The following is a 209,099-nucleotide window of genomic DNA, read 5'->3' as shown; positions in this document are numbered from 1 at the left end:
TAGTTGGTGGGAAACTACCTGCGAGGATAGGACGCTGCCGCGCTGTTTCATTCCGGTTTAGCTCAGTTGGTAGAGCGCATGACTGTTAATCATGATGTCGTCAGTTCGAGCCTGACAACCGGAGTCAATTATTTGGAGAGTTGTCCGAGCGGCCGAAGGAGCATGATTGGAAATCATGTAAATGGGTCTAACCTGTTTCGAGGGTTCGAATCCCTCACTCTCCGTTAATAATAAATGACATGGCCCGTTGGTCAAGTGGTTAAGACACCGCCCTTTCACGGCGGTATCATGGGTTCAAATCCCGTACGGGTCATTTTGTTGGAGGTTTAGCTCAGTTGGGAGAGCGTCTGCCTTACAAGCAGAGGGTCACAGGTTCGAGCCCTGTAACCTCCATTCGGTCGCATGGTCTAGCTGGTTAGGACGCCTGCCTGTCACGCAGGAGATCACGGGTTCGAGTCCCGTTGTGACCGTCCTAAAAAAGCGTCAGCAATTTGTTGCTGACGCTTTTTTGTTGTCTAATTGGTTTAATTAAAGATACCAGTAATTAATAGCAAATAACCAAGTTCTTGTAAATAGCAGTTCGGTTTAATGAGACCTAGTTGTAACGCAATTAATAATAACTGGCTCCCTGCAAAAAGAATTAAATGCCAACCGTGAATTAAATGGGTTAAAATTACTGCAATAATAATGCAGGCCCACAATACATAACTGATACTTGTAATTATTCGATTGTGCGTTGTTAGTTCGAGGAGATAGATGATGGCTAAGAATAGGCCTAATTTAATGAGTAAATTCTCAGGAATAAAATGAATACCGCTAAAAATCTGAGTAATTAAAAAGAAAAAAGGCGCCAATAAGAATTGGAATGAAAGCCGTAAAATACGATTGTTAAACTGGTACGGATAGATGAAAGGAACTAAGACGAGAATACTTGTAAGCACTGATAGAAGGCCAATAAGCGGTAAGTCACGCCAGCTGATAATAGTGGCTAGAATAATTGCCAATAAAAGGGCACTAGCTGCCATTATTCGCTTGGGCTTGTACTGCGGTGATAAGACCAGTAGAATGGCCAATAGTGCCCCTAAAATTGCGGTTAAGTAAAACGAAAATCCGAATTGTTTCGGAAATGGCCACATTGTTAGTCCGACAATTAATCCAAGATTTAAATAATTAAACATAGTCAGTAACTGGGGCCGAATTGAAGCCTTTAGATGTTGTTGGTTGAGATAGAACAATAGCACCACTTCTTTCTTAGGATATGTGTTTCATCTTAACTTTTTTAGAAAAGAAGGTCAACGGCTTTTGAAATCGATTGAGTTTTGTGCTAGGATAGTAAAGTTATGAGAAGTTCCCGATAGGATTCACACATTGTGAAGAGGCCTTGTAACCGACACATATATAGGGGGAAATATAGAAATGCAAGAAAGACATTTATTTACTTCGGAATCTGTTTCTGAAGGTCATCCAGATAAGATTGCTGATCAAATTAGTGATGCCATCTTAGATGCGATGTTAGCACAAGATCCACAAGCACGGGTTGCTTGTGAAACAACTGTCACAACTGGGTTAGTCCTAGTTGTTGGCGAAATTTCAACAACGGCATATGTTGATATCCAAAAGGTGGTTAGAGAGACTATTAAAGGGATTGGTTATCGTGATGGTCATTATGGCTTTGATGGCGATAACTGTGCCGTGATTGTTGCACTTGATGAGCAATCGCCTGATATTGCACAAGGGGTCGATGATTCAGTTGAATCACGGACAAAAGATGAAGATCCACTTGATAAAATTGGTGCGGGCGATCAAGGGCTAATGTTTGGCTTTGCTGTTGATCAGACACCAGAATTGATGCCGTTACCAGTTGCCCTTTCACACCGTTTAATGCGTAAAGTCGCTGAATTAAGAAAAAACGGGCAACTCGCCTATTTAAGACCAGATGCGAAAGCGCAAGTCACGGTTGAATATGACGAAAACGAACAACCTGTTCGTGTCGATACCGTTGTTATCAGTACTCAACATGATGAAGATGTGACTTTAGAAACGATTCAAAAGGATATGCTTGAACAAGCGATTAAAACCGTTATTCCAGCCAAATACTTGGATGATCAAACAAAGTATTTCATCAATCCGACTGGTCGATTTGTGATCGGTGGACCACAAGGTGATTCAGGATTGACTGGTCGTAAGATCATTGTTGATACTTACGGCGGTTACGCACGTCATGGTGGCGGCGCTTTCTCAGGGAAAGATGCTACTAAAGTGGACCGTTCAGCCAGTTATGCGGCACGTTATATTGCCAAAAATGTCGTAGCGGCTGGGTTAGCGCGCAAGTGCGAAGTTCAATTGGCTTATGCCATTGGTGTGGCGCAACCTGTTTCGGTTTCAGTTAATACTTTTGAAACAGGGACCGTTAGTGAAGAAAAGATTCAAACTGCAATTCGTGAAAACTTTGATTTACGACCAGCAGGGATTATTCAAATGCTAGATTTACAAAGACCAATATACAAGCAAACAGCTGCATATGGGCACTTTGGGCGTACAGATGTCGAATTTCCATGGGAACGTTTAGATAAAGTGGATGCCTTAAAGGCAAGTATTGCTAAACTAAATGCCTAATGGGTTATTAGACGAGTAAAAAGAGGCGGCCTTTCCTTAGCTTATTTGAGCTAAGAAAAGGCTCTTTTTATGCCCAGGAATAAGAGAGGGAGCCTAAGAATGGAACAAAGTAAGGGAAGAAAAACAAACGTATTACTCGTGACGATTGCGATTTTCGTCGCAACCTTCATGACGGCCATTGAAGGGACGATTGTTTCAACAGCGATGCCAACCATCATTAGTAATTTACATGGTATGAAATTGATGAACTGGGTCTTTTCAATCTATCTGTTGACGAATGCAATGATGACGCCAATTTATGGTAAAATGGCGGATCGGATTGGTCGTAAACCAATCTTCATCTTTGGCCTGGCCTTGTTTGTCATTGGGTCATCTTTATGTGGATTATCAAACCACATGGGGACGTTAATTGTTTCCCGGGCAATTCAAGGTTTGGGAGCCGGAGCGATTATGCCAGTATCATTTACGATTATTGCCGATATTTATCCAATTGAAAAACGGGCAAAAGTTCTAGGATTTAACGGTTCAGCATGGGGGATTGCCTCTATTATCGCCCCACTTTTAGGGGGATTCATTGTTGATAAGTTAACCTGGCATTGGATTTTCTTCATTAATGTGCCAATTGGCATCATTACAATCGGCTTAATTTGGTACTTTCTCCAAGAAGAGTGGAAGACAAGTGATGAACCAGTCGACTATTGGGGCAGTTTATGGTTAATGGCGGCTTTATTGAGTTTACTTTATGGCTTCCAAGTCATGGGCGAAGCAAAACCATCAATGCTTGTTTTAGGGTCAATGCTCGTGATTGCAGCGGTGACTTTTTATCTCTTTATTCGTGTTGAGAAACATGCGCAAGATCCGATTATCTCATTATCATTATTTAAAAATCGAACATTCGTTGTCCAAAATACGGTGGCTGCTTTAGTTAGTGGTTTCTTAATTGGCTTTGAAGTGTACATGCCAATGTGGATGCAAGGTATTCTTGGATTGAAAGCCTCCATGGGGGGCTTTGTTGTGACGCCTAGTTCTGTAATGTGGATTTTTGCTTCATTATGGGCAGGACAGTTACTTGTTAAGCACGCACCACGGACGATTTTAACCAGTAGTTTGGGTATTTTACTTGTTGGGAGTTTCATCTTAGCATTAGTACCACAAACCACACCGTTTTGGTTCTTCTTATTAGTGGCTGCTGGTTTGGGTGTCGGGTTTGGCTTAATCATTACGACTACCACGGTTACTGCACAAAGCGTCGCCGGTGCTGACAAAGTTGGTGTTGCAACGTCTTTTAATACGTTGAGTCGGACATTAGGGCAAACCTTGATGGTCTCGGTCTATGGAATTATCTTAAATCGTCAATTGGCAAAGGGCATCGCCGGTAATGGACGCTTAGATCAAAATATGTTAAATGAGTTGATTAATCCAGAAACGGCCTTGAACTTACCTAAACAACTATTACCAACTCTACGTCATATTCTATATACTGGGTTACACTTCATTTATTTTGCATCAATTGTGGTAATTGCTATTGCAATTATCATCAATTTAATGGATCGTAAAAAGCAGTAAATAAAAAAAGATTGACCAATACGGTCAATCTTTTTTTTAATGGAATAAGACACAGACGCCTTCAGGTGTTTCTAAGTCTTTTTGACAAGCAGTCAATAAACCGGTTTGAGCGTCGCGCCGATAAAGCGTACCGTTGTCACTATTTTGGTTAACGGCTAATAGAAAATTGTTATCAGTAGAAAGATTGAAGTCACGAGGAAATTCACCATCCGTTGACATTTGCTGGATTGTTCGTAATTGGCGACTATCATCACTGATGGCATACACAACGATTGAATTGTATCCACGGTTGGAAGCATAGAGAAAACGGCCATCACGGGAAACACGGATGGCTGCGCCACCGTTTGCTTCGTGCCAATCGGTTGGTAACATTGAGTAGGTAGCAACCGTGCTAAAAGACCCATCGGCTGCATGATAATCTAAGACCGTCACTTCACTGGCCAATTCCCCCAATAGGTAAGCTGTCTTGTGATTGGGGTGAAAAACTAAATGGCGTGTGCCAAAACCAGGCGCACTCTTATAAGTAGCCACTTTGGTTAATTGTCCAGCATTGTCGACGGTATAGGTCACTAATTCATCCGTCCCTAAATCACAAACCACTAAGCGGTGATCAGGTGTTAGATCGGTGTAATGTACATGGGCGCTAGCTTGTTCAGGTCGTGGACCATGACCTTCATGAACCGTCGTGCTAGCTAAGCTTAGGCTGCCATCAGCTTGGATTTGATAAACGAGAATTTCGCCTTTATGATAATTAGCTGCATAAACGAATTGACGATCTTCATCGACTGCCACGTATGCAGGGGGCGCGCCAGCTGCTAAGACCGCGTTTAAAAAGACTGGTGTGCCATCGGCCAAGTCATAAGCAGCAATCCCACCTTGATCCCCATCTTTAATAACGGTGTAGAGGATGTTGCGGTTTGAAATGGTTAAATATGAGGCGTTATCGAGGTTAATGAATGGCTGAATGTCATTCACGGTTGCAGTTGTTGCGTCGAAAATCCCACGATAGATACCTTTACCAATTCGGCGGGTATAACCACCGATTAAAACTTCTTCTGTCATAATCAGACTCCCTTCGTCAAATACTTCTTTGAGTATAGCATATTCATGCGAAAACGGTTTAATTTGTTACTAAAAGCATTCATCAGTTACTAAAACTAAGCCGCGAATATGCTACAATGATACTATCTTAACTAAGAGGAGATTTCATTATGAACACGCAAGCAGAAATTATTGCAATTGGCAACGACGCCGTTGATGCTCAAGAACCAATGGTTATTTTATTCGATGAACATGCGACAGCTGCCATTCAAGACGTGGCATTGATTCAACGGTTTATGGACGAAACAGCCAAAAAGCAACTAACACTGACGACAGATTCGGCCGTTATGATTAATCAGCAACCCTATACAATTACGTATGTCGGCGCGTTGGTAAATTCTAACCTCAACACTATTGGCCATGTCGCCTTAATCTTTGGACCAGCGCCCCAAGAAGATCAACTGCAAAGTGGGCTTTATTTAACGCCAGCTGTAGCGGGTGTTCCGGCTTTTCCTGAATTTAAAGTGGGAACGCAGATAACGTATCAAGAAACTATGTAGGGAATTAGGTGAATTGGTGTGACAGAGAATAAACCGCCACAAACAGAACGTTCATGGTTTTTTAAATGGTTTTTAAATAAAAAACTACCGATTGTTTTGTTAAACGTGTTATTAATGTTGCTGATTATACTATTACTGACAAAACTTGCCTGGCTGTTAGAACCAATTCAGTCGTTGATGTTAATAATCGGGTTACCAATTATTATTGCTGCCGTTTTATACTATCTAACGAATCCACTCATTGATTGGTTGGAGCGGCGGTGGCATTTAAATCGGGTATTATCGATTACGCTTATCTTTATCTTAATCGTGGGGTTACTTGTTTGGGGGATTGCGACGATTATTCCAATCATTCAATCGCAAACAACGAGTTTAATTAATCATTGGCCGTCTTATTGGGCGAATATTCAGACCCAGACTATGAAATGGTTTAATGATCCAGCCTTCAAATCAATTCAAAAACAATTAAACGATATCAATACGGATGCGTTTAGTAACTTATCAAGTAAAGTCAATAAAATGTTGACTTCAACTGTTAGTCATATTGGAACAGCAGTCGGCGTGGTGACCAATGTGGTTATTGCAATTGTAACGATGCCATTCATTTTATTCTTCATGTTAAAAGATGGTTACCGATTGAAAGATTACTTGTTAAAATTCTTCCCAGTTAAAGTGCGGGCAACCACTGGTAAAGTGTTGGAAGAAATTAATGCCCAAGTTAGTCAATATATCCGTGGCCAGTTGACCGTGGCGTTTTGGGTCGCAGTTATGTTTACTGGTGGCTACTGGATTATTGGAATGAAATATGGTTTGACGCTCGGCATTTTAGCGGGGATTTTAAACTTAATTCCGTATTTGGGCTCGTTCTTAGCGATGGTACCGTCAGTGATTATCGCAGCGTTTATCTCGCCGTTGTTATTGATTAAAGTACTCATCGTATTTGCCATTGAACAGACTTTGGAAGGCCGTTTGGTTTCACCATTGGTCTTGGGCAGCAAGATGGCAATGTACCCAGTTACGACGATTATTGTGTTACTGGCTTCTGGGAAGTTATTCGGCCTTGCCGGAGTGATTCTCGGGATTCCAGCCTATGCGATTATCAAGATATTAATCAGTCATCTTTTTGAATGGTTCAAGTCAGTTTCAGGATTATATGAGTCATAAATAATGAAAAAGGGCCCAGTCAGTAACTGACTGGGCCCTTTTTTTACGGCTAAATATTTTGTTGACGTATTTGGTGCAAGGCTTTAATCGATATATTTCACGGTTTATTGATGGTCTAATAACACGAAAAAGTGCGGCCCTGACGCCAATTGAAATTAGGCGTCAAGCCCGCACACGCTAATATTAAAATGGTTAATTTTTTTAGAGTCCTTCATAAGACTATATGTTTTTTGGTTTAGAGCGTTAATTTCATATAGTGGTGGGGAATGCCCGCTTCCATTTCACCTTCGCTAGTGACAACAAAACCTAATTTTTCGTAGAAACCAATGGCGTGATCCTGTGCGAATAAAATAATATAAGGCGTTGTGGTGCGTTTAGCGTCCTCAATGATGGTTTCGATTAATTGATAGCCGAGTCCTTGGCCACGGAAAGCTTTAATAGTAGCAACGCGCTGAATTCTAAATCCACCGTCGTTTAAGACGTGCACGCGGGCGGTTACTGCTGGGTCTTGGTTGACGTAACCTACATAGTGAATCGTGTGATCTTCGTGCGCATCAATTTCCTGTGTTTCCGGCATGTTTTGTTCTCGGACAAACACCGTTCTTCTAATGTATGTTGCATCACGAAAGATAACACTGTTATCTCCAAGTGTATGTTTAATATCCATTTGTTTCACACCCTTTTCTGATCAATGTAGACGCTAAGGTTAAAGCGACAGGGGTAATTATACAGTTGTTTAAAGTCGGATTCAACCATTTCAGAGAATTTTTTAGGTACCTAACTAAAAAGAGCCAAACCACCAATTTACAAGGTGACTTGGCTCTTTTGATTGTTTTTTTAAAGGATATCGCCATTGAAAATTGAATGACGAACTAGGACGTAATCGACCTTCTTTAATGATGATAAGCGCCTACCACCGGCATACGAAATTGATGACTGTAAGTCTTGACGCATTTCAGTAAGCGTCTCGTTAAGCGCACCTTTGTAAGGGACTAGAATTCGTTTGCCTTCAACATTTTGGTGCGTCCCTTTTTGGAATTCTGAGGCAGAACCAAAGTATTCTTTGAATTGTTGGCCATCTTCTTCAATTAACTTACCAGGGGACTCAAGATGTCCAGCAAAAAGGGCACCGATCATCACCATGCTAGCGCCAAAACGAATTGATTTGGCAATGTCGCCGTTTGTTCGAATCCCCCCATCGGCAATAATTGGTTTGGTTGCGGCTTTGGCACACCACCTGAGGGCTGCGAGTTGCCAACCACCAGTTCCAAAACCGGTCTTGATTTTGGTGATGCAAACCTTACCGGGGCCGATGCCGACTTTTGTTGCGTCCGCACCTGCACGTTCTAAATCGCGAACAGCTTCAGGGGTCCCGACGTTACCGGCAATCACGAAACTCTTAGGTAGCACTTTTTTGATGTGTTGAATCATGGCGATTACGACTTGTGAGTGGCCATGGGCGATGTCAATTGTAATGTATTCTGGGAGTAAGTTATCGGTTGCTAATTGATTAATAAAGGCGAATTCATCGTCTTTAACGCCGACACTGATGGAGGCAAATAAGCCGCGTTTATGCATCATCTGGATGAATGCAGGCCGTTTTTCAGGTTGGAAACGATGCATGACGTAGAAGTAATGATTTTCGGCAAGCCAGATAGCAAGCGGTTCATCAATAATGGTCTGCATGTTAGCGGGGACAACTGGGATTTTAAATGTTTCTGAGCCAAAGCGAACGCTAGTATCAATTTCGCTCCGACTTTTCACGATACATTTGTTAGGAATCAGTTGAACATCTTCGTAATCAAATACGTCCATTGAGCATTCTCCTTAAACACGAACATTTATTTTGAATAACACGAAATTCATCCGTGCATAACGTATAATAACGACCTTTTTTAAGAAAGTCAACAAAAAACACATTCGAGCCCTAATAATGGGTGAATGTGTTTAATGATAGTCGACCTTTAGTATTTTAAACATGGCTGTAAGCAGATGCTTGCGATTAATGCCGAAAATTAACCAATTGCTGGCGCGCTTATTTGCTATTGGTGGTTAATTCGCGATAAGTTGCCGCTTGATGGCCGACGCAAGTTATTTAATATAGCGTTTGCGCCAAAATCGATAGACTAACACGCCGGAGATGATTAAGGAAATAAACAAGGTAATTAACCAACTGGTTTTGGAGCGAGAAAATGGAAGATCCACGTTCATCCCGTAAAAACTAAAAACCAGTCCCGGGATGGTTAAAATAATTGAATAAGATGCCAAGAATTTCATAACGCTATTCATGTTATTATTAATAATTGACGAGTAAGTATCCGCCGTTTCGTTAATAATTTTGTTGGAAATTTCGGCCATTTCAATGGCCTGTTGGTTTTCAATCTGAATATCATCGAGTAACTCAATTTCATCCTCGTTAAGGTCTAACATATTAGTCCGCATCAAACTAGCGAGCACCATTTTATCGGTCTTTAAGGACATCATGAAATAAACTAAGCCGCGTTGAATGCTCATCAAATCGAAGAGTTCTTCATTGCGGAGGGAGCTTTGTAAGCGCGATTCAATCTGTTCACGAGCTCGATTGATGTCTCGTAAATATTGGAGATAGATGCTTGAAATCCGGAAAAGAATCTGGAGGACGCTTTTCCGGTGATTTTGCGGATTGAAGCCTTTAATCTGGCCATCAACAAAGCTCTGTAAAAAGGTGACTGGTGTTTTGTTGATGGTTAAGACGGTCGAATCTGTTACAATAATCCCTAAGGGACTTGTTTTATAGAGGTATTTATCCGGTTTTTGCGTGTCTTTTTCAAGAATTGGCATGTTGAAAATAATCAAAGTCGCATTATAATCAGGATCGTGCTCAGCACGGGCACTTTCATCTGCATCCAGACTATAGTAAACAAAATCAGACGGAATATGGAGTTTCTTTGTGAGCAGCTCAATTTCTTCAGTCGAGGGATCAGTGACGTTAATCCAACTGCTGGGCTGAACTTTGGCATGTTTAGTGAGCTTTTTCTTAGCGCTGTCGAAGCGATAGGTTTCGAGCATGGTGACACTTCCTTCATCAATAACTTACTGTTAAGTCTACTGGATATTTCAAGAATGTAAAGTGTGGTATAAGGAGAATCGTTATTTGAAAAAAATTGAGTTAGCCAAGCAGTTTTTAAAGTCAAACTTGGCCGTATTACAATGTCCAATTTGTCAGGACACATTTATAAGCGTAGCCGCGCATCAATTACGTTGTGTTAATGGTCATAGTTTTGATCTCGCAAAAAATGGGACGTTGTATTTTCTAGCAAAGCAAATAAAATCTGAATATACTAAGGAAATGTTGCAACATCGCCGGGCTTTTTTACAGGCCGGGTTCTTTCAACCGTTTTTAAGGGAAATTGCATCGCGGCTTGTGCCGGATAGTTTAGTCCTCGATGTCGGTTGTGGTGAAGGGACACCGGTGCAACAGCTTAACGCGCAAGTTCCCGCACGCTATATTGGGTTTGATATTTCAAAACCTGCGATTCAATTAGCGAGTGATTACAATGCCGATGGGTGGTTTTGTGCGGCTGACTTAGCCCGGATGCCATTTGCTAATCAGCAAGTCGATACCGTTTTAAATATCTTTTCACCATCACAATATCAAGAATTTAAGCGTGTCTTAAAACAAGGCGGCCAATTAATCAAAGTGATTCCCAATGCGGGGTACTTACATGAGTTACGGGAATTACTGTATCATGGTCAAGCTAAGGAAAGCTATGACCATGGGCCAGTCTTAGCGTTGTTTGCGCAACATTTTCCAGACTATCAAGAAATGCAAGTTCAAAAAACAATGACGTTAACACCGGCAACGTTGCGCGATTTAATCGCGATGACACCGCTGACGTGGACGGCTTCTAAGGAACAATTAGCGGCTATCACGTTAGAAGCGTTACCTGAAATTTCATTAGATGTCACGGTTTTAGTGGGAAAATGATGAGAATTTAAAGAAAGTTTAAAAATCTGATTGCAACTCTAAAATAAGGGCGCTATAATATTTTTAAGGATTTTTTTCCCTAACTTTTATCAGAATTGATTTTGACAAAAGCTAGTGATGAAATGATACTAACGTAGTTTCTCGCCGTGAATAACCGAGGGACTGCGTTTTTTTATTTGTAAAGCAAGGTAGAGCTTTTGTAAATTCTATTGTATAATTAATCTACTGAATCTTTTTTAAGGAAGTTTAGACCGTGACTAATCATATTGTATTATACGAACCACTAATTCCTGCCAATACCGGCAATATTGCGCGGACGTGTGCAGGAACAGATACCATTTTAGATTTAATCGAACCATTAGGCTTTGAAACTGACGATAAACATTTAAAACGGGCTGGTCTGGATTACTGGGACCAAGTTAAGATTAATTATCATAAGAACTTGGCGGCCTTTTTAGCAACCGTGCCTGACCGTCAATATTTATATTTGATTACGAAGTTTGCTAAGCAAGCTTATTCTGATCAAGATGTGTCGGATACAAGTGTTGATCATTACTTTATGTTTGGCAAGGAAACAACGGGGTTACCTGAAACCTTCATGCGGGAAAATGAAGAGCGGTGTTTACGAATTCCCATGTCCGACCATATTCGCGCATTAAATCTTTCGAACTGTGCGGCATTAGTGATTTTTGAGGCATTACGTCAACAAGATTTTCCAGGACTCGAAAAGAGTCATTTGTATGACAATGATAAATTAAAATAGGGAGTGTTTTGCGATGCAAACGAAGAAAGATCCAATTACGGTTGATGCTTTTCATTATGATCGTGTTTCACCTGATGTAGAACCACAACAAAATATTCAAGTCAGTTTAGTAACAATCAGCAAAGAAGATCCATATTTACAAGAAGCTGATTTAAGCGCGGGGAATATTTACCAAATTGTGACGCCTTTCCAAGTTGCACCGGAAAAGAGTGGCTTTGCAGTGTCTGGTCAAATTTCACAAGTGGTCCAACTTTTAGATTTCTTTGGTGAACCAAATGAAATTGATCAAAAAGACATGATGAAGCTCTCGCGGCCATTGATTGAATACATCGAAACATTGACGTATCAAGTGACGGCAGTTGCTTTAAATCGTGGCGTTCAACTTCAGTTTACAGCACAAGCTAACGAAGACTAATTAGCGAAAGGTTACGGTAAGTTTGCCGTGGCCTTTTTTAGTAGCGTAATGAAAAACGAAATGGGACTGATATTTATGGGTTTAGTAGTACAGATGTTCGTGTATAATGGATAGTAGGATCTAAGGTTAAAGGAGATTTTCATGGCCACTAAAAGCAAAAAAAGAAAACCAGCAACACGCAAAAAGAAAAAACAACAAACTGATTTTACAGTTAACATAATCGGGTTTATTTTTATTTTAATCAGTTTATTTGCGGGGCTCAAGTTGGGCTTTATCGGAGCACTTTGCGCAAATGTATTTCGACTTTTTGTGGGGGATACGTTTATTATTAGTGCTGTTTTATTTGCCCTTTTAGGAGTTTATTTGTTGATTTATGGTAAACAGCCACCCTTATGGCGCCAAAAAACACTTGGCTTTACCATCGCGTATCTGGGAATTTTAATTTGGCTGTCGGCATTTGTGTTGCATCATCAAGCGGTGAATAATCATTTCTTGGCTGCAACATGGCAGCTTTTATTAGAAGACTTTCAGAAGATGGCCGTTACAACCGAAGTCGGTGGGGGCTTAGTGGGTGCCGCGTTGTATGGTGTGTTTCACTTTTTGTTCGCGCAGATGGGGACATACCTCATTGCTGTCTTGATTGTGGTTATTGGTGTTTTTGTTTTCTTAGATATTCCATTTAGCATCGTTGTTCAGAGCACACAACGCTTTGTTCATGGGCTTTTTAAAGTTGGTGGTTACACGAAATCAGGGCTGCAAAAGGTCTCTGAAAAAGGTAAGGCCCAAGTCAGCGCCTTAAAAGCGCAGACGCAAAAAGCCGTTCAAAATGCAACGGAACAAACTGAACAACCAAAGCAAGCACCAGAGACGCAAGAATCCGCGGCCGCAACGGGTGGCCCAGAAAATGCACCAAAACAAAAATTGGAACCCTTTAAAATTAATGGCCCCAAGGACCTCCCGAAACCAATTGCGACCCAAGCAGAATCCGCGTCGGCGAAACCAGTTGTTGATGACGATGATCAAGATCATGTCCCAGATGTCGCAGAACTTCCACCCGCCAATGAGACCGATGATGATTATGAACTGCCCACGCCAGAATTATTAACGCAGATTCCGCCATCTGATCAGAGTGCTGAATATGAAGCCATTGAGAAGAATCAACAAGTCTTGAAACAAACGTTTGATTCATTTGGTGTCGATGTAACGGTCAAAAGTGCCAGTCTAGGTCCAGCTGTAACAAAGTATGAAATTCAACCGGCAGTCGGTGTGAAGGTCTCTAAGATTGTTAATTTAGCAGATGATTTGGCCCTTGCCCTAGCGGCTAAGGATATTCGGATTGAAGCCCCTATCCCTGGTAAACCGTATGTCGGGATTGAAGTACCGAACACGACGGTTTCGACGGTCTCCTTTAGAGAAATGATTGAGCAAGAACCACCCCACCCAGGTAAACCGCTCGCTGTGCCGCTTGGAAAAGATATTTCGGGCAAGGTCATTATGTCAGATTTAGCCAAGATGCCGCATTTATTAATTGCCGGTTCAACAGGGAGTGGGAAGTCCGTTGCGATTAACGGGATTATCACAAGTATTTTAATGAGTGCTAAACCGCATGAAGTTAAATTGATGTTAATTGATCCGAAAATGGTAGAATTAAATGTCTATAACGGTGTGCCGCATCTATTAATTCCCGTTGTGACCAACGCTAAAAAAGCAGCGAATGCCTTGAATAAGGTTGTTAAAGAAATGGAACGGCGCTATCAATTATTTGCTGATACGGGGCAGCGGAATATGATTGAATATAATCAGTATATTCAAGGCCACAATGAAGACGGTGAGATTAAGGGCGCGCCACTGCCTTATATCGTGGTCATCGTGGATGAATTATCTGATTTGATGATGGTTGCCAGCAATGAAGTTGAAAGTGCGATTATTCGTCTGGCACAAATGGCGCGGGCCGCTGGCATTCATATGATTGTCGCTACCCAACGGCCATCTGTCGATGTTATTACGGGTTTGATTAAGGCCAATATTCCATCGCGGATTGCTTTTGCAGTATCCAGTGGGATTGATTCACGGACGATCTTAGACAGCAGTGGCGCTGAAAAACTTCTTGGCCGTGGGGATATGCTTTACATGCCAATCGGGATGAGCAAGCCATTGCGGGTTCAAGGGGCTTTCATTTCGAGCCAAGATGTCGAAAGTATCGTATCGTTTATTAAGGCACAACAAACGGCGGAATACGATGAAGAAATGATTCCAACCGCTGAGCAAGAAAAGCAATCAACTGAAGAACCAGAAGATGAATATTATCAAGAGGCAGTTGAATTGGTAATTAAACAACAAACAGCCAGTGTTTCAATGCTGCAACGCCGCTTTCGAGTTGGCTACAACCGGGCGGCACGTTTGGTCGACGAGATGGAAAGCCGTGGGGTGATTGGCCCATCAGAAGGGAGCAAGCCACGCAAAGTCTTGCTCCAAAACCCACCCCAAGAACCAACAGAGCCAACTGAACAATAGAATCCGCTGTCAGCCGAGCTGTTTACGATGGTTTTCAAAGATTGATACAAGCGGGTGAATATTGAGGCAGCAATCGGTTGATATTTAAGGCTAACCATCGGGAGCTGACTTACAAAACCCGTTTAAAACATACCAGGTTAGTTCGTTAAAAGGCCGCGACAAAAGTAATTTTGTCGCGGCCTTTTTTGAGTTCCCCTTCTTTTTTTGGTATGATAGAATCCGTGCTATGAAAAAGGATAAGTTGAACAGAGCCATTTTAACTGTTGAAACAGTGAGGAGTAATCTAACGTGAATCAAAAAATAACGGATGGCGTCTACCTAAATATTTTACAAACTAACCAATTTAAAACCATTCGATTAACCGTCCAATTAATTGCCCCCGTCACAGCTGATGGGATGACCCGGCGCTCATTATTAGCAAGTGTGTTAGGTGCTAGTAGCCAAGCCTATCGTGATCAAGTCGCAATGGCCAATGAATTACAGGCGATGTACGGTGCCGGTTTTAATATTAATGCCCATCGACAAGGCAACTTGGCGATTTTTAGCATCGCGATGCGAATTGTGAGCCCTCAATATTTACGGGATACGGCTGACTTGCAAGAACAAGCGATAGCGTTTATCGGGCAATTATTATTGCATCCAGACGTGATTGGTGGCCAGTTCAATCCAGTCGTTTTTAACCGTGAAAAAGATAATTTAGTGCGCTATATCGAAAGTGTTGCCGATGACAAACAATCGTATGCGGCGGTTGAATTACGCAAACTCTATTTTAAAGATGAGCCACAACAAATTCCTAATTATGGGGATGTAACTGATTTAGCAACCATTACACCGGCTGAATTGTATACCTATTACCAAGCGATGATTGCAAACGATCGGGTTCAAATGACGTTTGTCGGTAATATCGATGAAGCCAAAACAAGCGCGGCCTTGGCACAATTGCCATTTGCACCGCGCAATGTTGAACTGCCAACGGTTTTTTATCAACAAGCGTTGTATCCCAAAGTGCAAACGAAAACGGAAGTACAACCGGTTCAGCAAAGTAAGTTAAACATGGCCTATCAAATGCCAGCATACTTTTATCAAGCTGATTACTACGCGACAATGGTGATGAACGCCTTATTTGGCGGAACACCGCTTTCATTGCTCTTTACCAATGTGCGTGAAAAAGCGAGTTTGGCCTACTATGCCTCAAGTGCAATTGATGCTTTTCGTGGGGTCATTACGGTGCAAACCGGCATTGAGAGCCAGCAAAAAGACCGTGTTTTGGCAATTATTGAAGCGCAACGCCAACGCATTATCACGGGTGACTTTGAACAGGCAGTTTTTGAACAAACAAAGCTAGCTTTAATTAATCAATTTAAATCAAGCCTTGATAGCGCAGCCTATTTGGGGCAACAACAATTTAATCGTTTGTTTGTTCCTGAAACCGAAATCGATGCGGCGAACTTTACCCAAGCCGTTTTGGCCGTTTCGAAACAAGCGGTCCAAAAACAAGCTGCAAAGATGCAATTGCAAGCCGTTTACTTCCTGAAAGGGGTTGATACAGATGAAGCTTAGACAAAATCTCCGCTTAGGTGAAACCCTTTATGAAACTAAATTAGCGAATGGCTTGACGGTTAAGGTATATCCTAAGAGTGGTTACCATAAGACATATGCGATTTTAACGACAAATTATGGTGCGATTGATAAGACATTTATCCCAGTTGGAGCAACTGATTACGTAACGGTGCCAGATGGCATTGCGCATTTTCTAGAACATAAGTTATTCGAAAAAAAAGATTACGATGCATTTGAAAAATTTGGCCGCTACGGTGCCAGTTCAAATGCGTTTACCAGTTTTACCCGAACGAGTTATCTCTTTTCAACAACCAGTCATTTAAGAGAAAATTTAGATATCCTACTTGATTTTGTGCAAGAACCTTATTTTTCAACTGAGACGGTAGAAAAAGAAAAAGGGATTATTGGTCAAGAAATTCAAATGTATAACGATGAACCGGACTGGCGGTTATTCTATACAGTCATTGGTAATCTTTATCCAAGCCATCCAGTGCGGACAGACATTGCCGGTACAGTGGATAGTATTGCACAAATTACCCCAGAAGCGCTCTACCAAGCGCATGCGACCTTCTATCAACCAAGTAATATGAATCTCTTTATTGTTGGTCAAATTGATGATCCTGATGAAGTGGTGGACTGGTTGAACGCCAATCAAGCGGCCAAAACATTTGCGCAACCAACAGAAATTGTGCGTTCATTACCTGAAGAAGCCGAAGATGGACATGATATTATTCCATATCGATCACTCGAAATGCCAATTACGCGCAGCAAGAGTATGGTCGGCATTAAAGGGTTGACGGATTATGGAACAGGTCAGCTAGCGCTTGAAACTAAGTTGAAGATGAACTTGTTACTTGAATTGTTATTTGGCGATTCATCAACGCAAGTGCAGAATTTGTATAATGAAGGCACACTTGACGATAGTTTTGGTTATGAATTTGCTATTCAACGGTCATTTAACTTTGTAACCCTTGGTGGCGACGCGGATAATGCGCAAGCATTATCGGATGCGATTATTAATATCTTAGAACACGCCACTGAGAGCCCTGATTTTTCAGAAGATAACTTGGCGTTGGTCAAAAAAGCTGCAATTGGTGAATACTTGCAAGCGTTCAATTCGCTAGAAGCCATCGCGAACCAATATAGTGATGAATTCTTCACCGAAATCAGTCCCTTTGATGTTTTAGGATTAATCGAACAAGTGACTTTAGACGACTTGCAGCAGATGGCAACCGAATATTTCAAGATTGAAACGATGACGGTCTGCCATATCTTACCGGAGGAAGCAAACCATGCCTAAATCAGCCTTAATTGTTGGTGCATCGGGTGATATTGGCAGGACAATCGCGACTGAAATGGCGGCCAATGGTTGGTCACTTTATTTACACTATCATCAAAACCAGATGCGGGTAACGACGCTATTAAAGCAGCTGATGCGCGCTTATCCGCAACAGGATTTTTTTGAGCTTCAGGCGGACTTAACGCAAGCTGGTGCGGTTGAAACGCTAACGGCCCAGCTTTTTCAAGTCGATGCGGTCATCTATGCGGCTGGGGCAACAACGTATGGCTTGTTGCCCGAAATCAGTGCCTCCGCGCTTGATCACTTATGGCAGGTACACGTTAAAGCACCGATATTATTGATGCAACAGTTGCAACCGAAACTGGCGCAGAGCCGATTGGGACGAGTCGTCTTAATTGGTTCAATCTATGGGGGGCGCGGGAGTGCGCTGGAAGTGCCGTATAGTACCGTTAAAGGCGCTCAATCCGCTTTTGTTAACGCCTATGCACAAGAAGTGGCATCGCTTGGCATCACAATCAATGTGGTTGCACCAGGCGCAGTCGATACAAAAATGAATGATCAGTTTACACCAGAAGAACGGGCTGCTGTTGCAGCGGAAATTCCGGCTGGTGCCTTTGCAACGCCGACCCAGATAGCCTATTGGGTATTGAGTTTGATGGCACCAGCAGCCGATTACATGACGGGACAGACCTTGTACGTTAATGGTGGTTGGTTAAAATAAAGAAATCTTAATAATGCACATGCGTACCAATATGCTATAATTATGAATAATGATACTGGGATAATAGTGGGTGGAATGGATTATGAATGAAATTGGTCAAAAATTACGTGAAGCACGCATTGAAAAGGGCTACACACTCGATGATTTACAACAAATTACAAAAATCCAAAAACGATATTTAATCGCCATTGAAGAGGGCAATTTTGATGCCCTTCCTGGCAGCTTTTACGTGCGGGCATTTATTAAACAATATGCCCAAACAGTCGGTTTAGACAATGACGCATTGTTGGCAGAATATCAAGATGCTGTACCAGACACGAAACCAGAAGAATATGTTGAAAAATCCGTTGAAAATCAAACACGGTTAACGCGCGAAACAACTGATTCTAAATGGTCAAAATGGCGTAACCTCGTCCCACAAATTACGATTGTGGCGATTGTGGTCCTCATTATTGGTGTGGTCTACGGCATCGCTCTCAGTAACCGTGGTAAAGACCGCGAAACGCTAAACGAAACAAGTTCATCGGTTACGGTTTCCGGTGATAAGCCAGAGCCTAAGAAGGATAGTAGCAGTGAAGACCAGTCTGCTGAAAGCAGTAAGAAAGCCGTTTCTGAACGTAAAGCACAAGAAGCAAGCAAAAAAGCCGCTGAAGACCAAGCTAAAAAACAAACATTAACGGCTAAGATGACTAGTATCAATGGCTCACAACAAGCTTTTGAAATTAAAAATTTACCGGCTAAAGCCAATCAAATCACGTTCTCAGCTGACAAATCAGCTGCCTGGGTCAGTTTAACCGCCAATGGGACACAAATTTGGCAAGGTTCAGTCGCAGTAGGGGCTGAGCAAACGGTGGAACTACCTGAAGGAATCACCCAATTTAGCATTCAAACTGGGAATGCACCTGCAACGAAGATGAAGATTAATGGCACCGATATTAACCTTAGTCCAAATAACGAAGCAACGTTTGTGCGGACGATTAATTTCACGGCAACATTGGCTAAATAAAGGACATTAAGGAGTCTTCGACATGAATTTACCAAATAAATTAACAATGTTTCGGATTATTTTGATTCCGATTTTTACTTTAGTTTTAGTGCTAGATGTGCCTGCGACAGCCGTTATGGTCGCTGGCACTAGTATTCCGGTTAGTGCGATCATGGCAACGGTGATTTTCATTGTCGCCTCTTTGACGGACTTGCTAGACGGTAAGATTGCCCGGTCACAACATTTAGTGACCAACTTCGGGAAGTTTGCCGATCCGTTGGCTGATAAATTATTAGTGATGACAGCATTTATCTTCTTGGTTGCCCTCGATCAAGCACCAGCATGGGTGGTTGCGATTATTATTTGGCGTGAGTTAGCCGTTACTGGGTTGCGCTTATTATTAAGCGAAGGTGGCGAAGTGATGGCCGCTGCAATGCCTGGGAAGATTAAGACGACAACCCAGATGTTAGCCATCATTTTATTGTTACTCAACAATGTTTTCTTTAACAATATTGGCGTACCATTGGCACAAATTATGTTATACGTTTGCTTGTTCTTTACGGTTTATTCTGGTACCGATTATTTCATCAAGAATAGAGGCGTCTTTAAAGACTCGTTTTCTAAATAAACTTAAACTGGCGGGGAATCCCACGCCAGTTTTTTTAACCACAAAAGTACGAAAAAAGCGCGGTTATTCGGGTATATTAAAGTAGGTGAAAAAATATAGAACGTTTGTTCGATTTTTTGCTTGCTTTTATTTCGTGAAATCGGTAAACTAAGAGAGTACTGAAAAGGACTCTTTTGAGGAGGGCACTTAATTGGCTAAAGATGAAAGACAAGCAGCCTTGGATGCTGCATTAAAGAAAATTGAAAAGAATTTTGGTAAAGGCTCAATCATGCGGATGGGTGAAAAAGTTGATACCCAAGTGTCAACGGTTTCCTCTGGTTCGCTTGCATTAGATGAAGCGCTTGGTGTCGGTGGATACCCACGTGGCCGGATCGTTGAAATTTATGGCCCTGAAAGTTCAGGTAAAACAACGGTTGCCTTACACGCTGTCGCGGAAGTGCAAAAGCAAGGCGGGACCGCTGCTTATATCGATGCTGAAAATGCAATGGATCCTAAGTATGCAACTGCCCTCGGCGTTAATATTGACGATTTACTCTTGTCACAGCCAGATACCGGCGAACAAGGGTTAGAAATCGCGGATGCCTTAGTTTCAAGTGGGGCGGTTGATATTTTAGTTGTCGATTCAGTTGCAGCCCTAGTGCCACGTGCGGAAATCGAAGGCGAAATGGGCGATGCCCATGTTGGCTTACAAGCTCGTTTAATGTCACAAGCCTTACGGAAATTATCTGGAACAATTAATAAAACGAAGACAATTGCGTTGTTCATTAACCAAATTCGTGAAAAAGTCGGCGTAATGTTCGGGAACCCTGAAGTCACACCAGGTGGCCGTGCATTGAAGTTCTATTCAACTGTTCGTCTGGAAGTCCGGCGTGCCGAAACCATCAAGAATGGGACCGATATGATTGGGAATCGGGCGCGGATTAAAGTGGTTAAGAATAAAGTCGCACCACCATTTAAAGTGGCCGAAGTCGATATCATGTACGGTCAAGGGATTTCGCAAACGGGTGAACTGGTCGATATGGCGGTCGAAAAGGACATTATTAATAAGAGTGGGTCATGGTATTCCTATGGGGATGAACGAATCGGTCAAGGACGTGAGAACGCGAAGAATTACTTAGCTGATCATCCAGAAGTCCAAGATGAAGTTCGGCTTAAAGTTCGGGAAGCATATGGCATTTCGGATGTCCCGGTAGACGAAAACGATGAAACCCAACTCGACGTCTTTCCGGATGACGATTCAAACGAATAAGAATTATTAAGCTGAGATAAAAGTTAATTTGTCTCAGCTTTTTTGATTATATAAGCGAATTATCCGAGTGGTTGATTTGATGGGTTGAACTCGAAAACGGTTGCAATGCCGATAGTTTAAGTTGACAGGCGGTTTATGAAACTATAAAATAACTATGTGTTGAAAAATTAAACATAATAACATCTTTAAAAATTTGCAGTGAAAGTTGCAATTTAAAATTTTTGATGATGCGGAGGTGAAACAATGAACTTAGCTTTTCCATTAATCCTCGCAGTCATCATGTTAATCGTTGGTTTACTAGTTGGTTCCGTTCTACAAAAGAAGGCGCACGAACGTGAAATTGATGGTGCAAATAAGACTGCCACAGGAATAATCGCAGCAGCTGAAAAAGAAGCCGCAACGCGGAAGAAAGAAATTCTTTTGGAAGCAAGGGATGAAAATCACCGCTATCGTTCTGAGATTGAAAACGAGTTGAAGGAACGACGCAGTGAGGTACAAAAGCAAGAAAACCGTTTGATTCAACGGGAAGAAACAATCGATCGCAAAGATGCAACGTTGGATAAAAAAGAACGTTCATTGGAGCAACGGGAAAATCGTTTAACGAATCAAGCACAAGAGCTAACTGAAAAGCAGGCAGAAGCGGCCACTTTAGTTGAGCAACAAAAAGCGAAGTTGCAAGAAATTGCCGAATTATCGCATGAGGAAGCGCAAAAGATCATTTTGGATGAAACCAAACAAGACCTTGAACATGAGCGGGCTGTTTTAATCAAAGAAAGTGAAGAAACAGCTAAAGAACAGGCTGATCGAACTGCTCGCACATTAGTCGCTGAAGCTATTCAACGAAGTGCAGCGGATATGGTGACTGAAACAACAGTGACCGTCGTCACGTTACCAAATGATGATATGAAGGGCCGAATTATTGGTCGTGAAGGTCGGAATATCCGGACGTTGGAAACATTGACTGGGATTGATTTGATTATCGATGATACGCCAGAAGCAGTCGTGCTTAGTGGGTTTGATCCAATTCGGCGCGAAATTGCGCGCATGACATTAGAGAAGTTAATTCAAGATGGGCGCATTCATCCAGCTCGGATTGAAGAAATGGTTGATAAGTCACGCAAGGAAATGGACGAACAGATCAGACAAGTCGGTGAACAAGCCATCTTTGATGTTGGTGTGCACACAATGCATCCTGATTTAATTAAGATTCTTGGGCGACTACACTTCAGAACAAGTTATGGTCAAAACGTCTTGAATCATTCAATTGAAGTGGCCAAGTTAACCGGAATTTTAGCGGCTGAATTAGGCGAAGATGTAACGCTCGCTAAACGTGCTGGTTTATTGCATGACATCGGTAAGGCCCTTGATCATGAAGTCGACGGCTCACACGTTGAAATTGGGGTTGAACTTGCAACTCGTTATAAGGAGCCGGCAACGGTGATTAACGCAATTGGTTCGCACCATGGTGATACGGAAGCAACCTCTATTATTTCAGTCTTAGTCGCAGCTGCTGACGCGATTTCAGCAGCTCGTCCAGGGGCCCGTTCTGAATCGCTTGAAAACTACATTCACCGTCTTGAAAAACTGGAAAGTATTACGAATAGTTTTAAAGGTGTTGATCATAGTTTTGCGATTCAAGCAGGTCGTGAAGTTCGGGTAATTGTAAAACCAGAACAAGTCACAGATGATCAAGCAACCGTCTTAGCACGTGATGTGAAGAATCAAATTGAGAACCAACTCGAGTATCCTGGCCACATTAAGGTGACTGTGATTCGCGAAACAAGAACGGTCGAATACGCGAAGTAACGCGGATTGGCCTAACATTGGAGCGGGGGACAAAAACCATTTTTGTTCGCCGCTCTTTCTTTGTTTTTAATTAAAATTGTGGAGGATGCAACCATGAAAAAAGGTGTACTATTAGTTAATTTGGGCACCCCAGATAAACCTGAAGTCAAAGAAATTCGGCATTTTTTAAAATACTTCTTAGCTGATCAGCGGGTCGTTGCGATGCCTAAAGCGGTTTGGCTACCCATTTTATATGGACCGATTCTGATGACGCGGCCCAAAAAAGTGCGCGCGGCATATCGCAAAATCTGGACAAGTGCTGGTTCTCCGTTAAAAGTGTATATGCAACAGCAAGTGGCTCAATTACAAGCTGAATTACCTGATTATCAGGTTTTCGAGGCGATGTCGTACAGCCAACCATTCTTAACGGATGTGCTCGGGACGATTCAAGCAGCAGGAATCGACGATTTAACGATTGTTCCAATGTATCCGCAATATTCGACCACAACGACAATGTCGATTTATGATGTGGTTGCGAAATTTTACCTTAAACAAGCCAACATGCCCACCTTACATTTTGTGAAGGATTTTTATCAACACACAGGTTATATCGACTTGTTGGTAACGGCGATTGAACAGAAACTACAAACGCAAAGTTATGACGAAATTATTTTGTCGTATCATGGCATTCCACAGTCGTATGTGACAAAAGGCGATCCCTATCAAGCACAGTGTGTTGCAACTACTGCCCAATTGCAGGCTCGCTTGCCGGAGCAAACTTTTCGGACTACGTATCAATCTAAGTTTGGTCCCAATGAATGGCTCACACCGGCCACTAGCGATACGATGAAGACGTTAGCGCAAGAAGGTGTTAAAAAAATTCTGGTCTTAACGCCAGGTTTTGTTGCGGATTGTTTAGAAACGATTGAAGAAATTGATGTTGAAAATCGGGCCTATTTTATGGACAATCAGGGCGAACAATTTGATTACATCCATCCCTTTAACGCGGATTCACGCTTTACGGACTTATTGGTTCAGATTGTGCGGGACAGATAATCAGGGTGCTTGGTTTTTGTTTAAGAAACCAAGTCATTGTTGTGTTTAAGGGGTTTGATTTGTATAATAAAGAGAATGCAAGAGAAAGTAGGCAAGTTGAATGCAACCCATGTTTAAAATTATAGTTGGTCTATTTGCGACGATGCTCGTATCAGCCGCAATTACCCCATTAGTGCGCCGTCTCGCTTTTGTTTTAGGCGCCGTTGATAAACCCAATGCTCGCCGAGTGAACAAAAAGGCGATGCCGGCAATGGGTGGTCTGGCCATTTTTATTGCGTTTACGTTTGGGACCTTTGTGTTATTGCGTGGCCAATTCCAAACACACGAACTTTTCAGTATCTTCTTAGCTGAATGTATTATCATCATCACTGGGATGATCGATGACATTAAGGAATTGAATCCTAAGGAAAAAATGCTCGGGATTTTATTGGCAGCATTGGTCATTTATTTCTTAGCTGGCATACGCATGAATATTTTGACAATTCCGTTTTTAGGCACCTTTGAACTAGGGTGGTTAAGCTTCCCAATCACCGTCTTTTGGATTTTAGCAATTACCAATGCCGTTAATCTAATTGATGGGTTGGATGGCTTAGCAACTGGTGTTTCGATTATCGCACTCTTCACAATGGGCGTGATTGCCTATTTCTTCTTATCCATCACCAACGTCAGTGTCTCAATCATGATTTTTTGTTTGGTGGCTGCATTACTCGGTTTCTTACCGCATAACTTCCATCCAGCAAAGATTTTCTTAGGTGATACTGGGGCTTTGTTCATTGGTTTTATGATTGCGGTCTTATCGCTCAAAGGTTTAAAAAACGTAACCTTCATTACGTTATTGATTCCAGTCATTATTCTTGGGGTACCAATTACGGATACGATTTACGCGATGTTGCGGCGAATCTTGAATAAAAAGCCAATTTCACAAGCAGATAAACATCATTTACATCATCGGTTGATGCAACTTGGTTTATCGCATCGTCAAACGGTTCTCGCAATTTATGGCCTAGCGTTGGTCTTTTCGTTAATCTCATTACTCTACCCATTATCGACACTCTGGGGGAGCTTGGCATTGACGGTCGCGGTCTTAATTGGTTTAGAATTATTCGTTGAATCAATTGGGTTGCTTGGTGATAATCGCCGGCCATTGTTAATGCTTTTAAAACGATTATTAAAATCAAAAAATGAAGAAAAGGATTAGCCATTATGGCTAATCCTTTTTTGATGTTATTGATAGCGTATCTGATGTAGGTCTTGGGCACTTATGGGAACTTCGTTGAATTTTTGAGGTCCTAGTTCGAATTTTAATTGGCCGTTAAGGCGTTCGCTTAATTGTTGTTGTAAATCACTAACGGCAGTGGTCGCAAGCCACACGGTCATTTGGACGTTAGTCGTATATTGAATGTCTTCGGCAGTGAGGTTGAATTGACTAAGTAAATTTTGCACGGTGTCAAACTGAGCGTAGTCAATTGTAATCTGACAAGCGGATTGTTCGATACCTTGAACAATCCCGAGGTGTTCAAGACCGGCCGAAGTGGCATGGCTATATGCTCGAATAAGGCTGCCAGTCCCGAGTTTAATGCCACCAAAATAGCGTGTGACAACGACACAAAGATTAGTCAGTTGCATCTGGCGTAGGACTTCTAACATCGGCACACCGGCTGTCCCACTTGGCTCGCCGTCGTCACTTTGTTTTTGAATATTGGTAGGCAAACCAATCTGGTAGGCGAAGCAGTTATGATTGGCCTTAAGATTAGTTTTGCGAACTTGCGCAATAAAGGCTTGAGCTGCGCTTTCGTCTGTAACACGTGCAACGTGACAGATGAATCGGGATTTTTTTACTTCGAGTTCAAATTCGCCGTCTTTTTGAACGGTAAAATAGCTTTGCATATCGGACTCCTTGAAAAAATAAGCTGGATTTAACGAAACTAAGGGTGGAAGGTGAAATGATGGAAAAACAACTTGCTTGTGGTCGTCAGTGGAGTGCCACCCAGTTTAGCGCTGTTATGAATAATTATAGTGTACCACAGATTAAACAGCGGCCAGCGTTTCAAACGATTAATCAGCGCCTGGTGTGTCAACGGTGCGGACAAGTGGCAAAAGAGCAAGCTCGCTTGCCCGATGGTCGCCATTATTGTGCTGCCTGTTTGACCTTTGGGCGGTTGGTTGAAGGCGATCAGTTAATTTACGTGCCAGAAGGTAACCGATTTGAGCCGCCAATCGAACCGTTAACTTGGAAGGGAACATTGACCCCTTTTCAAGCACAAGCGGCAGAAAAGATTATTGCGGCCATTACAAATCAACAACGCCATGTTTTAACTGCAGTGACCGGTGCCGGTAAAACTGAGATGTTGTTTCAAGGAATCGCTATCGCTTTGGCTCAGGGGCAGCGTGTGTGTATTGCTGCGCCGCGCGTTGCCGTTTGTTTAGAACTTTATCCCCGGTTACAAGCCGCGTTTGCTAACACCCCAATTATGCTGATGCATGGGCAACAGACGGCACCTTATCGGTATACGCCGTTAGTTGTTTGTACAACGCATCAGTTATTTAAGTTTTATCAGGCATTTGACACCGTCATTGTAGACGAGGTTGATGCGTTTCCATTTGTCGATAATCACCAACTTGAGATGGCTGTTAAACAGGCGTGTAAGCCACGCTGTGCATTGATCTACCTGACTGCGACTCCAACGGTAAAGCTGCGCCATGCGATTAATACGGGGACTTTAACGGGGAGTGAACTACCAATTCGCTTTCATGGTCACTTATTACCTGAACCGCATTGCTATCCTTTGTTTACGTGGCGTCGTTCAGTCAAACGACAACAGTTGCCGCGCGTAATGCGTAACTTACTTAGTGAGTGCCTCAAAAGCCAACGCTTATTATTATTTGTGCCACAGGTGAGCGATTTAGGGCCGGTTCGGCAAAGTGTTATTAAGGCATTGCCGCACATCACAGTAAACACGGTACATGCCAATGATCCTGAACAATTAAACAAGATAGCGGCCTTTAGAGCGGGAAACGGTGATGTAATGATTACGACCACGGTTCTAGAACGCGGTGTAACGTTTAAAAATGTGGCCGTGTTTGTTCTCGGTGCAGAACATGTGGTTTTCAATGAAGCGGTCCTTGTGCAGATTGCTGGCCGAGCGGGTCGTCAACGGGAACATGCTGCAAACCCGGTCTATTTTTTCTATGCGGATTACACGGTCGCTATTGAGCGTGCGCGTCAACAAATTAAACGGCAAAATCAAAAAGGGCGGCGATTACAATCCACTGTTTAATGTGTACAGCAGTTGTGCTTGAACAGCCATCCCTAGCGTTTATCTGTTCATTGCGGCCAGCTTACCCGGCAATGATTTGTTCCCGTTGCATGGCGCGCTTTGAACGAATTGGACCGCAATATTGTTCGGGATGTGGTCGGCAAATGGAAGAGCGCGGCTTGTGTATGGATTGTCAGAGATGGCAGCAACTTTACCCGCGACAGCACTTTGTCAATCGAGCATTGTTGACTTATAACGAGCCGATGCAGCAATATTTTCAACAATATAAAGGACTAGGCGATTATCGGTTACGACATGTATTTCAACGGTTAATTCGCGAAAATTTCCCAGCCCAACGGCATACGGCTTATGTACCAGTTCCCACTGATCCAGCACATTTACAAAGGCGGGGGTTCGATCCGGTGGTTGGCTTATACAAGGATTGTTTGCCCCTAGTGCCATTGTTGCAGAAGTTACCTACTGAAAAAGGACAAGCCCAAAAAAATCGAGCGGAGCGCTTAGCAACGCCCCAATTTTTTAAATGTCATCAGGAAGTGACTTTAAGTGCCGATGTGCAACGGTTAATTTTGTTGGATGATATTTATACTACCGGTCGCACGTTATGGCATGCTCAGCAGTGTCTACGTAAGCGATACCAAACGTTGCCGATTCAGGCAATGACTTTGGTGCGCTAAAACCATATTAGTTGTGTGTGGCACGCAAATTATATATAATAAAGTTAGTAACAAAGCCTCGGAAGCGAATTGAGTTCCGAGTGACAAGTACCCACAGGGGGTATTTGTGAAAGGGGAGAATTCATATGCTAAGTTTTAATGTTCGTGGTGAAAATATTGAGGTCACTGACGCCATTCGGAGTTATGTTGAAAAGAAAATCAGCAAGCTCGAAAAATATTTTGATGATTCAGCAACCGCCATTGCCCACGTTAATTTAAAAGTGTACTCCGATAAGACCGCTAAGGTAGAAGTCACCATTCCGTTACCATACCTTGTATTACGGGCAGAAGAAACCTCGCCTGATATGTATGGTAGCATCGACCTAGTTACTGATAAATTAGAAAGACAAATTCGTAAATTTAAAACAAAGATTAACCGTAAGTCACGTGAACGCGGGATTAAAGGTATGGAATTAACAGTTCCAGAAGCAGAAATATTACCAGAAGAACCCATGCAAGTCGTTCGGACAAAACGCGTTTCATTGAAACCAATGGATAGTGAAGAAGCAATCTTACAAATGAATATGTTAGGCCATGAATTCTTTATCTTCGAAGATTCAGAAACAAATGGGACAAGTATTGTGTATAAGCGTCAAGACGGGCGTTATGGTTTGATTGAAACTGACGAATAAGTGAGGGCTGGGACAACGGTGAGTTGCGCCCAGCCTTTTTTTTGATGGCATATAGATAACGGGGTTAATTTTTTACTGAATCGGCTAGCTTGTTTATTGTGACAGGGTTTTATTTGATTGTAATAAATGGTAAAATGAATTGTTAGTAATCATATTGATTATATAAGAAATCGCTATTTAAGCACTCAAACGTATTTCTAGAGGAGAATTGACGTACATGGCAAACTTTCTAAAAACATGGGTAGAAAGCGATAAACGTGAAGTAGCACGGATGGGCAAAATTGCCGATCAAGTTCAAAGCTATGAAGATGAATATAGTAATTTATCTGATGAAGCGTTGCAAGCTAAGACCCCAGAATTTAAAACAAGATTAGCAAATGGTGAAACATTAGACGACATTTTACCGGAAGCTTTTGCGGTTGCACGTGAAGGGGCTAAACGGGTTCTAGGGTTATTCCCATTCCGAGTACAAATTATTGGTGGGATTACGCTACACGAAGGTAACATCGCTGAAATGAAAACGGGTGAAGGAAAAACCTTGACGGCTACAATGCCGGTTTATTTAAACGCATTGGCTGGTAAAGGGGTACACGTTGTTACTGTCAACGAATACCTTTCAAGCCGTGATGCAACGGAAATGGGCGAGTTATATAACTGGCTCGGCCTTTCTGTTGGGTTAAACTTGAACGCTAAGACCCCAGAAGAAAAACGGGACGCATACAACTCAGATATCACTTATTCAACTAATAGTGAATTGGGGTTTGATTACTTGCGCGATAACATGGTGGTTTACAAAGAAGAAATGGTTCAACGACCATTGAACTTTGCGATTGTCGATGAAGTGGATTCAATTTTAATTGATGAAGCGCGGACACCACTGATTATTTCTGGTCAAGCCGAAAAGTCAACAGCACTTTATATCCGTGCCGATCGCTTTGTAAAAACTTTAAAAGAAGAAACTGACTATAAGATTGATTGGCCAACTAAGACCATCAGTTTGACAGAGTCAGGGATTGAAAAAGCTGAAGCTAACTTTGGCTTGGATAATTTATATGACACTGAAAATACAGCCTTGACGCATCATTTGGACGAATCATTACGTGCTAACTATATTATGTTAAAAGATATTGACTATGTGGTTCAAGACGGTGAAGTCCTTATTGTTGATCAATTTACAGGACGGGTCATGGAAGGCCGTCGTTATTCAGATGGGTTACATCAAGCAATTGAAGCCAAAGAAGGCGTTGAGATTCAAGATGAAACCAAGACAATGGCTAATATTACCTATCAAAATTACTTCCGAATGTACAACAAGTTATCTGGGATGACTGGGACGGCGAAGACGGAAGAAGAAGAATTCCGCGAAATTTATAACATGGAAGTTATTTCAATTCCAACTAACCGCCCTATTGCCCGAATTGATAAACCTGATGTGCTTTATCCAACTTTGGAAAGTAAATTTAAGGCTGTAATTGAAGATATCAAAGAACGCTATACGAAGGGACAACCCGTATTGGTTGGGACCGTTGCGGTCGAATCTTCAGAATTACTATCGCGATTATTAGATGAAAATAACGTGCCCCATGCTGTTTTGAATGCTAAGAATCACTTTAAAGAGGCTGAAATTATTATGAACGCTGGTCAACGTGGCGCTGTTACGATTGCTACTAATATGGCTGGTCGTGGGACGGATATTAAATTAGGACCTGGTGTGACGGATTTAGGCGGTTTGGCCGTGATTGGGACTGAACGTCATGAATCACGCCGGATTGATAACCAACTTCGAGGTCGTGCTGGTCGTCAAGGGGATCCTGGTGTAACTCAATTCTACATGTCATTGGAAGATGACTTGATGAAACGTTTCGGTTCGGAACGGATTAAAGCTTTCTTAGACCGGATGAAGATTTCAGACGATGATGCCGTCATCCAAAGTAAAATGATTACGCGTCAAGTTGAAGCGGCACAAAAACGAGTTGAAGGGAATAACTACGATACACGGAAACAAACCCTTCAATACGATGATGTGATGCGTGAACAACGGGAAGTCATCTACAAGCAACGGATGCAAGTCATCATGGCAGAAGATAACTTGAAAGAAGTCATCATGCCAATGATTTCAAGAACCGTTAAACGAATTGTGCAATTGCATACGCAAGGTGAAATGGAGAGCTGGGAATTAGAAGCTATCCAGGCATTTGCCACAACTTCAATGGTCAGTGAAGAAGATTTACCAATCGAAAAACTACAAGGTAAAACTGCTGAAGAAATCGAAGCCTTATTGATGACTTTTGCAGAAAAGAATTACGCAACAAAACAAAAACAATTAGCAGATGCAAATCAGATGCTCGAGTTTGAAAAAGTGGTTATCCTCCGGGTAGTGGATGAGCGCTGGACAGACCATATCGATGCAATGGATCAATTACGCAACTCAATTGGATTACGGGGCTACGGTCAAATGAATCCATTGGTTGAATATCAAGAAGAAGGTTACCGGATGTTTGAAGAAATGATCAGCGATATCGATTACGATACAACCCGGCTCTTCATGAAGGCGGAAATCCGTCAAAATATTCGACGCTAACGTGTAGAAAATGGCTGAGGTAGTTAACTTAGCCATTTTTTAATGGCTAAAAATAGTGGAGGGACTAAAATATGGAATTAAGTGAAGCAAAACATCTTTTAGAAGCAATAGAAACTAAAATAACGCAATTTAGGGGGTCACTTTGACTTAGAGGGCCTGCAAGAAAGTATTGCGCAAAATGAAGCGCAAATGGCAGATCCCAATTTCTGGTCGGATCAAAAAGCAGCCCAACAGTTAATTAATCAAAACAATGTCTTAAAGGAGAAATACGACTCTTTTATGCAACTGCAAGCACAATCAGAAGAGTTGCAAGTGACATTAGAATTATTACAAGAAGAACCTGATGCTGAACTCCAGGCGAGCTTTGAAGCTGATTTGGCAGCTGTCCAAGCTCAGATGCAACAATATGAACTTGGGCAATTACTATCGGGTGACTATGATAGCAATAATGCGATTGTCGAATTGCATCCCGGCGCTGGTGGCACGGAATCTCAGGATTGGGGTTCCATGCTTTTGCGAATGTACTTACGTTGGGCAGATGCACATGGATTTACTGTTGAAACGGAAGATTACCAAGCTGGGGAAGAAGCTGGGATTAAGAGTGTTACCTTGATGATTAAAGGCCACAACGCTTATGGGATGTTGCGCTCTGAAAAAGGGGTTCATCGGCTGGTGCGAATTTCACCATTTGATTCAGCTGGCCGGCGGCACACTTCATTTTGTTCAGTCGATGTGATGCCAGAATTAGACGATTCGATTGATATTGAAGTACGCACAGAAGACTTACGAATTGACGTTTTCCGTTCAAGTGGCGCTGGTGGACAGCATATCAATAAAACATCATCAGCCGTCCGGTTAACGCATTTGCCAACCGGGATTGTTGTGTCATCACAGGCGCAACGGTCGCAACTACAAAATCGTGAAACTGCGATGAACATGTTGAAGGCTAAATTGTATCAAAAAGAGCAAGAAGAACAGGCGAAAAAAGCAGCTGCCATTAAGGGTGAACAGCTTGAAATTGGTTGGGGGTCGCAGATTCGGTCATACGTTTTCCATCCATATACGATGGTTAAAGACCACCGGACCGATTATGAAACTGGGAACGGTCAAGCGGTAATGGATGGCGATTTGGACCCGTTTATGTATGCTTATCTACAATGGCAGTTAAGCCAGAAGAACCCTGATTAACCTGCAAAGAAATTGAAATATAAATGTAATCAAATTGTGATTATTTGAATAAATCGCATGCTATAATATAAAAGATTGCGGTTTTCATTGACAATAAATAATGATAACGACAAAAAGGAGTGTCCCCAATTGATTCGAATGACAAATGTGTCAAAAAAGTATCCAAATGGCGTGACAGCAATTAAGGATCTTTCGCTAACGATTGAACCTGGCGAATTTGTTTATATTGTTGGACCCAGTGGTGCTGGTAAATCAACATTCATTAAGATGTTGTACCATCAATTAAAAGCAACTAGTGGCGAAATTGAAGTCGCTGGTTTTGATTTAATCGGTATGAAGGACCGCGATGTTCCATACTTACGCCGTAAGATGGGCGTTGTTTTCCAAGATTTCAAGTTATTGCCACGGTTAACGGTGTTTGAAAACGTAGCCTACGCCATGGAGGTAATCGAAGCTGAACCCCAAGCAATCAAGGATCGTGTATTAGAAGTGCTCGAACTCGTTGGCTTGAAGGGCGAAATTCGTCGTTTTCCCAATGAACTGTCTGGTGGCGAACAACAACGGGTTGCTGTTGCACGCGCGATTGTGAATCGGCCAGATGTGTTGATTGCCGATGAACCAACGGGGAATTTAGATCCGGAAACATCAGATGGCATCATGGATATTTTAGAAGCAATTAATGAACGTGGGACGATTGTCTTAATGGCAACCCATAACAAACAAATGGTGAACGACCGAACGCATCGTGTCTTAGCGATTGAAGATGGTCGCTTAGTTCGTGATGAAAAAGAGGGTGACTACGGCTATGAAGATTAGAACATTGAAGCGCCATCTCAAGGATAGTTTTAAGAGTTTAAAACGAAATGGTTGGATGTCAGTCGCAGCCGTTAGTGCCGTTACCGTAACGTTGTTATTAGTTGGGATTTTCTTTGCGATGATCTTCAACTTTAACAAGATTTCACAAGATATCGAAAATGATGTGCATGTGCGGGTCATGATCGAACGGGGCACAACAAACAAGCAAAAAGATCAACTCCAAAAGAAACTTGAAAAAATGGCTTCTGTTAAAGAAGTCACGTATTCAAGTCGTAAAAAAGAATTAAACAAGGTTGTCGGTAGTTACGGACAATCATTTAAAATGTTTACCGGCGACGATAATCCATTGTACGATGTTTACACAGTAAGTACGACAAAACCAAGTCAAACGATTAAAGTCGCTAAACAAGCTAAAAAATTAAAATACGTTTATGATGCCACTTATGGCGGGAACAATGCTAAGAAGTTGTTCAAGGTAATGAGTAGTGTTCGTAGATGGGGCGTTGGCTTTACCTTATTACTACTTTTTGTTGCGGTATTCTTAATTTCAAATACAATTCGGATTACAATTTTGTCGCGGCGTGACGAAATCGGAATCATGCGTTTAGTTGGGGCAACTAACGCGTATATTCGTTGGCCGTTCCTTTTTGAAGGAGCTTGGGTTGGGTTACTTGGGGTGATTATTCCAATTATTGTAATCGACTTAGGCTATGGTTGGGTTTACCGGCATATGGCCCTCAGCATGACTTCCGCTGGTTATTCAATGTTGAAACCAGGGATTTTCTTATTCCAACTTGATTTAACAATGGCAGTGATTGGGATTGTTATTGGGGCATTAGGATCCGTGATTTCAATGCGGCGTTTCCTTAAAATTTAAACTAATTTAGCCAAAGAGTGGCGAACATTTAATGTTCGCCACTCTTTTTTTTTGAACGCTAGGCAGTTAATGGGGCAAAATGCTATACTTATGGGGATAACTGCGAAATTCGGTAGCTGAAAATCGCGTGTATGTCATGCGAAACACGCGCGGTATTTAAATATAGACGCTGGAGGTTTGTTGAATTGACGATGATTATTGATATTTTGCGACCATTACTCACGGCACCACTTTTATGGTTAGCGATTGTGTATGTCGGTTGGTTAGCGCATAGACGAATTAGCTTGGAACGGAAGACATTTAGAATTGCGATTAATCCACGGTGGCTAGAAGTGCGCCGTTTTGTGGGCCATGGGCTACTCGCTGGGCTAGTGCTAAGTTGCTGTACCTTGGTGTTAGGGGCGATGGTTGATATAAAATGGTGGCTTGTTTATCAACTAATCGCTATTTTGAGTTTGCTAGTGGCTGTTAAATGGCAAAATGTATCGGCCACTTTTTTAATCAGTGCCTTGGCTTACGCCGGTGTAACGTTCATTTGGCCCCAATACCAAGTTGAAAATCAAACAAGTCTTTTGGCCGAATTATTGGTGATTATTGGTTTAGTGACAATCGTCAATAGTGCGCTCCAACGTTGGGATGCACAAGCAACTGTGACGCCACGTGTTATGACTAGCAAGCGCGGGCGCTTGACAGCCTTCTTTGTCAGTCGGCAAATTTATATTGCACCAGTCTTTTTCTTAGTGCCCGGGGCAATTGATATGCCAAGTCTGGGCTTTTGGCCGATCTTAAATATTGGGCATCAATCATATCGTTTGGTGATCTTACCATTGTTATTGGGATTTAGTTTAAAAGCGGTCAAAGGCTTAATGCAATCAGTTGTTACTAAAAATGCAAATCATTATTTAATCTTTGGTTTGTTGTTAGTCGGGGTTGGGTTAATTGCGGTTGCCTTTCCAAACTGGGTTGTTGGTATTTTAACAGTTGCGCTAGTGCTAAGCTTTGCATTACAATGGCGATTGAATAGACGCAGGGGCCATGAACGCCAACTGCATTTTACAAAACCCTACGATGGGGTCTTCATCTTAGGGATTTTACGCGATACGCCAGCTGCTAAAATGGGGTTGGTAGTTGGCGATACAATTGTTGAATGTAATGGCGAGGCGGTCTCAACCAATGATAATTTTTATCGGGCGATTCAAAGCCAACCAACGTATTGTCATTTAAAGGTTCAAGATTTAAACGGTGAGTTCCGGATGACTGAAGGGGCAATTTTTGCTGATGCACCACATGAGTTAGGTGTTGTATTATTCCCAGAGAATTAAGTAAATAAAGGGTGGCATGAATGAAGACAATTTTAGTGGTAGACGATGAACCAGCAATTTTGACATTATTACGCTACAACCTGGAACAAGAACATTTTAAAGTAATGACGGCAACTGATGGGGCCCAAGCGCTGACGATGGCTTTACAGCAGCCGTTTGATTTTATTATTTTAGATTTAATGTTACCTAAGCTAGATGGAATTGCCGTTACCAAGAAGATTCGGGAAGCAAAGTTAAAAACGCCAATCATGATTCTAACGGCTAAAGATAGCGAAACCGATAAAATTGTTGGGCTCGAAGTTGGGGCAGATGACTATGTCACTAAACCCTTTAGTCCCCGCGAAATTATCGCACGGATTCGGGCGATTGAACGACGGACTGCACAGCCGGTAGCGGCCGTTGAAACGCACCCTAGTGAGATTTTACAAGTGGGGGACTTAATGGTCGATGAGGGTGCAGTTGTGGCTAAAAAGGGCACTCAGAAACTCCATTTAACGCCTAAGGAGTTCGAACTTCTTGTTTACTTTATGCATCGGATTAACAAGGTTCAAAGTCGTGAGAAACTTTTAAATGCGGTGTGGGGCTTTGATTATCCAGCTGAAACGCGAATGGTTGATATTCAAGTCAGTCATTTACGGGAAAAAATCGAAACAGATCCACGTCATCCAGTTTACTTAAAAACGGTGCGTGGTTTCGGTTATCAATTGGAGGATCCTGCTCATGACCAAACATGATCAATTTAGATTTTATCAGCTAGCCACTATTTTAGTGGCTATTTACATAGGATTTATGGTGCTTATCAATTTAGTGATTGCCCAACAACAAGCCGCGATGTTAAAAGAACGGGGCGCCGATTACGCGCTAATCATTAAACAACCACAGTTTGATCGGCAAAAGTGGTTACGGCAAAATGATTTACAAGTTTTAACGCCTAAATCGCCGAATAAAACAAAGTTACAACAAGCAGTAACTGACATTGTCAATCGGAATCATTCGACTGCTAATTTTAGCACGCGGCAAACGGTTGATAAGCAACCGTATTTGTTTTACGTACATCAAGCAGATCAGCCAAACTTTGTCTTGGTAGTGCCACAACAACAATTTTGGCATACGTGGCCGAAGATTGCTTTATCGGTCACGATTATCTATTTAGTCGGGAGCTGGATTTTTCTGTACCGTTTCTGGCGTCAACGCCGGCATTTCTTTGACCACTTGAAAATTTTGGTGGCTAATATCCATCATATTCGGCATGAAGAAGTCCCCGAACCAATTATTTTTCAAAAAGATGCCTCATTATATGTGCTAGCGCAAGAAATTAATAAATTAAACGGTGATATGCGGCATATGCGACAGAAAATTGCTATGCAACAGGGCAGTTTTGACCGCTTAATTGACCATTTACCAGTCGGCGTCATGGTGGTTAATGAAAATCGTGAAGTCGTCTTACACAATGAGGCGATGGCTCGGTTATTGGAGACGACGATTGCCGCTGAGAAACATCCCTATATCGATGATATCAAGACGTATGAATTAACCCGGATGATTGAACACACGTTTCGATACCGAAAGAGTCACCATCAAGAAATACAATTGATTCAAAACCAAGAACGGTACGTGGATGCGAATGTTGTCCAACTCAATACGGTGAAATCGAAGTTCCAAGCCCTAGTCATTTTGTATGATTTAACCGATGCCCGGCGCGTTGAACAGATGCAGTTGGACTTTGTTAGCAACGTTAGTCATGAATTGAAGACACCAGTGACCGCTATTACCGGCTTTGCTGAGACGTTATTAGCCGGTGCGGCAAACGATCCTGCTACGCAGAAGCAATTCTTACAAATCATCTATGACGAAAGTACGCGGTTGACTGCGTTAATTCAAGATATTCTTGCGCTTTCGCATTTGGATCACAAGAGCCAATCGCAAGAACAACTTGTGAACGTCCGTGAATTGGTGCAAGCTAATCTTAAATTGTTGCAACAAAAGGTACAAAAAAAGCAGTTACATGTTTCCGTTGATATTCCGGTAGATTTAGAGATTAAAATCCAAAAAATGAAGTTTAATCAAGTCCTGAAAAACCTAATTGCGAATGCCATCACGTATAATAAACAAAACGGCTCGTTGGTGGTTGCCGCACAACTTGAAAAAGATCAAATTGTCATCCGCGTTGTTGATACTGGTTTAGGTATTCCAAGTGACTTACAGGAAAGAATATTTGAACGCTTCTATCGTGTTGATCAAGCGCGTGCGACGCATAAGAGCGGAACCGGTCTAGGATTAGCAATTGCTAACGAGATTACGGCCAACTTAGGGGGCCAGTTGACAGTAGAAAGTCAATTAGGTGTTGGGAGTGAATTCATTTTGAAACTACCAATTACCTGATTTACACAAAATTTACATTCGATAGGCCTAGTTTTTACAAACCTTTTTTATAATGGAACGCATAAGGTTTAAATGGAATTCGTGGAGGATTAACATGCGCAAACGTAATGTTATTGGCTTATTAGTTACATTCAGTTTATTACTATTGGCCGGTTGTCAATCTAAACAAAATGGTCAGTCCGTAACGGCAGTAGGCTCATCAGCCTTGCAGCCACTAATTGAAGCATTAGCTGAACAATACAGTGCTGATCACAGTGGTCAGTTTATTAACGTCCAAGGGGGCGGTTCTGGGACTGGCTTAAGTCAGATTCAATCCGGTGCTGTCCAGATGGGGAATTCTGATTTATTTGCCGAAGAAAAGGCCGGCATTAAAGCAGACGAGCTGGTCGACCATCGCGTGGCCGTTGTCGGCATCACCCCAATCATTAATAAAAAACTAGGGGTTAAAAACTTAACGTTGACACAACTCGCGCAGCTTTTTAGTGGCGAAATTGATAACTGGCAAGCCGTTGGCGGACCAGATCAACCAGTCGTTTTAGTGAACCGGGCCCAAGGAAGTGGCACGCGGACGACGTTTGAAAAATCAGTGATGAAGTCGCGTAAGACTAAACCCGCTCAAGAACAAGATTCAACAGGAATGGTGCGCTCAATTGTTGCCAATACACCAGGTGCAATTAGCTATCTCGCTTTTTCATATGTCGATCGTTCGATTGCGACTGTGAAGTTAGATGGGGTGGCACCAACAGATCAAAATGTGATGACCAATGCATGGCCAATTTGGTCTTATGAACATGTTTACACCAAGGGGCAACCAACTGGCTTGACGAAACGTTTCTTGGCGTATGTCCTATCAGATGACGTTCAACATAAACAAGTCGGTAAGATGGGGTACATTCCAGTGACGAAGATGGCGGTTGAACGGTCAGTGGATGGTACAATTACAAAGGTTAAGTAGGGGGCCAATGATGGATCCAATCAAAGCAAGTTTACTTAAGAAATCACGCGCAGCCAAAAGTGAAACACGAGGCAAATTAATCAGTTTATTCTGTATTAGTTTAATCGTATTCATTGTGCTCGCCATTTTCTACTTCGTCGCTTCAAAAGGATTAGCGACTTTCTTTAAAGATAAAATCAATCTGGGCCGCTTTTTAACAGAAGCGAATTGGAATCCAAGTTTAAAAGATAGTCATGGTCGACCAGAAGTGGGCGCCTTACCAATGATTATGGGGTCATTTGGCGTGACCTTCCTAGCGGCTTTATTAGCAACCCCGTTTGCAATTGGCGCTGGTATTTTTATGACTGAGATTTCACCTAAACGGGGCGAGAAATTATTGCAACCGGTGATGGAGTTACTCGTTGGTATTCCATCAGTCGTCTACGGGTTTATCGGATTATCCGTGATTGTGCCAGCTGTCCGGCATCTATTTGGCGGTAGTGGCTTTGGCATCCTTGCTGGGACTTGTGTCTTATTCGTGATGATTTTACCAACCGTGACATCGATGACCGTTGACGCACTCAAGAGTGTGCCACGGCATTATCGAGAAGCATCGCTTGCTCTAGGTGCAACGCGTTGGCAAACAACATGGAAAGTGGTTTTAAAAGCAGCCACCCCCGGGATTTTAACCGGCGTTGTCTTCGGAATGGCGCGGGCTTTTGGGGAAGCACTAGCCGTACAAATGGTCATTGGCAACGCGGCTTTATTGCCACATAACTTGATTACACCAGCTTCAACGTTAACCAGTGTGTTAACGATGGGCATTGGGAACACCGTCATGGGCTCATTAGCCAATAATGCACTTTGGTCATTGGCATTACTCCTGTTATTAATGTCACTACTATTTAATTTATTAGTTCGTTTAATTGGTCGGAAGGGAGCAATGGGTCGCTAATGGATGCAAAAAAATGGGATAAAGTTGCCACCGGTGTCTTAACGGTCATCGCGGGGTTAATCGTATTATTATTAGCAAGTTTACTTGGTTATATCTTGGTGCGCGGATTGCCCCATGTCACATGGCAGTTTTTAACGAAACCTGCGCAAACCTTTACTAAAGGTGGCGGGATTGGTGTTCAGCTATTCAATTCATTTTATCTATTAATTTTGGCGATGGTAATTTCAGTGCCGCTATCAATTGGGGCTGGGATTTATCTCGCAGAATATGCACCTAAGAACTGGGTGACCAATGTTGTCCGGACGGCAATTGAAGTGTTAAGTTCTTTACCATCCGTTGTAGTTGGTTTGTTCGGCTTTTTGGTCTTTGTTATCCAATTTAAATTAGGTTTTTCAATTTTAGCTGGGGCGTTGGCCTTGACGGTCTTTAACTTACCATTGCTAACGCGCAATGTGGAAGATGCGTTAAAGTCAATTCACTTTACGCAACGTGAAGCTGGGCTTGCACTTGGGTTATCACGTTATGAAACGGTGAAACACGTCATTATCCCAGAAGCCTTACCAAATATTATCACTGGGATGATTCTAGGCGCTGGGCGGATTTTCGGGGAAGCTGCTGCGTTGATTTATACCGCAGGACAAAGTGCGCCATCACTCGATTTTACCAATTGGAATCCAATGTACATTGCGAGTCCGTTGAACCCTTTGCGACCTGCTGAAACACTAGCGGTGCACATTTGGAAGATTAATTCGGAAGGGATCATGCCAGATGCCACCGCCGTTTCTGCTGGTGCCTCTGCCGTCTTAATTATCGCCGTTTTACTATTTAACTGGTTAGCACGGGTCATCGGCAAGCGCGTCTATCGTAAAATGACAGCAGCATAGGAGAAAATAATGGCAGATTATGACTTAACAAAAACGCACATTAAACACTTAGACGAACCAAAACATGAAATTGCCTTATCAACTGAAAAGTTAAACGTCTACTATGGCGAAAAACACGCGATGCACGATGCGTCATTGCAGTTTGAACGCTATCGAATTACCGCATTAATCGGGGCTTCTGGCTCAGGAAAGTCAACGTATCTTCGCAGTCTGAACCGGATGAATGACAATATTGCCAATACGCGTGTAACGGGAAAGATTATGTATCGCGGCTTGAACATTAATAGTGATGAGGTTGATGTTTATAAGATGCGTGAACATATTGGCATGGTGTTCCAACGGCCGAACCCATTTGCAAAATCAATCTATGACAATATCACCTTTGCCTTGAAACAACATGGACAAAAAGATAAAAAGTACCTTGATGAAGTGGTTGAAACAACGCTCAAACAAGCTGCTTTGTGGGATCAAGTCAAAGATTCATTAGGGAAAAGTGCGTTGGCGCTATCTGGTGGGCAACAACAACGGTTATGTATTGCCCGGGCAATTGCGATGAAACCTGATATTTTATTACTGGACGAACCTGCTTCAGCGCTCGATCCCATTTCAACGAATACGGTTGAAGAAACCTTAATCCGTTTAAAAGAAGAATTTACAATCGTGATTGTGACGCATAACATGCAACAAGCAGCGCGCATCAGTGACTATACCGCCTTTTTCCATTCGGGACACGCACTTGAATTCGACGAAACACGCAAAATGTTTACCCGGCCCAAGATTAAAGCGGCCGAAGATTATGTTTCTGGTCACTTTGGCTAGGACGCAAGGAGGTTTGCCCCGTGGCAAATAAGATTATTGAATCCGCAGATGTGCATTTATTCTATGGTAAGAATGAGGCCTTAAAAGGGATTAATATGGATTTTGTTGAAAATGAAATTACGGCGTTGATTGGGCCATCTGGTTGTGGGAAATCAACCTACTTGCGCTGTTTGAATCGAATGAATGATTTAATCGACTCGGCAAAGGTGACTGGTAAATTTTTATTGAACGGCCAAGATATTTATGCGCCTGAAATGGACACCGTTAAGTTACGGAAAGAAGTTGGCATGGTGTTTCAACAACCAAATCCTTTTCCTTTTTCAATCTATGACAATGTGATTTATGGCTTACGCCTATCCGGTGTTAAAGATCACCGGGTCTTAGATGAAGCCGTTGAAAGTAGTTTGAAACAAGCGGCCGTTTGGGACGACGTGAAAGATAAGTTACACGAAAGTGCACTATCACTTTCTGGTGGGCAACAACAACGGGTTTGCATTGCCCGCGTGTTGGCTGTTAAACCTAAAGTAATCTTAATGGATGAACCTACTTCTGCTTTAGACCCTATTTCAAGTGCTAAAATAGAAAATATGTTGCTAGAATTGCGCCAACAGTATACCATTATAATGGTGACGCATAATATGCATCAGGCTTCTCGTATTTCGGATAAGACAGCATTCTTTTTACAAGGTGAATTGATTGAATATGCATCAACGAAGAAGATTTTCTTGAACCCTACCGAAAAAGAAACGGAAGATTACATCAGTGGCCGGTTTGGCTAAGAAAGAAGGGAAAAACAAATGAGACGACTTTTTGAAGATGAATTAAACGATTTACACGTTCGTTTCTCCGAAATGGGGATGATGGTCAACGAAGCCATCTATAAATCCGTTAAAGCCTTCATTAATCACGATAAGCAACTCGCACGCGAGGTGATTGCTGACGATCATAAGATTAATGAACGGGAAACCGATTTGGAACGTAAGAGTTTTGAATTAATTGCACTTCAACAACCGGTCTCAACTGACCTACGCATGATTGTCACAATCATGAAGGCCAGTTCAGATTTAGAACGGATGGGCGATCATGCCGTTTCAATTGCGAAATCAACGATTCGGGTGAAGGGAAATACCCGCGTACCCGATATCGAAAAAGATATTGCGGACATGGCGGATAAGGTGAAACAAATGGTCGAAGAAGTATTGGACGCATATGTCAAAGAAGACCGTAAGAAGGCGATTAAGATTGCCGATGAAGACGTTGCAATCAATGCTTATTCTGACAATATTTATGACGACTGTATTAAAGAAATGCAACGTGATTCAGAAACGGTCGTCGGTAGTATGGACTACATGTTAGTCGCTAGTTATCTTGAACGGATTGGTGATTACGTTACCAACATCTGTGAATGGATTGTTTACCTCAGAACGGGGAAAGTAATCGAATTAAATTCTAGTGCACAAGAAGACGAGTTCTAAACAACGCAATTAAAAATTAAAAAAGCGATGGCAAGGCCGACTTGATCGTCGCTTTTTTCGTGGGGGAATCACAATGCAAAAACAAATTTACCTAGCTGGTGGCTGGTTTACACCGAAACAAGCTTCATTAGTAGAACGGGCATACACGGCTTTAAAACAAAATCCAACCGTTGGTTACATCCATAGTCCACAAGAACATCAATATAAGGGTGTGACGGAAGATCACGATCCAGAAGGCATGTTTGGTGGTTATGAGTGGGCTAACCAAACGTATCAAAATGATATTACAGCGATGGACTTGGCAGATATGGCTGTGGTGTTATGGGATATGGCAGATGAAGATACCGGGACGGCGTTTGAAATAGGTTATTTGAATGCTTGTCATAAACCAATCGTATTTGTCTGTGAAGATGATTTACAAGCAAACCCCATTAATCTGATGTTAGCTAAAGGCATTACCCAATGTCTAACAAGTGTTGATGAATTGGCGACCTTCGATTTCCAATTTGTTACCGGTGAACCTTACCCAGGAAAGATTGTCTAAAAAATTTAAGCTGGTATGGTCAGTAGGCACCCAATTCGGTTGGGGGCCTTTTTTTGTTCTCACGCTTGGTACCTAAATAAAAATCAACCTTTGGACCTATGACAATTGACGATAAAATCGGCATAATAGAGTCATAGTCAAGTGAAACAGTATAACGCATGATCAATGGAGGTCAAAATAATGAATGAACGTCAACGAATTTTAGACTTAGTGAACCAAGGTATTTTAACATCAGAAGAAGCATTGGTCTTATTAGAAAATTTAGCCAAAAATGACCAAGATGTAAAACCTAAGCAAGCAGAAACCGTAACAGACCAAACGGCACAACCAACCGTTGACAAAAGCGCAATTGAAGAAAAAGCACATCAATTAACCGTTAATCTTTCCGGCGTCAACCGGCAGTTGCAGGCTTTAAAACAACAAATACACGCTGACCAAGAACAGGTGACTGTTTTAGATACGATGGAAGACTTAGACAGTTTAAGCAGTGAAAAAGCAGCTCAACGGCAGACCTTGAAGGCAGGCTTATTACAAAAGCAAGCTGAGGTTGATGCGTTAGAAGCAAAACGTGAAGCGTTGACTGATGAACTTAATCAAATTGAAAAAAAACGGCGTCAACTAACCAAAAATCAATGGTCGGAAAAATTAGGCCTATCTGATGACTGGAAAGAAAATGCTAGCGAAACATTTGATGAATTAAGTGATAAGTTAGGTGAAGCTGGATCCCACTTTAGTAAGTTTGTAAAAAATACTGCTAAAACAGTGATGGATAACGTAGATTGGAAAGAAGTGAACTTCAAGGTACCTGGTTTGGCAACTGAAAAGTTCAGCCATGAATTTGTTTATCCTGATGTGACACCAGAAATGATTAACGTCAAAGTGGCTAACGGTAGTGTCCATTTCCAAATCTGGGACCGCCCAGAAGTTAAAGTCGCAGCCCAAGTGAAGTTATATGGTAAAATGGCAGAAGCAACACCACTTGCTGCTTTTCAAGCACGCAGCACAATTGATGTGACTGATGCCGATTTGGTTTTTCAAGTGCCTAACAAACGAATTCAGGCGGATTTAACGTTCTACTTACCAGCCAATAACTACTTACAAACCAATGTGAAGTTATTGAATGGAGATGTTGAATTAGACGGCTTTACTGGTCGTGATATTTACTTGAAGACGACCAATGGGGAATTAACCTTAATCAGTACTAATGCGGCAATGGTGGAAGCTGAAAACGTCAACGGTGGTATTACCTTTGATCAAGGTCGCTACGATGATTTACTGGCAACAACCGTCAACGGTAACTTACTCATTCAAGCGCAAGTTTTAAACGCCAGTGTTTCAACGGTTAATGGCGATATCAAGAACACTTTGACGATCGCTGATTTACAACATCTAAAAGCTAAATCAGTGAACGGGACAATCAAAGCTGCTGTGCCACGAACCTTGGCCATGACCGTTGATGCGCGCACACGTTTTGGGCTGATTAAAAACCGGCTGGCAGATACTGAGACGATCGAACAACGTCAAAGTACGGGGAATCAAATGTTACAGCTTAGTCGCAATGACAATGAGCAGGCAGCTCGTTTAACATTAAGCACAACAACTGGTAATATTCTGTTAAAAGATAACGACAACTAAAAATTAAAGAATGGTAGGTTTTAATAATGGGGAAAAGACTTTATAAATCAAGTAATAATAAGATGATTTCTGGTGTGATGGGTGGGATTGCTGAGTATTTTAACGTTGATGCCACATTAGTTCGAATAATCTATGTTGTATTTTCCGCGTTTTCAGCAGCGTTCCCAGGAATTGTGGTCTATATCATTTTAGCGATGGTTATTCCAGAACGGCCACGTCAGAATAAACATGATTCTGAAGATGAATGGAGTGAATTTTAATGCCCTTTTTAATGATTCTATTGGTCATTATTGCCATCATGGCGGCAGTTGGCGTATTTAGTCTAGTGATTGGCTCACTACTATTATTATTAAAATTTGCGCTACCACTGATTGTGATCGGGGTGATTGTCAGCTTTATTTACCGAGCAATTGTTGGTCCAAGTAGCCGTCCACATGCAGCTTGGCGTCATGACTACCAAGAGCAAAATGATTCTTATCAAGCCGCACAAGGTAGCCGCCAACGCAAAGAAGCCCGTGATGTCAAAGTAGACGACGATGACTGGAGTGATTTCTAATGCGTTATTGGACGCGAGTAATTGTTGATACACTATTGTTCATTGCAATTTCTGGCTTATTGCCCAATTTATTCTATGTCGAAAACATTTGGATTGCCTTAGTTGCTAGCATTGTGTTATCGATTTTAAATATCTTTATTAAACCCCTGTTGAGCTTACTTTCATTTCCGATTACGCTGTTAACATTCGGTTTGTTTAGTGTCGTGATTAATGGGATTATGTTAGAGTTAACTGCCGTTTTCGTCGGTGCCCACTTTAGTTTCACAAGTTTTGGTGCGGCCGTGATTGTGGCAATCATCTTATCGATCGCAAACACCATTATTACCAACCAATTTGTCAGAGAACGCTATTAAGGCTTTTAGCGGGAGTCGCAGTCAATTTCGATTGATAGCGGCCCGCTTTTTTTAAGTTCTAGAAGAAAACGCCTACATTAAAGTTGAAAAATCACCTTAAAAGCAATATGATAGAGGATATAAGTGAAAACGAAGGACGGGTAACGCATGGCTGATAGTGTTTCAATTCAAAAACTAGTCACCGATTTAAAATTACAAGTATATGCTGGCGAGGCGCATCTAAAAGATAAAGCAGTGACGGTGAGTGATATTTCCCGTCCAGGGCTCGAATTAACGGGCTATTTTAATTACTACCCTTATGAACGCGTTCAATTATTTGGGCGGACGGAAGTTTCATTTACGCAAAACATGACACCGGAAGAACGGCTAATGATTATGCGCCGCATGGCTTCTGAAGATACCCCGTGTTTTTTGGTCTCACGCCAATTAGAACCACCGATGGAGATGCTCAAGGCAGCTGAAGAGGCGGGAATCCCCGTGTTAGGTTCGAATTTATCGACAACGCGGTTATCGAGTTTAGTAACTGACTATTTGGAAGGCAAGCTAGCTGAACGGCGCTCAATGCATGGTGTGTTAGTTGATATTTACGGTTTAGGGGTTCTAATTACTGGCGATTCAGGGGTTGGTAAGAGTGAAACGGCATTGGAATTGGTTAAACGGGGCCATCGGTTAATTGCTGATGATCGTGTGGATGTTTATCAACAAGATGAACAAACGGTTGTTGGTGAAGCCCCCGCCATTTTACGCCATTTACTTGAAATTCGCGGTATTGGCATTATCGATGTGATGAACCTCTTTGGCGCTGGTGCCGTGCGGGCTGAAACATCGATTTCCTTAATTGTCCACTTACAAAATTGGGCGCAAGATAAGAAATATGATCGCTTAGGTTCAGACACTGAAGAACAGATGATTTTCGATGTGCCAGTTCCGAAGATTACGGTTCCCGTTAAAGTTGGGCGAAACTTGGCAATTATTATTGAAGTAGCGGCGATGAACTTCCGGGCCAAATCAATGGGGTATGATGCAACGAAAACCTTCGAAGCCAATTTAGGTAAGCTAATCGAAGCGAATTCCGATGAAGAAGAATAGTTAAAAGTCAGAAAAGTTCGTTAAATATGGTAGGTCTAATGACTAGTTTGAGCTATACTGTTAGAAAGACAGTGTTCAAGCTAGTCTTTTTTATTAGATTGCGGTTAAAGCGTCAGTTTTAAAAAGCACGTTTATAAAAGGAGCGAATAATTTGAATCTACTATTAGGCGCATTAAATCCAATCGCGCTACGATTGGGTGTATTGGAAATTCATTGGTATGGTGTGATTATCGCAACCGGCGTCGTTTTAGCTGTGATTTTAGCCTTACGAGAAGCTAAACGCCGGTTTGTCAGTGAAGATGATATTTTAAATTTAATTTTATGGGCGTTGCCGTTTGCCTTAATTGGGGCGCGGCTGTATTACGTCGTTTTCGAATGGTCGTATTACCAAGCCAATCCTGGTGAAATTATTCAGATTTGGCACGGTGGAATTGCGATTTATGGTGGCTTGATAGCAGCTGCAATTGTGTTTATTATTTATTGTCGGCGGCATGCACTATCGCCATGGTTGGTGTTAGATATTGCGGCACCAACTGTGATGATTGCGCAAGCAATCGGGCGTTGGGGAAACTTTATGAATCAAGAAGCCTATGGGGCACCAACAACGTTGCACTTTCTCCAATCGTTACACTTGCCTAATTGGGTGATTCAACAGATGTTAATTGATGGCATGTATCGCCAGCCAACGTTTTTATATGAATCAATGTGGAATGTGTTGGGATTTATCATCATTATGAGTATTCGCCATCGGACAGGTTGGTTTAAACAAGGTGAAATCTTATTTAGCTATTTAATTTGGTATTCGTTTGGCCGATTTTTTATTGAAGGCATGCGGACTGACAGTTTATTCATCGGTCCGTTGCGAATCTCCCAGATTGTATCGATCGTCTTATTCTTTGGTGCAATCGGGCTTTGGATTTGGCGGCGGCAACACAGTCAGTTACCGGATTATTTAGCTGGTAATCAAGTAAAAGGACAGGAATAAGGATTCGTTTAAAAGGAGAATTATCAGATGACAGTAAAAATTGCAGTTTTAGGAGCCGGTTCATGGGGCACCATCTTAGCAAATTTATTAGTGGAAAATGGCCATCAAGTTGAACTATGGGGCAATGATCCGCAAAAAGTGGCTGAAATTAATGAACACCACACCAATACCCATTATTTACCGGATTTTAAAATTGATCCTAAGTTACACGCAACGGTCGACCTTAATGTTGCCCTTGATCAAGTTGACGTTGTCTTGTTTGTGATTCCAACGCAGGCAATTCGTGCGGTGGCCGAACAAATCGTTCCAGTTATGGTGGCCAAAAAAATAAAACCGGTGATTGTCACCGCGTCTAAAGGGCTTGAACAAGGCACCCATAAACGGATCTCGGTAGTTTTGGCAGAAGCCATTCCAGAGACCAATCGCAATGGGATTGTTGTGTTATCAGGGCCTAGTCATGCTGAAGATGTGGCTCAAAAAGACATTACGACATTAACAGCGGCCTCCAGTGACTTGATTCAAGCTCAATGGATCCAGGAAATTTTCATGAATGATTATTTCCGATTATATACAAATCCTGATGTTGTTGGTGTTGAGATGGGGGCTGCTTTGAAAAACGTGATTGCCCTTGGTGCCGGGGCCTTAAATGGGCTTGGTTATGGCGACAATACGAAAGCCGCTTTGATGACGCGGGGGTTAGCTGAAATTTCTCGATTAGGGGTTGCAATGGGCGCTAACCCATTAACCTTTATCGGCTTATCCGGTGTTGGTGATTTGATCGTGACTGGGACCAGTGTACATTCAAGAAATTGGCGGGCGGGAAATGCCCTTGGTAAGGGCCAAAAATTAGCTGATGTACTCGCAAACATGGGCATGGTTGTCGAAGGGGTTGCAACGTGTAAAGCTGCCTATGAATTGGCCCAACAACGCTCCGTTGAGATGCCAATCACGCGGGCCATTTACAATGTATTGTATGAAGACTGTGATATTAAATCTGAAATTGCGCATTTAATGCGTCGTTCAGGTAAGCCTGAAATTGATTTTGACGAGATTTAAAACTTTTTAACAAATAAAGCGGCATCATTTTGGAATGCGTATCGCACCCATCAGCAGAGTGTGTTATGATGATTAGCGTTGAGAAAAAGGCTAAAGGAGAACCGATTACTTTATGGGCGATTTGGTATCTGTAAGACCAACTTGTGAGTTTTATTTTGACCGAGGGATGCAGGCGTTTGAACGGTTCCAGTACACACGCGCATTAACGTGTTTGCAACGGGCGAAGTCGCTGGCTAAGACCAAAGATGATTACATCTTTGTAGTGTGCCAATTGGCGATTTGTCTGGAATCGGTTGGCGACTATCATGGGGCGGCAACCGCCTTGGAAGAAATTCCGTCCGCCAACTATCAGCGTCATCCGGAGTTACAGTATTTTTTAGCAACGGCGTATGCCTTTTTAAACCAGACGCAGGCTAGCTATGAATTAGCGACTGCTTATTTACAAAGTGACGATTCGGATTTTGATGCCGAAGCCACTGAATTATTACAAGCGTTAAAACTAACAAGTCCATCAAACTGGTAAAACAGTTTGGTAGACTTTTTTTTACATAACAGGTAAGATACATTCTATGAAGAACGAGTACTTTTTAAAAGTAAGGGGATAATAGCGATGGCTAAAAGTTACGATGTAATTGTGATTGGCGCAGGACCTGGTGGGATGACCGCTGCTTTATACGCTTCACGGGCGAATTTATCTGTGTTGATGTTGGACCGCGGGATTTATGGGGGCCAAATGAATAATACAGCAGAGGTCGAAAATTATCCCGGTTTTAAATCAATCCTTGGGCCTGAATTAGGAGAAAAGATGTATGCTAGTGCGACTCAATTCGGGGCTGAATACGGTTATGGGACGGTCAACGCAATCGAAATCCAAGGTGACATGAAATTAGTGCACACTGATGAAGGCGATTTTGAAGCCCGTTCAATCATCATCGCAACGGGGTCAGAACACAAGAAGATTGGTATTCCAGGTGAAGACGAATTCAGCGGCCGTGGTGTGTCGTACTGTGCGGTCTGTGATGGGGCTTTCTTTAAGAATAAAGAAGTCGTTGTCATCGGTGGGGGCGATTCAGCGATTGAAGAAGGCCTTTACTTAACCCAATTAGCCAGCAAGGTGACCGTCATTCATCGGCGTGATGAATTACGTGCTCAAAAGATTTTACAAGATCGTGCATTTGCTAATGACAAGATGACCTTCATCTGGAATGCACAAGTGACTACTATTGAAGGTGACGACAAGAAGGTAACCGGTGTTACTTACGTTGATAAGACAACTGGTGAAACGAAAGAAGTTGCTGCCAGTGGGGTCTTCATCTATGTTGGGATTGATCCGATGACCAGTGCCTTTGATGATTTAGGGATTTTAACGAATGCCGGTTGGATTAAAACGGATGACCACATGGCAACGAGGATTCCTGGCATCTACGCAATTGGTGATGTCCGTGAAAAAGATCTCCGCCAAATTACAACCGCGGTCGGCGATGGGGGCATCGCAGGCCAAGAAGTATTTAAATACTTACAAAGCATCTAGTTTAAGCGGAAGTTGTTGCAACCTAAAAAACACATCCTAGCGGTCGACTAATTTTAGTCGACCGCTTTTTTATATTGGGGAGATCATGATTGGAAAGGATTAGTGGCGTTATTAGATTGAAGCACATCGCCGCACAACCGATACTTTAGGAAAGCGGTTGATTATGATATACTTAAAATTAGCTTTTAGACTAAAACGTGGGGGTTACACAATGAGTTGGCAAGATAATTATGCAGTTTGGAATAAACAAACAGAAATGGATTTACCTTTAAAAAAAGCACTCAACGAAATGGCAAACGACCAAGATGCATTAGAAAAGGCATTTAGTGTGCCAATGGAATTCGGGACAGCCGGGATGCGTGGCATTTTAGGGCCTGGGATCAACTGTATGAACATATACACAGTGCGCCAAGCCACGGAAGGCCTTGCCCAATTTATGGAAACATTACCAGAAGCGACTAAAAAGCGGGGCGTGGCCATCAGTTTTGATTCACGGTATCAATCTGAAACATTTGCGCATGAAGCAGCACGGGTTCTAGGGCAGCATCAAATTCCAACGTTCGTTTTTGATGCCCTCCGCCCAACACCAGAATTATCATTTACCGTCCGGCACTTACATACCTATGCGGGCATTATGATTACGGCAAGTCATAATCCTAAGCAATACAATGGTTACAAGATTTATGGCGAAGATGGCGCCCAAATGCCACCTAAGGAATCTGATTTAATCACCAGTTATATTCGTAAAGTAACTGATTTATTTGCCATTGAAGTTGCCGATGAAAGTGCATTGCGCGAAGCCGGGTTAATGACTTTGATTGGTGAAAATGTTGATCAAGCATACTTAGCTGAAGTCAAGAAAGTCACCATCAACCAAGAATTAGTCGATACTGTTGGTAAGACAATGTCCTTGATTTATACGCCACTTCACGGCACGGGGAAAGTCCTTGGCGAACGGGCTTTACGACAAGCTGGTTTTGAACAATTCACGATGGTGGCCGAACAAGCGGTTGCTGATCCTGAATTTGCAACGACCCCATTTCCTAATCCGGAATTCCCACAAACATTTGATATGGCTATTGAACTAGGTAAGGCACAACAAGCCGATTTGTTGATTGCGACTGATCCAGATGCCGACCGTTTAGGTGCTGCTGTGCGTCAACCAGACGGTAGCTACCAGTTGATGACGGGGAATCAAATCGCATCTGTTTTATTACGTTATATTTTACAAGCTAGCAAAGATGCTGGTGCATTACCAGCTAATGCCACCGTTGTTAAGTCAATTGTGTCAACTGAATTGGCAACAAAGATTGCAGCTAGCTACCATGTCAAGATGATTGATGTCTTAACTGGCTTTAAATTTATCGCTGAACAAATTCAACACTTTGAAGACACAGATGATAATACATTCATGTTTGGCTTCGAAGAAAGCTATGGCTACTTAGTAAAACCATTCGTTCGCGATAAAGATGCAATCCAAACATTGGTCTTATTAGCGGAAGTCGCAGCTTACTACAAGTCAAACGGCAAGACATTGTATGATGGCATTCAAGAATTGTACGCTGAATACGGCTACTTTGCTGAACAAACGACCGCGGTTGATTTTGAAGGCGTCAATGGGCCCCAACAGATGGCCGACTTAATGGTTAAATGTCGTGAAGAAAGCCCAGTTGAATTTGCTGGCATCAAAGTGGCCTCAGCAGAAGACTTCCAGACACAAACGCACACTTTTGCGGACGGTCATACCGAACCAATCAATTTACCAACCGCTAACGTTTTGAAATATCATCTAGAAGATGGCACTTGGATTGCCATTCGCCCAAGTGGGACTGAACCAAAAGTGAAATTCTATGTGGGGACATCCGCTGATGATGCCGCAACAGCTGACTTGAAGTTAGCAAACTTCGAAAAAGCAATTCATGAACTGGTAAAATAGACAGAGCTTCTGTTTTACATTTTCGGATAACTTACCTATAATGAAGAACAGCAAATAGACGGACTACGGCGTTAGTCGGTCTATTTTTGTAAGAAAAAGGAGGTACTTTGGCATGGGTATGCATCAATATTTGCAAGGTTTGAATAATTTGGAGACACTAAATCGCGCACCAGGATTGTTTAAATATCAAGAACATTCCGTTGCGGCGCACTCCTTTAAAGTGACAGAAATTGCCCAATTACTAGGTGATATTGAAGAAGAAAACGGGCAGACGATTAACTGGCAAGTGTTGTACGAACGCGCACTTAACCATGATTATACGGAGCGCTTTATCGGAGACATTAAGACGCCGGTCAAATACGCAACGCATGAATTACGGACGATGTTGGCCAATGTCGAAAGTTCACTAACCGCGAACTTCATTAAAAATGAAATTCCCGATTTCTTACAGGAAAGGTATCAACGCCGCTTAAGTGAAGGGAAAGATGAAACTTTAGAAGGTCAATTATTAGCAGTTGCCGATAAAATTGATTTGCTTTACGAATCATTTGGTGAAATCGAAAAAGGGAATCCCGAGAACGCTTTTTTGGGAATTTTTGCGGAAAGTTTAAAAACCATCATGCAATACCAAAACCTCGCATGTGCGCGTTATTTTATTCAAGAAATCTTGCCTGACTTACTGAGTGAAGATTTTGCCGATCGTGGGAAACTCACGCAACTGGTCCGGCAAACATTATCGGAATAAGCGTGCGTCAAAAGCGATTATATTGCGAGCATTCGCCTGGTGGAGCTAAGCCCAGCAGTATGCTTTTGAAAGCACGTTTCGACTTAAAGTGTGTGAAAACGTGCCATTCAAAGCATCCGCTTACGTTTAGCTACGTCCAGCGAACAATCATACGCGCTTATTCACTAGACTAGGCTAATTTCCAGAGGATAACCGCTTTAAACAGCACTCTGGCGAAAGTATGTTCGGTGTGGTAAAATGTAAATGACTTAAAAGACAAGAAAGATAATTCTTTATAAAATCGGTAAGTAGACGTTATGGTGGAAGGCAACTTCTCCCGGGCGTCTTCTTTTATCGCTAGCAAATGGCAATGGAGGCTTTTGATGATTGAACGACAGAATGATAACCAATTTGATTTAGTGGCGCCCTATGAACCTGCTGGGGACCAACCAGCGGCAATTGAAACGTTAACTAAGAATTTTGAGGCCGGCGCGAAAGCGCAAGTCTTGATGGGGGCAACTGGGACGGGGAAGACTTTTACGATGTCGAATGTCATCAAGAACTTAAACAAACCAACGTTAATTATTTCGCATAATAAGACGTTGGCAGGCCAGCTCTATGCTGAGTTTAAGCAATTTTTCCCGAATAACGCGGTGGAATATTTTGTCAGTTACTATGATTATTACCAACCAGAAGCTTATGTGCCTTCTAGTGATACCTATATCGAAAAAGACTCGAGTATCAATGACGAAATCGATAAACTACGGCATTCAGCGACAAGTGCACTGTTGGAGCGCAACGATGTGATTGTTGTCGCTTCTGTTTCATGTATTTTCGGGTTAGGTGACCCGAACGAATATCAAGATCATGTCCTTTCATTACGACCGGGGATGACAATTGAGCGTAATGATTTATTAAGACAACTGGTTGATATTCAATTTGAACGCAACGATATTGATTTTCAACGGGGGCGTTTCCGCGTTCGGGGCGATGTCGTCGAGATTTTTCCGGCTTCACGTGACGATCATGCGTTACGAGTTGAATTTTTCGGCGATGAGATCGACCGGATTGTCGAAGTGGACGCGTTAACTGGTGAAGTAATGGGGGAACGTGAACATGTGGCAATTTTCCCTGCCACCCATTTTATGACCAGTGAAGAAAAGATGGCCAAAGCTATCAAGAGTATCAAGGCTGAATTAGAAGATCGGCTAACAGAATTGAAAGCGGATGGTAAGTTATTAGAAGCACAACGTTTAGAACAACGAACCAATTATGATCTTGAGATGATGCAAGAAATGGGTTATTGTTCGGGTATTGAAAACTATTCACGGCATATGGAAGATCGGGCTGCGGGAGAACCACCGTATACCTTACTGGATTTCTTTCCGAAAGATTCCATCATGATGATTGACGAATCACATGTGACGATGCCTCAGATTCGCGGGATGTATAACGGCGATCGTGCCCGTAAGCAAATGCTAATTGACTATGGTTTCCGGTTACCAAGTGCACTTGATAACCGGCCGTTAACATTGCCCGAATTTGAAAAACATGTCAATCAAATTATGTATGTTTCGGCAACCCCTGGTCCTTATGAAGCTGAACAAACCGACATTCAAGTTGATCAGATTATCCGACCGACTGGCTTGTTAGATCCCAATATTGAAGTTCGGCCAATTATGGGACAGATTGATGATTTAGTTGGTGAAATTAACAAGCGGATTGAAAAGAACGAACGGGTCTTTATTACGACGTTAACCAAGAAGATGGCGGAAGATTTAACCGATTATCTTAAGGAACTAGGTATCAAAGTGCGTTACTTGCATAGTGATGTCAAGACCTTGGAACGGACAGAAATCATTCGTGATCTGCGACTAGGTAAGTTTGATGTCTTGATTGGGATTAACTTATTGCGGGAAGGCATTGACGTTCCAGAAGTTTCGTTAGTGGCAATTTTGGACGCCGATAAAGAAGGCTTCTTACGAAGTGAACGTTCATTAATTCAAACGATTGGCCGAGCATCACGGAATCAAAATGGCCAAGTATTACTGTATGCGGATAAAATTACTGATTCGATGCGCAATGCGATGGATGAGACGAAACGACGTCGCTCGATTCAAGAAGCCTATAATGATAAACACCACCTAACGCCAAAGACCATCATTAAACCCGTTCGGGATGCAATTTCGGTTGTTCAATCAGTTGAACATCCTGAAGAAATTAAGATGACCAACGAGATTGATTTTGATAGTATGTCGAAGGCTGAGAAACTTGAAATGGTTGAACGGCTATCCGAACAAATGCGGATAGCAGCTAAGAAGCTTGACTTCGAACAGGCTGCAACACTGCGGGATACCATCTTAGAGATTAAGAGTGAAATTGACTAAAAGAGGTAAAGCATGGCAAATGATAAAATCGTAATTCATGGTGCGCGCGCGCATAATTTAAAAAATATTGATGTCACAATTCCACGTGATAAATTAGTGGTTGTGACGGGACTGTCGGGCTCTGGGAAGAGTTCGTTAGCCTTTGATACCTTATATGCCGAAGGACAACGGCGCTATGTCGAGAGTTTGTCGGCTTATGCGCGCCAATTTTTAGGACAGATGGATAAACCGGATGTGGATTCAATTGACGGGCTCAGTCCAGCGATTTCAATTGATCAAAAAACAACTTCTAAAAATCCGCGTTCAACAGTCGGAACAGTTACGGAAATTAACGACTACCTACGACTTTTATGGGCGCGGGTTGGGCACCCAATCTGTCCCAATGACGGCACTGAAATTAGTAGTCAATCCGTTGAACAGATGGTCGACCGCGTCTTGGCACTACCTGAGAAGACGAAACTACAAGTGATGTCACCGATTATTCGCGGTAAAAAAGGGCAACACAAAAAAGTATTTGAAAAAATTCAACGAGAGGGCTACGTCCGCGTGCAAGTTGATGGCGAAGTCATGGACGTTAGTGCCGATATCGAATTGGATAAGAATAAAAAACACGACATTAATATTGTTGTGGATCGAATCGTTGTGAAAGACGGCGTTCGGTCCCGTTTATTTGATTCGTTCGAAGCAGCGTTGCGTTTATCAGAAGGTTATGCAACTGCCGATATCATAGGCGGTGAACAACTACTTTTCTCAGAACACTATGCTTGTCCAATTTGTGGATTCACGGTTGGGGCATTAGAACCGCGTTTGTTTTCATTTAACGCGCCATTTGGGGCCTGTCCCGACTGTGACGGTTTAGGTGTTAAGTTAGAGGTCGATATGGATTTAGTGATTCCTGATACGAGCAAGACATTGCGTGAAGGCGCCATTGCGCCATGGAATCCAATTAGTTCGCAATATTATCCACAGATGCTTGAACAGGCTTGCAAGTCGTTTAAAATCGACATGGATCGGCCATTTAGCAAATTAACCCCCCGGCAAAAAGACATTATTTTAAATGGTTCGCAAGGCAAGGATTTCCACTTCCATTATGAAAATGATTTTGGTGGGGTTCGTGATGTGGATGTGCCATTTGAAGGGGTGTTAGCCAATGTTGACCGGCGCTACCGCGAAACTAACAGTGATTTTACGCGGGCTCAAATGCGGACTTATATGACTGAGTTAACATGTCAAACTTGTCATGGGGCCCGTTTAAATCGACAAGCTTTGGCTGTTAAAGTGGGTGGTCAAGATATCGCTACCGTTTCAGATAATGCCATCAAAGAAGCTTTACCATTCTTCGACCAACTCAAACTTTCTGAAAAAGACAGTGTTGTTGCGCAACCAATCTTGAAAGAAGTTCACGATCGATTGACGTTCTTGATCAACGTTGGCTTGGATTATTTAACGCTGAGTCGTTCAGCTGGAACCCTTTCTGGTGGAGAGGCTCAACGGATTCGGTTGGCCACTCAAATTGGTTCGAACTTGTCGGGCGTCCTTTATATCCTCGATGAACCATCAATTGGCCTACATCAACGGGATAATGATCGTTTGATTGGGTCATTGAAGAAGATGCGCGACTTAGGCAATACGTTAATTGTCGTTGAACATGATGAAGATACAATGCGTGCGGCCGATTATCTCGTTGATATCGGTCCCGGAGCAGGTGAGCTCGGTGGAGAAGTCATGGCCGCTGGGACGCCAAGTGAAGTTGAACATAACCCCAAATCCTTGACGGGCCGTTATCTAGCAGGTTCCGAGTACATTCCAGTACCGTTAAAACGGCGTAAAGGCAATGGCAAGAAAATTCGTGTGACCGGTGCGGCTGAAAATAACCTGAAGAATTTGACGGTTGATTTCCCATTAGGTGAATTTGTCGTGGTTACCGGTGTTTCAGGTTCTGGTAAGTCAACCTTGGTCAATACGATTTTGAAAAAAGCCTTGGCCCAAAAGATGAATCGGAACTCGGCGAAACCAGGTCAGTATAAAACGATTACGGGTTATCAAAATCTCGAAAAACTGATTAATATTGATCAAAGCCCAATTGGTCGAACACCGCGGAGTAATCCAGCAACGTATACTGGTGTCTTTGACAACATTCGTGATTTGTTCGCTCAAACCAATGAAGCTAAATTACGGGGCTACAAGAAAGGCCGCTTCAGTTTTAATGTTAAAGGTGGTCGCTGTGAAGCCTGCAAAGGTGACGGCATCATCAAGATTGAAATGAACTTCTTACCAGATGTTTATGTGCCATGTGAAGTTTGTCATGGCAGTCGCTATAATTCAGAAACCTTGGAAGTTGTCTATAAGGGGAAGAACATTGCTGAAATTTTAGATATGACGGTCGCTGAAGCAACGGTCTTCTTTGCAAACATTCCGAAGATTGCCCGGAAGTTACAAACAATTGTTGATGTCGGTTTGGGCTATGTCACATTAGGCCAATCTGCGACAACCTTATCTGGTGGGGAAGCACAACGGATGAAGTTGGCCTCCGAATTACAAAAACAATCAACAGGTAAGAATTTATACATTCTCGATGAACCAACGACCGGCTTGCATACCGACGATATTAAGCGTTTGTTAGGCGTTTTGGAGCGCTTAGTTGAAGAAGGTAACACGATTTTAGTGATTGAACATAATTTAGATGTTATCAAGACGGCTGATTACATTATTGACTTAGGGCCTGAAGGCGGCGATAAAGGCGGGACAATTGTCGCGACCGGTACGCCAGAAGAAATTGCTAATGTTAGTGAAAGTTATACTGGCCAATATTTAAAACCTGTTTTAAAACGAGATACAGCGCGCACAATTGCCGCACAGAAGTGACTAATAGAATCCGTTTAAAAAGCGGACGGTCAGGCAGCATCATTTCTGCCTTAACCGCCCACTTTTTTTGTTTTACTAAATATAGTTGTCGATTGCACTTAAAAAAAGTATGATAAAGGTATCAACAATGAGAGGTGATTGGGAATGTTTAGAAAAAATGAATGGCACTTTGATTGGTCAGAGTTTATGACGGGAATTATTTTCTTAATCGTTGCATACTGCTTGTTTAATCAACCGGGTAAGACATTATCTGGGTTGGTCATTGTGATTGCGATTGCGGCGATTATTCGGGGGATTGCGAAGATTAGTGCGTATAGCCGGTTACGACAAGAAACTGGCATACGTGCCACTTTAATGTTGGTCGATGCCATTGTCGATGTCATTTTGGGTATTTTGTTTATCTTGAATATTCCAGCTGGTGTGGCCGCTTTAGGTTATATCTTTGCATTCTGGTTCTTGTTCGATTCAATTGTGGCATTATTGAATGTAAGCCACCTCAAGCAATTTAATACAGGCCTATACATCGTTTCGATGATTCTGAATATCTTAGGCGTCATTGTGGGGATCTTATTGTTAATGGATCCAGTCGTAACCGCTGTGACGATGGTGACTTTGGTTGGTTTTTACTTTGCTTTCTTTGGCATTAACGCAATTATCATTGCGTTTGCAAGACGACTATAACGGTTAATTGACTAATCGCGGAACAATTCATTTGTTTCGCTTTTTTTTTATGAAAAAATAAGCTCTTTCAAATGCCTAGTTATTGGGAATGAATTCGATTTAACGACATTAAATAGTACATGATGCACGTTTTGATAGCTTTCAATGACACGCCAGGAATGTTACAATAGTAAAAGTGAAAACTTAAGGGGTGGTCTGATGACAGATACATTGAACTTAGTAGTGATTACAGGGATGAGTGGTGCTGGGAAAACCGTCGCTATGCAAAGTTTTGAAGATCTAGGTTATTTTTGTGTTGATAATATGCCACCGACATTACTGCCTAAGTTTTGGGAATTGGTCAAGGAGTCCGGCAAAGTCACTAAGATTGCATTAGTCATTGATTTGCGCTCACGTGCTTTTTACGATGAGATCATTGAAATGCTTGCCAACCTTGATAACACGCAATTTGTGACGACTAAGATTCTTTTCTTGGATGCATCAGATGAAGAATTGGTTTCGCGATACAAAGAGACACGCCGCTCACATCCACTAGCGATGGAGGGGCGTTTAATGGACGGCATTCAAAAAGAACGGCGCCTATTAACTGAAATTCGCAATCGGGCCCAGATGGTGGTTGATACTTCAACCATGTCACCACGCCAATTAAGAGAAAAGATTTTTCATGTGTTCAAGACGGCCGTTAACCCGTCATTTCATATTGAAGTGATGTCATTTGGGTTTAAATACGGTTTACCAATTGATGCGGATATCGTTATGGATGTTCGTTTCTTGCCGAACCCCTACTATGTACCAGCGTTTAAAGAATTAAATGGTTTAGACCAACCAGTTAGCGACTATGTCATGGCGCAACCGGCTACTGAAAAATTCTATGAACAATTTAGTGGGCTGTTAAAAGATATCATGCCAGGTTATCTCAAAGAAGGTAAAACAAGTGTAACCATTGCGATTGGCTGTACCGGTGGCCAACACCGTTCAGTAGCACTTGCGCAACGCTTAGCTGACGATTTATCGTTCGATTATCCGGTTGACGTGACCCACCGAGATATGAAGAAACGCAAGGAAACGGTTAATCGGTCATGACAGCCACTAATCGGATTATTCGGGTCATTAAAGGGCGCCGACCAAAAGTTGTTGTGATTGGTGGCGGAACGGGGTTACCGGTTATTTTAAAGAGTCTCCGCGAACAAAATGCGGATGCCACGGCAATTGTCACGGTTGCAGACGATGGCGGTTCTTCTGGCGTAATTCGCGATTACATTAATGTTGTGCCACCTGGTGATATTCGGAATGTATTAGTGGCCTTGTCGGATTTACCACAGTTAACGCTCGATATTTTTCAATACCGTTTTAAATCACACGATGCCTTTTTCTCAGGACATGCGATTGGTAATTTGATTATTGCAGCATTATCTGAAATGGAATCAGGTATTTTTGACGCTGTTCAACGATTATCAGAAATGATGGCGGTTGACGGTCATATTTATCCCGCGGCCAATGTTGCGCTGTCGTTAAATGCTGAATTTAAAGATGGTACCCAATTAACAGGGGAATCTGAAATTACGGCTGCGCGCAAGCAAATTAAGCGCGTCTGGGTCTCGAAAACGGATCAAAATGATCTTGTAGCACCAAAAGCTGTTCAACAAGTGATTGATGCGATTTTAGATGCCGATGTAGTTGTTTTAGGTCCCGGGAGTTTGTTTACCAGTATCTTACCGAACTTAATGATTGAGAACTTAGGGGCAGCGGTTAAGCAAACTAAAGCGGAAGTGATTTATATTTGTAATATCATGACGCAAAAAGGGGAAACGGAACATTTTACCGATGCCGATCACGTTCGCGTGTTGCACGACCATCTTGGACAGAATTTTGTGGATACGGTTTTGGTCAATACGGCACAAGTTCCTGAAAACTATTTGGATCATCAAAAGTACGATGAAATTCTTTGGCCGGTTGAACATGACTTTGAAGCGTTACGAGAATTAGGGTGTCGAGTGATTTCCGATAATTTTTTGAAATTGAAAGATCATGGTGTGTTCCATAATGGACAAAAAGTAGCGAGTGAAATTATGAATCTTGCTTTCCAGGTCAACACAGCTAAGCGAGGTGAATAATTATGGCTTCATATGCAAGTGAAGTAAAGAAAGAGCTGACGCAACTTGAAGTGCATCCTGAACATGCACGGGCGGAACTCGCCGCTTTAATTCGGATGAATGGGTCATTGAGCTTGATGAATCACCAATTTGTTTTAAACGTTCAGACAGAGAATCCGGCGATTGCTCGCCGGATTTATAGTTTACTGAAACAAAATTATCAAGTTGAATCCGAATTACTAGTACGTCGTAAAATGAAGTTAAAAAAGAATAATCAATATATTGTGCGCTTGAAGTATGATACAAATACTGTTTTGAAAGACCTTGATATCGTTGAAGAAGATGGTTTTACTATCCATACGAAAGTGTCCGCAGATGTGATTAATGAAGATCAGCGCGTCCGTTCTTACTTGCGGGGAGCTTTTCTAGCCGGCGGGTCAGTCAATAATCCTGAAACAAGCCGATATCATTTGGAAATCTATTCATTATACGAAGAGCATAATCAAGATATTGCGCGCATGATGAACCGGTTTGGCTTAAATGCTAAAACAACTTTCCGCCGCAGTGGCTATATTACTTATCTAAAAGAGGCTGAAAAAATTGCCGATTTTCTACAAGTGATAGGCGCTACTAATGCAATGCTGAAGTTTGAAGATATTCGCATTGTACGGGATATGCGTAATTCGGTTAATCGCTTAGTCAATTGTGAGACAGCAAATATGAATAAGACAATTGATGCAGCCACGAAGCAAATCGAAAATATTGAATACTTGCGCGATACGGTCGGATTAGATAATTTGCCGGCGAAGTTGCGTGAGATTGCGTTGCTCCGTTTGGAATTTCCAGATATTACGTTAAAGGAACTTGGGGAAAAAATGCCAAGTGGGGCGATTTCGAAATCGGGCATTAATCATCGGCTCAGAAAATTGAATCAACTCGCCGAAGCACACCAGCAAGGAATTAATAAAGAATAAAAACAAATTAATAGCACGCAATATTTGACTTGTACAATATAATTAAGTAAAATAAGTAAAGAAAATTTTATGGAGGAAAATTATATGGTTAAACCAGTATTATTAGATGAACAACTTTGTTTTTCGATTTATCGCGCTCAAAAGGCCTACAATCATTTCTACGGTAAGGTATTAAAACCTTACGGATTGACCTATCCACAATTTATCGCAATGCTCGCATTGTGGGAACATGGCAAGATGTCAGTGAAAGAGTTAGGGCACCACTTAGAACTTGATAGCGGGACATTAACCCCGCTTTTGAAACGATTAGAAGCAGACGGTTGGGTAAGTCGCAATCGTGCATCAGATGATGAACGCCGGGTTGACGTTACCTTAACCGAAAAAGCAGAAAATCAAAAAGAAGAAATCTATGAACGAGTTGGTGCTTGCACAAACTATCTCGATTTCACAAGCGACAAGTATCATGAATTACGTCAGGAAATGAATGAAGTTGAACATCATTTAAATGCCATTCAAATGGATGAAGCGCGTTTTTCATAAACGACAGATAAAGGACCGGAGTATTGAGATTAGATCATAGTTTTTGGAACCCTTTATCATACATAAAAAAAGGTGTCCCCTTTAAGGGACACTTTTTTTATTTTAGTAGTGTGTTCAAGTCAGGCATGGCAATCGATTCATCAAAGATATGCTCACCAAGAATGATGGTGGGGACGAATTTAATATTCGCACGATCAGCTTCAGCAATAATTGTGGCGAGGTTTTCGGCATTATCTTGTGGTGCTAAATTGAGATTTTGCTCGATATATTTTTTAAATTCATCGGGCGTCAAATCATTACGCCACGTTTTTTGGTGCGTAAACAAAAATGATAATGCTTGCATCACTGTTTCGGGTTGATTGAAAGGCAAATAAGTATGGGCTAAATTTCCTAGTTGCAGATCCGCTTTATCCTTATCAAATGGTTTGATAATGCGTTTTAGCCGACCAGCTTTGACTGCTTCAGTTAGCATTTCTTCAGATTTCAAAAACCACTTACGACAATAAGGGCAAGCAGCATTGATAAATTCAATTGATGTTAATGGTGCATCTGGTTGACCAATTGTAATCCCACCGGTGGTTGTCACATTTTCACTCTTAATGACACTAATATCCATGGCAAAAACCTCCTTTAAGATACTGTCAGTATAACAAATTTAAATAAAAAAATGGGCTAGTTCAACTTGAACTAGCCCATTTTTAATTAAACACAACCGTCAGCACGCTATTTTGGTTGGTTGACCATAATATCGTCAATCAAGCCATAGTCTTTTGCTTCTTGGGCTGTCATGTAGTTATCACGATCAGTGTCAGCTTGTAATTTTTCGAAGGTTTGACCAGAATTGTCTGCCAAAATTTGGTTTAAACGTTTCCGGGTCTTCAAAATTTCGCGCGCAGCGATTTCAATTTCAGTTTGTTGACCTTGTGCGCCACCTAAAGGTTGGTGAATCAAGACAGTTGAGTTAGGCAATGCAAATCGTTTGCCTTTTGTCCCTGCTGAAAGTAAAACACTGGCCATAGAAGCAGCCATCCCCATAGCGATGGTTTGAACATCAGATTTGATGAAGTTCATCGTATCCATGATTGCTAACCCTGCAGTGACAGAACCACCAGGTGAGTTAATATAGATTGAGATGTCCTTATCTGAATCTTGCGCGTCCAAGAATAATAATTGCGCAATGATTGTGTTAGCCATTTGGTCGTTTACTTCGCCAGATAACATGATAATCCGGTCTTTTAGTAAGCGAGAGTAAATATCGTAAGCCCGTTCGCCACGTGATGTTTGTTCGATAACTGTCGGTACTAACATTGAATTGCCTCCTTATATAAGCCAGAGTAGAATCACTCTGTTGTCTATAGATTGAATTTTACAGCAAAGGTCAATTTTGGTCAAATAGAAAGCTTCTTTTCAGAAAGATTATTGTCATTTTGTGTTCGAATTGAAAATATGGTATACTTGAGGAAGTTAATCAGCACTTATCACTGTAGGATCAAGTATTATTTGAAGACTTTAATCAACTGGAGTAACCATGGAGTTACAAGTAGTGTAAAGAGGCGGCTTACGCTGTTTAAACGAGAAGATATTTAGAAACACAAGAATTTAGACATAATTGAATTAACCCAAAAATAAAAAGCGACGTGACCCACACGTCATCTCCACTAGCCATTCGATGCTAGTGTGCGTAGTCAATTAGTGACTGGCTACCTGACATTATGTAAGAATTTAATATGCGAAATTAATTAGAAGGCCACCTAGGAATAGGTGGCCTTTGCCAATGGTTAAAAAATGAGGCATCAGCGTTCAAGCTTTTAAGAAAATAAATCAGCTTTCAAATAAGACGCAATCAGATGGTCAAACGATTTTAATGCATCATGAAATCAATGGTTTAAACTGAATCAGCGACTTGTCTTTTTTGAGTTTAATTCTTAGATTATTAATTTACCCACCTACGATAATGGGGTACACTTGGGATGTACATTATTTTGCATGATTATTGAGGAGGGCTTGGCGTGGCACAAAAAATGATTTTGGATTTAGATACTGGGATTGATGATGCGTTAGCAATTGCTTATGCATTGGGATCATCAGAAGTCGATTTAATCGGAATTACCTCAGAATACGGCAACGTTTTGACTGAACGAAGCGTTGTGAATAGTCAACAAATTTTACATTTATTAGGTCATCCAGACATTCCAGTTTATTTAGGTGCGGGGCATTCGACGACGACAAATGATTTTAGTGTCTTACCAATTAGTGCGGAAATTCATGGTCAAGATGGCGTTGGTGAGCTTCATCTGACAGAACCCCATCCGGAAATGGTGACTGAATCGGCCGTTGATTTTATATTACGTGCTTGCCAGGAATATGGTGCTGACTTGAGCATTGTGGCAACGGGACCAATGACAAATTTAGCGTTAGCGATTCAAAAAGATTTACCCACTTTGAAGAAAGTCGGTCAAATCGTGATTATGGGCGGCGCTTTAACCGTTGGTGGGAATGTGTCTCCATTTGCTGAAGCCAACATCAGTCAAGACCCCGAAGCGGCAGATTTGCTCTTTAAGAGTGGCTTACCGGTCACAATGGTGGGCCTTGATGTGACGCTGCGGACACTTTTTACACGCACCGATACAGCAGAATGGCGTGCGCTTGGCACACCAGCCGCCACAGCCTATGCCGATATGGTCGATTACTATATCAAAGCCTATGAAGTTACTTCGCCTCATTTACACGGCTGTGCCTTACATGATCCCTTAGCAGTTGCCGTTGCAATTGATCCAAGCTTAGTCACGACTTTCCCATTGAATTTGAAGACCGAGATAGAAGGCCCGTCACGGGGAAGAACAATTGGGAATAATGCTCGCTTAGATGATCCAACAACGCGGACGGCGGTTTGTGTCCAAGTTGACACGCCACGTTTTTTAACTGAATTTAAAGCAAGAATTGGGCATTTATTAGCGCCATAGGAGATTATCAGCTGGGATTTATAGTGGGAGCCAATCCAAATTAGCTTTTCAAAAAAAGGAATCGGTGTTATGCACCGATTCCTTTTTTAATGGGGATGAAAAATGGTGGTAATCGCGTTAGTGGGGGTTGAACCCACATGGACCAGTGAGCGCGGTTGAGAAATGATTGTGCCTTCGAAAACAAACATTCTTAACCGCAAAACCATTACCAATTCTAGGGAGGAATTTCAAATGGGCTGGTTCGTTTTACCGTTAAACTATAACGCATTGGGTGTGTTAGATATTCTTAGGGAGGAATAATCTAAAAAACACGGGAATCAGATTGTTTCTTGGGAGGAATTCATCTGATGTACAAAGAATAACAAGCAATTATGAATAAAATGTGACGAAAAAGTCATGAATTTGAGAGGAATTTAAGCGGTACTTTTGGTGGGCTAGAATCGATCGTGTTTTGGCGGTTTATTAAATGGCAATATACTCTAAGGATGGCATTCAATTCAATGTGGGTTATCAATTTGTGGCATTGGATCATTATTTTGACGCCAACCATGTTGTTCTAAGTCCCACTGGCGCTTAGGCAGGCCACTAACATACGGGTTACCAGCAACATAATAGCGATAAGGGAGTTGACCACTCGCTGCTTTAGAGTTAACGCCGATTCGTGGCGCGGTGACAATTGATTTTGGTTGGCGACGGTGGGCTAAATCAATCATTAAAGGGGCGTCCGCCACATTTTGAAAAGTCAGTTGTTTATCGTGAATGCCGAGAGCGCCCATTAATTTACCGGGGCCGTTAGTCAGTTCGACGCCAGGTTTTGGGCGATTGACGCGCATTTGTTCAATGCCGTGGGTCGGTTCGATGGCACGAATCAAGACGCCTTGTGGTTGATCCACTGCTTGGGTCACGATATCAAATAGAAAGAAACCGCGTAATTGATAAATATAAATCGTACCGGGTTCATGATAGAGTGGCTCACTAAAAGGGGTACGGCGCCCATTATAAGCGTGAGCGGCAGTGTCATCGGTGCCGACATAGGCTTCTGCTTCCACAATGAGGCCACCAAGTATTCCTTGGCGACTAGTATAAAGTAGGTGCGTCCCTAATAAGTCCTGGGCAATGGCTTGCGTCGAACGGTTCGTAAAAAATGATTGTGCTGCTGGTTGGCTGGTTCGCATAATAAAAACCTCCGCGTTAAAAGGAATCAGCCTTATCTTAACACCAAAGACATGCCAGTTGTCATCTGTCAGCCTTGATACTGTTAAAAGTGGGGATAGCATGGTCAAACTTTATTTAGCAGAAGACTAACAACTATTGAATACTGATTTAGCGGGGCAATGAACATGCTTCTATTTTCTTCAGATTTTTCACAAATATAAAATTCGGTCATTAATGTCATTTCAGGAGGACGGATGAGCGGATTACCGTCGATGTTTTAGGCTGATTATTTAACTTTTGAGCGCTGATTTGGTATGCTCTACTTATTAAATGTAAGGAGGCGTGTCATGCAAAGAAGGCGGCAGTTCTTAAAACTTAGTGTTAGTGCAATTTTTATATTCGGGGTGTTCCTATTATGCCAAGTTTCGGGGGTGCAGGCCAAACAGGTCCTTCAGCTTGGCGCGCAAGCCCCACTAGATACAATTGATATCTCGACTTCAACGGGATACGGCCAAACAGGGAATATTTATGAAAGTTTATTCCGGCTTGGCAAAAACGGTAAAATTGAACCTGGCTTAGCGAAAGCGAGTTCAGTTTCAGCTGATGGGAAGACATGGACGTTTAAACTGCGTGATGCCCAATTCAGTAATGGTGACCCGATTCGGGCACAAGATTTTGTCTATTCATGGCAGCGGACATTAAAACCGGAAACCAAATCACCATATACAAATCTTTTCAGCAATATCCAAAATGCACCAGCGATTGCTAAGGGCGAAATGGCTTCAGATCAACTCGGGGTGCGAGCAGTTGATGACCAAACGTTAGCAGTCACGTTATCGACGCCTGTGGCTTACATGAAAACCTTGATGGCTTATCCATTATTTGCGCCACAAGATCAAAAAGTGGTTGCAAAATATGGTAAGAAGTATGCAACAAATGCTAAATATATGGTCTACTCAGGGCCGTTTAAGTTAGTTAATTGGAATGGGACGAGTGAGAAATGGCAATTTGTGAAGAATGACCGCTACTGGGACCGCCAAAAGGTGAAATTAGACCAAATCAACTATACCGTTTTGGAAAATACCAGTACGGCGCTTTATCTCTATCAAGAAAAGAAATTGGATTTAACCCAGTTAGATAATCAACAAATTGATAATTATCGGGATGATAAAGCATTCCATCGTTATCCATATGCGTTAACCAACTATATTAAATACAATTTCAAGGCAGCAGATGAACCGAAAAAAGCCCTTTTGAATAACCAAGATTTTAGATTGGCGATTTCACTAGCGATTAACCGTAAAACATTAAATAATCGTTTGTTTGGTTCGAAGAAGAATGATATCACCGGCTTCGTACCGGTGGGCTTAGCCGACTCGCCTAAAAAAGTCGATTTTGCTAAATCACAAGCAGTTCCGAATACCGTGGATTATAATCCACAATTAGCACTGAAACATTGGCATGAAGCATTGAAAGCGACTGATCAAAAGAAAGTCACATTGACTTTAACCCTCAATTCCGATGATGCAAATGCGTCATATGTTGGTCAATATCTTAAAGGCCAACTTGAAAAAAGCTTGCCAGGTCTCAAGTTAACATTGAAGACGGTGCCAAGTCAGGTTGCAAATAGTCGCGATAAAAAAGGGGATTATGATTTATTACTTGCAGGTTGGGGAGCGGATTTCAAAGACCCAATTTCGTTTTTAGAAATCATGTTACCTGGTGCTGCCAGCAATACCGGTGGGTTTGACAGTCCAGAATACAAGGCTGCCCTTGACCGCGCCATGAATACCGATGCGAACGATCCTGATAAACGTTGGGCGGATCTCGTGACGGCTGCGCAAGTCATGAATCAGGTGCAAGGTATCACACCGCTCTATCAAAATGATACGGCGTACTTGAAGAATCCAAAGGTCAAAGGTGTTGTGCATAACACAGCTGGCGCACAATGGAGTTACAAGACGGCTTATATTAAATAGCGTGTGATATTAACCGGAAGAAGATAGCTGATAGAACATGTTTCGACTAGCAAAGAGCGAGTCCCTAAAAGGCGTCAGTCCCAAATTCATTTTTGGGCTGGCGCCTTTTTTGTGTAAACAAATCATTATGGTTCTGAATTTTGCTGTGCTAAAGTAAGGGTATTAAAGAAAAGAAAGAGGGGCTTTGCATGGCAAAACAATATGAAACAACGATGATTAATGAAGGTGGCCGCAATGGCTTTGTTTATTCGCCCGATCAAGCAAAGAAATATGTAATCAAGTCGCCGGGAACAGATCCATCAGGGAAGAGCACCAACCCAGAACAACTCTTTGCAGCCGGCTACAGTTCTTGCTTTAACAGCGCCTTAGATGTTGTCCTTAGCCAAGAACATGTTAAAGGGGAACCCACGATTAAGGCGACCGTTTCCCTTTATAGTGATGGCCCTGCCAATTATTATATTGGGGTTGATCTTTTTGGGCACATTGAAGGTTTATCAGAAGAAGAAACAATGAAGTATCTCAAAAAAGCAGACGAAATTTGCCCGTACTCAAAGGCAACTCGTGGTAATATTGATGTCACGATTAATGTGATGTAATTTCTGTGAACCACTTCTAAAAAAGAGCGGAACGATAATCATCGTTCCGCTCTTTTTGATTAAACGGGTAGTTTCGCTAAAAAATTAATGACTGCTTTGGTCATGTTGAACACCTCATCATTTTATTTTATAGCTAGTCTAGCGCTATCTTGCTGACCAAACAACTAGAATGAGAACTTAATAACCATCAAATGAAAGCGTTCTAATTTAAGGCGGATTTGTTTTGACAATGTTTAGTGAATGGCTTACATTTAATTGTGAAGGATAGCACAACCTATCCGTAGACACTTGTATTAATTCCAATGAAAGAGGTGGCCAGAATGGCAACGAATCAATTAGTATTAAAAACTGCAGCTATTTGCGATATCCGGGATATTGAGGAAGCCCGTGCAACCATCAAGCCGTATATTCGCGAAACACCTTTAATTCAATCGATGTTTTTAAGTCGCAATGTGGCGCATGGCCATGTCTATTTGAAATTGGAAAATATGCAACTGACGGGTTCATTTAAATTCCGCGGCGCGAACAATAAAATTAACCATTTAACGCCAGAGCAGCGGGCCAAAGGCATTATCACGGCATCAGCCGGCAATCATGCCCAAGGGGTCGCACTGACTGCTAAATTATTAGGGATTAATGCGACCGTTGTGATGCCAGAAGAAGCACCACTTGCTAAGCAGCAAGCGACCGCTGGCTATGGGGCGAATGTGGTTTTGCACGGTGCCACTTTTAACGACTCACGCCTATACATGGAACAATTAGCGGCCGAAAAGGGTTTAACGATTGTTCATCCCTACGATGATCGCGAAGTTATGGCTGGCCAAGGGACAATTGGACTTGAGATTTTGGATGCGATTTGGAATGTTGATACGGTGATTGTACCGGTTGGCGGTGGTGGTTTGATTGCTGGCATTGCGACGGCTTTGAAATCTTTTAACCCTTCAATTCACATTATTGGGGTTCAGTCAGAAAACGTGCATGGGATGACGGCTTCATTTAAGACTGGCACAATCACTAGCCATCACGATGATTTTACACTAGCGGATGGGACGGACGTAGCGATTCCAGGTGGCCTTACTTTCCCAGTTGTTCAAAATCTAGTCGATGAAATGATCCTAGTCTCTGAAAAAGAAATCGCAACTGCGATGAAAGATCTCATGCAACGGACTAAGATTGTCACAGAAGGTGCTGGCGCATTACCTACGGCAGCGTTGCTAAGTGGCAAGATTGCTCCCCAATGGTTAACAAATAAAAATATTGTGGCTTTAGTTTCAGGTGGGAACGTTGACTTAACGCGTGTTTCTGGAATTATTGACCAACTCTTCCATCCTGCTGATACAAGCAAAGGGGTTGTTGGGTAATCAATCAGCCGGTATCCGTCCAAAAAAAGGGTGCCGGCTGATTTTTGTGTTGCGAGAAAAGTGAGGCTACAATCGTCGATTAAGGTATGAAAAGCTGGACCGTCCTTTGCTTTTTCATTAGACCGCTAACCACTTTTCTAGCATGAAATTTAAGACTGATTTGTTAAAAAATGTTTTCGAATACGTTTTAATTTGTAATTAATATTATCTGCGTTATAATTAGGTTGCATAAAATAGATTAAGGAGTGATTAATGTGAAAATTATCGTTGTCGGTTCATCCCATGGTGGCTTTGAAACTGTTCAAGAAAGTTTACTCGATTATCCGGATGCAACAATCCAATGGTACGAACAGGGTGATTTCCTATCGTTCTTATCCTGCGGGATGCAACTCTATTTAGAAGGTACTGTCAAGAATGTTGACGATGTTAGTTACGCAACACCAGAAGGCATGCGTGCTAAAGGGGTTGATGTTCATTTACAAGAAGCGATTACTGCTATTGATGCTGATCAACATATGGTTCAAGTGAAAGATTTAAAGCATAATACAACGCGCGAAGAACGTTACGATAAGCTCGTCTTAAGTGTCGGCGCCGTTCCATTTGAATTACCAGTTCCAGGCCGTGATTTAGCGAACATCTATGCAATGCGTGGCCGTGATTGGGCGATTAAGCTCAAGGCCAAAACAGTTGATCCAACTGTGAAAAACGTCGTTGTCATCGGTTCCGGTTATATCGGTATTGAAGCGGCTGAAGTCTTTGCCAAAGCCGGCAAACACGTCACAGTGGTTGACGTCTTACCACGGTTATTAAGCCTTTATCTCGATCAAGAATTTACAGATGAATTAACAACTGAAATGCAAGCCCATAATATTTATCCAGCAGTCGGGCAAGGCGTTAAAGAATATGTCGGCGTGGACGGTAAAGTGACAAAAGTTGTGACCGATCAAGCCGAATATGATGCCGATTTAGTCATTGAAGCGGCTGGGATTCGCCCTAACACAGGCTGGTTAAAAGATACATTGCAACTGGACCGCAGTGGTCGAATTGAAATCAATGAATTCTTACAAACGAGCCAACCTGATATTTTCGCAGTTGGGGATGCAACGGTTGTGAAGTACGCGCCAACGGGTAAAGAAATGCCGATTGCTTTGGCAACAAACGCCCGCCGTCAAGGTCGTTATGCTGCTAAGAACTTAGTCACAGCCAACCAACCCGTCCCAGCTGTTTCCGGTTCATCAGCCTTGAGTGTTTTTGATTACCACTTTGCTTCAACTGGGATTAAAGAAGGGACTGCTGATAAATCTGGCGTTAAGACCCAATCTGTTGTTGTAACAGAAACTTATCGTCCGCATTTCGTCCCAGCTGATGAAAACCCAGAAGTTAAATTCAAATTAACATTTGACCCAGAAACCCGGCGCATACTGGGGGCACAAATCATGTCTAAAGCAGACGTCACAGCTAACATCAACGCCATTTCACTAGCCATCCAAGGTAAGATGACAATCGATGATTTAGCATATGCTGACTTCTTCTTCCAACCTGGTTTCGATCGTCCTTGGAACATCATGAACGTTGCCGCACAAAAGGCACAACGACTTTTAGAAGCATAAAAGCAGCAACAGCCGTCAATTTTAAATTGACGGCTGTTTTTTTGGAAACTTTTTCTTTGGATAGGAATCATTGCAATCAGCAACTCGATTAATAATAGGCCGATTAGGGCATTGAAGCTATTAGAGGGGTTTAAAAAAGATTGAAGCGCTATTGGGTTACTATTTTACTAGTGAATAAATTAGGGAAAATTGAAACACAATCTGCTTTGTATGATTACCCAATGCCAATGACATAATATGCAAGTTGCTCAGCGTAATGGAACTGTTTGTTGCGGCTTTTTGCTTGTTCAACTGCTTTAAGATTATCGGTGATTACCCCATCTGCACCAAAATACATCATCCGGTGCACTGCTTGATAATCATTGGGGGTCCAGACGAAGACCGCTTTATTTTCCTGGTGTGCGGCTTGAATGAAGTGCCGGTTGACAGTGGTCATTTCCACTGCGTAGAAATCAGCGCTTGAAATCGGCGGACCGCTGAAATTAAACGGCAGAATGTAGCCCGTTTGAATTTTAGGTGCTGCTTGTTTGACGGCTTCGACCACGTGCCAGTTTAAGGACTGCACCATGTGGCCGTGGGCTTCGATATTGGCTTGATACTTGTTCAAAAAGTGGCGCACTAACTCCGGATTATCGGTAGTAGGGGTCTTAATTTCAATTAAAAGTTTTTGGTGGCACTGATTGGCGCGGGCAAGATAATCATCAAATGATGCAATTGGCGCGGTTTGTTGGTGCTCACGGACGGTCATTTTAGTCAGTTGGGCCAGTGTTTTGGATTGGGGTGTCCCTGAATAGCCAGTCAGTGGCGCAAGTTGGAAGTCGTGGAAAACCACGAATTGGCGATCTTTAGTGAGTTGCACATCCATTTCAACGTAGTTTGGTTTTAAACGGTGGGTTTGGTTGAGCGCTGTCAGTGAATTTTGGACGCCCTTTTTTTGAGAAACACCGCGGTGTGAGATACTTAGTGGTTTGTGAATGGTTATAGCGTGTAGGGTATGCCAATTATAAACACCAACACCAACTAAGCTGATTATCGCGACTAACATCCATAAGTTACCACTGAAAGGCATATTTCGTTTTAAACTGGCATAAATGACCGTTGGGTGATTAAATTGTGAATCACTCAGCAAGCAATCAATGATAACGAAAAAGATGGTGACTAACGAGAGGCCCCAATTAATGAGCAGGATAGCTTGTAAAAGGGTCATTAAGATGACGGCACTAGAAAAACCGGCCGCAGTGTGGGTCTCAATGAAGGCTTGTAACTGAATTAATAGGTAAAAAATGATTCCGGTAAAGCCAATGAGCATGCCGATGATGAGTAAAAGCCGACCAACTAGGCGGATCAAATACTGATGCGTGAAGTGCCAACTTGTGCGCATTGCTTTTTTTAATGGCATGTGTTGCAAGATAATATAAGGGAGTGTAAGAATCAGGCGCAACCCGCCATACAGTAGGCCTAAGTAAATGAGAAGACATAAAATGCCAACAAGTCGGCGATTTGTTATGATGTAATCCAAAATGAAGGCCGGTAATTTAAACTTCGTCAACAAGTCGGCGTGATAGCCGAAAGCACTCCACGGCATAATTAAGACATAATAATATAGAAAGAAAAGCACAGTGCCGTTACGCAGGTGCGCGATTTGGGTAAAGGTCATCTTAAGTAATGTTTGCAGGGGAAGCGGCTGTTTGATCTGGATGAAGTACACACTTAATAGAAGAAACGTCAACTCGAAGAAGGCTAGCAATAATGTTGATAGCCCAATCCCTAAGAATACTAATAACGCAATCGGATGCTGATGAATAAGTGTTGGTAAGTTACTCAATGCGAGAAACTGAATCTGATTATGTACTAAAATGAAGTAACTGGCTTTGCCCAAAAGTGGCAGACAAATTAAAAGTAAAAAGCCATGCATCAATATCACACTACGAAAATAGACCGGGGACTGCTTTAAAAGAGTGAATGTACCTGTAAATAAAGTTTTAAAAGACGGCATTGATGGGGCTCCTCCCTTGGACTCGTAACGAGATAATTGTACAACAAATACAAAAGCGTGTAATGCTGATTATTTCTTGCATTTAAGAAGAAGTTTGCTATAGTTATTAAGTTAATAGTGTGAATAAAATTATTGAAGTTATTTTATTGGGGGATAACAATGGTAAAAAAATATTTAAGCACTCGGACTCGGACCAAACATACATACGCTTTCTATAAAGAAAGACGAAATAATCCGCAATGGCATGACGATTTTATTCAGGTTAGATCGCAAAGAAGAAAGGGAATAGCAGTTGAAATTATTATTAGTTTGGGTGTTTTGTTGATTGGAGGCATCTTTTTTTCGCAACGAGATCACGCGAACATTAGTGCTAGTAATGAAAGCACAGAGACAAGTTCAATGAGACTTGTGAAAGCTCAATCGAATTCTTCAGAATCAACCAAGTCAGAAAGTGGTAACGCGAGTTCAGAATCTAGTACACAAAAAAGCGAGTCTTCAAAATCAGCATCTATGGCCACCCAAGATGAGACCGATATTCAAAATAGTAATGAAAGTCGGGTGAATAATGAAAAAACTGTAGAGGATAGCGATAGTAAAGCAGTTATCGAAAAATCAATTGGCACAGGGTTTCAATTAATGCCAATTTTGTATAATGGTGAGGATGTTGAGCAGGCGATGAATAAAAATGTGGCACCGCAGAATTTGGTTCACGATAATTTCATGATTGGTTACTTGAAAGATAATAAGATTGCAAGAGTTTCTTCAATAGGGGCTGCGTATAATCAAAACTATGAGATTACTGACAGCATTTTAACGATTGGCGATCATCAATTTAAGTATCAAATAAACGATGATCAAACAGTCTCTTTCGAAAATGAGGAAAAGAGTTACCCCGACGGCTCGACAGTCACTTGGCAATTAACTAAAGAACAAAATGCAAGGCAAACAGTTGATTCAAAACCGACACAAAACTAAGATCAAATCTTGATGGCATCAAAATAAAATAAGCTGTGAAAAACCTTAATATAGTTTTTCACAGCTTATTTTTACGGATATAAGAGCTTGCTTTGCGTTTTTTCTGTTCGGATTAATTTTAGAATTTGCCAATAGAAAAATTAATTGACTTTTTAGTTCTCATTTTAGTTCTCATTATAGAAAAAGCATTAGTAAGTATAGTATTTTGCCGTAGTCATTGCATGTTTAAACAATTTGTTAAGATACAATAAAAAACCAGTCAATGTTAAATTGACTGGTCCTCGTATAATTACCACATAAGGTGGTGATACAAAAGATATATATGCGTCACCCGGGAGTCGAACCCGGATCTCAAGAACCGGAATCTTGGGTGCTATCCATTACACTAGCGACGCATTCCGTGTACTCAACAGTACAATATATTATACTAACGGAGTTAGGCAGAAATTTCAAGTATAAATTTCGAGAAAATCACGATAAATCAAGAGCAAAAAAATATTCGGAAAGAAAACGTATTCATCAACCGCAAAGCATTGCATCTATTTTCCCCACTTGTTATAATGGTCTTGTTCGAAAGGATAAGTTACTAGGTTTAGTAAGTTACCTTTTATTTTTTGCCAACCATGGGTCGACTAATGACACAGATGGACATTTTATGTCCCACGGAAAGTAGGCGATAGCAATTGCGCGATGAATTATCTGCAATAGAAGCGGTTGCGCCAGATTTCGTCGGTATCATTAAGAAACGTTACCAGGTGTTACAACATATCGATTGGCTCGCGCCAGTTGGTCGACGAACGCTTGCGGAACAATTGAAAATGAGCGAGCGCGTGATTAGAACCGAGACGGATTTTTTGAAAGCACAAGGTTTGCTTAATTCGTCTAAATCGGGTATGGTTTTAACCGTGAAGGGGAATGAAACCCTTGATCAGTTAAGACAAGTAATGGATCAGTTCTTAGGATTACATCAGACTGAACGTCAGTTGAGTGAAGTCTTAGGAATTGAACATTGTTTAATTGTTTCTGGCAATAGTGACGAACAAGCAAAAGTCCTCACCGAAATGGGCAAGTTAGTCAATAGTACGTTGCAATTATTATTACCACAAGGTCAGAGTGTTGTGGCAGTAATGGGTGGAACGACGATGGCTGAAGCAGCTCATGAACTTTCAACTGATCTTTCCAAGCAGCGCAATTTAATTTTTGTGCCGGCACGCGGAGGTATTGGGGAAAGTGTTAATATTCAGGCCAATGCAGTCTGTGCCGAGATGGCAAAGCAGACAGGTGGTAAACATCGGGCATTGTATGTGCCTGAACAGGTGAGTGAGAAGACGTACGCGCCCTTGTTAGAAGAACCAAGTGTTCAAGAAGTGTTAAAACTGATTGAACGTAGCCGAGGCGTTTTGCACAGTATCGGTGAAGCCATCGTGATGGCTGAACGACGCGAGATGCCAATAGAAACCATCAAGATGCTTAAAGAAAAGCATGCGGTGGGTGAAGCTTTTGGTTATTTCTTCAATGCACAAGGTGAAGTCGTGTACAAGATTCCGCGAATCGGGTTACAGATTCGTGACTTATTGAATATTCCGTGTGTACTGGCGGTAGCTGGTGGTGCTTCAAAGGCCCAAGCAATCCAAGCGTACATGCACCTCGCACCTAAACAGACGTGGTTAATCACGGATGAAGGTGCTGCAAACTCGATTTTACAAGGGGCAACCCTTTAAAATAAAAATTTTTCATTTCCTAAAGGAGGAAATTCTATTATGACTACAAAAGTAGGGATTAATGGTTTCGGACGTATTGGTCGTTTAGCTTTACGTCGTATTTACGCAACAAACAGTGATGTATTGGAAGTTGTTGCTATCAATGATTTAACATCACCAGATATGTTAGCACACTTATTAAAGTATGATACAGCTCATGGTCAATTCGATCACGAAGTATCAGCTACAGAAAACAGCATCGTTATCGATGGCAAGAACATTCCAGTTTATGCTGAATCAGATGCACGTAATATTCCTTGGGTTAAGAATGATGGTGTTGACTTAGTTCTTGAAAGTACTGGTTTCTACACATCAGAAGAAAAATCACAAGCTCACCTTGATGCTGGTGCTAAGAAAGTGCTTATCTCAGCTCCTGCTGGTTCTGTTAAGACAGTTGTTTACGGTGTTAATGACGACACAATCACAGCTGACGATAACATCATCTCAGCAGCTTCATGTACAACAAACTGTTTAGCACCTTTAGCTAAAGCAGTTAACGATGCTTTCGGTATCAAAGCTGGTACAATGACAACAATCCATGCTTACACAGCTACACAAAAATTACAAGATGGTCCTGATCGCGGTGGAAATGTACGTGCTGCACGTGCTGCTGCTGCAAACATCATCCCTCATTCAACTGGTGCTGCTAAAGCGCTTGGCTTAGTTGTTCCTGAATTACAAGGTAAACTTGACGGTCACGCACAACGTGTTCCAGTTATTACTGGTTCATTAACAGAATTAGTTGCAACTCTTGATAAAGAAGTTACAGCTGACGAAGTTAACGTTGCTGTTAAGAAAGTTACAGAAGGCAACCAATCATTTGGTTACAACGATGATCAAATCGTTTCATCAGATATCATTGGTACAGAATTCGGTTCAGTATTCGATCCTACTCAAACACAAATCGTTGGCGGTGGCGCTGGCCAAGTTGTTAAAGTTGTTGCTTGGTATGACAACGAATCAGGCTTTACAGCTCAAATGATCCGTACATTAGAAAAATTTGCTAGCTTAATCTAATTTCGCTTTTGTGAATTTAGGTATGCGAGTGCATTTTATAAGGCGGGAGGAGGTAAACTCCTTCCGCCTTTTTTTATGAAAATCTAGGAGGTTTGTCCACATGGCAAAACAAACAGTTGCAGATTTAAAAGATATTAAAGGCAAAAAAGTCTTAGTACGTGTTGACTTTAATGTACCAATCAAAGACGGCGTTATCGGTGACGATAACCGGATCGTAGCTGCTTTACCAACAATCCAATACATCATCGATAATGGTGGTAAGGCTATCTTACTTTCTCACTTGGGTCGTATCAAGAGTGACGAAGATAAGAAAGAATTGACATTGAAACCAGTTGCTGCCCGTCTTGGCGAATTATTAAATAAAGATGTTACTTTCGTTGCTTCAAACGAAGGTCAAGAATTAGAAGATGCCATCAATGCTATGACTGATGGTCAAGTATTGGTTATGGAAAATACGCGTTTCCAAGATATCGACAACGACTTTGGCAAACGCGAAAGTAAAAACGATCCTAAGTTGGGCGAATACTGGGCATCATTAGGCGACATGTTCGTCAACGATGCTTTTGGTACAGCTCACCGTGCTCACGCATCAAACGTTGGGATTGCAACAGCTATGAAAGCTAATAACAAACCTGCAGTAGCTGGTTACTTATTAGAAAAAGAAATCAAATTCTTGGGCGAAGCAGTTGACGCTCCTGAACGGCCATTTGTTGCTATCTTAGGTGGTGCAAAAGTTTCTGACAAAATCGGTGTTATCGAACATTTATTAGCTAAAGCTGACAAAGTAATCGTCGGTGGCGGGATGACTTATACGTTCTACGCAGCTAAAGGTTTAACAGTTGGGAACTCATTAGTTGAAGAAGATAAAATTGAATTAGCTAAAGAATTAATCGAAAAAGCTGGCGATAAGTTGGTATTGCCTGTTGATAACGTTGTTGCAGACAAGTTTGCAAACGATGCTAAGACAGAAACCGTTGAAGGTAACATTCCTGATGGCTACATGGCATTAGATATCGGACCTAAAGCAATTGCTGAGTTCGAAAACGTGCTTAAAGATGCTAAGACTGTTGTTTGGAACGGCCCAATGGGTGTGTTCGAAATGGACAACTTTGCTAAAGGGACATTGGCAATCGGTGAATTCCTAGGTAACTTATCAGGTGCTACAACCATCGTCGGTGGTGGCGATTCAACAGCCGCAGTTAAGAAATTAGGCGTTGGCGACAAGTTAACGCATATTTCTACTGGTGGCGGGGCATCACTTGAATACCTAGAAGGTAAGACATTACCTGGTATCGCTGCTATTTCAGACAAATAATTTAAAATTAAGAGGAGATTTTCTCATGCGTAAACCAATCATTGCTGGTAACTGGAAAATGAACATGAACCCAACACAAACAACTGAGTTCGTTAATGCCATCAAAGCCAATTTACCTAAGTTCGATCAAACCGAATCAGTTATCGGGGCACCTGCCGTTGACTTACCTGCTTTATTAGAAGCGGCTAAAGGAACAGACTTAAAAGTAGCTGCTGAAAACTGTTACTTTGAAGATGCTGGGGCTTTCACTGGTGAAACTTCACCAAAAACGTTGAATGAAATGGGTGTTGATTACGTCATCATCGGTCATTCAGAACGTCGTGATTACTTCCACGAAACAGATGAAGATATTAACAAAAAAGCACATGCTATTTTCAAAAATAACATGACACCTATCTTCTGTTGTGGTGAATCATTAGAAACGCGTGAAGCTGGCAAAGCTGAAGAATGGGTTTCAAACCAAGTAACAGAAGGTCTTAAAGGCCTTTCAGCAGACCAAGTTAGCTCAATGGTGATTGCTTATGAACCAATCTGGGCAATCGGTACCGGTAAAACGGCTTCTGCTGAACAAGCTCAAGAAATCTGTGCTGTTGTTCGCCAAACAGTTGCCAAGTTATATGACCAAACAGTTGCTGACAAAGTTCGTATCCAATATGGTGGCTCTGTTAAACCGGCTAACGTTAAAGAAATCATGAACAAAGAAGACATCGACGGCGGTTTAGTTGGTGGCGCAAGTATGGAACCTGCTTCATTCTTAGACTTAGTTCACTTTAACGACTAATTTTTAACGCATTCCTGTTTACGAATGGTGTATAATTAGCTAAAATAGATGTAGGCTTTGCCTGACATCCAAAAAAGCGCTAATGCTTTGCATTAGCCAAAAAAGGAGAAAATTACATGTCAATTATTACTGATATTTTAGGTCGCGAAGTTTTAGACTCACGTGGCAATCCGACTGTTGAAGTTGAAGTCTACACAGAAGATGGCGGCTTTGGTCGCGCAATCGTTCCTTCAGGTGCTTCAACTGGTGAACATGAAGCTGTTGAATTACGTGACGGCGACAAATCACGTTTTGGTGGCAAAGGTGTTTTAAAAGCTGTTGAAAACGTTAATGGTCCGCTTGCAAAAGAAATCATTGGTTTCGACGCTACAGATCAACGCGGTATTGATGCTGCTATGATTCAATTAGATGGCACAGAAAACAAAGGTAAATTAGGCGCTAACGCAATCTTAGGGATTTCATTGGCTGCTGCACGTGCTGCTGCTGACGAATTAGGCTTACCATTGTACGAATACTTAGGCGGCCCTAATGCGCACGTATTACCAACACCAATGATGAACGTTATCAATGGTGGTGCTCACTCAGATAACAAAGTTGACTTCCAAGAATTCATGATTATGCCTGTTGGGGCTAAATCTGTCCACGAAGCTATCCGGATGGGTTCAGAAACTTTCCAAGCATTGAAGAGTCTTTTATCAGCAGACGGTAAAGTTACTTCAGTTGGTGATGAAGGTGGGTTTGCACCTGATTTTGCAAACAACGAAGAACCTTTACAATACTTGATTAAAGCAATTGAAAAAGCTGGTTACAAACCAGGCGAAGATATTTCAATCGCTATCGATGTTGCTTCATCAGAATTATGGAACAACGAAGACAAGACATACAAATTACGTTGGTCAACTGGTGAAGAATTCACAACTCCTGAATTCGTTAAATACCTTGAAGGCTTAGTTGCTAAATACCCAATCATTTCAATCGAAGATCCTATCGATGAAAACAACTGGGAAGACTGGGCAGAAATCACTAAAGAACTTGGTAAAAAAGTTCAACTTGTTGGTGATGACTTCTTCGTAACAAACACTGATTACCTACGTAAAGGAATCAAGATGGGTGCTGCTAACTCAATTCTTGTTAAAGTTAACCAAATTGGGACATTAACAGAATCATTAGAAGCAATCGAAATGGCTAAAGAAGCTGGCTATACAGCAGTTGTTTCACATCGTTCAGGTGAAACTGAAGATACAACAATCGCTGATTTAGTTGTTGCTACAAATGCTGGCCAAATCAAGACAGGTTCAATGAGCCGTACTGATCGTTTAGCTAAGTATAACCAATTAATGCGGATTGAAGAACAATTGGGTGATACTGCTTCATACAAAGGAATTAACTCATTCTACAATATCAAAAAATAATTGAATATGTTCGTGTCGGCACATTTTGAGGTTTAACAGCCCGCGTTAAAGGATTATGGTTGTAGTCTTTTGACTTGGGGGGTTACCATTGAATATGACGAGCAAAACATATCTAGTAAGAGCATCTTTTAATTAAGATGCTCTTTTTTTGTGCGATAAATTGACCGGATAAGGTAATGGATTGGATTCGGCTAGCAACTAAATAAACAATCCCCAGCATAACCGGTTGATTAAGCAAAGCTTATGGAGCATTGTGCAATAATTACCAGAATAATCTTGCAAATAATTAGGTTTGCAAGCGGATACATAAACGTTAGACTATAGATAGCGTAGAGGGATTGAAACGAGGAGTTGCGATAAGCATGAACAAACGAGAACACGCTATTATTCAATATATTTTGGCCCAGCATAAAACGCACTATGTCGACATTGCCGCACAATTACAGCTTTCAGAGCGCACCATTGCAACCACCTTGAATGATATCGAAAGGCGGGTTAAGCCTTTTAATGTGAAACTCGTTCGAAAACCGAATGACGGTATTTATTTTACCGGGGATGTCGCGACATTAGCCAATCATCTTGAAAAAGAGGCCAATGATCGTCCCCAATCCAAGGAAGAACGCTGTCATTACATTCTGGCTAAATTATTATTAGGTTCAGCATCGATTACGATTCAACAACTTTCTAATACCCTATACGTGAGTCGGAGTACGGTTGAGAATGATTTGAAAAAGGTAAAGCAAAAACTCGCGCAATTCGGTCTTCAATTGGCAATCACGCATACCGGTTTATCCTTAATCGGTTCTGAGCATCAAAAGCGGCAAGCAACGGTTGAGTTAATCAGTCAGTATTGGGGAAAACGGACTGAGGCTAAAGAGTTAAATGGACAGTTAGTGCGCCATGTTCAATTACCGGATAAGCTGAATCAACTGTTTGAACCAGCCTTGATTAAAAACGTACTCACAGCTTTAACGGAATTAATTGAAAAAAGTACGCTATCATTTACTGATTACGAGTTTCAGTCCTTAGCGATTCATCTGATGATGGCACTAGAACGATTGGCCCAGCACAAACTGGTGGAAGCAACGGAGCCCAATCCAGTGGTGACACCGTTCATTGCCGAAACACAGCTGTTAGTACAGATTTTAGAACGGCGATTTGAATTGACAATTCCGGATTTTGAACAGGAATATCTCAACCGCCATCTAGTAACGGTCCAAGCGAAGGATACGTCTGTTGAAACCATCCAGATTGAGTTGCGACAATCGGTAGGGCTACCGCAACTATTACGGCAACAGCTCGCTCAATTAGTAGTTGATGAGGAATTAATTCAGGGATTGGCAGTGCATTTAAGTTCGGCTCTTCGGCGGCTTGAAATGGGATTAAGTATTAATAATCCATATATGGATGAAATACGACAGAATTTCCCCCAAGCGTTCGATCAGGCAGTGTTATTAAAGCCGGTGCTTGAAAAGCAGTATCAAATTCAAATGAACGAAGATGAATTAGCCTTTATCAGTTTACATTTTGAAGCTTTTTTTGAACGACATGCAGAAGACTCCCGCTTGAGTGTTGTGGTGGTTTGCAGTAGCGGCATTGGTACTTCGCAATTATTAGGGCAACGGTTGGCTAAAACGTTTGCTCAAGAATTGCGGATTACGCGTATTATTGCTCTAGGAGAGCTGCTTGCAACCCCGATTAAGGAATCGCTAGTCATCAGTACGATTGCCATTAAAGGCTTGTCGGTACCAGTGATAGAAGTCAGTCCTTTGTTAAACCGGCATGATATTGGCATTATTCGCCAGATGATTGCTGAACAAGCGGCGCCTGCCAATCGCTTAGTCGCTTTATTACAACCTGAATTAACCATTGTCACGCAAGAGCGGTTAACCGATCAAGCTGCGATTGCATTAATTGGGCAGCGACTCATTGATTACGGATATGCAAAGCCAACGGTCATTCAGGCGGCATTAGCCCGCGAAGCCTTAGCAAGTACAGCGCTTGATCGGGTCGCTTTGCCCCATGCAGATCCACAATTAATTATTAAGCCAGCTATTGGGTTACTGATTGCCCCACAAAGGATTGCTTGGCAACCTAACAACAAAGTGCAGCTTGTCTTTTTTATGGCTTTGAATGCAACCGTCGATGGTCAAATGCGGGCGATTTATCATGATTTAGACCGATTAATCGAAAATCCACGCCTTTTAAAACAAGTTGTGCAAGCACCAGATGGGGCGGCAGCCCTTGCTATCTTGGCACAATTTAATAAACGAAACTAGAATGGAGTGTTAGCAGATGAAGACCTTTGAAGTCGATAATATTTATACAGATATCGTTGTCGGGGATGATAAATCAACGGCATTAGCAACATTAGCGCAGTTATTTGCAGATAAGAATGGTTTAGATCAAGCGGCATTAACCGCGGGATTCAATGCGCGGGAAGCTGAAAGCACAACTGGGTTTGGCAATGGGCTCGCGATTCCACACGCTAAAGTGGCGGGCTTAACCCAACCGATTGTCGGGATTGTCACTTTTAACACTGAAGTCAATTGGCAAGCATTAGATGAGACACCAGTTGCGATTGCGATTGTTCTGATTATGCCGCTTGATGATCCTAATAAGACACATCTAAGAGTCTTATCAAAGTTTGCGCGTAAATTGATGGATGATGCGTTTATTCATAATTTGAAGCAAAATCAACATGATGCAATGGCACTTTATACGTTAGTTAATGACGCAATCGAATTTGACTAGGAGGTTTTAGAAGATGAAAAAGTTTGTTGGAATTACCAAATGTCCAGTCGGCATTGCCCATACTTATATGGCAGCTGAAAAACTGCAAAAAGCCGGGCAAGCACGCGGATATGAAGTCAAAATCGAAACGCAAGGGGCTTCTGGAGTCGAGGATGAATTAAGTGCCGCAGATGTGGCTGATGCCGATTTCGTAATTATTGCTGCTGACGTTGCCGTTGATGGAGAAGAACGGTTTAACGGCAAACCGGTCCTATATGCGAAAACTGCTGAAGCCATTAAAGATGCCGATATGCTAATTGAAAAAGCACCAATGGCCGGTATTTACGGTAAGAATCAACCAAAAACAGCAGTTAAACAAGAAGATAGCCATGAACAAAGCCCAATTATTAAGCAATTATTAAATGGGGTTTCCCATATGATTCCGTTCGTCGTTGTTGGTGGCTTATTCATTGCCTTGTCAATCGCGATTGGTGGCCATCCGACTAAAGCGGGGATGGTGATTCCACCGCATACCATTTGGAGTAGTATGAATCAGATAGGGACAATTGGGTTTACCTTGATGATTCCAATTCTGGCCGGTTATATCGCTTATGCCATTGCCGGTCGCGCAGCTTTGGCCCCCGCAATGATCAGTGCAATGGTCGCTAACAATCCCGACATTCTTGGCACAAAAGCTGGGACTGGGTTTATTGGCGCAATTATTGTTGGTTTTGCGGCTGGTTACTTAGTTAAATGGTTTAATTCATGGCCCGTCCCAAAAGACTTACGGCCAGTCATGCCAATTTTTGTTATTCCTTTATTGGGAGTTGGGATTATTTCAGCCATTTTAATTCTTGTTTTAGGCGCTCCCATTTCATGGTTGATGACGGCCCTCCAAGATATGTTGACAGCCCTTTCACAAAATCCCGAAACGAGTGTAATCCTTGGAGTTGTGATTGGCGCGATGGTCGCCATTGATATGGGTGGTCCAGTCAATAAAGTCGCCTTCTTATTCGGGGTTGCGTCAATTACTGCAGGTCATCCACAAATCATGGGGGCTGTTGCTTGTGCCGTTGCCGTGCCACCATTGGCATTAGGCATTGCAACATTTATTCGTCGGGATCTTTATTCAGAAGAAGAAAAATCAGCGGGGATTCCAGCCATTTTGATGGGCTTGATCGGAATTACGGAAGGGGCCATCCCATTTGCGACAGCTAATCCAAAACAAGTGTTTCCAAGTATCATTGCTGGTTCAGCCGTTGCTAGTGCGGTCGGGATGGTCTTCAAAATCACCGATGCCGTGCCCCATGGCGGCCCAATTGTTGGCGTGTTAGGGGCCACGAATAACATTGGACTATTCTTCATGTCAATCTTAGCAGGGGTGATAGTAGCAGTAGCCATTTTAACCACGTTTAAGGTTCGAAAAGCACAAAAAATACAGCATGCACAATAAGACAATCAGGCACTATAATCGAGGGTAGCCATCCGCGGATAGTTGCCTTTTTTGATTAAAAAGGTTATGAACATGCGCTTGTTTGAATTATATAAAGCGCTCTCTATCGAATTCTCATAAAAACTGGTATAATGGAGCCAATTAAGGTAAAAGGGGTGGCAGTCGTGAAAAAAGGAGATCGTCAAGCACGAATCGAACAAATCATTAATCAACAAGTTGTTTCGACGCAAGAAGATTTGTTAGCAACGTTAAAGCAAGATGGAATTGATGCAACGCAAGCGACTATTTCACGTGATATTCGGGAAATGCAAATCGTTAAAGCGCGGGATGTGAACGGTGAACTCCGTTATACGATTTTCCACGATGATGAACGCACCCAAACTCAGAAATTAAAAGATAAGTTGCGTGAGGTAGCACTGTCGATCACGCAAGTACAAATGCTCAATGTGATTAAGACGCTACCAAGTAACGGAAATTTATTGGCAGCCCTAATCGATGATTTGGGGTACCCGGAAGTTGTGGGCACCCTTGCTGGACATGATACGATTGTGATTATCAGCCCTGATGAGGCCCAAGCAGCCGAATTGAATGAACGCTTTGCACAACATCTTGCAACTGTTAGATAGACAAATCAATAAGGGACTAAGCCAAAACTAGTTTTGGCTTAGTCCCTTATTTTTAATTTACTAAATTTTGTTGCCGCACACTGTATTCATCCTTAGGCGATCCCCAGCTGATAGCACGCGCTTTTATTCGATATATTGGTTAAAAATAGCTGGGATGGGCGCCGTTACCGTTCTTTGTTGATCAGAAAAAGGCTCTATGTAACGCAATGTTTGCCCGTGTAGTAATAAACGTTGTGTCGTATCAGTTGGGAAATACAGGGGATCACCGAAGATGGGATGACCGTCAGCTGCTAAGTGCAATCGAATTTGGTGTGTGCGACCTGTTTCGAGGTTGACTGCGAGGGTGGCTGCCGGTCCTTTCCGGTGAAGTAATTGGTAATGCGTCACTGCGGATAAACCTGTAATGTAGTCAATCGTGCGCTTGCGCTTATTATCTGGATCGACGCCAATTGGGAGGTTAATGGTTGCGTGTTCCAATAGGGTTTGTTCTGGATCGTTGGCAATCGCGATGTATTGGCGCGACATTATTTTTTGACTAAGTTGTCGGTTTAAAATTCCGATGACAATTGGCGTTTTACCAATCAAGAGCACGCCACTAGTTGCCCGATCGATGCGGTGGATCATATAGGCTTTTTTATCCTGTTTAGCAAGATAGGCCGCCACTTGATTCATTAAGGTGAAGTTTTCACCAGGACCATTGGGATGGGTTTTAATCCCTGCCGGTTTATTGACGACCAGTAAATCATCGTCTTCGTATAAAACGGAAAAAGATTGCCGTTCATCAAGTTCGTAGTCTTGGACCTTAACGGAAACTTCTGAGAAGTTCATCGTAATTTGATCGCCAGCTTCAACGTGTCGGTTGAAGGCGAGATAATGGCCGTTGACCAAAATTTCTCGATTGATACGCAAGAAATGTTGCATTTTTTGCGGCACTAACCAATGATTCAGCAAGCCGCGGACGGACATGGGACTAAAGTCGGGCGCTAAAGTCACTTTTTTTTGATAAATTATCATTAGAGTTCAACCACCTTTAAGCTACTAGTTTAGCGAAAATTGGTGTAAAAGTAAATTTTAAAAGATTATTAATGTCGTCAATTGGCCCAAGTGTCAATTGACGGATATGCTACAATTAAACAAGATTAATTTGACAGTAAGAAGAGGGATCGCATGAACAAGCAAGCTTCGCCGTTTTGGTTGGCGATTAAACAATTTATGAAACGCGTCTGGCGCGTGATTCGTTATGTCTGGTATCGACTCCAATTGACAAGATGGCTGATTCTTGCTGTCTTAATGCTCATTTTTGTGATGAGTAGTTTCTTAACGTTCAAAGCGAAAACGGCTAACGTTGGCGATATTAAGGCTAACTTACAATCACCAACCGTTATCTATGATGTCAAAGATCAACGCGCAGGAACCTTGTATTCACAAAAGGGCACCTATGTCGATCTCGATAAAATTTCGCCACAGATTCAAAATGCCGTTTTATCGACTGAAGATCGGACCTTTTATACCAACCATGGTTTCAGTATTAAAGGGCTAGCACGAGCAGCAGTTGGTTTAGTAATTCACCATGGGCAGATTACCGGTGGTGGGAGTACGATTACCCAGCAACTCGCGAAGAATGCCAAGTTGAATCAGAAGCAGACATTCTCGCGGAAGTTTGAGGAGTTGTTCTTAGCCGTCCAAATTACAAAAGTTTATTCGAAACAAGATATTTTAGCGATGTACTTGAATAACGCCTACTTCGGTAATGGGGTTTGGGGTGTCCAGGATGCGTCGAAACGGTATTTTGGGAAGAATGCTAGTGAACTAGATGCTAGTGAAGGCGCGGTGATTGCGGCGATGTTGCGGAGTCCTAGTTTCTATAATCCAGCTGATCATTTGGACAATGCAACGGCTCGGCGCAACCTAATTTTAGGACTAATGGTCGACAATAACAAATTGACAAAAGCTCAAGCGGCTGCCGCAAAGAAGGAACCCATTGTGGTGACTAACGCTTATGAACAAACGGATGGCTACAAGTATCCGTATTACTTTGATGAGGTGGTTAATGAAGCTATTAATCGCTTTGGTTTAAAGGAAGAAGATATTGTCAAAAATGGGTACAAGATCTATACGGCCCTTGACCAATCACAACAAAGTAAGATGGAAACAACTTTTAAACAGAATTGGTTGTTCCCAGATAATGCAGCGGATGGCACCTTGGTTCAAGGGAGTTCAGTTGCGATTAATCCAAAAACCGGCGGGGTTTCAGCGGTTGTCGGTGGACGCGGTGAATATACCATCCGGGGTTATAGTCGCATTACCCAGATGAAGCGCCAACCGGGATCAACCATCAAGCCTTTGGCGGTTTATACGCCAGCACTTGAAGATGGTTATCATTATGATTCTTCACTTGAAGATAAGAAGCAAAGTTACGGTACCAATAACTATACGCCTACCAATCCGGATAATGTCTACACTGGTTCAATGCCGATGTATCAAGCCTTGGCCAACAGTACAAACGCGCCCGCGGTTTGGTTATTAAACCAAATTGGCCTTAAACGGGGGATTAAGTCAGTTGAAAAATTCGGCATTTCAGTACCGAAGAGTGATCAAAACTTGGCGATGGCCTTGGGTGGTTGGCAAGGTGGGGTTTCACCTTATCAAATGGCAAGTGCCTATACAGCTTTTGCTAATAACGGTGAATTGTCCGAAACACATTTTATTCGGAAGATTGTTGATGCCAGCGGGGCAGTGATTGTTGATAATACCGAACCATCAAAGACGCGGATTATGAGTCAAAAAACAGCTAAAGAAATGACTAGCATGATGTTAGGCGTTTATAATAATGGGACTGGACGTTATGCGAAACCTAATGGCTACCAAGTTGCCGGGAAATCTGGTAGTACTGAAGTGCCTGATAGTTACGGCTTTGGGACCAAAGATCAATGGTTAGTCGGTTATACACCGGATATTGTTGTTGCAACTTGGATGGGGTATGATAAGACCGATCAAGCGCACTTTATGAAGAATACCAGCATCGATGGTCTCGCACCAATTTTTAAATATGAAATGCAACAACTCTTACCAACCACGGCCCAGACGGACTTTGATACCGAAGATGCGCAATCGTTGGCGAAAAAGGAACAAAGTGGGTCATCAAATGAATTAATCGATTCAATTGAATCGGGATTTAAAGATGGGATAAATAAAGCGAAAGATACAGCCAATCAATGGTATAATAATTTGAAAGGCTTTTTCAATTAAATACAGGTAAAAAGGAGTCAATACAATGACAGTTAATATTTATGATGATGCTAACCAAATGGCAACGCACTTGCAAGAATTACCACAATTTTTAGGCTTACAAAACGCTTTTGCAGCCTTAAAAAAAGACGATATTGCCTTTACAATGTTCAAAAAATTCCAAACGCAACAAATGACCCTTCAACAAAAACAAATGCAAGGGCAAGAATTAACGGATGACGAAATCAAAGAAATCCAAGAGCTAGCTCAAAAAATTGGGGACATCGACGCCATCAAGAACTTGATGGAACAAGAACGTCAATTAAGCCAAACAATGGATGAATTAAACCAAATCATCTCAAAACCAATTGCCGACATCTATCAAGCATAGTAGGCGGGATTAACGGTAGCTTTTGCGGACTGGTTAAAGGCCAAAAAACTGTTAACGAAAGCACGTTTCAAGCACTGAATCGATTTATTTCGATGCAGTGCTTTTTTTATTGTTCAAAAAAGAACGTTTGTTCTAATTGTCTTTATCACACCGTGGGGCAATGGTATAATGAAGCTTATCTAAGCTGGTTTTATCCGGCCAAAAAGATGGGGGTTTTTTCAAGATGAAATTTATCCATGCGGCTGACGCCCATATTGATAGTCCGTTTGTCGGCTTAAAACAAGCACCAACAGCGTTATGGGAAACAATTCATGCATCAACTTTTACAGCGTTTAAAAAACTAATTCAGACAGCCATTGATGAAGCCGTTGATTTTGTATTACTAGTCGGCGATTCGTTTGATCAAGAAGCACAAAGTTTACCAGTCCAGAAATTTTTAAAACAACAATTTGAACGTTTGGCAGCCGTCGACATTCCGGTCTATTTGAGCTATGGGAATCACGACTACTGGGATGCTAATCAAGTGCATTTTGAATTTCCCGCCAATGTTCATGTTTTTGGATCAGAAGTACAGTCGTTTGAACTGATGACTAAAGGGCATGAGAGTGTGACAATTGTTGGTTTCAGTTATGATCAACGCTGGTTATCAACTGACCGAGTAGCGGCTTTCCCAACGCGGGCGAGCACAACTTACACGATTGGCACCCTGCATGGGAGTCCAAAAGCGACTGTTGATACAGATCACTACGCACCATTTACGCTTAGTGAGTTGAACGCCTGCCATTACGATTATTGGGCATTGGGTCACATTCATAAGCGCCAGATTCTCCAAGAACGGCCAGCCATTGTTTACCCCGGTAACTTACAGGGACGGCACAAGAATGAACCTGGTGAAAAAGGCTTCTATTTAGTCACTACTAAAGAGGGGCAGTTCGACCTAACATTTAAACCAACGACGGTTATTGAATGGCAGCGCCAATCGTTTGAAGTGATGCCTGACATGAGTTTAACGCAATTGCAAACAGCATTGAGCGAGCAACTAATGCAAAGTGACCATGCTAGTTTAGTAGCGCTAGAGTTGACACACGCGGAGCGATTAACAAGTGACTTATTGCAACGGATTAATAATGGGGAGTTATTGGCGGTGTTACAAGATCAATTGGAAAATAGTGCGCCCTTGCACTGGCCATATGCTTTGAAGCTGCGCTTTGCAGCTCAAAAACAATTCAGCCAGATTGATCAAGCCTATTGGCAAGAAGCGGCTGAGGCCATCTTGACACCGGAAAATATTTTAGAAAAAGCGAAGCCATTGATGAAAGAAAACTTTATCCGCGAAGCAATTGAAACACCTGAATTCCAAGCGGATCTCAAGGATTTAGTCACGACAATTCTACAAGAGAAAAAGATGGGGGATTAGCAATGCGAATTAAGACAGTCACCATTTTAGGCTTCGGTAAGTGGCACGATCAGACGATTGATTTGAACACGGACTATCAAGTCCTTTATGGTCAAAACGAGGCGGGTAAAACGACACTCACCGCCTTTATTAAGGGCGTGTTATTTGGTTTTGCGACCGCCAAACAACGGTATGAACAGTATGTACCCAAGAACGGGGCCCAATACGGCGGTGAGTTATTGGTTAGTTATCATAATCGCGATATTGTGATTCGGCGCCTATCAGGGAAGTTTGGCGGCGATGTAACGGTTATTGATCAAGGTAAAGAGTTTGGTGCTGATTATTTAGCCGACCTCTTAGCACCGGCTGATGAAGCCTTGTTTACGCAGATTTTTGAAACGAACCAACAGGATTTAAACCAGATATTCAATTTAAAGCAAGCTGATTTTTTGCAGCATTTATTGACAATTGGTGCGGTGGGTAGTCATGAGTGGCTCGACTTTGCTAAGGAACTTGACAAAGAGAGTCAGAAAATTTTTAAGCCATCTGGCCGTAAATGGCCGTTGAATGTCGCTTTGAAGAACTATCCAGAGTTGGTGCAATCCGTCAGTGAAGCTAGTCGTGGTTATCAAGAATATGAAGCAAATGCACGACGATTGCAAAGGACCGTTGCGACGATGACCAACCAGCAAAAACAAGTAGCTGAATTGAAGCAACGCCAAGCGCATTTGCAGCATTTGCTTGATCGTTGGCCAAGCTATGCGCAGTGGCAAACACGCCAAAAGCAACTTGAAAAAGCAACACCGTTTGATTTAACGATTGACGAGCAATATCAAGCATTAGCGGTCGAACGTAAACGCAATGTCAAGGCATTAGCAGAAGCAAAAGCCGAACTGGCAACCATTCAAGAAACATTGGATCAAACGGGCGAATTTAGATTTTATCAAGCTAATCAAGCGGCTTTGGCACCATTGTTCGAACAATTGACTGAACAGCAAAAACGCGTTCAATTACTTAGTTTACAGCAAACCCAAAGTGCGCAACTCGCTAGTGAAAAAGCACAATTAGCAGCGCAATATCAATGGCAACCGGATCAACTACCTAATCCGTTGACGGACGAGCAATGCGCACAACTGGAACAAGCCGCAGCTGAAATGAATGAGGCGACCACAACCAGTCAACTACTGACTGAGCAACTTGCTGATTTAGAGGCGCAATTAGCAGCGCAAAACGCGGCAGTCAACCAGAGTGAACCGCAAGCAACACCAACGCGTAATAAGCGTTCTGGTCAATTGAGTCTGTTAATTGGTGTCGTTGTGTTCGTAGTTGGGCTTTTCTTACCGGGCGCTTTGAAAGGCATTGCAATTGCCGGCTTAGCCGCACTTGGCTATGGCGGCTACCTAGTTTGGCAAAATAAACAAATTGATCACGACCAACCGGCACAAAAAGCGGCTTGGCAACAAGCACTCGCCAAATTGGATGTGTTGCAAGCTCAAAAGCAAACCAAGACAGCAGCTCTCCAAGCGCAACAAGCGACATTGCAGACGATGCATGAACAAAGCGCGACATTATTGGCCCAAGCAGGTTATGAAACGACGATGCCAATCAGTCAAGTTTTAGCGATGCAGCACGCCTTGAGCCGAATGACGCAATTAATTACGACACTCAAACAACAACAAGCTGATAACCAAGCGCTTGAAGCGGCTTTAGATACGTATTGGCATGCGTTTGCGTTTGCAAGAGATTGGGTAGGGGCCTTACAAGGTAGTCACGAAGAGAACTTGTCTCAGGTAAGCCAATTCAAAGCGCGGATGACACAACTGACACAAGACCTTGCACAAAGTAATGAGAGCTACCGGTATTATCAACAACAGGTGACACGCTTAACAGCAACGATTGAAGAACAAGACGCTGCACAAACCGCCTTGTTAGCAAAGGCCAACTTGACAACTGCCGCAGAATTAGCTAGTTGTGTTGCCGATGAACAACAACGTCGTGCTAATGAACAGCGCCAAGCTGATTTAAAACGCGAATTGGCAGCGGATTTACCAGCTTTACAAGCAATCGCCAGTCAAGAGCAGCTCAAGCAACAAGTCGCTCAAATCACAGAACAAGTGGCAAGCTTGACAAACGAATTACAGGAACAGCAACAAGCGGTTGCGCAATTACGGGTGGCGCAGGCGCAACTCGTTGATAATGATCGTTATCAACAACAGCGTCAGCTACAATTACAAGAACAGGCTAAGATTACCGATTTGGCCCAAGAATGGTTAGCGAAGCAGTTGGCGATTGATTGGATTCAAGCCACGCTTAAAGCCGCTTCGCAAGAACGATTCCCACGTTTATTGGAAAAGGCAACGCAGTATTTTGCAATTCTAACTCAGAATCGGTATATTAAGATTAACTTCGATGACACCCTGATGACGGTTTTACGGACAGATCAAGTACTTTTTGAAGTCGGTGAATTATCACAGGGGACTGCAGAACAGTTGTACATTGCTTTGCGGTTTGCGTTTGCAGAAGAGGTAGCTGACGTCGTGTCATTACCTTTATTGGTCGATGATGGCTTTGTGAACTTCGACGATCAGCGCCAAGTCGCCGTTTGGACATTACTCCAACGACTCAGTGAAGCCAATCAGGTGATTTATTTAACGGCCAATCCGCGGACAAAAGCGCATTTTGAAGCGGATCATTGGTTGAATCTAGCAGAAGTGGGGCTGACACATGACAGCAAAGAAATTATTTGATTATCAAAACGATGAGAATCTGGATTTATTCGTATTGATTAAGACCGCCGATGTGCGAATTGCCAAAAATGGTAAACAGTTTATTGCGTTTACGTTTCAAGATCAATCGGGACAAATCGGTGGTAAATATTGGGATGCTTCTGATGAAGATGTCGCTAAATTTACAGCGGGGCAGGTCATTCATTTACAAGGTAAGCGGGAGCTATATCAAAATAATCCGCAAATTAAGATTTATAAACTACGTTTAACGACGGAAGACGAGCCGCAAACAGTTGACCAGTTTATTCCTAAAGCACCGGTTCAAGTGTCCGAGATGCAAGATGAATTCAATGCGACGTTATTCGAAATTACGAACCCTAGTTGGCAACGTTTGGTTCGGCATTTAATGCAAAAACACCAAGCGGAATTCTTCAGTTTTCCAGCGGCCAAAACCAACCACCATGCCTTTAGTGGTGGTTTAGCGTACCATACGCTTTCGATGTTGCGCTTGGCCAAAACGATTGCTACCCAATACCCCCAAATTAATAAGGCATTACTATACGCTGGTGTCATTTTGCATGATTTAGGGAAGACGCTTGAATTATCTGGCCCAGTTTCAACGGCATATACAGTTCGTGGTAATTTAATCGGTCATATTGTACTAGTTGATGAAGAAATTGTGCGGGCTTGTGATACCCTAAAAATCGACGTGAATGCTGAAGACATGTTGTTATTGCGGCATGTCATCTTGGCGCATCATGGATTAATGGAATATGGTTCGCCTGTGCGACCCCAAGTCCTTGAAGCCGAAGTCCTTCATCAAATTGATGAATTAGATGCAAGTATCACGATGATGACGCAGTCCTTGCAGCATGCAGAAGCGGGCCAGTTCACTGAACGCCTCTTTGCAATGGATGGGCGGCGTTTCTATCGCCCAGCTGAAGAGCCTAATTTGGATCGACCAACAACCGAATAAAGGTCCCAAAAAAGCACCCCGCTACAATTGCAGCGGGGTGCTTTTTTGGGTACTTACTTATTTAGATGATGATTTTGAAGCTTTGCTGTTAACACCGTAGCTTGAAAGGATGTCTGATAAATCTTTATCCTTGATAGATACGTTAGCTTTCTTAAGCACCTTAGTGATGACTTTGTTCATCACTGTTTGGTCTTTAAGCCATGAAGCGTAAACGATGTCTGTTAATTCTTTCTTGTGATCTGCCATCTTACCTTTACCAGGGTTCTTAATCATCCGGATAACGTGGTAACCGTAAGAAGTCTTAACAGGAGTTGTTGTATATTCGTTTGTTTTTAACTTGAAAGCAGCCGTCTTGAAGGTTGAGTCAAGTGATGTATCAGTACTATCGAAGACTGGTAATTTACCGCCGTCTTTCTTGGTACCAGTATCTGTTGAGTATTTCTTAGCTAATTCGTTGAAGTTCTTTGTTGAGTTGTCTTTGGCAAGTGCATCAATGACTTCTTGAGCTGTTTCTTTCTTTTCAACTAAGATATGTTGAACTTGTACTTTTGGTTCGTATGATTTCCATTGTTTCTTCAAGTCAGCATTAGTTACTTTTTTGTTATCTTTTAAGGCAGCTTGTGTTAAGAGCTGTGTTTTGATGTTGTTCTTAAATGATGTCGGAGTCATGCTGCTTTGGGCAAGCACAGAGTTGAATGATGACCCGTATTGTTTTTTGTAACCATCATAAGTTTTCTTAACCTTTTTGTCGATGGCTTTTGAGTCGTACTGGTTTTCAAGCGCTTTTTGCAAAATCATTTGTTGCAATTGTTGCTTGCCGGCAGATGTTTCCTTAATTTCTTTATAGTATTCGTCTTGAGTGATTTTACCACCCTTTAGGCTTGCAATAGTCTTGCTACCACAGCCTGCTAGTGAAACTACCATTAATAAACTGGCAGCGGCTAATAGCCATTTTTTCATTATATGACACATCCTTATCAAAGTATTTATGAATAAACACGTAGTGAATTCACCAATTAATATAACATATAAACTAACTAAATTGAACGAATCGTCTAAAACTTCACAGAACTTTCAAATTTAGATTAGGCACTAAAAATACAATAATCGTTGATATGCTTAACTTTATCGCTCGTATCCAATCTGATTTTGATGACTTTATTTTTTTAAGTTTTGTGTCAAACGATCAACGGATTCTTCGATTTGAGCAATTCGGGGGGCGGCTTCAAATGAAAATGTTTGTAATGCATCACTAATACCGCCAAGGGATGCCACAGCAGTTGTTTTGAGTTCATTTGCTAGCTTTTGTGAAGCCGTCTGCAATTGAACAGCACTTTCTTGAACGTCAGTTGAACTTTCTGAGAGTTCATTCAAATAACGGGCCATGGCTTGTTGTCGTTTGGGGCCAGTTGTTGAAGCGGTAAGCAGGGCATAAGCCGTCCCCAATAAGCCACCAACTAGTAATCCTTTTGAAAATGACATGATTAGTCCTCCAATTGTGCGTGAATATCGTCTGCGATAGCTTGTAGTTGATCAACAGTGTAATCAGCGCTATTATCACCAAATTGCATCGTAAATGAATCATCTGCTGTGTAACGCGGAATAAGATGAATATGTGAATGAAAAACAGATTGATAAGCCACCGCACCGTTGTTATTACAGATGTTCATGCCTTGGATGGCTGGATTGCTTGCTTTGATTGCCTTGGCAATTTTCGGAATACGGCTGAAAACGGCTGTAGCTAAATCAACATCGTATTCAAAGATGTCAGCTACATGTTTTTTGGGGACCAATAAGGTATGACCAGGAGTCACTTGGGTGATATCTAAGAAGGCCTTGACATCGTCGTCTTCATAGACCACTGTGTTTGGAATTTCGTTTCGAACGATTTTGCAAAAGATACAATCATCCATTAATTATGCCTACTTTCTCTTAATTGAAGTCTCAATACAGCTTAATGCTATCATAAACAAGGGCTTTTCGCTACTGCTATCAGCTTTGTAAGCGAACGGAAAAATATTAAGTGGGATACACTCGCAGTTTACTTCGTGTTAAGATATGATATAAAAAAAGGTTACACCAAAAAGCAATTTTAAAAACCAAAAAACGAGGCTATTGATTATGAGTTTAGAAATTAACCAATTAACGGGGGGCTATGCACACGTTCCTGTTTTAAAAGAGGTCAGTTTTAGTGTACCAAACAAGCAAGTGGTTGGTTTAATCGGTTTAAATGGGGCCGGCAAATCAACAACCATCAAACACATCATTGGATTATTGACCCCACAAAAAGGCACAATTACTTTAGATGGAGTGACCTTACAGTCGCATCCCGACCAATATCGCCAAAAAGTGGCTTATGTGCCAGAAACGCCTGTCTTATACCCTGAATTGACTTTAAAGGAACATTTAGAGTTAACCATGATGGCTTACGATTTAAACGTCGAAGAGACTTGGGCTAAAGCCAATGCGTTGTTAAAACGTTTCCGATTAGACAATAAATTAGACTGGTTCCCAGTACACTTTTCAAAAGGAATGCGGCAAAAAGTGATGATTGTCAACGCGTTTATGACAAATGCCGACTTATTCATTATTGACGAACCGTTTACCGGATTGGACCCATTGGCAATTCATGATTTATTAGAAATCATTGCTGAAAAAAAGGCCCAAGGCGCCGCAATCCTAATGTCAACCCATATTCTCGCAACGGCCCAACAATATGCTGATTCATTCGTACTTTTGAATCAAGGCCGCGTTCGAACGACGGGAACACTTGAAGAATTAAAGGTGGAATTTAACATGGCTGACGCCGATCTCGACGATATTTATCTACAGATGACGAAAGAAGGTTAACCATGCAAGCATTATGGCACAAGCGCGTGCAAAAACACATTCAAGAACAATTGAAGTATTTACGCCTCGTTTTCAATGATCATTTCGTCATTGCACTTATCTTTTTATTAGGGGCGTTGGGCTACACATACGCTAACGCTGTCAAAGAGATGGATCCACAAGCTTGGTGGCTGAAACCGATATTGAGTTTTGTATTACTTGCGGTAGTTAGTTTTGGCCGCTTAGCAACTCTCTTAAAAGATGCGGATAGTGTCTTCTTATTGCCCAAAGAAAGTCGTCTTGTGACGTATTTGCAAGCGGCACGTTTATACAGTAGTTGGTTGCCACTAATTGTCATGGCTTTTGGAACCTTGCTAGTGGCGCCACTTTTATTAATCACTAAGACGGTACCGGCATGGCACATAGCCAGTGTCTGGTTAACCTTGGTAATCATCAAAGACCGCCGTTTTTCGACGCAGTTGCGTCAGTGGTATCAAGCGGATGAAACACAGTCAACTCAATGGCTTTGGCTAATCCTTGATTGGGTGATAATTGCCAGTCAGTTATATCCATGGCTAAATTTAGCTGGGGTAATTGGCGCGTTTGGACTGGCCTATTATCAACGCCAACAACTGGCGCGTGCGCAAAAGTCACAGCTGTTTGACTGGCTAGCAGCAGTTAGTGCAGAAGATTCGCGAATGGGGCGGATTTACCGTCTCTATAACCTCTTTACCGATGTCCCTGGCCTCAGTAGTCAGGTTAAACGGCGCCGTTACTTAGATGGCTTATTAAAGCTAATTGTAGCTAAACCAGCCAATCCTTATCTCTATTTGTATGTACGGGGATTCTTGCGTGGTACAGAATTCAGCGGGCTGTACCTCCGCTTAGTCATTTTAGGGGGGGTTATTCTTTGTTTCAGTCACTTATGGTGGCTGAGTTTGGCACTTGGACTTTTACTGATTTATCTAGTCGGGTTCCAATTATTGCCGTTTTATAATCAATATGATCAAATTATTTTTACCCATCTTTATCCAATACGAACGACTAAGCGGATTCACGCATTCAGCCAATTAATGCGGATCTTATTATTGCTTCAAGCATTACTCTTTAGCGTCATTTTGTTGGTGACACTAGGCGTGACAGTTCAAGTTGGTTTGAGTATTTTAGCATTGTTTGTGCTCGTGGTGGGTTTTGTTCAATTTTATTTACCTAAACGTTTAAGGGAATAGCCCTTGCTAGCCCCACGCTTTCTACTTGACGACTACTGGCTAATTATTATATGATACCCTTAGTTATTAGACAGTTGAAGCAACATGAGCACTGGCGCTTGGTGCTTTAGTTTATTGAAGAGGAGTCGAGGCTGATGAATTTTGACCTAGATACTGGCTGGCAAGTTCGTCCGGCCGGTGGGGATACAGGGGCCGCTTTTTTAGGCGTTCGTGCGTCAGAAAAGATTTTTCTAAAGCGGAATACATCACCATTTTTAGCGGCGCTCTCGGCAGAAGGGATAACGCCCCGCTTAATCTGGACGAAACGGATTTCAAGTGGGGATGTCTTAACGGCACAAGAGTGGCTTAACGGCCGAACCTTGAAACGTGACGAGATGAATAGCCCGCAAGTTGCTAAGTTATTAGCACGGGTACATCAATCCCAACTATTGAAACGGATGTTACAAAAAGTTGGTGGGCGGGTCTGGTCAGCAAACGAAATGTTGCAAGCCTATTTTTACGACTTACCGCAAGATTTACGGCAACATCCATTTTTAGAACAAACAGCTGATTATTTGAAGCAAACTTTGCGTCAATTACAGGCACCTTCTGCAGAAGTGTGCCACGGCGATTTAAGCCATAAAAATTGGTTGTTATCAGATATTAATCGACTCTACTTAGTGGACTGGGATTCGGCAATGTTAGCTGATCCCGCCGTCGATTTCGGAATGATTTTATTTCAATATGTTCCACGTCAAGAATGGTACGAGTGGCTTGAAAACTACGGCCTAGAAGTGACGCCTGAATTAATGATGCGTGTCAATTGGTATGGCAGTTTAAACCTACTCCAAAGCATTAAGCACCATTATCAACGTGGTCGTTTTACTGAAATGAACCGTGACATATTGCGCTTAGAAGAAGTAATTTCTGAAATAATTAATAAAGATTAAATGCCAAAGGTTGGGCAAGTGTCCAACCTTTTTGATTGGCATCAATGAGGAGAACATAATGCGTTTAAGAAATAAACCTTGGGCAGCGGGGTTAATTGCTGCTCATCCAAGCATGATTTTAGTAAATCCGGAAAACATTGCCGGCAACTGGCAGGCGCGGTTTGCCAAAGAACAACCTCTCTATATTGAGGTGGGTTCAGGAAAGGGCCAATTCATCACCCAAATGGCTCAAAAATACCCAGACCGGAACTTTATTGCGGTTGAAATCCAAGAATCAGCGATTGCTGTCATCTTACAAAAACAAGTTGAATTGAAGTTACCCAATCTGCAGTTATTATTGGGTAACGGGGCAGCCTTGACGACTTTCTTTGCTGAAAACGAAGTTGCCGGTGTTTACTTAAACTTCTCTGATCCATGGCCCAAGAAGCGCCATGAAAAACGCCGTTTAACGTACAAGTCGTTCTTAGCGGAATATCAACAGATTATGCAACCAACGGGGTACTTACGCTTCAAGACCGATAACCAAGGTTTATTCGAATATTCATTAATGAGTTTGAATGCATACGGGATGGTTTTTGATGATATTTCACTCGACTTGCACAACAGTGAACTTGCAAAAGACAATATTTTAACGGAATACGAAGAAAAATTCAGCAAGCGCGGACAAGTGATTTATCGATTAGAGGCCCACTACAAGTAGCGTGCGGAGCACGTTTCAACCAATATTATAATTAAAAAGGTACGCTATCCTAAACAAAATCTGGATATCGTACCTTTTTGAGTTGAAACGTACTTTCAAAGCTAGCCCCTTGTGCATAGCTACGTTCGCAAACAACCAATTGTATTAGTTATTCACTAGACTAGGCTATCGCTTGGGTGCTGACTAGCTTTAAAAGCACTCTAAATTTGTGAGAATTCAATTACTACCCCGGTTCTTGCGTCTACCTTAAATCGAAATTGGTTTGTGCCATCTTCGCGTTTGCAGATGATACCCCCTTGATAGACTGGGAAGGTCCGTTTATTTTGTGAGAATAAGTGGGGGCTTTCTTCAATCCACGAACCCACAATCTGACCTTCATGCTTCAAGCCGGCTTTAACATCTTCTAGAATTTGGTTCAATTTAATCATTCTTTGTTGCGCCCGATATTGTTTCGCACTGGCAGCCGCTGCCAACGCTAAACCGATGCCGGTTAATAAATATTTAAATCTAAACGTTTGCCCATTTTTTTTCAAAGAAAAACTCCTCAGTCGTTTTTGTCTTTAAATAGTATAGCATAATTTTTGGTCCTAAGGAGTGGACATTTACGGACAAACCGCTTATATTAAAACGAGTAGTAAAATTGAAGGGGTGCATAATGAAAGAATTAGCAGCGATGACAGATACGAATCTGACTCATCTGATTACTGAAGGGAAACATATTTTATTTTTTACAGCAACTTGGTGTAGTGATTGCCGGTTTATTAAACCAGCTATGCCAGAGATTGAAGCTGAATTCCCGGAATACGACTTTATTGAAATCGATCGGGATCAATTTATCGATATTTGTGAAGAATGGGAAATTTTTGGAATTCCTAGCTTTGTTGTAATTGATAACGGTAAAGAAATCGGGCGTTTTGTCAATAAAGATCGGAAAACAAAACGCGAAATTACTGAATTTATTCACTCATTGAACTAACCTTGAAGGAGTCATTAAATGTTAATTGCAAGTATGAACCAAGCGGCTTTTCCCGACATCTTAGTGGTAATGACCCAACCAGATGTTGAAAAGCAAGTAATAACTGAAAAACAATCAATCGTACGGATTAGCGATCAGGCAGATCAAACCATCGGCTATAATTTCTTGGCGGTGCAGGCGTTATTGCCAGATTTACAATTCAACGGGGTTCAAGCACTAACTGAACAACAAGTTGCTGTTTTAAATGAAGCCCTTGTGGCAGCAGGGTTTCCCGGTGATTTAGTAGCTGATGAAGCCCCCCACTTTGTCGTTGGTTATGTCCAAGAATGTGATGCACATCCTGATTCAGATCACCTCCACGTTACTCAAACCCAAATTGCACCTGATCAAACCGTTCAAATCGTCTGCGGGGCTGCCAATATCGCACAAGGTCAAAAAGTGATTGTGGCTAAAGTGGGGGCCGTTATGCCAGAAGGTAAAATTATCTGGCCTGGTCAATTGCGTGGTGTTCAAAGTGACGGCATGATTTGTGCTGCTCGCGAAATCGGCGTTGCCGGTGCTCCCGCTAAAGGTATTATGGTCTTACCAGATGACTGGGAAGTTGGTCGTGAAGTAACAGCAGATGCAGTCGCAGCTTTATTAAATTAAGCCATCTTACGATTTTGTTATAGGATTATTAAAATTAAAATAGTATGATAATAGATAGCAATTAATTGGTTAACGTCAAACCCTTTAATTGTTATTTCGTTTTGCAGTTAATTAAGCAGTAAAACACAAAAGAGGGGTTAAACATATGTGTGGGATTGTCGGATTTGCTGGTGGATTATTTGATTTACCAAAGAAAAAAGAAGTATTGAACCAACAAATGGACGTCATTAAACACCGTGGACCAAGTGGTGCTGGTGATTTTATCGACGATAAAGTGGCATTAGGCTTTCGTCGTTTATCAATCATTGATCTAGCAAAGGGTGATCAACCCATTTATAATGAAGACCATACTAAGCTAGTCTTTTTCAATGGTGAAATTTATAATTATCGTGAAATGCGGACTGAATTGATCGCCAAAGGACACGACTTCAAAACTGATTCAGATACTGAAACCATTTTGCATGCTTATGAAGAATGGGGGAAAGACGTTGTTACGAAATTGCGCGGGATGTTTGTCTTTGTTATCTATGACTTACAAACTAAGCAATTATTTGGGGCCCGTGATTTCTTCGGTATCAAGCCCCTTTATTACACGACGTTAGCAGATGGGACTTTCATGTTTAGTAGTGAAATTAAAACTTTCATGCGCCATCCAGAATTTAAACCAGAACTAAATAAGGCGGCCTTGAAATCATTCATGATGAACCAATACAATGATTTACAAGAAACGTTCTTCAAAGGGGTATTCAGATTTCCAGCAGGCCATTACTTCACTTATGAAGATGGTCAACTGAATATCGAAAAATATTGGGATATGTCATTTGCCCCTTCAAACTTATCTTTTGAAGAAGAAGTGGCTAAAATTGACGCAGCAGTCGAAGAATCGGTTAAAGCGTATAACGTAGCTGATGTTCCTGTCGGCGCCTTTTTATCTGAAGGGGTCGACAGCAGTTACGTCACAAGTATTTTGCAACCCCAAGAAGTCTTCAGTGTTGGGTTTGATGATCAAACCTATAATGAAGTAACAGCAGCGCGCGCGCTTGCTGATGAATTGGGCTTAAACTTCAATGAAACCAAAGTGAATGCTGATGATGCGTTTGCTGAGTTCGACAAGATTCAATATTACTTGGACGAACCAGACGGGAATCCATCGTGTGTGCCATTATGGTTCCTATCACGGTTTGCCCGTGAAAAAGTAACGGTGGCTTTATCTGGTGAAGGGGCTGACGAATTATTCGCTGGTTATGTCAACTATGGCATGCATTCACATAATTCAACAATCAAAGCCTTCACCTCTGGCTTGAAGAAACTGCCTAAGGGTGCTCGTGCAAGTTTAGCCAAAGCGGTTAAGAAGATGCCAGCTTTCCCAGGCCGCGTCCATTTATACACGAACTTGGCTAATCCGCGTGAATTCTATACGGGTCAATCTGTGATTTTTGATATCGAAAACCCCAGTGTTTTTGGTGCGGACGAAGCGAACACCTTCTTAAAACCCGCTTATCAAAATGATGAGACGATCCAAGCTAATTATCAAGCAGACTTTGATAACGTTGCGGACGCTAACCCAGTCTCACAAATGCAATACATTGACTTACATCACTTCATGTTAAACGATATTTTGCAAAAGGCTGATAAGATTTCGATGGCGCATAGCTTAGAATTACGCGTGCCATTTTTAGATCCTAAAGTGGCTAAAGTCGCTGGACAAGTCCCAACCGAATACTTAATCAACAGTCATGATACGAAGTATGCTTATCGGCAAGCGGCTGCTAAGCACTTGCCAGCTGCTTGGGCTAACCGACCTAAGTTAGGTTTCCCAGTACCAATTAAACAATGGTTAGAAGACGACAAGTATTACGAAAAGGTCAAAGCCCTTTTTAGCGAAGATTTTGTTGCCGAATTCTTTGATCAAGATAAATTATTGGCTTTGTTAGACGCTAATAAAGAGCAACGGATTAACGGTCGCCGGAAGATTTGGACAATTTTTACCTTTTTAACCTGGTATAAAGTCTACTTCCAAAATGTCGAAGATTATTTAGTTTTAGGCTAGTGTGTGCCTTACAGGATATGTTCAAAAGCAGCCACCAAATTGATTTTGGTGGCTGCTTTTTTGAACTTTAGAGATTAATCACTTGATAACGGAGAAAAATAAGCATTCATTATTTAGCTCAAACCGGCATTATGGTAAACTATAAAGGATTAGTTTATTAATATAGATAATTGTGATTTATTGAAAAGAGGACGTTTAAAAGATGATAACAAATGACACAGTTTACCATTTTGTTGGGATTAAAGGTTCAGGGATGAGTGCTTTGGCACTTGTTTTAAACGACCTAGGCTATCAAGTACAAGGCTCAGATATCGATCAATATACGTTTACACAACGCGATTTAGAACGGGCAGGCATCAAAATCCTGCCGTTTTCAGAAACTAATTTACATGAAGGCTTAACGGTTATTGCTGGAAATGCCTTTCAAGATGACCAAATTGAAATTAAAACGGCCCTCGAAATGGACTTACCCGTCGTTCGTTATCACCAATTCTTAGGTGAATTGTTGAAAGGTTATACCAGTATTGGTGTCGCTGGCGCCCATGGTAAGACAAGTACGAGTGGTTTATTAGCCCATGTTTTAAGTGGTGTTGCTAAAACGAGTTATTTGGTTGGCGATGGTACGGGTAAAGGGATTAAAGATGCGCAATTCTTCGCGTTTGAAGCCGATGAATACCGCCGCCATTTCCTAGCTTATTCACCGGATTATTTAATCATGACGAATATTGATTTTGATCATCCTGATTATTACACAGGCTTAGATGATGTTTTTGATGCGTTCCAATCAGAAGCCTACAAGGTTCAAAAAGGAATTTTTGCTTGGGGTGATGATCCTGAATTACGGAAAATCAAAGCGAACGTGCCTGTTTATTACTACGGTACGCGTGAAGATGATGATTTCCAAGCGCGTAATATTCAGCGGACAGTAAAAGGTTCAGAATTTGATGCTTACTACCATGGCGAAAATATTGGTCATTATCATGTCCCACTTTATGGGGAACACAATGTCTTGAACAGTTTAGCCGTAATTGCGGTGAGTTATTTAGAAAAAATTGATGGTCGAGAAGTGGCCCGTGAACTGGCTGATTTCAAGGGTGTAAAACGCCGCTTTACAGAAAAGAAAGTTGCTGATGTGACAATCATTGATGATTACGCACACCATCCATCGGAAATTAAAGCGACACTGGATGCTGCGCGGCAAAAGTATCCAGACCAACAAATTGTAGCAGTTTTCCAACCGCATACTTTTACGCGGACCATCGCGTTAATGGATGATTTTGCGGCTAGCTTAAACCTTGCTGATGAAGTATTCTTAACGGATATTTTCAGTTCCGTTCGTGAAAAGGCAGGGAAGGTTTCAAGTGCTGACTTAGGTGCGAAAATCACCAAAGGCGGCCGTGTTTTGAAATTAGACAATATGTCACCACTATTAGATTTCGAACAACCGGTTGTCGTTTTCATGGGCGCTGGTGATGTACAAAAATACGAATATGCTTATGAAGAATTATTGAGTAACTTAAGTCCTAAAGATAATTAAGATTTAGGCATTTTGATTGTCTTTTTGAATGGATTTGTTACAATATTTCTAATCGGGTGATTATAGGCCCGTTTAGAAATATAAGAGGTGAATATTCATGGAAGAAAGACGCGTTGTGAATGTCGACAGCGAAGCCCGCTTTTTCAGTAAAGTGTACGGCTTGATGGCTGTTGGTGTCGGAATTTCAGCACTGGTTGCAATTTTAATGGTGACCGTGTTTAAAGCGCAAACCTACACAATCCTATCTAGTGGTAGCTCGTGGATGGTTTGGGGCTTGATGATTGCAGAATTATTGTTAGTCGTTCAGATTAGTCGGCGTTCAATGAAGAATCCTACCGCTTCGTTAGCCATGTTTGTGGCATATGCAGCATTGAATGGGTTGACGTTTACGGCCGTTTTACTGGTGTATAACATTGGTGAAATTGGGGCAGCTTTCGTATCAAGTGCTTTTGTGTTCATTGCAATGTCAATTTATGGCCGTATGACGAAGAACAACTTAAGCGGCTTTGGTAAGTTTGCAATGATGGGGTTGATCGGGGTAATCATTGTCTCACTGGTTAACTTCTTCATGGCATCAGCTGCCGTCAGCTATTTCTTGTCATATGCTATGTTAATTATTTTCATTATTTTAACTGCATGGGACAATCAAAAGTTAAGTATGATGTATCGTCAATACGGCGCTACCGGTGAAATTTCAGTTTCCGGGTTAGCTGTGATGGGGGCGTTACAATTGTATTTAGACTTTGTTAACTTATTCCTCACTATGCTCCAAATTTTTGGTGGCGGAAGAGACTAAGGGGGTGCCGTCAGCTGGGCTCTTGGGTTAACCGAAAAGAGACGGCTGATAGAACCTGTCTTAAAAAACGGTCATCAGGTAAAACTGATGACCGTTTTTTTGCTTAATATATTAAACAGCTGGTAGCAAGATTGATGAATTCCGTTGGGGCATCTGTGCAGTTAAGTCCATCATGCAATAGCATGGCACACATGAATAGCGTTACATGTTTAATTTTTAAGAGAAATAAAAAGCGGTGTTGATTGCTAAAATCGACACCGCTTTTGCTCGTTATTGACCGTTCCATGGATAATCGGTACTGATGTTTTGATTGAAGTATTTTTGGTTTTGAAAATTGGCAATCCGGTGGGCTTTTCGCTCTGCATACCCGGCACAGATGAACCGTTCTTCAGGAGATTCAGGACGAATGTCTGGTAGAACCGGGCTCTTTTCAATTGTGACAAAAGTTAAAAAGGCGGTTAAGCCGAGGAATCGTTCACCAGTTTTGAGGTGTTCGCCAATAATTTTGGTAAAAACTTCAATTGAACGTGTGCCGACGCCAGCAACATAGCTTTCGATGCAAAAGGAATCTTGCATCTTGAAAGGGGCAATAAAGTTGAGTTGATCGATACTGGCAGTTACAGTCTCAACGCGCGCTAAGCGACTAGCTGAAATTGACGCCGAACCATCTAAGCGCTCAAGCAACCGGCCACCATACACGGTTTCATGTTCATTTAAATCATTGACGAAGACGCGGTGGTTGCTGATGGAGAGGGTTTGACGACAGGTAAGGTGGTTTGACATTGTAAAAGGACTCCTTATTAATCATTTAAATGGGGGATAATCAGTTGGCTAGCAGCTAAGTCGACTTGATAAACAAATGCTTGCTCTTCACGAAGGGTCATCCCCATATCGGTTGCGTAGATCAACAGGCCAAGCTGATGCCCTGCTGTTAGATCGTAATGCGTAGGTTGCAAGGCAAGGGTGATGTCATAGAACACGTTTGAGGTGACCGCTTCGGTTTGGTAACTATTGTGGCGATTTTGGAGATTGATGTGCCCTTTAGTGATGACTTGGTAATCGCTTGGTCGATTGAGCTTAAACTCCTTTAAATCTTCATAGCGCCATTGATAGCCGAGTTGTTGGCCGTTAGCGGCTAATACGGTCGGTGCGGTGCCTAAACGGTTAAATTGGCCGTAGTCAATCACCAACACGCTCAATAGCCCGCGTTCAGCATTGACAGCGACCCTTGTTTTAAACTGAATTCGACCATCAATGATGAGTGGCTTGGTAAACGGAGCGCTTAAGAAACGGAGCCGATTACCTGTGAAACTGGATTGATCTGCGATTAAGGCATCCTGCCAAGCAGCTTCACTTATTTTTTGTGCTCTAAAGATCGCAACGCCATCATCTTTAAAAGTGGCCAGTGGTGCATTTTCAGTAGCGTTAACCTTTAATGTTTGTTCATTTAGCCAGAAAGTCGTGGTTGGATTGTCCGGAGCTAGCCAATCTGCTTGGGTCGTCCAAGTGGCTTCTTGCGCATTGTCTTGAATCGTGACAGCCGGCAATGTTGTAAGCGCCTGATTATCAACGCCGAGTAATTGATGCGTGAACCATAAGTTCATCATATCAGTGAAATCGATTGACTGAATGTTGTTCATGTAGATATGTTCCCCTTGGTGTAAGAAAAGCTTTTTATTAACCGGTTGATCACGTAAAAGATCCCATAACGCACCAGCATTTTGAAGTTTGACGTTCCAATCATTTAGGCCATGGACTAAGATGACATCACAATTGAGATTGGCAATATGATTACGATAGTTACGGGCTGCCCAGAAGGCATTGTAATTGCCTGTGATGCGATCTTGCCCTTCTTGTAGGGCTTTGAGTTGCTTGGAGAAGAAAGTACCAGAGTGTGCATAATCAGCGGCATCCTTTTGGCGGGTTTGGCATAACTTCGCTAAGACATCGGCATCTTCACCCTGACAATCAATTGGTGCGACCACTAACCCGTTTTCACGGTAGTAATCATACCAACTTGAAATGGCGGCTTCAGCTACAATGGTTTTCAGTCCTTTAACGCCAGTGGTTGCTGCAGCCGTTGCTAAAGTCCCAAGATAAGATTTACCAGTCATTGCCACTTTATGATTACACCACCAAGCTTCAATTGCAATACCATCCGTGCGGTTGGTGAAGGCTCGCCGGGTGCCGGCTAACCACTCGATGATGGCCGTGGTTGAAGCTGTTTCTTCAGGCGAGCCACAAGTACGAACACCGTCGGAACCGCGCGTGCCAATGCCACCAGCGTAGACGTTCGCAAATCCGCGCGCGAGAAAGTAATCATTTAAACGATAATTGCTATCGTCGGTCGCATTTAATTCAGTTGTCGTACTTGTCCCATTAATGACGCGCGGTTGGGGAGTTGGTGTTGGCTTTGGCGCTTGGTTTAAATCGGCCCAATCTGGTTGTTGAGCGGGTTTGGTTGCAATCGGAGTATCAACATTGTGTAGATCAGCATCAACAGCGTTAATCCCTTTATAGTAAGGACTAGCAGTGTAGAGAGCTGGAATCTTCAAGCCCGCTTCGGTTTCGCGTGGTCTGAAGATAGTCGTTTCTAATAAGTCGCGTTGGCCGTCTTGATCGGTATCTAGGCTTGATTCAACATAAACAACTTCGCGAATTAAGTGGCTAGTGTCAAAGACAGGTTGGACCTTTCCATTGAAGATGAGAAATTGGGGCTGGGCACCTTGCCAGTTTGCAAAAAAGCCGCGATTAGCCAATTGGTCCAGATAAAGTAACCCATTTTGACTACGGGTCGTCAATAGGAGGTACAGGGCTTGGATGAAAGTGGGTTGATCAAATGCTACTTGATCGATAAAGGGGAGTTTAGTGGCGGTCATAAAAGCAATTGGTTGATCAAGTGCGAAGTCGGTCGTCACTTCAAACCCTAGGAGTTGAAGGGCGACATTATAGAAGACCCCTTGATCAAATGAAGTGTTGATGGTCTCAAGGTAGGCGGCTAGATTTAATTCAGCTGTGGCTTGTAATAAACTGAGTTGTCTAATGCGGGTTGATTGACTACGTGCCTCCGGGAACAGCCGTTGAAAAATAGTTTGGGCAAGTTTCTGAAAAGAAAGCTGAGCGAAATCTTTGGGAAGCAAATGAATCCGCTGTAATTCCGTGATTTGTTCAGATTGAGATTTAGTTAAGCGTGCAAACTGATTTAATTGCATATTTTTCCCTCATTTCTGCGAATTTTAATTGACAGTTCCTACTTCAATTGCTTATAATATAGCATGTTGTGCGGTATTCTGATAGTAAAAACCGGCAATCAATCAGGTCATAGTAGCTCAGCTGGATAGAGCAACGGTCTTCTAAACCGTAGGTCGCGAGTTCGAATCTCGCCTGTGACATTTCAAGCGTATTTAAACTAAATACAAACTAGATTAAAAAAACAGCTGAAATCTTGATATATCAATGATTTCAGCTGTTTTTGTTTGGTCAAACTGTAAACAAACTAGTTCATAATTTACCACATTATTACCACACAACCACACAAAAACCACACAGATTTTATTATAAATTTTCGAGAAATTTAAGTGATTTTTGTTCTTCTTCTTCACGGCTCTTTTGGAGCAGGTGAGAATAAGTTTTAATGGTGACCATTGTATCGGAATGGCCGAGACGTTCTGCGATATAATCGACAGATACGTGATTAGCAATCAGCATGGAAGCGTGCGTGTGTCGGAGACCATGGAACGTAATGATTGTGGTGGCGCCGATTTCTTCTAATATTTTTTGTAACGCCTTATTGACGCCGTTGTTTGAGATGATGTCATGCCGGTTACTTAAAAATACAAGGTTATCAGGATTCTGGAAATTTTTGGCGAAATAATATTCTTTCTGTTGTAGCTGCAATTGCTTCAGCATGCGGAGTAAAACCGAATCAATTTGAATGGTACGCATCGAGGATTCCGTTTTGGTTGGTTTGAATCCCGTCTTATAAAGATAGTCGTAGGACTTGTTGATTGTTATCGTATTATTTTTGAAGTCGATGCAATCCCATGTCAACCCACAAACCTCACCATAACGACACCCAGTGAGTAACCCGAATAAAATTTGGCAATAAGTAATTTCTTTAAAACGCCAGTGATCTAAACAGTATTGTTTGAGCTTAGCAGCTTCTTCTAATTCTAGAAATTTTAAATCAGCACTACCAGGGGCGCTACCGGACACGATAACGCCCAATGTAAAATCGCGAGACAACAGCCCATCATTGATGGCATATTGCACCGCTTTGCGCATATAGCCGTTAATACGGGATGTGCTTGCCTTAGCATGCGTGCTGCCATAGGCGTCAATCATTTTTTGATATTCAAATGAGCTTACTTCACTGATCGGGCGGTCGCCAAAATTATCACGAATCATTTCGATGGTCTTTTTGTACCGAATCGCTGTATTTGTCGATATACGACCGAATTTGTAGGTCTCAACCCATTGTGTAAAATAATCAGCAAAGCTAATGCCTTCGGATTGCGTGAGTAAATTCTTGCTCTTCTTAACTTCAAGTTCTAACGCAGCCTTTTGCGCATCTGCTTTGCGCTTAAAACCGCCCTTAGATTTGCTGTGTTTAGAGTCAATCCAAACTCGGTAAGCCCAGACGTTGCCACGTTTAAAAATTTGTGCCATTGTTAAAACCTCCATTTTAAGCTAAAATAGAGTACGCAAATAGCGCACAATATTTTGCGTTATTTCTGTCAAAGCACATCCAACTGTTTGGCGACGGGGGATGTGCTTTTTTATTTTTTATATTAATAATAGTTAGTTGATTGATTAACTGCTTGGAGTAGGTGGGTCCATTGTAAATGATAGAAAATCTTTACCAAGATTTGTAATTCTATAGTAAGTTTCTATAATAGTTCCGTCAGAGCCCATATTAATGTCTCCATATCTTTTTTCGAACAGACCTAAATTTGTGAGTCGTTCACACAATCCAATTAAATAGAATTTATCTAACTTTCCTTCAAAAGCATTAACTACGTCGCTAATCATTGCCCATTTGTCACGTTCTAATTTTCTTGTGGCTAATAATAACTGTAGGTCAGTTAAATCAATTTGAGGTATGATCGAAGTGAAGTACTGCTCTTGATCCCAATTTATTTTAGAAGGAGATTTTAGAATGTTCAAAAAACCATTATGGAGCATTGATCGTTTTGCAAGGGTCGTATTGGACTCGATAATTTCATTCATCTTCTCCATATATTGAGAAATTTCGTCTGAATACTGAGAAATTTCGTCTGGATTCGTTAGCTGATTTTTTAGTTTTTCAACATCTTCACTAAGCTCTTTATAGAAATTTTCAATCCGTTTAAATCTTTTTTCATTTTTAGCGCCAAAGTAAGCGGTTTGTAATGCTGACCCAACTGTTGGGATAGATGCAATACCTGCTTCAATTGCTAGCCAAGCATAGTCTTTACCGTGTAATTTATTTTCAGATTTGTTGTCCATTAATGTATATGTCCTTTCCAAATAAAACTTAGTTGGTATATCATTCTTAGGATAAGTGCCTATGCTATTAATTTATTCAATTCATCTAAGCCAATAATTTTAATTTTGCCACCGTTATCAATGAATTCCTGCGCTTTTAATTCGGCTGAGCTATGAACACCATCTTTTAGGCCTTCATAAACTTGTTCGCCGTCAATGAGATAATCAGTTAGGCCAGATACTGCAGAGGTAACACGACCGCCATTTTGTTCGATGAGAAACTTGATTTCACTGCGGGTCATTTCCATAAACTGACCTGTGATACAAAAGCGTAAACCTGATAGTTTGTCGGATGATTCAGTCAGCTCTGCTGAATCACCAGCGATGATTTTATCGGTAGAGCCATCGCGCATTTGTTGGTATATAAAAGCTGTTGTTTCACAATCATCTAAAGAATTATGTGATTGATTCTTGATGCCGTAATGCTTTTTTAGTGTTTCTAATTTATAGTTCTCTAAGTTCGGCAGTTTTTTACGAGCAATGGTGACCGTGTCTTCGATAAAGATTTGCTTATCGGTGTAACCATGAGTCGTTAAGAAGTTAATATCAAAATTAATGTTATGACCGATAATGGGAAGGCCGCCAATGAAGTCACGTAATTCTGGGACGATTTCGGTAAAAGTTGGTTCATTAATCACCATTTCTGGACTAATATGTGTGAGAAATTGAACTTCTTTTGGTATTTCGTGTTCGGGATTTACGTATTTATTGAATTGTGCAACTTTTTTGTTATCAATGTACTTCAGAGCAGACACTTGGGTGATGCCTTCGTTTTCAGCAGATAGGCCAGTTGTTTCAATATCTAAAACGATGAAATTGTATAGATCTTTTTTTAATTTAATGATATTTGGTTTGTTTTTCTGAATGATGGGTGTGACTGGATCAATGGCAGGTTCATCTGGGATTGGAGCTGTCTCAGGCATAGTTTCATCGACTTCTGGGATGATTTCCGGTATTGGTTGTTCCGCGACTGGAGATTGTTTATACTCTGCCAGCCACTTATTAATTCGAATTGTATCAAGTAGCATCCATGGAATAGTAATGATTAGACCGTATCCAGCGGTAAGTAGCGCTAATAGTGTCATAATGAATCCTGTACCTTTTCGGCCCAGATAATAGCGGTGACCGCCGAGCCATCCAAATAATAGCCATAAGCCCCATGCTATATTGGAATCTTTACCAGTTTGAATGGGGGCCTTAGTTGTCACGGTAGGTTTTACTTTGGGATGCGATGTCTTTTTTGAGGTACCTATTTGAGACATCGGATTGATGCCTACAGTTGTTTTATTATAAATACGGTTATAAACGGCCTTTTTTGGGTTTTTTAATATTCCCGTACCTTTTTTTCCGTAATAAGGAATGACCGCACGCTTGACGGAGCGCTTTAGTTTTCCAGTTGTGCGCGCCTTGATTGAACGTTTAATACTTGGCTTTCTAACCCCAATTTTAACCACAAAAATACCTCCAATTATGCTATGCTGTATTTATGGATGATATCCAAAAGCATTGTGCCTTACTTCCCCCCAAGAAGTAGGGCGCTTTTTTTATGTCTTCATAATCTGAATACCGTTAGCAAAGTTGATCAGTATATTATCTTTAATAATTATCATGCCATAACGTTCACGGTAATAAGCTAATACATCAAAAAGGTATTCAACGGTGACGTCTAGGTGTTCGGCCAATTCAAACTCTGTTGTTGATTGCCAGTAAGCTGCAATAAGCTTATGGAGTGGTACGAGCCGTTCGAATGAACGTCGACGTGCGATTAATTCTTGCTTAGCATGCTCTAACTCATTTGGATTTAGAATGTCGCCAACTGAGATGGCTTGATGACTAAGTTCTTCAGCTAATGTCTGCGCTTGTTCAGTTCTTGATCGGTTAGCATTAATAATAATTGTCTTACCAATACATAATCCATCAACTCCAGCAGGCATGTCAGTTCGCGACTTGATGTCAAATTCTTCAGATGATTCTGCAATTAATGATTCGAGTTTGTCCATATACAATTCACATCACTTATTCTTTGGGATGGTAGTTATTATTTCTTTGATCTTTTAATCATGTCGATATAGTCTAAAATCTTAGCCATATCGTCGTCAGTGAACTCTTTATTCAAATGCGCAGCTAGAAGGTTAGCCTTATTTTCGTTAAGTTGATTAGGAATGATAACCTTAGTTCTAGTTGGAAAAAAACTATCAATAGTGGTATCAAAGATTAAAGATAATTCAAAAAGAGTATCTGGACTTATTTTCCGAGTGTTGGATTCATAACGACTAATGGTTTGCCTAGAAGTGTTTAACTTCTTAGCAAGTTGATCTTGAGTCCAGTCGCGTGATTCTCGAAAATCCTTAATTTTCGCACCAACATAATTATTAATATCCATGAAATCACATCACTTATGTTTGAAATAGTACTACTTTTTTGAACGTTTGATCATGTCAATGTAATCAATGATTTTTGCCATGTCGTCGTCAGTGAAATCTTTATTAAGGTGAGCTGCTATGAGTTCAGCGTCTGAACTGATTTCAGAATTTTTTCTATCCTTATAGGTTGTATCAATATCACTTTTTCCAACACCAAAGGCATCAGCAATTTTTTGAAGCACACCGTGCGACGGTTTAGATCTAAGGTTTAAATAATCACTCATAGTGCTCTTACTAATGCCAACCTTTTCAGCGAGTGTCGATTGATTGTAATTACTTTCGGATAAGTATTTACGGATATTCTCAGCGATGACTTTCCGCTGAAACATTTCATCTTCGGTTAATGCTTTTACCATAGTGACCTCCGCCAAACTTTAATTTATAGACATAGTATAATACGAAAAATTCGAACTTACAATAATGGAATACGAAAATACTGAACTTTTATGTTGACAGTACGAAAATATCGTACTAAGATGTGAAGTAACGAAAGGAGGCTGTCGCATGAAAAGTTTAGAACAATTACGAAAAGGTGTGGGGCTATCACAATTAGAATTGGCGACCTTGTTTAAAGTATCGGATAGAACGATTTATAACTATGAAAGAGACTCAACGAATATTCCTAATTCGTTGCTAGATAAATATATGGTTGCGTTTGATGTGGAATACGATGATATTTTTTTAGGTAAAAAGTACGATTTTATCGTACATCAACAGAAGTTGATTTATCAGCGACTACGCGAAAAAAAGTTAGCTTAGTTTTCCATTTTAGCTTGCTGCTGCATTAATCATTAATAGATGATGTAAAAAATTAGTGCGTAATCATGACTACTGAGGGGCGTCTCATAGAATGACTCCTTTAAACATCAATATTCCCCCAGATTATTGAATGCAGCTGAACGCTTGAAACTACTAATTTAATTTAACCTCTCAGTGGTCGCGATTACGCACTAATTATTATCAGTACCAAATTGGAGGCATGAACATGGAACGAACCAAAGTTGTTATCCCACAATTTTCAATTGAGTTACCAACTGGGATCGAGTTGATCAGCACCGAAAAGCGTGAGCAACTTGAAGCCGACCAGCAAGTCGTTTGGGACTTGAACAAGGCGGTTGAGGTGACTGGCTACACAAAAAAAGATTTGACAACCATCTTACGCGCTTTTAAAAAGCGACTTGATGTTGATAACGGTGGTTGTGTGTTCTATCCGTATCACGGTGGTAAATATAGCATTGAATCATTTCAGTTTACACAGTTCATTCGTAAGAATTTTGCAGAAATAACGAGGGTGTTAAAAGGATGAAAAACACAAAACGCTTAATGAATATTGACCGTATTGTATTCGGCATCATGGTTGCGTTACTGATTGTGAGCCGACATAGCGACATGGCTTTCTGGTGGGCGACAATCTTAATTGGCTATTTTGCCAGCTCAGTATTGCATACACCGGATTATTTTGAAGCAAAGGAGAATCGCAAGTGAATTTGATGGAAAGAATTATCACAAATAATATGGCCGTTCCAATCATTTACGACGGTCATCAATTAATGAAATACGCATTGCTGGTTCGTTATGATCAGCGATTTAAAGAAGAGGTTGGTATTTCGTTTAAAGACCGAATGCGGTTGGGTGAGGTCATCAGAGGGCTAAGCCACAGAGACATCGATGACATTATTGCAGTTTGGGCAGCAATTCATGGCGTTGCCTCAGTTGATTTTGCTGAGTCTAATGACCAGCTTGATCAGATGATTATGTACGTACTAGATGAGATTTGGGATAAAAAGGAGGTTTAACTGATGGAAAAAATTAAGAGTCGCGCATTTAATCAATCAACTTATCTGGTGCGTGGTCGGGCTGCTGAATTAATTGCCGCCGATATGCGCAAAGTCGTTTTTAGCAGATTTGGTATTCAAGCCGAAATTGAAGTTGGTGGTTTTAGTGATGACGAGGCCCGCCAGATTAAAATGACGCTATTTGGATCACGTCAGACAATTGCGGAGGTCGTCAAATACGTCAATGACAATTACGATTTTGAAATTTAAGCAAAATAAAAAAGCCTTACCGAGGGCAAGACTTCTGAGTTATTAAAGTATAACTACCGCAAATTGATTATACTTCATTATTCTTTGTTAAGTCAACGAGTCCAACCGTGGGCTTTTATTATGCCGTTAAACGGCTCTCTTACGCCTTTTGATAAAGGTTTAAGCGGGCTTGTATTGGGTATTATCTTTATGACGAAACAAGGAATAGGAGTGAAATAAGCATGGTATTCATTCGTGAAAAGAAGATAGCGTGTGGCAATTATATGGAAGTCGACATACTGCCCAGGACTATTGAAGCAGAGAAAGTTGCTCGTCGTGGAGCGCGTAGAAAGAAAGAGCGGGTTTCGGCACCTAAGCAACGGAATCTGAACGAAAAGAATGCCAAGCGTTATTTTCTAGAATTAGGCAATGGCAACTTTGGCCGGGGTGACTGGCATGTCACTTTGACTTATTCAGAGGAATTTGAACCAGCAACGGTCGATGAGGCTGAGCATGAGGTGGGCAATTACATTAAGCGCCTGAAATATAAGCGCAAGAAGTTGGGTATCGATCCATTGAAATATATCCTAGTGAGTGAGTACAAGGTCGATGAAAATGGAGAGTTCACCACCAAGATCCACCATCATCTAATCATGAACGGGGATGAATCTGGGGCGTTGACTCGTGATGATGTTGAAGACGTGTGGTCTAAGCGCATCAAGGGGCAAGGCAAACACCCGATTGGGTTGGTCAACTCTCGCAGACTGCAACCAAATGAAAATGGGATTGAGGGATTGCTTAAGTATTTGAGTAAGGACCCAAAAGGCAAAAAGCGCTGGTCGGCATCCCGCAATCTAAAAGTACCGTTTAAGCTGCCGACCAATGACACGTTTTACCGCAAAAGCAAGATTGAAAAGTTAGCCATGCAACCAGACCAGGGGCGGGAATATTTTGAACGTCGCTATAAGAAGTTTCGGATATCAAAAATTGAGTTTTTCTATTACGAACGAACAGGCTGGCACGTCTACTTGAAGATGTGGCGGATTTAGGAGGGATGAAGATGACTGATCGTGAAAGTTTATTGAAATCATATGGCTTTAAGGTGAATGAGTCGGGCACCTATATTTTCAAAGAGAAAATGGGCAGTGTTGGTGGTCCCGTATTTCTGGTTATTGCGGCGTTTAAAGATAGCAACGTCGTTAAAGTGGTGATGCTGGACAGTAAGGACAGGAAGCCCAAGTTTGCAAAATACATGAAGAACTACGTCATTCCGTTTGAAGACAAAGTCAACCTGCGTCTTAGACAACTGCAACCGATTATTGGCCAGTGGATGTGCGTCCGCCGTCTAAATACGTCGTGTAGCAATTTTATTTTGAAATAGGAGGAGGGGGACGAATGACTAAAGGCATGATGGTAAAACTAGTAAAACACGATGTGCGGGGCAAAGTAATTGACGTGGCCGAGGATGGTATTTCAATCAGGGATGCAAACGGGACAGTCTATTTCTGTCTCGAATCCGAATTGATTAGAGCAGGAAGGCTGAGTGATCGCGATGACTAAAAGAATTAAACGCAGATGGTGGGTTCGTCATCCCATTAGTGGCAAGTATTTAGGAGCAGATAACGGCTTAACATGGGTTGACCTCGATAATCCCCATTCAGTTTCATTGAGTGAAAAGCAGATAAAGGCTATCAACCCAGAATTTTGGGATTGGCGTGAGGAAGATAAGGCGTACTTGTTTGATCAGTGCAGCAAACAGGAACGTAAAAATGGTGATGGGTGGAGATGATTAGATGCAACCAATTAAATTAAAAATAGATTCTAAGTACGAATCGGTTGTTTTAACGGTTCAACAATATGGATATTATGATGGCCCAAAATGCGATAATCCGGGATGTAATTCAGAGTTAGGTCATCTAATCGATGACTGGCAGACTAATGCTACTGATTTAAAGGCTGACCAAAATGAGCTAAATATGAGTGATGAAGATTTTGAAAAGCTGATAGGCGCAATCTATGTGGCAGATGTCATTGAATACGAAGGGAGCAACACTAATGCAAAATGAACGATTAAAAAATGGCGACATCCTGAATAATGTGATGGACATCTTTGGCAACGTGCACCGACAAGTTAGCATCATTCGTGTTATGGAGAATACAGTAACGGGTGAGGACCGTGACACGCATGTACGCCGAGTGTTTCATAAACAAGATATAGGGATGACGCCTCGTGGTAAGTACGGTTACGACAGTGATGCCAGCAAGAAGAGTTTTGACCTTGAAGAGTCACATCAATTGAAGTGGGGTGAATCTGAATTGCTTGGCAAGGGAGCATCCCAAATAGCAAATACATCGCGCAGCTAATATTAACAGGAGGCACACCACTATGGAGATTTCAATTAATTCAGAAACCAAGAGTTTAGTTTTTAGCTCAGATAAGCCATTCACGCCGGAACAAATGACGCTTGCCGCCAAGCTATTTGAGAGTGCGGCGGAAAACTTCGCCGAAGTAAGCAAATATAAATCAGGTAATCAGATACAGTTGATTATTAAGTGCCGTGGGTGTGATCGACAGCACCTAGTAGATACGATGATTGGTCATAATCAAGTGTATCAATACGAATGCGGTGAACAGATTGAGCTATTGCCAATACTCAAGGCAATGGGGTTTGTGGATTAAAAGGGGGCTTAGCAATGGATGAAGCATTAAAAGGACTAAGTGTTGCAGTAGGTTCGGCAGTTGATGCAGTCGCCATCGCCTTTGGTGGCTATACGACTAAGGAGCAAAGGCGAATTGAACAGCTAATGGATATTTTTGATGATATGGAATTATGTAAGATGATTGTCCGGATTGAATCAGGCAAAAGAAACATCGGACTGACTGAGATTAAAGAATTCAATACTAAGTTGCAAGAAATGGAGGTTACGGGATGAACATTGACAAGTCAGCACAAGCCGTTATGAACAGTTTTAGGACGTTTCTCAAAGCAGTAGTAGATTTTTTTAACGTAGAAGTGTTCAAAGTAATCATAAACGCTTTAAAACCGATACTAACAGCAATCAAGCTTTATATAGCGCAACTACGTAAACCAATCAAATGGCGTAAGTCAAACAAACGGAGGTAGCAACATGAGCATATTTTGGCTATGGCTTTTAACTAGTCAAGGCGTCACCGCCATCAAGTGGCTATGGGTCTTATATCCAGTTGTACTGGGATTATTATTTTGGAGGTTAAAAACGAAATGATGGATAGTGAAACAAGGGAACGAAGAGTGTAGGCAATAGCTGTTCACATGATGTCGGGCAATAAATTCACACCAACGATGATCATGCACCGCTGTCTCTGTTCAAAAAAAGAGGCGGTTGAATTGTTGGAACAAGCTACTCAACGAATGGAGGTATTGAGGGATGAAGTTAGGTAACGTATTCGGCATTATTGGCCGAGACCCGAAAATGAACAGTAATGGTACGGTGATTATGTTTAGCATCGCCGTTAAGCGCCACTATAAGGATAATCAAACAGGGCAATATGAAAGTGACTGGTTCAATTGCAAGGCTTTTGGTAAGACAGCTGAGTTAATCAACCAGAATTTCCATAAGGGGTCGAAAATTCTCTTTGATGGCGATATGCGCAACAATAATTACGAAAAGAATGGTCAAAAGGTTTACAGCAACGAAATCGTAGTGAGTGACATCACGTTTATTGAATCGAAACAAGCTGCTAACGACGACAATCGGCAAGTGGGAAGAACCGAACCATTTCCGACATCGGCATCAGATTTGTTTAGCAACAGTGGCGTGACAGTTGAGCCAGATGACCTACCGTTTTAGGGCATAAAAAAAGACCGCGCTACCAACGCGGCCATCCCTTTGACATCCTACCAATATTATACCAAACAAAGGGGTGGCGTTGTTGGTTATTAATGCGAGACGGTTTGAATGGTTGCAAGAATATGAGCAACTCGATCATGATATCAAGTATTTGAAGTGGAATCTTTTGAAAACACAAGCGGAGCTAAGTCGACGAATCAGTGGTGATTTAAGCAATGATCACTTGGTGAAAGGGTCAAAAGGTGCCCGAGTTGAAGAGGAGATTGCACGGCTAGAACAAGAATTGCAATGGCGTGTCCAGGCTCAAAATGATTTGAGAGAGCTAGTAAGCTCATTTAATGGCATTGAGGAGCAAATCCTCCGTAAGAAGTACATTGATGGGCAGACGCTGGAGGAGATTGCAGAGGACGACGAGGTGCATTACACGCTGTCTTATATTCGAAAGAAACACGCTGAGTTACACCGCCGATTAGATTTTTTGGATAAATGGGATGCTGATAAGTACGAATTACAAGTTGTTGTTGGTGACCAGTTACGGTAGACTTACTTATTAGTGAGTCTATTTTTATGTTGAGGAGATTTAGTAATGGGGGAAAATAAGAAGAGTACCAGATATAAATGGTTTCGAAAACATAAATCTGAAATTATTACAGGCATTATTAGTTCGGTGTTAGGTGCAATGATTAGTGGAGGGTTCTCGATGTATAATGAATATAATAATAGGGAAAATGAAAGAAATATCGAATTAAAAGGGAAGCCGGACATTGCACGGCAAAAGTCTGAAATGGATAATATGGCAAAACTTTATTCAAATTATAAAGAATTGTATACAGTGAATTCATCTAATAAGCATAGTAAAATTTCTGATAGTGAATTTCGAAAATATAAATCTAATGTAGATATGAGTACGAGTAAGCTTTTAATGGATTTAAATAAAGATTATCCAAACTTAAAGTATAATAGTAAAGTGTACTTTAATATTAAGAAAGGCTTAGTGATTAACAATAGTGAAAAAAAGGTAATACTATCCACGCTAGGTAAAGATAGGCCAAAACAAAGTAAAATATTATATGCATACGTGTCAGCGATGGCCCAATGGATTAAATTTAATGAAGATTTTGGAAATAAGTATTTTGAGACAACTGAATCAAATAAATTAAAGAAACAGAAAGTGTTTGATGAAGGTGGTCATGACATAACAAATACAAAATTTGGAAAATATCTACAAAGTCAAAACCATGGACAATTAATTGTTGGAACTACCGATGGAGTAAGAAAAGTAACCGATGAAAATGGAACTGTTGTAACTACACCACAAGATGTTGCGATGGAGAAAAGTTTAAACTTACTTCAAACGGCTATGGAGAATTATACTGGTAGCTAATGTGACTTTTATGAGACCGTACAAAGTGTATGGTTTTATTGATTCGCACGGTTTATAGTAATAGCATAGAAGTTTGCAGATAAGGCACATCCAATCGGGTGCGCCTTTTTTGTTGCGTTTAAATTAGGAGGTGGGGCATGAGACCACTTTATGCGTAAGCATGAAGCTAAGTAAAATAGGTCCCTGGTCTAGCAAGGACCCCTGGCATCATTGAAGGGAGGTGGTACCATCCGAGCAGACAAGCAGGGACCGCATCGCGTTGCCTTTGAACACAATAAGAAGATAATCCTTAAGACGCAATCAGTTTGTGGCATTTGTGGTCAGCCAGTCGACAAGCAACTCAAGGCGCCTGATCCGATGAGTCCGGTTATTGATCACATGATTCCAGTCAGCAAGGGCGGCCATCCATCAGCGATGGACAACTTACAGCTGGCGCATTGGTCATGCAACCGGCAAAAGTCCGACAAGTTGTTTGTTGAAAAGGAAGAACCAAAGGTAATTGGCAATCGAAATCTGCCACAAAGCATAAAATGGATTAATTACAAAGCGCGTTAAATCAATGTTTTGACGGTCTGAAAGATAGGGGGGTTACTCCCCCACCTCGGGTGGGAGAGTCCTTCACGCCGTCACTGTACATTTTTTCTCGCGCGAATGCGAAAGGAGTTGACAATATGGCATTAAAAGGGAAGGTTTATCTTAGCCAAAAGCTACAGCGACACCGAGCACGGGCATTACTAAGATATAACCAATATGCGATGAAACATGTCGATAATAGTTTCAGTGTGACGATTCCGCAATCGATTCGGAATCGGTATCGTTCAGTTTTAGGCTGGACAGGAAAAGGCGTTGACAGTTTGGCCGATCGATTGGTGTTTCGAGCGTTTATTCACGACGATTTTGAAGCCAATGAAATCTTTGCGGTCAATAATCCCGATGTATTTTTTGATAGCGTGGTCTTATCCGCGCTCATTGCATCGTGTGCATTCGTTTATATTTCAAAAGGATCGGATGACCTGCCGCGCTTGCAGGTAATTGAGGCGACAAATGCTACGGGAGTGATTGACCCCATCACTGGTTTGTTGACAGAAGGCTACGCTGTTTTGGAACGGGACAACTTGCGTAATCCAGTCGTTGAAGCCTATTTCACGCCAACCGAAACGCAGTTTTATTTTGCCGATACTAAGGTAAAAAATTTTGTCGAGCCGAATCCAACGGGACACCCTTTATTAGTGCCGGTTATTCATCGCCCAGATGCGGTGCGACCTTTTGGCCGGTCTAGAATCTCGCGTGCTGGGATGTATTACCAACAGTATGCTAAGCGGACGTTGGAACGGGCGGAAATCACTGCCGAGTTCTATTCATATCCGCAAAAGTATGTTGTTGGTCTTTCAAATGATGCCGAACCAATGGATGCATGGAAAGCGACTGTTTCATCGATGTTGCAGTTTACTAAAGATGAAAATAACGATAGTCCAACGCTTGGACAATTCTCAACCTCATCAATGGCGCCGTTCACTGAGCAACTTAAAACGGCCGCCGCTGGTTTTGCTGGCGAATCTGGTTTAACAATGGATGATTTGGGCTTTGCATCCGATAATCCGGCCAGTGTTGAAGCGATTAAAGCTAGCCATGAAAACTTACGCCTTGCTGGTCGCAAAGCACAACGTTCGCTGGGGTCTGGTCTACTGAATGTGGCCTATGTTGCTGCATGCTTACGTGACGAACAGCCGTATTACCGCAGTCAATTCAGCAAGACCGTACCGAAGTGGGAACCATTATTTGAAGCCGATGCCAGTGCATTGAGTTTAATCGGTGACGGGGCCGTGAAATTGAATCAGGCATTGCCGGGGTTCATGAACGCTGAAACAATCCGTGATTTAACTGGCGTCAAAGGAGCTGATGGCAGTGGACAATGATATCGTGCCGGGATTGCTGGCCACAATCAATAAAGAATTTGATCAGCGGACAATTGAAAATGCTAAATTGAAGTCGGCGCTGCAACTACTGAAACGTAAACGAGCAACTTACCGTGACGTGAACGATTATGCGGTTGAAGTTGGTCAGATTTTAGCCGATGTGCTCGGCACCAACGTCACAGCGGAATTGCTACCAGATGGCCACATGTATTTCAACATTGCTGACCGTGTACTTAATGAGACGCTTAAAAAGAATTACGACTTGATTACCGGCTACGCCATTGATGTGCAAACTCAGCTGAATCGTGAAGCAGGGCTGCGTCTCAAAGCGCAGGTGCCGGAATTGAATCGCGATCGTATTGTCGGCATCGTCAATCGACTAGTAAGCGAACCAGAATTTGACAAAATTAAGTGGCTATTGAACGAGCCAATTGTCACATTTAGCCAAAGCATTGTGGATGACGTGCTACAAAGGAATGTTGAGTTCCAAGCTAAGTCGGGACTGCGGCCAAAAATTACGCGGCGCGTTGTTGGTAAGGCGTGCAAGTGGTGTAGCAATCTAGCTGGTTCATATGACTACTTTGATAAGCCAGAAGAGATTTATCAGCGCCACGAACGATGCCGGTGTACTGTTGAATATCACCCTGGTTCCGGACGTCGGCAAGACGTCTGGTCAAAAAAGTGGATTGATCCACAACGAGATGCCAAGATTGAAACACGCAAGCAACTCAACATTAAAAAGAACACCTTAGCACTCAACGCGTAGTCGAGTGCTATTTTTATACCCACATTTTCGACCTAAGCACGTCGTTAAACTGCGGATAAGATTGAAGGAGGACTGAGCCATGACTACTACAGTTCGATTTGGCAATCAGCATCCTACTCAATCGGTAATATTGCCATATCACGAATCCATGTATCAAGAAGCGGTCGATATTTACGAAAAAACCGGTAATAAATGCTATGCCTGGCAAGCTGAAATGCTGGAACACGTCATGGCCGTTGATCAAGATGGTCTTTGGACGCATCAGAAGTTTGGCTACTCAATTCCCCGACGTAACGGGAAGACCGAAGTCATTTACGCCGTTGAGATGTGGGCACTCAAAAAGGGCTTGAATATCTTGCATACTGCCCATCGGATTAGTACGTCACATTCTTCATTCGAAAAACTAAAAAAATATTTAGAAAAGAGCGGCTACGTCGAGGGTGACGACTTTAATTCCATCAAGGCAAAAGGGCAGGAACGACTTGAACTCTATGCAACCGACGGTGTAATCCAGTTTCGAACGCGGACATCCAGCGGTGGCTTGGGTGAGGGCTTTGACATCCTGATTATTGATGAAGCTCAAGAATACACCACTGAACAAGAATCAGCTTTGAAGTATACGGTCACTGATAGTGACAATCCAATGACGATCATGTGCGGGACGCCACCAACTCCTGTTTCGAGCGGAACCGTGTTCGCGAGTTATCGTGAAAGCACCTTGTTCGGCAAGAGCAAGTATTCGGGGTGGGCGGAATGGTCCGTTGAGACCATGAAGGATATCCATGACATTGATGCCTGGTATCAGTCCAATCCGTCACTGGGATATCACTTAACCGAACGCAAAATCGAAGCTGAACTTGGGGATGACAAGCTAGATCATAATGTGCAACGTTTAGGCTATTGGCCAAAATACAATCAGAAGTCTGCTATCTCTGAACGAGATTGGGGGCAACTGCTGGTTAAGGCTACGCCAGTCTTCAAAGGTAAGTTGTTTGTTGGCATCAAGTACGGCAATGACAACACCAACGTTGCTATGAGCGTGGCAGTCCGCACACTATCAGGCAAGATTTTTATCGAAACAATCGATTGCCAATCAGTTCGAAATGGTAATCACTGGCTAATCCGCTTTTTGAAAGAGGCGGACGTTTCGAAAATTGTGATTGATGGTGCTGCTGGGCAAAAAATGCTTGATGATGAGCTGCGAGATAGCAAAATTAAAGGTGCCGTACTACCAACCGTTAAAGAGATTATTAAGGCCAATTCGCTTTGGGAAAACGGGATTTATCAGCGGACAATCTGTCACGCTGGGCAGCCGTCATTAACCAAGGTCGTGACTAACTCAGATAAGCGGAACATCGGGACCAACGGTGGATTTGGCTATCGCTCCCAGTTCGATGATATGGACATCAGTCTTATGGATAGCGCGATGCTAGCACACTGGGCCTGCACCGAGTTTAAACCAAAAGCAAAACAAAAAGTCAGATATTAAAACGACATCCACTAGGTGTCGTTTTTTTAGTGTCAAAAATTACCGAGACAGCCGGGAAAAGCTGGGAAAGGACATGAACATGACATTTAAAGTAATCGAAACACAAGCGGAATTAGATAAGATTTTGAAAGACCGATTAGATCGCCAAAAGGAAACATTAACTAAGCAATACGCGGACTACGATCAATTGAAATCACGTAACGAAGAATTGATGGCCGAAAATTCGGCTCTACAAACGACGGTCAGCGAAACCAGTGAAAAGGTCAAAGGATTCGACCAAGAAAAAGCCGACTTAATGGCTAAAATTTCAGGATTTAAAACAGCCAATTTACGGACCCAAATTGCCCTAAAACATGGCTTGCCAATTGACCTAGCTGATCGTTTGCAAGGCGAGGATGAAGCGACGCTTACTAAAGATGCCGAACGTCTATCAGGTTTCATGAAACCGATAAATCCAACACCACCACTTGCAGACCCAGAGGGGCCACAAGGTGGCGATAAAAACGAAAGTTATCGCAAATTAATTGAAAATATGAACATGGAGGAATAGAAAATGACAGTTTTATCAAAGGGAAGTTTGTTTGATCCAGAATTAGTGACTGATTTAGTGAATAAGGTGAAGGGGAAAAGTTCTCTTGCGATTTTGGCTAAACAAGTACCGGTTCCATTTGAAGGCAGTAAAGAATTTACGTTTTCAATGGACCAGGATATTGATATCGTGGCTGAAAACGGTAAGAAAACGCATGGTGGGGTCACAATTGCGCCAGTAACGATTGTGCCAATTAAAGTAGAATATGGTGCTCGTGTATCAGAAGAATTTATGTTTGCATCAGAAGATCGAAAAATTGAAATTTTGAAGGCATTCAATGAAGGCTATGCCTTGAAGTTAGCACGTGGGATTGACTTAATGGCATTTCATGGCATTAACCCGCGCACAAAGACAGCATCAACAATCATTGGCGACAATAGTTTTGATAGCAAAGTGACGCAAACAGTTGATTTTGACAAGACTAATCCAGATGCAAACATTGAAGCTGCTGTTGGCATGATCCAAGGTTCAGAAGGTACTGTCACAGGGATGGCAATGGACCCAGTGATGTCTGCTGCATTAGCTGCAATGCGAACGCGAGATGATGCACGCGTGTTCCCTGAATTAGCTTGGGGCGCTAACCCTGGCACAATCAATGGGCTAGCGGCAGATATTAATAATACGGTTTCAGGTGGTGGCGATGATTTAGCAATTGTCGGGGACTTTGCCAACATGTTCAAATGGGGATATGCGAAAGAAATTCCGTTAGAAGTTATTCCTTACGGTGATCCTGACAATTCTGGCGAGGATTTGAAGGGGCACAATCAGGTTTACTTGCGTTCCGAAACATTTATTGGATGGGGCATCATGGATGGCACGCAATTCGCACGCGTTATCAAACCAAAAGTGGAGGCCTAATCATGGAATATCAAAACACAAAGACAGGCTTTATTCTAATGACAGATTGCACAATTTCAGGTGAAAACTGGGTACAACTTGACCAATCGACTCCAGTGGGGCAAGCAGTTGTCCCAGTAACAGAAAAGGTGGAACATGCTACGGAAACACCAGTGTCAGTTGACGAATCAAATAAAGAACCAGAAGTAAGTGAAGACTTGGCTGGGTTCGACGGGATTACTATTAAAGAAATCAAACAGGAATTAGATGCCCAAGGGATTGAATATGATCCTAAAGCCAAGAAACAAGTACTTTATGATTTGATGATGAATCAGGGGAAGTGATGAGATGAAGTCGTTTGCAACAATTGAAAACGTTGAAACCATGTGGCGTAAATTAGAACAAGATGAATTAGCAAGAGCAACCGCGCTCTTGGACGTTGTTTCAAACGCGTTGCGGCTTGAAGCACGTAAGGTTGGCAAGGACTTAGATAAGATGGTCGCATCTGATGCAGTCTATGCTAGCGTTGCTTGCTCAGTGACGGTAGACGTGATTGCGCGCACCTTGATGACATCGACCAATCAAGAACCAATGACACAGATGACTCAAAGCGCACTTGGTTATTCCTATTCAGGTTCGTATCTCGTACCTGGTGGTGGCATGTTTATTAAGAATTCCGAGTTAAGTCGTTTGGGACTTAAACGGCAAAGATATGGGGTGATTGATTTCTATGCAGAAGATACAGGGAATCACGATTACATTAATTGACCAGGTTCAAACGGGCACAGATCCGTTAGGCAATCCAATCATAGAAGATAAGCCGGTCGAAATCAGCAACGTACTAGTTGCCCCCGTGTCGGCCGATGATATCACCAACCAGCTTAATTTAACGGGGCGTAAGGCGGTTTACACGTTGGCCATTCCCAAAGGCGACACACACGATTGGGAAAATAAGTCGGTTGTGTTTTTTGGCCAGCGTTGGAAAGTATTCGGGATGCCACTTGAAGGGATTGACGACCTTATCCCCCTCGATTGGAATAAGAAAGTGATGGTGGAACGCTATGCGTAAAAAAGGGTTCGCGCTTAATTACGCTGGTATTGGTCAGCTGCTAAAGTCATCCGAGATGCAAGCTGTTTTAACGGAACGGGCGACTGCTATCCGGAAGCGATGCGGAGATGGTTACGTGCAAGATATTTACGTCGGTGAGAACCGTGCTAATGCGATGGTGCGCGCTAAAACTATCAAAGCAAAGCGTGATAACATGAAGAATAATACGATCCTAAAGGCGGTGCGCTAATGATTGAAGTCACTATCTTAAACTTTTTGAACGCCCATTTGTCCGTGCCGGCTTACACCGACCGCCAAAACAAGATGCCAGCCAGCTATGTTATTTTTGAAAAAACAGGTGGTGCTAAAAAGAACCATTTGTTGTCTGGCACCGTTGCATTTCAAAGTTATGGTAAGTCGAAATACGAAGCGGGTATGCTAAACGAAGAATTGAAATGCGTTGTTGAAGACCTAGTGACGCTAGATGTGATTAGTGGGGTTAGTCTTAACAGCGACTACGATTTCACCGATACCACAACCAAGGAATATCGCTATCAAGCGGTGTTTGATATTAATTACTATTAGGAGGCTTATTAATGGCAGATGCAAAAAATGTAACGACCGCCAAGCCTAAAATTGGCGGTGCGATTTATACGGCACCATTAGGGACCAAGCTCCCTACAGACGCAATTACCAAATTACCCGATACGTTTAAAGGATTGGGATATATTTCAGATGATGGGTTGGTTAATACTAACTCGGGTAAGTCGGAAACAATCAAAGCATGGGGTGGTGCTGTTGTTAATTCGACGCAAACCGAAAAAGAAGATACTTTCCAATACACCTTGCTGGAAGCAACCAACGTTGAAGTGTTGAAAGAAGTTTATGGCCCTGAAAACGTATCGGGAACTTTGGATACAGTAATTGCGATCAAAGCCAATTCGGTCGAATTGCAAGAACACGTCCTTGTATTTGATATGGTGCTAAAAGGTGGTATTTTGAAGCGGATTGTTATTCCAAATGGCAAGGTTTCAGAAGTCGGTGACATCACTTATGCGGATGGAGATGCCGTTGGTTATGAAACAACTTTATCAGCAATTCCAGATGACACACCAGAAGCCAACACCCATTACGAATACATTCAAAAGCCAAAGGCAACAACTGACCTGGAAAGTAAGACAACTGAGGGGGCAAAATAATGTTTTTAGAAGGTAAAACGAAATCGGGGTTTAAATTTGCAGTCTCGCAAGAACGAGCTGAAAACTATGAGCTACTTGAAGCTTTAAGCGACCTTGAAGACAACACAATGGCATTACCAAGAGTAATCAAGTTGCTACTGGGTGATGATGGTGCCAAGCGGTTAAAAGACCATGTGCGGACTAAAGATGGCATGGTGCCACCTAAAGCAATGACCGAGGAAATCAGACAAATTATGCAAAGCAAGAACGAAACAAAAAACTAATAATCCTTGCCGAGATGATTAGGGTGGATAAAGATGCACTGATAAGTGATCTCGCAGAAACCTATCAAATATACGACTATCAGCAGTTACCGTTGTTCACGGTAGCTGCTTTTTCGTGTAATTTGCGTAATGATTCACGCATCAAATTGAAGATGAACCAACAAGCAGTCCCTATCAATACACAAGTGCTAATGGGGATTTTAGATGCTGTGAATCTGTTACTGTGGTCGCGGTCTAAAGATGCTGAACGCGGTGCTAATAAGCCACAATCAATTCTAGACGCCGTCATGGGCCCCCAGAAAAAGCAATCTGCGGATTCGGCTGTCACTTTTGACTCCGGCGAGGATTTTGAACGAATTAGAAATAACTTAATTACAGGAGGTGAGCTAAATAATGGCAACTGAACTTGGGCAAGCCTATGTCCAAATTGTGCCATCAGCTAAGGGGATTAGCGGGGCAATTAAGGGACAGTTAGATCCTGAGGCGGATTCAGCAGGCAAAAGTGCCGGCTCCAAAATTGGCACAGGCATTAAGCTTGCCGCAATTGCGGGGGTCGCCGCTGTTGGCGCAACGCTTGGGAAAATAATCTCATCATCTTTGTCAGAAGGGGCAGACCTTCAACAATCGCTTGGTGGGATTGAGACCCTGTTTAAAGGTAGTGCCAATAAGGTGAAAGGTTTTGCCAATGAAGCTTATAAGACAGCTGGATTGTCGGCGAATGCTTATATGGAAAACGTGACGAGTTTTAGTGCCAGCTTGCTTCAATCGGTTGGTGGCGACACTGAAAAGGCGGCCGACATCGGGAACATGGCGATGATTGACATGTCCGATAATGCCAATAAGATGGGGACGAGCATTGGTGATATCCAACATGCTTACCAAGGCTTCGCCAAACAAAACTACACAATGCTGGACAACTTAAAGCTTGGTTACGGTGGGACCAAAGAAGAAATGCAACGGTTATTGGACGATGCACAAAAAATCTCCGGGCAAAAATACGACATGAGTAACTTAGCCGATGCTTACAACGCGATTCACGTTGTTCAAGGTGAGTTAGATATTACTGGTACGACTGCCAAGGAAGCCGCCAGCACGTTCAGTGGTTCGTTTGAGTCAATGAAGGCTTCACTGTCCAATGTGCTTGGGAAGATGTCGCTAGGACAAGATATCGGGCCATCATTACAAGCATTAGCGGAAACCACATCGACGTTTTTGTTTAACAACTTCATTCCGATGGTTGGTAACATTTTAAAAGCGTTACCTGGTGCAATCACCACATTCATTGCAGATGCCGCCCCCAGTTTTATGGCGGGTGGGCAACAGTTGATCAGTGGATTAACGCAAGGTATGGCAGGTGGGCCGAGTGCTGTTACCGCATCATTAGGTGGCATTGTGTCAACCGTGACGCAATTCGGTTCAACGGTTAAAACAGCATTGCAATCAATCTTCCAATCAATTGGGCCGGTTATCTCAAACACGTTGGGGACAATCTTCACGCAACTGCCAGCGCTATTCACAACCGTTGTTGGGGCAATCACGCCAATTGTACAAATGATTGGGGACGCATTTACCAAGCTTGATTTCAGCGGACTTCAAAATTTGGCATCGGCGATTGTGCCAGCTGTTACCACGGGTTTTAGCACCATGATGGGCATTGTGGGGCCTGCAATCTCAAGTGTTATAACGTCGTTTGTCGGATTGTGGAATGCAGCGCAACCGCTCATTACAGTATTAGCCAGTGCATTAATGCCAGCGTTTCAAGTCATCGGGGCATTTCTCGGTGGTGTATTTAAAGGGATTCTGATGGGGATTTCCGCTGCGTTTGATCTCATTAGGATTGCTATCGGATTCTTAACACCGATTATTTCGGTGCTAGTTGGGGCATTTAATGCAATTGCCCCAGTACTGTCAGTCGTAGCTAGTTGGGTTGGGACTGTTATCGGAATGTTTGCTGGATTAGGCAGTGCGGGTAATGGACTACGCTCAATGCTTTCTAACGCATGGAGTAACATTCAGTCAGCCGTTTCGATTGCGGGTAACGTGATTAGCGGGACAATCGGCGGTATCAAGTTGGTATTCACCTCGCTTGGTTCTGCTGGTAGCATCTTGCGGTCACTGTTAAGTAGTGCATGGAATCTGATTCGCGCTACTATTTCAGCAGCTGGTAGTGGCATTATGGGGATGGTCAATGGTGTCCGGAATACATTCAGCAGCTTGGGCAATTTTGCTGGGACGATGCGTTCGCTGGTATCAGGTGCATTTAATGGGATGCGTGCTGTGATTTCCGGTGTCGCTGGTAATATCAGCGGGATAATTGGCGGTATCAGAAACGTATTTAGTAGTCTGACGCATATCGATTTAAGCGGTGCAGGTGTCGCAATCATGAACGGTTTTCTGAGCGGTTTAAAAGCCGCCTTTGAAAAGGTTAAAAGTTTCGTTGGTGGTATTGCGACATGGATTAAGGAACATAAAGGCCCGATTAGTTATGATGCAAAGTTATTAATTCCAGCTGGGAATGCAATCATGGGCGGATTTAATAAGAGTCTGCAAGATTCATTCCGCGATGTCCAAACAACAGTCTCTGGGATGGCTGATCGTTTAAGTTTGTCGATGACGCCATCGTTAGCATTTGATGAACCGGCGGCGTTGACTGGGAACAACCTCGCGCAGATGATGCGCCCAACGCCAACGGTTTACAATATGCACGCTGCACCAACTAATGCAGCCAACAACGCGGAAATGCTCAGTTTACTCCGCATCATTGCCGAGAAGCGCACCGTGGTCGATGGTTCTTCATTTGCTACGGCGTATGAAGAATACGGTTCGACTGAGACCGCACGGCGCAGTCAACTAAAAGAAAGGAATCTTGCAATTGGCAATAAAATCTAAGTACGCGTATGGGATTGAATTTAATGGTCACCGATCTAATGACTTTGGTTTGGACGTTCAAGCTAAAACGGTAGGGATGCCAGCTAAAAATAAAATCACACAGGCGATTCCTTTTAGCAATACTGTTTTGGATATCTCGGCTTTATACGGTGGTCAAACCTACAAGGAACGCACCATCAAAATGACGTTCATTGTCCGCGATGGCGCTAATCAGTCAAAAGAGCGTCTCTATTCATTATGGACGCAGGTCGTCAATTGGTTAATGGCACCAATGCAGAAAGTGAAGCTCAAGGACGACATCATGCACAATTATTACTATTTAGGTGAGGTGCAAAAAGAACCATCATGGGATGAGATGCGTGCTTATGGTAAATTGTCGGTCGAGTTCACTTGCTATCCATTCCGTATCGATGAATTAGTGGAGGGCAACGATATCTGGGACGATTTCAATTTTGAAACCGATATTGCCCAAAATACTGAGTTTGACATCGTCGGTAGGCGGGTGATTACGTTGTTTAATATCGGTGCCACATCTATTTCACCCGAACTGGTTGCCAGTGCGCCGTTTACGATTGAAGTGGGCGGGCAACGATTCACATTAAATGCTGGCACGTCTAGCAGTCCGGACTTTATGTTGCCAACTGGCGAGATTACCATCACCGTGATTGGTACGGGTAAACTGTCATTTAATTGGCATAAGGAGTTGATCTAATATGTATCGGGTGACTGTAAGAAATGGCTGGAATGGTGTGGAGCACACAATTCATTCGGAGAACCTCAACGATACCAAGCTTTTAACAGCTAAGATTACGCGGGATATTGATGCAATTGATTCGTTTCAATTTAGCATTAGCCCAAAATCACCCTACTACAATGACTTTAAAGGGATGACAACATTCGTGAAAGTGACGGTTCCCAAACGTAATCAGGTGCTCTTTGAAGGGCGCGTGCTCCCGACCACCGATTCAATGGCAACTAGTGGTGAGTTTAACAAAGAAATTACCTGTGAGGGGCTGCTCGCATTCTTGCACGATTCAACGCAAGACTACTATGCGTTGGCAAACAATGATTTGCAGTCGTTTCTCCAACACATAATTGACGTGCACAATCGCCAAGTTGATACGTTCAAAAAAATTAAGCTAGGGCAAGTCACCGTGACCAGCCCATCGGATAACGTCTACAAGTCGATTGATGACTCAAAAACAACCTACGAGACTATCAAAGATAAACTGATCACAAAGTATGGCGGTGAGATGCGACTCCGCCACGAATCGGATGGACTATACCTCGACTACATGCCAGAAATCGCAGTTCAAAGCAATCAAGAGATTCGTTTGGCGAGCAATCTGCTATCCATCAAAAGGGCGCTTAATCCTAGCACAGTGTATTCAATCATTAAGCCCTTGGGTGCACGCGCTGAAACAACGACACAAGCAGATGAGAATAATACCGACATATCACAACCGCGATTAACAATTGAGACTGTCAACGCTGGCAGTCCTTTTTTAGTCTCACAAAAATTGGTTGCTCAGATTGGTCGAGTAGTACATCCGGAAGTCTGGGACGACGTCAAAGTTGCCTCAATCCTGAAATCAAAAGGGCAAGCAATGCTAGATAGTCAACGACTTATTAAAGAACAGTTCCAAGTAAGTGCTGTGGACCTCAGTCTTTTGACAGGCAAGATGGTTGATGCTTTTGAAGTGGGAAACTATCACCGCACCATCAATCCGCTGATGGGCATTGATGAGCAGTTACGAATTGTCGGCCAGTCGTTAGACATATGTAACCCACTCAGCTCAACGCTCTCAATCGGTGATAAATTATTAAGTCAGGAAGACTATGAGTTGGCCATCAAAATGAAAAACGTGATTGCCATTCAAGAAATGAAAGTGAAAGTGGCACTTCAAGCCACCAAAGTCACCACACTCACCAAAGAGCTAGCCACTACCACCACGGAGCTAACCACGCTCAAACAGGCCTACGATAAGTTAATTGCCAATATCGGCAACGTCGACCTAGCCACAATTAGTAAGCAATTAAGCGCGCTAGAGCACCAGACAGAGACAATCATCAACAACTTAGCTGAGGTAGCAGATTCGGTGCTAGCACTAGATGATTTTAAAAAAGAACAAACCACGCTAAATACAAAACAGGAAACTATTAATAGAAATTTTGAGAAACGCTTAACTGCGTTGGAAGGGGGAGAAAATAGTGGCAGATGAAATTAAAAGAGATACAGTAGATTATCGGGATCCAACACCGTTTGACGGCAGTAAATTACAACCAATCGGTGAAATCAGCAAGGCAATCCGCCATAAAACGTATGGTGTGGACACTCGTGAAGCAATCGCCCAACAAGGTGAAGCATTAGTTAAGCTGATGCAAGAGGCTGGCGGGAATCAATCAGCGGAGGTTGCAGCAGCTCGTGGGAATTTTGAGTTGCTCGGCATTCGCGAAGATGCGCAAGATAATGCTATTGCCGTTACTAATTCAAGACTAGCGAATAAAGCTGACAAAACATATATCGATGATTACTTATCGCAACTAAGTTATGTACCAGAAACGGTAGCTAGTGTAGGCGAATTAAAATCGAAATATCCAAACGGCAAACCAGGATTGTTTATTACTGCGGATAATGGGCACAAGTATATTTGGACCAACGGCGCGTGGAAAGATGCTGGGATTTATCAATCTGTAGGGATTGAGGATGAATCAGTTGATTATTATAAAGTTTCTAAAAATATTCTAAATTTAACAATCGATATTCCAAAGGGTAATCCGGCTGATTATAATCCGGATTCCGGCATATTTACTTTCCCGAATACTGGAGATGTACAGACACGGTTATCCTGGGGTAACGAGTTCGAAGGCTCTTATTATTTGCTACCAAAAGAAGGATTGACGATTAAAAATACAAAGGATTTACATTCTGCTGTCAAACTGATATTTGACTATAGAAATAAAGATTTTATTTTTAAAGAGTGGTGGGAGACAGTTGAACCGTATCAAACAACAATATTTAATTATCGACAAGGTAGTTTTGCAACATCGATTTTCCCAGTAACAATTAACGGGCGTAGTCAATATGTCCCTAAATTAGATCATGTCGTAATCATGGGACCTTCATCAGAGGCTTTTATCAAAATAGACAAGCATAATCGAACAGTTACCTTCCCAGCGGGCGATACGGATTATGTCTTTCACGCCTACGGTCAAGTTGTGATTGGCGCGCCAAAGGAAGGTAAGGTCATTGAAATCCCGCGGTGGTCAGAGACGCAATCAACTGGAGCGTACCTATTAATCAGCCTTAACACCGGGGAGTTCAGCTGGTCAACTTACACTAATCTGCCAAAAACACAAGATTCGAGCCAAGCAATCGTGATGATTATTCGTCGTTTTGACGGAGATGAAGATGATTTTAAACAGCTAAACGTAAGCTGGTCGCCCATGCCTTGGGTGATGGACGATAAATTGTTCGGAAAAATTCCGTTGGCACGTAATGTGGCATTGCAGACGTCCGTTGAAGATGCTGTAAAAAATGTGATGCACCGTGGCTACAATGATAATACGCCTGAAAATGTAGCCTATGCGTTTAAACAAGCCAAGGCGCGCGGCTATAGCATGGTTGAAACCGATGTAACTTTTAACAAAGATAATGAGCCGATGATTATCCATGATGACACAATCAATCGAACCGCTCGCAATGCTGACGGTACAGAGTTATCCGAAGTGCTTAAGGTGGGCGATTTAACAACAGCACAGCTTAAAAACTACGATTATGGGCTTGCATGGGGCAAGCAGTACAAAGGTGAGCAGATTTTAACGCTTGATGAATTTCTAAAACTTGTCAAACCGTTAAATCTATACCCGTACATTGAGCTAAAGGGTGTAATCACCGATGACCAGGCTAGAATTGTTACAGCTTGCATTGATCGTAATGGTTTAGACGATGGCAGATACGCGTTTATTAGTTTCGGAATTGACAACTTAAATAAGCTTAATGCTCTTAAACCTAATGCTGACTATGGATATATATATTCGAGAGAAGTTAACGAACAGACTATTAGTAACTTGAGCGGTCTAAAGAGCAGTAATAACCGTGTGTTCCTGGATTATGGTGAGTGGTTAATTCAAGACAGCACAATCCCGAATCAAATTAAGGAAGCGGGATTTACAACAGAATGTTGGACTGTTTCGGACACTGAACGAGTTAAAAAATTAGTTGATTATGGCGTTACCGGTATAACAACTAGTTATGTTAACGTTATGGACGAGCTCGTTAAATAAAGTTATAATTTATATAACGACTTATTGGAGGGCTTGATTTGGCAAAATTAAGTAGAAAACAGAAAATAAAAGAATTAATTGGTAATATTTTAATCAGCGACCTCATGACTAATAGGTCTAAGATTAGGGTTCTAAAAAAGCTTGGCGTTAAATTTAATGGGAGTGCGATGGTTAAAAAATTCAACCACATCGATGGATTTAACCTTGAAATCGGCAATGGCTCATTGATCAATCGGGGGGCATTTATTTATCAAAACGGATTACCGGAAGCAAGGATAAAGCTGGGGGACAACGTATTCTTGGCGCCAAATATTAGTTTAATTTGTGTATCGCACAAAATAGGCGATTCTAAAATGCGGGCCGGTGACACATTCGCTGGCTCGATTGAAATAAAAGATGGCTCATGGCTGGGCGAAGGTGTTAAAGTGATGCCTGGCGTTACAATTGAAAAAGGATGTGTAATCGCTTCGGGAGCAATAGTGACAAAAGATACTGAGCCAAATGGACTATATGCGGGTGTCCCAGCGCGACGCATTAAAGATTTAGAATAGTTTTAAAATAGCAATCCTTATTCTGGATTGCTATTTTTATTGGTTTCAAATTAATTATGTAGGGAGGAACGAATTTGCATGGATTAGGTGGACTAACGTGGGGTGAGTGGGCTTCACTGATTGCGATTATTACTTTTATTGCAGGCTTAATCAGCCTGCTTTTTAAATACGCAGTTTTCGCGCCATTTCAAGGGGATATTAAAGAGCTTAATCACAATTTTAAGCAGCTCAATAACAATCTGTCTGACTTAAAAACAGACATCGAACGTTTGGACGAACGGGCAGACGAACACGACCGGCGACTAGATCGGCATCACGAACGTTTAAAAAGCTTAGGAGGTTACAGATGATTAAAAAAGTAGATTGGCACTCAAAGGTGCTGTGGACTTCGCTGACAGCTCTATTGATTGTATTAGTTCAGCAAGTGGCCAAAGTTTTCGGGGTTGAATTCAGCAACGATTTAGCTAACCAGGTTCAAGGTATTGTTAATACGGTGCTTACAATCTTAGGCTTAATTGGTGTTGTTTACGACACAACGAAAGGAGATTCAAAATGAAAAAATTAAATAAACTAGTAGTCGCCTTTGGGGCGGCTATTTTATTTGCATCAGGTACGACAGAGATGGCACAAGCCTATTCAGTAGATAATACCTATCAACTAGGTATTAATGAAGGTTCTAGCCAACGGACAAATAATCGAATTATTATCGCACACGAGACAGGAACTACTGCACCTGCTGTAAACAACGCCGCATTTATGAAGCGTACTTGGAATACCAACTATGCATACACACAATATGTCGTCGGTGACGGTGGTAAAGTTTATCGAGTTGGCGCTGATGGTTATGTAAGTTGGGGTGCTGGGACATGGGGCAACGCTAATGCACCAGTCCAAGTTGAATTAGCACGTACAACTAACGATGCTCAGTTTAAAGTAGATTACGCAGTTTATGTTAACCTATTGCGGGATTCGGCTAATAAGTTTGGTATCAGTACCAACTTAGATACTGGTTACGGGATTGTAACACATAAGTGGATTACTGATAATGTCTGGGGTGATCATCAAGACCCATATGGTTATTTAGCAAGCCATGGGATTACTAAAGCCCAATTTGCACAAGATTTGAAGACTGGTTTACCTGAAAATGGTAGCGGGACAAACACAACGCCAATCAATCCAGTTAAACCAACGCCTAATGAATGGGCCGAAAATTGGCACTTTACCAACGGCGACCAACCAATCCAAGCCCGCCTTGGCAAGCCCTCACTTAGTGCACCATATGCAGGCAAATTACCAGCGTGGACAACCATCTACTATGATCGCGTCGCTATCCGTGACGGTTATGTTTGGTGTCACTGGACAACCAACAACGGGGATTCGGTATGGATGCCGGTTCACCCAGTCGGCACAGCTAATAATGTTTGGGTATCGTTTGACTAACATAGGACACTAAAAAAGCCCTCGTTTGAGGGCTGTACATAAATAATTAACGTGGTTTTAGAAGGCCGTTTGTAACTAAATCATCACGAGAAATTTTTGAATTTATAATAATGTTATCCAGTTCATACATTTGATTATATTTAGCTTCCATTAATTCGGAAAAATGCTCAAAATACTTTTCTGGATGATTTTGAGTATTTTTCAAGGCATCAGAATTAGCAAATTTGGATAAGTATTCTAAGTAACTTTGACATAAAATCGCATCATCAAAATAATCACTATTAGTGAAAGAGTATTGAAAACCTGTATTTATTATAAGGTTATTTAAAAGCTTTGCTAATTTAAGCTGGTTATCTTGTAAGTCAAACCATTTATCATTTAAACGCACTTTTTTTTCGGGAAAGTTTTTATCATATTGACTTGAAGAAGACAGGTTTGATATTAATTTTCCAACAAGAGTTACAAGCAAATCAGCACTTCTTATGCCGACACTTGTTCTAGAGTCTTGATTAGCTACTACAGATGAATAGTTTTTCTCATTAAAATATTTAGGTTCAATACCTTCATCTAGAAATAGGGAATATTCTGATAATTCATCTTTATAATTTCTTTCTGTGAGCCATAAATCTAAAGAAAAATCGACTTTTTCCCAGTTGAATTTTGAATTGCCTTTTGGATCGTTAACATTAACATTTTGGCACTTATTGATAACAGTTATGATTTCTTTATAATTACTAATTTCTTTTCTCATACGGCTAACGTTTTTATTTTTTTCAATGATACTTTGTAAATCTTTTTTTATTGATTTAAGTATGGAATATATTTTTACATTTGAATTACTTAATTCATTGTTTACTTTACTAGTCGATTCAATTGCTACATATTTTATTAGTGAATACGCTAATAATTGAGAAGATATCTTCATTTTCTTTGAGGCAAATTCTATCCAATATTTCAACCGTCCCATCACAAGCGCTGAAACTTTATCCTCTGTTACAACACATGCACTGATATTATGTTTATTAAATAATTCGATAATGTCTATGAAATATTGGGTTTCACTCTTTGGTAAGCTCGCAAAACCGTTGACAAATTTTTTTCTATCTAATAATTTTGCACCTTTCAGTTCCACGGTACTATTGTGCATATTCGAAATAAACAATGCCTCTAATTTAATAAATTCTTTTTCAAAATGATCTTGATTTTTGTAAGGGATATCAATAGCTGCCATAACATATGTAAGCATATTGTCATCAGCAATTCGAAATCTATCCTTGATATTATTTATTTCATTTGTGTTAACCCGTAATTGGTTTTGCGGACCTTTTTCATCAATATAGATATTATGCATAGGAATAAATCACTCCTTTAGTTTTTGAAATGATTAAAATATATCTCAAATACTGTGATTAGTATATCAAATTACAAAACAAGTATCACTTAACATAAGAGAACACTTGTTCTTGCAATAAAACGCAAAAGAGTGGTCGAAATGGAATATATTAGTTTAAAAGGCATAATCAACAGAACGGTTAAAGTTATCAGTTTTGCCCCGTACCTGGTGCGTTTTGAGCTTAAAACAGATGAGCAATCCTATAATTGCTTAGTCGCAAAAGATGCGTTTAACTTTGTTTATCTAGCAGAAGAGAATGCGTCAAGCACAAGTGCGCAGCAAGGAGGCTACTTGCCTGCTTATGGTGAATGGCCATGTGATTCGTGGGCAAAAGTCGGAAACTGTACATGGATCCATCACGTATACAACGGACAGATATTTACTTACCAGTGAGAGAGTGTCCAAGTGGTACGCCTGGGGAACATTTAAATAAGCATTAAAATATTTCCTCTTTAGTGATACTATGAAGTATACAATAATATTGGGGGTATTATGGTGGAAGAAAAAGAAATGAATATACTAGGGATCTTGGGTTTTGTACTCTCTGTATTTTCACTATTCATTGCCGTAAAGACTACGTTAGGTTATCCTATATGGATTATTGGAATGGTGTTTTCAGTTGTGGGATTATCTAAAGAACGGAAGGGATTTGCAGTAGCAGGCGTAATTATTTCCTTTATGTCTCTGATTGCATTTTTAATTTTAGCGACATTTTTATTAGTTAATTTACCTAAAATTTAAAATAAGCCTAACTCACTCAATTGTGGGTTAGGCTTATTTTTTATGCTCTAATTATCAAATCCGCGATACTCAATAGGTAAGCCACTAGCAAGTAGCTTTTTAAGCACGTTTTTGTACGCATCTAAATCGCTGAAAAGCACTGAACCAAGTGCGTTGCTCCAAGTTGCACCGAATACATCTTCAAGGAAAAAGTTGTAAACATTGTTGAACTTATTTTTGACAATCAGTAATGAATAAGTATGTTTGGACATCTTTTTATACAAGTGTTCAAACTTCGCTAAAATAGAGTGTTCATTAATAGTCAAACAATCACCTCATCAACACTATACAATAAAAATTTGACAAATACGAATGTATGTTCGTATAATATACTTTCAAAGGAGTGGTCAAGATGGAATATGTCAGCTTAAAAGGCGCTATCAATAGTACCGTTAAAGTCATTAGTTTTAGCCCGTATTTAGTTCGTTTTGAACTTAAAACAGCCGAACAAACTTATAATTGCTTAGTTGCGAAAGATGCGTTCAATTTCGTTTATCTGGCAGAAGAGAATGCGCCAATTTCAATCTTTGGCCACTTCAACAAGCGCCATCAATTAGTTGTTGATAAATACCATGTCAAGAATGTAATTCAAAAATTATCTGTTGTAAGATGAGAACAGAACAAAAGTGGGAGCGAGTCAGATGGAACAATTTGTACCAGCGCGGATCAATGAGCAATATTATTTAACCCTAAACGAGACTGGCAAAGTTGAGCTACACAAAGAGGGCATCGGAGTGGTTGGTAGTATGAGCTACTATTACACGCGCAACGACTTACCTCTATTCATCTGTCAACACGAACCCAGCGCTAATCTAAAGACGATTCACGATGTAATGGTGCAACTCGATGATCAAATGGATGAAATGGTGGAGTGTGGCTGTTTAGTAGTTGGTGGAAAAAATGTAGCAATTAGACGCTAGAAAAGCTATAACCACACACGAACCACATAAAACCCACTAATATAGCGGTATATAGATGTTTATAATGTCCGCCTGTGACATTCGATAATCCTTGGAGACATCTAATCGCGCCTTTCATTTGCGCGGATAGATGTTTTTTTAATGGTGAAGTGAATCGAAAATGCAAGAATATTTAAAAGTACAGCAAACGTGGTTAGTTAACTTCTATTAAAAACGCAACTGGGATCGCTTTTCACTTCTAATTCGTTTGACTTTCTTGAGTGAAGAGCTCGGTGCAATCATTCAGATGAAAACGGCCGCTGCAAAGCAAGCGTCCTTAAAAGAGGCGCTAGGTTGTTTCGCTTAGTTATCCAATTATTTGTTCGCAATCAGCGAAATAAAATATTTTTAAAAAATAATTGCTGGTCTTTAAACGCTAATATAACAGCATTGATCGACTAAATCACAAACAGATAATCTGTAAATTTCGACATGTGGGTTGCTAATTAGAAAATGCCATGCTATACTGTTCAGGTAATCAAATTTTGAAACGTAATTTGAGTTTTGGATGCACAATACCTTCCTCTTTTACTTATCAATATTTATTGCAACAAAAAACGTACATTGATATGTATCAGGAGGAAATTATTATGAACAACGGCACAGTAAAATGGTTTAACGCAGACAAAGGTTTTGGTTTTATCACTGGTGAAGACGGTAAAGACGTATTTGCTCACTTCTCAGCTATCCAAGGTGACGGTTACAAGTCATTAGACGAAGGCCAAGCAGTATCATTTGATGTTGAAGACAGCGATCGCGGTCCTCAAGCAACAAATATCGTTAAACTTTAATATTTGTGCCCCGCATCCGCGGGGTTTTTTTGTACAATCAATTCGGTAAAATAAGTAGGGGTCTGAGGCAATTCTTGTCTCGGCCCCTTTTTTAGTTTATAGTGCATGAATTTGCTACTAAGTGCTTTTGTTAATTAGGTTATATCTAAGCCTCACTTAGATTTATACGTTATCGACGACTCTTTAGCAATTAGTAGTCAGGCAGTTAAATTGGCAATGCCCTGGTGAAGTGAGTATGATGAAGACATCGTAAGGATGTGCATTAATCTCATTCATAGGAGGGGTTGCCAAATGATTACAACCTATAAGAAAATCTTAGTCGGAATCGACGGGTCCGACTTAGCGCAGAAGGCTTTTATGGAAGCTGTTGAAGTGGCAAAAAGAAATGATGCTGAGCTCTATGTGGCCCATATTATTCCCAGTGCAGTCTATGTTTCACCAGATGCTAGTGTTTATGCGAAGATGACGGCGATGGAAAAAGATCGTGCAAAAGAGCAATTAGCGGCTAATATTCGTTATGCGCATAATCATGGGCTAACGAAGATTACACCGATTTTGGAAGTCGGCTCACCGAAAAAAGAAATTGCGATTCGCATTCCAGAAAAATACGAGATTGATTTGATCATGTTAGGAATTACAGGTAAAGGCGTCATTGAACGCATGATGATGGGGTCGGTTGCTCAGTACGTTAGTGCCCATGCTGCAACAAATGTTTTATTGGTTAAATAAGTAAGTCTAGCTATTAAAGCGGTCGCGAACAATTTTGGTTGCGACCGTTTTTTGGTGGCTAGATGACAATAATGTCACTGTTCAAATTCCAAAGCGTATAGTACATTAATATTGTAATAGATTAGAAATTTTGGAGGAACGGTTGATGTCAAAAAAAGGACGTCAAATTGGCGGTGTCATTGCGATTTTAGCTATATTTAGTTTGGTAGCAGGTGGAATCGTGATCCAGCAACAACGTCACCAACAAGAAGTAAAAAGCGCGCAGCATCAAGCGAAGATTAAACGTCAACAGCAAATACAAGCAGCCAAGAAACGACGCGCATCGCAACAAGTCGCCGCTGCTAAGGCAAAAGAAGAACGACTTAAAGCGGAAAGACAGCCGATAATTGTTGCAGACCAAGCGTTGGATGACTACTTAAAGCAAATTGGTTTTTCAGGTACCGCGTTAATTGTCCGTGATCAGCAAGTTTTGTTGGATAAGGGGTACGGCAGTGCTGACCGAGCCAAGCAATTGGCGAATACGCCAGATACGCTATATGCGATTGGTTCAACTGAAAAAGCGTTGATTGCAACGAGTTTACTACAGTTACAAGAACGAGGGAAGTTAAACGTCAACGATCCAATCAGTCGTTACTTCCCAGACTTCCCGAATGGGCAACAAATTAAACTGACTGATTTTTTACATCATACATCAGGAATTGTCGGTCGTGATCAAGATAATCAGACGAAGACTCTCGATCAATTAATCCAAGAAATTATTAAAAATGGGATTAAGGAACAACCGGGTAAGTGGCATTATCTGGATGCAAACTATATTGTGTTGACGAAGGTCTTGGAAAAAGTGAGTCATCAAGATTATAAAACGTATCTGAAAGAAAAAATTCTAAAACCAAGTCAGATGGCCCACACTGGTTTTATGACCGATCAATATGCGCAATTGCCATCGGCTTCAATTGGTTATCTGGCAAATGGAACGCCGGGGCAACTCCCTAATTTTACCCAACTGCCAGGGGTCGGAGATATGTATATGACGGCGACTGATATGTATCGTTTTGACCGCGCATTGTGGACTGGAAAATTAATTAACGAACAAAGTAAGGCGCAAATGTTCCAACCAGGGAGTAGTTCGCATTATGGCATGGGCTTTTACAATGATCCAGCCTTGATTGTTAATCGTGGTTATTTGTCAGGATGGAGTGTATCAAATGGCTTTAGCCATGGTGGCCGGATCTATATCGTCCTATTTTCAAACGAGAAGAACGAAAAGGTTTCGCTCAGCAAGATGAACGGTGAATTGTATACGAAAATAGTTGCGACGATTTAAGCTAAAAACGGACTTAATGATTCAGATGAAGGACTTTAAAGCCTACTAATCTGGAAACATTAAGCCGTTTTTATTTTTGATGGCCAATAAAAACCAGATTAACAAGAATGTTGAATTGTGTGTGATTTAATTTTATAAAAACGCTTTCTTTTTGGACATCGTTAATCTATAATAGTCATTAAGGAAAGCTTTTTTAATATTGTTGCTAAAGGAGGATTAAGATGACTGAAAAATACATTTTGGCGATTGATGAGGGAACAACCAGTACTCGGTCAATCATTTTTGATCACAATGGTCAAAAAGTTGCCGACGCACAGCGTGAATTTCCTCAGTACTTCCCGGAACCCGGTTGGGTAGAACATAATGCCAATGAAATTTGGAACGCTGTTTTATCGACAATCGCCAATGCTTTTATATCATCGGGGATTCAACCCCATCAAATCGCAGGGATCGGGATTACCAATCAGCGTGAAACAACTATTATTTGGGATAAGGAAACGGGCCTCCCCATTTACAATGCAGTTGTATGGCAATCAAGACAAACAAGCGAGATTGCAGAACAACTGAAAAAAGCGGGACATGAAGCATTGTTCCATCAAAAAACAGGGCTATTGATTGATGCTTACTTTTCAGCGACTAAAATTCGTTGGATTTTGGATCAGGTGCCAGGGGCACAAGAACGGGCCGAAAAGGGTGAGCTTCTCTTTGGAACCATCGATACTTGGATTACATGGAAATTAACAGGTGGCACGTCACACGTTACCGACTATACGAATGCAAGTCGGACAATGTTGTTTAACATTCACGATTTGGATTGGGACGACGAAATCCTCAAGATTTTAAACATTCCACGGGTCATGTTACCTGATGTCTGTTCGAACTCTGAAGTATATGGCAAAACGGCACCTTATCACTTCTATGGTAGTACGGTGCCCATCTCAGGGATGGCGGGGGACCAACAAGCAGCTTTATTTGGACAATTGGCCCTCCAACCAGGCATGGTCAAGAACACCTATGGAACAGGTTCGTTTATCGTTATGAACACTGGCGAAAAACCAACGATGTCAGACAATAATTTACTGACGACGATTGGCTATTCAATTAATGGTAAAGTGAATTATGCCCTTGAAGGCTCAGTCTTTGTTGCTGGTTCAGCCATCCAATGGTTGCGCGACAGCATGCAACTAATTGAAAAATCAGCTGATTCAGAAGCAGCTGCTAAGGCTTCAACTAGTTTAAATGAAGTTTATGTTGTCCCTGCTTTTACAGGCTTGGGGGCACCATACTGGGACTCAGAAGCACGCGGTTCAATCCTTGGCATTACGCGGGGGACGAACCGGCAAGACGTTATTAAGGCAACATTGCAATCATTAGCTTATCAAACGCGTGATGTCGTTCAGACCATGCAAAAAGATACCGGAATTGATATCAAAGTACTTCGCGTTGACGGGGGTGCTGCCAACAACAACTATTTAATGCAATTCCAAGCAGATATTTTGAATAGCGCGATTGAAAAAGCAGCTAATTTAGAAACAACGGCTATGGGGGCTGCCTTTTTAGCTGGTTTAGCAGTTGGTTTCTGGCAAGATACAGACGAATTGGCTCATATTTTCGCAGTTGGACAGCGTTTCGAACCAGAAATGCCTGAAGAAGAACGAGAAGATCTCTATGCTGGTTGGCAACAAGCAGTTGAAGCCACTAAGATTTTCAAACATCGACCATATAAAATGCATGAATGAGGAGGATTATGATGACATTTTCATTAGAAGGACGTCAACAAATCATTAATAATTTAAAGAACGAACAACTTGATTTATTAGTAATCGGTGGTGGGATTACTGGTGCGGGGGTTGCCATTCAAGCAGCTGCATCAGGTATCAAAACCGGTTTGATTGAAATGCAAGATTTTGCCGAAGGGACTTCATCCCGATCAACGAAGTTAGTTCATGGTGGCATCCGTTATTTGAAGACTTTTGACGTTGGGGTTGTGGCAGATACTGTTAGTGAACGGGCCGTTGTCCAAGGAATCGCTCCGCACATCCCACGGCCAACGCCAATGCTCTTGCCAATCTACGATGAACCTGAAGCAACCTATGATATGTTTAGTGTTAAGATTGCCATGGACTTATACGATAAATTGGCCGGCGTAACGGGGACACAATATGCAAATTACACAATTGACCGGAAAGAAGTCCTCCAACGCGAACCTGGCTTGAAAGCAGATCGCCTGATGGGGGCTGGGGTTTACTTAGATTTCGTCAACAACGATGCACGGTTAGTTATCGAAAATATCAAAGAAGCTGATGAATTAGGCGCATTAATTGCCAGTCACGTTAAAGCAGTGGGGATGACTTATGATGCAAACGGCCGCGTAAATGGTTTGAAAGCACATGATGAACTAACGGATGAAACGTTTGCTATTCATGCCAAATTAGTGATTAATACGGCTGGACCTTGGGTGGATAAAGTGAATGCTTTGAATACGGAAGTCAAAGCACAAGAAACACTTCGGCCAACTAAAGGAATTCACTTAGTTGTTGATAGCAGTCGTTTATCAGTGCCACAACCAACTTACTTTGATTCAGGCTTACATGATGGGCGGATGATTTTCGTTGTCCCACGTGAAGGCAAGACATACTTCGGAACGACGGATACGGATTATACCGGTGATTTCAAACACCCACGTGTTGAACAAGCGGACGTTGATTACCTTTTAAAAGCAATCAATAATCGTTATCCGAGCGTTAATATCGCTTTAAGCGACATCGAAGCTAGCTGGGCAGGCTTACGGCCACTAATCTCTAATAACGGAAGCTCCGACTATAATGGTGGTGGGGCTAATAGTGGTAAGGTTTCAGAAGAATCATTCAACAACTTAATCAAGACTGTTGATGATTACGAAAACAAGTCAGCTACTCGTTCAGATGTTGAAAAAGCAATCAGTCAATTAAGAACAGCGCATGCTGAAGAAACGATTAACCCATCCCAAGTTTCGCGTGGTAGTGATTTGAAAGTGGCTGAAAATGGCTTGATTACTTTATCAGGTGGTAAGATTACTGACTACCGTAAGATGGCAGCCGGTGCGCTTGAATTAATCCGTGATATCTTAAAGAAAGACTTCAACCAAGCAACGCGTGAAATCGATTCTAAGAAATTACAAGTTTCAGGTGGTCATTTCGATCCAAACAACGTTGATGACACACTTAAGTTCTATGCTAAAGTTGCGATGAATAAGGGAATTGATGAAGAAGATGCGCTTGATTTAGCAAACCGCTTTGGTTCAAATGTCAGTCGTGTGGTTTCGTATGCTGATCAGGGCGCTGCAGAAGGTTTGAACTTGAAAGAAACAATCAGCTTAAGATACTCAGTTAACGAAGAAATGACATTAACACCAGTTGATTATCTCTTAAGACGGACAAACTTCATCTTATTCCACAATGATCAATTAGCAGCTATCAAACAACCAATCGTTGATGAAATGGCGCGTTTATTGAACTGGGATGACGCTGAAAAAGCACGTCAAACCGAATTATTAGACGCGGCAATCGCTGAAGCACAATTAGACTATCTTAAATAGGACTTAATTTTGGAGGAAAGCTAATGGAACATTCAATAATGGTGCAGGCGCTTGGCGAACTGGTTGGGACGTTTATCCTTGTTCTTTTAGGGGATGGCGTTGTAGCAGGCGTTAGCTTAGCGAAAACAAAAGCCAATGGTGCTGGTTGGATTGCCATCACACTTGGCTGGGGATTTGCAGTTACTTTGGGGGTATATACCTCAGCTTTTATGGGCCCCGCCCACTTAAATCCAGCGGTAACGATTGCCTTTGCGATGATTGGCAAAACACCTTGGGCAGCGGTTGTCCCATTTATCGTCGCTCAAATGATTGGGGCGTTCCTAGGGGCGGTTGTCGTTTGGATTCAATACTATCCACATTGGCAAGCAACTAAAGACCAGGCTGCTATTTTAGGAACCTTTGCAACCGGTCCTGCTATCCGTAGTCCTTTTGCCAACTTAATGAGTGAATTGATTGGAACATTTGTCTTAATTTTTGCCTTATTGGCATTAACACGTGGTACATTAACAGCCGGTTTGAATCCATTAGTTGTCGGGGCCATTATTACGGCAATCGGTCTATCACTAGGTGGAACTACTGGGTATGCAATCAACCCGGCTCGGGACTTAGGTCCACGCATTGCGCATGCAGTCTTACCAATTGCCAATAAAGGCGATTCAGATTGGTCATACAGCTGGATTCCAGTTGTTGGGCCAATTATCGGGGGAATTTTAGGAGCACTACTCTTTGTTGTATTACCATAGCGATGAAGGAAAAACGATTAACCTAATTAGTTAATCGTTTTTTTTACGCATTTTACGCGCTTCCATGTTTATTGGCATAAACATATTAAAAAAGTCGTTAGTATAGGTCAAATTCAACAGGCGCAGTTAGCCAGCTGGACACCATTGAGCGATTGGATTGCGGGGTCCATATAAAAAGCGAGTATTAATGCTTGCTTACTTTTAATAAGGGAACTATGATAGAGGTATTAAATTATTGAAAGAAGGAATTGACAATGGTATATCATACTAGTGAAGCAGAAACACCAATCGATATTTTAAACTTAGCATCGTTAGAAGGACGTGTGAAAGAACGCATGGAAGCTGGGGCTTTTGGTTATATCCGGGGCGGTGCAGAAGACGAATGGACAATGGCTGCCAATACCAGTGCTTTCAATACTAAAAAAATTATGCCGCGCGTTTTAAAGGGCATTGATCATGCTGATTTACACACCAAATTATGGGATATTGATTTGAAGACGCCGATTATTCAAGCCCCCTCAGCAGCCCAAGGGTTAGCGCATGAAAAAGGGGAAGTTGATACTGCGAAAGGGGTTGCTGCAGCTGGGTCCATTTTTTCAATTAGCACCTATGCCAATACATTAGTGGAAGATGCAGCTGCAGCTGCACCTGGGGCACCCCAATTTTTCCAATTGTATATGAGTAAAGATGACCAGTTCAATGAATTCTTACTAAAAAAAGCCGTTAAAGCAGGCGTGAAGGCCATCATTCTAACGGTTGATTCAACGTTGGGCGGCTATCGTGAAGCGGATATTGAAACGCAATTCCAATTCCCATTACCAATGCCTAATTTAGCAGCTTATAGCAACTCTGACGGTGCCGGAAAGGGTATCTCAGAAATTTATGCTGCCGCTAAACAAGGGTTAGTACCAGAAGATATTCAAAAGATTAAGAAAATTACTAATTTACCAGTTTTTGTTAAAGGAATTCAATCGCCAGTCGACGCTGAAATTGCAATTCAAGCTGGCGCGGATGGTATCTGGGTTTCAAATCATGGTGGTCGTCAATTAGATGGTGGACCGGCTTCGTTTGAAGTGCTACCTTTAATTGCCCAACAGGTCGCAAAACGGGTGCCTGTCGTTTTTGATAGTGGGATTCGTCGTGGGGAACATGTCTTTAAAGCCCTCGCAAGTGGAGCGGATTTAGTGGCCATTGGACGCCCAATTATTTATGGTTTAAATCTTGGAGGTGCCCAAGGGGTTCAATCTGTTTTTGAACACTTAAACCATGAATTATCGATTACGATGCAGTTGGCTGGTACCAAGACAATCGATGAAGTGAAGGAAACAACCTTGCTCGATTAATATGGTATACTGAAAGTCCTTGGCAGGGGCATTAAAAAAAGCGGCTCAACTCATTAACGAGTTGGACCGCTTCTTTAATGTTAACCTAATTATTCAAGATGGGGTAGTTCAGCTAATAATAATTCGCTGGCAACTAATCCGAGTAAGCTGACAATGACGTATACCCAGTGAGAACCACTACTCCAACTGAATAAATACGCATCGACACCAACTAAAATGATAAAGAGCACGCAGTTTGTGATTAAACCAATTTTGAAAGTCAATTGACTCGCAATGACGGAAAATAAAACGATTGAAATGAAAATAATGAAGAATGCAGAAATCAAAATGACGACCACCTAACACTATCCGATTTGAAATACTACGCTTATTTTACTATAACAGCAGACGAACAACAATTAAATTTATCGGGAGAAGTTTTACTTTTTGTGGATTCGTTAACAGAATCTTCAAATTTACGGTGTACACTAGACCTTATTCAACTGATCAAGAGCCGCTATCAAGCCGATTAATGGACAGCTTTTTCACTGAGCGGCTATACTATTGACAGGTGAATTTAACTAAAGGATTGGGGGAACTATCAGATGGTTCGTGAGACGGATTTGCGAGCACAAGATCCACGTGTTCAACGAACAAAGCAACAACTACGTCAAGCCCTCATTATCTTGCTGAAAGACAGTACACCAAAGGGGATTTCGATTCAAGCAATCACCAAACAAGCGGCAATTACTCGCGGGACCTTTTATCTGCATTACGAAGATAAAGCGGACTTCATTCGAACCGCGGTGGCTGATCTGGTGGCCGATTTTTATCAGCGAGTGACTGTAGTGGTCGACCGGACATACCGTCAGGTCAGTTTACAGGCACTTTTTGAATATGTTGAACAACAACGAGCGGCTTTTAAAGTGTTCTATAAAAATGAGGCAACACTCCACTTTCAATCACAACTGACTGAATCAATGCGTCAATTAATGCAGGATTATGTGGCTAAGCGCTACAAGCAGACTTCTCAAGCTGATCAAATTGAGATGAGTATTACGGTTGATTATTTAGCAGGGGCAAGTTTAGCGTTGGTCTTTAAGTGGGTCAACGACGGGCTGGTGTATTCCCCACGCTACATGGCTAAGATGTTATACCAACTGGTACAAACTCCGAATATGACGTTTGATGTGGCACAATTTTTTGTCGAAGCATAATAAAACATTGACTCGCCTTGTGATATTCGATATAATATGAACGTTGTAATTGTGAGCTCCACAGCTGCAACCGCACATACTAAGGCATTAAGTACTATGATTAGTCACCTTAGTTGGCGAGTCTAAGAAAAATAGGAGGTGCACATATGTACGCAATTATCAAAACAGGTGGCAAACAATATAAGGTAGAAGCTGGTCAAGCAATCTACGTTGAAAAGTTAGCCGCAGAAGCTGGCGAAAAAGTAACTTTTGATCAAGTTATTTTAGTTGGTGGTGAAACAACTAAGGTTGGGACACCAAACATTGATGGTGTTACTGTTGAGGGGACTGTTGAAAAACAAGGGCGCGAAAAGAAAGTTGTTACTTTCAAATACAAACCTAAGAAACACAGTCATCAAAAGAAAGGTCATCGTCAACCATATACTAAAGTGATGATCGACGCTATCAACGCCTAATTGAGGGAAATAAGATGATTCAAGCTGACTTTATGGTCAATGCCGATTCGCAAATTATTTCTTTTCAAATTACGGGTCATGCTGACTCGGGTCCTTACGGGAGCGATATCGTCTGTGCAGCTGTTTCTGCTGTCTCAATCGGGACAATCAACAGTTTGCAAAAGCTTGCTGGTTTTGAACCAGAGGTCGAAGCAGATAACCTGAATGGTGGTTTGTTAACTTGTCAGATTCCGGTAACGGTTTCGGGCCAAGCTTTGGCGACAGCTCAGATTCTCTTACAGAATTTGCGGTTGACGCTCGAAGATATTACGCAACAGTACGGGCAGTACATTCAAGTACAAACAAAACGTAAATAGACAGTTAATAAACAGGAGGTGCATTTAGATGTTACAAATGAATTTACAATTCTTCTCTCACCATAAGGGTGGCGGTTCAACAACTAACGGCCGTAACTCTGCAGGTCGTCGTTTAGGTTCTAAACGTGCTGATGGCCAAACTGTAACAGCTGGTTCAATTCTTTACCGTCAACGCGGTACAAAGATTCATCCAGGTGCAAATGTTGGTCGCGGTGGCGATGACACATTATTTGCTCTTATCGAAGGTGTCGTTCGTTTCGAACGCCTTGGTAAAAACAAGAAAAAGGTTTCTGTATACGCTACAGAAGCTAAATAATTTTTCTAACACCCACTGTATGTGGGTGTTTTTTTGTGCCATTAAACAATCGGATTATGACACCCGATTTACAGCACACTCTAAACGTGTTCCAATAGCCATCTCCTTCCGGCTAACCCTGCATGTCAAACGATTGCTGCGCAATCCTTCGCCATTCTGTGTTAATCCTCAGGAGATACTCGGCTGATGTCACACTCTGTTTGTGTAAATCCAGTTTTACTGGTATACTAATGACTCAGGCAACAAACCATTGACAATCTAAAAATGCGTGTTCAGATTAACTTTTGGTCGATCGGATACACTAAAAGGGATTGGCGGGTGCCAGTCCTTTTTTTATAGTTATTTTAAGGATAAAAGGCTAGAAATACTTGCTTTTGAACTTGATTTCTTGCTATGATTAGGGCAATGGCATACTTATATAATGCTCGGAGGATAAACAATGTTATCAGTAAATGATTTTAAAAATGGCTTGACCATTGAATTTGACAATAACCTATGGCGGATTGTTGAATTCCAACATGTTAAACCAGGTAAGGGTGGCGCTTTTGTCCGCTCAAAACTTAAGAATTTAAGAACGGGTGCTAACCAAGAAAAGACATTCCGTTCAACAGAAAAAGTTGAAAAAGCAATCATTGATACAAAATCAATGCAATATCTCTATGCAGATGGTGATAACCACGTCTTCATGGATACGGAAACTTATGAACAACTTGAATTACCAGCCGCACAAATTAATGATGAATTGAAATATTTGAAAGAAAATATGCAAGTTTCTATTATGATGTATGGTAGTGAGACCTTAGGGATTGAATTACCAAACACAGTTGATTTAACGGTGGCTGCTACAGAACCTGGTGTTCGTGGGGATACTTCTTCAGGGGGCACTAAACCAGCAACCCTTGAAACTGGCTTAGTGGTCCAAGTACCGTTTTTTGTTAACGAAGGTGACTTGTTAACCATTAACACATCTGATGGGAGTTATATCTCACGGGCATAGGCTAAATTAGCAAGAACTTGTTAGGAGGGTTTTTGATGGCAGAAGAAACAAATATTGTCCTTGATACACAGGAAAATGCATTGGGCAAGATTCAAATGGCACCTGAAGTTGTGGAAGTCATTTTAGGAATTGCAGCAAGCAAAATTGATGGCGTCCACCAAATGCGCGGGACGTTATCATCATCCATTAATGAATTGTTTGGTCGTTCGAATCACGGTAAAGGGGTAACACTTAAGGTGATCGATGGCAAAGTGAATGCGGATGTTTATGTTTATCTAAACTATGGCGTTTCTGTGCCGAAGGTTGCCCTTGCGATGCAAGAAGCTCTTAAAGAACAATTGTTGTTCATGACCGATTTAGAATTAGCAGAAGTCAACGTACACGTGGTGGGCGTTGTCACTGAAAAAGCACCAAAAATTATTGATCCAGATGACTTATTTAACGATGAAACACCTGATCAAAATGGAGACCAATCTTAATGCCTAATTTTAACCGACACCAAATTCGCCAAGCTGCCTTTCAAGTGTTGTTTGCGTTAGATGCCAATGACACATTAGAATTGGCAGATGCTTATCAAGCCGTTTTAACGATGGATCAATTCGATGCTGAAGAAGTTGAAGAAGTTGCTGTTCCGGATTATCTGACCTTCTTGGTAACGGGCGTCACAGATCATCAAGCAGAATTAGATGCAGCCTTAACGCCATACTTGAAGAAGGGGTGGCAACTATCACGGTTAGCCAAACCGGATTTAATTATCTTACGTTTAGGATTGTTTGAAATGCAAAATTCAACGGAAACCCCTGCCAAAGTGGCGTTGAATGAAGCACTTGAACTTGCTAAACAATTTACAGATGATCAAGCAAAAGGCTTTATCAACGGCGTTTTATCTAAATTCGTTGAAGCTTAATTAGTAAAATACGAACGAAAATGCTTAAAACACGTTAAAAAATATTTTTTTAGCGTGTTTTTTTGAATTTAAAGGGTCGTTATTTGTTAATGACCCAAAATTAACCGTTTAACTATGCTAAAATAAAAACAGTCAATATCGATAAATTAAGGGGGTGCTGACTTTGAAATTACTAGATGGTCGCGCACTTGCAAATGAATTAACCCAAGCACAACAAGTGGCGGTGGCAGCACTCAAGCAACAAGGAATAACGCCTAAATTAGTCGTTATCATGGTGGGTGACGATCCAGCAAGTACGATTTATACGCAAAGTAAGCAAAAAAGAGCGACTAAAATCGGTATCGCATCTGAGTTGAAACGCCTGTCAGCTGAAACAACGGAAGCTGACTTATTAGCCGTGATCCGCCAATTAAATGCGGACGAAACGGTGGATGGCATTTTAGTCCAGTTACCATTACCAAAGCAAATTAACGAAGACCACATTATCCGTGCGATTGATCCACAAAAGGATGTCGATGGGTTTAGTCCGGTCAATCTTGGACAATTATGGCTTAATCAACCGGGATTAGTGGCCTGTACCCCAAACGGAATCATGCGGCTGTTAGCAGCACATAAGATTGATGTGGCTGAAAAAAAGGTTGTGATTGTTGGGCGAAGTAACATTGTTGGCCGACCTTTAGCAGCCTTGATGCTTAATGCTAATGCAACGGTCACAATTGCTCATAGCCGGACGGCAGATTTAAAAGACCTAACGAAAACCGCCGATATCTTGGTGGCAGCAATTGGGCAACCGCACTTTTTCGGCATTGAGGATGTCAAAGAAGGGGCGGTCGTTGTCGATGTTGGTATTAATCGGCTTGAAGATGGAACAGTGACTGGGGATGTCGATTTTGATGCGCTTAAAGAACATGTCAGCGCAATGACCCCAGTTCCTCGCGGCGTGGGGCCAATGACGATTACCATGCTGATGGAACAAACGATTGAGATTGCAAAGGAACGTGCTAACCGTGGTTAAACCAACAGACTATTTAACAGTCACCGCATTAACGCAGTATTTAAAAGCTAAATTTGATCGCGATCCGTATTTGGACCGGGTTTATTTAACCGGCGAAATTTCAAACTTTCGCTTACGGCCGAACGCACATCAATATTTTAGTTTAAAAGATAATAAAGCAAAAATCAGTGCGATTATGTTCAAATCAGCATTTGAGAAGATTAAGTTCGTCCCTGAAGAGGGGATGAAGGTTCTTGTTGTGGGGCGTATTTCTTTGTACGAAGCAACCGGCAACTATCAGATTTATGTGGAACGGATGGAACCAGACGGCCTTGGCGCATTGTATCAAGCCTATGAACAACTAAAAGCTAAACTAGCAGCGGAAGGCTTATTTGATATACCAAAGCAGTCGTTACCGCGTTTTCCCCAACGGATTGCGGTGATTACGAGTCCTTCTGGAGCGGTTATTCGCGATATTATTACGACAACGCAACGCCGGTATCCAATTGCCCAGCTGGTTTTGTTTCCCGCAGTCGTCCAAGGAGATGGTGCGGCCGATATATTAGTTGCGCGGCTCAATCAGGTTAATCAGCTAGGAAATTTCGATACGATTATCATCGGACGTGGTGGTGGCTCAATCGAAGATTTATGGCCGTTTAATGAAGAACGGGTTGCGCGCGCAATTGTAGCCAGCCAGATTCCGGTGATTTCATCCGTTGGCCATGAAACGGATACGACGATTGCCGATTTGGTGGCGGATGTGCGTGCAGCGACACCAACGGCAGCTGCTGAGTTAGCAACACCGGTCTTGACAGATGAAGTGTTGAAGTTGCAACAACAGCGCTTACGGTTATACCAAGCATTTTCGAAAACATTGGCGTTAAATAAAAAACAATTGACACACCTCCAGAATAGTTATGTCTTAAAACAGCCACAACGTTTGTATGACGGCTATGTACAAAATGTCGATCAGTTGCACCACCGGTTAGTATTAGCGCAACACCAACGCTTACAGGCTAGTCACCAAACTGTGCAACTCTTGCAGCAACGCTTGCAATCGCAATCACCAAATGGTGCGCTTCAACAAGCGCAAAGAAAGCTGACTGATATCAATCATCGTTTGCAGCGGGCAATCACGAGTCTTGTTCAAAATCGGCAGCAACAAGCAAGGCAAGCAGTGGCCGCCTTGGATCTCGTGAGCCCGTTGAAAATTTTGGGGCGTGGGTTTGCCTATGTGACGGATGATAAGCAAAATGTGATGAAACAAACGACCGATTTTACAGTTAATCAATCAATCGAGTTACATGTCCAAGATGGCCGCGTGAACGCGCGCGTTACGGCCACTCATAAAGGAGACGAATAAGATGGCAGATAAGAAATTAACCTTTGAAGAAAATTTAGCACAATTGGAAGCAATTGTGAATGAACTAGAAACGGGTGATGTGCCACTTGAAAAAGCGATGACTGCTTTTCAAAAGGGCGTTAAACTGAGCCAAACATTAGAAGAAACTTTGAGTAAAGCTGAAAAAACGATGGCCAAAGTAATGGCCGATAATGGTGAAGAAGTGCTATTAGATGCTGAGGGACAAGAATAATGATTGATTTCAAAACATTTGCGGACCAACAAATACCGGCTTTTGAAAGCTATTTGACTGAGCAACTTGCACAGATTGAAGAGCCAACTTTGCAAAAAGCGATGACCTATTCGGTGATGGCTGGCGGTAAACGCCTACGCCCCCTTTTGGTATTTGCGGTACTTGCAAGTGCCGAATTGCCGATTGATCAAACAGCTTATCGAGTAGCTGGGGCACTGGAATTGATTCACAGCTATTCGTTAATTCATGACGATTTACCGGCGATGGATAATGATGACTTACGTCGGGGGCAACCGACCAATCACAGGGTCTTTGGCGAAGCTCAAGCAATTTTGGCAGGTGATGGGTTGTTAACGTTGGCGTTTGAATGGTTAACAACAACCGATTTAACAGCCGTCCAACAAAGCCGTGCAGTCCAATTATTAGCTAAAGCGGCAGGGCCAAGCGGCATGGTTGCTGGTCAAATTGAAGATATTGAAGGGCAAACCAAAACCTTATCGTTAGCGCAATTGAAACAAGTCCACCATCTTAAAACGGGGCGCTTGATTGAATGTGCAATCGGCTTAGGGGCGCTTTTGGCTGATTTATCAGCTGAACAGAGCGCTAGCTTGCAGATTTTTGCTCAAAATTACGGCTTGGCGTTCCAGATTCAAGATGATATCTTAGATGTAACAAGTACCGCAGCGGCAATGGGAAAAGCAGTTCATAAGGATGCTGGTGATCATAAGAATACTTTCCCAGGTTTATTGGGCTTAGCAGGGGCCAAAACGGCACTTACTGCGACTTGTCAGGCTGCGCAAGACGCATTAGCAGATTTAACGGGGTTAGACAAGGCGCTATTAAATAGTTTTTTAAACTATTTTAATGAATAGGAGAACAAATGAAAAAAGAACGGGTAGATATACTATTAGTCCAACAAGGATTATTTGATTCCAGAGAACAAGCCAAACGGTCTGTGATGGCTGGTGAAGTGTACGGTAAAAATGATGAACGGATCGACAAACCAGGCGAAAAAATTGACGCCGAAACTGTTTTGAGTGTTAAAGGACGCAAGATTCCATATGTTGGTCGTGGTGCTTTGAAATTGGCGAAAGCAATTGATGTGTTTAACATCGACTTACAGAATAAAATTGCACTTGATATCGGCTCTTCAACCGGTGGCTTTACCGATGTGGCGCTTAGAAATGGGGCTCAGCTTTGTTATGCACTAGACGTCGGATATAACCAATTAGCCTGGAAACTCCGTGAGGATCCGCGCGTTGTGGTTATGGAACGGGTTAATTTCCGTTACAGTCAACCGGAAGATTTCACCAATGGGCAACCAGATTTTGCGATGACCGATGTTTCGTTTATTTCGTTACATAAAATCTTGGTTCCGTTGAAGCCGATTTTAAAACCGGACTGTGAAGCGGTCGCCTTAATTAAACCACAGTTTGAAGCAGGCCCTGCAAATGTCGGTAAACACGGGATTGTTCGTGATCCCAAAGTCCATAAGCGGGTTGTTGAAGACATTGTTGATTTCAGTTTAGCGACTGGCTACGATGTGCTAGGGTTAGATTTTTCACCAATTAAAGGGGGCGAAGGGAATATTGAATTCTTGATACACCTCCGGAATACAACGGCCGAGACTGGGACAGCGGCCCCTAATGTGAATATTGATACGGTTTTAGAGAATGCCTACGCTGCTTTGAAACGGCCAACGGGAAAATAGTGTATAAAACTTTGTATTTTATGTATAAATGCGCTATCATTGTGGGGTAGAAAATTTCTCACATGAAGAGGGTGTTTTAATGCGCAAGGTAGATCGACAACGACTGTTAAAAAATTTAATTCAGACCCACGAAATTGAACGACAAGAAGATTTTGTGAAGTTGTTACAAGCCGAAGACATCGATGTTACGCAAGCCACGATTTCGCGGGATATTAAAGAAATGCAGCTCATTAAGGTACCAAATGCGGATGACGGCTATCACTATAGCTTACCGCCTGAAAAGAAATTAGACGTTAAAGAAAAGTTGCGCCGGATTTTACGCGACGCTTACATGACGCACAATCAGCAGGATTATTTTGTCGTGATTAAAGCCTTACCAGGCAACGGGACGGCAATTGCTAACCTTTTGGATCAAATGCAGCTCAGTGAAGTATTTGGCACAATTGGTGGCGACAACACCGTGTTGGTGATTTGTAAATCAGAACAAAATGCGAAACAGTTTACGAAGTTTATTGAGGACTTGCTAAAGTAATTTGGCAAGTTTTTTTAGCATTAAGAGAAACGAAAGGGGGATGATCAGATGTTACAAGAGTTGGTCATTCACGATTTTGCAATTATCGATCAGTTAGCAATCAGTTTTGAAGAAGGGATGACGGTGTTGTCGGGGGAAACCGGCGCCGGAAAGTCAATTATTATCGATGCAGTCGGGTTACTTGTTGGCGGTCGTGGTTCCCAAGACTTTATCCGGACTGGTGCTAAAAAAGCGACCCTTGAAGGTTTATTTACGATGACGCCTAATGGGACAACCGCTGCAGTTTTAGATCAATTTGGAATCGAGCACGATGAACAAACGGTCTTATTACGGCGCGATTTGGCCGTCAATGGGCACAATGTTTGTCGCGTCAATGGTCATTTGGTCAACACAACGACTTTGAAGCATATTGGTGAAACCTTAGTCGATATTCATGGACAAAATGAACATCAGGCGTTAATGTATGCAGATCGCCACTTAGGTTTGTTGGATGAATTTGCGCATCAAAAGTTAATGACGCCAAAGGCCGCCTATGCAAAAACCTACGCTGCCTATCGTAAAACACAACGGGCCTTGAAGAAAAAGCAACAAAACGAACAAGAATGGGCCCAACGTTTGGATATGTTGAAATTTCAAACCAATGAAATTGATGCTGCTCAATTACAAGTCGATGAAGAAAGTAAATTAGTTGAAGAACGGGCAAAACTAATGAATTTTCAAAAGATTAACCAAGCGTTACAAGCTAGCCATACGATTTTGGCGGGGGAAGACGGGAATGCGTTGGATCAAATCGCAATTGCAATGAATCAGATGCAAGAAATTGCCGAACTTGATCCAGAATTCAAGCGGATTGCGGATAGTCTACAGACCGGATACTATACCTTGCAGGACAGTAGCATTGATATTAGCCGGGAAGTCGCAAACTTAGAATGGGATGAAGCACGTTTGGATGAAATCGAACAACGCCTTGAAACCATTAATCGTTTGGAACATAAGTATGGTGATACAATCGCCGAAATTCTCGCTTATGGTGAAAAAATTGGTGCTGAATTGGCAGCCATGCAAGCGACCGAAGCTAACGCAAATGAACTTGAGCAACAATTTGCGCAACTTGAAGAACAACTTAGGATCGACGGCCAAGCGTTAACGCAATTACGTCAAAAAGCCGCTAAGCAACTTGAAAAAGCTGTTCATCAGCAGCTAAAAGCGTTATATATGGAAAAAACAGTCTTTAAAGTTGCATTCCTAGCAAATGAGCAGGAACAATTCATGGCATCTGGGATGGATAAAGTTGAATTTTATATTCAACCAAACCCCGGTGAAAAGTTGCGACCACTGGCTAAAATCGCTTCTGGTGGGGAATTATCGCGCTTGATGTTAGCCCTTAAAACGATTTTTTCTGAATCACAAGGGGTTACTAGCATCATCTTTGACGAAGTCGACACCGGGGTGAGTGGGCGTGTGGCTCAAGCAATTGCCAATAAGATTAGTGAAATCGGGCAACATTCGCAAGTGCTCTGCATTACGCACTTGCCGCAAGTCGCAGCAATGAGCGATCATCAATATCACATTCAAAAACAGGTGAAACAAAATCGAACGGAAACCACCGTTCAAAAAGTAACTGGCAAACAACGAATTGCCGAGTTAGCTCGGATGTTAGCGGGGACCGAAGTAACAGAATTAACCTTAGAACATGCTGAAGAATTAGTGGTATTAGCGGAAACGGCTAAAAAAAATAGCCGACATTAAAATAAGGGTGCCGACCAAATCATGATTTGGTCGGCACCCTTATTTTTTTGTTTAATTTTTCTTTTGAATGTAACGGATTTGATTGCAAAAAACAATCTTATAGAGATTAGAATGGCTTTCTTTTAGTAGATACTGATTGGCACCGAGCTGTTTAACCAAGCGCCCAGTTACTTGTTCAAGATGATCGTTAACATTGAATTGCACCGCAACGTGGTAGTGGCGTTCAAACGCTTGGGTCATAAATAATTGAATTTGGGCGGGTTGCATTTGAGGTTGTTCAACAAAAGCAGCCCCTTCCGGTGTGAGTTCAAAAAAGCGGTGATACTGTTTAACCAATTGGTGACTGAGTCCGCTAACCGTTGCTTGTTTAAATTCCATGATGTTATCCTCCGAACACTTGTTTGTGTTTTTATTATACGAACAAATGTTCAGAATTGCAAGCGGCATTTTTTGATTTATTTCGTGTATAATAAAATGAGGCGATAGAAAGGGTGATTTAATGGGCAAAATCGAATATGAAATTATGGCTGAAATTGGTGTTATCAGCGAAAATGCGGCAGGATGGCGCAAAGAATTGAATCTGATTTCATGGAATCAACGGGCGCCTAAATTTGATTTACGGGATTGGGCACCTGATCATGCTAAAATGGGCAAGGGAGTTACGCTATCAAACGACGAACTTGTCTCCTTAAGGTTAATTTTAAATGAGATGGAAACAAAGTAGACTTGAAATTTCCCGCCAAATAGTGCAAAATAGACTTTAACTATTTTATAAAAGAAGAGGGAATTACGTAGATGTCTAATCGAGGAATGTTGATCGTTTTATCAGGTCCATCAGGGGTCGGTAAAGGAACTGTCCGTCAAGCAATGTTAGAAGATGAATTTCGTGATTTTCATTATTCAGTTTCGATGACGACGAGAAAGCCAAGACCCGGCGAGCAAGATGGCGTCGACTATTATTTTGTGAGCAAAGAAGAATTCGAGCAAGAAATTGCAAATGATGGTATGCTAGAATATGCGCAGTACGTGGATAACTATTACGGCACACCGATGAAGTACGTGAATCAAACACTCGACTCAGGGCGCGATGTCTTATTAGAGATTGAAGTTCAAGGCGCAATGCAAGTGCGCGAGAAGTGCCCCGATGGTGTCTTCATCTTCTTGACACCACCCGATTTGTTAGAATTGCGGAATCGAATTCAAAGACGCGGGACGGACGATCAAGCCACGATTGACAAGCGGATGCAAAAAGCAGCCGATGAAATCAAGATGATGGAAAATTACGATTATGCTGTCGTCAACGACGAAATTCCAAATGCGGTTCAACGAATTGAAAAGATTATCGAAAGTGAACATTTACGCGTACCACGTGTGATCGACCAATACAAGAAAATGATAGGGGAATAATAATATGATTGTATATCCTTCAATTGATAAGTTACTAGAAAACGTGAACTCACGTTACTCATTGGCTGTTTTAGCTAGCAAACGGGCCCATGAAATCGAAGCCGGTGATATTAAGATGTTATCTGAATATAAATCACCTAAAACGGTTGGGATGGCAATGGAAGAAATTGCTGCTGGCAATGTCATTATTGATCCTGATTCATTGATGCTTGAAAAAGATGCTGAAAAAATGGATAAGCTCGCCCAACAAGACGGCGAATAAGAATAATTAAAGAACCTGCATGTTTAGTTTATTCATCGATGGATGTTTAAATTAAAGTGCAGTTTTTTTAGTTTTAGGAGGGTTGAAAATGGATTTAACGAATAAACGGATTGCAGTTTATGTAACAGGGGGGATTGCGGTCTACAAAGTGGCTAATTTGGTGCGTGGTTTAATCAAAGCTGGTGCTGAGGTCCAAGTTGCAATGACCCAAGCGGCGACTGAATTTGTCACGCCGCTGACCTTTGCCACATTAACGCGCAAACCGGTGTTAACGGATTTGTTCAATCAGGACCAACCAGAGCGTGTTGCGCATATTCATTTAGCGGATTGGTCGAATCTAGCGGTAATTGCGCCAGCGACTGCTAATCTAATCGGAAAACTTGCTAACGGGATTGCTGATGACTTTGTCTCAACGGCCTTATTAGCAACCACCGCGCCTAAATTGATCGTGCCAGCCATGAATGAACACATGTGGTTTAATCCAGCGACCCAACGGAATATAACCCAACTTAAAGCGGATGGTTATACTGTCATGGAACCGGATAGTGGCTTTTTAGCGGAAGGGTATACCGGCGTCGGGCGCTTTCCTGAAGCAACCGCGATTTTGGCCCAAGTCGCGCAACAATTTGGACCGAAACCGTTAAGCGGTCAGACAGTTGTGGTAACTGCTGGTGGGACGCAGGAACCAATTGACCCGGTGCGCTACATTGGTAACCGCTCTTCTGGTAAAATGGGGTATGCAGTGGCCCAAGCAGCTGTGACGATGGGGGCCAAAGTGATTCTCATTAGCACCCGTCCGGAATTGCCGGTGCCAGCTGGCTTGGCCCAAATCATTTACGTTGAAACAGCAGCGCAATTACAAGGCGCCGTCAGCAGCGTCTTTGATACGGCCGATATTGTTGTGATGGCTGCGGCGGTTGCCGATTTTAAACCGGCCCAATATGTCACCCATAAAATCAAAAAAAAGCCCCATCCAACTGATACGCAGTTAACTTTAAACCGAACGCCAGATATTTTGGCGATGCTTGGACAACAGAAGACCCATCAATTCTTGATTGGCTTTGCAGCCGAGACTGACGATTTATTACAAAATGCACAAACCAAGTTAACCGCAAAAAAGGTCGATTTGCTAGTTGCTAATGACGTTAGCCAAGCCGATCGTGGTTTTGGTGCCGATCAAAATGCGGTTACCCTTTTACGACCAACTGCAGCTCCAGAAACGCTGGCGTTGGCGGATAAAAGCGTGATTGCTACTCAAATTTTAGAACGAGTCGCTAACTTGTTAGCTTAACTAAAAAGGAGGATTCAGATGCCACAAATCGCAAAAGTGATTGTCGATGTGCCCACGATGCAAACTAATCGGCCATATGATTATCAAGTACCAGATACTTTATTAGATCATATTCAACCTGGGATGCGTGTGGCGGTCCCTTTTGGTAAAGGTGATCGGTTAATTCAAGGCTTTATTTTAAATATTCAAGATCAAGCTAACTTTGAGGGGCAATTAAAGCCGATTACGGCCGTTATTGATTTGCAGCCGGCGGTGAATTCCGAATTACTTCAATTATCGAGTTGGCTGGCAGAGCGCACCTATGCCTTTCAGATTACGTGTTTACAAACGATGCTTCCAAGTGTGATGCGGGCTAAATATTCGAAAACCGCTCAGCTAGTTGATGAAATTGAGCCTGCGTTACAAGCAAGTTTGTTTAATGGCAACGACGAATTGACGTTTGATCAATCGCTAGCCCCCGATAAACTGAAACAATTAATGCAGCTGCAACGCCAAGGCAAGCTCGAAGTGGTGTATCACGTCGACGATCGGGCACGGGTTAAACAATTAACGGCTATTGAACCGGCCTTATCGTTTGAACAGTTAGAAGAAGCACGGACAGGACTACGGAAATCAGCGCAAAAGCAACAGCAACTCATTAGTTATTTACAAAGCTTAATTGGTCAGTCAAATCCCTTATTAAAGGATGTTTTGGCAACGACGAATTTTACCCGTGAGAATATTAAGACGGGGGCTGATAAGGGTTGGTTACGACAAGTTAAGGTCGAAGCCTACCGAAATCCTTATCCTAAAACCGTCACAACCACACAGAAAATGACATTAACTGACGAACAAAAAAAGGCAGTAGAAGCAGTTGTCACCGCCACCCAAAAACAAGCAGACCGCGTTTTTTTAGTTGAAGGGATTACGGGAAGCGGTAAGACAGAAGTTTATTTACAAACAATTGAGGCCGTCTTGCAACAAGCCAAGACAGCCTTGATGCTAGTGCCCGAAATTGCGCTGACGCCGCAAATGGTCAAGCGGGTTAAAGGCCGCTTTGGGGAGCAAGTCGCCGTTTTACATAGTGGCTTATCTGAAGGTGAGAAATACGATGAGTGGCGGCGGATCGAACGCAAAGAAGCGAGCGTTGTGGTTGGCGCACGATCCGCTGTTTTTGCCCCTTTGGAAAATATCGGCGTGATTATCATGGATGAAGAACATGAAGCATCCTATAAACAAGATGAGAGTCCGCGCTATCATGCGCGCGATGTGGCAATCTGGCGGAGTCAATACCATCATTGTCCAGTTATTCTCGGTAGTGCGACACCATCCCTTGAATCGCGCGCGCGTGCGCAAAAGGGTGTTTATCAGCTTTTGCGCCTTACCCAACGGATTAATCAACAGCCCTTACCTGCTGTTGAACTAGTCGATATGCGGGCAGCGATGAAGCAACAGGCCAGCAGTAATTTTTCACCGGCGTTATTAGATGCGTTGAAAGATCGGCTGCAAAAAGGGGAACAGAGTGTCCTGCTATTGAACCGCCGAGGGTTTTCATCATTTATCATGTGTCGTGATTGTGGCTTTGTCTTGCAGTGTCCAAACTGTGATATATCGCTAACGTTGCACATGGATACGCACTCGATGAAGTGTCATTACTGTGGCCATGAAGAAGCCATTCCACGGACATGTCCAAACTGTCAGAGTCGTCAAATTCGCTATTTCGGAACGGGAACGCAAAAAGTCGAGGCAGAACTCCAAGAACTAATCCCAACGGCGCGCATTTTACGAATGGATGTCGATACAACGCGGAAAAAAGGGGCACACGCTAAATTACTTAAACGCTTTGGGGACCACGAGGCCGATATTTTATTGGGCACCCAAATGATTGCGAAAGGGCTCGATTTTCCCGATGTAACGTTAGTTGGGGTGATCAATGCCGACACTGCCTTGGGCTTACCGGATTTCCGCGCAAGTGAGCGCACATTCCAATTATTGACGCAAGTTAGTGGCCGTGCTGGCCGTGCTGATAAAACCGGCGCGGTTATTGTTCAGTCTTTTAATCCGGAAAATTACGCTATCCAATTTGCTAAGCAACATGATTATGAAGGTTTCTATCAATATGAGATGGCTGTTCGGCATCGTGGTGGCTACCCACCGTATTATTTTACGGTGCAATTAACGATCAGCCACCCAGAAGAAGCCCTGGCAGCCAAGAAGAGTTTCCAAATTGCCCGTCAATTACGACCGGTATTATCCGACCAAGCGATTGTGCTTGGCCCGACACCGAAGTCGATTGCGCGGATTAACAATCGTTATTTCTACCAAATTGTGATTAAATATAAACAGGAACCACAACTTCAGGCAAAACTCGCCGAAATTCTCGAAACCACCCAAATTGATACCCGTCATGGGTTCAAGATTGGTTTGGACAATGAACCCCTACAATTTACTTAAAGTGAGCGTGATTGATTAATGACATCTATCGTATTTATGGGGACTCCCCAATTTTCAGTACCAATTTTAGAAGGACTTGTGGCACACGACTATCAAGTGTTAGCCGTTGTGACCCAACCAGATCGTAAAGTTGGTCGCAAACAAGTCTTGCAACAAACGCCGGTTAAAAAAGCGGCTGTTCAGCTGAACTTACCCGTTTTTCAACCTGAAAAACTTAGTGGCAGTCAAGCATTAGCTGATTTAATTGCCTTGCAACCGGATTTAATTGTGACGGCGGCTTATGGTCAATTCTTGCCAACGAAGTTATTAGAAGCTGCTAAGATTGCGGCAATCAATGTGCATGGTTCATTATTGCCCAAATATCGTGGGGGGGCCCCAATTCAATATGCTGTGTTAAATGGCGATTCAGAAATTGGGATTACTATCATGCATATGGCTAAAAAAATGGATGCTGGGGATATGATTGAACAAGCTCGCATTCCCATCGAAGCTTCAGACGATACGGGCAGTTTATTTGATAAATTAAGTTATGTTGGTCGTGATTTATTACTGAAGACCTTACCAAGGATTATCAATCAAACCGCCCCACGAATCCCCCAAGATGAAGCGCAAGTAACGTTTGCTTATAACATTACTAAGGAGCAGGAACGATTAGATATCAATCAACCGGCAATCCAACTGGTCAACCAGATTCGTGCATTGCGCCCGCAACCAGGCGCTTGGTTACCAATTAATGGTCAGCGGACGAAATTATGGCAAGCAACCGTTGCTGAAACAACAACCAATCAACCTGCTGGCGTTATCGTCGCGATTAACAAAAAGGATTTCGAATTAGCAGCCGGTAACGGAACTGTTTTGAAAATTACCGAGATTCAACCAGCTGGTAAGGCCAAAATGCCGGTTCAATCTTTCCTAAACGGGGTTGGCAAACAACTCACAGTCGGACAACAAGTGGTGGTGCAGGATGCCTAAAAAGACCCCGCGCTACTTAGCTGTTGAAATTTTAACGGCGGTGGCTAAACAAAATAGTTATTCAAACCTAGCCCTCGACCAAGTGATTAAACAAAACCATCTGAATTCCCAAGACGCTAGCTTTTTAACGCAGCTCGTGTATGGTGTCATTCAACACGAAATGACGCTTGATTATTATCTAGCACCCTTTATTCAAAAACCAGCTAAATTGGCGACGTGGGTACGCCAAGTTTTACGGACAGCAGTTTTTCAACAGGTTTATTTGGATCGCGTCCCTGAACATGCGATTTTTTATGAAGCAACTGAGATCGCCAAACAGATGGGCCATGCTGGAACGGCTAAATTAGTAACGGCGATTTTACGGAACCAACAACGGACCGGGTTACCTGATTTAGAGGCAATTGCCGATCCGATTGAACGGTTAAGTGTGACCTACAGTATACCGCAGTGGTTAGTAGCAAAGTGCTATCAAGAATTAGGTCAATCAAAATTGGAGCACCTATTGGCAACGATTAACCAACCTGCCAACGCAGCCATTCGGGTGAATACGCGCATCAATTCAGTGGCGGCAATCTTAGCAGATTTGCAAGCGGCCGGCTTCACCATTGAGCCCAGTGCAATTGCCGCAGCGGGATTAGTTGCTCAAGGCGGCCACTTAGCTAGTGGCGATTTATTCGAACAAGGAGCTTACACCGTTCAAGACGAAAGTTCGATGTTAGTTGCGCCCAGTCTGCAATTACAACCAAGCGATCGGGTCTTGGATGCTTGTGCCGCCCCTGGTGGCAAAACAACGCATATGGCGACCTATTTGGATGCCAGTCAAGGGGGGAAAATAACGGCCTTAGACATTCATGAGCATAAAGTTCGTTTGATTGAACAAAATGCAAAACGCTTGCATGTTGAAGACGTCATTGAAGCCCGGGCGCTTGATGCCCGTAAAGTCAGCGAACAATTCGTTCCTGAAACATTTGATAAGATTTTAGTTGACGCACCATGCTCTGGCTTAGGTCTAATGCGGCGTAAGCCAGAAATTAAATATGCTCGGCAAGCGGCTGACTTATTGAACTTGCAAAAAATTCAATTAGCGATTTTAGATGCCGTTGCCCCAACCTTAAAAGTGGGCGGTCAATTAACGTATAGTACCTGTACGATTGTTCCAGAAGAAAATCAGCAAGTCGTTGCAACGTTTGTGGCTAATCATCCAGAATTTGAAATCATACCAGTCGCACTCGATAAACCATTACCAGCCAATCAAGCGACCCCGTTTGTCCAAATCTACCCCGATGATTATCAAACAGACGGCTTTTTCATCGCTTGTTTAACACGACGGGCTTAAATTTATTAATTGAGGTGAATTCTTATGGAAGTTGCTTTTCAAACCGATGTCGGTCAACAACGCCAAAATAATCAGGACTATGTCGGCTTTTATACCAATAAAAACGGTGCGCAGTTTGCGATTGTTGCTGATGGGATGGGCGGTCATTTAGGCGGTGATGTTGCTTCAGAAATGGCGGTTTCCCATATTGGATACGAGTTCGAACAAACCGATGATACCGACATTGAAGCCATGGTTAAATGGTTAATTTTCGAATTGCAAAAAGAAAACAAACATATTTTAGCGAAGGCGAATCAATATGACGATCTGTTTGGGATGGGGACCACCCTCGTTGCAGTATTGATTTCAGGTGCCAATTACTTAGTTGCAAATATCGGTGATAGCCGGGTGTATCGCTTCCGGAATAACGAACTCCGTCAATTAACGGAGGACCATTCATTAGTGAACGAATTGGTGAAACAAGGTGAATTAACTGAAGAAGCGGCAAAACATCACCCGCAAAAAAACATCATTACCCGTACATTAGGGGTTTCTCAAGATGTGGATGCCGATGTGACCATTTATGAATTTGAACCAGATGATTATCTATTATTATGTACAGATGGGCTAACCAATATGGTTGATGATGAACAAATTAAGGCCACGCTAATCGCCCCGACATCGCTAGAAGAAAAATGTGCCGCATTAATTCAACAAGCAAACGATGCCGGTGGCTTGGATAATATTACGGCGTTAATCTTACATCAAACCGATGAGGAGGGTGCGCGATGATGGAAACAGGTTATGCGGTCAACGGCCGCTATCGGATTATCCGGCCAATCGGTGAAGGTGGGATGGCCAATGTTTATTTGGCCCAAGATCTGATTTTGGATCGCCAAGTAGCGGTCAAAGTACTTCGGCTTGATTTGCGGAATGATCCGAATACGGTCCGTCGTTTTAAGCGAGAAGCGCTTGCCACGACCGAATTAAACCACCCCAACATCGTCAGTATCTACGACGTTGGTGAAGAAAACGGTATGCAATACATCGTGATGGAGTATGTGAAGGGAACAGATTTAAAGAAATACATCGTTGAACACTTCCCGATCCCCTATCAGCGCGTCGTCGACATTATGACGCAGATTTTATCAGCAGTCGAAAATGCCCATGCACATAATATTATTCATCGTGATTTGAAACCCCAGAATATTTTGGTCGATGAAGCAGGTAATGTGAAGATTAGTGATTTTGGGATTGCGATTGCGCTCAGCGAAACCGCGATGACGCAGACGAATACACTACTCGGCTCAGTTCATTATTTATCGCCAGAGCAAGCACGGGGTTCAATGGCAACGAAGCGTTCCGATATCTATTCACTCGGGATTATTTTATATGAAATGTTAACTGGCATGGTGCCATTTGAAGGTGAGTCGGCGGTTTCAATCGCGATTAAACATTTTCAAGATGCTGTGCCACCGGTTCGCGATTACGATCCGCGGATTCCACAAGCTTTGGAGAACGTTGTGTTAAGAGCAACCGCTAAAGATCCAGATGAACGCTACAGTGATGTTGGGCAAATGGCAACTGATTTGCAGACCTCATTGTCGGCGACGCGGGCGCATGAACCTAAATTCGTACCATCACAAGGCGATATGGGCGAAACGAAAGTTATCCCAGCACTTGATCCAGAAGGCATTACGCGGCAAAGTAATGCGCCAGAAGCTAAGCCGGTGACTAAAGAGCAGCCCGCAACTGATTCCAAAGCCAAGCATCCACGGAAAAAATCAAAGCGAAAATGGTGGTTTGTGGGAATTGGTGTAGTATTGCTAGTGGCGCTTGGTGTTTTTGCTGCGTATGCAATGCAAGGTAGTGAAGTCACTGTTCCAGATGTCACAGACATGACCCAAGAAAACGCGACGGCAGCACTAACTGCAGATAAATTAAAAGTTGGTAAGATTCAAAAGACGACTAGTAATAAGTACAGCAAAGGGCATGTAATTTTATCGACGCCCGGTAAAGGAATGCATGTTAAAACGGGCAGCACAGTTGATTTAACGATTAGTACGGGCCGCAAAAAATATAAGATTGAAGATTATACAGACAAACCATTTACAGATGTCAGCACGCTATTGCGACAAAAAGGCTTGACAGTTGTACGTAAGTATCAAAGTTCGCGCAGTACAGCTTCGGGCTTGATTTTAGACCAAAGCATTGCCGCAGGTGAAAAAGTGGTGCCAAGCAAGACAACGATTACCTTAACTGTTAGCAGCGGCAAGCCAAGCATTACGTTACGTAACTTGAGCAATTACACGAAACAGGCTGTTCAAGATTATGTTGATGATGTTGGTTTGACGGCCACTTTTTCAGAGGACTACTCAAATACGATTGATGAAGGTTTGGTCATTAGCCAATCACCTGGTAGTGGTGCATCGATCCAAGAAGGGGCCAATATTAACGTGGTGCTTTCTAAGGGTAAAAAAGCCCCTGCTACGAAGAACTTTACGAAGTCGGTGACGATTCCGTTTGACGATTCCTTGGCAACTTCACAAAGTAGTGCAAGTAGCGCGAGTGAATCGGGTAGCAGCAGTAGCACTAGCGCTAGTGCAAGTAGCGCCGCAACGGCGACGACGAATAAAATTACGATTTATTTAGAAGATAGTACCCATTCAATAATGAATGTTTATAAAGAAATGACGATTACAGCGACTACAACTGTTGAATTGCCATTTACGATTAAAGCGGACCAAGCAGGCCGTTACCGGATTCTAAGAAATGGGCAAGAGATTCTATCGGATGACCATGTGACAAACTAATTGGGAGGTGACCTATTGCAGACAGGACAGATTATTCGTGCCCTTAGTGGGTTTTACGATGTACAAAGTGAAGGCAAGATTTATCGAACACGTGCGCGGGGTAATTTCCGTAAACGTAAGATTACGCCACTTGTTGGTGATTTTGTTGAATTTGAGAGTGAAAGTGAAACAGAAAGTGGCTATCTTCTTGAAATTTTAGACCGTAAAAATGAGATGATTCGACCACCAGTCGCTAATATCGATAATGCTGTCGTGATTGTTTCAGCGGTGGAACCAGCGTTTTCATTGAATTTATTGGATCGCTTTTTGATCTATATTGAATCACTCCACATGCAGGGGCTAGTTTATTTGACTAAAACCGATATGATTAATGATCAACAATATCAAAAAATCAATGATTATTTGGCGTATTACGCGAAGATTGGTTATCGCATTTTTGCACCACGCACGGCTTTTACGCCGGAGATTATTGCGGCGATTGAAGCCACATTCCCGCATAAAACAACTGTTTTTACAGGACAAACGGGGGCCGGAAAGTCAACGTTGTTAAACCATATTGATCCAAGCCTCAACATTGCGACGGCTGCAATCTCACAGAGCTTGAATCGTGGAAAACATACAACCCGCCACATTGAGTTGATTCCGTTGAATGATGGGTTAGTCGGGGATACACCTGGTTTTTCATCGCTCGGTTTATTAAACGTGACGATTGAAACCTTGGTTGATCGCTTCCCAGAGTTCAGAGAAATCGGGCAAGGTTGTAAATTTAGAACGTGCCAACACGTGATGGAACCGAAATGTGCCGTTAAAGAAGCGGTCGATAACGGTGAAATTATGCAAAGTCGTTATACGAATTATTTACAGTTTAGAGCAGAATTAAAGGATATTAGACCAGTTTACAAGAAGTCAAAATAAAAATATGATCGGAGTTTTGATGATGAAACAAATCGCACCTTCAATCCTAAGCGCAGACTTTATGAACTTACAAAGAGACGTTCAAAACCTTGAAAAGGCGGGCGCCGATTTATTACACGTTGATATTATGGACGGGCTGTTTGTACCTAACATGTCATTTGGCCCACAAGTCGTAACTGGCTTGCGACCATTGACGACGTTGGGGTTAGATGTCCATTTAATGGTGGAACGACCAGAACGCTACATTGAACAATTTGCAGCGGCTGGCGCAGACTTAATCATGATTCATGTTGAAGCAACGCAACATCTTTATCGTGGTCTACAGATGATTAAAGATGCTGGTGTTAAAGCGGGTGTGGTGATCAATCCAGGGACGCCGGTTAGTGCGATTGAACCGGTCTTATCATTGGTTGATCAAGTCTTAGTAATGACGGTCAATCCAGGCTTTGGTGGGCAGCAGTTTATCCCAGCTATGTTGGACAAGGTCACTGAATTAGCGACTTATCGTAATCAACATACCGATGCAGATTACACGATTGAAGTCGATGGTGGGGTTAACGACCAAACCATTGGTGCGTGTGCAAAAGCGGGCGCGGATGTTTTTGTTGCTGGTTCATACACGTTTGCTGGTGACTTAACAACCCGGATTGCAACTTTAAAGCAGGCTGTTCATGACGCGGATTAATGTATTAGTGGGGGGGCCAGTGACGGAATGGGCCCCAGAATTAGCGCATCCAGAAATGATTGAGGGTCATTGGGTGACGGCCGATCGGGGCACATGGCGCTTATTACAAAAAGGCGTAACACCCGTTGTATCGGTCGGCGATTTTGATTCCTTGACGGCGGCTGAACGGACAACCGTTCAATCGGCAGTCAAGGATATTCGCTCAGTGCAGGCAGAAAAAGATGACACTGACACCCAGTTAGCATTGACCATTGCCTTCACTGAATTCAATGCGGATCAGGTTGTGCTGTATGGTGCGACGGGGGGCCGCTTGGACCATTTCCTTGCTAATCTCTTTATGCCATTAGAACCACGTTTCCAACCATTTTTAGACCGTTTGGAGATCCGTGATCGGCAAAATACGATTCGTTTTTATGCACCAGGTGAATATCAATTACAAAAAGAAGCTGATAAACGGTACTTGGCTTTCGTCCCTTTGATCCCAACGACGGGGTTAAATTTAATGGACGAAAAGTATCGCTTGGTCGATTATCAAACACAGGTCCCCATTTCATGGGCGAGCAACGAGTTTATTGGCGAGACTGGCCGGTTCAGTTTTAAAACCGGGGTGGTCGCCGTGATTCAAAGTAAAGATTAAAAAAAGCGCGCGCGCTCACTTAGGTGTTTCTGAAGATTAACAGGCAGTGGCAAGCATGGCTAGTCGAAAGCGGCTGTTAGCCGTAGCTAAACGCAAGTTGCAGCTGTTGTAATATTAAGATCAACCGCAACGATAATTGAATCCCCCCGTTATTAAAGTTTTTGCTTTAATAACGGGGGGATTTTTTTGCGCAAAAGCGCTCATTCTCAGCAGAATCTATGCGTCTAGCCAACGACATTTGCTGATAGAACTGACAGTATTCGCAATGACGCGAAATGAAACTAGGCGGCACACCACCGATAAGCTAGCGACAACGTGCTGCCTAGCTTCATTTTTAAGCTATGGCGTTTAAAACAGTATTTATTCTCGCAGTTTTTTGGCAAAAAAATAGACCGTCAACTGACGGTCTATCAAATGAAATTATACACGAGTTACTTTGCCTGATTTCAAAGCACGGGCTGAAACCCAAACACGTTTAGGCTTGCCATCAACTAAGATACGTACTTTTTGTAAGTTTGGCTTCCAAGAACGACGCGATGCGTTCAAAGCGTGTGAACGCTTGTTGCCAAATGATGTTTTACGGCCGGTAATAACGTCTTTTGCCATGGTCTTATTCCTCCTTTAAGTAAAGCCGGTAGAATTAACGAGAAACATAATATGATTCAGTTAGTCTTAATAGTTGCATGCATGCACACCGGCTCATACAATTCACTTAAATAATTTACCATAATAGTTTGGGGAATGCAAGAGCTCTTTCAAGGAAATTTACTTGACAGTCCAAAATAAGTCGTTTAAACTCATTAAAGTCTAAAAATAAGCCGTAATTGTGGAAGAATTCATCGGCAGTTGCTTTGCAACTCTTCGTCGCTATGCTAAAATAACAATAAGTATGGCACAAGGAGGCTATTTTAATGGCTGTTAAAATTAAAACACAATATGGTGACATTGATATTACCAATAACGTGATTGCAACCGTCGTAGGCGGCGCTGCAACAGATATCTACGGGATTGTTGGAATGGCAAGTAAGAATCAAATTCGTGACAATTTAAATGATATTTTGAATCGTGAGAATTATAATCGCGGGGTCGTAGTCCGTCAAGAAGACAACGGCGTTGCGATTGATGTCTATATTATTGTTGGTTATGGCATTAAGATCTCTGAAGTTTGCCGTAACGTCCAGAGTAAAGTGAAGTACAATCTTGAAACAATGCTGGGGGTCAGTGCGAACTCAGTGAATATCTACGTTCAAGGTGTACGGGTATTAGAAGACTAAAACTAATTAGCGGAGCTGGCCACTAGGTCCAGTTCTATTTGTTTTTGTTCAAGGAGGAACATTCGTGAAAGTTACTGAAATCACAGCAGCAGAATTCCAAGCAATGATGCGGGTCGCTGCACATCGGCTCACTAAAAATGCAGAATTTGTCAATTCATTAAACGTCTTTCCAGTGCCAGATGGGGATACTGGGACCAATATGAGTTTAACGTTTCAAAGTGGGGCCAAAGCAGTTAATGAAAATAACGCGCAATCTGTCGGTGAATTATCTAAGAGTTTAGCCAAGGGGCTTTTGATGGGCGCTCGGGGTAACTCCGGGGTTATCAGTTCCCAAATTTTCCGTGGTTTTTCTAAGAGCATGGCCGAAAAAGAAACGTTGAATGCACAAGATTTAGCGGACGCATTTACCAGTGGCGTTCAGACGGCTTATAAAGCAGTCATGAAACCCGTTGAAGGAACCATCTTAACGGTTGCCAGAGAAGGGGCTAAGGCTGGGGCCAAAGTTGCTAGTCAAAGTGATGATATTGGCGCAGTTATCGAAGCTGTTGTTGAGGGGGCTAAGAAGGCCTTGTTGAAGACCCCCGAATTGTTGCCGGTTTTAAAAGAAGTTGGCGTTGTCGATTCTGGTGGTCAAGGATTGGTCTTCATTTATGAAGGTTTTTTAGAAGGCTTAACCGGGCAAGCGCCTGCCAAGGATCTTTATACACCAGATGAAGCGGAAATGGATGAAATGGTGAACGCCAATCATCATCAAACTGCTCAAATGGGGACAGAAGATATCGAAAACGGCTACTGTACTGAAATTATGGTCGCTCTTGGCGACGGGACAACTGTCGATCGTGAATTTGATTATGATGAATTCCGCAATCATTTAGACGGTGTCGGGGACTCCCTCTTGGTTGTTGCCGATGAAGAAGTTGTCAAGGTCCACGTGCATACGGAACATCCCGGGGCAGTCATGGCTTATGGCCAACACTTTGGTTCATTAGTGAAGATTAAAGTCGATAACATGCGTTTGCAACATGATACGATTGTTGAAAACGACCAACAAGCCACGACCCCCGTTCAAGCTGAACCGGTTGAAAACGGGATTATTGCCATTGCAGCTGGTGCCGGAATCGCTGAACTCTTCAAGAGTTTAGGGGCTACTTATATCTTAAGTGGTGGGCAAACCATGAATCCAAGTACGCAAGATATTTTAGATGCTATTAAGGCGGCCAATGCTAAACAAGTAATCTTGTTACCAAATAATAAGAATATTTTCTTAGCCGCACAACAAGCTGCAGAAGTGGCTGATATTCCAGTGGCAATTGTGCAAAGCCGGACGATTGCCCAAGGGATGACGGCCCTACTATCATTTGACCCATCTGCTGAATTGGCTGCTAATCAAGAAGCGATGACTGAGGCGCTAGATACTGTGATTAGTGGACAAGTCACCCAATCAATTCGGGATACGACTTTAGACGGTCTTGAAATTAAGAAAGACGATTATATGGGCATTATCGATGGTAAAATTAAGGTCTCGACGGCTGAACGCTTAACAGCAGCTATTGAAATGGTCCAAACAATGCTTGATGAAGATAGCGAAATTGTCACCATTATTATTGGGGAAGATGGCGATGCAGCAGAAGCTGAGCAAATCAGTGATGCCATCATAGCTCAAGATCCAGAATTAGAAGTTGAAATACATGAAGGGAATCAACCAGTTTACCCATACTTGATTTCAGTTGAATAATTAATCAAATAAAACGGGAATGAGGCTGAAAAGATACCTGATTCCCGTTTTTTGATAAGTGCGTCATCAATGGGCGCTAAAAGACGTTATAGGAGGCTGTCAATGTTAAGTTTAACGGATTCTGTTGCTGTCTTAGCTGGCGTCGGCCCGAAACGCCTGACAGCCCTCGAGCAGCTTGGTATTAGGACCATCAGTGATTTATTGTATTATTTTCCATTTCGTTATGAAGATTTAAAGGTTAAGGATTTATCCACGGTAGCCGATCAGGAAAAGGTGACCTTAAAAGGAACGGTCGTCGCCGATCCGGTCATCAGTCGTTGGGGACCGGGGAAGACCCGCCTTAATGTACGACTCTTGATTGAGCACGATGTCGTGATGGTGACTTTTTTTAATCAGCCTTATCTCAAAGATAAGTTTGAAGCCGGCGTTGATGTTGCCATTTATGGTAAGTGGGATGCTCGCCGCCATACGTTGACGGGGATGAAGGTTCTTGCGGTTCAATCAGCGGAGAATCCATCGTTTGCGGCTATCTATTCTGTTAATAAGAGTATCCGTCAAGGGACACTCGTTAAGATGATCCAAGAAGCCTTTGATGGCTATCGCGATGTTATTCCGGAATTGATTCCAGCGGACATTCGCACACGTTACAAGTTAATGAACGAACGTGATTTGATTGCCGGCATGCATTTTCCAAGCACGTATCTTGAAGCAAAGCAAGCACGCCGAAGTGCCATCTTTCACGAATTCTTCCGCTATCAGATGCAATTACAGGCTATTAAACAGGCTGATCGGCATGTGGCAAACGGCCTAGCTTTACCGTATCAAAATGAAGCCCTTAAAGCGTTTATTCAAACCTTGCCGTTTGATTTAACCGATGCGCAAAAACGCGTTGTTAATGAAATCTGTCTTGATTTAAAATCACCAGCGCATATGAATCGACTTCTTCAAGGAGATGTTGGTTCCGGGAAAACAATTGTGGCAGCAATTGCGTTATTCGCAGCGGTTACTGCTGGCTATCAGGCCGCGCTGATGGTCCCAACGGAAATTTTGGCAGAGCAACACTATCAAAGTTTGCAACGATTAATGGCCCCAATGAATGTGACAGTTGGTTTATTGACTGGCTCAACGGCGCTCAAAGAGCGGCGGAAATTACTGGCGGACATTGAATCCGGCCAAATCAATATCATTGTTGGCACCCATGCGTTGATTCAAGATGCCGTGGTCTATCATAAGTTAGGGTTTGCTGTAATTGATGAACAACACCGCTTTGGTGTCAATCAACGGCGGATTCTGCGTGAAAAGGGGCTACAGCCTGACATCCTGGCGATGACTGCGACGCCCATTCCGCGAACGTTGGCGATTACGGCGTATGGTGAGATGGATGTTTCTACCATTGACGAATTACCCAAAGGGCGGCTACCAATCGAAACCAGCTGGGTGCGTAGTAATCAAGTGGAACAGGCACTCAGTTTTGTCCGGAAGCAACTTGAGGCAAACTCACAAGTCTTTGCAATTACACCATTGATTGCTGAATCGGCGCAGATGGATTTAAAGAATGCTGAGGAAATCTATGCGACGCTAGCCGAACAGTTTGAACCTGATTACCATGTTGCGTTGTTGCATGGTCAGTTAAAAGATGATGAAAAAAATCAGATTATGAACGCTTTTTCTGCGAATAAAATTCAATTGTTGGTTTCAACGACGGTCGTTGAAGTTGGGGTTGATGTGCCCAATGCGACGGTAATGCTTATTTTTGATGCGGATCGTTTTGGTCTAGCCCAGTTGCATCAATTGCGGGGGCGGGTCGGTCGTGGCCAGAAAAAAGCATACTGTATCTTAGTAGCTGATCCGAAGAACCAACAAGGTGTTGATCGAATGACCATTATGACGGAAACGACGGATGGTTTCGTTGTTGCGCAAAAGGATTTGGAACTGCGGGGTCCAGGCGAAGTCTTCGGCGATCGCCAATCGGGCTTGCCGGTTTTTAAAGTCGGTGATCCAGTAGCGGATTTTGCTAGTTTACAAGTTGCTCAGCAAGAGGTACAAAAAATCTTTACGCGCGATCCAGCGTTGGCAGCACCAGAACATACACCACTCAAAAGATACTTACAACAACAAAAGCAGAATTACCTAACGTTAGATTAAAAATGGAAAGAGGAATGATAATGAAAATTGCAGTAGACGCAATGGGTGGTGATTTTGCACCACAATCAGTAATTGCCGGGGTATTACAAGCCCGCTCAGAATTAACAGATGTTGAATTTATATTGTATGGTGATCAACTACAAATCAAACCGTTGATTGACGATATGACGCGGTTAACGATTGTGCACACCACCGAAAAAATCACTAGTGAAGATGAACCAGTGCGTGCAATTCGCCGTAAAAAGCAAGCCTCAATGGTCCTAGCTGCTCAAGCGGTTAAAGACGGAAAAGCAGACGCACTTTTTTCATTGGGCAATACTGGCGCGCTTTTAGCAGCGGGGTTATTTGTGATTGGGCGGATTAAAGGGATCGATCGTCCCGGCTTAATGCCTACCCTTCCAGCCATTAATTCTGATTTAGGCTTCAACATGTTAGATGTGGGGGCCAACGCCGAAGCGAAGCCAGAACACTTGTATCAATATGGCTTAATGGGGAATTTTTACGCACAGGATGTTCGTGGCATTCACAAGCCCCGGATTGGGTTGCTGAACAATGGTACTGAAGCTGGCAAGGGTGATGAGTTGCACAAGGCAGCCCACCAACTGTTAGCAGACGATCCAACGTTAAACTTCATCGGTAATGTTGAAGCAAGTGAACTCCTAAAAGGGGTTGCAGATATCGTAGTCACCGATGGGTTTACCGGCAATGCGACACTTAAAGCAATTGAAGGCACGGCCACAATCGTGATGTCGCAAGTGAAACATGCCATCATGGATGCGGGCGTCAAAGAAAAAATCGGTGGTTTGCTCTTGAAAAAGAGTGTCGGTGGGATTCGGGACAAATTTGACACGTCTGTTTATGGCGGCGCTGTTTTGTTAGGCTTGAAAGCCCCAGTGGTCAAGGCGCACGGTGCGGCAGATGGCCGAACGGTATACTATACTGTTCGCCAGATTCATGCAATGCTAACGAACCAAACGATTCAAAAAGTAATCGATTATTTTGACCAACAAAATAGCTCAAAAGAAACCGATTGAAATAAGTGGACAACGTGCCCCAAAGGCGCTACAATATATTTCGCAAGTCTGATTTGATTGACTTGAATTGAGTTGCGAAGTTATGTATAATCACTGGATACCCAAAGTGTTAAGGACGTAAGTAAGGGTTTCAGTTTGGAGGTTTTTAATGATGAATGAACAAGAAATCTTTGATAAGATTGCGGCTATTATTGGCGATCGATTTGAGTTAAATAAAGATCAGGTAACAAACGAATTGAATTTCAAGGAAGACTTGGATGCTGATTCAATTGATATCGTGGAATTTGTCTTGGAATTGGAAGATACTTTTGGTGCTGAAATTCCGGATGAAGAAGCTGAAAAGATCGGTACGGTAGCTGATGCCGTTGCTTACATTAAAACAAAAATCAAATAATAACCTTAAAAACGAGCCTGTTGGTCGTGACGAGTCACGACTAACAGGCTTTTTTTTTGCTTTTTAAGGCGTATTTTTAAAATGAGATTATTCACATAATAATCGCTTATGGATGCGTTATAAAATTAGAATGATTCTTATAATGGCTTTATATCAATAAAAATAAATTAGAATATTTTAATATTTGTTATTTACTTTTCATTTTTAATCATGTATTATTACTTTTAACAACTGAAGGGAGTGTCCATATGAAACGAGAAAAGAGTTTGGTATTAGGCGTAACAACCGTGGCGGTCACATTATTATTAGCAGCTTGTGGAAACTCAGGGAACAAGGAAGCTGTTAAAACTGATACAGCCAGTTTTGCAACGAGTGACGTCATTGCAACAATGGATTCAGCGTTGAATACGGATGTGATCGGGGCGCAAGCTTTAACTGATACGATGGAAGGCCTTTACCGCTATGAAGGCAAAGAAATTAAACCGGCGATTGCAACTAAAGTTGTCAAACCAACTAATAACGGTTTAACATATACATTCCCTTTAAGAAAAGATGCGAAGTGGAGCAATGGCCAACCGGTGACGGCCGACGATTTTGTTTATGCTTGGCGCAGAGTCGTTGATCCTAAGGTTGGCTCACAATATGCTTATATTTATGAGGGGATCAAAAATGCGGCCGACATTACGACTGGCAAGCAACCGGTTGATTCACTTGGCGTAGTTGCTAAGGATCAACATACCCTAGAAGTTACCCTTGAAAAGCCAATTCCATACTTTAATCAATTGATGACGAGTTCAACTTTCTTCCCCCAATATCCAGAAGCAGTTGAGAAAGCTGGCAAGCGTTATGGGACCAATTCTAAAACGTTAGTCTTCAATGGCCCTTATAAGTTAGAAAACTGGAATGGCCCGGATAGCGCATGGCAAGAAGTCAAAAACACGAAGTATTGGAACGCTAAAGCAGTTAAGGTGAAAACGTTGAAGTATCAAGTGGTTAAAGATCCATCAACGGCCCTGAACCTCTTCCAAAGTAATAAATTAGACCGGACAGCCATCAGTGGTGATACGGCAAAACAAATGAAGAACGATCCCCATTATTCAACCTTGCAAAAATCAGCAACGTTCTATATGCAAGTTAACCAAGAAAAAAATCCCATCTTTAAAAACGCAAAGATTCGCCGAGCAATTTCGATGACGATCAATCGTAAAGAACTAGTGGCTCAAGTTCTAGGTGATGGCTCAAGTCCCATTGCTTCTGTGACACCAAAGAAGATGGCCTTTAATCCAACAACTAAGAAGGATTTTGTGGATGATTTAGCCGCAGCAGGCAAGAAAAATGCAAGCTATAATCCTAAAGAAGCAACCAAACTTTGGCGTCAAGGCCTTGCTGAAACTGGGCAAACCGGCAAGACGTTTAATTACACCTTGCTTGGGGATGACACGGATACGGCTAAGAAACAGTCTGAATATTTACAAAATACTTTGCAAAAGAACTTACCAGGTTTGAAAGTGACATTGGCCAACGTACCGTTTAAGACGCGTTTAACACGTTCAACGAACGGTGATTTCGACATGGTTGTCAGTGCTTGGAACGCTGATTTTCCGGACCCGATCACATTCTTAGACTTGTTTGTAACGGGTGGCGATAACAATAATGGTCATTGGAGCAATGCTGAATATGACGCACAAATCAAAGCAAGTAAAGTTGATAATGCCAATGATCCCCAAGCAAGATGGCAAAATCTTGTTAAAGCACAAGATATTATGAATACTGAATCAGGGGTCATTCCACTGTATCAATCAGGGATAGCGTACTTAACTAACCCAAATCTTAAAGGTTTAGACTATGGCCCTTCAGGAAACTACAATAATGTCTCACTTTATTTAAAAAAATAAACGGACTTTATAAAGATGGGTTTCGGCGTTGAAAAACAATGAAGCCTGTTTTTGTTAGGAGCGAACTTATGAGTAAATACCTTATTAAACGAATATTCTATTTAGTGCTAACCCTATTCATTGTCGCTTCTGTGACTTTCTTCATGATGAAGTTGATGCCAGGGACCCCCTATACAAATCAAGAAAAAATGAGTGCTGATCAATTACGCATCATGAATGAACAGTATGGGTTGAACAAACCATTGATCCAGCAATATTTCATCTATCTAGGTGGATTGTTGCACGGTGATTTTGGGACATCTTTCCAGTTCAACAATCAGCCTGTCTTAAGCTTAATCATGACGCGCTTAGGTCCTTCATTACAAATCGGGGCGCAAGCGATGATTGTCGGATCATTACTCGGAATTTTACTCGGGGCAGTGGCGGCTATCCGCAAAAACACATGGGTCGATGGGGTCGCAACGTTCTTTTCAATCGTTGGGATTTCAATTCCCAACTTTGTCTTGGCCGTCTTACTCCAATTTTTCCTAGCTTTTAAATTACAACTATTTCCAATTGCGTTATGGGATGGTTGGTCTTCTAGTATTTTGCCGACCTTGGCACTAGCAGTTGCGCCATTGGCGAATACAGCGCGGTTTATGCGAACTGAAATGGTTGATGTCTTAAACAGTGATTATATCGAACTTGCCAAAGCCAAAGGAAATTCAAAGTGGCAAACAGTAGCAAAACACGCCTTACGTAATTCAATGATCCCAGTTGTGACGATTATTGGGCCAATGGCGGTTAACTTGATGACTGGTTCATTGGTGGTTGAAAATATATTCTCAATTCCTGGTATTGGCGAACAATTCGTAAAGTCAATCATGACTAACGATTATCCAACCATCATGGGCTTGACCATTTTCTACTCATTTTTATTAACAGTGATTATTTTAGTCGTCGATATTCTTTACGGCATTATTGATCCACGAATTCGATTAAGCGACAGTCAGGGGGCTCACTAAATGGCAGATATTAAAATACCAGCGGGCTCATTCAAGCCCCTTACCCAAGACACACACGAAGCGCAAGAAAAAATTAGTGCGCCGTCGTTGACGTTTACCCAAGATGCACTTCGGCGCTTAAAACAAAATAAAGTGGCGGTAGTTTCGTTAATCGTTCTCTTGATTGTCATGTTGGCCGCTTTGTTGGCGCCAGTAATTGCACCCCAAAGCCCGAATACGCAAAACGTAGCATACGCCAACTTACCCCCTAAAATTGGCTCTGGGAATATACCTGGCTTTACCGGTAAGATGAATGTTGGCGGTGTTGAAGTTGATAAATATCAACAAGCAGGCGTTCCCAAAGGCAAAACGTTTATCCTAGGGACTGATTATCTCGGTCGTGATTTACTATCACGGATTTTATATGGGACACGGTTATCATTATTAATCGGGATCCTAGCGACCTTGGTCGATTTATTAATCGGCATTCCATACGGGATTGTTTCCGGATGGCGGGGGGGCCGATTGGATATGTTCATGCAACGGGTAACTGAAATCATTTCCTCGATTCCCAACTTAATCGTTGTCGTCTTGATGATGTTAGTGCTTCGTCCAGGTTTATTGTCAATTGTCATCGCAATCGGGTTTACCGGGTGGATTACGATGGCCCGGCTGATTCGGGCGCAAACTTTCCAACTGAAGGAGCAAGAATTCGTGCTCGCCGCGCGAACGTTGGGTGAAAGTTCGACTAAGATTGCTTGGAAACACCTGATTCCGAATTTATCCTCAACGATTATTATTCAAACAATGTTTACGATTCCGAGTGCGATTTTCTTCGAAGCGTTCTTGAGCTTTATCGGGATTGGCATTCCAGCACCGAACGCCTCGTTAGGGACATTATTATCAGATGGTCAAAAGGCTTTCCGGTTCTTGCCATACCAAATGTGGTATCCAGCAGCAGTCCTCTGTGTCATTATGATTGCCGTCAACTTACTAGCAGACGGGCTAAGGGATGCGTTTGATCCCAAATCATAGCTCCAGTTTCAAAAGCACGTTTGGAAAAAGCGGCTCATGAACGTTAACTGAAAAAGTTATTAAATGAAAGTGTCAATCTAAGGCCGTTTCCACGCGGTGTCATCATTGGAGGTCGTCAAATGGCAAATATTTTAGAAGTTAAACATTTAAGTATCGATTTTAAAACCTACGCAGGCAACGTCCATGCGATTCGTGATGTCAGTTTCAACTTAAAAAAGGGCGAAACATTAGCGATTGTTGGTGAATCTGGGTCCGGTAAGTCGGTGACGGTCCGAAGCATCATGGGGTTATTAGCCGGCAATGCTCACATTAAGGGCGGCACAATTAAGTATCACGATGAAGATTTGTTACAAAAGCCCGAACAGGAAATGAATGCGTTACGCGGTAGCGATATTGCGATGATTTTCCAAGATCCGATGACCTCATTGGATCCAACGATGCCAATTGGTAAACAGGTTGCCGAACCGTTATTAATTCATAAAACGATGAACAAAGAAGAAGCAATGAAACGTGCACAGAGTGTTTTAGAGTTGGTAGGCATTCCGAATGCTAAAGCACGAATGAAGGATTATCCGCATCAGTTTTCTGGTGGGCAACGGCAACGAATCGTGATTGCCATTGCCATTGTTGATTATCCACAAATCCTGATTGCCGACGAACCGACAACGGCCCTTGATGTGACGGTGCAAGCACAAATTATCGATTTGATGAAGGAATTGCAACGAAAAATTGAAACGTCAATTATTTTCATTACGCATGATCTAGGGGTTGTTGCGGGGATTGCGGATCGCGTCGCGGTGATGTATGCTGGCAAGATTATCGAATATGGTTTAGTCGACGAAATTTTCTACGAACCTAAGCATCCATACACGTGGGGGTTATTGAATTCGATGCCAACCCTCGATACTGCTGGGCGTCTTGAAGCTATTCCGGGGACGCCACCCGATCTGTTGGACCCACCCAAAGGAGATGCCTTTGCCCCACGTAATCCATACGCATTACAAATTGATGTTGAGCAGGAACCCCCTTTTTTTCAAGTCTCCAAAACACATTTTGCGGCAACTTGGTTGTTGCATCCAGATGCACCATCTGTGGAACCACCGGCAGCCGTTCGCGCAATGATGGCTAAGTACCAGGCGGCACAAGTTCAAGCGAAAGTAGGGACAATTGATGGATAAGGATAAAAAAGTATTAGTATCGGTTAAACATTTAAAGCAATATTTTAGCCAAGGTAAAAAATCCGAAGTAAAAGCCATTGACGATGTCTCATTTGAAATCTATGAAGGCGAAACGTTTGGCTTGGTGGGTGAATCTGGTTCTGGGAAGAGTACAACTGGGCGGAGTATTATTCGATTATACAACCCAACGGATGGTGAAATTCTATTCGATGGTCGTGATATTAGTAAGATTAAAAATCATAGTCGTGAAATGAAGGCATTCCGTAAAGAAATTCAAATGATTTTCCAAGACCCCTATGCGTCATTAAACCCGCGGATGAAGGTTAAAGATATTATCGCTGAAGGGTTGCACATCCACCACCTGGTCAAAAATGAGGCAGAATGTGATGCGCGTGTAAATGAACTTTTGGAACTCGTCGGATTGAATAAAGATCATGCAACCCGGTATCCGCATGAATTTTCCGGTGGGCAACGGCAGCGCATCGGAATTGCACGGGCACTTGCGGTAAAGCCTAAGTTTATCATCGCGGATGAACCCATTTCGGCGCTTGATGTGTCGATTCAAGCCCAGGTGGTTAACTTGATGAAAGAAATTCAAGAACAGCAAAATTTAACGTATTTGTTCATTGCGCATGATTTGTCGATGGTCAAATATATTAGTGATCGGATTGCCGTTATGCATAATGGTAAAATTATGGAATTAGCACCTGCCGATGATATCTATAATCGACCATTGCATCCGTATACACAAAGTTTATTATCCGCGGTACCGTTGCCTGATCCTAAGATAGAGCGGCAACGTCGCAGAATTGATTATGATCATGCAATTGAAGCGGATAATACAGACCGTCAATTGCGTGAAGTGGCCGATGAACATTATGTCTATGCCACTGAAGCCGAATTAGCGAGTTATCAAACCGCTAATGCAGCGATGATGACGCCACCTGCATAAAGTAATGCCTGTTTTGAAATATTCATTAGCGTGTTACAATGAATACTTCAAAACAGGCGTTTTTTTATGATTAATAACGGCGACAGTTTGCTAGGAACGACGCTGTTTTTTTGAGCAGATAAACGGTATAATAATGAAAGATTAAACAGTTGAAATGGGGTAATTTAATTTTGGATGCAGCACTAGTCAGCGAGCTTCGAGCACGCTACGGCATTGAATTTCAGAATTTAGCATTATTAGATGAAGCCTTTACGCATTCGTCATACGTCAACGAACATCGAGAATTGGGTTTACGCGATAACGAACGCCTCGAATTCTTGGGTGACGCCGTGATGGAAATTACGGTTTCAGAATACTTGTACAAGAAATATCCAGACTGGCCAGAGGGCAAGCTCACCCGGTTACGGGCCGCAATTGTCTGCACGAAGAGTTTTAGTAATTTTGCTAAAGAAGCGCATTTTGATCGTTATATTCGCCTTGGTAAAGGGGAAGAAAAAAACGGCGCGCGAGCACGGGCGACACTTTTGGAAGATCTGTTTGAAGCTTTTAACGGCGCTTTGTTTTTAGACCAGGGGCGTGGCGCAGTCGTTAAATTCATCGAACAAATTGTCTTTCCTAAAATTGAAGCCGGTGAATTTTCAGATCAAACGGATTATAAGACCAATCTGCAAGAGTTCTTGCAACAAGCCGGTGAAGTTGAGATTGAATATAAATTGTTGGCAGAAGTGGGGCCATCCCATGCCCGCCAATTTGAAGTGGACGTCATGATGGGCGATCGCGTCTTGGGTTCAGGTGTTGGTCGGAATAAAAAAGCAGCCGAACAAGCAGCGGCTAAAGCGGCACTTGCCAAACTGAAATAAAGAAAGAAGCACACGCCAGTTAAATAACCGCCGTGTGTAGGGAGTTTAGGACATGCAGTTAAAGTCATTGGTTTTATCAGGGTTTAAATCGTTTGCTGATAAAACAGAAATCAATTTTTCAGAAGGTTTAACGGGCATCGTTGGGCCAAACGGGAGCGGTAAAAGTAACGTCACCGAAGCGATTCGGTGGGCAATGGGCGAACAATCTGCCAAGAGCTTACGGGGCGAAAAAATGCCGGACATTATTTTTGCTGGGACTGACATTCGCCCCCAGATGAATAAAGCAGAAGTGACGCTTGTCTTTGATAACAGCGATCAATATCTGAAACAAGAACAAGCAAACGTCACGATTACGCGTCGTTTATTTAGAAACGGCGATAGTGAGTTTTATTTGAACCAAAAGAGTTGCCGGTTAAAAGATATCGTTAATTTATTTATGGATTCTGGTCTTGGGCGAGAATCTTTTTCGATTATTTCGCAAGGCCGGGTTGAAGCCATTTTTAACAGTAAACCAGAAGAGCGGCGGAATATTATTGAAGAAGCCGCAGGTGTTTTGAAATATAAACAACAAAAGAAAAAGGCCCAATCTGAATTAGATCAAACGGATGAAAACTTGAGCCGGGTAACCGATATTCTCCATGAATTACGGGGACAAGTGGAACCGTTGAAAGAGCAAAGCAGTATCGCGCAAGATTATCTGGATCAAAAAGCGCAATATGACGCGTTGCATCAACAATTGTTGGTAATTGAAATCGATCAATTGATTGCCGACCAAAAGACTTACCAAGAAAAGGCCCAAACGCTTGCACACGCTTTGCAAGCGATTGAAACCGACATCGCCAAGACAACAGCGGCCCAAACAAAGAACCAAGCAACTTTAACGCAATTAGAACAACAGATTGAACAGGATAATCAGACGTTGTTAGAAAAATCACGCTTGGCCGAAAATCTATTAGGTCAAGAAAATGTTTCAAAAGAGCGGGCTAATTATACAGATGCTAATCGCCAAAGTTTAGTCGAACAGATCGACACATTAAAACAACAGTTAACAGCGGAACAAGCTAAGCAAGCTGCATTAAGCGCGACTTATGAAGAAAAAGTGACAGCATTAAGCACATTGAAGGCGTCATTAACTACCCTTAAACGCCAAGCATCTGGTAGTGAAGCTGAACTGAAGGCCAAGATCGAACATATCCGGCAAGATTACATTGACCAGATGCAAGCCCAAACGACCAACCATAATGAACAACAATACCTAGAAAAAACCTTGCTACAAACCAAAATGCAACTTGCGCGGCAAGATAGTGCAGTCGATGAGACATCGACGCAATTAGCACAAAAAAAGGCAGAACAAGCCGCCCAAAAAGCACAACTTGAAACCCTTAAAGCCCAATACGAAACGTTGGCTAATGATTTGGCACAATTACAAACCCAAGTTAACGCGGATCAGGCGGCGTATCAAAAGCAACAAAATAGTTGGTTCCAAGCCTCTGGGATTTTACAAAAAGCTAAAGCCAAACAAGCGAGCCTTGCAGAATTAAATGATGATTATGCTGGCTTTTATCAAGGGGTTAAGGCTGTCTTGAAGCAAAAACAACAGTTTCCTGGATTATTAGGTGCTGTTGCCGAATTAATGCAAGTACCAACTGAATATCAACAAGCAATTGAATTAGCGTTAGGCGCACAGTTGCAACAAGTTGTAACCCGGGATGAACAGACGGCCAAACAAGCGATTGATTATTTGAAAACGAATCGGATTGGGCGGGCGACTTTCTTACCAAACAACGTTGTTAAACCACGCTTATTACCAAGTAGCTTAGTCAACCAGTTACAACAACAACCCGGATTTATCGGCATTGCCAGTGATCTTGTCCAGTTTGATGAACAAGTGCGCCCGGTGATGAGCCATTTGATGGGGAATTTGATTGTTGCGACTGATTTGGAGCCGGCCATTAAATTGAGCCAACTTACGGGCCACCGTTACCGGATTATTACTTTAGCGGGCGATATTTTAAGCCCCGGGGGTTCAATGACGGGGGGCCATAATAATCGTCAGAATAATGGTGGGCTACTTGCGCGTAAACAAACCTTAACTGATTTAGAAGGGCAAATTGCGAAGATGCAAGTGGCTTTAGATCAAAAGCAAGCGAGTGTTCAAGCGACAAAAGCCCAATTAACAGCCCATCAAGCAGAATTGGATACGAAACAAGCGGCATTGGAAACCGCTAAGAATCAATATCAAGCTGCTCAAAATACGTTAGCCTTGACTGATGAACGATTGAGTCAGTTTGAACGCCAACAACAAGCAACGGATTATCAAGTGCAACAACAGCAACAAGCCTATGATGCTGATTTGAAACGCCAGGCAGAATTAGTGGCCGCCGAAGCTGAGATCGTTGCTTCCATTGCACAGCTACAAGCAGCGCTCAAAACGGCTAATGAGCAATTACAACATTTTGATGAAAGTCAAAAACAGATTGCAAAACAGCAAACAGCTCTTGAAACGGAATTGGCTGTGGCTGTGGCTGAGCAAAAAAATGTTCAGGAGAAATTAACGGTTGCCACACGCAATAGCAACGACTTGGCCGCTCAGTTGAAAGCCAGCCAAGATAAACTAGCTGCACTAAAACAAGCGGATCAAGAAGATGCCACGAGTCAAAAGAAACGCCAAGCACTCTTAAAGGCAACAAATGCCTTGATTGAAAAAATTCAAGCGAAGTTGGCCAATGAGCGCGCGCAAAAAGAAACCCTTCAAGCGAAACAGCAGACGCTTCAAGCCAACGCAACGCGTGTTTATCAATTACAAAAAAACACCTTAGCTGAGCAAGAACAAAACGCTGTTGGCCTTAATCGCGTTAAAATTAATATTGATCAACGCTTAAATACATTGAGTGCGGACTATCAATTGACTTACGAAGCAGCAAAGGCTGCTTTAGCTGCTTCGGACTTAACAGATGACCAATTGCGGTCTAAGTTGAAACTATTGAAACTCGGCTTAGCTGATTTAGGGACGGTCAACTTGGCGGCCATTGACGATTATCAACGTGTTAAAGAACGCTATGATTTCTTAATGCAACAAGATGCGGACTTAATGGATGCTAAGCGTCAGTTATTAGCATCGATGGCGGAAATGGACAAAGAAGTTGAAAAGCGGTTTAAAGAAACATTTGAACAAACGGCAGCCGCTTTTGAGACGATTTTCCCGATCATGTTTGGCGGTGGTCACGCTAGTTTAACATTGACGGATCCAAGTGCCCTATTAACCAGCGGGATTGACATTATTGCCCAACCACCTGGCAAAAAATTACAGCGTCTCAGTTTATTATCAGGCGGGGAACGTGCACTGACGGCAATTACGTTATTATTTGCCATCTTGAAAGTGCGTCCAGTACCGTTTTGTATTTTGGATGAGGTTGAAGCTTCGTTGGATGAAGCCAATGTTACGCGCTTTGGCCGATTCATGAAACGCTATGAGAGTGATACGCAATTTATCGTGATTACTCACAGAAAAGGAACGATGACCCAAGCTAATCGATTATATGGCGTGACAATGGCGGAATCTGGCATCTCAAAGATCGTTTCCGTTTCATTAGAAGAACACGCAACAGCCTAGGAGGAAAATCATGGGATTATTTGATCGTATTAAAAAAGCATTTTCAGGCGAACCAGAAAAAGAAACACCAGTTGAACAAGACCAAACAACACCGGAAACGTCGACTGAACCAGACGCTACGCCGGTTGAACCACAAGCTTTTGCAACAACTTCGGCGGCTGAGAAAACGGAAACCGATGAACCAGCTAGTTTAGCGACTGAAGATGATTCAGAAACACTATCACCGGTTATGCCACCAGCAAAAACGCCTGACCAACCGGCACCAGTTGAAATACCCGTGGCAACTGAAGAACCAGCTACACAGACCCCGGAAGAAGCTCCGGGTGACGTGCAAGCTGCTGAAACGGAAAAGTATGATGCCGGTTTAGAAAAGTCACGGCTCACATTCGGTCAACGGTTAAATGCATTGTTCGCTAATTTTAGAAGTGTTGATGAAGCCTTTTTCGATGATGTCGAAGAAATGTTAATTGAAGCCGATGTTGGCTATGAAACAGCGATGAAGATTGCTGACGAATTGCGGGATGAGGTGAAGTTGCGCAATGTTAAGAAACCAGAAGCTGTGTCGCAAGCAATTGTTGAAAAGTTAGTTGATTTGTATGGTCAAGAAGGTCAAGCAGAAGATAATCAATTGCATTTCGCTCCACAAGGAGAATTAACCGTCTTCTTATTCGTGGGGGTCAATGGCGCCGGGAAAACAACTTCAATCGGGAAGTTTGCCCATCAATTGGAAAAAGCGGGTAAAAAGGTCTTATTAGCGGCCGGGGATACCTTTAGAGCCGGGGCCATTGAACAACTACAAGAATGGGGACGCCGGGATAATGTCCCTGTTATGGCCAGTGTAGCGGGCAGTGATCCAGCGTCGGTTGTCTACGACGCGGTTAAGCGTGCTAAAGCGGAACAATTTGATATTTTATTGGTTGATACGGCCGGACGGTTGCAAAACAACGTCAATTTGATGAAAGAATTGGAAAAAGTGAAACGGATTATCACTCGTGAAGTGCCAGCAGCGCCGCAAGAAGTCTTGCTAGTTTTAGATGCAACAACTGGACAAAATGCTTTAATCCAAGCTAAACAATTCAAGCAAACAACCGATGTGAGTGGGATTGTCTTAACCAAGTTAGATGGTTCAGCGAAAGGGGGCATTGTGTTGGCCGTTCGCACAGAACTCCACTTACCAGTCAAAATGGTTGGTCTGGGAGAACAAATGAACGACTTACAACTCTTTGATCCCAACCGGTTTGTTTATGGCTTGTTCAAGGACATCATTGTCGGCGATGGGCCCCAAAAAACAGCTGCTACTGATGTTAGTCAGGCGATTAAATGAAATTTATAACTTCTGACAAAGTGACACTTGATTATTCAGATGTAGGAATGGGACAACCAATTCTTTTCTTAGCCGGTTTTGGCGCTTCTAAAGAAATTTGGCATGCGCAAGCAACCTTCTTTGAGGCTTGTCAATTTCGGGTTATTCAGCTAGATGTTCGCAATCAAGGCTTATCACAGCACACGGTGAAGGGCTTAAGAATGTCACGAATGGCCAAAGATATTGCTGAATTCATTTCAGCACTTGGATTAGATAAACCAATCTTGGTGGGGAATTCAATGGGGGCCGCTTGTATTTGGGCTTACATGTCACTTTATTCGGATAAACAATTGGCAAAAGTGGTTGCCATTGACCAGTCACCTAAGATGATTGCTGATGAAACTTGGGATTATGGGTTTAAGGACTTAACTTGGTCAAGTTTTCCAAGCCAACTTAGATTAGACTTTGGACGTGCAACCTATCGGAAGATTGATGCAGTGACTAATTCATTAGTTACCGCAGTTAAGCAGCAGTCCCCATTTGATAGGGAACTAGATCTACCGTTATTAGTGGATCATGCATTTCAAGATTGGCGGGATGTTATTCGCCAGAGTACGCAACCGTACTTAATAATTGCTGGTGCCAAAAGTCCCTATTTTAATCCAGCATTTGCTGAAGTAGTCGCTCAAATGGGAGCTGATGGACACTTTGCAATCATTGAAGAAGCTGGGCACATCGTGATGGCTGAGCAAGCCGCTGTGTTTAATCAGGTGCTATTAACATTTATTAAAGCTTAAAAAGGCATCAAGACAGATATTAATTTGTCTTGATGCCTTTTTGGTTGCTATTAAACGTTTGACGCTAAAATCTTAGTTGCGGTCGGTTCATCGAGGATAACATCTGTTAAGAAATTACCACGCAATGCAGCAGCCACAGCATGACTCTTAAATTTATTATTAACGACACCAACGCGAATCGGGACTTGAAGAATATTATCGATTGAAATACCAAAAGTTTTATCAGCAGCAGAATCGATTAGAAAGTGACCATTTTGATCGAATGGCCGGCCATAGAGTAATCCAACGACTTGTTTTACGTTGAGTTTAGGGAATAGGGCAGCTAGACTATCGTGCCAACTAGGAATCGATTCTAAGGATGCCATCGTTCCTAAGGTGGTCAAGATAAGGTCCATTTGATGCGCCGTTGTTAAAGTTGGCTGGATTGCCGGTTCAAGGGCCAACAGTTGGCGGACTTGATCGTTAAGAATATAGAGCGGCGCATTTAATGTTGAATATTGACTATTATATTTATTGGCCGCTTTTTGAACCATCCGCATCGAACCAGCAAGTGAGTTGTATTTACCATTTTCACCCATAAATTGCGTAAAAATGAGTTGTTCTTTAGTGATAGGTTTAAACCGTTCAATGACATTATAAACGGTGTCTCCCCAACTGAGACCAATAATTTTTAAGGGTTCAATGAGTTTTTGAACATTTTGCGCTGCAAAGGTGTAGAAACGGTCAGAATCATTGCTATTTTCTTCTGTGTTAGCAAGTACGTAAAAGTGGTGGCCAGGATAGCTGATACTGAGTTGTTTTTCAAGCTCTGGACTGCGAGTAAACGGTGATCTAATCGTAATCGAAACAATATTTTTAGCTAATGCTTCATCTAGATATTTTGAAATTTTGTAACGACTAACGTGATATTTAGCTGAAATATCAGCAATCGTTAATTGACTGATATAGAAATCTTGGGCAATATTAATCAATAAATCAGTGTTAGTTGGTTCTGACATAGTAATCTCCTTGAATTAGTTTAGTAAAAGATGAAAAAATATATATTAAATATAGCGCTTTCTATTTACAAAATGAACAATTAGAAGTATCATTAATTTAAAATATTTCAAAAATATTATATTTTTTTAAAATATTTTAAATTGGAGGTTGTACAAATGGCTCTTGACGAAATGAAAGCGCTACATCGAAAGCATACGGGCGTTTTGAGTATTCACGGTGAACTACCTGTGAAGAATAGAACAGATTTAGGGAAAGCATATACACCAGGGGTTGCTGAGTTGAGTAAATTAATTCAACAAGATACATCCCTTGCACGCCAATATACAGTTAGTGGCAAGTTAATTGCAATCATTACAGATGGTTCCGCCGTCCTTGGCTTAGGTGATATTGGTCCCCAAGGGGGGTTACCAGTCGTTGAAGGGAAAGCGCTATTATATAAAGAATTAGCGGACGTCAATGCGATTCCACTAGCATTGGATCAAACATCCGTTCCTGAATTCGTTCAAACGGTTAAGAATATCAGTAAAAGTTTTGCTGGTATTCATTTGGAAGATATCAAGGCACCTAGATGTTTTGAAATTGAGGATCAATTGAATCAGGTGCTCGATATTCCAGTATATCACGATGATCAAGAAGGAACAGCGATTGTTGTATTAGCAGGGCTAATTAACGCTGCTAAAGTTGTTGATAAATCATTGGCTGATTTAAAGGTGGTTGTTAATGGGGCTGGGGCTTCAGGACTAGCAACAGCTAAGCTATTGGCTAGTGTAGGTATTCGCAATATCACACTAGTCGATCAAAAAGGGGTAATTCGCAATCAAAGTACCAGCCTAAATAACTACCAATTAAAATTTGTTCAGTCAGTTAAGCCAAACACACAGGCGCACACCTTAGCAGAAGCATTGGTTGACCAAAATGTACTGATTGGTTTATCAGTAGGGGGAATCGTAACGGAAGCAATGGTCAAATCAATGGCAACTGATCCCATTATTTTTGCATTAGCTAATCCAATTCCAGAAATTGAACCAGCATTAGCACAAAAAGCGGGCGCGGCAGTGGTTGCCACCGGCAGCTCAGCCTATCCCAATCAAGTGAATAATATTCTAGCATTTCCAGGCCTTTTTAGAGGCTTACTTGAAAACCATGTGACCCACTTTGAAACTGGCATGGAAGCCGAGATTGCCAAAGCACTGGCTAATATGATTAAAGCACCAACTAACGAAAAAATAGTGCCGGGTGTTTTTGATGATGGTGTCGTTGAAACAGTCGTTGAAGCAGTAAAGCAGTATAAATAATGATTTTAGAATGGAGTCTTTGATATGGAAGCAAAGAAAACTGTAAACAATCAGAATTTATTCCAAAAATTTATTGCATTACACATTGGTATTATTCCAATGCCACTCTATTTAATCTTAACACTGGGCTACATCCTATTAACAATGGGAAATCAAATGCCAGATGATATGTTAGGTGCTTTAGGCATTATGACTTTATTTTCATTTATTCTTGAAGAAGTTGGAAAGCACATTCCGGTCTTGAAATCATTAGGTGGTAAAGTGTTGGTCGTTACCTTCTTACCATCGTATTTAGTTTATCAGAATTGGCTACCTAAAAGTACTGTTCATGTTGTAACAAATTTTATGACACGTAACAATTTTTTAGCGTTTTTCATCGCTTTATTGATTGTTGGTAGTATCAGTGCAATGAACCGCAAAACTTTGATTAAGCGAGTACTAGAATTATTGTTGTTTTATTAATTTGTGAATGCGTTGGTCCAATTTTAGGGATTGCAGTTGGAACATTATTAGGGCTTTCTGTATGGAAGAGTTACTTTTATGTTGTTGCACCAATTATGGCCGGCGGTGTTGGCGAAGGTGCTTTGCCATTGTCATTAGGTTATGCAGCCATTATTTCAATGACCCAACCTAAGATTTTCGCGATGATTTTACCTTGTGTTATGCTAGGGAGTTTAGTAGCCGTTATCTTAGCTGGTATTTTGAAAAAAATCGGTGACGTGCATCCAGAATGGACTGGTAATGGCCGGCTTGTGGCGTCAGATGAAGCTGAATCAGGGCTTGATAATTTAACGCAAAAATCAAATGGTGCTGACATCGAAAAAATGTTAGTATCTGGTATTTTAGCCGTTGCACTCTACTTATTAGGGGTTTGGGTCAATAGTGTGATTCATTTACCAGCACCAATTGTTTTATTAATTGTCGTGATGGCTGCTAAAATGTTGGGCTGGATTCCAGCGAGCTTACAAGCTGGTGGGAGTTCATTATACAGCTTAACGGTTAAAGGAATCACACCGCCATTATTATTTGGTGTTGGGGTGGCGATGACCCCTTGGAAATCATTGATTACAGTCTTTACGAATGTACCAATGCTGATCACGATTGTTGTCACAGTTACTGGAATTGTCACTGCTGCATTTTTTAGTGCTAAATTTTTGGGAATGTACCCAGTTGATACAGCGATTGCGGTATCATGTTGTAGTGGCCAAGGTGGAACAGGTGCTTTAGCCATTTTGGCAGCAGGCGATCGTATGGTTTTAATGCCATTTGCACAAGTAGCTGTCCGTCTAGGTGGGGCTATCACAGTAACATTATCAATATTCTTGATGCGATTATTTGCTTAAAAGGAGTTTTTAATGAATTACGCTCAACAACTAAAAAAACTAAATTTAAAAGAGACACATTATTATAAACAATGGGCCGCGTTACTTGCGCAAGAAGGAATTAAAGGTTCATCTCAAGTATCTGTTGATGTCGACGGTTGTTTCGGTATTTTTGAAGACCAACGACTGATTGCAACTGGTGCCTATCAAAAAAATGTTTTAAAATATATTGCCGTTGATGCAAACTATCAAGATGGTAAGTTGTTTAACGATATTATTTCGGCGTTGATCAACGCCCTAACCCAGCAAGGCATTTTTCATTTCTTTGTTTTTACCAAACCAATTTACCGGAAAAGCTTTGAATTTGTTGGTTTTAAGGTTTTGGCTGAAACTGCCTTAGCTGTCTTATTGGAAGCCGGGGATGTTTCTTTGCAACAATTTATTGCCCAGGTGCCACGCTTAGAGAATCAATCTACGCGAATGATTAGTGCGATTGTAATGAATGCTAATCCATTTACGTTAGGTCATCGTTATTTGGTGACACAAGCTGCTCAAAAGAGTGATTTTGTCTATATTTTCGTTGTTAGTCAGGATGTGTCGCTATTTACAACTGAAGAACGATTTAAACTGGTTCAAAAAGGACTTGCAGATTTACCCAACGTTGTCGTCGTCTCAAGTAGTGAGTATATGGTTAGTTATGCAACGTTCCCTTCATATTTTCTGCCAGAGTCACAAGATGTCATAGAATATCAAACCGCTTTGGATGCCCAATTGTTTAAAAAAATTGCCACACAGTTGAATATTCGACAACGTTTTTTAGGCGAAGAACCTTTCTCTAAAACAACGGCCCTTTACAACAAAGCGTTACAAGCTAATTTACCACCAGAGGTCATTGTTGAAGTGATCCCAAGGCTGGAAACAGCGGAACAAGTCATTTCAGCAACACAAGTCAGAAAAGCCATTCAAAGTGGCGCCATTGAGACGATTCGTACGTTCGTCCCAGCAACGACGTATCAATTCATTAAACAAAATCAGGCTACTTTACAAGCCAGAATTCAGAAAGGGATGCAAGTTGATGGAAATTAAACATACAGCAATTGCAGGTACACTAGAATCAAGCGATATCCAAATCATGCTTTCTAAAATTGAGGGGCCAACTGAAATTGAATTAGAAAGTGCGGTTGAAAAACAATTTGGGACACAAATTCGAACATTAATGCGCACCATCTTAGAGCAGTACGGCATTACAAACGTTAAACTGAAAGCGGTCGATAAAGGCGCTTTAGATTGTACGATTAAAGCGCGCTTGATCACAGCCATTCAACGGGCAATCGACAAACAAAATGATCCAGATTGGGAGGTACTAGGCTAATGGAACGTTTACGACGGACGATGATGTTTGTACCAGGTAATAACCCGGGGATGTTGAAAGATGCGGGGATTTACGGAGCTGACTCAGTCATGTTCGATTTAGAAGACTCAGTCTCACTTGCTGAAAAAGACGCTGCTAGAATGCTAGTGATGCAAGCTTTGCAAACAGTTGATTATGGTGATACTGAGTTGGTTGTCAGAATTAATGATTTGGAAACGCCATTTGGCCGACCAGACATCTTTGCAATGGTTAAAGCTGGTGTGGATGTTATTCGATTACCAAAGACTGAAACTGTTGATGATGTCTTGGAAACAGAAGCGGTGATTGCTGAAGCTGAAGCTTATTTTAATATACCGCTTAAAACCACCAAGATGATGGCCGCCATCGAAAGTGCTGAAGGTGTTTTAAATGCACCAGCAATTGCGAAAGCTTCAGATCGATTAATCGGAATTGCAATTGGTGCTGAAGATTACGTTACTAATATGAAGACCCACCGTTATCCTGATGGTGCAGAATTATCATTTGCTCGTAATATGATTTTACATGGTGCTAGAGCTGCTGGTATTGCCGCTTTTGATACTGTGTATTCAGATGTTGATAACGAAGCTGGCTTTAAACACGAGGTTGAATTAATTCATGAACTTGGTTTTGATGGTAAATCAGTTATTAATCCACGCCAAATTCCGCTAGTTAATGCGATTTATGCACCAACTGAAAAAGACGTTCAAAATGCAAAGGATGTTTTAAATGCCATCGAAGAAGCGCGGATTAAAGGTTCAGGGGTTATTGCCTTGAACGGTAAGATGGTTGATAAACCGGTAGTTGCTCGCGCACAACGGACGATGATGTTGGCAAAAGCATCACACTTAGTTGATCAGGAGGGAAATTGGCATGCTGAATAATGTACAACGAGAATTACCAGATGATTTAATGGAGAAAATGCGTTATCAACCATTTAAAACGGTTGAAATTGGGCATCCCGAAATTCAACGGGTGGCACCTAAAGTAACCGTTGATCAAGGGCACGCCAAGTTAGTATCGTCAATTGAAGCTGTTATTAAAAAAGTTGGTCTCAAAGATGGCATGACAATTTCATTCCACCACCATTTCCGTGAAGGGGATTACGTGTTTAATGCGGTTATGCAAATCTTGATTGATCAAGGTTTTAAAGGCTTAACTTTAGCACCAAGTTCGCTTACAAATGTGATGAATAAAATGGTTGTTAAAGCAATCAAAGCGGGTGTTGTCACCCATATTACATCATCTGGAATGCGTGGCGAATTAGGGGATTTAGTATCGCATGGTGGTTTGGAAAATCCGGTTATTTTGCGTTCACATGGTAACCGTGCACGGGCCATTGAAAGTGGTGATATCAAGATTGATGTTGCCTTCTTAGGGGTTCCCAATTCTGATGAAGTTGGTAATGCAAACGCGATTAAAGGCAATGCTGTTTTTGGTTCATTAGGTTATGCTTTAATAGATGCACAGTATGCAGATAAGGTCGTTTTATTAACTGACACGCTTATGCCATATCCCAACACACCTGCTAGTATCAAACAAACACAAGTTGATTATGTGGTGAAAGTGGATAAAGTGGGGGATCCGGAGAAAATTGGTTCAGGTGCAACCCGCTTTACCAAAGATCCTAAGGAATTAAAAATTGCTGAAATGGTAAATGCGGTCATCACACATTCTCCTTATTTCAAACAAGGCTTCTCATTCCAAACAGGCTCTGGTGGCGCTGCATTAGCTGTTACGCGTTATTTACGCGAGTCAATGTTGAAAAAATCAATCACAGCTTCATTTGCTCTGGGGGGGATTACCAAGCCTACTGTAGATTTATTAAATGAAGGCCTCGTCGGCAAAATTTTAGATGTTCAAGATTTTGATAAAGGGGCTGCTGATAGCATGGCGATTACCGAAAATCAACAAGAAATTGATGCTTCTTGGTATGCAGATCCTAACAACAAGGGGGCTGCGGTGAACCAACTAGATGTCTGCATCTTATCAGCGCTTGAAATTGATACGAAATTTAACGTTAATGTGATGACTGGCTCAGACGGTGTTTTACGTGGGGCAATCGGGGGCCATCAAGATGCTGCTAATGCCAAGTTAACGATTATTTCAGCCCCAATTGTCAGAGGGAGAATTGCAACAGTTGTTGATGATGTGACAACGGTTGTTACACCAGGGGATTCAATTGATGTTTTAGTGACAGAATTAGGGATTGCGATTAATCCTAAACGGAAGGATTTGCTTAAATCGTTAGTTAATATCCCTGGTGTTCCAGTATTTACGATTGAAGAACTCCGCCAAAAAGCGGCTAAAATTGTCGGCCAAGCGGCCCCATTAGCGTTCACAGATAAGCCAGTTGCTTTGATTGAATACCGTGATGGGACTTTAATGGATGTAGTTTACCAAGTAAAGGACTAGTGAAATGCTTAATCTATTTGCAACAGGAACGCCGCAAGACATTACTGCAGTGTTAAAGAATCGAGATCAGCGAGTTGAATTACAAAATCAGTTAGTTGTTGATGCCAGTCAAAACCAGAGCGTTGTCGTTTTAAAGCTCAATATCCCAGGCCCCATTAAGAATAATGCTGATTTAACACGCTTATTTTTGGCAGGGCTAGCTGCTTTTGAACAAAATATGGTTATTTGTCGACAAATAGATTGGGCGAAACCAACTGGTCCTGAGACGTTTTTAATTGTAGAGGGCTTGCCCTTGGCTATTAAACAGCAAGCTGTCATGTTTGAAGATCAACATACTTTAGGTCGATTATTTGATGTTGATGTTTTGATTTGGCAATCAGCTCTACAACAAGGACAACCAATCAGTCGAAAAGCATTAGGACAGCCAACCCGTCGCTGTTTATTATGTCAGCAAGCTGCTAAGGTTTGTGCTAGAAGTCGCCGGCATACGGTGGCGGAATTACAAGCGGTGATTAACCAACAATATCAGTTATTTATGGAGACTAATTAGATGAAAACACCCCAAGAAATCGCGCAATTTGCGCAACGCGCACTTTTATATGAAGTAAGTTGTCATCCTAAACCAGGATTAGTGGATCCAATTGATCACAAGACACATACGGATATGGATTTCTTTACGTTCATTGATAGTAGCGTCGTGTTGTTACCTTTTTTTGAACAATTTGTTCGCGTAGGGGAAACATTTAATCAGGTGGATTTAACCGCCTTAATGGCTCAAATTCGGCCCTTAGGGATGCAGGCTGAAGAGGCGATGTACCAAGCGACTAACGGGGTTAATACGCATAAAGGTGCGATTTTCTCACTGGGAATTTTATTGAGTGTAACGGGTTATTTGCAACAAAAAAGGACATTATCGGCAACAGCACTCAGTCAAGCCATTCGAAAGATGTTGGCTGGATTAGTTGAGAATGATTTTAAAACACTTCATCACAAACAATTAGCACAACTCACTAATGGTGAAAAAATGTATCTGAAGTATGGTCTAGTTGGAATCCGTGGTGAAGCACAAGCTGGCTATCCAACCATTTTTGAAGTAGCCTATCCTTATTTGCAAAAACAGACTGGTGATTGGAATGTCCGCTTATTGAATACATTGATGAAAATTATCAGTGTTTCGGAAGATTCCAACTTAGTAAAGCGAAGTGGTCGTTTACAGACATTAAAAGATGTCCAGGCACAAGCAGCAGCGATTGTTGCAGCTGGCGGTGTCGCTACACCACTAGGTCAAAAAGGGTTATTGAAATTAGATCAAGAGGCGACGCAAGGATATTATAGTCTCGGAGGCAGTGCTGATTTATTAATTATTACGATTTATGTTACATTGTTACTACAATAGATTTTAAAAATAGCGATTATCATCAGGTAACTGACGGTATCGCTATTTTTTGATTGTGGTTGTAAGATAGCACGGTGTTTTCAAATGCAAGCTGGCCTTTAATTGGTGGTGTCAAAGTGATTATTAGAAATATGATACAGCATAAAAAAAGAACCAGCCAAAATGGCGGTCCTCTTTTTAATTATTAAGCGGATTTGATTTTTGGTTCGCGTCCTAAAATCACTTGAGCGATAATTAGGACCACATAGGCAATTAAAATGCTACCCAGTAGCCGATTTGTTGCGGTTGCCTGAACCAACCAGTATTCTTGCCAAGCGTGGTTGTTGAAAACCCACCAGAATAATAGCCCAAATAGTAAGGCTAGGGTGTTTAAAATAGCGAAGAACCACAGATTACCATTTTCCTTATTCTTTAAATAGATGATTGAGAAGATTAAGCTCCAAATGCCCCAACCGATTAATGCACATGTCACGCCCCAATAGATAATTGTTGCTACCATCATAAAACCTCCATAGAAATTTCAAATTAAGTTATGAAAAAGCTTACATTTCTATTTTAGCATGATTTTTCGTTTATACTAGTGAAAAGATAATTAATGCACAAACTTCTAACTAAATCACGCAATAAAACGTTGACTAAGCCCATTAAAATCGGTACTCTAATAATTAGGTCAAACTAAGTCTAGGAGGCGTCAAATGGAACTCGCACAAAACGCACGGATGAATTCATTGTTCGAATTTTATGGCGCACTTTTAACGGCAAAACAACATAGTTATATTTCTTTATATTATGGGGATGATTTTTCTCTCGGCGAAATTGCTGCTGAATACAACGTTAGTCGGCAAGCGGTCTATGACAACATTCGGCGGACTGAGAAAATCTTAGAAAGTTACGAAGAAAAGTTACATCTTTATCGTAATTATGAGCAGCAAAATGCCAGTGCAGATACGCTACAAAAGTACGTTCAAGCGCATTATCCAGATGATCAAGAACTGATGCGCTTGTTGGCTGACTTACTGAATTTAACCGAACAATAATTAACTTAAAGGACTGATAAAAAATGGCATTTGAAGGGCTAACGGAACGATTACAAGGCGCATTGAGTAAGCTTCGGCGCAAAGGAAAGATTACTGAAACAGACGTCAACCAAGCGATGCGTGAGATTCGGCTTGCATTATTAGAAGCCGATGTTAACTTTAAAGTCGTTAAAGACTTTATTAAAGTGGTCAAAGACCGCGCGATTGGGGCAGAAGTCCTTGATAGCTTATCGCCTGCACAACAAATCGTTAAAATTGTGGATGAAGAATTAACCAAGATGATGGGTGAAACGGCTGTGCCGTTAAACAAAGCCCCCCATATTCCGACAATCATTATGATGGTTGGGTTACAAGGGGCCGGGAAAACAACCACGGCTGGGAAGTTAGCAAAATATTTAATCCAAAATGAAAAAGCCCGTCCACTAATGATTGCGGCTGATGTTTATCGGCCAGCTGCGATTGAACAATTAAAGACGGTCGGCCAGCAAGTTGACGCACAAGTTTTTGAAATGGGGACGGATGTTAATCCAGTTGAAATCGTCCGTCAAGGGTTAGCGCAAGCCGCCTTACAAAAGAACGATTACGTTTTAATTGATACGGCTGGTCGATTACAAATTGATGAAGCCTTGATGCAAGAATTAGCTGATATTAATGAATTAGCTCACCCAAATGAAATTCTGTTAACGGTGGATGCCATGACCGGTCAGGCAGCTGTTGACGTTGCTGAAGGCTTTAACAGTCGGTTAGATGTCACAGGGGTCGTCCTAACCAAGTTAGATGGCGATACCCGTGGTGGGGCAGCCCTTTCAATTCGCGCCGTAACAGGCAAGCCAATTAAGTTCACTGGTCAAGGTGAAAAATTAGACCAACTCGATATTTTTTATCCAGACCGGATGAGTAGTCGCATCTTGGGGATGGGCGATATGTTGAGCTTGATTGAAAAAGCCCAACAAGATTATGACGAACAAAAAGCAGCTGACATGGCTGAAAAAATCAAGGAAAACAGCTTTGATTTTAACGATTTCTTGGATCAAATGGATCAATTACAGAACATGGGACCTTTGGAAGATATCATAAAGATGATTCCGGGGATGGCCAATAACCCGCAACTTAAGAACATCAAGATGGATCCGAAAGACATGGCCCATATGAAGGCCATTGTTCAATCAATGACCCCCCAAGAACGGGAAAATCCTGACTTGTTGAACCCTAGTCGCCGCCGTCGCTTAGCTGCTGGCGCTGGGCGCCCAATCGTTGAAGTCAATCGGATGATTAAGCAGTTCAATCAATCGAAGAAGATGATGAACCAAATGTCAAAGGGAAACTTCAACGGTATGGAAGGGTTAATGGGCAACGGTATTAAAGGAAAAATGGGTAAGATGGCCATGAATTCAATGATGAAAAAGCAAAAGAAAAACAAGAAGAAACGTCTTAAGAACGCGCGTCGGTTTAAATCTTAAAAAAAATTGTCCTGTAAAGAAAAAACACTTTACACGGCGTTTGAAATTTGGTATATTATGACATGTTAAAGAATTAATAGGAGGTGGCATTAATGTCAGTTAAAATTCGTATGAAACGTATGGGTTCAAAGAAACGCCCATTCTACCGGATCGTTGTTGCAGATTCACGTTCACCACGTGATGGTCGCTTTATCCAACAAGTAGGTTATTACAATCCATTAACAGAACCAGTTGACTTGAAGTTAGAAGAAGAAGTTATCATGGATTGGTTACAAAAAGGCGCACAACCTTCTGATACTGTTCGTAATCTTTTATCAAAACAAGGGATTATGCAAAAATATCACGAAGCACGCTTCGCTAAAAAGTAGGGATTCGTTATGACAGACGTGAAGGAACTAATTATTGCAATTGTTCAGCCACTTGTCGAACATCCGGAAGACGTCAAATTGACTGAACATGAGACGGAACGTTTTATGGAATTTGACTTACAGGTTAATCCAACTGATATCGGCCGCGTAATTGGCAAGCAAGGACGAGTTGCACAGTCCATCCGTACCATTGTCTATAGTGTGAAAGCACCATACCAAAAACGGGTCCGTTTAAATATTGTAGATGCCTAACAAAAACGTTTAAATGAAGCAGAGATGTTTTATTTAGACGTTTTTTGTCGATTAAGGAGAAATTAAATGCCAGAAAAATACTATCAAGTTGGTAAAATTGTCAATACCCACGGCATTCGTGGTGAAGTGCGGGTCATCGCGACAACTGATTTTACAGAGTCACGATTCAAAAAAGGCGTACAACTTGCCGTAGAAATGCCCAATGGTCTCATAGATGTCAAAGTGGCGGCAATGCGCCAACACAAGCAATTCTATCTATTACAGTTTGAAGGAATGGGCAATATTAATGATGTTGAACAGTTCAAAGGCCATAATTTAAAGATTGCAGCAAGTCAACGCGAAGATGATTTAGAAGAGGATGAATTCTATTACGGTGATATAATCGGCTTAGAAGTTATTGAAGAAGTCGATGGCACTAGATATGGGAAAGTCTCAGAAATTATCGATCCAGGGCCCAATGACGTGTGGGTTATCAAGCGTCGTGGTCGTTCAGACTTACTTTTACCATTTTTGAAAACGATCGTTAAGAAAATTGATATTGAAGCGGGCAAAGCCTACGTTGAAGTACCAGAAGGATTGATTGATAATGAAGATTGATGTCTTGAGTTTATTTCCAGATATGGTTCAAAATGGTTTATCCCAATCGATTATCGGCAAGGCGATTGAGCGTGATTTGATTGACCTAGAAGTAACGGATTTTCGTAATTTTTCAGTCAATAAACACAACTCGGTCGATGATGCGCCGTATGGTGGTGGCGCTGGCATGTTATTACGGCCTCAGCCGATTTTTGAAGCAATGGACCAGGTAAATGCTAAAAATCCGGGGCACAAACGAGTTATTTTACTTGATCCGGCAGGCGTGACGTTTAATCAAAAGGTTGCTGAAGAATTTGCTCAAGAAGAGCATTTAGTATTTATCTGTGGGCATTACGAAGGTTATGATGAACGGATTCGCACTTTAGTGACTGATGAAGTCTCATTAGGCGATTTTGTCATCACTGGGGGTGAACTGGGCGCAATGGTGATGATTGATGCAATTTCGCGTCTTGTCCCCGGTGTCTTGGGTAATGAACAATCAGCTGTTACGGATTCTTTTTCGACCGGCCTATTGGAGCATCCACAATATACACGACCACCAGAATACCGCGGGTTGAAGGTGCCAGAAGTTCTGATGAACGGTAATCATCGGCTCATTAACGAGTGGCGCGAGAAGATGTCTTTAAAGCGGACATATGAACGCCGCCCAGATCTATTAGCGAAGATGACGTTGACCAAGGACCAATTGCACTGGTTACAAGAAATTAAGCAAGAAACAACTGAAAAATAAGCCTTTTATTCTCGGCTTAATTATGCTAAAATTAAAAACTGTGATGATTAGTCACAAAACAACGGTATTCCGCTGGCGCAAGACGTTAATGAATATCTGTGGAAAAAGGAGAGATTCAAGATGAATCCATTAATTCAAGAAATTACTAAGTCTCAATTACGTTCAGATATTCCTGACTTCCGTCCTGGGGACAACGTACGGGTCCACGTACGGGTTGTCGAAGGTACTCGTGAACGTATCCAATTATTCGAAGGTGTTGTTATCAAGCGTCACGGTGTTGGCGTGAGTGAAACTTACACTGTTCGTAAAATCAGTAGCGGTGTGGGTGTTGAAAGAACATTCCCATTACACTCACCACGTGTTGCTAAAATCGAAGTTACTCGTCATGGCCGTGTACGTCGTGCTAAGTTATACTACTTACGTGCATTACGCGGTAAGGCAGCTCGTATCAAAGAAGCTCGTCGTTAAGATGACATTAAAAAAGGCCGACTCATTACGAGTTGGTCTTTCTTTATGTGGCTGATAAAGTTAGGTGATAACAGATGAATCAATGGATCTACGTTGTTTTATATCAAGCAAACCCCCTTTATTATGAAAAAAGTAAAATGATTCGGGCGTTTAGTTCAGAACAGCGGGCCCAAGAATACGTGGCTTTGCTTAATGAGACACCATATGCGAATCAATCGCTAAAAGAGGGCCATTATACTTACCAAAAGTTGAATTTAAACTAATCTAATAAATGCCATTTATAAGGCGCAATCTGATGCTTCTGTGGGGTATGGGATTGTGCCTTTTTGGGTTGCGGGCCTTTTTTGAGAGTCATTAGAAGGGCAAGCAGTGGTTCTAATAAGAGCATCAAGATGGTAAAACCAAGAAATCCGGCTACGGCGTAGAAGGCTTCAGGCGTAAGCGTTAGTTGATTAAAGAACTGTTCGCAGCGGTAGTTAAAAACGGTTAATTTTTGCTCACTTCCATCACGATCGACGGCGTGATGGACCTTAGGATGCCGGCAAACTTCGAAGCGGATGGCAGTTTGTTGATGATGATTAGAAAAGCGCATACCTCTATCGAATAAGTAAGGGCTTACAAAAAGCAGCAAACAAAATATCAATAAGGATAGAATTGCAGTTAACCGTTTCATCACTAGAACCTCTTTTGTTTTAAATTCAAACTAATTATACCATAAATTAAAAGGTTTAGCGCATAAAAAAATAGTCCTCGCATGAGGACTAAGCAGGGGTTCGGTAATGGAAATGATAGACTTTAAATGAAATGATTAAGCTAATCACTAGTAAGAACAGGGCAACTAGCAATAAATTGGGGACTAAAATCAAGATGATATAAGCCACGATTGCACATAAGTGCGCTAGTAAAATCAGATTCTGATCGAGTGATAATAAATAAGCAATAATATGCAAAATAATAGCCACAATGCACAGCCACCATACTTTTGCCATGGCATCCATATAAGTGGGAATGAATTTCGTAACGTGGGGGTTAACCACCAGGATAATCAAAGATTGTAAAACCGTCACAAATAAGAAAATTAAGTTGAATAAAAACGGTAGTTTGCGATAAGAAATCTTCATATTAATAAACCTCTATCATTTAAGATTCTTTAAGTATAACGAATTTTTTTATAAAAAGAAATATGATTCAATAAATTTAATAATCGGGAAATTAGCGGCTTAATTGCGTTACTAGCCCATTTAAATCAAAACGGTATATCTAGGTGGACGGGATTTAACCGTATTCCGACTGCTTTATCAAGTATTTTCAAAAACATTCAACAGTGTGTTAGCTGTTTAACACACATAGTTAAACAGAAAATCGCTGACGCAAAGGACTGGCAAGTTGATTCAGGGGATATTAGGGATTAAATAGAATGTCGGCACGCGTAAGCTTTTTTGCGTTTTACTCTGTTCAGTTCATTAGAAGTCTGTTATAATAAATAACGTTCTGGAGAGTTGGCAGAGTGGTAATGCAACGGACTCGAAATCCGTCGAACCGGCTTATACCGGCGCGCAGGTTCAAATCCTGTACTCTCCTTACTTGAATATCTTATATTATCCGATATTAGCCTAATTGCTGTTAAATCAGTGATTAGGCTATTTTTTTATTCTTTTGAATTTACTATGTTTGCCTATATTTGCCATCAAAGAT

Annotated in this window: 218 protein-coding genes, 8 tRNA genes, 2 pseudogenes, 1 riboswitch and 1 other annotated feature; of the genes and pseudogenes, 194 read left to right on the top strand and 34 right to left on the bottom strand. The window is 42.0% G+C overall.

The genetic code is table 11. From position 1 onward, the window contains the following. The first annotated feature begins 51 nt into the window (after positions 1-51). The 5 genes from J7Q78_RS07115 (at position 52) to J7Q78_RS07095 (ending at position 470) form a co-directional block, all read left to right on the top strand. A tRNA-Asn gene (locus J7Q78_RS07115) sits at positions 52-124 on the top strand. 10 nt (positions 125-134) lie between these two features. Then, positions 135-224, top strand: a tRNA-Ser gene (locus J7Q78_RS07110). A 17-nt stretch (positions 225-241) separates the two neighbouring features. Further along, positions 242-313 (top strand) — tRNA-Glu (locus tag J7Q78_RS07105). Between the two features lie 7 nt (positions 314-320). Next, positions 321-393 (top strand) — tRNA-Val (locus J7Q78_RS07100). A gap of 3 nt (positions 394-396) precedes the next feature. Continuing rightward, a tRNA-Asp gene (locus tag J7Q78_RS07095) sits at positions 397-470 on the top strand. Positions 471-524: 54 nt separating this feature from the next. Here J7Q78_RS07095 and J7Q78_RS07090 read toward each other — a convergent pair. Then, on the bottom strand, positions 525-1,241 hold the full coding sequence (locus J7Q78_RS07090; protein ID WP_235688074.1) for a hypothetical protein: 717 nt from the start codon (positions 1,239-1,241) through the stop codon (positions 525-527). A 92-nt stretch (positions 1,242-1,333) separates the two neighbouring features. Further along, a riboswitch (SMK box riboswitch) is annotated at positions 1,334-1,419 on the top strand. Between J7Q78_RS07090 and metK the strand changes: the two genes are divergently transcribed. Continuing rightward, positions 1,417-2,616 carry a methionine adenosyltransferase gene (gene metK, locus J7Q78_RS07085; protein WP_208422282.1) on the top strand — a complete coding sequence of 400 codons (1,200 nt, stop codon included), beginning with the start codon at positions 1,417-1,419 and terminating at the stop codon, positions 2,614-2,616. It overlaps the preceding riboswitch by 3 nt. A 99-nt stretch (positions 2,617-2,715) precedes the next feature. Continuing rightward, positions 2,716-4,182: an MDR family MFS transporter gene (locus J7Q78_RS07080; RefSeq protein ID WP_208422281.1), complete on the top strand. Its 1,467-nt coding sequence runs from the start codon at positions 2,716-2,718 to the stop codon at positions 4,180-4,182. 36 nt (positions 4,183-4,218) lie between these two features. Here the strand turns inward: J7Q78_RS07080 and J7Q78_RS07075 are convergent, their stop codons facing one another. Then, on the bottom strand, positions 4,219-5,244 hold the full coding sequence (locus J7Q78_RS07075) for a lactonase family protein (RefSeq protein WP_208422280.1): 1,026 nt from the start codon (positions 5,242-5,244) through the stop codon (positions 4,219-4,221). A 149-nt stretch (positions 5,245-5,393) separates the two neighbouring features. On the opposite strand from J7Q78_RS07075, the gene J7Q78_RS07070 reads away from it, so the two are divergent. Both J7Q78_RS07070 and J7Q78_RS07065 read left to right on the top strand, forming a co-directional pair. Further along, positions 5,394-5,783: a PTS glucitol/sorbitol transporter subunit IIA gene (locus J7Q78_RS07070; RefSeq protein WP_208422279.1), complete on the top strand. Its 390-nt coding sequence runs from the start codon at positions 5,394-5,396 to the stop codon at positions 5,781-5,783. 18 nt (positions 5,784-5,801) lie between these two features. Beyond that, complete coding sequence (locus J7Q78_RS07065) at positions 5,802-6,947, top strand: AI-2E family transporter (protein WP_208422278.1); 1,146 nt, start codon at positions 5,802-5,804, stop codon at positions 6,945-6,947. A gap of 235 nt (positions 6,948-7,182) precedes the next feature. Here J7Q78_RS07065 and J7Q78_RS07060 read toward each other — a convergent pair whose 3' ends face one another. From J7Q78_RS07060 to J7Q78_RS07050, 3 genes are all read right to left on the bottom strand, one after another. After that, positions 7,183-7,614 (bottom strand): GNAT family N-acetyltransferase, encoded by a 432-nt coding sequence (locus J7Q78_RS07060; protein ID WP_154242542.1) that lies wholly within the window; start codon positions 7,612-7,614, stop codon positions 7,183-7,185. A 170-nt stretch (positions 7,615-7,784) separates the two neighbouring features. Next, positions 7,785-8,762, bottom strand: a complete 978-nt coding sequence (locus J7Q78_RS07055; RefSeq protein ID WP_208422277.1) for a GMP reductase — start codon at positions 8,760-8,762, stop codon at positions 7,785-7,787. 276 nt (positions 8,763-9,038) lie between these two features. After that, positions 9,039-9,995 (bottom strand): magnesium transporter CorA family protein, encoded by a 957-nt coding sequence (locus tag J7Q78_RS07050; protein ID WP_154242544.1) that lies wholly within the window; start codon positions 9,993-9,995, stop codon positions 9,039-9,041. A gap of 85 nt (positions 9,996-10,080) precedes the next feature. Between J7Q78_RS07050 and J7Q78_RS07045 the strand changes: the two genes are divergently transcribed. From J7Q78_RS07045 to J7Q78_RS06985, 13 genes are all read left to right on the top strand, one after another. Continuing rightward, positions 10,081-10,914 carry a methyltransferase domain-containing protein gene (locus J7Q78_RS07045; protein WP_154242545.1) on the top strand — a complete coding sequence of 278 codons (834 nt, stop codon included), beginning with the start codon at positions 10,081-10,083 and terminating at the stop codon, positions 10,912-10,914. Positions 10,915-11,167: 253 nt separating this feature from the next. Then, positions 11,168-11,677, top strand: a complete 510-nt coding sequence (gene trmL, locus J7Q78_RS07040; RefSeq protein ID WP_154242546.1) for a tRNA (uridine(34)/cytosine(34)/5-carboxymethylaminomethyluridine(34)-2'-O)-methyltransferase TrmL — start codon at positions 11,168-11,170, stop codon at positions 11,675-11,677. A 13-nt stretch (positions 11,678-11,690) separates the two neighbouring features. Next, entirely contained in the window at positions 11,691-12,092 is a 402-nt protein-coding gene (locus J7Q78_RS07035; protein WP_154242547.1) for a DUF1149 family protein, read from the top strand. Between the two features lie 141 nt (positions 12,093-12,233). Further along, positions 12,234-14,606, top strand: coding sequence for an FtsK/SpoIIIE family DNA translocase (locus J7Q78_RS07030; protein WP_208422276.1), 2,373 nt, complete (start codon positions 12,234-12,236; stop codon positions 14,604-14,606). Positions 14,607-14,894: 288 nt separating this feature from the next. Next, positions 14,895-16,166: an EF-P 5-aminopentanol modification-associated protein YfmF gene (yfmF, locus tag J7Q78_RS07025; RefSeq protein WP_208422275.1), complete on the top strand. Its 1,272-nt coding sequence runs from the start codon at positions 14,895-14,897 to the stop codon at positions 16,164-16,166. After that, positions 16,156-17,466, top strand: coding sequence for an EF-P 5-aminopentanol modification-associated protein YfmH (gene yfmH / locus J7Q78_RS07020; RefSeq protein WP_208422274.1), 1,311 nt, complete (start codon positions 16,156-16,158; stop codon positions 17,464-17,466). Before yfmF ends, yfmH begins: the two co-directional genes overlap by 11 nt. Then, a complete protein-coding gene (ymfI, locus tag J7Q78_RS07015; RefSeq protein WP_208422273.1) occupies positions 17,459-18,187 on the top strand; it encodes an elongation factor P 5-aminopentanone reductase in 729 nt (242 codons plus the stop codon). The genes yfmH and ymfI overlap by 8 nt, the downstream gene beginning before the upstream one ends. 82 nt (positions 18,188-18,269) lie before the next feature. After that, complete coding sequence (locus tag J7Q78_RS07010; protein ID WP_208422272.1) at positions 18,270-19,193, top strand: helix-turn-helix domain-containing protein; 924 nt, start codon at positions 18,270-18,272, stop codon at positions 19,191-19,193. Between the two features lie 22 nt (positions 19,194-19,215). Then, a complete protein-coding gene (gene pgsA, locus J7Q78_RS07005) occupies positions 19,216-19,800 on the top strand; it encodes a CDP-diacylglycerol--glycerol-3-phosphate 3-phosphatidyltransferase (protein WP_208422271.1) in 585 nt (194 codons plus the stop codon). 190 nt (positions 19,801-19,990) lie between these two features. Continuing rightward, positions 19,991-21,049 carry a recombinase RecA gene (gene recA, locus J7Q78_RS07000; RefSeq protein ID WP_154242554.1) on the top strand — a complete coding sequence of 353 codons (1,059 nt, stop codon included), beginning with the start codon at positions 19,991-19,993 and terminating at the stop codon, positions 21,047-21,049. Between the two features lie 243 nt (positions 21,050-21,292). After that, the gene (rny, locus tag J7Q78_RS06995; protein WP_208422270.1) at positions 21,293-22,855 is read left to right on the top strand and encodes a ribonuclease Y; all 1,563 of its coding nucleotides are present in this window, start codon (positions 21,293-21,295) and stop codon (positions 22,853-22,855) included. Between the two features lie 93 nt (positions 22,856-22,948). Then, complete coding sequence (hemH, locus tag J7Q78_RS06990) at positions 22,949-23,890, top strand: ferrochelatase (protein ID WP_208422269.1); 942 nt, start codon at positions 22,949-22,951, stop codon at positions 23,888-23,890. A 109-nt stretch (positions 23,891-23,999) separates the two neighbouring features. Further along, positions 24,000-25,088: a glycosyltransferase family 4 protein gene (locus tag J7Q78_RS06985; protein WP_154242702.1), complete on the top strand. Its 1,089-nt coding sequence runs from the start codon at positions 24,000-24,002 to the stop codon at positions 25,086-25,088. A 26-nt stretch (positions 25,089-25,114) separates the two neighbouring features. Here the strand turns inward: J7Q78_RS06985 and J7Q78_RS06980 are convergent, their stop codons facing one another. Then, positions 25,115-25,777, bottom strand: coding sequence for a YigZ family protein (locus J7Q78_RS06980; RefSeq protein WP_208422268.1), 663 nt, complete (start codon positions 25,775-25,777; stop codon positions 25,115-25,117). A 56-nt stretch (positions 25,778-25,833) separates the two neighbouring features. On the opposite strand from J7Q78_RS06980, the gene J7Q78_RS06975 reads away from it, so the two are divergent. The 35 genes from J7Q78_RS06975 to J7Q78_RS06805 all read left to right on the top strand — a co-directional run bounded on the left by J7Q78_RS06975 (position 25,834) and on the right by J7Q78_RS06805 (position 62,695). Continuing rightward, entirely contained in the window at positions 25,834-27,168 is a 1,335-nt protein-coding gene (locus J7Q78_RS06975) for a DEAD/DEAH box helicase (protein WP_235688073.1), read from the top strand. Positions 27,169-27,311: 143 nt separating this feature from the next. Beyond that, entirely contained in the window at positions 27,312-27,842 is a 531-nt protein-coding gene (locus tag J7Q78_RS06970) for a ComF family protein (RefSeq protein WP_208427752.1), read from the top strand. A gap of 125 nt (positions 27,843-27,967) precedes the next feature. Beyond that, positions 27,968-28,513: a ribosome hibernation-promoting factor, HPF/YfiA family gene (gene hpf / locus J7Q78_RS06965; RefSeq protein ID WP_208422265.1), complete on the top strand. Its 546-nt coding sequence runs from the start codon at positions 27,968-27,970 to the stop codon at positions 28,511-28,513. 217 nt (positions 28,514-28,730) lie between these two features. Beyond that, positions 28,731-31,094, top strand: coding sequence for a preprotein translocase subunit SecA (gene secA, locus J7Q78_RS06960; protein WP_154242561.1), 2,364 nt, complete (start codon positions 28,731-28,733; stop codon positions 31,092-31,094). Between the two features lie 71 nt (positions 31,095-31,165). Next, positions 31,166-32,282 (top strand): peptide chain release factor 2 gene (gene prfB, locus J7Q78_RS06955; protein WP_208422264.1). Its coding sequence is split into 2 segments (ribosomal slippage): positions 31,166-31,237 and positions 31,239-32,282, totalling 1,116 coding nucleotides; the frame shifts between segments, so codons are not numbered across the junction. Positions 32,283-32,420: 138 nt separating this feature from the next. Next, positions 32,421-33,098 (top strand): cell division ATP-binding protein FtsE, encoded by a 678-nt coding sequence (gene ftsE, locus J7Q78_RS06950; protein ID WP_407929559.1) that lies wholly within the window; start codon positions 32,421-32,423, stop codon positions 33,096-33,098. Continuing rightward, positions 33,088-33,975 carry a permease-like cell division protein FtsX gene (gene ftsX / locus J7Q78_RS06945; protein ID WP_154242564.1) on the top strand — a complete coding sequence of 296 codons (888 nt, stop codon included), beginning with the start codon at positions 33,088-33,090 and terminating at the stop codon, positions 33,973-33,975. Before ftsE ends, ftsX begins: the two co-directional genes overlap by 11 nt. A 191-nt stretch (positions 33,976-34,166) precedes the next feature. Continuing rightward, positions 34,167-35,297, top strand: a complete 1,131-nt coding sequence (locus J7Q78_RS06940) for a PDZ domain-containing protein (RefSeq protein ID WP_235688078.1) — start codon at positions 34,167-34,169, stop codon at positions 35,295-35,297. Between the two features lie 20 nt (positions 35,298-35,317). Beyond that, a complete protein-coding gene (locus J7Q78_RS06935) occupies positions 35,318-36,031 on the top strand; it encodes a response regulator transcription factor (protein ID WP_208422262.1) in 714 nt (237 codons plus the stop codon). Continuing rightward, the gene (pnpS, locus tag J7Q78_RS06930; protein ID WP_208422261.1) at positions 36,018-37,679 is read left to right on the top strand and encodes a two-component system histidine kinase PnpS; all 1,662 of its coding nucleotides are present in this window, start codon (positions 36,018-36,020) and stop codon (positions 37,677-37,679) included. Before J7Q78_RS06935 ends, pnpS begins: the two co-directional genes overlap by 14 nt. Before the next feature lie 94 nt (positions 37,680-37,773). Then, positions 37,774-38,634, top strand: a complete 861-nt coding sequence (locus tag J7Q78_RS06925; RefSeq protein ID WP_154242568.1) for a phosphate ABC transporter substrate-binding protein PstS family protein — start codon at positions 37,774-37,776, stop codon at positions 38,632-38,634. A gap of 10 nt (positions 38,635-38,644) precedes the next feature. Beyond that, positions 38,645-39,568, top strand: a complete 924-nt coding sequence (pstC, locus tag J7Q78_RS06920; protein ID WP_154242569.1) for a phosphate ABC transporter permease subunit PstC — start codon at positions 38,645-38,647, stop codon at positions 39,566-39,568. Beyond that, entirely contained in the window at positions 39,568-40,452 is an 885-nt protein-coding gene (pstA, locus tag J7Q78_RS06915) for a phosphate ABC transporter permease PstA (RefSeq protein ID WP_154242570.1), read from the top strand. Before pstC ends, pstA begins: the two co-directional genes overlap by 1 nt. A gap of 9 nt (positions 40,453-40,461) precedes the next feature. Next, the gene (gene pstB, locus J7Q78_RS06910) at positions 40,462-41,271 is read left to right on the top strand and encodes a phosphate ABC transporter ATP-binding protein PstB (RefSeq protein ID WP_154242571.1); all 810 of its coding nucleotides are present in this window, start codon (positions 40,462-40,464) and stop codon (positions 41,269-41,271) included. 20 nt (positions 41,272-41,291) lie between these two features. After that, entirely contained in the window at positions 41,292-42,050 is a 759-nt protein-coding gene (gene pstB, locus J7Q78_RS06905; protein WP_154242572.1) for a phosphate ABC transporter ATP-binding protein PstB, read from the top strand. An 18-nt stretch (positions 42,051-42,068) separates the two neighbouring features. After that, on the top strand, positions 42,069-42,746 hold the full coding sequence (phoU, locus tag J7Q78_RS06900; protein ID WP_154242573.1) for a phosphate signaling complex protein PhoU: 678 nt from the start codon (positions 42,069-42,071) through the stop codon (positions 42,744-42,746). Between the two features lie 73 nt (positions 42,747-42,819). Further along, positions 42,820-43,290 carry a nucleoside 2-deoxyribosyltransferase gene (locus J7Q78_RS06895; protein WP_208422260.1) on the top strand — a complete coding sequence of 157 codons (471 nt, stop codon included), beginning with the start codon at positions 42,820-42,822 and terminating at the stop codon, positions 43,288-43,290. Between the two features lie 180 nt (positions 43,291-43,470). Continuing rightward, the gene (gene liaX / locus J7Q78_RS06890) at positions 43,471-44,925 is read left to right on the top strand and encodes a daptomycin-sensing surface protein LiaX (RefSeq protein WP_208422259.1); all 1,455 of its coding nucleotides are present in this window, start codon (positions 43,471-43,473) and stop codon (positions 44,923-44,925) included. A gap of 26 nt (positions 44,926-44,951) precedes the next feature. Further along, positions 44,952-45,185 carry a PspC domain-containing protein gene (locus tag J7Q78_RS06885; RefSeq protein WP_154242576.1) on the top strand — a complete coding sequence of 78 codons (234 nt, stop codon included), beginning with the start codon at positions 44,952-44,954 and terminating at the stop codon, positions 45,183-45,185. Further along, positions 45,185-45,481 carry a hypothetical protein gene (locus tag J7Q78_RS06880; protein ID WP_208422258.1) on the top strand — a complete coding sequence of 99 codons (297 nt, stop codon included), beginning with the start codon at positions 45,185-45,187 and terminating at the stop codon, positions 45,479-45,481. The genes J7Q78_RS06885 and J7Q78_RS06880 overlap by 1 nt, the downstream gene beginning before the upstream one ends. Then, positions 45,481-45,834 carry a phage holin family protein gene (locus tag J7Q78_RS06875; protein WP_154242578.1) on the top strand — a complete coding sequence of 118 codons (354 nt, stop codon included), beginning with the start codon at positions 45,481-45,483 and terminating at the stop codon, positions 45,832-45,834. The genes J7Q78_RS06880 and J7Q78_RS06875 overlap by 1 nt, the downstream gene beginning before the upstream one ends. 147 nt (positions 45,835-45,981) lie before the next feature. Beyond that, positions 45,982-46,923: an HPr(Ser) kinase/phosphatase gene (gene hprK, locus J7Q78_RS06870; RefSeq protein ID WP_154242579.1), complete on the top strand. Its 942-nt coding sequence runs from the start codon at positions 45,982-45,984 to the stop codon at positions 46,921-46,923. Between the two features lie 151 nt (positions 46,924-47,074). Next, on the top strand, positions 47,075-47,908 hold the full coding sequence (lgt, locus tag J7Q78_RS06865; RefSeq protein WP_208422257.1) for a prolipoprotein diacylglyceryl transferase: 834 nt from the start codon (positions 47,075-47,077) through the stop codon (positions 47,906-47,908). A gap of 27 nt (positions 47,909-47,935) precedes the next feature. Beyond that, positions 47,936-48,964 (top strand): NAD(P)H-dependent glycerol-3-phosphate dehydrogenase, encoded by a 1,029-nt coding sequence (locus tag J7Q78_RS06860; RefSeq protein ID WP_154242581.1) that lies wholly within the window; start codon positions 47,936-47,938, stop codon positions 48,962-48,964. Positions 48,965-49,076: 112 nt separating this feature from the next. After that, complete coding sequence (locus J7Q78_RS06855) at positions 49,077-49,487, top strand: tetratricopeptide repeat protein (RefSeq protein WP_235688072.1); 411 nt, start codon at positions 49,077-49,079, stop codon at positions 49,485-49,487. An 87-nt stretch (positions 49,488-49,574) separates the two neighbouring features. Next, the gene (trxB, locus tag J7Q78_RS06850; RefSeq protein WP_208422256.1) at positions 49,575-50,495 is read left to right on the top strand and encodes a thioredoxin-disulfide reductase; all 921 of its coding nucleotides are present in this window, start codon (positions 49,575-49,577) and stop codon (positions 50,493-50,495) included. 211 nt (positions 50,496-50,706) lie between these two features. Next, positions 50,707-52,431, top strand: coding sequence for a phospho-sugar mutase (locus J7Q78_RS06845; protein ID WP_208422255.1), 1,725 nt, complete (start codon positions 50,707-50,709; stop codon positions 52,429-52,431). Between the two features lie 112 nt (positions 52,432-52,543). Further along, positions 52,544-53,176 carry a YfbR-like 5'-deoxynucleotidase gene (locus J7Q78_RS06840; RefSeq protein WP_208422254.1) on the top strand — a complete coding sequence of 211 codons (633 nt, stop codon included), beginning with the start codon at positions 52,544-52,546 and terminating at the stop codon, positions 53,174-53,176. Between the two features lie 362 nt (positions 53,177-53,538). Then, positions 53,539-55,542, top strand: a complete 2,004-nt coding sequence (gene uvrB / locus J7Q78_RS06835; RefSeq protein ID WP_154242585.1) for an excinuclease ABC subunit UvrB — start codon at positions 53,539-53,541, stop codon at positions 55,540-55,542. A 12-nt stretch (positions 55,543-55,554) separates the two neighbouring features. Beyond that, entirely contained in the window at positions 55,555-58,407 is a 2,853-nt protein-coding gene (uvrA, locus tag J7Q78_RS06830) for an excinuclease ABC subunit UvrA (RefSeq protein WP_208422253.1), read from the top strand. Between the two features lie 144 nt (positions 58,408-58,551). Then, positions 58,552-59,088, top strand: coding sequence for an HdeD family acid-resistance protein (locus J7Q78_RS06825; RefSeq protein ID WP_154242587.1), 537 nt, complete (start codon positions 58,552-58,554; stop codon positions 59,086-59,088). 198 nt (positions 59,089-59,286) lie between these two features. After that, positions 59,287-60,171, top strand: a complete 885-nt coding sequence (gene rapZ, locus J7Q78_RS06820; protein WP_154242588.1) for an RNase adapter RapZ — start codon at positions 59,287-59,289, stop codon at positions 60,169-60,171. Beyond that, positions 60,168-61,202: a gluconeogenesis factor YvcK family protein gene (locus J7Q78_RS06815; RefSeq protein WP_154242589.1), complete on the top strand. Its 1,035-nt coding sequence runs from the start codon at positions 60,168-60,170 to the stop codon at positions 61,200-61,202. Before rapZ ends, J7Q78_RS06815 begins: the two co-directional genes overlap by 4 nt. A 2-nt stretch (positions 61,203-61,204) precedes the next feature. Then, complete coding sequence (gene whiA, locus J7Q78_RS06810) at positions 61,205-62,155, top strand: DNA-binding protein WhiA (RefSeq protein ID WP_154242590.1); 951 nt, start codon at positions 61,205-61,207, stop codon at positions 62,153-62,155. Positions 62,156-62,239: 84 nt separating this feature from the next. Beyond that, a complete protein-coding gene (locus tag J7Q78_RS06805) occupies positions 62,240-62,695 on the top strand; it encodes a MarR family winged helix-turn-helix transcriptional regulator (protein ID WP_154242591.1) in 456 nt (151 codons plus the stop codon). A gap of 97 nt (positions 62,696-62,792) precedes the next feature. Here the strand turns inward: J7Q78_RS06805 and J7Q78_RS06800 are convergent, their stop codons facing one another. Together J7Q78_RS06800 and clpP are read right to left on the bottom strand one after the other, a co-directional pair. Then, positions 62,793-63,311, bottom strand: a complete 519-nt coding sequence (locus tag J7Q78_RS06800) for a thioredoxin domain-containing protein (RefSeq protein WP_154242592.1) — start codon at positions 63,309-63,311, stop codon at positions 62,793-62,795. 107 nt (positions 63,312-63,418) lie between these two features. Beyond that, entirely contained in the window at positions 63,419-64,003 is a 585-nt protein-coding gene (clpP, locus tag J7Q78_RS06795; protein WP_004265909.1) for an ATP-dependent Clp endopeptidase proteolytic subunit ClpP, read from the bottom strand. Positions 64,004-64,716: 713 nt separating this feature from the next. Between clpP and J7Q78_RS06790 the strand changes: the two genes are divergently transcribed. Then, positions 64,717-65,658, top strand: coding sequence for a nucleoside hydrolase (locus tag J7Q78_RS06790; protein WP_208422288.1), 942 nt, complete (start codon positions 64,717-64,719; stop codon positions 65,656-65,658). Positions 65,659-66,155: 497 nt separating this feature from the next. Here the strand turns inward: J7Q78_RS06790 and J7Q78_RS06785 are convergent, their stop codons facing one another. Further along, positions 66,156-66,833: a DNA-3-methyladenine glycosylase gene (locus J7Q78_RS06785; protein WP_208422252.1), complete on the bottom strand. Its 678-nt coding sequence runs from the start codon at positions 66,831-66,833 to the stop codon at positions 66,156-66,158. A gap of 327 nt (positions 66,834-67,160) precedes the next feature. Here J7Q78_RS06785 and J7Q78_RS06780 point away from each other — a divergent pair, with 327 nt between their 5' ends. From J7Q78_RS06780 to J7Q78_RS06765, 4 genes are all read left to right on the top strand, one after another. After that, on the top strand, positions 67,161-68,792 hold the full coding sequence (locus tag J7Q78_RS06780; RefSeq protein WP_208422251.1) for a peptide ABC transporter substrate-binding protein: 1,632 nt from the start codon (positions 67,161-67,163) through the stop codon (positions 68,790-68,792). Positions 68,793-68,980: 188 nt separating this feature from the next. Then, positions 68,981-69,388, top strand: coding sequence for an organic hydroperoxide resistance protein (locus J7Q78_RS06775; protein WP_089556936.1), 408 nt, complete (start codon positions 68,981-68,983; stop codon positions 69,386-69,388). 320 nt (positions 69,389-69,708) lie between these two features. After that, on the top strand, positions 69,709-70,749 hold the full coding sequence (gene tdcB / locus J7Q78_RS06770; RefSeq protein ID WP_154242607.1) for a bifunctional threonine ammonia-lyase/L-serine ammonia-lyase TdcB: 1,041 nt from the start codon (positions 69,709-69,711) through the stop codon (positions 70,747-70,749). A 254-nt stretch (positions 70,750-71,003) separates the two neighbouring features. Next, a complete protein-coding gene (locus J7Q78_RS06765; RefSeq protein WP_154242608.1) occupies positions 71,004-72,359 on the top strand; it encodes an FAD-dependent oxidoreductase in 1,356 nt (451 codons plus the stop codon). A gap of 214 nt (positions 72,360-72,573) precedes the next feature. On the opposite strand, the gene J7Q78_RS06760 is transcribed toward J7Q78_RS06765, so the two are convergent. Further along, complete coding sequence (locus J7Q78_RS06760; protein ID WP_208422250.1) at positions 72,574-74,355, bottom strand: glycerophosphodiester phosphodiesterase; 1,782 nt, start codon at positions 74,353-74,355, stop codon at positions 72,574-72,576. 159 nt (positions 74,356-74,514) lie between these two features. Between J7Q78_RS06760 and J7Q78_RS06755 the strand changes: the two genes are divergently transcribed. After that, positions 74,515-75,330 (top strand): hypothetical protein, encoded by an 816-nt coding sequence (locus J7Q78_RS06755; protein WP_208422249.1) that lies wholly within the window; start codon positions 74,515-74,517, stop codon positions 75,328-75,330. A 323-nt stretch (positions 75,331-75,653) separates the two neighbouring features. Here the strand turns inward: J7Q78_RS06755 and J7Q78_RS06750 are convergent. Continuing rightward, positions 75,654-75,725 (bottom strand) — tRNA-Arg (locus J7Q78_RS06750). Positions 75,726-76,013: 288 nt separating this feature from the next. On the opposite strand from J7Q78_RS06750, the gene J7Q78_RS06745 reads away from it, so the two are divergent. The 9 genes from J7Q78_RS06745 to argR (J7Q78_RS06705) all read left to right on the top strand — a co-directional run bounded on the left by J7Q78_RS06745 (position 76,014) and on the right by argR (J7Q78_RS06705) (position 86,427). After that, positions 76,014-77,051: a sugar-binding transcriptional regulator gene (locus J7Q78_RS06745; RefSeq protein WP_154242610.1), complete on the top strand. Its 1,038-nt coding sequence runs from the start codon at positions 76,014-76,016 to the stop codon at positions 77,049-77,051. 39 nt (positions 77,052-77,090) lie between these two features. Beyond that, positions 77,091-78,107, top strand: coding sequence for a type I glyceraldehyde-3-phosphate dehydrogenase (gene gap, locus J7Q78_RS06740; protein ID WP_208422248.1), 1,017 nt, complete (start codon positions 77,091-77,093; stop codon positions 78,105-78,107). A gap of 100 nt (positions 78,108-78,207) precedes the next feature. Next, entirely contained in the window at positions 78,208-79,422 is a 1,215-nt protein-coding gene (locus J7Q78_RS06735; RefSeq protein ID WP_208422247.1) for a phosphoglycerate kinase, read from the top strand. Positions 79,423-79,447: 25 nt separating this feature from the next. After that, complete coding sequence (gene tpiA, locus J7Q78_RS06730; RefSeq protein ID WP_154242613.1) at positions 79,448-80,203, top strand: triose-phosphate isomerase; 756 nt, start codon at positions 79,448-79,450, stop codon at positions 80,201-80,203. 116 nt (positions 80,204-80,319) lie between these two features. Continuing rightward, positions 80,320-81,615: a phosphopyruvate hydratase gene (eno, locus tag J7Q78_RS06725; RefSeq protein WP_154242614.1), complete on the top strand. Its 1,296-nt coding sequence runs from the start codon at positions 80,320-80,322 to the stop codon at positions 81,613-81,615. 362 nt (positions 81,616-81,977) lie between these two features. Then, positions 81,978-83,894 (top strand): BglG family transcription antiterminator, encoded by a 1,917-nt coding sequence (locus J7Q78_RS06720; protein WP_208422246.1) that lies wholly within the window; start codon positions 81,978-81,980, stop codon positions 83,892-83,894. A gap of 16 nt (positions 83,895-83,910) precedes the next feature. Then, a complete protein-coding gene (locus tag J7Q78_RS06715; RefSeq protein ID WP_208422245.1) occupies positions 83,911-84,369 on the top strand; it encodes a PTS sugar transporter subunit IIA in 459 nt (152 codons plus the stop codon). Between the two features lie 13 nt (positions 84,370-84,382). After that, positions 84,383-85,801: a PTS fructose transporter subunit IIC gene (locus J7Q78_RS06710; protein ID WP_208422244.1), complete on the top strand. Its 1,419-nt coding sequence runs from the start codon at positions 84,383-84,385 to the stop codon at positions 85,799-85,801. Between the two features lie 164 nt (positions 85,802-85,965). Beyond that, positions 85,966-86,427 (top strand): arginine repressor, encoded by a 462-nt coding sequence (gene argR / locus J7Q78_RS06705; RefSeq protein ID WP_154242618.1) that lies wholly within the window; start codon positions 85,966-85,968, stop codon positions 86,425-86,427. Between the two features lie 123 nt (positions 86,428-86,550). Here the strand turns inward: argR (J7Q78_RS06705) and J7Q78_RS06700 are convergent, their stop codons facing one another. Then, positions 86,551-87,441: an RluA family pseudouridine synthase gene (locus tag J7Q78_RS06700; RefSeq protein WP_173011560.1), complete on the bottom strand. Its 891-nt coding sequence runs from the start codon at positions 87,439-87,441 to the stop codon at positions 86,551-86,553. 153 nt (positions 87,442-87,594) lie between these two features. On the opposite strand from J7Q78_RS06700, the gene J7Q78_RS06695 reads away from it, so the two are divergent. The 5 genes from J7Q78_RS06695 to J7Q78_RS06675 all read left to right on the top strand — a co-directional run bounded on the left by J7Q78_RS06695 (position 87,595) and on the right by J7Q78_RS06675 (position 95,144). Beyond that, entirely contained in the window at positions 87,595-89,676 is a 2,082-nt protein-coding gene (locus J7Q78_RS06695; RefSeq protein WP_208422243.1) for a PBP1A family penicillin-binding protein, read from the top strand. A gap of 25 nt (positions 89,677-89,701) precedes the next feature. Further along, the gene (locus J7Q78_RS06690; protein WP_004270950.1) at positions 89,702-90,046 is read left to right on the top strand and encodes a YlbF family regulator; all 345 of its coding nucleotides are present in this window, start codon (positions 89,702-89,704) and stop codon (positions 90,044-90,046) included. 223 nt (positions 90,047-90,269) lie between these two features. Then, positions 90,270-91,463, top strand: a complete 1,194-nt coding sequence (locus J7Q78_RS06685; protein ID WP_208422242.1) for a metallophosphoesterase family protein — start codon at positions 90,270-90,272, stop codon at positions 91,461-91,463. Between the two features lie 2 nt (positions 91,464-91,465). Then, entirely contained in the window at positions 91,466-94,189 is a 2,724-nt protein-coding gene (locus J7Q78_RS06680; RefSeq protein WP_208422241.1) for an ATP-binding protein, read from the top strand. Next, entirely contained in the window at positions 94,167-95,144 is a 978-nt protein-coding gene (locus J7Q78_RS06675; protein ID WP_208422240.1) for a 3'-5' exoribonuclease YhaM family protein, read from the top strand. The genes J7Q78_RS06680 and J7Q78_RS06675 overlap by 23 nt, the downstream gene beginning before the upstream one ends. A 57-nt stretch (positions 95,145-95,201) precedes the next feature. Here J7Q78_RS06675 and J7Q78_RS06670 read toward each other — a convergent pair whose 3' ends face one another. From J7Q78_RS06670 to J7Q78_RS06660, 3 genes are all read right to left on the bottom strand, one after another. Next, on the bottom strand, positions 95,202-96,104 hold the full coding sequence (locus J7Q78_RS06670; protein WP_208422239.1) for a peptidylprolyl isomerase PrsA: 903 nt from the start codon (positions 96,102-96,104) through the stop codon (positions 95,202-95,204). 198 nt (positions 96,105-96,302) lie between these two features. Beyond that, positions 96,303-96,626, bottom strand: a complete 324-nt coding sequence (locus tag J7Q78_RS06665; RefSeq protein ID WP_154242624.1) for a YtxH domain-containing protein — start codon at positions 96,624-96,626, stop codon at positions 96,303-96,305. A gap of 2 nt (positions 96,627-96,628) precedes the next feature. Continuing rightward, positions 96,629-97,057 (bottom strand): HIT family protein, encoded by a 429-nt coding sequence (locus J7Q78_RS06660; protein WP_208422238.1) that lies wholly within the window; start codon positions 97,055-97,057, stop codon positions 96,629-96,631. Between the two features lie 208 nt (positions 97,058-97,265). On the opposite strand from J7Q78_RS06660, the gene J7Q78_RS06655 reads away from it, so the two are divergent. The 4 genes from J7Q78_RS06655 to trmB all read left to right on the top strand — a co-directional run bounded on the left by J7Q78_RS06655 (position 97,266) and on the right by trmB (position 100,831). Then, positions 97,266-97,994, top strand: a complete 729-nt coding sequence (locus J7Q78_RS06655; protein ID WP_208422237.1) for an ABC transporter ATP-binding protein — start codon at positions 97,266-97,268, stop codon at positions 97,992-97,994. Positions 97,995-97,996: 2 nt separating this feature from the next. Next, positions 97,997-99,202, top strand: a complete 1,206-nt coding sequence (locus J7Q78_RS06650) for an ABC transporter permease (protein ID WP_208422236.1) — start codon at positions 97,997-97,999, stop codon at positions 99,200-99,202. 134 nt (positions 99,203-99,336) lie between these two features. Continuing rightward, entirely contained in the window at positions 99,337-100,131 is a 795-nt protein-coding gene (locus tag J7Q78_RS06645) for a phosphotransferase family protein (RefSeq protein WP_208422235.1), read from the top strand. Between the two features lie 58 nt (positions 100,132-100,189). Beyond that, positions 100,190-100,831: a tRNA (guanosine(46)-N7)-methyltransferase TrmB gene (gene trmB, locus J7Q78_RS06640; protein WP_208422234.1), complete on the top strand. Its 642-nt coding sequence runs from the start codon at positions 100,190-100,192 to the stop codon at positions 100,829-100,831. 200 nt (positions 100,832-101,031) lie between these two features. Here trmB and J7Q78_RS06635 read toward each other — a convergent pair whose 3' ends face one another. After that, positions 101,032-101,364, bottom strand: a complete 333-nt coding sequence (locus tag J7Q78_RS06635; RefSeq protein ID WP_154242630.1) for a hypothetical protein — start codon at positions 101,362-101,364, stop codon at positions 101,032-101,034. Between the two features lie 122 nt (positions 101,365-101,486). Here J7Q78_RS06635 and J7Q78_RS06630 point away from each other — a divergent pair, with 122 nt between their 5' ends. The 5 genes from J7Q78_RS06630 (at position 101,487) to J7Q78_RS06610 (ending at position 106,838) form a co-directional block, all read left to right on the top strand. After that, positions 101,487-101,807 carry a thioredoxin family protein gene (locus tag J7Q78_RS06630; RefSeq protein WP_154242631.1) on the top strand — a complete coding sequence of 107 codons (321 nt, stop codon included), beginning with the start codon at positions 101,487-101,489 and terminating at the stop codon, positions 101,805-101,807. 18 nt (positions 101,808-101,825) lie between these two features. Next, the gene (ytpR, locus tag J7Q78_RS06625) at positions 101,826-102,455 is read left to right on the top strand and encodes a YtpR family tRNA-binding protein (RefSeq protein ID WP_154242632.1); all 630 of its coding nucleotides are present in this window, start codon (positions 101,826-101,828) and stop codon (positions 102,453-102,455) included. 145 nt (positions 102,456-102,600) lie between these two features. Then, the gene (gene asnB / locus J7Q78_RS06620; RefSeq protein WP_208422233.1) at positions 102,601-104,505 is read left to right on the top strand and encodes an asparagine synthase (glutamine-hydrolyzing); all 1,905 of its coding nucleotides are present in this window, start codon (positions 102,601-102,603) and stop codon (positions 104,503-104,505) included. 202 nt (positions 104,506-104,707) lie between these two features. After that, a complete protein-coding gene (gene murC, locus J7Q78_RS06615; RefSeq protein ID WP_154242634.1) occupies positions 104,708-106,042 on the top strand; it encodes a UDP-N-acetylmuramate--L-alanine ligase in 1,335 nt (444 codons plus the stop codon). 97 nt (positions 106,043-106,139) lie between these two features. Continuing rightward, entirely contained in the window at positions 106,140-106,838 is a 699-nt protein-coding gene (locus J7Q78_RS06610; protein WP_208422232.1) for a Bax inhibitor-1/YccA family protein, read from the top strand. Positions 106,839-107,108: 270 nt separating this feature from the next. On the opposite strand, the gene J7Q78_RS06605 is transcribed toward J7Q78_RS06610, so the two are convergent. After that, positions 107,109-107,621: an acyl-CoA thioesterase gene (locus J7Q78_RS06605; RefSeq protein WP_208422231.1), complete on the bottom strand. Its 513-nt coding sequence runs from the start codon at positions 107,619-107,621 to the stop codon at positions 107,109-107,111. A 17-nt stretch (positions 107,622-107,638) separates the two neighbouring features. Beyond that, positions 107,639-110,050 carry a Xaa-Pro dipeptidyl-peptidase gene (locus tag J7Q78_RS06600; protein WP_208422230.1) on the bottom strand — a complete coding sequence of 804 codons (2,412 nt, stop codon included), beginning with the start codon at positions 110,048-110,050 and terminating at the stop codon, positions 107,639-107,641. A gap of 106 nt (positions 110,051-110,156) precedes the next feature. Between J7Q78_RS06600 and J7Q78_RS06595 the strand changes: the two genes are divergently transcribed. Next, positions 110,157-110,230: transfer RNA gene (locus tag J7Q78_RS06595), tRNA-Arg, on the top strand. 163 nt (positions 110,231-110,393) lie between these two features. On the opposite strand, the gene J7Q78_RS06590 is transcribed toward J7Q78_RS06595, so the two are convergent. The 7 genes and pseudogenes from J7Q78_RS06590 to J7Q78_RS06565 all read right to left on the bottom strand — a co-directional run bounded on the left by J7Q78_RS06590 (position 110,394) and on the right by J7Q78_RS06565 (position 115,143). Then, positions 110,394-111,506 (bottom strand): tyrosine-type recombinase/integrase, encoded by a 1,113-nt coding sequence (locus tag J7Q78_RS06590; RefSeq protein ID WP_208422229.1) that lies wholly within the window; start codon positions 111,504-111,506, stop codon positions 110,394-110,396. 144 nt (positions 111,507-111,650) lie between these two features. Further along, entirely contained in the window at positions 111,651-112,325 is a 675-nt protein-coding gene (locus J7Q78_RS06585) for a hypothetical protein (protein WP_099947280.1), read from the bottom strand. A 59-nt stretch (positions 112,326-112,384) separates the two neighbouring features. After that, positions 112,385-113,626, bottom strand: a complete 1,242-nt coding sequence (locus J7Q78_RS06580; RefSeq protein WP_235688077.1) for an exonuclease domain-containing protein — start codon at positions 113,624-113,626, stop codon at positions 112,385-112,387. Between the two features lie 15 nt (positions 113,627-113,641). After that, positions 113,642-113,824 (bottom strand): annotated as a pseudogene (locus tag J7Q78_RS10035) (hypothetical protein); the annotation flags it as partial. Between the two features lie 84 nt (positions 113,825-113,908). Continuing rightward, entirely contained in the window at positions 113,909-114,364 is a 456-nt protein-coding gene (locus J7Q78_RS06575; RefSeq protein ID WP_208422227.1) for an ImmA/IrrE family metallo-endopeptidase, read from the bottom strand. Positions 114,365-114,402: 38 nt separating this feature from the next. Continuing rightward, the gene (locus J7Q78_RS06570) at positions 114,403-114,747 is read right to left on the bottom strand and encodes a helix-turn-helix domain-containing protein (RefSeq protein WP_208422226.1); all 345 of its coding nucleotides are present in this window, start codon (positions 114,745-114,747) and stop codon (positions 114,403-114,405) included. A 30-nt stretch (positions 114,748-114,777) separates the two neighbouring features. After that, positions 114,778-115,143, bottom strand: a complete 366-nt coding sequence (locus J7Q78_RS06565) for a helix-turn-helix domain-containing protein (RefSeq protein WP_235688071.1) — start codon at positions 115,141-115,143, stop codon at positions 114,778-114,780. A gap of 148 nt (positions 115,144-115,291) precedes the next feature. Between J7Q78_RS06565 and J7Q78_RS06560 the strand changes: the two genes are divergently transcribed. The 39 genes from J7Q78_RS06560 (at position 115,292) to J7Q78_RS06370 (ending at position 139,300) form a co-directional block, all read left to right on the top strand. Continuing rightward, entirely contained in the window at positions 115,292-115,546 is a 255-nt protein-coding gene (locus J7Q78_RS06560; protein WP_208422225.1) for a helix-turn-helix transcriptional regulator, read from the top strand. Positions 115,547-115,772: 226 nt separating this feature from the next. Beyond that, on the top strand, positions 115,773-116,093 hold the full coding sequence (locus tag J7Q78_RS06555; protein ID WP_208422224.1) for a DUF771 domain-containing protein: 321 nt from the start codon (positions 115,773-115,775) through the stop codon (positions 116,091-116,093). Next, positions 116,090-116,272 (top strand): hypothetical protein, encoded by a 183-nt coding sequence (locus J7Q78_RS06550; protein ID WP_208422223.1) that lies wholly within the window; start codon positions 116,090-116,092, stop codon positions 116,270-116,272. Before J7Q78_RS06555 ends, J7Q78_RS06550 begins: the two co-directional genes overlap by 4 nt. A gap of 5 nt (positions 116,273-116,277) precedes the next feature. Continuing rightward, positions 116,278-116,583, top strand: coding sequence for a hypothetical protein (locus J7Q78_RS06545; RefSeq protein WP_208422222.1), 306 nt, complete (start codon positions 116,278-116,280; stop codon positions 116,581-116,583). Positions 116,584-116,586: 3 nt separating this feature from the next. Next, a complete protein-coding gene (locus J7Q78_RS06540; RefSeq protein ID WP_208422221.1) occupies positions 116,587-116,832 on the top strand; it encodes a hypothetical protein in 246 nt (81 codons plus the stop codon). A gap of 221 nt (positions 116,833-117,053) precedes the next feature. After that, positions 117,054-117,860: a rolling circle replication-associated protein gene (locus tag J7Q78_RS06535; protein WP_208422220.1), complete on the top strand. Its 807-nt coding sequence runs from the start codon at positions 117,054-117,056 to the stop codon at positions 117,858-117,860. A gap of 11 nt (positions 117,861-117,871) precedes the next feature. Then, positions 117,872-118,192, top strand: coding sequence for a hypothetical protein (locus J7Q78_RS06530; RefSeq protein ID WP_208422219.1), 321 nt, complete (start codon positions 117,872-117,874; stop codon positions 118,190-118,192). 14 nt (positions 118,193-118,206) lie between these two features. Continuing rightward, entirely contained in the window at positions 118,207-118,371 is a 165-nt protein-coding gene (locus J7Q78_RS06525) for a hypothetical protein (protein ID WP_208422218.1), read from the top strand. Further along, on the top strand, positions 118,364-118,600 hold the full coding sequence (locus J7Q78_RS06520; protein WP_208422217.1) for a hypothetical protein: 237 nt from the start codon (positions 118,364-118,366) through the stop codon (positions 118,598-118,600). Before J7Q78_RS06525 ends, J7Q78_RS06520 begins: the two co-directional genes overlap by 8 nt. A gap of 4 nt (positions 118,601-118,604) precedes the next feature. After that, complete coding sequence (locus J7Q78_RS06515; RefSeq protein ID WP_076647257.1) at positions 118,605-118,877, top strand: hypothetical protein; 273 nt, start codon at positions 118,605-118,607, stop codon at positions 118,875-118,877. Next, positions 118,867-119,175, top strand: coding sequence for a hypothetical protein (locus J7Q78_RS06510; protein WP_208422216.1), 309 nt, complete (start codon positions 118,867-118,869; stop codon positions 119,173-119,175). Before J7Q78_RS06515 ends, J7Q78_RS06510 begins: the two co-directional genes overlap by 11 nt. Before the next feature lie 22 nt (positions 119,176-119,197). Then, positions 119,198-119,491, top strand: coding sequence for a hypothetical protein (locus J7Q78_RS06505; protein WP_208422215.1), 294 nt, complete (start codon positions 119,198-119,200; stop codon positions 119,489-119,491). Between the two features lie 14 nt (positions 119,492-119,505). Next, positions 119,506-119,745 carry a hypothetical protein gene (locus J7Q78_RS06500; protein WP_208422214.1) on the top strand — a complete coding sequence of 80 codons (240 nt, stop codon included), beginning with the start codon at positions 119,506-119,508 and terminating at the stop codon, positions 119,743-119,745. Beyond that, complete coding sequence (locus tag J7Q78_RS06495; protein ID WP_208422213.1) at positions 119,742-119,936, top strand: hypothetical protein; 195 nt, start codon at positions 119,742-119,744, stop codon at positions 119,934-119,936. Before J7Q78_RS06500 ends, J7Q78_RS06495 begins: the two co-directional genes overlap by 4 nt. A 283-nt stretch (positions 119,937-120,219) precedes the next feature. Continuing rightward, positions 120,220-120,642 (top strand): single-stranded DNA-binding protein, encoded by a 423-nt coding sequence (locus J7Q78_RS06490; protein WP_208422212.1) that lies wholly within the window; start codon positions 120,220-120,222, stop codon positions 120,640-120,642. 82 nt (positions 120,643-120,724) lie between these two features. Beyond that, positions 120,725-121,183, top strand: a complete 459-nt coding sequence (locus J7Q78_RS06485) for a hypothetical protein (RefSeq protein WP_208422211.1) — start codon at positions 120,725-120,727, stop codon at positions 121,181-121,183. Between the two features lie 159 nt (positions 121,184-121,342). Then, positions 121,343-122,026, top strand: coding sequence for a hypothetical protein (locus J7Q78_RS06480; protein WP_208427751.1), 684 nt, complete (start codon positions 121,343-121,345; stop codon positions 122,024-122,026). 210 nt (positions 122,027-122,236) lie between these two features. After that, the gene (locus J7Q78_RS06475) at positions 122,237-122,581 is read left to right on the top strand and encodes an HNH endonuclease (RefSeq protein ID WP_208422209.1); all 345 of its coding nucleotides are present in this window, start codon (positions 122,237-122,239) and stop codon (positions 122,579-122,581) included. A gap of 116 nt (positions 122,582-122,697) precedes the next feature. Further along, a complete protein-coding gene (locus tag J7Q78_RS06470; RefSeq protein WP_208422208.1) occupies positions 122,698-123,942 on the top strand; it encodes a phage portal protein in 1,245 nt (414 codons plus the stop codon). Further along, entirely contained in the window at positions 123,932-124,708 is a 777-nt protein-coding gene (locus J7Q78_RS06465) for a hypothetical protein (RefSeq protein WP_235688070.1), read from the top strand. Before J7Q78_RS06470 ends, J7Q78_RS06465 begins: the two co-directional genes overlap by 11 nt. 79 nt (positions 124,709-124,787) lie before the next feature. After that, entirely contained in the window at positions 124,788-126,197 is a 1,410-nt protein-coding gene (locus J7Q78_RS06460; protein WP_208422206.1) for a DEAD/DEAH box helicase family protein, read from the top strand. 79 nt (positions 126,198-126,276) lie between these two features. Continuing rightward, positions 126,277-126,747, top strand: a complete 471-nt coding sequence (locus tag J7Q78_RS06455; protein WP_208422205.1) for a capsid assembly scaffolding protein Gp46 family protein — start codon at positions 126,277-126,279, stop codon at positions 126,745-126,747. Between the two features lie 3 nt (positions 126,748-126,750). Continuing rightward, a complete protein-coding gene (locus tag J7Q78_RS06450; protein WP_208422204.1) occupies positions 126,751-127,644 on the top strand; it encodes a phage major capsid family protein in 894 nt (297 codons plus the stop codon). A 2-nt stretch (positions 127,645-127,646) separates the two neighbouring features. After that, positions 127,647-127,967, top strand: coding sequence for a hypothetical protein (locus J7Q78_RS06445; RefSeq protein WP_208422203.1), 321 nt, complete (start codon positions 127,647-127,649; stop codon positions 127,965-127,967). Between the two features lie 4 nt (positions 127,968-127,971). After that, positions 127,972-128,391, top strand: a complete 420-nt coding sequence (locus J7Q78_RS06440) for a phage Gp19/Gp15/Gp42 family protein (protein WP_208422202.1) — start codon at positions 127,972-127,974, stop codon at positions 128,389-128,391. After that, positions 128,354-128,692, top strand: a complete 339-nt coding sequence (locus J7Q78_RS06435; RefSeq protein ID WP_208422201.1) for a hypothetical protein — start codon at positions 128,354-128,356, stop codon at positions 128,690-128,692. Before J7Q78_RS06440 ends, J7Q78_RS06435 begins: the two co-directional genes overlap by 38 nt. After that, entirely contained in the window at positions 128,685-128,921 is a 237-nt protein-coding gene (locus tag J7Q78_RS06430; protein WP_208422200.1) for a hypothetical protein, read from the top strand. The genes J7Q78_RS06435 and J7Q78_RS06430 overlap by 8 nt, the downstream gene beginning before the upstream one ends. Continuing rightward, positions 128,921-129,256, top strand: a complete 336-nt coding sequence (locus J7Q78_RS06425) for a hypothetical protein (RefSeq protein ID WP_208422199.1) — start codon at positions 128,921-128,923, stop codon at positions 129,254-129,256. The genes J7Q78_RS06430 and J7Q78_RS06425 overlap by 1 nt, the downstream gene beginning before the upstream one ends. An 11-nt stretch (positions 129,257-129,267) precedes the next feature. Further along, positions 129,268-129,870: a phage tail tube protein gene (locus J7Q78_RS06420; protein ID WP_208422198.1), complete on the top strand. Its 603-nt coding sequence runs from the start codon at positions 129,268-129,270 to the stop codon at positions 129,868-129,870. Beyond that, the gene (locus tag J7Q78_RS06415; protein ID WP_208422197.1) at positions 129,870-130,133 is read left to right on the top strand and encodes a hypothetical protein; all 264 of its coding nucleotides are present in this window, start codon (positions 129,870-129,872) and stop codon (positions 130,131-130,133) included. The genes J7Q78_RS06420 and J7Q78_RS06415 overlap by 1 nt, the downstream gene beginning before the upstream one ends. A gap of 14 nt (positions 130,134-130,147) precedes the next feature. After that, a complete protein-coding gene (locus tag J7Q78_RS06410) occupies positions 130,148-130,537 on the top strand; it encodes a DUF5361 domain-containing protein (RefSeq protein ID WP_208422196.1) in 390 nt (129 codons plus the stop codon). Further along, positions 130,527-133,022, top strand: a complete 2,496-nt coding sequence (locus J7Q78_RS06405; RefSeq protein ID WP_208422195.1) for a phage tail protein — start codon at positions 130,527-130,529, stop codon at positions 133,020-133,022. Before J7Q78_RS06410 ends, J7Q78_RS06405 begins: the two co-directional genes overlap by 11 nt. Next, entirely contained in the window at positions 133,006-133,734 is a 729-nt protein-coding gene (locus tag J7Q78_RS06400; protein WP_208422194.1) for a phage tail domain-containing protein, read from the top strand. The genes J7Q78_RS06405 and J7Q78_RS06400 overlap by 17 nt, the downstream gene beginning before the upstream one ends. 1 nt (position 133,735) lies before the next feature. Beyond that, positions 133,736-135,244: a phage tail protein gene (locus J7Q78_RS06395; protein WP_208422193.1), complete on the top strand. Its 1,509-nt coding sequence runs from the start codon at positions 133,736-133,738 to the stop codon at positions 135,242-135,244. Beyond that, positions 135,234-137,309 carry a glycerophosphodiester phosphodiesterase gene (locus J7Q78_RS06390; protein WP_208422192.1) on the top strand — a complete coding sequence of 692 codons (2,076 nt, stop codon included), beginning with the start codon at positions 135,234-135,236 and terminating at the stop codon, positions 137,307-137,309. Before J7Q78_RS06395 ends, J7Q78_RS06390 begins: the two co-directional genes overlap by 11 nt. Before the next feature lie 38 nt (positions 137,310-137,347). Continuing rightward, positions 137,348-137,860, top strand: coding sequence for an acyltransferase (locus J7Q78_RS06385; RefSeq protein ID WP_235688069.1), 513 nt, complete (start codon positions 137,348-137,350; stop codon positions 137,858-137,860). A gap of 74 nt (positions 137,861-137,934) precedes the next feature. After that, positions 137,935-138,210 carry a hypothetical protein gene (locus tag J7Q78_RS06380; RefSeq protein ID WP_099960252.1) on the top strand — a complete coding sequence of 92 codons (276 nt, stop codon included), beginning with the start codon at positions 137,935-137,937 and terminating at the stop codon, positions 138,208-138,210. Further along, positions 138,207-138,416, top strand: coding sequence for a phage holin (locus tag J7Q78_RS06375; protein ID WP_208422191.1), 210 nt, complete (start codon positions 138,207-138,209; stop codon positions 138,414-138,416). The genes J7Q78_RS06380 and J7Q78_RS06375 overlap by 4 nt, the downstream gene beginning before the upstream one ends. Further along, complete coding sequence (locus J7Q78_RS06370; RefSeq protein ID WP_208422190.1) at positions 138,413-139,300, top strand: SH3 domain-containing protein; 888 nt, start codon at positions 138,413-138,415, stop codon at positions 139,298-139,300. Before J7Q78_RS06375 ends, J7Q78_RS06370 begins: the two co-directional genes overlap by 4 nt. Before the next feature lie 46 nt (positions 139,301-139,346). Here J7Q78_RS06370 and J7Q78_RS06365 read toward each other — a convergent pair whose 3' ends face one another. Continuing rightward, positions 139,347-140,651 (bottom strand): hypothetical protein, encoded by a 1,305-nt coding sequence (locus J7Q78_RS06365; protein ID WP_208422189.1) that lies wholly within the window; start codon positions 140,649-140,651, stop codon positions 139,347-139,349. A gap of 141 nt (positions 140,652-140,792) precedes the next feature. Here J7Q78_RS06365 and J7Q78_RS06360 point away from each other — a divergent pair, with 141 nt between their 5' ends. Next, complete coding sequence (locus J7Q78_RS06360) at positions 140,793-141,086, top strand: hypothetical protein (protein ID WP_208422188.1); 294 nt, start codon at positions 140,793-140,795, stop codon at positions 141,084-141,086. Positions 141,087-141,188: 102 nt separating this feature from the next. Beyond that, the gene (locus J7Q78_RS06355) at positions 141,189-141,434 is read left to right on the top strand and encodes a hypothetical protein (protein WP_208422187.1); all 246 of its coding nucleotides are present in this window, start codon (positions 141,189-141,191) and stop codon (positions 141,432-141,434) included. A gap of 47 nt (positions 141,435-141,481) precedes the next feature. Here the strand turns inward: J7Q78_RS06355 and J7Q78_RS06350 are convergent, their stop codons facing one another. After that, the gene (locus tag J7Q78_RS06350) at positions 141,482-141,739 is read right to left on the bottom strand and encodes a hypothetical protein (RefSeq protein WP_208422186.1); all 258 of its coding nucleotides are present in this window, start codon (positions 141,737-141,739) and stop codon (positions 141,482-141,484) included. A gap of 86 nt (positions 141,740-141,825) precedes the next feature. On the opposite strand from J7Q78_RS06350, the gene J7Q78_RS06345 reads away from it, so the two are divergent. From J7Q78_RS06345 to J7Q78_RS06305, 9 genes are all read left to right on the top strand, one after another. Further along, positions 141,826-142,086, top strand: coding sequence for a hypothetical protein (locus J7Q78_RS06345; protein WP_208422185.1), 261 nt, complete (start codon positions 141,826-141,828; stop codon positions 142,084-142,086). 28 nt (positions 142,087-142,114) lie between these two features. Beyond that, positions 142,115-142,393 (top strand): hypothetical protein, encoded by a 279-nt coding sequence (locus J7Q78_RS06340; RefSeq protein ID WP_208422184.1) that lies wholly within the window; start codon positions 142,115-142,117, stop codon positions 142,391-142,393. 629 nt (positions 142,394-143,022) lie between these two features. Continuing rightward, positions 143,023-143,223, top strand: coding sequence for a cold-shock protein (locus tag J7Q78_RS06335; RefSeq protein ID WP_004270328.1), 201 nt, complete (start codon positions 143,023-143,025; stop codon positions 143,221-143,223). Positions 143,224-143,514: 291 nt separating this feature from the next. After that, on the top strand, positions 143,515-143,952 hold the full coding sequence (locus J7Q78_RS06330; RefSeq protein WP_208422183.1) for a universal stress protein: 438 nt from the start codon (positions 143,515-143,517) through the stop codon (positions 143,950-143,952). A gap of 145 nt (positions 143,953-144,097) precedes the next feature. Continuing rightward, the gene (locus J7Q78_RS06325; RefSeq protein WP_208422182.1) at positions 144,098-145,276 is read left to right on the top strand and encodes a serine hydrolase domain-containing protein; all 1,179 of its coding nucleotides are present in this window, start codon (positions 144,098-144,100) and stop codon (positions 145,274-145,276) included. A 221-nt stretch (positions 145,277-145,497) separates the two neighbouring features. Beyond that, complete coding sequence (gene glpK / locus J7Q78_RS06320; RefSeq protein ID WP_208422181.1) at positions 145,498-147,015, top strand: glycerol kinase GlpK; 1,518 nt, start codon at positions 145,498-145,500, stop codon at positions 147,013-147,015. Positions 147,016-147,026: 11 nt separating this feature from the next. After that, positions 147,027-148,853, top strand: a complete 1,827-nt coding sequence (gene glpO, locus J7Q78_RS06315) for a type 1 glycerol-3-phosphate oxidase (protein ID WP_208422180.1) — start codon at positions 147,027-147,029, stop codon at positions 148,851-148,853. Between the two features lie 23 nt (positions 148,854-148,876). Then, a complete protein-coding gene (locus J7Q78_RS06310) occupies positions 148,877-149,596 on the top strand; it encodes an MIP/aquaporin family protein (protein ID WP_154242642.1) in 720 nt (239 codons plus the stop codon). A gap of 254 nt (positions 149,597-149,850) precedes the next feature. Next, positions 149,851-150,939 (top strand): lactate oxidase, encoded by a 1,089-nt coding sequence (locus J7Q78_RS06305; protein ID WP_154242643.1) that lies wholly within the window; start codon positions 149,851-149,853, stop codon positions 150,937-150,939. Positions 150,940-151,028: 89 nt separating this feature from the next. Here J7Q78_RS06305 and J7Q78_RS06300 read toward each other — a convergent pair whose 3' ends face one another. After that, the gene (locus J7Q78_RS06300) at positions 151,029-151,265 is read right to left on the bottom strand and encodes a hypothetical protein (protein ID WP_235688068.1); all 237 of its coding nucleotides are present in this window, start codon (positions 151,263-151,265) and stop codon (positions 151,029-151,031) included. Positions 151,266-151,523: 258 nt separating this feature from the next. On the opposite strand from J7Q78_RS06300, the gene J7Q78_RS06295 reads away from it, so the two are divergent. The 14 genes from J7Q78_RS06295 (at position 151,524) to recN (ending at position 161,747) form a co-directional block, all read left to right on the top strand. Then, complete coding sequence (locus J7Q78_RS06295) at positions 151,524-152,135, top strand: TetR/AcrR family transcriptional regulator (RefSeq protein WP_154242645.1); 612 nt, start codon at positions 151,524-151,526, stop codon at positions 152,133-152,135. A gap of 58 nt (positions 152,136-152,193) precedes the next feature. Next, positions 152,194-152,269: a sequence feature (ribosomal protein L21 leader region), on the top strand. A 12-nt stretch (positions 152,270-152,281) separates the two neighbouring features. Next, on the top strand, positions 152,282-152,590 hold the full coding sequence (gene rplU / locus J7Q78_RS06290; RefSeq protein ID WP_154242646.1) for a 50S ribosomal protein L21: 309 nt from the start codon (positions 152,282-152,284) through the stop codon (positions 152,588-152,590). 14 nt (positions 152,591-152,604) lie between these two features. Beyond that, entirely contained in the window at positions 152,605-152,946 is a 342-nt protein-coding gene (locus J7Q78_RS06285) for a ribosomal-processing cysteine protease Prp (protein WP_154242647.1), read from the top strand. Between the two features lie 28 nt (positions 152,947-152,974). Further along, the gene (gene rpmA / locus J7Q78_RS06280; RefSeq protein WP_208422178.1) at positions 152,975-153,262 is read left to right on the top strand and encodes a 50S ribosomal protein L27; all 288 of its coding nucleotides are present in this window, start codon (positions 152,975-152,977) and stop codon (positions 153,260-153,262) included. A gap of 439 nt (positions 153,263-153,701) precedes the next feature. Next, entirely contained in the window at positions 153,702-154,259 is a 558-nt protein-coding gene (gene efp, locus J7Q78_RS06275; protein WP_154242649.1) for an elongation factor P, read from the top strand. Between the two features lie 35 nt (positions 154,260-154,294). After that, on the top strand, positions 154,295-154,738 hold the full coding sequence (locus J7Q78_RS06270; RefSeq protein ID WP_004265607.1) for an Asp23/Gls24 family envelope stress response protein: 444 nt from the start codon (positions 154,295-154,297) through the stop codon (positions 154,736-154,738). Continuing rightward, positions 154,738-155,166: a transcription antitermination factor NusB gene (gene nusB / locus J7Q78_RS06265; protein ID WP_208422177.1), complete on the top strand. Its 429-nt coding sequence runs from the start codon at positions 154,738-154,740 to the stop codon at positions 155,164-155,166. The genes J7Q78_RS06270 and nusB overlap by 1 nt, the downstream gene beginning before the upstream one ends. Positions 155,167-155,329: 163 nt before the next feature. Then, positions 155,330-156,181, top strand: a complete 852-nt coding sequence (folD, locus tag J7Q78_RS06260) for a bifunctional methylenetetrahydrofolate dehydrogenase/methenyltetrahydrofolate cyclohydrolase FolD (protein WP_154242651.1) — start codon at positions 155,330-155,332, stop codon at positions 156,179-156,181. Next, positions 156,174-157,523, top strand: coding sequence for an exodeoxyribonuclease VII large subunit (gene xseA / locus J7Q78_RS06255; RefSeq protein WP_208422176.1), 1,350 nt, complete (start codon positions 156,174-156,176; stop codon positions 157,521-157,523). Before folD ends, xseA begins: the two co-directional genes overlap by 8 nt. A 1-nt stretch (position 157,524) precedes the next feature. Beyond that, positions 157,525-157,755: an exodeoxyribonuclease VII small subunit gene (locus J7Q78_RS06250; protein ID WP_208422175.1), complete on the top strand. Its 231-nt coding sequence runs from the start codon at positions 157,525-157,527 to the stop codon at positions 157,753-157,755. Next, on the top strand, positions 157,755-158,627 hold the full coding sequence (locus tag J7Q78_RS06245; RefSeq protein WP_208422174.1) for a polyprenyl synthetase family protein: 873 nt from the start codon (positions 157,755-157,757) through the stop codon (positions 158,625-158,627). Before J7Q78_RS06250 ends, J7Q78_RS06245 begins: the two co-directional genes overlap by 1 nt. Before the next feature lie 8 nt (positions 158,628-158,635). Further along, positions 158,636-159,466, top strand: a complete 831-nt coding sequence (locus J7Q78_RS06240) for a TlyA family RNA methyltransferase (protein ID WP_208422173.1) — start codon at positions 158,636-158,638, stop codon at positions 159,464-159,466. Positions 159,467-159,545: 79 nt separating this feature from the next. Then, positions 159,546-159,998, top strand: coding sequence for an arginine repressor (gene argR / locus J7Q78_RS06235; RefSeq protein WP_154242656.1), 453 nt, complete (start codon positions 159,546-159,548; stop codon positions 159,996-159,998). A gap of 48 nt (positions 159,999-160,046) precedes the next feature. Continuing rightward, positions 160,047-161,747: a DNA repair protein RecN gene (recN, locus tag J7Q78_RS06230; protein ID WP_208422172.1), complete on the top strand. Its 1,701-nt coding sequence runs from the start codon at positions 160,047-160,049 to the stop codon at positions 161,745-161,747. 51 nt (positions 161,748-161,798) lie between these two features. On the opposite strand, the gene J7Q78_RS06225 is transcribed toward recN, so the two are convergent. Next, complete coding sequence (locus tag J7Q78_RS06225; protein WP_208422171.1) at positions 161,799-162,125, bottom strand: hypothetical protein; 327 nt, start codon at positions 162,123-162,125, stop codon at positions 161,799-161,801. 121 nt (positions 162,126-162,246) lie between these two features. Here J7Q78_RS06225 and J7Q78_RS06220 point away from each other — a divergent pair, with 121 nt between their 5' ends. From J7Q78_RS06220 to J7Q78_RS06165, 12 genes are all read left to right on the top strand, one after another. Next, entirely contained in the window at positions 162,247-162,471 is a 225-nt protein-coding gene (locus J7Q78_RS06220) for a YdbC family protein (RefSeq protein ID WP_208422170.1), read from the top strand. Between the two features lie 71 nt (positions 162,472-162,542). Then, complete coding sequence (gmk, locus tag J7Q78_RS06215) at positions 162,543-163,154, top strand: guanylate kinase (RefSeq protein ID WP_154242660.1); 612 nt, start codon at positions 162,543-162,545, stop codon at positions 163,152-163,154. Positions 163,155-163,158: 4 nt separating this feature from the next. Next, complete coding sequence (gene rpoZ / locus J7Q78_RS06210; protein WP_154242661.1) at positions 163,159-163,416, top strand: DNA-directed RNA polymerase subunit omega; 258 nt, start codon at positions 163,159-163,161, stop codon at positions 163,414-163,416. An 88-nt stretch (positions 163,417-163,504) separates the two neighbouring features. Then, positions 163,505-164,707, top strand: coding sequence for a bifunctional phosphopantothenoylcysteine decarboxylase/phosphopantothenate--cysteine ligase CoaBC (gene coaBC / locus J7Q78_RS06205; RefSeq protein WP_208422169.1), 1,203 nt, complete (start codon positions 163,505-163,507; stop codon positions 164,705-164,707). 18 nt (positions 164,708-164,725) lie between these two features. Continuing rightward, the gene (gene priA, locus J7Q78_RS06200; protein WP_208422168.1) at positions 164,726-167,140 is read left to right on the top strand and encodes a primosomal protein N'; all 2,415 of its coding nucleotides are present in this window, start codon (positions 164,726-164,728) and stop codon (positions 167,138-167,140) included. Between the two features lie 18 nt (positions 167,141-167,158). Continuing rightward, complete coding sequence (gene fmt / locus J7Q78_RS06195; protein WP_208422167.1) at positions 167,159-168,112, top strand: methionyl-tRNA formyltransferase; 954 nt, start codon at positions 167,159-167,161, stop codon at positions 168,110-168,112. Further along, a complete protein-coding gene (gene rsmB / locus J7Q78_RS06190) occupies positions 168,105-169,448 on the top strand; it encodes a 16S rRNA (cytosine(967)-C(5))-methyltransferase RsmB (RefSeq protein ID WP_208422166.1) in 1,344 nt (447 codons plus the stop codon). The genes fmt and rsmB overlap by 8 nt, the downstream gene beginning before the upstream one ends. A gap of 24 nt (positions 169,449-169,472) precedes the next feature. Then, a complete protein-coding gene (locus J7Q78_RS06185; RefSeq protein ID WP_154242666.1) occupies positions 169,473-170,219 on the top strand; it encodes a Stp1/IreP family PP2C-type Ser/Thr phosphatase in 747 nt (248 codons plus the stop codon). Next, positions 170,216-172,240: a Stk1 family PASTA domain-containing Ser/Thr kinase gene (pknB, locus tag J7Q78_RS06180; RefSeq protein WP_208422165.1), complete on the top strand. Its 2,025-nt coding sequence runs from the start codon at positions 170,216-170,218 to the stop codon at positions 172,238-172,240. The genes J7Q78_RS06185 and pknB overlap by 4 nt, the downstream gene beginning before the upstream one ends. Before the next feature lie 15 nt (positions 172,241-172,255). Beyond that, the gene (gene rsgA / locus J7Q78_RS06175) at positions 172,256-173,155 is read left to right on the top strand and encodes a ribosome small subunit-dependent GTPase A (RefSeq protein ID WP_154242668.1); all 900 of its coding nucleotides are present in this window, start codon (positions 172,256-172,258) and stop codon (positions 173,153-173,155) included. Positions 173,156-173,174: 19 nt separating this feature from the next. Continuing rightward, positions 173,175-173,840 (top strand): ribulose-phosphate 3-epimerase, encoded by a 666-nt coding sequence (rpe, locus tag J7Q78_RS06170; protein ID WP_208422164.1) that lies wholly within the window; start codon positions 173,175-173,177, stop codon positions 173,838-173,840. Next, positions 173,827-174,477 (top strand): thiamine diphosphokinase, encoded by a 651-nt coding sequence (locus J7Q78_RS06165; RefSeq protein WP_208422163.1) that lies wholly within the window; start codon positions 173,827-173,829, stop codon positions 174,475-174,477. The genes rpe and J7Q78_RS06165 overlap by 14 nt, the downstream gene beginning before the upstream one ends. Before the next feature lie 420 nt (positions 174,478-174,897). Here J7Q78_RS06165 and rpmB read toward each other — a convergent pair whose 3' ends face one another. After that, a complete protein-coding gene (gene rpmB / locus J7Q78_RS06160) occupies positions 174,898-175,083 on the bottom strand; it encodes a 50S ribosomal protein L28 (RefSeq protein WP_004265581.1) in 186 nt (61 codons plus the stop codon). A gap of 305 nt (positions 175,084-175,388) precedes the next feature. Between rpmB and J7Q78_RS06155 the strand changes: the two genes are divergently transcribed. The 14 genes from J7Q78_RS06155 to J7Q78_RS06090 all read left to right on the top strand — a co-directional run bounded on the left by J7Q78_RS06155 (position 175,389) and on the right by J7Q78_RS06090 (position 193,675). Continuing rightward, a complete protein-coding gene (locus J7Q78_RS06155) occupies positions 175,389-175,751 on the top strand; it encodes an Asp23/Gls24 family envelope stress response protein (RefSeq protein ID WP_004265575.1) in 363 nt (120 codons plus the stop codon). Between the two features lie 64 nt (positions 175,752-175,815). After that, positions 175,816-177,486, top strand: coding sequence for a DAK2 domain-containing protein (locus J7Q78_RS06150; protein WP_208422162.1), 1,671 nt, complete (start codon positions 175,816-175,818; stop codon positions 177,484-177,486). A gap of 102 nt (positions 177,487-177,588) precedes the next feature. Beyond that, positions 177,589-179,631, top strand: coding sequence for an ATP-dependent DNA helicase RecG (gene recG, locus J7Q78_RS06145; protein ID WP_208422161.1), 2,043 nt, complete (start codon positions 177,589-177,591; stop codon positions 179,629-179,631). Positions 179,632-179,651: 20 nt separating this feature from the next. Then, positions 179,652-180,665 (top strand): phosphate acyltransferase PlsX, encoded by a 1,014-nt coding sequence (plsX, locus tag J7Q78_RS06140; protein ID WP_208422160.1) that lies wholly within the window; start codon positions 179,652-179,654, stop codon positions 180,663-180,665. A 151-nt stretch (positions 180,666-180,816) separates the two neighbouring features. After that, positions 180,817-181,059, top strand: coding sequence for an acyl carrier protein (acpP, locus tag J7Q78_RS06135; protein WP_076800074.1), 243 nt, complete (start codon positions 180,817-180,819; stop codon positions 181,057-181,059). 248 nt (positions 181,060-181,307) lie between these two features. Continuing rightward, positions 181,308-182,954 (top strand): peptide ABC transporter substrate-binding protein, encoded by a 1,647-nt coding sequence (locus J7Q78_RS06130; RefSeq protein WP_208422159.1) that lies wholly within the window; start codon positions 181,308-181,310, stop codon positions 182,952-182,954. 68 nt (positions 182,955-183,022) lie between these two features. Then, positions 183,023-183,958, top strand: a complete 936-nt coding sequence (opp3b, locus tag J7Q78_RS06125) for an oligopeptide ABC transporter permease (RefSeq protein WP_208422158.1) — start codon at positions 183,023-183,025, stop codon at positions 183,956-183,958. Next, positions 183,959-184,972 (top strand): ABC transporter permease, encoded by a 1,014-nt coding sequence (locus tag J7Q78_RS06120; protein WP_154242676.1) that lies wholly within the window; start codon positions 183,959-183,961, stop codon positions 184,970-184,972. 119 nt (positions 184,973-185,091) lie between these two features. Then, positions 185,092-186,150, top strand: a complete 1,059-nt coding sequence (locus J7Q78_RS06115; RefSeq protein WP_208422157.1) for an ABC transporter ATP-binding protein — start codon at positions 185,092-185,094, stop codon at positions 186,148-186,150. Then, positions 186,143-187,102, top strand: a complete 960-nt coding sequence (locus J7Q78_RS06110) for an ABC transporter ATP-binding protein (protein ID WP_208422156.1) — start codon at positions 186,143-186,145, stop codon at positions 187,100-187,102. The genes J7Q78_RS06115 and J7Q78_RS06110 overlap by 8 nt, the downstream gene beginning before the upstream one ends. Positions 187,103-187,272: 170 nt before the next feature. Next, positions 187,273-187,962 (top strand): ribonuclease III, encoded by a 690-nt coding sequence (gene rnc / locus J7Q78_RS06105; RefSeq protein ID WP_154242679.1) that lies wholly within the window; start codon positions 187,273-187,275, stop codon positions 187,960-187,962. 52 nt (positions 187,963-188,014) lie between these two features. Continuing rightward, positions 188,015-191,575 carry a chromosome segregation protein SMC gene (gene smc, locus J7Q78_RS06100; RefSeq protein ID WP_208422155.1) on the top strand — a complete coding sequence of 1,187 codons (3,561 nt, stop codon included), beginning with the start codon at positions 188,015-188,017 and terminating at the stop codon, positions 191,573-191,575. Between the two features lie 10 nt (positions 191,576-191,585). Continuing rightward, a complete protein-coding gene (ftsY, locus tag J7Q78_RS06095; RefSeq protein ID WP_208422154.1) occupies positions 191,586-192,899 on the top strand; it encodes a signal recognition particle-docking protein FtsY in 1,314 nt (437 codons plus the stop codon). Then, positions 192,896-193,675, top strand: coding sequence for an alpha/beta fold hydrolase (locus J7Q78_RS06090; RefSeq protein WP_208422153.1), 780 nt, complete (start codon positions 192,896-192,898; stop codon positions 193,673-193,675). The genes ftsY and J7Q78_RS06090 overlap by 4 nt, the downstream gene beginning before the upstream one ends. A 50-nt stretch (positions 193,676-193,725) precedes the next feature. Here J7Q78_RS06090 and J7Q78_RS06085 read toward each other — a convergent pair whose 3' ends face one another. Then, positions 193,726-194,673 carry a sugar-binding transcriptional regulator gene (locus J7Q78_RS06085; RefSeq protein ID WP_208422152.1) on the bottom strand — a complete coding sequence of 316 codons (948 nt, stop codon included), beginning with the start codon at positions 194,671-194,673 and terminating at the stop codon, positions 193,726-193,728. 156 nt (positions 194,674-194,829) lie between these two features. Here J7Q78_RS06085 and J7Q78_RS06080 point away from each other — a divergent pair, with 156 nt between their 5' ends. The 8 genes and pseudogenes from J7Q78_RS06080 to citG all read left to right on the top strand — a co-directional run bounded on the left by J7Q78_RS06080 (position 194,830) and on the right by citG (position 202,492). Continuing rightward, positions 194,830-195,969, top strand: a complete 1,140-nt coding sequence (locus J7Q78_RS06080) for an NAD(P)-dependent malic enzyme (protein WP_154242684.1) — start codon at positions 194,830-194,832, stop codon at positions 195,967-195,969. Positions 195,970-195,993: 24 nt separating this feature from the next. Next, positions 195,994-197,312 (top strand): annotated as a pseudogene (locus J7Q78_RS10090) (2-hydroxycarboxylate transporter family protein). A gap of 12 nt (positions 197,313-197,324) precedes the next feature. After that, complete coding sequence (citC, locus tag J7Q78_RS06070; protein ID WP_154242686.1) at positions 197,325-198,377, top strand: [citrate (pro-3S)-lyase] ligase; 1,053 nt, start codon at positions 197,325-197,327, stop codon at positions 198,375-198,377. Then, positions 198,367-198,663: a citrate lyase acyl carrier protein gene (citD, locus tag J7Q78_RS06065; protein WP_057907777.1), complete on the top strand. Its 297-nt coding sequence runs from the start codon at positions 198,367-198,369 to the stop codon at positions 198,661-198,663. The genes citC and citD overlap by 11 nt, the downstream gene beginning before the upstream one ends. After that, positions 198,663-199,565: a citrate (pro-3S)-lyase subunit beta gene (gene citE / locus J7Q78_RS06060; RefSeq protein WP_154242687.1), complete on the top strand. Its 903-nt coding sequence runs from the start codon at positions 198,663-198,665 to the stop codon at positions 199,563-199,565. The genes citD and citE overlap by 1 nt, the downstream gene beginning before the upstream one ends. Beyond that, positions 199,555-201,096, top strand: a complete 1,542-nt coding sequence (gene citF, locus J7Q78_RS06055) for a citrate lyase subunit alpha (protein ID WP_208422151.1) — start codon at positions 199,555-199,557, stop codon at positions 201,094-201,096. The genes citE and citF overlap by 11 nt, the downstream gene beginning before the upstream one ends. 4 nt (positions 201,097-201,100) lie before the next feature. Further along, entirely contained in the window at positions 201,101-201,646 is a 546-nt protein-coding gene (gene citX / locus J7Q78_RS06050; protein ID WP_154242689.1) for a citrate lyase holo-[acyl-carrier protein] synthase, read from the top strand. Continuing rightward, the gene (gene citG, locus J7Q78_RS06045) at positions 201,647-202,492 is read left to right on the top strand and encodes a triphosphoribosyl-dephospho-CoA synthase CitG (RefSeq protein ID WP_208422150.1); all 846 of its coding nucleotides are present in this window, start codon (positions 201,647-201,649) and stop codon (positions 202,490-202,492) included. Between the two features lie 184 nt (positions 202,493-202,676). On the opposite strand, the gene J7Q78_RS06040 is transcribed toward citG, so the two are convergent. Continuing rightward, the gene (locus J7Q78_RS06040; RefSeq protein ID WP_173011562.1) at positions 202,677-202,991 is read right to left on the bottom strand and encodes a hypothetical protein; all 315 of its coding nucleotides are present in this window, start codon (positions 202,989-202,991) and stop codon (positions 202,677-202,679) included. A gap of 196 nt (positions 202,992-203,187) precedes the next feature. On the opposite strand from J7Q78_RS06040, the gene J7Q78_RS06035 reads away from it, so the two are divergent. The 8 genes from J7Q78_RS06035 (at position 203,188) to J7Q78_RS06000 (ending at position 207,667) form a co-directional block, all read left to right on the top strand. After that, positions 203,188-203,529, top strand: a complete 342-nt coding sequence (locus J7Q78_RS06035; protein WP_154242692.1) for a putative DNA-binding protein — start codon at positions 203,188-203,190, stop codon at positions 203,527-203,529. A 23-nt stretch (positions 203,530-203,552) separates the two neighbouring features. Next, entirely contained in the window at positions 203,553-204,989 is a 1,437-nt protein-coding gene (gene ffh / locus J7Q78_RS06030; RefSeq protein ID WP_154242693.1) for a signal recognition particle protein, read from the top strand. 92 nt (positions 204,990-205,081) lie between these two features. After that, positions 205,082-205,357, top strand: a complete 276-nt coding sequence (gene rpsP, locus J7Q78_RS06025) for a 30S ribosomal protein S16 (RefSeq protein WP_011374423.1) — start codon at positions 205,082-205,084, stop codon at positions 205,355-205,357. A gap of 9 nt (positions 205,358-205,366) precedes the next feature. Continuing rightward, a complete protein-coding gene (locus tag J7Q78_RS06020) occupies positions 205,367-205,609 on the top strand; it encodes a KH domain-containing protein (protein WP_154242694.1) in 243 nt (80 codons plus the stop codon). Between the two features lie 66 nt (positions 205,610-205,675). Continuing rightward, complete coding sequence (gene rimM, locus J7Q78_RS06015) at positions 205,676-206,206, top strand: ribosome maturation factor RimM (RefSeq protein ID WP_208422149.1); 531 nt, start codon at positions 205,676-205,678, stop codon at positions 206,204-206,206. Continuing rightward, entirely contained in the window at positions 206,196-206,936 is a 741-nt protein-coding gene (trmD, locus tag J7Q78_RS06010; protein WP_154242697.1) for a tRNA (guanosine(37)-N1)-methyltransferase TrmD, read from the top strand. The genes rimM and trmD overlap by 11 nt, the downstream gene beginning before the upstream one ends. A gap of 120 nt (positions 206,937-207,056) precedes the next feature. Next, the gene (gene rplS, locus J7Q78_RS06005) at positions 207,057-207,404 is read left to right on the top strand and encodes a 50S ribosomal protein L19 (protein WP_154242698.1); all 348 of its coding nucleotides are present in this window, start codon (positions 207,057-207,059) and stop codon (positions 207,402-207,404) included. Between the two features lie 74 nt (positions 207,405-207,478). Beyond that, on the top strand, positions 207,479-207,667 hold the full coding sequence (locus J7Q78_RS06000) for a hypothetical protein (RefSeq protein WP_154242699.1): 189 nt from the start codon (positions 207,479-207,481) through the stop codon (positions 207,665-207,667). On the opposite strand, the gene J7Q78_RS05995 is transcribed toward J7Q78_RS06000, so the two are convergent. Both J7Q78_RS05995 and J7Q78_RS05990 read right to left on the bottom strand, forming a co-directional pair. Beyond that, positions 207,664-208,077, bottom strand: coding sequence for a hypothetical protein (locus tag J7Q78_RS05995; protein WP_208422148.1), 414 nt, complete (start codon positions 208,075-208,077; stop codon positions 207,664-207,666). The genes J7Q78_RS06000 and J7Q78_RS05995 overlap by 4 nt on opposite strands. A gap of 88 nt (positions 208,078-208,165) precedes the next feature. After that, positions 208,166-208,525, bottom strand: a complete 360-nt coding sequence (locus J7Q78_RS05990) for a hypothetical protein (RefSeq protein WP_154242701.1) — start codon at positions 208,523-208,525, stop codon at positions 208,166-208,168. Between the two features lie 372 nt (positions 208,526-208,897). Between J7Q78_RS05990 and J7Q78_RS05985 the strand changes: the two genes are divergently transcribed. Further along, positions 208,898-208,985: transfer RNA gene (locus J7Q78_RS05985), tRNA-Ser, on the top strand. Positions 208,986-209,099: the final 114 nt, after the last annotated feature.

It is taken from the genome of Latilactobacillus fragifolii, assembly GCF_905332535.1.
GTDB lineage: Bacteria > Bacillota > Bacilli > Lactobacillales > Lactobacillaceae > Latilactobacillus > Latilactobacillus fragifolii.
This window is presented reverse-complemented; position numbering and strand designations above follow the sequence as displayed.

What these genes read in the sequence shown, in the direction of transcription:
- J7Q78_RS06295 (WP_154242645.1), top strand. Translation starts at nt 151,524, where the DNA reads ATGGTTCGTGAGACGGATTTGCGAGCACAAGATCCACGTGTTCAACGA.
- citG (WP_208422150.1), top strand. Translation starts at nt 201,647, where the DNA reads ATGAAAACACCCCAAGAAATCGCGCAATTTGCGCAACGCGCACTTTTA.
- J7Q78_RS06155 (WP_004265575.1), top strand. Translation starts at nt 175,389, where the DNA reads ATGGCTGTTAAAATTAAAACACAATATGGTGACATTGATATTACCAAT.
- acpP (WP_076800074.1), top strand. Translation starts at nt 180,817, where the DNA reads ATGAATGAACAAGAAATCTTTGATAAGATTGCGGCTATTATTGGCGAT.
- J7Q78_RS06895 (WP_208422260.1), top strand. Translation starts at nt 42,820, where the DNA reads ATGCAAAAACAAATTTACCTAGCTGGTGGCTGGTTTACACCGAAACAA.
- J7Q78_RS06165 (WP_208422163.1), top strand. Translation starts at nt 173,827, where the DNA reads ATGACGCGGATTAATGTATTAGTGGGGGGGCCAGTGACGGAATGGGCC.
- J7Q78_RS06345 (WP_208422185.1), top strand. Translation starts at nt 141,826, where the DNA reads ATGGAATATGTCAGCTTAAAAGGCGCTATCAATAGTACCGTTAAAGTC.
- J7Q78_RS06430 (WP_208422200.1), top strand. Translation starts at nt 128,685, where the DNA reads ATGCGTAAAAAAGGGTTCGCGCTTAATTACGCTGGTATTGGTCAGCTG.
- rny (WP_208422270.1), top strand. Translation starts at nt 21,293, where the DNA reads ATGAACTTAGCTTTTCCATTAATCCTCGCAGTCATCATGTTAATCGTT.
- rpoZ (WP_154242661.1), top strand. Translation starts at nt 163,159, where the DNA reads ATGATTGTATATCCTTCAATTGATAAGTTACTAGAAAACGTGAACTCA.
- J7Q78_RS06360 (WP_208422188.1), top strand. Translation starts at nt 140,793, where the DNA reads ATGGAATATATTAGTTTAAAAGGCATAATCAACAGAACGGTTAAAGTT.
- J7Q78_RS06940 (WP_235688078.1), top strand. Translation starts at nt 34,167, where the DNA reads ATGATTATTGATATTTTGCGACCATTACTCACGGCACCACTTTTATGG.
- J7Q78_RS06840 (WP_208422254.1), top strand. Translation starts at nt 52,544, where the DNA reads ATGGGTATGCATCAATATTTGCAAGGTTTGAATAATTTGGAGACACTA.
- J7Q78_RS06775 (WP_089556936.1), top strand. Translation starts at nt 68,981, where the DNA reads ATGGCAAAACAATATGAAACAACGATGATTAATGAAGGTGGCCGCAAT.
- trmB (WP_208422234.1), top strand. Translation starts at nt 100,190, where the DNA reads ATGCGTTTAAGAAATAAACCTTGGGCAGCGGGGTTAATTGCTGCTCAT.
- murC (WP_154242634.1), top strand. Translation starts at nt 104,708, where the DNA reads ATGATAACAAATGACACAGTTTACCATTTTGTTGGGATTAAAGGTTCA.
- J7Q78_RS06655 (WP_208422237.1), top strand. Translation starts at nt 97,266, where the DNA reads ATGAGTTTAGAAATTAACCAATTAACGGGGGGCTATGCACACGTTCCT.
- J7Q78_RS06225 (WP_208422171.1), bottom strand. Translation starts at nt 162,125, where the DNA reads ATGGAATTTAAACAAGCAACGGTTAGCGGACTCAGTCACCAATTGGTT.
- tpiA (WP_154242613.1), top strand. Translation starts at nt 79,448, where the DNA reads ATGCGTAAACCAATCATTGCTGGTAACTGGAAAATGAACATGAACCCA.
- rpe (WP_208422164.1), top strand. Translation starts at nt 173,175, where the DNA reads ATGATGAAACAAATCGCACCTTCAATCCTAAGCGCAGACTTTATGAAC.
- rplS (WP_154242698.1), top strand. Translation starts at nt 207,057, where the DNA reads ATGAATCCATTAATTCAAGAAATTACTAAGTCTCAATTACGTTCAGAT.
- rsmB (WP_208422166.1), top strand. Translation starts at nt 168,105, where the DNA reads ATGCCTAAAAAGACCCCGCGCTACTTAGCTGTTGAAATTTTAACGGCG.
- J7Q78_RS06110 (WP_208422156.1), top strand. Translation starts at nt 186,143, where the DNA reads ATGGATAAGGATAAAAAAGTATTAGTATCGGTTAAACATTTAAAGCAA.
- rimM (WP_208422149.1), top strand. Translation starts at nt 205,676, where the DNA reads ATGCCAGAAAAATACTATCAAGTTGGTAAAATTGTCAATACCCACGGC.
- J7Q78_RS06550 (WP_208422223.1), top strand. Translation starts at nt 116,090, where the DNA reads ATGAAAAACACAAAACGCTTAATGAATATTGACCGTATTGTATTCGGC.
- J7Q78_RS07060 (WP_154242542.1), bottom strand. Translation starts at nt 7,614, where the DNA reads ATGGATATTAAACATACACTTGGAGATAACAGTGTTATCTTTCGTGAT.
- J7Q78_RS06735 (WP_208422247.1), top strand. Translation starts at nt 78,208, where the DNA reads ATGGCAAAACAAACAGTTGCAGATTTAAAAGATATTAAAGGCAAAAAA.
- J7Q78_RS06885 (WP_154242576.1), top strand. Translation starts at nt 44,952, where the DNA reads ATGGGGAAAAGACTTTATAAATCAAGTAATAATAAGATGATTTCTGGT.
- J7Q78_RS07055 (WP_208422277.1), bottom strand. Translation starts at nt 8,762, where the DNA reads ATGGACGTATTTGATTACGAAGATGTTCAACTGATTCCTAACAAATGT.
- opp3b (WP_208422158.1), top strand. Translation starts at nt 183,023, where the DNA reads ATGAGTAAATACCTTATTAAACGAATATTCTATTTAGTGCTAACCCTA.
- J7Q78_RS06535 (WP_208422220.1), top strand. Translation starts at nt 117,054, where the DNA reads ATGGTATTCATTCGTGAAAAGAAGATAGCGTGTGGCAATTATATGGAA.
- J7Q78_RS06420 (WP_208422198.1), top strand. Translation starts at nt 129,268, where the DNA reads ATGGCAGATGCAAAAAATGTAACGACCGCCAAGCCTAAAATTGGCGGT.
- J7Q78_RS06085 (WP_208422152.1), bottom strand. Translation starts at nt 194,673, where the DNA reads ATGTCAGAACCAACTAACACTGATTTATTGATTAATATTGCCCAAGAT.
- whiA (WP_154242590.1), top strand. Translation starts at nt 61,205, where the DNA reads ATGGCTTCATATGCAAGTGAAGTAAAGAAAGAGCTGACGCAACTTGAA.
- citX (WP_154242689.1), top strand. Translation starts at nt 201,101, where the DNA reads ATGCTTAATCTATTTGCAACAGGAACGCCGCAAGACATTACTGCAGTG.
- J7Q78_RS06310 (WP_154242642.1), top strand. Translation starts at nt 148,877, where the DNA reads ATGGAACATTCAATAATGGTGCAGGCGCTTGGCGAACTGGTTGGGACG.
- J7Q78_RS06560 (WP_208422225.1), top strand. Translation starts at nt 115,292, where the DNA reads ATGAAAAGTTTAGAACAATTACGAAAAGGTGTGGGGCTATCACAATTA.
- J7Q78_RS06660 (WP_208422238.1), bottom strand. Translation starts at nt 97,057, where the DNA reads ATGGATGATTGTATCTTTTGCAAAATCGTTCGAAACGAAATTCCAAAC.
- J7Q78_RS05990 (WP_154242701.1), bottom strand. Translation starts at nt 208,525, where the DNA reads ATGAAGATTTCTTATCGCAAACTACCGTTTTTATTCAACTTAATTTTC.
- J7Q78_RS06185 (WP_154242666.1), top strand. Translation starts at nt 169,473, where the DNA reads ATGGAAGTTGCTTTTCAAACCGATGTCGGTCAACAACGCCAAAATAAT.
- rplU (WP_154242646.1), top strand. Translation starts at nt 152,282, where the DNA reads ATGTACGCAATTATCAAAACAGGTGGCAAACAATATAAGGTAGAAGCT.
- J7Q78_RS06985 (WP_154242702.1), top strand. Translation starts at nt 24,000, where the DNA reads ATGTTTAAAATTATAGTTGGTCTATTTGCGACGATGCTCGTATCAGCC.
- J7Q78_RS07035 (WP_154242547.1), top strand. Translation starts at nt 11,691, where the DNA reads ATGCAAACGAAGAAAGATCCAATTACGGTTGATGCTTTTCATTATGAT.
- J7Q78_RS06790 (WP_208422288.1), top strand. Translation starts at nt 64,717, where the DNA reads ATGATTTTGGATTTAGATACTGGGATTGATGATGCGTTAGCAATTGCT.
- smc (WP_208422155.1), top strand. Translation starts at nt 188,015, where the DNA reads ATGCAGTTAAAGTCATTGGTTTTATCAGGGTTTAAATCGTTTGCTGAT.
- ftsX (WP_154242564.1), top strand. Translation starts at nt 33,088, where the DNA reads ATGAAGATTAGAACATTGAAGCGCCATCTCAAGGATAGTTTTAAGAGT.
- metK (WP_208422282.1), top strand. Translation starts at nt 1,417, where the DNA reads ATGCAAGAAAGACATTTATTTACTTCGGAATCTGTTTCTGAAGGTCAT.
- J7Q78_RS06700 (WP_173011560.1), bottom strand. Translation starts at nt 87,441, where the DNA reads ATGATAATTTATCAAAAAAAAGTGACTTTAGCGCCCGACTTTAGTCCC.
- fmt (WP_208422167.1), top strand. Translation starts at nt 167,159, where the DNA reads ATGACATCTATCGTATTTATGGGGACTCCCCAATTTTCAGTACCAATT.
- J7Q78_RS06270 (WP_004265607.1), top strand. Translation starts at nt 154,295, where the DNA reads ATGGCAGAAGAAACAAATATTGTCCTTGATACACAGGAAAATGCATTG.
- J7Q78_RS06335 (WP_004270328.1), top strand. Translation starts at nt 143,023, where the DNA reads ATGAACAACGGCACAGTAAAATGGTTTAACGCAGACAAAGGTTTTGGT.
- J7Q78_RS06630 (WP_154242631.1), top strand. Translation starts at nt 101,487, where the DNA reads ATGAAAGAATTAGCAGCGATGACAGATACGAATCTGACTCATCTGATT.
- J7Q78_RS06645 (WP_208422235.1), top strand. Translation starts at nt 99,337, where the DNA reads ATGAATTTTGACCTAGATACTGGCTGGCAAGTTCGTCCGGCCGGTGGG.
- J7Q78_RS06325 (WP_208422182.1), top strand. Translation starts at nt 144,098, where the DNA reads ATGTCAAAAAAAGGACGTCAAATTGGCGGTGTCATTGCGATTTTAGCT.
- citD (WP_057907777.1), top strand. Translation starts at nt 198,367, where the DNA reads ATGGAAATTAAACATACAGCAATTGCAGGTACACTAGAATCAAGCGAT.
- J7Q78_RS06115 (WP_208422157.1), top strand. Translation starts at nt 185,092, where the DNA reads ATGGCAAATATTTTAGAAGTTAAACATTTAAGTATCGATTTTAAAACC.
- J7Q78_RS06035 (WP_154242692.1), top strand. Translation starts at nt 203,188, where the DNA reads ATGGAACTCGCACAAAACGCACGGATGAATTCATTGTTCGAATTTTAT.
- J7Q78_RS06710 (WP_208422244.1), top strand. Translation starts at nt 84,383, where the DNA reads ATGAAAAAGTTTGTTGGAATTACCAAATGTCCAGTCGGCATTGCCCAT.
- recN (WP_208422172.1), top strand. Translation starts at nt 160,047, where the DNA reads ATGTTACAAGAGTTGGTCATTCACGATTTTGCAATTATCGATCAGTTA.
- J7Q78_RS06855 (WP_235688072.1), top strand. Translation starts at nt 49,077, where the DNA reads ATGGGCGATTTGGTATCTGTAAGACCAACTTGTGAGTTTTATTTTGAC.
- J7Q78_RS06685 (WP_208422242.1), top strand. Translation starts at nt 90,270, where the DNA reads ATGAAATTTATCCATGCGGCTGACGCCCATATTGATAGTCCGTTTGTC.
- J7Q78_RS06370 (WP_208422190.1), top strand. Translation starts at nt 138,413, where the DNA reads ATGAAAAAATTAAATAAACTAGTAGTCGCCTTTGGGGCGGCTATTTTA.
- J7Q78_RS06425 (WP_208422199.1), top strand. Translation starts at nt 128,921, where the DNA reads ATGATTGAAGTCACTATCTTAAACTTTTTGAACGCCCATTTGTCCGTG.
- J7Q78_RS06695 (WP_208422243.1), top strand. Translation starts at nt 87,595, where the DNA reads ATGAACAAGCAAGCTTCGCCGTTTTGGTTGGCGATTAAACAATTTATG.
- pstC (WP_154242569.1), top strand. Translation starts at nt 38,645, where the DNA reads ATGGATCCAATCAAAGCAAGTTTACTTAAGAAATCACGCGCAGCCAAA.
- J7Q78_RS06875 (WP_154242578.1), top strand. Translation starts at nt 45,481, where the DNA reads ATGCGTTATTGGACGCGAGTAATTGTTGATACACTATTGTTCATTGCA.
- argR (WP_154242656.1), top strand. Translation starts at nt 159,546, where the DNA reads ATGCGCAAGGTAGATCGACAACGACTGTTAAAAAATTTAATTCAGACC.
- J7Q78_RS06340 (WP_208422184.1), top strand. Translation starts at nt 142,115, where the DNA reads ATGGAACAATTTGTACCAGCGCGGATCAATGAGCAATATTATTTAACC.
- recG (WP_208422161.1), top strand. Translation starts at nt 177,589, where the DNA reads ATGTTAAGTTTAACGGATTCTGTTGCTGTCTTAGCTGGCGTCGGCCCG.
- gmk (WP_154242660.1), top strand. Translation starts at nt 162,543, where the DNA reads ATGTCTAATCGAGGAATGTTGATCGTTTTATCAGGTCCATCAGGGGTC.
- secA (WP_154242561.1), top strand. Translation starts at nt 28,731, where the DNA reads ATGGCAAACTTTCTAAAAACATGGGTAGAAAGCGATAAACGTGAAGTA.
- gap (WP_208422248.1), top strand. Translation starts at nt 77,091, where the DNA reads ATGACTACAAAAGTAGGGATTAATGGTTTCGGACGTATTGGTCGTTTA.
- citF (WP_208422151.1), top strand. Translation starts at nt 199,555, where the DNA reads ATGCTGAATAATGTACAACGAGAATTACCAGATGATTTAATGGAGAAA.
- J7Q78_RS06975 (WP_235688073.1), top strand. Translation starts at nt 25,834, where the DNA reads ATGATGGAAAAACAACTTGCTTGTGGTCGTCAGTGGAGTGCCACCCAG.
- eno (WP_154242614.1), top strand. Translation starts at nt 80,320, where the DNA reads ATGTCAATTATTACTGATATTTTAGGTCGCGAAGTTTTAGACTCACGT.
- hpf (WP_208422265.1), top strand. Translation starts at nt 27,968, where the DNA reads ATGCTAAGTTTTAATGTTCGTGGTGAAAATATTGAGGTCACTGACGCC.
- J7Q78_RS06665 (WP_154242624.1), bottom strand. Translation starts at nt 96,626, where the DNA reads ATGTCATTTTCAAAAGGATTACTAGTTGGTGGCTTATTGGGGACGGCT.
- J7Q78_RS06000 (WP_154242699.1), top strand. Translation starts at nt 207,479, where the DNA reads ATGAATCAATGGATCTACGTTGTTTTATATCAAGCAAACCCCCTTTAT.
- J7Q78_RS06845 (WP_208422255.1), top strand. Translation starts at nt 50,707, where the DNA reads ATGAGTTGGCAAGATAATTATGCAGTTTGGAATAAACAAACAGAAATG.
- J7Q78_RS06805 (WP_154242591.1), top strand. Translation starts at nt 62,240, where the DNA reads ATGGTTAAACCAGTATTATTAGATGAACAACTTTGTTTTTCGATTTAT.
- J7Q78_RS06090 (WP_208422153.1), top strand. Translation starts at nt 192,896, where the DNA reads ATGAAATTTATAACTTCTGACAAAGTGACACTTGATTATTCAGATGTA.
- J7Q78_RS06375 (WP_208422191.1), top strand. Translation starts at nt 138,207, where the DNA reads ATGATTAAAAAAGTAGATTGGCACTCAAAGGTGCTGTGGACTTCGCTG.
- pnpS (WP_208422261.1), top strand. Translation starts at nt 36,018, where the DNA reads ATGACCAAACATGATCAATTTAGATTTTATCAGCTAGCCACTATTTTA.
- J7Q78_RS06925 (WP_154242568.1), top strand. Translation starts at nt 37,774, where the DNA reads ATGCGCAAACGTAATGTTATTGGCTTATTAGTTACATTCAGTTTATTA.
- pknB (WP_208422165.1), top strand. Translation starts at nt 170,216, where the DNA reads ATGATGGAAACAGGTTATGCGGTCAACGGCCGCTATCGGATTATCCGG.
- J7Q78_RS06690 (WP_004270950.1), top strand. Translation starts at nt 89,702, where the DNA reads ATGACAGTTAATATTTATGATGATGCTAACCAAATGGCAACGCACTTG.
- J7Q78_RS07080 (WP_208422281.1), top strand. Translation starts at nt 2,716, where the DNA reads ATGGAACAAAGTAAGGGAAGAAAAACAAACGTATTACTCGTGACGATT.
- J7Q78_RS06860 (WP_154242581.1), top strand. Translation starts at nt 47,936, where the DNA reads ATGACAGTAAAAATTGCAGTTTTAGGAGCCGGTTCATGGGGCACCATC.
- J7Q78_RS06510 (WP_208422216.1), top strand. Translation starts at nt 118,867, where the DNA reads ATGCAAAATGAACGATTAAAAAATGGCGACATCCTGAATAATGTGATG.
- glpO (WP_208422180.1), top strand. Translation starts at nt 147,027, where the DNA reads ATGACATTTTCATTAGAAGGACGTCAACAAATCATTAATAATTTAAAG.
- J7Q78_RS06755 (WP_208422249.1), top strand. Translation starts at nt 74,515, where the DNA reads ATGGTAAAAAAATATTTAAGCACTCGGACTCGGACCAAACATACATAC.
- pstA (WP_154242570.1), top strand. Translation starts at nt 39,568, where the DNA reads ATGGATGCAAAAAAATGGGATAAAGTTGCCACCGGTGTCTTAACGGTC.
- pgsA (WP_208422271.1), top strand. Translation starts at nt 19,216, where the DNA reads ATGAATTTACCAAATAAATTAACAATGTTTCGGATTATTTTGATTCCG.
- glpK (WP_208422181.1), top strand. Translation starts at nt 145,498, where the DNA reads ATGACTGAAAAATACATTTTGGCGATTGATGAGGGAACAACCAGTACT.
- J7Q78_RS06240 (WP_208422173.1), top strand. Translation starts at nt 158,636, where the DNA reads ATGAAAAAAGAACGGGTAGATATACTATTAGTCCAACAAGGATTATTT.
- J7Q78_RS06575 (WP_208422227.1), bottom strand. Translation starts at nt 114,364, where the DNA reads ATGGACAAACTCGAATCATTAATTGCAGAATCATCTGAAGAATTTGAC.
- ftsE (WP_407929559.1), top strand. Translation starts at nt 32,421, where the DNA reads ATGACAAATGTGTCAAAAAAGTATCCAAATGGCGTGACAGCAATTAAG.
- J7Q78_RS07075 (WP_208422280.1), bottom strand. Translation starts at nt 5,244, where the DNA reads ATGACAGAAGAAGTTTTAATCGGTGGTTATACCCGCCGAATTGGTAAA.
- J7Q78_RS06540 (WP_208422221.1), top strand. Translation starts at nt 116,587, where the DNA reads ATGGAAAAAATTAAGAGTCGCGCATTTAATCAATCAACTTATCTGGTG.
- hemH (WP_208422269.1), top strand. Translation starts at nt 22,949, where the DNA reads ATGAAAAAAGGTGTACTATTAGTTAATTTGGGCACCCCAGATAAACCT.
- ymfI (WP_208422273.1), top strand. Translation starts at nt 17,459, where the DNA reads ATGCCTAAATCAGCCTTAATTGTTGGTGCATCGGGTGATATTGGCAGG.
- citC (WP_154242686.1), top strand. Translation starts at nt 197,325, where the DNA reads ATGAATTACGCTCAACAACTAAAAAAACTAAATTTAAAAGAGACACAT.
- J7Q78_RS06500 (WP_208422214.1), top strand. Translation starts at nt 119,506, where the DNA reads ATGGATGAAGCATTAAAAGGACTAAGTGTTGCAGTAGGTTCGGCAGTT.
- clpP (WP_004265909.1), bottom strand. Translation starts at nt 64,003, where the DNA reads ATGTTAGTACCGACAGTTATCGAACAAACATCACGTGGCGAACGGGCT.
- J7Q78_RS07050 (WP_154242544.1), bottom strand. Translation starts at nt 9,995, where the DNA reads ATGCTCGAAACCTATCGCTTCGACAGCGCTAAGAAAAAGCTCACTAAA.
- efp (WP_154242649.1), top strand. Translation starts at nt 153,702, where the DNA reads ATGTTATCAGTAAATGATTTTAAAAATGGCTTGACCATTGAATTTGAC.
- J7Q78_RS06585 (WP_099947280.1), bottom strand. Translation starts at nt 112,325, where the DNA reads ATGGACAACAAATCTGAAAATAAATTACACGGTAAAGACTATGCTTGG.
- J7Q78_RS06815 (WP_154242589.1), top strand. Translation starts at nt 60,168, where the DNA reads ATGACAGCCACTAATCGGATTATTCGGGTCATTAAAGGGCGCCGACCA.
- J7Q78_RS06020 (WP_154242694.1), top strand. Translation starts at nt 205,367, where the DNA reads ATGACAGACGTGAAGGAACTAATTATTGCAATTGTTCAGCCACTTGTC.
- J7Q78_RS06480 (WP_208427751.1), top strand. Translation starts at nt 121,343, where the DNA reads ATGTATAATGAATATAATAATAGGGAAAATGAAAGAAATATCGAATTA.
- J7Q78_RS06675 (WP_208422240.1), top strand. Translation starts at nt 94,167, where the DNA reads ATGACAGCAAAGAAATTATTTGATTATCAAAACGATGAGAATCTGGAT.
- J7Q78_RS06445 (WP_208422203.1), top strand. Translation starts at nt 127,647, where the DNA reads ATGGAATATCAAAACACAAAGACAGGCTTTATTCTAATGACAGATTGC.
- J7Q78_RS06080 (WP_154242684.1), top strand. Translation starts at nt 194,830, where the DNA reads ATGGCTCTTGACGAAATGAAAGCGCTACATCGAAAGCATACGGGCGTT.
- plsX (WP_208422160.1), top strand. Translation starts at nt 179,652, where the DNA reads ATGAAAATTGCAGTAGACGCAATGGGTGGTGATTTTGCACCACAATCA.
- J7Q78_RS06245 (WP_208422174.1), top strand. Translation starts at nt 157,755, where the DNA reads ATGATTGATTTCAAAACATTTGCGGACCAACAAATACCGGCTTTTGAA.
- priA (WP_208422168.1), top strand. Translation starts at nt 164,726, where the DNA reads ATGCCACAAATCGCAAAAGTGATTGTCGATGTGCCCACGATGCAAACT.
- rpsP (WP_011374423.1), top strand. Translation starts at nt 205,082, where the DNA reads ATGTCAGTTAAAATTCGTATGAAACGTATGGGTTCAAAGAAACGCCCA.
- J7Q78_RS06285 (WP_154242647.1), top strand. Translation starts at nt 152,605, where the DNA reads ATGATTCAAGCTGACTTTATGGTCAATGCCGATTCGCAAATTATTTCT.
- J7Q78_RS07010 (WP_208422272.1), top strand. Translation starts at nt 18,270, where the DNA reads ATGAATGAAATTGGTCAAAAATTACGTGAAGCACGCATTGAAAAGGGC.
- pstB (WP_154242571.1), top strand. Translation starts at nt 40,462, where the DNA reads ATGGCAGATTATGACTTAACAAAAACGCACATTAAACACTTAGACGAA.
- J7Q78_RS06330 (WP_208422183.1), top strand. Translation starts at nt 143,515, where the DNA reads ATGATTACAACCTATAAGAAAATCTTAGTCGGAATCGACGGGTCCGAC.
- citE (WP_154242687.1), top strand. Translation starts at nt 198,663, where the DNA reads ATGGAACGTTTACGACGGACGATGATGTTTGTACCAGGTAATAACCCG.
- asnB (WP_208422233.1), top strand. Translation starts at nt 102,601, where the DNA reads ATGTGTGGGATTGTCGGATTTGCTGGTGGATTATTTGATTTACCAAAG.
- J7Q78_RS06040 (WP_173011562.1), bottom strand. Translation starts at nt 202,991, where the DNA reads ATGGTAGCAACAATTATCTATTGGGGCGTGACATGTGCATTAATCGGT.
- J7Q78_RS06525 (WP_208422218.1), top strand. Translation starts at nt 118,207, where the DNA reads ATGACTAAAGGCATGATGGTAAAACTAGTAAAACACGATGTGCGGGGC.
- J7Q78_RS06605 (WP_208422231.1), bottom strand. Translation starts at nt 107,621, where the DNA reads ATGTCAAACCACCTTACCTGTCGTCAAACCCTCTCCATCAGCAACCAC.
- J7Q78_RS06470 (WP_208422208.1), top strand. Translation starts at nt 122,698, where the DNA reads ATGGCATTAAAAGGGAAGGTTTATCTTAGCCAAAAGCTACAGCGACAC.
- liaX (WP_208422259.1), top strand. Translation starts at nt 43,471, where the DNA reads ATGAATGAACGTCAACGAATTTTAGACTTAGTGAACCAAGGTATTTTA.
- J7Q78_RS06130 (WP_208422159.1), top strand. Translation starts at nt 181,308, where the DNA reads ATGAAACGAGAAAAGAGTTTGGTATTAGGCGTAACAACCGTGGCGGTC.
- J7Q78_RS06610 (WP_208422232.1), top strand. Translation starts at nt 106,140, where the DNA reads ATGGAAGAAAGACGCGTTGTGAATGTCGACAGCGAAGCCCGCTTTTTC.
- J7Q78_RS06715 (WP_208422245.1), top strand. Translation starts at nt 83,911, where the DNA reads ATGAAGACCTTTGAAGTCGATAATATTTATACAGATATCGTTGTCGGG.
- trxB (WP_208422256.1), top strand. Translation starts at nt 49,575, where the DNA reads ATGGCTAAAAGTTACGATGTAATTGTGATTGGCGCAGGACCTGGTGGG.
- J7Q78_RS06505 (WP_208422215.1), top strand. Translation starts at nt 119,198, where the DNA reads ATGGAGATTTCAATTAATTCAGAAACCAAGAGTTTAGTTTTTAGCTCA.
- J7Q78_RS06490 (WP_208422212.1), top strand. Translation starts at nt 120,220, where the DNA reads ATGAAGTTAGGTAACGTATTCGGCATTATTGGCCGAGACCCGAAAATG.
- J7Q78_RS06220 (WP_208422170.1), top strand. Translation starts at nt 162,247, where the DNA reads ATGGGCAAAATCGAATATGAAATTATGGCTGAAATTGGTGTTATCAGC.
- ffh (WP_154242693.1), top strand. Translation starts at nt 203,553, where the DNA reads ATGGCATTTGAAGGGCTAACGGAACGATTACAAGGCGCATTGAGTAAG.
- rapZ (WP_154242588.1), top strand. Translation starts at nt 59,287, where the DNA reads ATGACAGATACATTGAACTTAGTAGTGATTACAGGGATGAGTGGTGCT.
- J7Q78_RS06515 (WP_076647257.1), top strand. Translation starts at nt 118,605, where the DNA reads ATGCAACCAATTAAATTAAAAATAGATTCTAAGTACGAATCGGTTGTT.
- uvrA (WP_208422253.1), top strand. Translation starts at nt 55,555, where the DNA reads ATGGCAAATGATAAAATCGTAATTCATGGTGCGCGCGCGCATAATTTA.
- J7Q78_RS06405 (WP_208422195.1), top strand. Translation starts at nt 130,527, where the DNA reads ATGGCAACTGAACTTGGGCAAGCCTATGTCCAAATTGTGCCATCAGCT.
- J7Q78_RS06570 (WP_208422226.1), bottom strand. Translation starts at nt 114,747, where the DNA reads ATGGATATTAATAATTATGTTGGTGCGAAAATTAAGGATTTTCGAGAA.
- J7Q78_RS06440 (WP_208422202.1), top strand. Translation starts at nt 127,972, where the DNA reads ATGAAGTCGTTTGCAACAATTGAAAACGTTGAAACCATGTGGCGTAAA.
- J7Q78_RS06450 (WP_208422204.1), top strand. Translation starts at nt 126,751, where the DNA reads ATGACAGTTTTATCAAAGGGAAGTTTGTTTGATCCAGAATTAGTGACT.
- J7Q78_RS06455 (WP_208422205.1), top strand. Translation starts at nt 126,277, where the DNA reads ATGACATTTAAAGTAATCGAAACACAAGCGGAATTAGATAAGATTTTG.
- J7Q78_RS05995 (WP_208422148.1), bottom strand. Translation starts at nt 208,077, where the DNA reads ATGAAACGGTTAACTGCAATTCTATCCTTATTGATATTTTGTTTGCTG.
- J7Q78_RS06970 (WP_208427752.1), top strand. Translation starts at nt 27,312, where the DNA reads ATGGAAGAGCGCGGCTTGTGTATGGATTGTCAGAGATGGCAGCAACTT.
- J7Q78_RS06435 (WP_208422201.1), top strand. Translation starts at nt 128,354, where the DNA reads ATGCAGAAGATACAGGGAATCACGATTACATTAATTGACCAGGTTCAA.
- J7Q78_RS06460 (WP_208422206.1), top strand. Translation starts at nt 124,788, where the DNA reads ATGACTACTACAGTTCGATTTGGCAATCAGCATCCTACTCAATCGGTA.
- J7Q78_RS06935 (WP_208422262.1), top strand. Translation starts at nt 35,318, where the DNA reads ATGAAGACAATTTTAGTGGTAGACGATGAACCAGCAATTTTGACATTA.
- J7Q78_RS06365 (WP_208422189.1), bottom strand. Translation starts at nt 140,651, where the DNA reads ATGCATAATATCTATATTGATGAAAAAGGTCCGCAAAACCAATTACGG.
- J7Q78_RS06580 (WP_235688077.1), bottom strand. Translation starts at nt 113,626, where the DNA reads ATGTCTCAAATAGGTACCTCAAAAAAGACATCGCATCCCAAAGTAAAA.
- J7Q78_RS06250 (WP_208422175.1), top strand. Translation starts at nt 157,525, where the DNA reads ATGGCAGATAAGAAATTAACCTTTGAAGAAAATTTAGCACAATTGGAA.
- J7Q78_RS06565 (WP_235688071.1), bottom strand. Translation starts at nt 115,143, where the DNA reads ATGGTAAAAGCATTAACCGAAGATGAAATGTTTCAGCGGAAAGTCATC.
- rpmA (WP_208422178.1), top strand. Translation starts at nt 152,975, where the DNA reads ATGTTACAAATGAATTTACAATTCTTCTCTCACCATAAGGGTGGCGGT.
- J7Q78_RS06555 (WP_208422224.1), top strand. Translation starts at nt 115,773, where the DNA reads ATGGAACGAACCAAAGTTGTTATCCCACAATTTTCAATTGAGTTACCA.
- hprK (WP_154242579.1), top strand. Translation starts at nt 45,982, where the DNA reads ATGGCTGATAGTGTTTCAATTCAAAAACTAGTCACCGATTTAAAATTA.
- J7Q78_RS07030 (WP_208422276.1), top strand. Translation starts at nt 12,234, where the DNA reads ATGGCCACTAAAAGCAAAAAAAGAAAACCAGCAACACGCAAAAAGAAA.
- J7Q78_RS07070 (WP_208422279.1), top strand. Translation starts at nt 5,394, where the DNA reads ATGAACACGCAAGCAGAAATTATTGCAATTGGCAACGACGCCGTTGAT.
- J7Q78_RS06545 (WP_208422222.1), top strand. Translation starts at nt 116,278, where the DNA reads ATGGAAAGAATTATCACAAATAATATGGCCGTTCCAATCATTTACGAC.
- nusB (WP_208422177.1), top strand. Translation starts at nt 154,738, where the DNA reads ATGCCTAATTTTAACCGACACCAAATTCGCCAAGCTGCCTTTCAAGTG.
- trmD (WP_154242697.1), top strand. Translation starts at nt 206,196, where the DNA reads ATGAAGATTGATGTCTTGAGTTTATTTCCAGATATGGTTCAAAATGGT.
- J7Q78_RS06680 (WP_208422241.1), top strand. Translation starts at nt 91,466, where the DNA reads ATGCGAATTAAGACAGTCACCATTTTAGGCTTCGGTAAGTGGCACGAT.
- J7Q78_RS06760 (WP_208422250.1), bottom strand. Translation starts at nt 74,355, where the DNA reads ATGCCGTCTTTTAAAACTTTATTTACAGGTACATTCACTCTTTTAAAG.
- ftsY (WP_208422154.1), top strand. Translation starts at nt 191,586, where the DNA reads ATGGGATTATTTGATCGTATTAAAAAAGCATTTTCAGGCGAACCAGAA.
- J7Q78_RS06395 (WP_208422193.1), top strand. Translation starts at nt 133,736, where the DNA reads ATGTATCGGGTGACTGTAAGAAATGGCTGGAATGGTGTGGAGCACACA.
- J7Q78_RS06825 (WP_154242587.1), top strand. Translation starts at nt 58,552, where the DNA reads ATGTTTAGAAAAAATGAATGGCACTTTGATTGGTCAGAGTTTATGACG.
- J7Q78_RS06780 (WP_208422251.1), top strand. Translation starts at nt 67,161, where the DNA reads ATGCAAAGAAGGCGGCAGTTCTTAAAACTTAGTGTTAGTGCAATTTTT.
- coaBC (WP_208422169.1), top strand. Translation starts at nt 163,505, where the DNA reads ATGGATTTAACGAATAAACGGATTGCAGTTTATGTAACAGGGGGGATT.
- J7Q78_RS06600 (WP_208422230.1), bottom strand. Translation starts at nt 110,050, where the DNA reads ATGCAATTAAATCAGTTTGCACGCTTAACTAAATCTCAATCTGAACAA.
- J7Q78_RS06415 (WP_208422197.1), top strand. Translation starts at nt 129,870, where the DNA reads ATGTTTTTAGAAGGTAAAACGAAATCGGGGTTTAAATTTGCAGTCTCG.
- J7Q78_RS06650 (WP_208422236.1), top strand. Translation starts at nt 97,997, where the DNA reads ATGCAAGCATTATGGCACAAGCGCGTGCAAAAACACATTCAAGAACAA.
- J7Q78_RS06590 (WP_208422229.1), bottom strand. Translation starts at nt 111,506, where the DNA reads ATGGCACAAATTTTTAAACGTGGCAACGTCTGGGCTTACCGAGTTTGG.
- J7Q78_RS06980 (WP_208422268.1), bottom strand. Translation starts at nt 25,777, where the DNA reads ATGCAAAGCTATTTTACCGTTCAAAAAGACGGCGAATTTGAACTCGAA.
- J7Q78_RS06520 (WP_208422217.1), top strand. Translation starts at nt 118,364, where the DNA reads ATGACTAAAAGAATTAAACGCAGATGGTGGGTTCGTCATCCCATTAGT.
- J7Q78_RS06410 (WP_208422196.1), top strand. Translation starts at nt 130,148, where the DNA reads ATGATTAGGGTGGATAAAGATGCACTGATAAGTGATCTCGCAGAAACC.
- uvrB (WP_154242585.1), top strand. Translation starts at nt 53,539, where the DNA reads ATGATTGAACGACAGAATGATAACCAATTTGATTTAGTGGCGCCCTAT.
- J7Q78_RS06530 (WP_208422219.1), top strand. Translation starts at nt 117,872, where the DNA reads ATGACTGATCGTGAAAGTTTATTGAAATCATATGGCTTTAAGGTGAAT.
- yfmH (WP_208422274.1), top strand. Translation starts at nt 16,156, where the DNA reads ATGAAGCTTAGACAAAATCTCCGCTTAGGTGAAACCCTTTATGAAACT.
- J7Q78_RS06880 (WP_208422258.1), top strand. Translation starts at nt 45,185, where the DNA reads ATGCCCTTTTTAATGATTCTATTGGTCATTATTGCCATCATGGCGGCA.
- J7Q78_RS06785 (WP_208422252.1), bottom strand. Translation starts at nt 66,833, where the DNA reads ATGCGAACCAGCCAACCAGCAGCACAATCATTTTTTACGAACCGTTCG.
- phoU (WP_154242573.1), top strand. Translation starts at nt 42,069, where the DNA reads ATGAGACGACTTTTTGAAGATGAATTAAACGATTTACACGTTCGTTTC.
- tdcB (WP_154242607.1), top strand. Translation starts at nt 69,709, where the DNA reads ATGGCAACGAATCAATTAGTATTAAAAACTGCAGCTATTTGCGATATC.
- J7Q78_RS06120 (WP_154242676.1), top strand. Translation starts at nt 183,959, where the DNA reads ATGGCAGATATTAAAATACCAGCGGGCTCATTCAAGCCCCTTACCCAA.
- J7Q78_RS06720 (WP_208422246.1), top strand. Translation starts at nt 81,978, where the DNA reads ATGAACAAACGAGAACACGCTATTATTCAATATATTTTGGCCCAGCAT.
- rpmB (WP_004265581.1), bottom strand. Translation starts at nt 175,083, where the DNA reads ATGGCAAAAGACGTTATTACCGGCCGTAAAACATCATTTGGCAACAAG.
- ytpR (WP_154242632.1), top strand. Translation starts at nt 101,826, where the DNA reads ATGTTAATTGCAAGTATGAACCAAGCGGCTTTTCCCGACATCTTAGTG.
- J7Q78_RS06670 (WP_208422239.1), bottom strand. Translation starts at nt 96,104, where the DNA reads ATGAAAAAATGGCTATTAGCCGCTGCCAGTTTATTAATGGTAGTTTCA.
- J7Q78_RS06800 (WP_154242592.1), bottom strand. Translation starts at nt 63,311, where the DNA reads ATGGATATTAGTGTCATTAAGAGTGAAAATGTGACAACCACCGGTGGG.
- J7Q78_RS06305 (WP_154242643.1), top strand. Translation starts at nt 149,851, where the DNA reads ATGGTATATCATACTAGTGAAGCAGAAACACCAATCGATATTTTAAAC.
- J7Q78_RS06495 (WP_208422213.1), top strand. Translation starts at nt 119,742, where the DNA reads ATGAACATTGACAAGTCAGCACAAGCCGTTATGAACAGTTTTAGGACG.